198 protein-coding genes, 5 tRNA genes and 6 pseudogenes (1 of these 209 running past the window's edge) are annotated in these 230,686 nt (G+C 66.2%); 84 read left to right on the forward strand and 125 right to left on the reverse strand.

The genetic code is table 11. From position 1 onward, the window contains the following. Positions 1-340: 340 nt before the first annotated feature. Entirely contained in the window at positions 341-1,540 is a 1,200-nt protein-coding gene (locus tag C6A82_RS16760; RefSeq protein ID WP_142405957.1) for a phosphotransferase, read from the reverse strand. 569 nt (positions 1,541-2,109) lie between these two features. Between C6A82_RS16760 and C6A82_RS16765 the strand changes: the two are divergent. Beyond that, positions 2,110-10,120: pseudogene (locus C6A82_RS16765) on the forward strand (BTAD domain-containing putative transcriptional regulator). Between the two features lie 115 nt (positions 10,121-10,235). Here the strand turns inward: C6A82_RS16765 and C6A82_RS16770 are convergent. After that, positions 10,236-10,309, reverse strand: a tRNA-Ile gene (locus C6A82_RS16770). 248 nt (positions 10,310-10,557) lie between these two features. Here C6A82_RS16770 and C6A82_RS16775 point away from each other — a divergent pair. Next, the gene (locus tag C6A82_RS16775) at positions 10,558-12,465 is read left to right on the forward strand and encodes a potassium transporter Kup (RefSeq protein ID WP_199193771.1); all 1,908 of its coding nucleotides are present in this window, start codon (positions 10,558-10,560) and stop codon (positions 12,463-12,465) included. A 6-nt stretch (positions 12,466-12,471) separates the two neighbouring features. On the opposite strand, the pseudogene C6A82_RS16780 reads toward C6A82_RS16775, so the two are convergent. The 5 genes and pseudogenes from C6A82_RS16780 to C6A82_RS16800 all read right to left on the reverse strand — a co-directional run bounded on the left by C6A82_RS16780 (position 12,472) and on the right by C6A82_RS16800 (position 19,264). Continuing rightward, a pseudogene (locus C6A82_RS16780) lies at positions 12,472-13,363 on the reverse strand (carboxymuconolactone decarboxylase family protein). Positions 13,364-13,370: 7 nt separating this feature from the next. After that, positions 13,371-14,744, reverse strand: a complete 1,374-nt coding sequence (locus tag C6A82_RS16785) for a metallopeptidase TldD-related protein (RefSeq protein WP_105345225.1) — start codon at positions 14,742-14,744, stop codon at positions 13,371-13,373. Between the two features lie 2 nt (positions 14,745-14,746). Further along, positions 14,747-16,264: a TldD/PmbA family protein gene (locus C6A82_RS16790; RefSeq protein ID WP_105345216.1), complete on the reverse strand. Its 1,518-nt coding sequence runs from the start codon at positions 16,262-16,264 to the stop codon at positions 14,747-14,749. Positions 16,265-16,367: 103 nt separating this feature from the next. Continuing rightward, on the reverse strand, positions 16,368-17,201 hold the full coding sequence (locus tag C6A82_RS16795) for an energy-coupling factor transporter transmembrane protein EcfT (protein WP_105345214.1): 834 nt from the start codon (positions 17,199-17,201) through the stop codon (positions 16,368-16,370). After that, positions 17,198-19,264, reverse strand: coding sequence for an ATP-binding cassette domain-containing protein (locus C6A82_RS16800; protein ID WP_311101389.1), 2,067 nt, complete (start codon positions 19,262-19,264; stop codon positions 17,198-17,200). The genes C6A82_RS16795 and C6A82_RS16800 overlap by 4 nt, the downstream gene beginning before the upstream one ends. A 105-nt stretch (positions 19,265-19,369) precedes the next feature. Between C6A82_RS16800 and C6A82_RS16805 the strand changes: the two genes are divergently transcribed. Continuing rightward, positions 19,370-19,810: a MarR family winged helix-turn-helix transcriptional regulator gene (locus C6A82_RS16805; protein WP_105341514.1), complete on the forward strand. Its 441-nt coding sequence runs from the start codon at positions 19,370-19,372 to the stop codon at positions 19,808-19,810. Between the two features lie 117 nt (positions 19,811-19,927). Here the strand turns inward: C6A82_RS16805 and C6A82_RS16810 are convergent, their stop codons facing one another. Continuing rightward, positions 19,928-20,665, reverse strand: coding sequence for a VIT1/CCC1 transporter family protein (locus tag C6A82_RS16810; protein WP_396836202.1), 738 nt, complete (start codon positions 20,663-20,665; stop codon positions 19,928-19,930). Between the two features lie 97 nt (positions 20,666-20,762). On the opposite strand from C6A82_RS16810, the gene C6A82_RS16815 reads away from it, so the two are divergent. Both C6A82_RS16815 and C6A82_RS16820 read left to right on the forward strand, forming a co-directional pair. Then, complete coding sequence (locus C6A82_RS16815; protein WP_311101390.1) at positions 20,763-22,736, forward strand: acyl-CoA dehydrogenase; 1,974 nt, start codon at positions 20,763-20,765, stop codon at positions 22,734-22,736. A gap of 38 nt (positions 22,737-22,774) precedes the next feature. After that, positions 22,775-23,356, forward strand: coding sequence for an oxidoreductase (locus C6A82_RS16820; protein WP_105347771.1), 582 nt, complete (start codon positions 22,775-22,777; stop codon positions 23,354-23,356). Here C6A82_RS16820 and C6A82_RS16825 read toward each other — a convergent pair whose 3' ends face one another. From C6A82_RS16825 to C6A82_RS16845, 5 genes are all read right to left on the reverse strand, one after another. Then, a complete protein-coding gene (locus tag C6A82_RS16825) occupies positions 23,357-23,836 on the reverse strand; it encodes an LppP/LprE family lipoprotein (RefSeq protein ID WP_105347809.1) in 480 nt (159 codons plus the stop codon). A 39-nt stretch (positions 23,837-23,875) separates the two neighbouring features. Further along, positions 23,876-25,129: a KasA/KasB family beta-ketoacyl-ACP synthase gene (locus C6A82_RS16830; RefSeq protein WP_105347772.1), complete on the reverse strand. Its 1,254-nt coding sequence runs from the start codon at positions 25,127-25,129 to the stop codon at positions 23,876-23,878. Between the two features lie 245 nt (positions 25,130-25,374). Continuing rightward, positions 25,375-25,767, reverse strand: a complete 393-nt coding sequence (locus C6A82_RS16835) for a nuclear transport factor 2 family protein (protein ID WP_105347778.1) — start codon at positions 25,765-25,767, stop codon at positions 25,375-25,377. 561 nt (positions 25,768-26,328) lie between these two features. Then, on the reverse strand, positions 26,329-27,873 hold the full coding sequence (locus tag C6A82_RS16840) for an adenylate/guanylate cyclase domain-containing protein (RefSeq protein WP_105347810.1): 1,545 nt from the start codon (positions 27,871-27,873) through the stop codon (positions 26,329-26,331). 107 nt (positions 27,874-27,980) lie between these two features. Beyond that, the gene (locus C6A82_RS16845; RefSeq protein WP_105347780.1) at positions 27,981-28,508 is read right to left on the reverse strand and encodes a hypothetical protein; all 528 of its coding nucleotides are present in this window, start codon (positions 28,506-28,508) and stop codon (positions 27,981-27,983) included. A gap of 67 nt (positions 28,509-28,575) precedes the next feature. Here C6A82_RS16845 and C6A82_RS26985 point away from each other — a divergent pair, with 67 nt between their 5' ends. Both C6A82_RS26985 and C6A82_RS16850 read left to right on the forward strand, forming a co-directional pair. After that, positions 28,576-28,752, forward strand: coding sequence for a limonene-1,2-epoxide hydrolase family protein (locus C6A82_RS26985; RefSeq protein ID WP_396836819.1), 177 nt, complete (start codon positions 28,576-28,578; stop codon positions 28,750-28,752). Between the two features lie 189 nt (positions 28,753-28,941). Further along, the gene (locus C6A82_RS16850; protein WP_142406031.1) at positions 28,942-29,442 is read left to right on the forward strand and encodes a hypothetical protein; all 501 of its coding nucleotides are present in this window, start codon (positions 28,942-28,944) and stop codon (positions 29,440-29,442) included. 309 nt (positions 29,443-29,751) lie between these two features. Here the strand turns inward: C6A82_RS16850 and C6A82_RS16855 are convergent. Next, positions 29,752-29,824: transfer RNA gene (locus C6A82_RS16855), tRNA-Asn, on the reverse strand. A gap of 146 nt (positions 29,825-29,970) precedes the next feature. On the opposite strand from C6A82_RS16855, the gene C6A82_RS16860 reads away from it, so the two are divergent. Then, entirely contained in the window at positions 29,971-30,228 is a 258-nt protein-coding gene (locus tag C6A82_RS16860; protein ID WP_105347785.1) for a hypothetical protein, read from the forward strand. Here C6A82_RS16860 and C6A82_RS16865 read toward each other — a convergent pair. The 3 genes from C6A82_RS16865 to C6A82_RS16875 all read right to left on the reverse strand — a co-directional run bounded on the left by C6A82_RS16865 (position 30,225) and on the right by C6A82_RS16875 (position 33,726). Next, entirely contained in the window at positions 30,225-30,485 is a 261-nt protein-coding gene (locus C6A82_RS16865) for a hypothetical protein (RefSeq protein WP_311101391.1), read from the reverse strand. The two genes, C6A82_RS16860 and C6A82_RS16865, sit on opposite strands and share 4 nt — an antisense overlap. A gap of 81 nt (positions 30,486-30,566) precedes the next feature. Next, on the reverse strand, positions 30,567-32,465 hold the full coding sequence (dnaG, locus tag C6A82_RS16870) for a DNA primase (protein ID WP_105347786.1): 1,899 nt from the start codon (positions 32,463-32,465) through the stop codon (positions 30,567-30,569). A gap of 4 nt (positions 32,466-32,469) precedes the next feature. Continuing rightward, positions 32,470-33,726, reverse strand: coding sequence for a deoxyguanosinetriphosphate triphosphohydrolase (locus C6A82_RS16875; protein WP_105347788.1), 1,257 nt, complete (start codon positions 33,724-33,726; stop codon positions 32,470-32,472). 78 nt (positions 33,727-33,804) lie between these two features. Between C6A82_RS16875 and C6A82_RS16880 the strand changes: the two genes are divergently transcribed. Beyond that, positions 33,805-35,787, forward strand: a complete 1,983-nt coding sequence (locus C6A82_RS16880) for a TPM domain-containing protein (RefSeq protein ID WP_105347790.1) — start codon at positions 33,805-33,807, stop codon at positions 35,785-35,787. A gap of 19 nt (positions 35,788-35,806) precedes the next feature. Here the strand turns inward: C6A82_RS16880 and C6A82_RS16885 are convergent, their stop codons facing one another. Next, entirely contained in the window at positions 35,807-37,258 is a 1,452-nt protein-coding gene (locus tag C6A82_RS16885; protein WP_199193909.1) for a glycine--tRNA ligase, read from the reverse strand. Between the two features lie 31 nt (positions 37,259-37,289). On the opposite strand from C6A82_RS16885, the gene C6A82_RS16890 reads away from it, so the two are divergent. Beyond that, positions 37,290-37,679, forward strand: coding sequence for a metalloregulator ArsR/SmtB family transcription factor (locus tag C6A82_RS16890; protein WP_233217095.1), 390 nt, complete (start codon positions 37,290-37,292; stop codon positions 37,677-37,679). Continuing rightward, a complete protein-coding gene (locus tag C6A82_RS16895; protein ID WP_105347793.1) occupies positions 37,676-38,068 on the forward strand; it encodes a Fur family transcriptional regulator in 393 nt (130 codons plus the stop codon). Before C6A82_RS16890 ends, C6A82_RS16895 begins: the two co-directional genes overlap by 4 nt. Here C6A82_RS16895 and C6A82_RS16900 read toward each other — a convergent pair. Genes C6A82_RS16900 through recO form a run of 3 tightly spaced genes read right to left on the reverse strand, consistent with a single transcriptional unit; the run spans position 38,065 to position 40,155 of the window. Next, complete coding sequence (locus C6A82_RS16900) at positions 38,065-38,469, reverse strand: hypothetical protein (protein WP_105347794.1); 405 nt, start codon at positions 38,467-38,469, stop codon at positions 38,065-38,067. The genes C6A82_RS16895 and C6A82_RS16900 overlap by 4 nt on opposite strands. Then, positions 38,469-39,359, reverse strand: coding sequence for a decaprenyl diphosphate synthase (locus C6A82_RS16905; RefSeq protein WP_233217096.1), 891 nt, complete (start codon positions 39,357-39,359; stop codon positions 38,469-38,471). The genes C6A82_RS16900 and C6A82_RS16905 overlap by 1 nt, the downstream gene beginning before the upstream one ends. Continuing rightward, on the reverse strand, positions 39,298-40,155 hold the full coding sequence (recO, locus tag C6A82_RS16910; RefSeq protein ID WP_105347815.1) for a DNA repair protein RecO: 858 nt from the start codon (positions 40,153-40,155) through the stop codon (positions 39,298-39,300). The genes C6A82_RS16905 and recO overlap by 62 nt, the downstream gene beginning before the upstream one ends. A 64-nt stretch (positions 40,156-40,219) precedes the next feature. Between recO and C6A82_RS16915 the strand changes: the two genes are divergently transcribed. After that, complete coding sequence (locus C6A82_RS16915; RefSeq protein ID WP_199193910.1) at positions 40,220-41,659, forward strand: amidase; 1,440 nt, start codon at positions 40,220-40,222, stop codon at positions 41,657-41,659. A gap of 142 nt (positions 41,660-41,801) precedes the next feature. Beyond that, complete coding sequence (locus tag C6A82_RS16920) at positions 41,802-49,721, forward strand: BTAD domain-containing putative transcriptional regulator (RefSeq protein ID WP_105347799.1); 7,920 nt, start codon at positions 41,802-41,804, stop codon at positions 49,719-49,721. 2 nt (positions 49,722-49,723) lie between these two features. On the opposite strand, the gene era is transcribed toward C6A82_RS16920, so the two are convergent. From era to hrcA, 8 genes are all read right to left on the reverse strand, one after another. Beyond that, a complete protein-coding gene (gene era, locus C6A82_RS16925; RefSeq protein WP_105347800.1) occupies positions 49,724-50,635 on the reverse strand; it encodes a GTPase Era in 912 nt (303 codons plus the stop codon). Then, a complete protein-coding gene (locus C6A82_RS16930) occupies positions 50,632-50,949 on the reverse strand; it encodes a cytidine deaminase (protein WP_105347802.1) in 318 nt (105 codons plus the stop codon). Before C6A82_RS16930 ends, era begins: the two co-directional genes overlap by 4 nt. Beyond that, complete coding sequence (locus tag C6A82_RS16935) at positions 50,942-52,234, reverse strand: hemolysin family protein (RefSeq protein WP_105347803.1); 1,293 nt, start codon at positions 52,232-52,234, stop codon at positions 50,942-50,944. Before C6A82_RS16935 ends, C6A82_RS16930 begins: the two co-directional genes overlap by 8 nt. Beyond that, positions 52,231-52,767 carry an rRNA maturation RNase YbeY gene (gene ybeY / locus C6A82_RS16940; RefSeq protein WP_105347804.1) on the reverse strand — a complete coding sequence of 179 codons (537 nt, stop codon included), beginning with the start codon at positions 52,765-52,767 and terminating at the stop codon, positions 52,231-52,233. Before ybeY ends, C6A82_RS16935 begins: the two co-directional genes overlap by 4 nt. Positions 52,768-52,778: 11 nt before the next feature. Then, positions 52,779-53,813 carry a PhoH family protein gene (locus C6A82_RS16945; RefSeq protein ID WP_105347806.1) on the reverse strand — a complete coding sequence of 345 codons (1,035 nt, stop codon included), beginning with the start codon at positions 53,811-53,813 and terminating at the stop codon, positions 52,779-52,781. Positions 53,814-53,964: 151 nt separating this feature from the next. Next, positions 53,965-54,711 (reverse strand): 16S rRNA (uracil(1498)-N(3))-methyltransferase, encoded by a 747-nt coding sequence (locus C6A82_RS16950; protein WP_105347807.1) that lies wholly within the window; start codon positions 54,709-54,711, stop codon positions 53,965-53,967. A gap of 9 nt (positions 54,712-54,720) precedes the next feature. Further along, positions 54,721-55,866, reverse strand: coding sequence for a molecular chaperone DnaJ (gene dnaJ / locus C6A82_RS16955; protein WP_311101392.1), 1,146 nt, complete (start codon positions 55,864-55,866; stop codon positions 54,721-54,723). 30 nt (positions 55,867-55,896) lie between these two features. Further along, a complete protein-coding gene (gene hrcA / locus C6A82_RS16960) occupies positions 55,897-56,928 on the reverse strand; it encodes a heat-inducible transcriptional repressor HrcA (RefSeq protein WP_105346546.1) in 1,032 nt (343 codons plus the stop codon). A gap of 170 nt (positions 56,929-57,098) precedes the next feature. Between hrcA and C6A82_RS16965 the strand changes: the two genes are divergently transcribed. Further along, positions 57,099-57,413, forward strand: a complete 315-nt coding sequence (locus C6A82_RS16965; protein ID WP_105346548.1) for a type II toxin-antitoxin system VapB family antitoxin — start codon at positions 57,099-57,101, stop codon at positions 57,411-57,413. On the opposite strand, the gene C6A82_RS16970 is transcribed toward C6A82_RS16965, so the two are convergent. The 3 genes from C6A82_RS16970 to hemW form a co-directional block, all read right to left on the reverse strand. After that, positions 57,410-57,796: a nuclear transport factor 2 family protein gene (locus C6A82_RS16970; protein ID WP_105346515.1), complete on the reverse strand. Its 387-nt coding sequence runs from the start codon at positions 57,794-57,796 to the stop codon at positions 57,410-57,412. The two genes, C6A82_RS16965 and C6A82_RS16970, sit on opposite strands and share 4 nt — an antisense overlap. Positions 57,797-58,158: 362 nt before the next feature. Then, entirely contained in the window at positions 58,159-58,656 is a 498-nt protein-coding gene (locus C6A82_RS16975) for a sigma-70 family RNA polymerase sigma factor (RefSeq protein ID WP_304598314.1), read from the reverse strand. 105 nt (positions 58,657-58,761) lie between these two features. Then, positions 58,762-59,967 (reverse strand): radical SAM family heme chaperone HemW, encoded by a 1,206-nt coding sequence (gene hemW / locus C6A82_RS16980; RefSeq protein ID WP_105346549.1) that lies wholly within the window; start codon positions 59,965-59,967, stop codon positions 58,762-58,764. 92 nt (positions 59,968-60,059) lie between these two features. Between hemW and C6A82_RS26990 the strand changes: the two genes are divergently transcribed. From C6A82_RS26990 to C6A82_RS17030, 11 genes are all read left to right on the forward strand, one after another. Then, positions 60,060-60,155 carry an Ms4527A family Cys-rich leader peptide gene (locus C6A82_RS26990; protein ID WP_396836213.1) on the forward strand — a complete coding sequence of 32 codons (96 nt, stop codon included), beginning with the start codon at positions 60,060-60,062 and terminating at the stop codon, positions 60,153-60,155. A 117-nt stretch (positions 60,156-60,272) separates the two neighbouring features. After that, positions 60,273-61,943, forward strand: coding sequence for a nitrite/sulfite reductase (locus tag C6A82_RS16985; RefSeq protein ID WP_105346517.1), 1,671 nt, complete (start codon positions 60,273-60,275; stop codon positions 61,941-61,943). A 64-nt stretch (positions 61,944-62,007) separates the two neighbouring features. Then, positions 62,008-62,700: a phosphoadenylyl-sulfate reductase gene (locus C6A82_RS16990; RefSeq protein ID WP_105346519.1), complete on the forward strand. Its 693-nt coding sequence runs from the start codon at positions 62,008-62,010 to the stop codon at positions 62,698-62,700. Continuing rightward, positions 62,697-63,401: a sirohydrochlorin chelatase gene (locus tag C6A82_RS16995; RefSeq protein WP_105346520.1), complete on the forward strand. Its 705-nt coding sequence runs from the start codon at positions 62,697-62,699 to the stop codon at positions 63,399-63,401. Before C6A82_RS16990 ends, C6A82_RS16995 begins: the two co-directional genes overlap by 4 nt. Positions 63,402-63,646: 245 nt before the next feature. Continuing rightward, positions 63,647-64,510, forward strand: coding sequence for an ABC transporter permease (locus C6A82_RS17000; protein WP_105346522.1), 864 nt, complete (start codon positions 63,647-63,649; stop codon positions 64,508-64,510). 64 nt (positions 64,511-64,574) lie between these two features. Beyond that, positions 64,575-65,540 (forward strand): ABC transporter substrate-binding protein, encoded by a 966-nt coding sequence (locus C6A82_RS17005; RefSeq protein WP_233217007.1) that lies wholly within the window; start codon positions 64,575-64,577, stop codon positions 65,538-65,540. After that, positions 65,524-66,336, forward strand: a complete 813-nt coding sequence (locus C6A82_RS17010) for an ABC transporter ATP-binding protein (RefSeq protein WP_233217008.1) — start codon at positions 65,524-65,526, stop codon at positions 66,334-66,336. Before C6A82_RS17005 ends, C6A82_RS17010 begins: the two co-directional genes overlap by 17 nt. Before the next feature lie 94 nt (positions 66,337-66,430). Then, the gene (locus C6A82_RS17015) at positions 66,431-67,870 is read left to right on the forward strand and encodes an APC family permease (protein WP_105346527.1); all 1,440 of its coding nucleotides are present in this window, start codon (positions 66,431-66,433) and stop codon (positions 67,868-67,870) included. After that, positions 67,867-69,222 carry a glutamine synthetase family protein gene (locus C6A82_RS17020; protein WP_105346528.1) on the forward strand — a complete coding sequence of 452 codons (1,356 nt, stop codon included), beginning with the start codon at positions 67,867-67,869 and terminating at the stop codon, positions 69,220-69,222. The genes C6A82_RS17015 and C6A82_RS17020 overlap by 4 nt, the downstream gene beginning before the upstream one ends. Next, positions 69,219-70,235 (forward strand): LLM class flavin-dependent oxidoreductase, encoded by a 1,017-nt coding sequence (locus tag C6A82_RS17025; protein ID WP_105346530.1) that lies wholly within the window; start codon positions 69,219-69,221, stop codon positions 70,233-70,235. Before C6A82_RS17020 ends, C6A82_RS17025 begins: the two co-directional genes overlap by 4 nt. Before the next feature lie 15 nt (positions 70,236-70,250). Then, a complete protein-coding gene (locus C6A82_RS17030) occupies positions 70,251-71,486 on the forward strand; it encodes an acyl-CoA dehydrogenase family protein (RefSeq protein WP_105346532.1) in 1,236 nt (411 codons plus the stop codon). A gap of 16 nt (positions 71,487-71,502) precedes the next feature. On the opposite strand, the gene C6A82_RS17035 is transcribed toward C6A82_RS17030, so the two are convergent. The 6 genes from C6A82_RS17035 to C6A82_RS17055 form a co-directional block, all read right to left on the reverse strand. Next, on the reverse strand, positions 71,503-72,558 hold the full coding sequence (locus C6A82_RS17035) for a sulfate/molybdate ABC transporter ATP-binding protein (protein WP_105346533.1): 1,056 nt from the start codon (positions 72,556-72,558) through the stop codon (positions 71,503-71,505). Positions 72,559-72,574: 16 nt separating this feature from the next. Then, positions 72,575-73,387 carry a sulfate ABC transporter permease subunit CysW gene (cysW, locus tag C6A82_RS17040; RefSeq protein WP_105346535.1) on the reverse strand — a complete coding sequence of 271 codons (813 nt, stop codon included), beginning with the start codon at positions 73,385-73,387 and terminating at the stop codon, positions 72,575-72,577. Next, complete coding sequence (cysT, locus tag C6A82_RS17045) at positions 73,384-74,274, reverse strand: sulfate ABC transporter permease subunit CysT (protein WP_105346537.1); 891 nt, start codon at positions 74,272-74,274, stop codon at positions 73,384-73,386. Before cysT ends, cysW begins: the two co-directional genes overlap by 4 nt. Continuing rightward, the gene (locus tag C6A82_RS17050; protein WP_105346538.1) at positions 74,271-75,299 is read right to left on the reverse strand and encodes a sulfate ABC transporter substrate-binding protein; all 1,029 of its coding nucleotides are present in this window, start codon (positions 75,297-75,299) and stop codon (positions 74,271-74,273) included. The genes cysT and C6A82_RS17050 overlap by 4 nt, the downstream gene beginning before the upstream one ends. A gap of 117 nt (positions 75,300-75,416) precedes the next feature. Continuing rightward, complete coding sequence (locus C6A82_RS26995) at positions 75,417-75,509, reverse strand: Ms4533A family Cys-rich leader peptide (RefSeq protein WP_396836220.1); 93 nt, start codon at positions 75,507-75,509, stop codon at positions 75,417-75,419. A 138-nt stretch (positions 75,510-75,647) separates the two neighbouring features. Continuing rightward, positions 75,648-75,839 (reverse strand): hypothetical protein, encoded by a 192-nt coding sequence (locus tag C6A82_RS17055; RefSeq protein WP_105346540.1) that lies wholly within the window; start codon positions 75,837-75,839, stop codon positions 75,648-75,650. Between the two features lie 254 nt (positions 75,840-76,093). Here C6A82_RS17055 and C6A82_RS17060 point away from each other — a divergent pair, with 254 nt between their 5' ends. Beyond that, the gene (locus tag C6A82_RS17060; RefSeq protein WP_105346541.1) at positions 76,094-78,088 is read left to right on the forward strand and encodes a glycoside hydrolase family 15 protein; all 1,995 of its coding nucleotides are present in this window, start codon (positions 76,094-76,096) and stop codon (positions 78,086-78,088) included. Between the two features lie 322 nt (positions 78,089-78,410). Here C6A82_RS17060 and lepA read toward each other — a convergent pair. Next, positions 78,411-80,386: pseudogene (gene lepA / locus C6A82_RS17065) on the reverse strand (translation elongation factor 4). Between lepA and C6A82_RS17070 the strand changes: the two are divergent. Further along, entirely contained in the window at positions 80,374-80,964 is a 591-nt protein-coding gene (locus C6A82_RS17070) for a type II toxin-antitoxin system PemK/MazF family toxin (protein ID WP_311101393.1), read from the forward strand. The pseudogene lepA and the gene C6A82_RS17070 overlap by 13 nt on opposite strands. Before the next feature lies 1 nt (position 80,965). Here C6A82_RS17070 and C6A82_RS17075 read toward each other — a convergent pair whose 3' ends face one another. Further along, the gene (locus C6A82_RS17075) at positions 80,966-81,571 is read right to left on the reverse strand and encodes a GNAT family N-acetyltransferase (protein ID WP_233216882.1); all 606 of its coding nucleotides are present in this window, start codon (positions 81,569-81,571) and stop codon (positions 80,966-80,968) included. Then, entirely contained in the window at positions 81,564-81,992 is a 429-nt protein-coding gene (locus C6A82_RS17080) for a CBS domain-containing protein (protein ID WP_105344316.1), read from the reverse strand. The genes C6A82_RS17075 and C6A82_RS17080 overlap by 8 nt, the downstream gene beginning before the upstream one ends. Positions 81,993-82,127: 135 nt before the next feature. Between C6A82_RS17080 and C6A82_RS17085 the strand changes: the two genes are divergently transcribed. Further along, positions 82,128-83,153: an aldo/keto reductase gene (locus C6A82_RS17085; protein ID WP_105344310.1), complete on the forward strand. Its 1,026-nt coding sequence runs from the start codon at positions 82,128-82,130 to the stop codon at positions 83,151-83,153. Positions 83,154-83,156: 3 nt separating this feature from the next. Here C6A82_RS17085 and C6A82_RS17090 read toward each other — a convergent pair whose 3' ends face one another. Further along, on the reverse strand, positions 83,157-83,912 hold the full coding sequence (locus tag C6A82_RS17090) for a hypothetical protein (RefSeq protein WP_142405928.1): 756 nt from the start codon (positions 83,910-83,912) through the stop codon (positions 83,157-83,159). 51 nt (positions 83,913-83,963) lie between these two features. Between C6A82_RS17090 and C6A82_RS17095 the strand changes: the two genes are divergently transcribed. Continuing rightward, positions 83,964-84,827, forward strand: a complete 864-nt coding sequence (locus C6A82_RS17095; RefSeq protein ID WP_105344306.1) for a ribonuclease Z — start codon at positions 83,964-83,966, stop codon at positions 84,825-84,827. Here the strand turns inward: C6A82_RS17095 and C6A82_RS17100 are convergent. From C6A82_RS17100 to C6A82_RS17110, 3 genes are read right to left on the reverse strand one after another with little or no spacing between them, the layout of a single operon-like run. Continuing rightward, positions 84,824-85,663: a transglutaminase family protein gene (locus C6A82_RS17100; RefSeq protein WP_105344305.1), complete on the reverse strand. Its 840-nt coding sequence runs from the start codon at positions 85,661-85,663 to the stop codon at positions 84,824-84,826. The genes C6A82_RS17095 and C6A82_RS17100 overlap by 4 nt on opposite strands. After that, positions 85,664-86,638, reverse strand: a complete 975-nt coding sequence (locus C6A82_RS17105) for an alpha-E domain-containing protein (protein WP_105344303.1) — start codon at positions 86,636-86,638, stop codon at positions 85,664-85,666. It lies immediately after the preceding gene. Then, positions 86,638-88,368, reverse strand: a complete 1,731-nt coding sequence (locus C6A82_RS17110; protein WP_105344301.1) for a circularly permuted type 2 ATP-grasp protein — start codon at positions 88,366-88,368, stop codon at positions 86,638-86,640. The genes C6A82_RS17105 and C6A82_RS17110 overlap by 1 nt, the downstream gene beginning before the upstream one ends. A gap of 160 nt (positions 88,369-88,528) precedes the next feature. On the opposite strand from C6A82_RS17110, the gene rpsT reads away from it, so the two are divergent. Next, positions 88,529-88,789 (forward strand): 30S ribosomal protein S20, encoded by a 261-nt coding sequence (gene rpsT, locus C6A82_RS17115; protein ID WP_105344299.1) that lies wholly within the window; start codon positions 88,529-88,531, stop codon positions 88,787-88,789. On the opposite strand, the gene holA is transcribed toward rpsT, so the two are convergent. The 5 genes from holA to C6A82_RS17140 all read right to left on the reverse strand — a co-directional run bounded on the left by holA (position 88,776) and on the right by C6A82_RS17140 (position 93,274). Beyond that, positions 88,776-89,735 carry a DNA polymerase III subunit delta gene (gene holA / locus C6A82_RS17120; protein ID WP_199193704.1) on the reverse strand — a complete coding sequence of 320 codons (960 nt, stop codon included), beginning with the start codon at positions 89,733-89,735 and terminating at the stop codon, positions 88,776-88,778. The two genes, rpsT and holA, sit on opposite strands and share 14 nt — an antisense overlap. A gap of 23 nt (positions 89,736-89,758) precedes the next feature. Continuing rightward, positions 89,759-91,258, reverse strand: a complete 1,500-nt coding sequence (locus C6A82_RS17125; RefSeq protein WP_233216881.1) for a ComEC/Rec2 family competence protein — start codon at positions 91,256-91,258, stop codon at positions 89,759-89,761. Further along, positions 91,255-92,073 carry a ComEA family DNA-binding protein gene (locus C6A82_RS17130; RefSeq protein WP_105344294.1) on the reverse strand — a complete coding sequence of 273 codons (819 nt, stop codon included), beginning with the start codon at positions 92,071-92,073 and terminating at the stop codon, positions 91,255-91,257. The genes C6A82_RS17125 and C6A82_RS17130 overlap by 4 nt, the downstream gene beginning before the upstream one ends. Positions 92,074-92,244: 171 nt before the next feature. After that, entirely contained in the window at positions 92,245-92,478 is a 234-nt protein-coding gene (locus C6A82_RS17135) for a hypothetical protein (RefSeq protein WP_105344292.1), read from the reverse strand. Between the two features lie 382 nt (positions 92,479-92,860). Continuing rightward, the gene (locus C6A82_RS17140) at positions 92,861-93,274 is read right to left on the reverse strand and encodes a RidA family protein (RefSeq protein WP_105344290.1); all 414 of its coding nucleotides are present in this window, start codon (positions 93,272-93,274) and stop codon (positions 92,861-92,863) included. 37 nt (positions 93,275-93,311) lie between these two features. On the opposite strand from C6A82_RS17140, the gene C6A82_RS17145 reads away from it, so the two are divergent. Then, positions 93,312-94,364, forward strand: a complete 1,053-nt coding sequence (locus C6A82_RS17145) for a dihydrodipicolinate reductase (protein ID WP_105344288.1) — start codon at positions 93,312-93,314, stop codon at positions 94,362-94,364. A gap of 118 nt (positions 94,365-94,482) precedes the next feature. On the opposite strand, the gene C6A82_RS17150 is transcribed toward C6A82_RS17145, so the two are convergent. From C6A82_RS17150 to C6A82_RS17180, 7 genes are all read right to left on the reverse strand, one after another. Continuing rightward, positions 94,483-95,223 carry a hypothetical protein gene (locus tag C6A82_RS17150; protein WP_311101394.1) on the reverse strand — a complete coding sequence of 247 codons (741 nt, stop codon included), beginning with the start codon at positions 95,221-95,223 and terminating at the stop codon, positions 94,483-94,485. A 220-nt stretch (positions 95,224-95,443) separates the two neighbouring features. Beyond that, complete coding sequence (locus C6A82_RS17155) at positions 95,444-96,277, reverse strand: DegV family protein (RefSeq protein ID WP_105349208.1); 834 nt, start codon at positions 96,275-96,277, stop codon at positions 95,444-95,446. A gap of 1 nt (position 96,278) precedes the next feature. Continuing rightward, positions 96,279-97,010: a diglucosylglycerate octanoyltransferase gene (gene octT / locus C6A82_RS17160; protein ID WP_105349209.1), complete on the reverse strand. Its 732-nt coding sequence runs from the start codon at positions 97,008-97,010 to the stop codon at positions 96,279-96,281. Next, positions 97,000-97,668, reverse strand: a complete 669-nt coding sequence (gene gpgP / locus C6A82_RS17165) for a glucosyl-3-phosphoglycerate phosphatase (RefSeq protein WP_105349210.1) — start codon at positions 97,666-97,668, stop codon at positions 97,000-97,002. The genes octT and gpgP overlap by 11 nt, the downstream gene beginning before the upstream one ends. After that, positions 97,665-98,033 (reverse strand): ribosome silencing factor, encoded by a 369-nt coding sequence (rsfS, locus tag C6A82_RS17170; RefSeq protein WP_105349211.1) that lies wholly within the window; start codon positions 98,031-98,033, stop codon positions 97,665-97,667. The genes gpgP and rsfS overlap by 4 nt, the downstream gene beginning before the upstream one ends. Further along, positions 98,030-98,668 (reverse strand): nicotinate-nucleotide adenylyltransferase, encoded by a 639-nt coding sequence (gene nadD, locus C6A82_RS17175; RefSeq protein ID WP_105349212.1) that lies wholly within the window; start codon positions 98,666-98,668, stop codon positions 98,030-98,032. Before nadD ends, rsfS begins: the two co-directional genes overlap by 4 nt. Before the next feature lie 32 nt (positions 98,669-98,700). Further along, the gene (locus tag C6A82_RS17180) at positions 98,701-99,468 is read right to left on the reverse strand and encodes a GntR family transcriptional regulator (RefSeq protein ID WP_105349213.1); all 768 of its coding nucleotides are present in this window, start codon (positions 99,466-99,468) and stop codon (positions 98,701-98,703) included. A 124-nt stretch (positions 99,469-99,592) separates the two neighbouring features. Here C6A82_RS17180 and C6A82_RS17185 point away from each other — a divergent pair, with 124 nt between their 5' ends. The 4 genes from C6A82_RS17185 to C6A82_RS17200 are packed head-to-tail and all read left to right on the forward strand — an operon-like array spanning position 99,593 to position 105,187. Continuing rightward, on the forward strand, positions 99,593-101,119 hold the full coding sequence (locus C6A82_RS17185; protein WP_199193975.1) for an amino acid permease: 1,527 nt from the start codon (positions 99,593-99,595) through the stop codon (positions 101,117-101,119). Between the two features lie 2 nt (positions 101,120-101,121). After that, the gene (locus C6A82_RS17190; RefSeq protein WP_105349215.1) at positions 101,122-102,561 is read left to right on the forward strand and encodes an FGGY family carbohydrate kinase; all 1,440 of its coding nucleotides are present in this window, start codon (positions 101,122-101,124) and stop codon (positions 102,559-102,561) included. Continuing rightward, positions 102,558-103,949, forward strand: coding sequence for an NAD(P)/FAD-dependent oxidoreductase (locus C6A82_RS17195; protein ID WP_105349216.1), 1,392 nt, complete (start codon positions 102,558-102,560; stop codon positions 103,947-103,949). The genes C6A82_RS17190 and C6A82_RS17195 overlap by 4 nt, the downstream gene beginning before the upstream one ends. Continuing rightward, the gene (locus C6A82_RS17200; protein ID WP_105349217.1) at positions 103,946-105,187 is read left to right on the forward strand and encodes an NAD(P)/FAD-dependent oxidoreductase; all 1,242 of its coding nucleotides are present in this window, start codon (positions 103,946-103,948) and stop codon (positions 105,185-105,187) included. Before C6A82_RS17195 ends, C6A82_RS17200 begins: the two co-directional genes overlap by 4 nt. Positions 105,188-105,264: 77 nt before the next feature. Here C6A82_RS17200 and C6A82_RS17205 read toward each other — a convergent pair whose 3' ends face one another. The 3 genes from C6A82_RS17205 to C6A82_RS17215 are packed head-to-tail and all read right to left on the reverse strand — an operon-like array spanning position 105,265 to position 108,850. Further along, on the reverse strand, positions 105,265-106,701 hold the full coding sequence (locus C6A82_RS17205) for a VWA domain-containing protein (protein ID WP_105349218.1): 1,437 nt from the start codon (positions 106,699-106,701) through the stop codon (positions 105,265-105,267). A gap of 10 nt (positions 106,702-106,711) precedes the next feature. After that, positions 106,712-107,587: a MoxR family ATPase gene (locus tag C6A82_RS17210; protein WP_105349219.1), complete on the reverse strand. Its 876-nt coding sequence runs from the start codon at positions 107,585-107,587 to the stop codon at positions 106,712-106,714. 15 nt (positions 107,588-107,602) lie between these two features. Next, positions 107,603-108,850 carry a glutamate-5-semialdehyde dehydrogenase gene (locus C6A82_RS17215; protein WP_105349220.1) on the reverse strand — a complete coding sequence of 416 codons (1,248 nt, stop codon included), beginning with the start codon at positions 108,848-108,850 and terminating at the stop codon, positions 107,603-107,605. A 61-nt stretch (positions 108,851-108,911) separates the two neighbouring features. Here C6A82_RS17215 and C6A82_RS17220 point away from each other — a divergent pair, with 61 nt between their 5' ends. The 4 genes from C6A82_RS17220 (at position 108,912) to C6A82_RS17235 (ending at position 111,613) form a co-directional block, all read left to right on the forward strand. Beyond that, positions 108,912-109,772: a ribokinase gene (locus C6A82_RS17220; protein WP_105349221.1), complete on the forward strand. Its 861-nt coding sequence runs from the start codon at positions 108,912-108,914 to the stop codon at positions 109,770-109,772. An 11-nt stretch (positions 109,773-109,783) separates the two neighbouring features. Next, positions 109,784-110,608, forward strand: coding sequence for an enoyl-CoA hydratase/isomerase family protein (locus C6A82_RS17225; protein ID WP_105349222.1), 825 nt, complete (start codon positions 109,784-109,786; stop codon positions 110,606-110,608). Positions 110,609-110,675: 67 nt separating this feature from the next. Continuing rightward, positions 110,676-111,005, forward strand: coding sequence for a helix-turn-helix transcriptional regulator (locus tag C6A82_RS17230; RefSeq protein ID WP_105349223.1), 330 nt, complete (start codon positions 110,676-110,678; stop codon positions 111,003-111,005). Beyond that, positions 111,005-111,613 carry a cation transporter gene (locus C6A82_RS17235; RefSeq protein WP_105349247.1) on the forward strand — a complete coding sequence of 203 codons (609 nt, stop codon included), beginning with the start codon at positions 111,005-111,007 and terminating at the stop codon, positions 111,611-111,613. Before C6A82_RS17230 ends, C6A82_RS17235 begins: the two co-directional genes overlap by 1 nt. A gap of 57 nt (positions 111,614-111,670) precedes the next feature. Here the strand turns inward: C6A82_RS17235 and C6A82_RS17240 are convergent, their stop codons facing one another. Then, positions 111,671-113,725, reverse strand: coding sequence for an NAD(+) synthase (locus tag C6A82_RS17240; protein WP_105349224.1), 2,055 nt, complete (start codon positions 113,723-113,725; stop codon positions 111,671-111,673). A 57-nt stretch (positions 113,726-113,782) separates the two neighbouring features. Here C6A82_RS17240 and C6A82_RS17245 point away from each other — a divergent pair, with 57 nt between their 5' ends. The 3 genes from C6A82_RS17245 to C6A82_RS17255 all read left to right on the forward strand — a co-directional run bounded on the left by C6A82_RS17245 (position 113,783) and on the right by C6A82_RS17255 (position 115,955). After that, positions 113,783-114,322 carry a cysteine hydrolase family protein gene (locus C6A82_RS17245; RefSeq protein ID WP_105349225.1) on the forward strand — a complete coding sequence of 180 codons (540 nt, stop codon included), beginning with the start codon at positions 113,783-113,785 and terminating at the stop codon, positions 114,320-114,322. Positions 114,323-114,495: 173 nt separating this feature from the next. Further along, the gene (locus tag C6A82_RS17250) at positions 114,496-115,329 is read left to right on the forward strand and encodes an NAD-dependent protein deacetylase (protein ID WP_105349226.1); all 834 of its coding nucleotides are present in this window, start codon (positions 114,496-114,498) and stop codon (positions 115,327-115,329) included. Positions 115,330-115,445: 116 nt separating this feature from the next. After that, positions 115,446-115,955: a hypothetical protein gene (locus C6A82_RS17255; RefSeq protein WP_105349227.1), complete on the forward strand. Its 510-nt coding sequence runs from the start codon at positions 115,446-115,448 to the stop codon at positions 115,953-115,955. 55 nt (positions 115,956-116,010) lie between these two features. Here the strand turns inward: C6A82_RS17255 and proB are convergent, their stop codons facing one another. From proB to C6A82_RS17325, 14 genes are all read right to left on the reverse strand, one after another. Further along, complete coding sequence (gene proB, locus C6A82_RS17260; RefSeq protein WP_105349228.1) at positions 116,011-117,111, reverse strand: glutamate 5-kinase; 1,101 nt, start codon at positions 117,109-117,111, stop codon at positions 116,011-116,013. Continuing rightward, on the reverse strand, positions 117,108-118,553 hold the full coding sequence (gene obgE, locus C6A82_RS17265; RefSeq protein WP_105349229.1) for a GTPase ObgE: 1,446 nt from the start codon (positions 118,551-118,553) through the stop codon (positions 117,108-117,110). The genes proB and obgE overlap by 4 nt, the downstream gene beginning before the upstream one ends. An 85-nt stretch (positions 118,554-118,638) precedes the next feature. Next, the gene (rpmA, locus tag C6A82_RS17270) at positions 118,639-118,905 is read right to left on the reverse strand and encodes a 50S ribosomal protein L27 (RefSeq protein ID WP_105349230.1); all 267 of its coding nucleotides are present in this window, start codon (positions 118,903-118,905) and stop codon (positions 118,639-118,641) included. A gap of 11 nt (positions 118,906-118,916) precedes the next feature. After that, on the reverse strand, positions 118,917-119,228 hold the full coding sequence (gene rplU / locus C6A82_RS17275; RefSeq protein ID WP_105349231.1) for a 50S ribosomal protein L21: 312 nt from the start codon (positions 119,226-119,228) through the stop codon (positions 118,917-118,919). Between the two features lie 161 nt (positions 119,229-119,389). Beyond that, on the reverse strand, positions 119,390-122,134 hold the full coding sequence (locus C6A82_RS17280; RefSeq protein WP_199193976.1) for an Rne/Rng family ribonuclease: 2,745 nt from the start codon (positions 122,132-122,134) through the stop codon (positions 119,390-119,392). Positions 122,135-122,430: 296 nt separating this feature from the next. Further along, the gene (ndk, locus tag C6A82_RS17285) at positions 122,431-122,841 is read right to left on the reverse strand and encodes a nucleoside-diphosphate kinase (protein ID WP_105349232.1); all 411 of its coding nucleotides are present in this window, start codon (positions 122,839-122,841) and stop codon (positions 122,431-122,433) included. Between the two features lie 104 nt (positions 122,842-122,945). Then, the gene (locus C6A82_RS17290; RefSeq protein WP_105349233.1) at positions 122,946-124,019 is read right to left on the reverse strand and encodes a hypothetical protein; all 1,074 of its coding nucleotides are present in this window, start codon (positions 124,017-124,019) and stop codon (positions 122,946-122,948) included. 118 nt (positions 124,020-124,137) lie between these two features. Next, complete coding sequence (locus C6A82_RS17295) at positions 124,138-124,458, reverse strand: hypothetical protein (protein ID WP_142406064.1); 321 nt, start codon at positions 124,456-124,458, stop codon at positions 124,138-124,140. Between the two features lie 111 nt (positions 124,459-124,569). Then, positions 124,570-124,968: a DUF4233 domain-containing protein gene (locus tag C6A82_RS17300; protein WP_105349235.1), complete on the reverse strand. Its 399-nt coding sequence runs from the start codon at positions 124,966-124,968 to the stop codon at positions 124,570-124,572. Then, a complete protein-coding gene (locus C6A82_RS17305; RefSeq protein ID WP_105349236.1) occupies positions 124,965-126,398 on the reverse strand; it encodes a folylpolyglutamate synthase/dihydrofolate synthase family protein in 1,434 nt (477 codons plus the stop codon). Before C6A82_RS17305 ends, C6A82_RS17300 begins: the two co-directional genes overlap by 4 nt. Continuing rightward, entirely contained in the window at positions 126,395-129,058 is a 2,664-nt protein-coding gene (locus tag C6A82_RS17310) for a valine--tRNA ligase (protein ID WP_105349237.1), read from the reverse strand. Before C6A82_RS17310 ends, C6A82_RS17305 begins: the two co-directional genes overlap by 4 nt. Before the next feature lie 67 nt (positions 129,059-129,125). Then, positions 129,126-129,779 (reverse strand): DUF937 domain-containing protein, encoded by a 654-nt coding sequence (locus C6A82_RS17315; protein ID WP_105349238.1) that lies wholly within the window; start codon positions 129,777-129,779, stop codon positions 129,126-129,128. 92 nt (positions 129,780-129,871) lie between these two features. After that, on the reverse strand, positions 129,872-131,125 hold the full coding sequence (locus tag C6A82_RS17320; protein ID WP_105349239.1) for a trans-acting enoyl reductase family protein: 1,254 nt from the start codon (positions 131,123-131,125) through the stop codon (positions 129,872-129,874). A gap of 11 nt (positions 131,126-131,136) precedes the next feature. Continuing rightward, positions 131,137-133,125 carry a S9 family peptidase gene (locus C6A82_RS17325; protein WP_105349240.1) on the reverse strand — a complete coding sequence of 663 codons (1,989 nt, stop codon included), beginning with the start codon at positions 133,123-133,125 and terminating at the stop codon, positions 131,137-131,139. A 65-nt stretch (positions 133,126-133,190) separates the two neighbouring features. Between C6A82_RS17325 and C6A82_RS17330 the strand changes: the two genes are divergently transcribed. Genes C6A82_RS17330 through C6A82_RS17340 form a run of 3 tightly spaced genes read left to right on the forward strand, consistent with a single transcriptional unit; the run spans position 133,191 to position 135,299 of the window. Beyond that, complete coding sequence (locus C6A82_RS17330) at positions 133,191-133,586, forward strand: helix-turn-helix domain-containing protein (RefSeq protein ID WP_105349241.1); 396 nt, start codon at positions 133,191-133,193, stop codon at positions 133,584-133,586. Continuing rightward, complete coding sequence (locus tag C6A82_RS17335; RefSeq protein WP_105349242.1) at positions 133,583-134,113, forward strand: PaaI family thioesterase; 531 nt, start codon at positions 133,583-133,585, stop codon at positions 134,111-134,113. Before C6A82_RS17330 ends, C6A82_RS17335 begins: the two co-directional genes overlap by 4 nt. A 22-nt stretch (positions 134,114-134,135) precedes the next feature. Next, on the forward strand, positions 134,136-135,299 hold the full coding sequence (locus C6A82_RS17340; protein WP_233217183.1) for an FAD-dependent oxidoreductase: 1,164 nt from the start codon (positions 134,136-134,138) through the stop codon (positions 135,297-135,299). Here C6A82_RS17340 and C6A82_RS17345 read toward each other — a convergent pair. From C6A82_RS17345 to C6A82_RS17375, 7 genes and pseudogenes are all read right to left on the reverse strand, one after another. After that, positions 135,291-135,764, reverse strand: coding sequence for a transglycosylase family protein (locus C6A82_RS17345; protein ID WP_105349244.1), 474 nt, complete (start codon positions 135,762-135,764; stop codon positions 135,291-135,293). The genes C6A82_RS17340 and C6A82_RS17345 overlap by 9 nt on opposite strands. Positions 135,765-136,035: 271 nt before the next feature. Beyond that, a pseudogene (locus tag C6A82_RS17350) lies at positions 136,036-136,263 on the reverse strand (transglycosylase family protein); the annotation flags it as partial. A gap of 1,129 nt (positions 136,264-137,392) precedes the next feature. Beyond that, on the reverse strand, positions 137,393-137,959 hold the full coding sequence (mobA, locus tag C6A82_RS17355; protein WP_105349246.1) for a molybdenum cofactor guanylyltransferase: 567 nt from the start codon (positions 137,957-137,959) through the stop codon (positions 137,393-137,395). Between the two features lie 11 nt (positions 137,960-137,970). Then, on the reverse strand, positions 137,971-139,041 hold the full coding sequence (locus C6A82_RS17360; RefSeq protein ID WP_311101395.1) for a 2-oxoacid:ferredoxin oxidoreductase subunit beta: 1,071 nt from the start codon (positions 139,039-139,041) through the stop codon (positions 137,971-137,973). Further along, positions 139,038-141,011 (reverse strand): 2-oxoacid:acceptor oxidoreductase subunit alpha, encoded by a 1,974-nt coding sequence (locus C6A82_RS17365; RefSeq protein ID WP_105341385.1) that lies wholly within the window; start codon positions 141,009-141,011, stop codon positions 139,038-139,040. Before C6A82_RS17365 ends, C6A82_RS17360 begins: the two co-directional genes overlap by 4 nt. Before the next feature lie 289 nt (positions 141,012-141,300). Next, positions 141,301-142,167 (reverse strand): carbohydrate kinase family protein, encoded by an 867-nt coding sequence (locus C6A82_RS17370; RefSeq protein ID WP_233216859.1) that lies wholly within the window; start codon positions 142,165-142,167, stop codon positions 141,301-141,303. Between the two features lie 100 nt (positions 142,168-142,267). Continuing rightward, entirely contained in the window at positions 142,268-143,272 is a 1,005-nt protein-coding gene (locus C6A82_RS17375) for a LacI family DNA-binding transcriptional regulator (protein ID WP_105343938.1), read from the reverse strand. Between the two features lie 152 nt (positions 143,273-143,424). Between C6A82_RS17375 and C6A82_RS17380 the strand changes: the two genes are divergently transcribed. From C6A82_RS17380 to C6A82_RS17395, 4 genes are read left to right on the forward strand one after another with little or no spacing between them, the layout of a single operon-like run. Further along, positions 143,425-144,582, forward strand: a complete 1,158-nt coding sequence (locus tag C6A82_RS17380; RefSeq protein ID WP_105343936.1) for a phytanoyl-CoA dioxygenase family protein — start codon at positions 143,425-143,427, stop codon at positions 144,580-144,582. Further along, the gene (locus C6A82_RS17385; protein WP_105343933.1) at positions 144,579-145,583 is read left to right on the forward strand and encodes a Gfo/Idh/MocA family oxidoreductase; all 1,005 of its coding nucleotides are present in this window, start codon (positions 144,579-144,581) and stop codon (positions 145,581-145,583) included. Before C6A82_RS17380 ends, C6A82_RS17385 begins: the two co-directional genes overlap by 4 nt. Continuing rightward, positions 145,584-146,456 (forward strand): sugar phosphate isomerase/epimerase, encoded by an 873-nt coding sequence (locus tag C6A82_RS17390; protein ID WP_105343930.1) that lies wholly within the window; start codon positions 145,584-145,586, stop codon positions 146,454-146,456. Next, positions 146,453-147,415 (forward strand): Gfo/Idh/MocA family protein, encoded by a 963-nt coding sequence (locus C6A82_RS17395; RefSeq protein ID WP_105343929.1) that lies wholly within the window; start codon positions 146,453-146,455, stop codon positions 147,413-147,415. The genes C6A82_RS17390 and C6A82_RS17395 overlap by 4 nt, the downstream gene beginning before the upstream one ends. Before the next feature lie 75 nt (positions 147,416-147,490). On the opposite strand, the gene C6A82_RS17400 is transcribed toward C6A82_RS17395, so the two are convergent. Genes C6A82_RS17400 through C6A82_RS17410 form a run of 3 tightly spaced genes read right to left on the reverse strand, consistent with a single transcriptional unit; the run spans position 147,491 to position 150,388 of the window. Next, entirely contained in the window at positions 147,491-148,315 is an 825-nt protein-coding gene (locus C6A82_RS17400) for an ATP-binding cassette domain-containing protein (protein ID WP_105343927.1), read from the reverse strand. Between the two features lie 3 nt (positions 148,316-148,318). Beyond that, entirely contained in the window at positions 148,319-149,374 is a 1,056-nt protein-coding gene (locus C6A82_RS17405; RefSeq protein WP_105343925.1) for an ABC transporter permease, read from the reverse strand. A gap of 24 nt (positions 149,375-149,398) precedes the next feature. Further along, positions 149,399-150,388, reverse strand: coding sequence for a substrate-binding domain-containing protein (locus C6A82_RS17410; protein WP_105343924.1), 990 nt, complete (start codon positions 150,386-150,388; stop codon positions 149,399-149,401). Between the two features lie 186 nt (positions 150,389-150,574). On the opposite strand from C6A82_RS17410, the gene C6A82_RS17415 reads away from it, so the two are divergent. After that, on the forward strand, positions 150,575-151,360 hold the full coding sequence (locus C6A82_RS17415; RefSeq protein ID WP_105343922.1) for a TIM barrel protein: 786 nt from the start codon (positions 150,575-150,577) through the stop codon (positions 151,358-151,360). Between the two features lie 72 nt (positions 151,361-151,432). Here the strand turns inward: C6A82_RS17415 and C6A82_RS17420 are convergent, their stop codons facing one another. Continuing rightward, on the reverse strand, positions 151,433-152,164 hold the full coding sequence (locus C6A82_RS17420; protein ID WP_105343943.1) for a GntR family transcriptional regulator: 732 nt from the start codon (positions 152,162-152,164) through the stop codon (positions 151,433-151,435). A 162-nt stretch (positions 152,165-152,326) separates the two neighbouring features. On the opposite strand from C6A82_RS17420, the gene iolC reads away from it, so the two are divergent. From iolC to C6A82_RS17495, 15 genes are all read left to right on the forward strand, one after another. Further along, positions 152,327-153,289 carry a 5-dehydro-2-deoxygluconokinase gene (gene iolC, locus C6A82_RS17425; RefSeq protein ID WP_105343920.1) on the forward strand — a complete coding sequence of 321 codons (963 nt, stop codon included), beginning with the start codon at positions 152,327-152,329 and terminating at the stop codon, positions 153,287-153,289. Beyond that, positions 153,282-154,163, forward strand: a complete 882-nt coding sequence (locus C6A82_RS17430; protein WP_311101396.1) for an aldolase — start codon at positions 153,282-153,284, stop codon at positions 154,161-154,163. Before iolC ends, C6A82_RS17430 begins: the two co-directional genes overlap by 8 nt. A gap of 2 nt (positions 154,164-154,165) precedes the next feature. After that, positions 154,166-155,020, forward strand: a complete 855-nt coding sequence (gene iolB, locus C6A82_RS17435; protein WP_105343415.1) for a 5-deoxy-glucuronate isomerase — start codon at positions 154,166-154,168, stop codon at positions 155,018-155,020. Positions 155,021-155,035: 15 nt separating this feature from the next. After that, positions 155,036-156,988, forward strand: a complete 1,953-nt coding sequence (gene iolD / locus C6A82_RS17440) for a 3D-(3,5/4)-trihydroxycyclohexane-1,2-dione acylhydrolase (decyclizing) (RefSeq protein WP_105343413.1) — start codon at positions 155,036-155,038, stop codon at positions 156,986-156,988. A gap of 7 nt (positions 156,989-156,995) precedes the next feature. Next, on the forward strand, positions 156,996-157,901 hold the full coding sequence (locus C6A82_RS17445) for a sugar phosphate isomerase/epimerase (RefSeq protein WP_105343411.1): 906 nt from the start codon (positions 156,996-156,998) through the stop codon (positions 157,899-157,901). Between the two features lie 16 nt (positions 157,902-157,917). Continuing rightward, positions 157,918-158,943 (forward strand): Gfo/Idh/MocA family protein, encoded by a 1,026-nt coding sequence (locus tag C6A82_RS17450; RefSeq protein ID WP_105343409.1) that lies wholly within the window; start codon positions 157,918-157,920, stop codon positions 158,941-158,943. Continuing rightward, positions 158,940-159,815, forward strand: a complete 876-nt coding sequence (locus tag C6A82_RS17455) for a sugar phosphate isomerase/epimerase (RefSeq protein WP_105343407.1) — start codon at positions 158,940-158,942, stop codon at positions 159,813-159,815. Before C6A82_RS17450 ends, C6A82_RS17455 begins: the two co-directional genes overlap by 4 nt. 382 nt (positions 159,816-160,197) lie before the next feature. Then, positions 160,198-161,832 (forward strand): fatty acyl-AMP ligase, encoded by a 1,635-nt coding sequence (locus C6A82_RS17460; protein ID WP_105343405.1) that lies wholly within the window; start codon positions 160,198-160,200, stop codon positions 161,830-161,832. Between the two features lie 159 nt (positions 161,833-161,991). Next, positions 161,992-163,077 (forward strand): hypothetical protein, encoded by a 1,086-nt coding sequence (locus C6A82_RS17465; RefSeq protein ID WP_105343402.1) that lies wholly within the window; start codon positions 161,992-161,994, stop codon positions 163,075-163,077. A gap of 10 nt (positions 163,078-163,087) precedes the next feature. Next, positions 163,088-165,415: an FdhF/YdeP family oxidoreductase gene (locus tag C6A82_RS17470; protein WP_311101397.1), complete on the forward strand. Its 2,328-nt coding sequence runs from the start codon at positions 163,088-163,090 to the stop codon at positions 165,413-165,415. Continuing rightward, entirely contained in the window at positions 165,403-166,227 is an 825-nt protein-coding gene (gene fdhD, locus C6A82_RS17475) for a formate dehydrogenase accessory sulfurtransferase FdhD (protein WP_105341547.1), read from the forward strand. The genes C6A82_RS17470 and fdhD overlap by 13 nt, the downstream gene beginning before the upstream one ends. 138 nt (positions 166,228-166,365) lie before the next feature. Beyond that, positions 166,366-167,664: a glycosyltransferase gene (locus tag C6A82_RS17480; RefSeq protein WP_105341549.1), complete on the forward strand. Its 1,299-nt coding sequence runs from the start codon at positions 166,366-166,368 to the stop codon at positions 167,662-167,664. 66 nt (positions 167,665-167,730) lie between these two features. After that, complete coding sequence (locus tag C6A82_RS17485; protein ID WP_105341550.1) at positions 167,731-168,336, forward strand: hypothetical protein; 606 nt, start codon at positions 167,731-167,733, stop codon at positions 168,334-168,336. Then, positions 168,326-168,895 (forward strand): DUF6529 family protein, encoded by a 570-nt coding sequence (locus C6A82_RS17490; RefSeq protein WP_233216709.1) that lies wholly within the window; start codon positions 168,326-168,328, stop codon positions 168,893-168,895. Before C6A82_RS17485 ends, C6A82_RS17490 begins: the two co-directional genes overlap by 11 nt. Positions 168,896-169,042: 147 nt before the next feature. Then, positions 169,043-169,186 (forward strand): hypothetical protein, encoded by a 144-nt coding sequence (locus C6A82_RS17495; RefSeq protein WP_158261578.1) that lies wholly within the window; start codon positions 169,043-169,045, stop codon positions 169,184-169,186. A 216-nt stretch (positions 169,187-169,402) separates the two neighbouring features. Here the strand turns inward: C6A82_RS17495 and clpX are convergent, their stop codons facing one another. The 5 genes from clpX to C6A82_RS17520 all read right to left on the reverse strand — a co-directional run bounded on the left by clpX (position 169,403) and on the right by C6A82_RS17520 (position 173,986). Further along, positions 169,403-170,683, reverse strand: coding sequence for an ATP-dependent Clp protease ATP-binding subunit ClpX (clpX, locus tag C6A82_RS17500; protein WP_311101398.1), 1,281 nt, complete (start codon positions 170,681-170,683; stop codon positions 169,403-169,405). Between the two features lie 377 nt (positions 170,684-171,060). After that, positions 171,061-171,708 carry an ATP-dependent CLP protease proteolytic subunit ClpP2 gene (clpP2, locus tag C6A82_RS17505; protein ID WP_105341207.1) on the reverse strand — a complete coding sequence of 216 codons (648 nt, stop codon included), beginning with the start codon at positions 171,706-171,708 and terminating at the stop codon, positions 171,061-171,063. Next, the gene (locus C6A82_RS17510; RefSeq protein WP_311101905.1) at positions 171,705-172,310 is read right to left on the reverse strand and encodes an ATP-dependent Clp protease proteolytic subunit; all 606 of its coding nucleotides are present in this window, start codon (positions 172,308-172,310) and stop codon (positions 171,705-171,707) included. The genes clpP2 and C6A82_RS17510 overlap by 4 nt, the downstream gene beginning before the upstream one ends. 102 nt (positions 172,311-172,412) lie before the next feature. After that, the gene (tig, locus tag C6A82_RS17515; RefSeq protein WP_105346293.1) at positions 172,413-173,864 is read right to left on the reverse strand and encodes a trigger factor; all 1,452 of its coding nucleotides are present in this window, start codon (positions 173,862-173,864) and stop codon (positions 172,413-172,415) included. 45 nt (positions 173,865-173,909) lie between these two features. Then, positions 173,910-173,986 (reverse strand) — tRNA-Pro (locus C6A82_RS17520). A gap of 91 nt (positions 173,987-174,077) precedes the next feature. Between C6A82_RS17520 and C6A82_RS17525 the strand changes: the two genes are divergently transcribed. From C6A82_RS17525 to C6A82_RS17535, 3 genes are all read left to right on the forward strand, one after another. Next, positions 174,078-174,148, forward strand: a tRNA-Gly gene (locus C6A82_RS17525). A gap of 361 nt (positions 174,149-174,509) precedes the next feature. Continuing rightward, positions 174,510-175,967 (forward strand): PE-PPE domain-containing protein, encoded by a 1,458-nt coding sequence (locus C6A82_RS17530; protein WP_158261647.1) that lies wholly within the window; start codon positions 174,510-174,512, stop codon positions 175,965-175,967. 170 nt (positions 175,968-176,137) lie between these two features. Beyond that, a complete protein-coding gene (locus C6A82_RS17535; RefSeq protein ID WP_105346297.1) occupies positions 176,138-176,917 on the forward strand; it encodes a cutinase family protein in 780 nt (259 codons plus the stop codon). 105 nt (positions 176,918-177,022) lie between these two features. On the opposite strand, the gene C6A82_RS17540 is transcribed toward C6A82_RS17535, so the two are convergent. Then, positions 177,023-177,355 carry a hemophore-related protein gene (locus C6A82_RS17540; RefSeq protein WP_105346298.1) on the reverse strand — a complete coding sequence of 111 codons (333 nt, stop codon included), beginning with the start codon at positions 177,353-177,355 and terminating at the stop codon, positions 177,023-177,025. Positions 177,356-177,876: 521 nt separating this feature from the next. On the opposite strand from C6A82_RS17540, the gene C6A82_RS17545 reads away from it, so the two are divergent. The 3 genes from C6A82_RS17545 (at position 177,877) to C6A82_RS17555 (ending at position 180,656) form a co-directional block, all read left to right on the forward strand. After that, positions 177,877-178,467 carry a hypothetical protein gene (locus tag C6A82_RS17545; RefSeq protein ID WP_142405987.1) on the forward strand — a complete coding sequence of 197 codons (591 nt, stop codon included), beginning with the start codon at positions 177,877-177,879 and terminating at the stop codon, positions 178,465-178,467. Between the two features lie 147 nt (positions 178,468-178,614). After that, on the forward strand, positions 178,615-179,808 hold the full coding sequence (locus C6A82_RS17550) for a serine hydrolase domain-containing protein (protein ID WP_199193818.1): 1,194 nt from the start codon (positions 178,615-178,617) through the stop codon (positions 179,806-179,808). Between the two features lie 44 nt (positions 179,809-179,852). Beyond that, positions 179,853-180,656 carry a hypothetical protein gene (locus C6A82_RS17555; RefSeq protein WP_105346321.1) on the forward strand — a complete coding sequence of 268 codons (804 nt, stop codon included), beginning with the start codon at positions 179,853-179,855 and terminating at the stop codon, positions 180,654-180,656. Positions 180,657-180,661: 5 nt separating this feature from the next. On the opposite strand, the gene C6A82_RS17560 is transcribed toward C6A82_RS17555, so the two are convergent. The 5 genes from C6A82_RS17560 to C6A82_RS17580 all read right to left on the reverse strand — a co-directional run bounded on the left by C6A82_RS17560 (position 180,662) and on the right by C6A82_RS17580 (position 185,528). Beyond that, positions 180,662-181,624, reverse strand: a complete 963-nt coding sequence (locus C6A82_RS17560; RefSeq protein ID WP_105346300.1) for a TIGR03560 family F420-dependent LLM class oxidoreductase — start codon at positions 181,622-181,624, stop codon at positions 180,662-180,664. 52 nt (positions 181,625-181,676) lie between these two features. Then, positions 181,677-183,368 (reverse strand): sodium:proton antiporter, encoded by a 1,692-nt coding sequence (locus C6A82_RS17565; protein ID WP_105346302.1) that lies wholly within the window; start codon positions 183,366-183,368, stop codon positions 181,677-181,679. A 108-nt stretch (positions 183,369-183,476) separates the two neighbouring features. Continuing rightward, positions 183,477-184,271, reverse strand: coding sequence for an Fpg/Nei family DNA glycosylase (locus C6A82_RS17570; protein WP_105346304.1), 795 nt, complete (start codon positions 184,269-184,271; stop codon positions 183,477-183,479). 3 nt (positions 184,272-184,274) lie between these two features. Further along, positions 184,275-184,754, reverse strand: a complete 480-nt coding sequence (locus tag C6A82_RS17575) for a ribose-5-phosphate isomerase (protein WP_105346327.1) — start codon at positions 184,752-184,754, stop codon at positions 184,275-184,277. Between the two features lie 165 nt (positions 184,755-184,919). Beyond that, complete coding sequence (locus tag C6A82_RS17580) at positions 184,920-185,528, reverse strand: DsbA family protein (protein WP_105346305.1); 609 nt, start codon at positions 185,526-185,528, stop codon at positions 184,920-184,922. 137 nt (positions 185,529-185,665) lie between these two features. Between C6A82_RS17580 and C6A82_RS17585 the strand changes: the two genes are divergently transcribed. Together C6A82_RS17585 and pepN are read left to right on the forward strand one after the other, a co-directional pair. Beyond that, positions 185,666-186,073, forward strand: a complete 408-nt coding sequence (locus C6A82_RS17585; RefSeq protein ID WP_396836820.1) for a DUF732 domain-containing protein — start codon at positions 185,666-185,668, stop codon at positions 186,071-186,073. A gap of 42 nt (positions 186,074-186,115) precedes the next feature. Further along, positions 186,116-188,698 (forward strand): aminopeptidase N, encoded by a 2,583-nt coding sequence (gene pepN / locus C6A82_RS17590; protein ID WP_105346309.1) that lies wholly within the window; start codon positions 186,116-186,118, stop codon positions 188,696-188,698. Between the two features lie 78 nt (positions 188,699-188,776). Here pepN and C6A82_RS17595 read toward each other — a convergent pair whose 3' ends face one another. The 3 genes from C6A82_RS17595 to C6A82_RS17605 are packed head-to-tail and all read right to left on the reverse strand — an operon-like array spanning position 188,777 to position 190,167. Next, positions 188,777-189,262 (reverse strand): DUF5130 domain-containing protein, encoded by a 486-nt coding sequence (locus C6A82_RS17595; protein WP_105346311.1) that lies wholly within the window; start codon positions 189,260-189,262, stop codon positions 188,777-188,779. After that, on the reverse strand, positions 189,249-189,485 hold the full coding sequence (locus C6A82_RS17600) for a hypothetical protein (protein WP_105346313.1): 237 nt from the start codon (positions 189,483-189,485) through the stop codon (positions 189,249-189,251). The genes C6A82_RS17595 and C6A82_RS17600 overlap by 14 nt, the downstream gene beginning before the upstream one ends. A 25-nt stretch (positions 189,486-189,510) precedes the next feature. Further along, entirely contained in the window at positions 189,511-190,167 is a 657-nt protein-coding gene (locus C6A82_RS17605; protein ID WP_105346315.1) for an HNH endonuclease, read from the reverse strand. 131 nt (positions 190,168-190,298) lie between these two features. Between C6A82_RS17605 and C6A82_RS17610 the strand changes: the two genes are divergently transcribed. The 3 genes and pseudogenes from C6A82_RS17610 to C6A82_RS17620 all read left to right on the forward strand — a co-directional run bounded on the left by C6A82_RS17610 (position 190,299) and on the right by C6A82_RS17620 (position 193,369). Next, entirely contained in the window at positions 190,299-190,703 is a 405-nt protein-coding gene (locus tag C6A82_RS17610) for a globin (protein ID WP_199193819.1), read from the forward strand. 32 nt (positions 190,704-190,735) lie between these two features. Next, positions 190,736-192,316, forward strand: a complete 1,581-nt coding sequence (locus C6A82_RS17615) for a glycoside hydrolase family 13 protein (RefSeq protein ID WP_105346316.1) — start codon at positions 190,736-190,738, stop codon at positions 192,314-192,316. Positions 192,317-192,491: 175 nt separating this feature from the next. Then, positions 192,492-193,369 (forward strand): annotated as a pseudogene (locus C6A82_RS17620) (type IV toxin-antitoxin system AbiEi family antitoxin domain-containing protein). 85 nt (positions 193,370-193,454) lie between these two features. Here C6A82_RS17620 and C6A82_RS17625 read toward each other — a convergent pair. The 9 genes from C6A82_RS17625 to C6A82_RS17665 all read right to left on the reverse strand — a co-directional run bounded on the left by C6A82_RS17625 (position 193,455) and on the right by C6A82_RS17665 (position 209,495). After that, the gene (locus C6A82_RS17625) at positions 193,455-194,114 is read right to left on the reverse strand and encodes a hypothetical protein (RefSeq protein WP_105346317.1); all 660 of its coding nucleotides are present in this window, start codon (positions 194,112-194,114) and stop codon (positions 193,455-193,457) included. Beyond that, positions 194,111-194,473: a thioesterase family protein gene (locus C6A82_RS17630; RefSeq protein WP_105346319.1), complete on the reverse strand. Its 363-nt coding sequence runs from the start codon at positions 194,471-194,473 to the stop codon at positions 194,111-194,113. The genes C6A82_RS17625 and C6A82_RS17630 overlap by 4 nt, the downstream gene beginning before the upstream one ends. Before the next feature lie 44 nt (positions 194,474-194,517). Then, the gene (locus tag C6A82_RS17635; protein WP_396836252.1) at positions 194,518-199,359 is read right to left on the reverse strand and encodes an NAD-glutamate dehydrogenase; all 4,842 of its coding nucleotides are present in this window, start codon (positions 199,357-199,359) and stop codon (positions 194,518-194,520) included. Positions 199,360-199,442: 83 nt separating this feature from the next. After that, positions 199,443-201,116 carry an energy-dependent translational throttle protein EttA gene (gene ettA / locus C6A82_RS17640; RefSeq protein WP_105344665.1) on the reverse strand — a complete coding sequence of 558 codons (1,674 nt, stop codon included), beginning with the start codon at positions 201,114-201,116 and terminating at the stop codon, positions 199,443-199,445. Between the two features lie 99 nt (positions 201,117-201,215). Further along, positions 201,216-201,692, reverse strand: coding sequence for a single-stranded DNA-binding protein (gene ssb, locus C6A82_RS17645; protein ID WP_105344666.1), 477 nt, complete (start codon positions 201,690-201,692; stop codon positions 201,216-201,218). A gap of 251 nt (positions 201,693-201,943) precedes the next feature. After that, on the reverse strand, positions 201,944-203,944 hold the full coding sequence (locus C6A82_RS17650; RefSeq protein WP_199193736.1) for a cytochrome c oxidase assembly protein: 2,001 nt from the start codon (positions 203,942-203,944) through the stop codon (positions 201,944-201,946). 30 nt (positions 203,945-203,974) lie between these two features. Next, positions 203,975-206,299, reverse strand: coding sequence for a glycerol-3-phosphate 1-O-acyltransferase (locus C6A82_RS17655; RefSeq protein WP_105344680.1), 2,325 nt, complete (start codon positions 206,297-206,299; stop codon positions 203,975-203,977). Positions 206,300-206,313: 14 nt separating this feature from the next. Next, a complete protein-coding gene (locus C6A82_RS17660) occupies positions 206,314-208,023 on the reverse strand; it encodes an HAD-IB family hydrolase (RefSeq protein WP_105344668.1) in 1,710 nt (569 codons plus the stop codon). Beyond that, positions 208,020-209,495 carry a wax ester/triacylglycerol synthase family O-acyltransferase gene (locus C6A82_RS17665; RefSeq protein WP_396836255.1) on the reverse strand — a complete coding sequence of 492 codons (1,476 nt, stop codon included), beginning with the start codon at positions 209,493-209,495 and terminating at the stop codon, positions 208,020-208,022. Before C6A82_RS17665 ends, C6A82_RS17660 begins: the two co-directional genes overlap by 4 nt. A gap of 274 nt (positions 209,496-209,769) precedes the next feature. On the opposite strand from C6A82_RS17665, the gene C6A82_RS17670 reads away from it, so the two are divergent. After that, positions 209,770-209,842: transfer RNA gene (locus C6A82_RS17670), tRNA-Arg, on the forward strand. 137 nt (positions 209,843-209,979) lie between these two features. Beyond that, positions 209,980-210,135, forward strand: a complete 156-nt coding sequence (locus tag C6A82_RS17675; protein ID WP_105344672.1) for a hypothetical protein — start codon at positions 209,980-209,982, stop codon at positions 210,133-210,135. Positions 210,136-210,248: 113 nt separating this feature from the next. Here the strand turns inward: C6A82_RS17675 and C6A82_RS17680 are convergent, their stop codons facing one another. Then, positions 210,249-210,590 carry a heme-binding protein gene (locus tag C6A82_RS17680; RefSeq protein ID WP_105344673.1) on the reverse strand — a complete coding sequence of 114 codons (342 nt, stop codon included), beginning with the start codon at positions 210,588-210,590 and terminating at the stop codon, positions 210,249-210,251. A gap of 16 nt (positions 210,591-210,606) precedes the next feature. Beyond that, a complete protein-coding gene (locus C6A82_RS17685; RefSeq protein ID WP_105344675.1) occupies positions 210,607-211,449 on the reverse strand; it encodes an alpha/beta fold hydrolase in 843 nt (280 codons plus the stop codon). Positions 211,450-211,564: 115 nt separating this feature from the next. Between C6A82_RS17685 and C6A82_RS17690 the strand changes: the two are divergent. Further along, positions 211,565-212,511, forward strand: a pseudogene (locus C6A82_RS17690) (transglycosylase SLT domain-containing protein). A gap of 45 nt (positions 212,512-212,556) precedes the next feature. Here the strand turns inward: C6A82_RS17690 and C6A82_RS17695 are convergent. After that, positions 212,557-213,408 carry a PHP domain-containing protein gene (locus C6A82_RS17695; protein ID WP_105342616.1) on the reverse strand — a complete coding sequence of 284 codons (852 nt, stop codon included), beginning with the start codon at positions 213,406-213,408 and terminating at the stop codon, positions 212,557-212,559. 190 nt (positions 213,409-213,598) lie between these two features. Here C6A82_RS17695 and C6A82_RS17700 point away from each other — a divergent pair, with 190 nt between their 5' ends. Further along, positions 213,599-214,003 carry a hypothetical protein gene (locus C6A82_RS17700; protein WP_105342617.1) on the forward strand — a complete coding sequence of 135 codons (405 nt, stop codon included), beginning with the start codon at positions 213,599-213,601 and terminating at the stop codon, positions 214,001-214,003. Between the two features lie 20 nt (positions 214,004-214,023). Beyond that, positions 214,024-214,776 (forward strand): enoyl-CoA hydratase, encoded by a 753-nt coding sequence (locus C6A82_RS17705; RefSeq protein ID WP_105342619.1) that lies wholly within the window; start codon positions 214,024-214,026, stop codon positions 214,774-214,776. A gap of 80 nt (positions 214,777-214,856) precedes the next feature. Here the strand turns inward: C6A82_RS17705 and C6A82_RS17710 are convergent, their stop codons facing one another. From C6A82_RS17710 to C6A82_RS17745, 8 genes are all read right to left on the reverse strand, one after another. After that, complete coding sequence (locus tag C6A82_RS17710; RefSeq protein ID WP_105342620.1) at positions 214,857-216,056, reverse strand: dihydrolipoamide acetyltransferase family protein; 1,200 nt, start codon at positions 216,054-216,056, stop codon at positions 214,857-214,859. Next, positions 216,053-217,108: an alpha-ketoacid dehydrogenase subunit beta gene (locus C6A82_RS17715; protein WP_105342622.1), complete on the reverse strand. Its 1,056-nt coding sequence runs from the start codon at positions 217,106-217,108 to the stop codon at positions 216,053-216,055. The genes C6A82_RS17710 and C6A82_RS17715 overlap by 4 nt, the downstream gene beginning before the upstream one ends. A gap of 1 nt (position 217,109) precedes the next feature. Continuing rightward, on the reverse strand, positions 217,110-218,213 hold the full coding sequence (pdhA, locus tag C6A82_RS17720; protein WP_105342628.1) for a pyruvate dehydrogenase (acetyl-transferring) E1 component subunit alpha: 1,104 nt from the start codon (positions 218,211-218,213) through the stop codon (positions 217,110-217,112). 99 nt (positions 218,214-218,312) lie between these two features. Next, a complete protein-coding gene (locus tag C6A82_RS17725; RefSeq protein WP_105342629.1) occupies positions 218,313-219,128 on the reverse strand; it encodes a CoA ester lyase in 816 nt (271 codons plus the stop codon). Further along, a complete protein-coding gene (locus C6A82_RS17730; protein WP_105342631.1) occupies positions 219,128-219,616 on the reverse strand; it encodes a MaoC family dehydratase in 489 nt (162 codons plus the stop codon). Before C6A82_RS17730 ends, C6A82_RS17725 begins: the two co-directional genes overlap by 1 nt. Next, positions 219,613-220,773: an acyl-CoA dehydrogenase family protein gene (locus C6A82_RS17735; RefSeq protein WP_311101400.1), complete on the reverse strand. Its 1,161-nt coding sequence runs from the start codon at positions 220,771-220,773 to the stop codon at positions 219,613-219,615. The genes C6A82_RS17730 and C6A82_RS17735 overlap by 4 nt, the downstream gene beginning before the upstream one ends. Beyond that, positions 220,770-222,758: a biotin carboxylase N-terminal domain-containing protein gene (locus C6A82_RS17740; RefSeq protein WP_105346579.1), complete on the reverse strand. Its 1,989-nt coding sequence runs from the start codon at positions 222,756-222,758 to the stop codon at positions 220,770-220,772. Before C6A82_RS17740 ends, C6A82_RS17735 begins: the two co-directional genes overlap by 4 nt. A gap of 103 nt (positions 222,759-222,861) precedes the next feature. Continuing rightward, a complete protein-coding gene (locus C6A82_RS17745) occupies positions 222,862-224,415 on the reverse strand; it encodes a carboxyl transferase domain-containing protein (RefSeq protein ID WP_105346578.1) in 1,554 nt (517 codons plus the stop codon). A 94-nt stretch (positions 224,416-224,509) separates the two neighbouring features. Between C6A82_RS17745 and C6A82_RS17750 the strand changes: the two genes are divergently transcribed. Continuing rightward, on the forward strand, positions 224,510-225,169 hold the full coding sequence (locus C6A82_RS17750; RefSeq protein ID WP_105346584.1) for a TetR/AcrR family transcriptional regulator: 660 nt from the start codon (positions 224,510-224,512) through the stop codon (positions 225,167-225,169). Positions 225,170-225,172: 3 nt separating this feature from the next. Here C6A82_RS17750 and C6A82_RS17755 read toward each other — a convergent pair whose 3' ends face one another. From C6A82_RS17755 to C6A82_RS17765, 3 genes are all read right to left on the reverse strand, one after another. Then, positions 225,173-225,328 (reverse strand): DUF6131 family protein, encoded by a 156-nt coding sequence (locus C6A82_RS17755; protein WP_105346576.1) that lies wholly within the window; start codon positions 225,326-225,328, stop codon positions 225,173-225,175. A 42-nt stretch (positions 225,329-225,370) separates the two neighbouring features. Continuing rightward, a complete protein-coding gene (locus C6A82_RS17760; RefSeq protein ID WP_105346575.1) occupies positions 225,371-225,586 on the reverse strand; it encodes a hypothetical protein in 216 nt (71 codons plus the stop codon). Positions 225,587-225,679: 93 nt separating this feature from the next. Next, positions 225,680-227,557: a S9 family peptidase gene (locus C6A82_RS17765; RefSeq protein WP_199193839.1), complete on the reverse strand. Its 1,878-nt coding sequence runs from the start codon at positions 227,555-227,557 to the stop codon at positions 225,680-225,682. 105 nt (positions 227,558-227,662) lie between these two features. Here C6A82_RS17765 and C6A82_RS17770 point away from each other — a divergent pair, with 105 nt between their 5' ends. Beyond that, entirely contained in the window at positions 227,663-228,442 is a 780-nt protein-coding gene (locus tag C6A82_RS17770) for an MmpS family transport accessory protein (RefSeq protein WP_105346572.1), read from the forward strand. Here C6A82_RS17770 and C6A82_RS17775 read toward each other — a convergent pair. Then, entirely contained in the window at positions 228,439-229,785 is a 1,347-nt protein-coding gene (locus tag C6A82_RS17775) for an MFS transporter (RefSeq protein WP_105346570.1), read from the reverse strand. The genes C6A82_RS17770 and C6A82_RS17775 overlap by 4 nt on opposite strands. Here C6A82_RS17775 and cmrA point away from each other — a divergent pair. After that, a complete protein-coding gene (cmrA, locus tag C6A82_RS17780) occupies positions 229,784-230,590 on the forward strand; it encodes a mycolate reductase (RefSeq protein WP_105346569.1) in 807 nt (268 codons plus the stop codon). The genes C6A82_RS17775 and cmrA overlap by 2 nt on opposite strands. A 75-nt stretch (positions 230,591-230,665) precedes the next feature. On the opposite strand, the gene C6A82_RS17785 is transcribed toward cmrA, so the two are convergent. After that, a protein-coding gene (locus C6A82_RS17785; RefSeq protein WP_105346567.1) for a helicase HerA-like domain-containing protein crosses the window boundary here: on the reverse strand, positions 230,666-230,686 show its final stretch. It continues 1,572 nt past the right edge of the window; only the last 21 of its 1,593 coding nucleotides appear in the window; its start codon lies off the right edge, out of view; its stop codon occupies positions 230,666-230,668.

Genomic DNA, 230,686 nt, shown 5'->3' on the forward strand with positions numbered 1-230,686 from the left:
GTGGGGATCCACTTCCCCGGGGTGGCGATCCACTTCCCCGGGGTGGCGATCCACTTCCCCGGGGTGGGGACCCACGGTGTGAAGATTGGGTCGAGCGGTGCGTTCAGATCGCTGGCTGCGCCGACCGACGCAGGCGCGGTGCCCGGAGATCCGCGGTCTGCCTGTGCAGCCCCAGCGCTCGCGACGCTGAATCCGGCGAGGGCGACGCCAACGGTCACGACTTTCCAGGTGGCCGGTCGTTCCATTGATCTACCCCTTCCTTCTCTTCAGTTCTTCTCCCCGGCCTGACCTCAGTCTTGCGCGCAATGCGAACGTCTGCAAGGCCAGCCAAGGTGGTCTTTCATCTCGCTCTTGCTAGCCACGTCTTCGCAAGATCCAGCATCGCGATGGTGTGCTCGGGCCACTGGGGTTGCTGCAGGCGAAACGGCCCGGTCGCCAGCCCGAGCAGTGCCGCAGCGGTTCGCAGTCGTAGCTGCTTAGCTGGAACCCGCGACTCGGCGTGGGCGAGGATAGCGTCTGCGTAGCCGGGGGCCGCTTCCCGGCCTGTGGTGTCGAGGGCCAGAGCCGACAGGTGCGCGAGTAGCGTTGCCCACTCGTCGGATCGTTGTCCGGGTCCTGCGGTATCGATGTCGAGAACAGCCGTTACCCGGCCGTTGTGGGCGAAAAGCTGGCCCTCATGAAAGTCGCCGTGGATCGGCACGACCTCCTCGGTCTGGACTTCAGCCGAATGCAGGCCTTCCACCACCTCGGCGAGCCGGGTCAGCACCGTGGGCTCGTCGCCCGCAACGCAGCGCAGCACACCCGCGTAGTAATCCACCATCTCCAGATGCGATGGTTCGGGCGTCAGCTTCATCAGTTCGGCCGGTAGTGCGTTCAATACAGATTCGAGCGCCTCGGGTGAGGGCAGCGCGGCGTCGCCACCGATGATCAGTGTCTGCAGCGGTGTTCCCTTCGCCGCGGGCAGCACGATCACACCGTCCCCGGTCGCGGCGAGCACCGGTGGCACCGGCACATCTCGGCAGGCGATGTCATGACGATGGCGGAGGTCGGCGACCGCCGAGGGCCGCACGACTTTGACGAACCACCGGAATCTGCCGTCGCGCACATCGAGAACGGCATGCCGCGAGGGCAGGTATCCGCAGGGGCGGATGTCTAGGGTCGCCGCCTCGCTCAGCCCGAAATCGCGAAATAAGTCGGCCAGCAGGGCGGGGTTGCTGGCCGTCGGTAGCGCGGGTAGCGCGGGATCGCGGGGCCACGCCCAGATTCCAACCTCGACCGGCTCACCGCCGTACTCGCCCGCGACGACGGCCGCGCCGGCCGGGATCCGGCTTCCGGTTGTTGCTCCGAGAAATTCCGTCGTGCATGTGCCGTCAGCGCGGCGCACACTCGCCATATACATGACGATGCCAGCGCCGGACGGGTCCATATTGACCTCGGCCGGGCGCAGCTCTTCCAGCCGACATCCGTACTCGGCGACCGCAGCGGCGAGCACATTCGGGGCTTCCGGACCCAGCAGCAGGTCGAGCACCGGGGTAGCCACATTGCCGAGGCTAACCCTCCGATCAGCCGGGGCCGACCTTTGCGCCGTCCGCGATGCCGCCGCCGCCAGCTCGATAGCGACGCCGATGTAAGTGGGGCGGGCGAGGCTCGAACCCGCGACCAACGGATTATGAGTCCGTAGGCAGGGCGCCCGCGACCAGGCGAAACGGTGAACTACATCGGCTCAAATCGCCTGCACGCGAATGGCTTTCGCCGTTGCCGGTACGGCTTCGGTACGGCTAGAAATCGCCCTCGGACGCCGCGTTGACGCCGCGACGAGATGCCTTGCGCCCTGTTAGCTATGCCGGGCGGTAGGCGGCCGGACGCATCGGAAGGGGGAACGGCGTGCCGCCGCGCGTGCGGCGAGAAGGGCGCGAAGGAATCCGCGCACCAGAAATTGCAGGCACGACGGCTTTACTGGATCTTGACCGCATGTTTAATCGCCTGTCTGACGATCGCTTTGTGACTACGCTTCAACAGGTGGAGCTGGGGGTTTTAGGGCCTCTGCAGGTCCGGCAGTACGGGCTGCCGGTCTCCATCCCGGGCGCCAAGCCGCGTGCTCTCCTCACGATGCTTGGGCTGCACGGTGGGTCGGTCGTGTCGGCCGAGACTCTCGTAGAGCTGCTGTGGGGGGACGATCCGCCACGCACCGCCGCGAAGGCCCTGCCGACCCACATCTCCACGCTGCGCCGCGCCCTCGGCGACGGCATCGTGCTGACGAAGGGGGCTGGCTGGACCCTGAGCACGACGGAGATTGACGCGATCCGTTACAAGACAGCTGCGAGGCTCGGCCGCGACGCCCTCGGTGCTGGCGACCCCACCCAAGCGCTGGCCCGCTTCGAGGAAGCGCTGGTTCTCTGGCGTGGCTCTCCCGAACTGCCCGAGGGCCCGCGCGGGCTGTCCGAAAAAACCCGCTGGATCGAGGGCCATGCCGCCCTGGTAGAAGACCGGGCCGATGCGCTGCTGGCGACGGATCGCGCCGCGGAGATCGTCGGCGAGCTCGAGGCCGCCATCGCCGACGGGCCGCTGCGCGAGAGGCGTTGGGGCCAGCTGATGCTCGCCCTATACCGCGCCGGAAGGCAGGGCGAAGCCCTGGGTGCCTATCAACGGGCACGATCACTGCTTGCCGAAGAGCTGGGCGTCGATCCTGGACCGGACTTGCGGAGGCTCGAAGCTGCGATTGTCGCCCAGGACGCTGTCCTGGAAATCACTGTGTCACAGCAACTCTCGGTGGTGACACGCGCGGTCACCTTTCTGCTTACCGACATCGAGGGGTCCACCGCCGCGTGGGAGGCAGATGCCGACGCCATGGCGACGGCACTCGCGCGACACGACGAGCTCGTCGAGCAAGTAGTCACATCCCGCGGCGGGCGGCTCGTCAAGACGCGCGGCGAAGGCGATGCGACGTTCTCGGTATTCGATCGGCCATCGGCGGCAGCCGCGGCCGCAATCGAGCTGCAGGAAGCAATACGTCACGAGCCGTGGGCGCTGCAAGAGCCCATGCGCATCCGCGTGGCGCTACACACGGGCGAGGTCGAGCTTCGCGGCGGTGATTACTTCGGTCGTGCGGTCAACCGCGCTGCGCGCCTGCGGTCGCTGGCGGCGGGTGGCCAGATCCTGTGCTCGGGTGCGACGGCCGAGCTGGTCATCGACTCGATTCCGGACGATGTCGTGCTGGCTGATCTGGGAATGCGCCAGCTGAAAAACCTCGCACGCCCGGAGCACGTCTTCGAACTCCGCTTGGAGACGGCCGCGGATTCCGGCGCTCCCACCACCGATGCACGACCCATCGAACGGCCCGACCTGCCTGCGGTGCTAGCCGGCCCTGGGCCGTTCGTCGGACGTGGCCGCGAGCTTGAAGGCCTGCTATCCGCATGGCAGACGGCGCTCGCCGCCGGTACCCACGCCGTGCTGATCGCTGGCGAACCGGGCGTTGGCAAGACGCGGTTGGCCGGTGAATGGGCACGCCAGGCCTATGAGCTGGGAGCCGTCGTCCTATACGGTCGCTGCGACGAGGACCTCGGCGCGCCGTATCAGCCATTCTCCGAGGCGCTGCGGTCAGTGGTGCCGTGCCTGGGTAGTGACCGTTTGCGCGGTCTGCGCGGCATCAAGGCGCTGCTGCCGCTGATTCCCGGCTTGGCCGACGACCTGCCTGATCTAGTCGCGCCAACCCATGCGGACGCCGACACCGAACGCTATGCGCTCTTCGACGCCGTCGTTGCGCTGTTGGGAGTCGTGTGCACCAGCGCGCCCGTAGTCGTGATTCTCGACGACCTTCACTGGGCGGCCAAGCCCACGCTTCTGTTGTTGCGGCATCTGCTACGGTTCGGCGAGCACACTCCCGTGCAGATCGTCGGCACGTATCGCAGCACCGATCTCGACCGCGCCCATCCGCTGGCAGCGATGCTCGCAGACCTGCACCGCGACGGTTCCGCCGACCGCCTTGCACTGAGCGGCCTCGACCAGGACGACATCACCGCGTACGTCGCCGAAGCCGGCTACGACGACGCCGAGCTGGCCCGGGCATTGGCATCAGTCACGGGCGGCAACCCGTTCTTCCTCATCGAGGCTCTTCGTCACGTCGACGAAAGCGGCGGCCGCTGGGATCCGAGAACTCTGCCACAGGGTATTCGAGAAGCCGTGAGCCGCAGACTTTCTCAGCTTCCGGAGGAGACGAACGCGGCGCTTGCGGCAGCTGCGGTCGTCGGCAGCCGCTTTTCGCTTGACCTGGTGGAGCGCGTGACTGGCAACGATCTGCTCGATGCTTTCGACGAAGCGTCCAAGGCCGGCATCGTAATCGAGGAACCGGGCGGTCGATACCGCTTCAATCACGCCCTCGTCCGGCAGTCTCTGCTCGCCGAGTTGGCGTCCGTGCGACGCATGCGGCTGCATCAGCGCATCGCCGCAACACTGGAGGCCGATCCCGGCGCCGAGGACGCGCTGTTGGCCGAGTTGGCCTATCACTATTTCGAATGTGCGTGGGCGGGCAACGCGGCCAAGGCCGTCGAGTACTGCAGGCGCGCCGCGGACCAAGCGATGACACGGCTGGCCTACGAGGGCGCCGCCGAACTCTACGACAAAGCATTGCACGCACTCGACGAACTCGATGACGAGCTGCCCAACCGAGACGACCGACAAGCTGAGCTGCTGATCGCTCGCTGCGAGGCGCTGCTGGCCGCGGGTGACGTGGTGTCCGCGGCCAAAGCGGTGTCCCGGCTGCAAGCGGCGACGCGCGATTCCACCCGTCTCGCAGCGTGGGGTGCATGTTTCGACGGACAGCTCTCGATGCTCACCGATCCCGAGCGCTTGGACGACATCGAATCCGCGGTGAGCGCTGCGGCGGTGAAGCTGGCCGAACTCGACGACGCCGCGGGGGAGGCCGAGGCGCACACCGTCCGGGCCGCATGCCTGGCCCGCCTCGGTCGAATCGGCGATGCCGAAACGGCTTTGGACCAGGCCCTGACCGCGGCGCGGCTTGCGCGTGAACATCGCCGAGTCAACAACGTTCTGGCGAACGCACCACTTGCGGCGCTCTGGGGCCCGAACCCTGTTCCTCGAGCGGGTGGCCGGTGTCTCGATGTAGTACGACTGCTCCGCATCACGACGGGATCACCGGTCGTTGAGGCGACGTCCACGAGGTGCCAGGGCGTGCTGGACGCGTTTCGCGGACGTGCCAGCGCGGGCCGTCGCCTGATCGACTCCGCCAGACGCACGCTCACCGAACTCGGCATGCGGCATGCACTACTGGAAGTTGAGCAGTTCGCAGGCATTGTCGAGTTGGTCGCCGACGACCCCGTGTCCGCCGAGCCACATCTGCGACGAGCCTGCGACGGTTTTCGCCGCATGGGCCTGGATGCGGACACGGCCGAGACCGCCGCACTGTTGGCACGCGCCTGCCTCGCGCTCGAGAGAGATGACGAAGCCGACGAATTATGCACGGAGAGTGAGCGACTCGCCGGCCACGCCTTGAAGGCCTCAATTGCATGGCGGACGGTCCGGGCGCAGCTGCTGGCGCGCAGTGGCGACAACGACGAGGCCAGGCGGGTGGCCGAGGAGGCGGTCAGTATCGCTGGGGGCACCGACCTGTTGGTTGACCACGGCGATGCCTGCTTGACTCTGGCGACGGTGTTGTTCGCCGCCGGCGACGTCACGGGGGCGCAAACCGCCGCTGAGAAGGCCGCCGGTCTGTACGAGACGAAAGGTGCTGCGGCACTTGTCGAGAAGGCGCGCGGCCTGCTCGGCCAGGCTACGGTACCTGTCGCTCCGGCGACGCCCAAAGCGCCGCAAGTCGAGCTGGACAACGAGTGCATGCGAGTAGCCAAACGGGCGATGGCTGCAATCAATCGCGAAGCCTTGGAAGAAGCCGAACAGCTGTGGGCACGCGACCTCCAGCTGGAGAGTCGCCGAAAGATCGTCGGCTTTTCGGCGGACGACCTCCCACCCGATGAATGGGCCCGTCGCGTTCTCCAGGTCGGTGGCGTCCGCGTCAGCCAGGTCGTCATCGCCATACGAGGCGAGCGGCTGGCTCTCACTCGAACAGCGATAAGCAATACAGACGTGAGCCGGGGCGCGCCGAGCGACGAATTTCTCCGGGTATTCGGCATCGATCAGGAGGGTCGGATCGCGCTGGAGGTGTGGTTCGACGTCGACGACATGGACGCTGCAGTCGCCGAACTCGACGCCTTGCATGCTCGTTTCGAGGAGGAACGTCCGCGGGCGCGACTCGACAATCTTGCGAGCAGAGCCGAGCTCCATCTCAATGCTCTTTTTGCCGATAGGCGCTGGGATGAAATCGCTTGTCTGCTTGCCGACGACGTCCAGGTCGAAGAGCGCCGCCGGGGATTCCCCCGAGAAAGCACCGGGCAGGCTCGACTTATGGCCGAGGTACGTGTGGTCGCCGACCTCGGCGTCAAGGCCATCACGTCACATCTAGTCGCCATTCGCGGCGAACGTCTCGTCCTTAGCCGCGTCCGCTTCTCCGGTCGAGACGTACGGCCAGATGCCTATCGAACCGACATGTTCCGACTCGCGGAGATAGACAACGACGGCCGGGTCGTCTCATTCATGAAGTTCGATATCGACGACCTCGACACCGCTATCGCCGAACTCGACGCCCGGTATCTCGCCGGCGAAGCGGCACCGTACGCGGACAACTGGCGGGCCTGCATGGACGCGCTCCGCGAGCTCAATCGTCACGAGCTAGGACCGATTCTAATGGGACTTACGTTCGACAATCATCGGCGAGCATCGTTTGCTTCGGAGGACTATGGGCGCGCGGTGGAAGATCTGTGGACGCTGGCGCCCGATGTCCATTACCGCATTTCAGTGGTGCACGAACTGGACGCCCAGGGTGCCGTTCTGGGTCTCGTCGTTGAAGGCACAGACGCAGGCGGGACCGAAGTGCAATGGGTAGGCAACATTTCGTGGATGTTCGAGCAATCCCGCGCAGACATGTACGAAGAGGACGACCTCGACGCGGCTCTTGCGCGGTTCAAGGAGCTGCACACGCAGCCGCGGCGGCTGGAGAACGCAGCAAGCAAGGTAGCCGAGCGCCGCCGGGCAGCCTTCGCGGCCCGCGACTGGACGGCCATGGCGGAGACGTTGGCGGACGACATCTGCAACGACGATCGCCGTCGGGTGGTTGGCTCAGGAGTTCGACGCGGTCGAGATGCCGAGATCGCCAACATTCAGGCGATCGCCGACATTGGGATCACGGAGGTGGCATCAGATGTCATCGCGACCCGCGGGAATCGCCTCATCCTCAATCGTTTCCGCTGGGCGGGTCGCAGCAATCGAGAGCAAGAAGCGTTTCCCCCGGAGGTGCTCGGTGATGCTCTCACCGTCATAGAGATCAACACGGAAAACCGTATTGTTGCGGTCGTCACGTTCGACCTCGACGACATCGACGCGGCCTTCGCCGAACTCGACGCCCGATACCTCGCCGGAGAAGCGGTTGCCCACGCGCACACGTGGTCGGTCGTCGCCGGCGCCATCGCCGCATTCAACCGGCGCGAACTCCCCGACAGGACACCGGACTTTGTGTTCGTCGACCACCGGCAGTTCGCGATCATCGAGGCGGGTGCTCTGGACGGTTACGCCCGCGTCGCATGGGATCAAACACCGGACCTCACCATCCACATCGAGTCCGTCTATCGTCTGAACGGCGTCGGATCGGTGTTCGCCCTTGTCGCGCATGGCACCTCGCAAGACTGCTTCGATGCCGAGTGGCGAATGATCGAACTTCTGACGGTCGAAGGCGACCTCGTCACCCGTATCGAGCTTCTCGACGAGGGCGTCGACATCGCGCTCGCCCGCTTCGAGGAGCTGCATCCGCAAGCGCCGCGACTGAAAAATAAGGCAAGCCAGGCATACGAGCAGGTCCTCGCGCGCTTCGCGGCTCGCGACTGGGACGCCGTCGCTGAATTACTCGCCGACAACGTCTCGACTGACGATCGCCGGCGGGTCGTGAACGCGGGGATCCAACACGGTCGAGATGCCGAGATCGCAAGCATGAAGGCCACCGCTGACACCGGGACGAAAACCGCGGCATTAAACCTGATTGCGATCCGCGGGGAGCGCCTCGCCCTCCTTCGTGTCCTACTCTCGGGCCGAGACCAGCGGCCCGAGGCGTTCCACACCGAGGTGCTCGCCATCATCGAAACAAACACCGACGAAACGGTCGGCGCGGTGGTCTGGTTCGACCCCGACGACATTGACGCTGCCTTTGAGGAACTCGAAGCCCGTTACCTGGCAGGCGAGGCGGCCACGCATGCGCACACATGGTCGGTCATCGCGGGGGCCTATGCCGCGTTCAATCGAGGCGAAATGTTTCCCACGACGCCGAACTGGGTGAACATCGACCACCGGCGGGGAGCAGCATTCGCGCCCGGGGAAATGGCCGCGTACCTCCGTGCGATATGGGACGTCACTCCGGAGGAAAACGTCTACATCGAAACCCTCCATCGGCTGAGCAGCATCGGGGCAGTTGTTACTCACGCCGCACATTGGACCTCACAAGAAGGCTTTGCCGCCGAGTGGCGGGTCGTCGCACTATTGACTGTCCAGGGCGACCTGATCACCCGCGTGGAATTCTTCGACGAAGCAGATCTCGACGCCGCGTTCGCGAGTTTCGACAACCTGAGCCGTCCGGCGCCGCGGTTGGAAAACGCGGCAAGCCAAGTGGACCAGCGCTTTCGGGCGGACTTCGCGGCCCGCGACTGGGACGCAATGGCAAAGTTGTTGACCGACGACACATTTACGGACGACCGTCGTCGGCTAACGGGCGTGGGGGTCCGACGCGGTAGAGCCATTGTCATTGCCGATTGGCGGGCGACCGCCGACATCGGGGTAAAGAACACGACGTCCGCCGTCATTGCGACCCGCGGAGGCCGCCTCGTCCTGAGCCGTTACGGTTTCTCTGGGCACGACCAGCGGCCCGAGGCGTTCCGCACCGACGTGCTCGGCGTCTTCGAGATCGACGCCGACCAGCGGATCACGGCGGGTGTCATGTTCGACCCCGACGACATCGACGCCGCCTTCGAGGAACTTGATGCCCGATTCCTCGCCGGCGAAGCGGCCGCCCACGCGCGCACGTGGTCGGCACTCGCGGAAGGATATGCCGCGCTCAATCGAGGCGAACTGCTTGCCACAACGGCGGAGATCATCGACCATGGACGGCTTGCGCCGGTGGAGTCGGTGGACGTGAACGCATATATCCGCGCCACGTACGACCTCACGCGGGACATCAACGTTTACATAGAAGCTGTGCATCGGCTGACCGATCTCGGAGGGCTCGTAACGCACGTAGGGACCGCAACGACGCAGGAAGGCTCAGACGCCGAGTGGCGGGTAGTGGACGTCTACTCGATCGAGGACGGCCAAATCAACCGCTGCGAGATGTTCGACGAGGCAGACTTCGATGGCGCCCTTGCCCGTTTCGAAGAACTGCGCCCGCAGGAACGACGGCTGGAAAACACGGCTACCCGAATACGTCCGATTTAACGCATACCTCGCGGCTCGCGACTGGGATGCCATAGCGGAGATGATCTCCGAGGACGTTTCCGATGACGATCGGCGTCGGGTGGTAAGCGGCGGCGTCCGACGGGGTCGTGACGCCCAGATCGCGAACTTGCGAGCCATCGTCGATGTGGGCGTCAGGAATCTCGAGTCAGTCGTCATCGCCACACGCGGGGACCGCCTCGCGCTCACTCGGACCCGCGTATCGGGCGGCGACAAGGGGCCCGAGGCGTTCGGAATCGAAATGCTCACCGTCATCGAAACCGATAACGGCAGCCGGATCGGGGCGGGCGTCAGTTTCGACCTCGACGACTTCGAGGCCGCCATCGCAGAGCTCGATGCTCGTTACCTCGCTGGGGAAGCGGCCGCACATGCACAGGCATGGTCGGTCATCGCGAGAGCCTTCGCCGCAATCAATCGGCGTAAACTCTTAGCGACGGTGCCGGATTGGGTGAACATCGACCATCGACTCGGGACTCTTGTCCCTCGGGGGGAGATGACCGCGGATATCCGAGCCGCGTTGGATCAAGCGCCGGGCAGCAAAAGTGGTACCGCCGTAAGTTAGCTAGCGCGCACACCTCACCGCCGGCACCCCGCCATGCGCCGCGACGACGCCGCGATGAACGCGCCGAAAACTCGGCCGGCCGCGGGTGTACCCAACCTGACCAGGCCTTTTAGAGTGGGGCGGGCGGGGCTCGAACCCGCGACCAACGGATTATGAGTCCGCGGCTCTAACCAACTGAGCTACCGCCCCTAGTCCAGCGACGTTCACGCTGCACGGGCCAATACGTTAGCGCGCCGCCGGGAACCTTCCGATCCCGACCGCCCGGGTAGCTCACCGATGTCAGTCAGCCGGTGACGCCGTGCGGCACCTCGTGACGACCCCGTGTTTCTGTCTGATGCCGTCGTGCGCCGACCCCGAACGCCGCAGTTCAGGGATTATCCGCAAACAAGCCCTTACGATCGATCCACCGCACCGCTGCCAGCCGGGGGACCACGCCGTTGCAAACGAACACCGGGACGTCGATCCGGCCAGCCGTCGTTCTCGCCGCTCTCGGGGTGGTCTTCGGCGATATCGGAACCAGCCCGATCTACACGGTGCAGACCGTTTTCAACCCCAGTGATCCCCACCCGGTTCCGCTGAACGACCACAACGTCTACGGCATCGTGTCGCTGATCTTCTGGTCGATCATGCTTATCGTCACCCTCACCTACGTGACCCTCGTGATGAGGGCGGACAACGACGGCGAGGGCGGCATCATGGCCCTGATCACGCTGCTGCGCCGATGGGGATCCGAGACCCGACACCGCACCGCGCTGCTCCTGGCCGGGCTGGGCGTCTTCGGCGCCTCCCTGTTCTTCGGCGACAGCATGATCACCCCGGCCATTTCGGTGCTCTCCGCCATCGAGGGCATCGAGGTCATCGATCCGGACTTCAAAGACTGGATCGTGCCCGTCACCGTCGGGATTATCGTGGCCCTGTTCTATGTTCAGCGGCACGGCACCGCCGCTGTCGGACGTGCATTCGGGCCTGTCATGGTCATGTGGTTCCTCGCGATCGGCGCATGCGGAGTCACCGGCATAGTCGCGCACCCCGAGATCCTGAAGGCCCTATCCCCCACTTACGCATTGACATTCATCGTCGGCCACTTCGAGATCGCCTTCTTCGCTCTGACCGCGGTCGTACTGGCCGTCACCGGCGCCGAGGCGCTCTACGCCGACATGGGGCACTTCGGCCGCAAGGCGATCACCCGGGCCTGGCTGCTCGTCGTCCTGCCTGCACTCGCCCTCAACTACCTCGGCCAGGGCGCGTTGCTGATCAATGATCCGGCCGCCATGCGTGCACCGTTCTTCCTTCTGATCCCCAGTTGGGCGTTGTGGCCGATGGTCTTGTTGGCCACCGCCGCAACGGTGATCGCGGCGCAGGCCGTGATCACCGGAGCGTTCTCGGTGGCGTCGCAGGCCGCCCGCATCGGCTACCTACCGCGGCTGCGGGTGATTCACACCTCCGCGTCGCGGGAGGGCCAGATCTATGTGCCGTGGATCAACGGCGTGCTGCTGCTCGGAGTGCTCACACTCGTGCTGGCATTCCGCAGTTCGGAACGTTTGGCCTACGCCTACGGCATGGCGGTGACCGGAACTTTCACGATCACACTGCTGCTCTTTCTTTACTACTCGCGGACGAGATGGAACGCCCCGCTATGGCTGGTGATAAGCGGGGGCGGCGCCCTGTTGTTGATCGACCTGCTCTTCGTCGCGGCGAACCTGACCAAGGTCGTCCACGGGGCGTGGCTTCCGCTGTTGATCGGTGTGATCGCCTTCACCGTCATGGTCACCTGGCACCGCGGACGCGAAATCGTCACCGTGGCAAGGGAGAAAGCCGAGGGACCTCTCGACGAGTTCATCGACGAGATCCGCGACTCCCAACCACCATTGGCGCGCGTTCCGGGGACCGCCGTCTTCCTCAACCGCGGTAAGGAGACCGCGCCGCTTGCCTTGCGCACATGTGTCGAGCACACCCACGTCCTGCACAACCACGTCATCATCGTGTCCATCGAGACGCTGCCGATGCCGCGTACACCGGAGTCAGATCGCATCACGGTTGACGCACTCGGGTACAAGAAGGATGGGATCGTCTTCGTCACAGCCAATTACGGCTACATGGAGAAGACGCACGTTCTGGATGCCCTTCGCAGCCTGAGTCCGAAGCAGTCGGAGGGCAGGATTCTGATCGACGACGCGTCCTACTTCCTGTCCAAGCTCGAACTCGTTCGCGGCCGCGGAAAAACGATGGCGCAGTGGCGCAAGAGGCTGTTCATCGCGACGTCCTACATCACCGCCGACGCCGCCGAGCGCTTCGGCCTGCCGCGCGACCGGACGGTGATCATGGGCTCGCGCATCGAGGTGTAGTGACTCTCAGACGGTGACGGTCTGGCCGTTGTCGTCGACGAGGAAGCGTTCGGTGCCGTCCTCGACGGTCGGCGCATCTGCGCCGAGCGCGACGGCGATCTTGTTGCCTGCGTTGCGCATCACGTCGACGGTCAGCTCGTAACACTGCACGTCGCTGAAATGACTTCTGACGTCCGACGCCACCTCCGCCGAGACGTTCGCGGGTGTCCAGATCAGCGCATCGGTGTAGCGCAGCGCGGCCTTGTGCCGATCACTCAGCGCATCCGAGGTCTCGTACCGCTCGATCTGCTCGTACATTGACTCCGACCCGCCCGTATCCAGCGCACGACCCTCACGCCGTCCAACCCTCAGGAACATGCGCGCTCAACAGCGACGACGGCTCCGGTCGCCGCGACTTGCAGAGCCGGCAGTTGTGCTGAGTCGCCCCGCGCAGCCGCACGATTTCCGTTGTCAGCGGGCCGAGTTCGCGCAGCCGGGCAACTGCGGGCTGAAACGTGTTGAACAGAACGTCGCCGAGGTCGCTGTCGTGATCCCACGCGATCGCGTCATCCCACGGCGCAGGCAGGCCGAGCATATTGAACCCGGAGCGCACCCGCGGTAGGTAGTCAGCGAAATACGTCAGCATCACCGCCGGTAGCACAGCGCGGCCGAGCGCCGACGTGAAGCGCCCGCGTAGGTCGTCGCTGATCGCCGACACGTCAGCGCTGAACTGTTCGGCGAAGCCCACCGCCACCGACTCGGCCTCGTCCGCCGGCCCGTCAACCTCGATTTCGGTCGGCAGCGGCGGCAGCGACAGCGTCGTTGCGCAGGTCCGGCGCACCAGCGAGGTGATTCGCGCGTGTTCGGGCGGCGCCAACGCGACCAGCCGCGCCAGGAGGCCGTTCAGCAGATCGTGCATCGTCGCATTATTGCGCCTGGCTGACCGACGACATGTGGAAGTCGGGAATCCGCAGCGACGGCATCGCCGCCCTCGTGGCCCAGTCACCCCACTCGCGCGGCAACGTGACTTCGCTGATGCCGGCCTGGCTGACCCTGCGTAACAGATCCACCGGGCTCTCGTTGAACCGGAAGTTGTTGACCGCGCCGGTGACCCGCCCCTCTTCGACGAGGTAGACGCCGTCCCGGGTCAGCCCGGTGAGCAGCAGGACGCCAGGATCGACGACCCGGAGGTACCACAGCGTGGTGAGCAGCAGTCCCCGCTCGGTCGCGGCCACCATCTCGGCGAGGCTGTCACCGCCGCCCGTCATCAGCAGGTTGTCCGCGCCGACAGCCACGGGGATGCCGAATTCGGCTGCACCGGCCCGCGGGTAGGCCAGCGCGTTGATGGTGCCGTCGCGTATCCAGTCGACACGGTCGATGTCCATCCCATTGTCGAACACCGACGCGCGTTCCGAGGAGCCGGCGACTGCCACGAACGGCGAGCACTCCAGACCGGCTGCGGCTGGATCGGAGTAGAGGGTCAGCGGTAGCTCGGTGAGCTTCTCGCCCACCCGCGTCCCGCCGCCTGGCGCCGAGAATGCGGTGCGGCCCTCCTGGGCACCGCGGCCGTCCATCGACCATGACAGGTAGATCATCAGGTCGGCGACGGCCGACGGCGGCAGGATCGTCTCATAGCGTCCCGCAGGCAGCTCCACGGTGCGCTGCGCCCATCCAAGCCGGGTCGAGAGCGCGTCGAGCATGGAATCAGTTGGCACCCCGGCGAAGTCGGGTGTGCTCGTGCCCACCCACGCACTGGCGCCGTCGCGCTTGGCGTTGATCTCGACCGAGCCGGTCGGCTGCGTGTACCGCCGCCGCAGCCCGCCCGAAGTGGCAACGAACGTCGTCTCGAGGATGTGGCGTGCGTACCCGTAGAGCCTGTCGGCCCGAGGGAAGCCGCGGTTCAAGGCGTCGGCGACGTCGGAGAAGACCTCAACACCTGTGCCGGGAACCGGTGTGTCCCAATCGGTTGCAGCATTCGTCGCGGGAAGCGGCGGCGCACTGTCGTGGGCTTCCGGCGCTGCGAGCGCGGCCTCCTGCGAGGCAGCCACCAGACTCGGGATGACCGCAGGGTCGACCTCGCTCGACGTCAGCGATGCCACATGGCCTCGGTCGCCCCGCCTCACCACGGAGATCACCGTGGTCTTGCGCTGCACCGAAACACCGTTGGTGGTCATCGAATTGTTCGCCCACCGCAGCGCCGCGTCACTGCGATCGGTGACTGTCACGATCGTCTCGTCTGCCTTGCCCAACCGTGTCGCTTCCGCCAATGCGATGTCGACGACCTGCTGTGCCCCGATCATCGTCACCGCCCTCCTTCGGTGCGCGTGTTGAGCACGTTGATGCCGCGGAACAACGCGGCCGGACAGCCGTGGCTGACCGGTGCGACCTGCCCAGGTTGCGCCTTCCCGCAATTGAACGCACCGCCGAGCCGCCACGTCGACGAGCCGCCGACGGCCTCCATCGCGCCCCAGAAGTCGGTGGTGGTGGCCTGATAAGCCACATCACGCAATTGGCCGTCCAGCCTGCCGTCGGTTATCCGGAAGAACCTCTGGCCGGTGAACTGAAAGTTGTACCGCTGCATGTCAATTGACCATGATTTGTCACCGATGATGTAGATCCCGTCGTCGACCCGTGCGATCAGGTCGTCGACAGAGAGGTCGTCGGCGCCTGGCTGCAGCGAGACGTTGGCCATCCGCTGGATCGGTACGTGGTGCGGCGAGTCGGCATAGGAGCACCCGTTCGACCGGGTCATTCCGAGCCGCGGCGCGAACACCCGGTCCAACTGGTAGCCGACGAAAATCCCGTCGCGCACCAGGTCCCAGCGTTGTGAAGCCACCCCCTCGTCATCCCAGCCGACGGTGGCAAGGCCGAACAGCTCGGTGCGGTCGGCGGTCACATTCATCACCGGCGAGCCGTAGCGCATCGTGTTCAGCTTGTCCGGCGTGGCGAACGAGGTGCCCGCGTACGCGGCCTCGTAGCCGATGGCGCGATCGTATTCGGTGGCGTGCCCGATGGATTCGTGGATCGTGAGCCACAGGTTGGACGGGTCGATCACGAGGTCGGTCGGTCGCGGCGTCACGCTGGGTGCCTTGACTTTCTCCGCCAACAGCATGGGTAGTTCGGCGAGTTCGGATGACCAGTCCCAGACGTCGTCGCCCTCGACGGCCTCCCATCCGCGCGCCGTCGGCGGCGCCAGCGTGCGCATGGTCTCGAACGACCCCGCCGCGGCATCGACGGCGACGGCCTCGAGGGTCGGCTGCACCCGGACCCGCTGCTGGGTGATCGACGAACCAGCGGTGTCGGCGTAGAACGTCTGCTCCTTGACCGCGTGCAGGCCGGCCGAGACGTGGTTGACGCCGTCGGCGGCCAGCAGCCGTCCTGAGTACTCCGCCAGCAGGCCGATCTTGTCGGCCGCCGGAATCGTGAACGGATCGATTCGATAGTCGGACACCCAGCTGGCATCGTCGTACACCGGCTCGGCAGCCAGCGCGATCGTCTCGGCGTTGAGCGGAGCCAGGGTCCGAGCGACCGCGACCGCGCGACGGGCGGTCTCCGCGGCGACATCCGCGTCCAGTTCGGCGTGAGAGGCGAACCCCCACGTTCCGCCGACGATCACCCGTACGGCCAGTCCGATCTCGCGGTCGACGACGGAGGTCTCCAGCTCACCGTCGCGCAGCGCCACGACCTCGTTGACGATGCGGTGGATGCGCAGGTCGGCATGGTCGGCCCCAGCCGCAACTGCGGCCGACAGCGCGGCGTCGGCAAGCTGTTGGCGCGGCAGCTCGAGGAAGTCGCGATCGACTTGTCGGGGTGCTGTCACGGCTATCACCGTAGTTCGACCGCGCTGCGCCCGCTTTAATGGCTCGGTGGCAGCCAATCGAATGCGGCGATGCGCAGGCGGCAGCCAACGCCGCGGCCCAGCGCTAAGTCGTCCCCAGAATCGTCAACTCGAGTCCCAGCGCGGTTCCGCATACCAGCAGAACGATCGAAAGCGCCACCCAGTCACGCCGTTTGGGCCCCGTCGGGGCAGCTGATATCTGACCGGCACCACCGCGCGCGGTGATCGCGTCACCCATTTCGTCGGCGCGCCGCAGTGCGACGATGACGGCAGCGGCGATCAAGTCGACCGCCTCGAACGCCCATCGACGCCTGCGCGCCCGCCGTGTGGTCAACACCGGCTTGGGGCGCAGGCTGCGCGCCGCGTACAGAGTCCGGAACTCGTCGACGAGCATCGGGAAAGCGCGCAGCGCCAATGCCAGGGTGACCGCCCAGTCGTCGACCGGCACCCGCAGGGGGCGCAGCGGTCTACCGAGTTTGGCTACGGCGGGCGCGATCTCGGCGACGTTGGTGGTCCAAGAGACCATTCCGCCGAGCGCGAGCAGAACGATCGACAGCGCGGTGATGCGCAGGAACTTCAGCAGTCCGCCCAGACCGAGTTCGGCTCCGAAGAGCTCGATGACGGGGCTGCCTCCTGCCAGTGCGGCGGTGACCCCGCCGAGTATCAGCAGGAACCACAGCCATCGCGGTATCGACGGCAGGACGCCGCGCGGAATGTGGGCAAGCCGCGCCGCGACGAGGACGATCGCCGCGACCGCGGCGATCGGCACCCAGCCGGGGTAGAAGGTCATGAACACGCCGATTCCCGCCACCACAAGGAGTTTCGTGCCCGCCCACAGATTGTGGATGACGCTGCGGCCGGGCACTGGGCGCAGTAAGACGACCGGCCGCCGTTGCTGCTTGCGGGTGGGCGCGGTCATGACACGCCGCCCGCCGGCGTGGGCGCGGTGGCCAGCGCACCGTCCTGAAGATGCAGGATCCGAGGACACAGGTCCTCCAGTCCGGTGAAGTCGTGGGAGATCACGATGACGGTCAGCCCGGCGTTGCGCCGAAGATCCTCGAGCAGGCGCAGCAGTCCGCGGGCGCTGGCGCCGTCGAGCCCGGCCAACGGCTCGTCGAGGATCAAGGCCCGCGGGGACCGCGCCAGCAGGCCCGCCAGCACGACCCGACGCATCTGCCCGCCGCTGAGCTGGTCGATCCGCCGGTCGGCAATCGTCGCATCCAGGCCGACGGCGGCAAGGGCTTTGATCGCTCGAGGACGGGCCTTGGGCGAGAACCCCGCCGCCGAAGCGACTTCAAGGTCGACGCGGCTGCGTAACAGTTGCAGGCGAGCCGCCTGGAAGGAGATCGCCACCGCGCCGACCTGATCGGCGGCGGGTGCGCCATCGAGCAGACAACTGCCACACGTCGGCTCGGTCAAGCCGGCCATGATCCACGCCAACGTGGATTTCCCCGATCCGTTGAGCCCGTGGATCAGCACGCCGTCGCCCTCGTGAACGGTGAAATTGATATCGCGCAATGCTGCTGTGGCCCAAGGTGTTCCGCTGGCGTATTCGTGGTTGACGTCGATGAGTTCGAGCACCGGAGCCTCACGACGCGGCTTGAGAGGTCCTTTCGCCGCGGGCGCCTCGGTCGTTTCGACCATCTCGGTGTTGTCGGCCGCACTGCTGTTGCCGGTCAAGTCGATCGCGCGGTTGGCGGAGTCGGCCTCGTCGTTGTAATGGGTGATGTGCACCAGCGACATCCGATGGTGTTCGGTCAGCCCGGACAGCACAGAGAGCAGCCCATCGCGGCCCTCCTGGTCGACCATGCTGGTCACCTCGTCGGCGATCAGCAGGGCCGGCTCTCTGGCCAGGGCCGCAGCCACCGCCAGGCGTTGCAATTCGCCGCCCGACAGGCCGCCGGTGTCGCGTTCGGCCAGGCCGTCGAGGCCGACCTCGCTGAGTAGCTTGTGCACGTCAGTGGTGGTGCCCGGCGGTAGGCCCCACACCACGTCGTCGGCGACCCGGGTGCCGAGCACCTGGCTTTCCGGGTGCTGCAGGATGACCGCGGTACCCCCGAGGCGGCCCAGGCCGACCGAACCGGGACGGTCGACGGTGCCCGAGGACGGATCCCGACCGGCCAGCATCAGCATCAGCGTCGTCTTGCCGGAGCCGTTGGGCCCGGTCACCGCGACGTGCTCGCCGGGTTTGATGCTCAGGCTCACCGGTCCGAGTGCGTCGCGGTCGCTCGTGGGGTATCGGAACCGGACGTCGGTGAGCCGCACCGGCACAGGCGCAATCGGCGTCGGATCGGCTGGCGAGTCGAGCTTGTGCACATCGGGGATGACGACGAGCCGGTTAATCACCTGCGACAGCGCCCACCAACCCATCAACATCACGACGGTGATGATGACCACGGACCATCCGCCGAGCAGATAGGGCCAGTGGTGCAGCGCGGCGGCGAAACCGCTGCGCAACCGCTCGGCCGGCACCTCCATGTTGGGCAGCCACCACCAGTCCGAAATGCGGGTCATGAAGGCGGCGACGCCGTCGACGTTGGCGGTCATCGAGTCGAAGATCAGGTGGCGCAACCGGACAAGGACCGCCAGCGCCGCGACGACAGCGGCACCGAACACCGCCCCCGCGACCAGCCCGACGACCAGCACGGTGAGCGTGCCTCGACCCCGGCGCAGGATCAAGCCGATCAGCAGCCCGATGTAGGCGCAGTTGAGCACCGTCATGAAGCCGCCCATGCCCGCGATCAAGAACGCGATCGTCGCGCCGCCGACCGTCGCGGCGACCAGCACCCGGAGGCGGAATCGGTAGACGAGCAGGCCCATCGGCACGGTGCCCAGCAGCGAGATGCCTGCGGCGAACGGTACGACGACCGCCACGATGGCGGTGGCCGCGCAGAGGGCCGCCATCACCGAGGCGTGTGCGAGCTCCACGGGCTGCAGCGGCCCGCGCCGCCGAGTCTCGCTCGCACGGCGGGTCGCAGTCATTTCACGATTCTGCCAGTAGCGTCTGAAGAGACCTCCGGCAGCGCTGTGAGCACCGGCGCGCGCCATGGGTTGATACGTATAGTAAAGCTATGTAATCATTGTGGGGTGACCCCAACCCTTGGCGCAGACCTGCTCGCTGTAGTGGCACGACTCAACCGCCTGGCGTCGCAACGGACCCGCATACCGCTGCCGTTCGCGCAGGGACGTCTGCTGTCCACCATCGAGGACCAGGGCGCCGCACGCATCTCCGATCTCGCCGCACTCGATCACTGCTCGCAACCGACGATGACCATGCAGGTCCGCCGGTTGGAGGATGCGAGATTGGTGTCACGCACCGTTGATCCAGACGATGCACGGGCTGTGCTCATCCGCATCACCCCGAAGGGCGTCGACATGCTGCGGCAGGTCCGCGTCGACCGCGGCGCGGCCATCGACCCCTATCTCGAGCGGCTCGATGACGCCGACCGGCAGACGCTGAAGGACGCCGTTCGCGTGATGCGGAAGCTCCTCGACGACGCGGCAGCCCCGAAACCATCCGTCCGATAGAACTCCACGAGCCCACCGATCGCGCGGAATCGGTCACCGTCGGCAGAGAGACGTGATCTGCGATTTCGGCGCGCTGAACGACGCTGCGCGTCCGTGAGCGCGCCGAAATCGCTCTCACTAGAGGAGCGAATCGACGAGCGTGCCCACCAGATAGGTCGCCGCAATCGCGACTCCGCCGAAAAACAGTTGCCGCAGCGACGCCAGCCACATGGGCCTGCTGGTGAACCGTGCGGCGACCCCGCCTGCGATGGCCAGACCGACGCCACCGCAGATCAATCCGGCCCACAACGACTCGTATCCAAGTAAGTACGGGATGAGCGGCACGATGGCGCCGATAGCGAACATGACGAAGGATGAGGTCGCCGCGATCCACGGCGACGGCTTCTCGTCGGGATTGACTCCGAGTTCCTGAACGAGATGGAAGTTCACCGCCCGGTTCTCGTCGCGGTGGATCTCGTCGGTGGCCTGTGTCGCGGTCTTGTGGCTCATGCCCAAGTTGACGAGCATGGCCACCAGCTCGGCGCGTTCCGCCTTCGGATGACGCTCGAATGCCCGCCGTTCCACGCGGACCTCCGAGTCGATCTGCTCATTCGCGGTGGTGACCGAGGTGTACTCCCCCAGCGCCATCGAGAACGCGCCGGCGAGCAGCCCCGCCACGCCGCTGATCACGACGGTGTGGGCGCTTGCGGCCGCGGCCACGCCCGCGATCAGCGCCGTATTGCTGACCAAACCGTCCATGGCGCCGAAGGTGGCCGCGCGCAGCCAGCCTCCGGATACGTCGGAGTGCCGGTGTCCCGCGGTGTGAGGCATCCCCGTCGGCGAGAGCGCGGCATCCTTGGGATTGGCCATAGCCATCGATTGAACGCCTTGGCTTTAGCCAGGTCCAGCGAGGTTTGCCTACGTTTGCGACATCACAGTTTCCGCAGAGCGACAACGGGCTACCGTCAGAGGTATGACCACCACTGCGGAGCATCTACGCAACACGCTGGACGGCCGTTGGCGCGATGTGAAGAACAAGATGCGACAAGACCTGTCCACGGAGATCTTCAAACCGCACTACACCCCGAACACCGTGATCGCCCGCACCAAGGTCGGCGAGCAATTGAAGATCATGGCCGCCCAGGGCGCCGCGGAGGACGGCTTCAAGAAGGAGCACGGCGGCAACGGCGACGTCGGCGCCGCGATCAGCCAGATCGAGATGCTGGCGATGTCCGACCTCTCGCTGATGGTGAAGGCCGGTGTGCAGTGGGGCCTGTTCGGCGGGGCCATCGAGAACCTGGGCACCGAGCGGCATCACAAGGAGTATGTCCAGAAGATCATCGACCTCGAGCTGCTGGGCTGCTTCGCGATGACCGAGACCGGCCACGGCAGCGACGTACAGTCCCTCGAGACGACGGCGACCTACGACCCGTCGACCCAGGAGTTCGTCATCGACTCCCCCACTCGCACCTCGCGCAAGGATTACATCGGTGGCGCCGCCGAAACCGCGCGGGTGGCAGCTGTTTTCGCTCAGCTGATCACGCCGGACGGTGAGGGTCACGGAGTGCACTGCTTCGTCGTGCCGATCCGCGACGACGACGGCAACGATCTGCCGGGTGTGACGACCTCGGACTGCCACTACAAGGGCGGGCTGCCCGGCGTCGACAACGGCCGGATCCAGTTCGACAACGTCCGTGTTCCCCGCGAGAACCTGTTGAACAGATACGCCGACGTCGCCGAGGACGGCGCGTACAGCTCGCCGATCGAAAATCCCGGCCGGCGGTTCTTCACCATGCTCGGCACGCTGATTCGCGGGCGGGTGACGGTCGGCGGGAGCGCGGGTGCGGCCACCCGCGTCGCACTGGATATCGCGACCCGATATGCGTTGGAGCGCAGGCAGTTCGAAGCCCCAGGCGACGATCACGAGGTGCTGATCATGGACTACCTCGGGCACCAGCGCCGGTTGTTCCCGTTGATCGCGAAGTCCTACGCCTTGCAATTCGCACAGAACGAACTCGTCGCCAAGTGCCATGAGCTGCAAACGTCGGATGACCCCGACGCCGAGGAGCAACGCGAGCTGGAGTCGCGCGCCGCGGGCCTCAAGGCCGCCAACACATGGCACGCGACGACCGCGATCCAGGAGGCGCGCGAAGCCTGTGGCGGCGCAGGCTATCTGGCCGAGAACCGGTTGATCGCACTGAAGGCGGACACCGATGTGTTCACCACTTTCGAGGGCGACAACCATGTGCTGACGCAGTTGGTGGCGAAGGAACTGCTGACCGCCTACGCCGACGACATCAAGGGCATGAGCCCGGTGGAGTGGGTGCGGTTCGCCGCCAACTTCGCCGGCGAGCGGGTACTGAAACGCACTGCCGCACAGACGATCATGCAGACAATCATCGACACGCGGCAGGACAACGAGGAAGAGGGCAGCCTCTTCAACCGCGGTACCCAGGTCAAGATGTTCGAGGACCGTGAGGAGTACATCGTCGCGTCGGTCGCAAGGCGGCTGCAGGGCAAGTCGAAGGAGATGTCTCCATTCGACGCGTTCAACTCCGTTCAGGACCACGTGTTGCACGCCGCGCGGGCGCACATCGACCGAATCATCCTCGAGGCGTTCGTCGCGGGAATCGACTCCTGCGAAGACGACGAGGCGCGCAACATCCTCAACATGGTCTGCGATCTGTATGCGCTGTCAGTGATCGAGCAGGACCGTGCCTGGTTCATGGAACACCGCTTCTTGTCGACCGAACGCGCCAAGGCGGTGACCCGCGGCATCAACGAACGCTGCCGCAACCTGCGGCCCTACGCCGAATTACTGGTCGACGGTTTCGGCGTGCCCGAGCGGTTGCGCTACGCCGAGATGCTGCACCCCGAGCTCATTCCCGACGCTGACGAACACCACGAGAAAGACGCTACGAGCGCGGGCACCATCGAGCCGAAGTAGCGGTCGCCGACGTCGCGACGGCCGAAGGCGTAGCGGCATTGGCCGATGAGGCGCTTCGACGTCTCGGGAAGATCGACATCGCGATACACAACGTAGGTGGTTCCGGACAGTACGACGGTGGCGCGGCTTCGCTCACCGACGACGACTGGCAGTTCGCCCTCGACGCGAATCTCCTCGCCGCGGTGCGACTGGACCGCGCAATCATCCCCGGAATGGTCGACCGGCGAACCGGTGCCATCGTGCACGTCACGTCGATTCAGCGCCGCGCACCGCTACCGACATCGATTCCCTATGCTGCGGCCAAGGCGGCACTGGCCAATTACAGCAAGGCGCTCTCCGATGGGCTCGCACCCAAAGGTGTTCGCGTGAATGCGGTCTGTCCGGGTTATATCGAGACCGAATCGGCGTACCGGATGGCGGTCGAGATCGGCGAAATGAACGGCATCACCGTCGACGAAGCCAGGAAACAGATCATGGAGTCGATCGGCGGCATTCCACTCGGCGCGCCCGGCCGCCCCGCCGACGTCGGTGAGCTCGTTGCCTTCCTGGTGTCCGACCGCGCCGCCTACATCAACGGTGCCGAGTACGTCATCGACGGCGGCAGCGTTCGCGGAGTGTGATTACGAGTTCGGGATCGGGTCAAGCGGCGCTAGTTTGCCGTCCTCGCCCACCCGGAAGCGAACCGTGCCGATGCCGGTAGGGCAGCACGCTGGATCCTGGCCCTGCCGCCACTGGTACTGCACTTCGGCAGTGTCATTTCCCGTTGAGATGACGTTGATGTAGGGCCGAGGCTCGGGTGTGGCCGGGCCGAGGGGATTGTTGCGGTCGAAGAACAGGACTTGCATCGGGCTGTCCGACGCGTCGCCTGTCTTCACCACCACCCAGTTCAAACGACAGTCCGGCGTGTTGCCGCGCGCGGTCTCTTTCCACGCGGCCTGAGGTAGCCCGGCGACCGCCTGCGCGACGGTGTCGGCGGCGGGCGCGTCTGTCGGTCCGCAGGCCTGTGTGCTGGTCGGCGCCGGGCCAGGCGGGCTCCAACCGCAGCCAATCGCGAACGATCCGACGACCAGCAGGGCCGCAAGCAGGCGGAGTGATCGCATGACCACGAGCTTACGGCCCGAGGCGTTGCAACACGGGCGTCAGTACGCGGCGAACACGATGGCTGCGTTGTGGCCGCCGACGGCAAAAGAGTTGCTCACCGCGTATCGGTAGTCATTGCGGCGGGCCTCACCGGCGATCACATCCAATTCGATCTCGGGATCGAGTTCGGTCACGTTGAGCGTGGGCGGCGAGATTCCGTCGCGCAGCGCCTGCGCCGTGAGGACGGCTTCGATCGCCCCGGCCGAGCCCAGGGAGTGACCGAGCGCGGCCTTTGGCGCATAAACCGCGGGCGTGTGGGTGCCCAGCACATTGCGGATGGCGCGCGCCTCGGTCAGATCCCCGTAAACGGTGCCCCCCGCACTCGCATTGACATAGTCGATGTCGGCGGGCGCCAACCCAGCCTGCCTGATCGCCTGGGCGATGGCTTCGCCCTCCATCTCACCCTCTGGCTCGGGGGCGACGTCGTGGTAGGCGTCATACTTGATGGAGGCGCCGAGGACACGGGCCAGAATATTCGCCCCGCGCGCCTTGGCATGTTCCTCGGTCTCGAGGAGCATCATCGCGCCACCCTCGCCGAGCACCATTCCGTCGCGGCTCTTGTCGAACGGCCGGCTGGCGCCCTCGGGGTCGGCGTTGTTCGCCGACAACATGCCGAGCGCGCTGAAGGTGGCCATAGGTACCGCCTCGATCCTCGCCTCCACACCGCCACAGACCGCGACGTCGGCGTCACCGAAAACGATGTGTTGCCAACCCTGTTGGATGGCGGCGGCGCCGGAGGCGTCGGAAAGCACCGGCGACATGATTCCGGCCCTCGCCTTGAGATCGAGGCCGACGGCCGCAGCAGGCGCATTGGGCATGTGCATCTGGACAACCAGCGGCATCTTCCTCACCGCCCGCATCCCTTCGGCCTTCATGCTTTCGTAGAGGCCGATCAGTACTTGTGTGGAGGTCAGCGCCTGTCCCACGGAAATGGCAAGCCTCTTCGGGTCCACTTCCGGTGATCCCGCGTTGGCCCAGAGTCGCCTGCCAAGGACAGCCGCCATCTTCTGCATGTACGACATTCGACGCACCTCGACGCGGGACAGCTGCTCGTCGAAGTCCTCCTGCAGCTTTGCGCCGATCCGCACCTCGAAGTCGAATTGGTCGAGGAACGGCTCGTCGAGCACGCCTACGCCGCTTCGCCCGTCCAGCAGCAGGCGCCACGTGTCTTCAGCGTCTGGTGCCAGGGGCGTCGTCGATGCGACCGCGGTCACGACGACGTCGGGGCGTTTGCCGCCGTTGGTGTGTGCCATCCATACCCCCTTGCTCAGGCAGGGTTAACCCCCGGAGTCAGCGACTCAAACATAGGGACTGGCTCCAACGCGGGACGACGCCGGGGTCAGAAGACGACCGTCGGGTTGTACATGTCGATCCACACAGAGAGATCCAGGACCCGTTCGAGGCGGGTGCGTTCGACGGTTTGGAGATTCTGCGGGTCCGCAAACAAGAAGCAGGCGCCATCGGTAGATGACGCCTGCTCGCGTGAGTGGTGATTCGATCAGCCTGCGGCGAGTTCCTTCTTGCCGTAGACCTTCTCCATCAACGCCGTGTCGCCGTGCATTTCGGCGCGGACTGTCTTGCCGTTGCGGATGGTGAACACGTCCGCGTCCTCGCCGGTCTGGCCGTCAACGGTCACGTCGGTGATGGCGACGACAGTGTCGCCCTCAGCAATGAGCCGCTTCAGATTCACGCTCATCGACCTCTCGGCCAACCGACCCATGTACTCCATGACTTCGGCCTTGCCGTGGAATGTGCCGCTGACCGCGCTTGCGCCCGGCTGCACCCATTCCACGTCATCGTCGAAGAGATCCATCACTGTTTCAACATCACCAGCAGAGAAGGCTTCGTAACCCCTCTTGATGAGTTCCTTGTTGTTTTCCTGCTCGGACACTGGAGACCCCCTTCGTGTGCATCCGATATTCCGGCCGCGGGTGAAGTGGCCGGTCCGGGGGAACCGCACGAGGCGCAACTCCCGGGTCAGTCAGACCGTTCGCCGCCGCATACATTGTCGCCCGTTCGGTCGCGGATCAGACGGATTAGCACTACGAATATCGGCGCTGTTGCGCACGCAAGGAACTCTTAGGGGAACCTTGCCGCCGGACCGTTGCTCGCATGGGGCTGAACTCATTCCCCGGGCGACAGGTATTGGACCACCCACGCCTACGAACCGAAGCGCGCGCAAACTATTAGCCATGACTGAACGCGACGGCTACGACGAGAAGCCTCACGGCGCATCTGACAGCGCCGAGTTGAACATGTTCCGGTTGCAGTCTCTGGTCAGTCAGCGCCGGCTTGCGGTGCAACTGACGACCCAACTACTGCAGGCGGTGCACGACTCGGCCAAGCGAATAATCAAGCGACGTTGCGGCTTCGGTCATTCTGCCGCCAGCTCGGTCCGGAATCAGAAGCCGTCCCGCGAGGCATCTCCGAGCGCGCTGACTCCGGCAGCTGGTCAGTTGCGGCTGGAGGCCGGGGCGAGGCGGGCTACCCCGCGCAGGATCCACGGTGTGCGCCTGGCTATCACCGCCACGGCGCGGTCCGTTCGGCGCATGGCGGTGCGAGGGCCAGGGGTGGGTGTTGATACCAGTTCGGCCTCGGCCGAGCCCGCCCGCGCGCCGTGGCGATCGACCGCCAACAGTTGCCAGCTGCCGGGTACACCCCGCAACTCGACGATGCCGCGATCCTCGAAACCCGTGCCCGAGCCGACGACCAGGTCACGCACGGTTCGGGAAACCAGGATTTCTCCGGCGCCGGCCTGGTCGACGATGCGCGCTGCGATGTGTATTGCGATCCCGGCGATACCGTTGTCGAGTAGCTCGCACTCGCCGGTGTGAATGCCGGCGCGGATCTCGATGCCCAGTGTCTGGGCTTCAGCATGTACGGCCTCGGCGCAGCGGATGGCCTGCGTCGGGCCGTCGAAGGTGATTAGGTGACCATCGCCGGTGCTCTCCACCACCGTGCCCCCGAAGTGTTCCGCGCGGTCGACGGTGATCTCGTCAAACCGGTGCAGCACCGCCCGCCACCGCTCATCGCCTGTGGCCGCAAGGTGCGCGGTTGAGGCGACGATGTCGGTGAACAACACGGTGCGCAGGGCGCGCCGTGACGGCGACGGCGCGGCGTGGCTGCCGGTGAGGAACTCCTCCAACTCGGTGAGGACCCTGTCGGGGTCGGCGAACCAGGGCACGTGGTCCCTGCCGGCGACTTCGAGTAACCGAGCGCCGGGGATGTGGTCGGCCAGATACCGGCCCTCTTGCACTGGAATGACTTCGTCGCGGCCATGGATGACCAGGGTGGGGGTGTTGATCGTCGCCAGGATCGGCCGCACGTCGATCCGGAACGCCGCTTCGAGCGCCGCGCGCGCCATCCCCGGGCTGGCGCTCATGCGCTCCACCATTCCGAGCTGGCGCGTCGACGAACGCACTGAGGGCAGAAGAGCTTTCAGTGCCGCACCGCTGCCCCAGGCCGAGCCCGCGGCGCGCAGCCATGCCTGCCAGCGGGCGAGCTGCTGCACCGAGGGCGTGTACTCCTCGCCTAGCTCGGCAAGGACGCGCGCGCGCAGCTCGGCCGGATCGCGGTTGAGGTCGTCCCATCCCTCGAACCCGAAGTACGAGAAGCTGCCGGTCAAGATCAACGCCCGCGTTCGCTCTGGTCGTGTCGCCGCGAACACGATGGCAGCGGCGCCACCCTCGCTGCCACTAAAAATCGCCGCTCTTTCGAAACCGACGGCGTCCATGACGGCCTCGATCTCGGCGGCCCGGTCATCCAGCGTGCGGACCCGCGGGACCGGGTCCGACAGGCCGACGCCGGCCTTATCGAACAGCAGGACGCGACAAAACGTCGCGAGCCGCTCGAAGAAAGCAACGAATTCGGGCACAGCCCAGCTCAACTCGAGGTTGCTGACGAACGATCCCGCGAACACGAGGTCCACGGGCCCGGCGCCGAACACCTGATACGCCACGCTGAGGCCGCCGCATGACGCGTACGACGTTTCCGGCACGGCATTGAGCGTAGCGACGCCGGGCGTCACCACTCGCGACTTTGACGCAGTTGCGTGCCGCTAGGGCCTATCGCCCCGCGAGCGCAACCAGATAGCCGAGTTAAGGACTAATGGGGCGTGGTGTTTTCCGTGAGATTGACTGTTGCCGCGGACGGCTGCTTGCCTGCGTCAGTCTCCCCCGCCGCCGCACCCCCGCCGCCGCCGTGGCAGTCTCCGCCGTGGCAGTCTCCGCCGCTACCGCCGCTGTCACCCCAGCCAATATGCCCAATGCAGTAAGTGGCGCCCATTGTGCCGGCCGTTCCGGCCGCCCAGACGCTGCGGCGCCTTTTGGCACGACGCTGATGACGGTAATCCCCGACGACTTCTCGTTCCGGGGCGTCCTGCACGGCGCGCTGAACCAGGGCGGCGAGATCATCAGCCCCAACAACCGGGCGCGGGGCTTCTGCCGCGTCGCCATTGCCGTCCAGCGACACCTGGGCTTTGGGCCGAAGGTCCGTAATCTGGCGACGGAATCCATCCTCAGGGATTGCATCCCTGTGAGGGCGGATCCGGTTGCGCCGCACCCGCCGGACCACCGCTGTGGTCATCAGAACGATCACCAGCGAAAAGCCAACCACGACAAGCGCGGCACTCATAGGCAAAGATTACGCCCTATAACTCCCGCCAGGTACACCTTGTGCACGTGACGGCCAAGGGCAACGGATTCGCGGAAACCACGAGATCCTTTATCTTGCAACGGCGGGCGATGTCGTGCTGATGGAGCGCATCGATCACTGGATCATCGATTGGAAGTCGTTAGCGATACCGCACATGGGGGTCTGCGAGGTGAAGGACCAACAAATTACCGCCTGCCGTGAGTACTTCACCCCCACCCAGTGACTCCTAAGACCGCGGCACCCAGCGCAGCGGTTGGGCGCAACGCCACTACAGCCCACGCGACAGCAAGTTGCACCCAAATTGCAGATGTGCGCCTCACCTCGGGGATCCGCCCACCTCGCTGTTGCTAGGTTTGCAATACTTCGTTCATTAGGGGCGCCTATCCACGCCACCGCTTAACGGGGGAGGGTCATGAAAAGCCGCCGTGCAGCAAATGCCACGTCGACCATCGCATTCCTTGTTGCGCTGGCACTGCCGATGCCAGCCGGGTTCAGCTACAAGGCGGCAGCCGAAACCAATACAACCCTAGGTTTCTTCACCCACGACACCCAGCAAACGAGTTTGGACCTCGGTCCTGCGGGGCCAAGCCCAGGAGACCAGCTCGTCTTCTCGGGCGAGGTGTTCAACGAGCCGGGAGGAATCAGACTCGGCCGACTTGCAGGCCAAGTCACCACGTTGAGTGGAGACCTCACCGCAGGCGAGGTCTTGTTCGCCTGCACCTTTGTACTCGATGGCGGGCAGATCGCAATACAAGTCTTGGCCGACAGTGCTGCTCTGCTGGGTCGAGGCGAGACTCTCCCCCTGTTAATCCTGGGCGGCACAGGAATCTATACGGGTGCCCGCGGCGATGGCACCATCCAGGTGCCCAATCAAACCGATGCGAACTTCGTTCTGAATGTAGTCAGCCCATAATGACGCTTCGGTACTTCGGTACAACGCGGGTGCGCGAGGAGATTAGGGACCGCCTGGACACTGGCTGATCTGCACGGCCCGGCCACCCGAGGTCCTCTAAAAGCTCGAACGGTGCACTTAAGTCTTTGATCTGGCGCAGGCCGCGACGGTACTGCGGCGAAGCAAGGGTGTAGTAGTCGCACATTCCTTGGCTCGAATGAAGCGACACCCTTGGACTCCTGTAGACCAGGCGCCTGCGTCAGATAGCACGTGTATAGCACGCGGGGGTTGGCGAGAATCTCAAAGGGAGCTGACCTGCCGTTAGACCTGCTCCCCCGGGTGGACTCGAACCACCAACCCTTCGGTTAACAGCCGAATGCTCTGCCAATTGAGCTACAGGGGATTGCCCGGCCCGCCGGTTCCTCCGCGGACCGAGGGTTGACTTTAGCCTACGGTCGGGCAGGCCCGCCAATGGTCTCCCGGCCCGGCGGGCACCCCCATCCGTGAGGCAGGATGGAGCCTGTCGCACCATCGTCTGGGAGGGGCCCTGTGTTCGGGTATGTCGCCGTATTGGCCGTCGGCTATGTGTTGGGTACGAAGGCGGGCCGGCGCCGATATGAGCAGATCGCGGGTACTTATCGCGCTGTCACCGAAAGCCCGGCGGCCAAGGCCGTGATCACGGCGGGTCGCCGCAAGATAGCCGATCGGGTCTCACCCGATCCGGAGATGGTGACGCTGACGCAGATCGATACCGAAACCGACGTACTGAGGCCGCAGCCTGCGCCGACGGCCGACAGGCGTCGCTAGCGGAGGGGGCCGGTGTACGTCTGACCCGGCAGCAGCCCCCGGTTCTGGTAGTTGTTGGGCCCGTAGATGCCCCACGGCGTGCCGCCGCTGGTCGTGCCATTGGAGTAGGACAGGCACTTGCCGTCCTCCTGGTTCCCGAACCAGGCCAGGCATTCGCCCGGATATGCCTGGTAGGTCTGAGGCTCGGAGGCCGAGATCGCGGTCGCGGCGATGACCGGCGCAGCCGCGGCAGCCGCGAATGCACTGAGGGCGATCACCCGACGAGTCTTCTTCGAAGCCACCGAATTGCCTTTCACCAGAGGTCTTAAGGTGTCTACACCATATCTTGTGGCCGCTGATCACGCAGTAAGGTCGTCGCCACTGGCCTGTTCCAGCAGGCTGCGGCGATAGGCCTCCATTGCGACCAGGTCGCCGAACAGCGCGTGGTACTCGTCGCCCTGCTCCACCGGCGACATCCGCTGAAGCCTGGATTTCACCTCTGCGATCCGGCGGCCGACGGCCACTTCCTGCAGTCGCGCGAGCACTCCACCGATGTAGCGCGGCAGCCTCTCGTCGTCCTCGACCCTTATCGACTCCACGCCGAGCTCGGTGACGAGGCTCGCAGCGGCATCCGATCCCGTGTGCTGGCGGACCGCCTCGATCCACTCGGCTCCCTTGGCGCCCGCGGTGGTGCCGCCCGCAGCGGTGATGGCGGCCCGCACCGCGGCGTATCCCGGGTGCGTGAAAGTCTCGACCGACAGAGCGTCGAACACCGGTCCGGCGATTGCGGCGTACTGCAGTGCGGACTTCAACGCCTCCCGCTGCGGCCACAGCGTCGGATCCCGCGGGTCGGGCCGGGCGACGGCAGCAGCGGCAGACTTGGCGGGTCGACCGGCCCTGCTGGCTTGCGCAGACGCCTGCCTGCCGCCCTTGGCTTGGTCGCGGACCCTGCCCACCACCTGGGCCACGTCGTCCCAGCCGACCCAGCCGGCCAGCTGGCGGGCGTACTCGTCGCGCAGCGTCGGGTCTTTGATCTGCGCCACCATCGGCACGCAGCGCCGCAGCGCGGACACCCTGCCGTCGGCGTTCTCGAGGTCGTGGTCGGCAAGGGCGGTCCGAATTGCGAACTCGAACAACGGAGTTCGCCGTGCCACCAGGTCGCGCAGGGCGCCGTCACCGAATTTCAGACGCAGGTCGCACGGGTCCATGCCGTCGGAGGCGACGGCGACGAACGACTGGCCCGCCAGGTTCTGCTCGCCGTCGAGCGCCTTGACAGCCGCCGCCCGCCCTGCCGCGTCGCCGTCGAACACGTAGATGAGCTCGCCGCGAAAGAAATTGTCGTCCATCATGAGTCGGCGCAGCATCGCGAGGTGCTCGTCGCCGAACGCGGTTCCGCAGGAGGCCACCGCGGTGGTCACCCCCGCCAGATGCATCGCCATCACGTCGGTGTAGCCCTCGACGACGACGGCTTGGTGGCCCTTGGCGATATCCCGTTTGGCATGATCGAGGCCGAAGAGCACCGACGACTTCTTGTACAGCACGGTCTCGGGTGTGTTGACGTATTTCGCCTGGTTCTGGTCGTCTTCAAAAAGCCTACGGGCGCCGAACCCGATGACCTCGCCGCTGGACACCCGGATGGGCCACAGCAGCCTGCGATGGAAGCGGTCCATCGGGCCACGCTTGCCCTCCCGCGACAGCCCGGCGGCCTCGAGCTCTTTGAACTCGAAGCCCTTGCGCAGCAGGTGTTTCGTCAACGTGTCCCAACCCGACGGGGCGAATCCACAGCCGAAATGAGCCGCGGCCTGCGCGTCGAAGTTGCGGTCGAGCAGATACTGACGCGCGGGCGCGGCCTCGTCAGACTTCAACGTTTCCGCGTAGAACTCCTGGGCGGCGGCGTTGGCCGCGAGCAACCGGCTGCGGCTTCCCCGGTCGCGCTGCACGCTGGTCGCGGCTCCGGTATAGGTGACGGTGTAGCCGACGCGATCGGCGAGCAGTTCGACCGCCTCGACGAAGTTCACGTGCTCGATCTTCTGCATGAACGCGTAAACATCGCCACCCTCGCCGCAGCCGAAGCAGTGGAAGTGGCCGTGGTTGGGCCGAACGTGGAAGGACGGCGACTTCTCGTCGTGGAACGGGCACAGTCCCTTCAGCGAGTCGGCCCCCGCGCGCCGCAGCTGAACATAGTCGCCGACCAAGTCTTCGATCCGCACGCGTTCACGAATGGCTGCGATATCGCGATCAGGGATACGGCCGGCCACCGAATCAGTCTAGAGCCGGTTCCAGGCGCTCCAATCGGCCTTCGGTGAACGATGCAATCTGGTCGATGACCACGCGTAGCCGGCCGCCGTCATCGGCGGCCGCGTTGAACGCTGGCACGAAGATCGGATCGAGCGAGGCCGGCGCACCCGCCAACAACCAGTCGGCCACGCGGCGGATCCGCTCGCGCTGGCGGGCCTGGAGTTCCAGATGCCGCGGATCAGACATGATGAACTGCAGCGCGAGCACCTTCAGCACCGATACCTCGGCGCGAACAAGTTCGGGTACACGCAGGTCGACGGCGTATCGAACGAGCGGGCCCGGCCCTGCCTCCGCCCTGGTCGCGGCGATCGCCGCGGATGCGAACCGTCCGACCAGCTCGCTGGTCAGCTTCTTCAACTCGACGGAAGCGGCCAGTGTCGCGTCGTATTTGCCGACCGCGGCGACCACCGGCAGCTCGGAGAGCCGCACGGCCGCGTACACCAGATCGTCGGCGGACAGGCCGCCGCCCATTCCGTGGGACTCCCCCAGCCGTCCCAGTTCGGCAGCCGCGTCGTCGTCGGCAAGGACCCGCATGTCGATCCGGCCCGACACCACTCCGTCCTCGACGTCGTGCACCGAGTAGGCGACGTCGTCGGCCCAGTCCATCACCTGGGCCTCCAGGCAGGGACGGGAGTCCGGCGCGGCGTCCCTCATCCAGTCCGCTGCGGCCATGTCGTCGCGATAGAAACCGAACTTGCTGCGCTGCGGACTCCGCTGCCACGGGTACTTGGTGACGGCGTCCAGCGCCGCACGGGTCAGGTTCAGCCCGGCGCTGTGGTCTTGCGGGTCAAGCACTTTCGGCTCGAGGCGCGTCAGGATGCGGAAGTTCTGGGCATTGCCCTCGAAGCCGCCGTACGCATCGGAGATCTCGTTCAGCGCTCGCTCGCCGTTGTGTCCGTACGGCGGATGGCCGATGTCGTGGGCCAGCCCGGCCATATCGACGAGGTCGGGGTCGCAGCCGAGCCCGATCGCCATCCCCCGGCCTATCTGTGCGACCTCGAGCGAATGGGTCAGCCGGGTGCGCGGGGTGTCGTTCAGCCGCGGGCCGACCACCTGCGTCTTGTCAGCCAGTCGCCGCAACGCCGCGCAGTGCAGCACCCTGGCCCTGTCACGGGCGAAATCGGTGCGGTGTTCGGAGTCCGTCCCCGGCAACGCGGCAATCTTCGGCGATTCGACCACCAGGCGCTGCCGGTCGAATTCGTCGTACGCGTCTTTGATCATGGCCACCGACGCATAGTCTGCCAGGAGTCTTGGCCGGTACCGGACGTCTCGGTGTGGGCGCGCACTACATTGGCGATCATGCGCATCGCCCGCTTGCTCAGCCTGATCCTCGCGATTCTGGCCACCGGTGTGCTGTTGGCACCGACCGCAGGCAGCACGCCACCGTTCCGGTTGCCCGGCTACGTCACCGACCAGGCTGGTGTCCTAAACGGCGCCGACCGCAGCAACGTCACGTCGGCGATCGACTCGCTGTATTCGAGTCGCAAGACCCGATTGTGGGTGGTTTACGTCGACTCGTTTTCCGGCCAGAGCGCCGAAACGTGGGCACGCAACACAATGAGGGCGAGCGATCTGGGTGATTTCGACGCACTGCTGGCGGTGGCAACCGTCGATCGGGCGTATGCCTTTCTAGTTCCCGAAAGCGCCACCGAACTGAGTTCCAGCAGGCTGGATAATGTGCGACGCAACGGGATTGAGCCAGCACTCGGCCAAACCGATTGGGCCGGCGCCGCGGTGGCAGCGGCTAGCGGGCTCGACGAGTCGCCCGGCAGCATTTCGTGGGTCGGTTTGCTCGTGGCACTCGCGGTGATCGGGCTGGCGCTCGCTTTACTGCTGCTGTGGCGGCGGCGACGCCGTCGCAAGCGTCGAGAAGCCGAGTTCGCCGCAGCGCGCCGGGTCGACCCCACAGACCCGCAGGCATTGGCTGCGGTTTCCGTCGATGCGCTCGACGACATGTCCAAAGCAATGGTCGTCGAAGTCGACAACGCCCTGCGCACCAGCGAGCATGAACTGGACCTTGCCCTCGGCGAGTTCGGTGAGAAAGAGACCGAGCCGTTCGTGCGTGCGGTGAACAACGCGAAAATCACCTTGGCGCAGGCGTTCAATGTGCGCCAGCAGCTCGACGACGCCATCCCTGAGACGCCGGCTCAGCGGCGGGATCTGTTAACTCGAGTCGTGGTCGCCGCCGCCAAAGCCGACCGGGAGCTGGACGCCCGCAGCGAGGCGTTCGCGAAACTGCGGGATCTGGTTATCAATGCGCCGACACGGCTGGACGCGCTGACGCAACAGGTCGTCGACATCACCGCCCGGCTTGGCCCGTCAGAGCAGAAGCTCACGGCGCTGCACAGTGAATTCGATGACACCGCATTGACTTCCGTCAGTGGAAACGTGGACGCGGCGAAGGAACTACTGGGCTTCGCCGACCAAAACATCACCCGCGGCCGGGAACTGGCCGACCGGCCGATGGCGGGCCGCCAGACCGAACTGGTCGAGTGCGTTCGAGCGGCCGAGGCCTCTCTCGCTCAGGCCCGCTCGCTGCTCGATGCCGTGGACAGTGCGGCCAGCGACATCCGGCGGGCGGCCGCCACCTTGCCCGCCGCAATCGAGGACATTCAGAACGGAATCAAGCAGGCCGGTGTCCTCTTGCACCAAGGGTCGACGCCGCAGGCAGCGCAACTGGCCCAGGCGCGTGACGCCGCGGCGGCGGCGGTGGCCACCGCCCAGCGCAACGGATCTCAAGATCCGCTGGGGTCGTTCACCCAACTGACCAAGGCCGACGCGGATCTGGACCGGCTGCTGGCCGACGTGGAACAGAAACGTGAGGCGGCCGAACGGCTGACCCGGGCGCTCGACGAGGCGTTGTTCACAGCACGGTCGCGGGTGCGTTCGGTGTCCGATTTCATCGACACCCGGCGGGGCATCGTCGGTCCGGAGGCGCGTACGCGTCTTGCCGAGGCCGTCCGGCACATCGGCGCCGCAGATGCCAAGCGGTCGACCGATCCGGTCGAGGCCATCGCGCACGCCAATGGCGCGTCGATGCTGGCAGCACAGGCCCAGTCGTTGGCCAGCGCCGACGTGCAGAACGCGCAACGTTCGTACATGGGTCCCTATGGCGGCGGAGGCGGCGGCGGCAATATGGGTGCCATCCTCGGAGGCATCCTGATCGGCAACGTCCTGAGCGGCGGCTTCGGCGGCGGTTTCGGCGGCGGCGGTTTCAGCACCGGCTCGTTCGGCGGCTCCGGCGGAGGCGGCGGCATGTTGGGAGGCGGCGGCCGCTTCTAGGATCGATCGCGGTGCTTCGTCAGCTGCCTTTGAGCCGCACAGCCAGGTAGTCGCTCACGGCGTCGAGCGCGATGCGCTCCTGCGACATCGCATCGCGTTCGCGGATGGTGACGGCGTGGTCGTCGAGCGTGTCGAAGTCGACCGTCACGCAGAACGGCGTGCCGATCTCGTCCTGACGCCGATACCGTCGCCCGATCGCGCCTGCGTCGTCGAACTCGACGTTCCACGACCTGCGCAGCTCGGCGGCCAGAACGCGGGCCTTGGGCGACAGGTCCTCATTCCGCGACAGCGGCAGCACCGCCGCCTTGACCGGGGCAAGCCGCGGGTCGAGGCGCAGCACGGTGCGCTTGTCCACCCCGCCTTTGGCGTTGGGTGCCTCGTCCTCGGAGTACGCGTCGACGAGGAATGCCATGAACGACCGCGTCAGGCCCGCCGCCGGCTCGATGACGTATGGCACGTATCGGGTGTCGCTGGCCTGGTCGTAGAACGACAAATCGACGCCGGAATGCTCTGAATGCGTTGACAAGTCGAAATTGGTCCGGTTGGCGACACCCTCGAGCTCACCCCACGGATTGCCCTGGAAGCCGAACTTGTACTCGATGTCGACCGTGCGGTCCGAGTAGTGCGACAGCTTCTCCTTGGGATGCTCGAAGAGCCGCAGGTTGTCGCGGGTGATTCCGAGGTCGACGTACCACTCGAGACGCGTGTCGATCCAGTACTGATGCCATTCCGGCGCCGAATCGGGTTCGACGAAGAATTCCATCTCCATCTGCTCGAACTCGCGAGTGCGGAAGATGAAGTTGCCCGGCGTGATCTCGTTGCGAAAGCTCTTGCCGATCTGGCCGATACCGAACGGCGGCTTCCTGCGGGACGTCGTGACGACGTTGGCGAAGTTGACGAAGATGCCCTGCGCGGTCTCCGGCCGCAGATAGTGCAGGCCGTCCTCGGTCTCGATCGGGCCGAGGTAGGTCTTGAGCATCATGTTGAAGTCGCGCGGTTCGGTCCACTGCCCCTTGGTGCCGCAATCCGGGCACACGATCTCCGACATCGGCACGGAGTCGGGATCGACTGTGACACCGTCCTTCTTCGCCTGCTTCTCGCTGTACGCCTCCTGCATGTGGTCCTGCCGATGCCGTTTGTGGCAGTTGAGGCACTCCACCAGCGGGTCGTTGAACACCTCGACGTGTCCCGAAGCCACCCACACTTCCCGCGGCAGGATGATGGCGCTGTCGAGACCGACGACGTCGTCGCGGCTGGTGACCACGGACCGCCACCACTGGCGCTTGATGTTCTCCTTGAGCTCGACGCCCAAAGGGCCGTAGTCCCAAGCGGACTTGGTGCCGCCATAGATTTCGCCGGACTGGTAGACCAGACCACGGCGCTTGGCCAGGTTCGCAACGGTGTCGATGATGGACGCCACGGGTGCCAAGCCTAACGATGACCCGAGCGGGTCTTCCGACGCCGTTGACATGCGTGATCACGCATGTATCGTGGCCGGCATAATGGAAACGGTTTCCACCTTCGATCGCGCACGCGAGGAACAGAAAAATCCCCGGCAGGTCGACGACCACCACCAGCACAGCGACTCGCCGCTGCCTGATCTGCCACCCCGCGACGTCCTCGACACCGCAGGCGACCTGCTGCGCGCACTCGCAGCGCCGGTGCGGATCGCGATCGTGCTGCAATTGCGGGAGTCGTCGCGCTGCGTGCACGAACTCGTCGACGCGCTAGGAGTACCCCAGCCTCTGGTGAGCCAGCATCTGCGCATCCTCAAGGCGGCGGGCGTGGTCGCGGGCGAGCGCTCCGGCCGGGAAGTGCTCTACCGCCTCGTCGATCACCACCTCGCACACATCGTCGTCGCCGCCGTGACACACGCTGGGGAGGACGAGTGAACGGCGTGCGCGCCACCAAGCAGCGTGCGGCGATATCGGCGCTGCTCGAAAAGCTCGACGACTTCCGCTCCGCCCAGGATCTGCATGACGAACTTCGCCGCCGAGGCGAGGGCATCGGGCTGACCACCGTGTACCGCACACTGCAGTCGATGGCCACCGCGGGTCTGGTCGACACGTTGCGCACCGACACCGGCGAATCGGTTTACCGGCGCTGCTCCGACCATCACCACCATCATCTGGTGTGCCGGGTGTGCGGTTGCACGGTCGAGGTGCAGGGCGGCCAGGTGGAGACGTGGGCCGCCGATGTCGCCCGGGAGCACGGCTTCTCCGACGTGAGCCACACCATCGAGATCTTCGGTGTGTGCGGCGGTTGCACGCCGGGTGACTAGGCACCGGTGTCGCCGACCAATTCCGCGCGCACATCGACGCCCGTGCTGAGCACCATCATGATCAGCGTCCGCAACGCGTCGTCGGTCAGGCCTGCCGCCGGGAAGTTGTAACGCAGCGTGACGTCGCCGACGCCACCGCCTGCCACCTGCTCCGCCAGCGACACGGTACCCAGCACGGTGTCGTGCGCGAGCTGCGCCACCTTCGCGCGAACTTCGTTGTCCAGCTGTAGATCCCACGCCAGAATCTGCGTCAGCGAAATCATCTCGAGGTCGTCGGCGATCGCCACCACCCGCAGCGAGGCGAACGTGTGGTCGTGGTGAACGGTCAACGCGCCGTCGTCTTCCTCCTCGACCGGCAGCGCACCGTCGAGCGCCATCCGCAGCCGGCCGGCGAGGGACATCAGGCGCGGCCGAATCTGCGGTTGCGGTTCACGTACTCCTCGCACGCCGCCCAAAGGTCTCGACGGTCGTAGTCTGGCCACAACTTGTCCTGAAAGACATACTCGGCGTAAGCCGCCTGCCACAGCAGGAAGTTGCTCGCCCGCTGCTCCCCCGACGTCCTGATGAACAGGTCGACGTCAGGGATGTCGGAGCGGTGCAGGTGTTTGGCGAATGCCGCCTCGCTGATCCGGCTGGGATTGACCTTGCCGTCGACGGCCTCCTGCGCGAGCTCTCGTGCGGCCTCGACGATTTCCGTGCGGCCGCCGTAATTCACGCAGTAGTTGATGGTGATGACGTCGTTGCCGACCGTCATCTGTTCGGCGATGTCGAACTCCTTGATGACGCTGCGCCACATCCGCGGCCGCGAGCCGACCCAACGCATGCGCACACCCATGTCGTTGAGGTTCTCCCGCCGACGCCGGACGACCTCGCGGTTGAACCCCATCAGAAAGCGGACCTCTTCGGTGCTGCGCTTCCAGTTCTCCGTGGAGAAGGCGTAAACCGTCAAGTGCTTGATGCCGATTTCAATGGCGCCGCAAGTGATGTCGATCAACACCGCCTCACCCATCTTGTGGCCCTCGGTGCGGCCCAGGCCGCGCTGGGTGGCCCAGCGGCCGTTGCCGTCCATCACGACGGCGACGTGCTGAGGTACCTGGTCGGCCGGAATCTGGGGTGCGGCGGCCTTCGATGTGTGTTGTGGCGGCCTGGCGAACCTGCCGTTGCTGCGCTGCGGCAACTCAGGAAAGACGACCGGCCAGCTCGACTTGTCGGGAAAGGTCGGATAGTCGTCAGGCGCCGGAGGCAGCTGGGGGTACGTGGTCTTGGCCGCCCGCTGGCCCTTCCGAATCACCGCCACGGGTGCCATCCTGCCCGAACAGCGCAACGCGGTGCTCGGCGACCGCGCGATCAACCCGGTACACGCGCTCGACCAGCGGCAACGTTCGGAGCTGACGTTCCAGATGCCACTGCAGATGCGCAGCAACCAGCCCGCTGGCCTGGTTGCGGTGCGACTGCTGCGATGCCTGGGCGGCGTCCCAGTCCCCGTCGTAGAGCGCCGACATCAGGTCGACCACCGCCTGCGGCGGGGTGGTCGATCCGGACGGTCTGCAATGCATGCACACACTGCCACCCGCCGCGATGTGGAACGCGCGGTGCGGTCCTGGCGTGGCGCAGCGGGCACACTCGGTGAGCGCGGGTGCCCATCCCGCGATTCCCATGGCCCGCAGCAGATACGCGTCCAGCACGAGTTCCCATGGACGGCTGTTGTCGGCCACCGCCCGCAATGCACCGACCGTCAGCCGGTGAAGGGAGGGCACTGGCGCGTGCTCCTCGCCCGCCAGCCGTTCCGCGGTCTCCAACACCGCACACGCACAGGTGTAGCGGCCGTAGTCGCTGACGATGTCGGCGGCGAACGCGTCGATGGCCTGCACCTGGGTGACGATGTCGAGATTGCGGCCGTGGTGCAGTTGGACGTCGATGTGCGCGAACGGCTCCAGCCGGGATCCAAACTTGCTGCGGGTGCGCCGGACTCCCTTGGCCACCGCACGGACCAACCCGTGGTCGCGGGTGAGCAGGGTGACGATCCGGTCGGCCTCGCCGAGCTTGTGCTGGCGAAGCACCACCGCGCGATCGCGGTACAGGCGCATCAACCCAGTTTCCCATCGTGTTCTGACACGGCCGGTAGGCAGCGCCGGGATATTGTCGAAATTGATGGCTGATACGACCATGTCTCCCGCTGTGACCACGCCCAAGGCGCCTCTACCGACGCTGACCGGCCAGCTGTACCGGCTGGCCAGCGGCAGTGTGACGTCGGTCGAACTCGTGCAGCAGTCGCTCCACGCCATCGAGGCCAGCCAGCCGACCCTCAACGCGTTCCGGGTGGTGCTTCGCAAGCAGGCGCTGGCCGACGCAGCGCGAGCAGACCGCAGGCGGGCCGCCGGAGACCGCTCGCCTCTGTTGGGAATCCCGATCGCCGTCAAGGACGACGTCGACATGGCGGGTGCGCCGACGATGTTCGGCGCTGCGGGTCGGGTCCGCACGGCAGTAGCCGACGCCGAAGTCGTGCGCAGGCTGCGCACCGCGGGTGCGGTCATCGTCGGCAAGACCAACACCTGCGAGCTCGGCCAGTGGCCGTTTACTAGCGGGCCGGCATTCGGACACACGCGAAACCCGTGGTCGCGCAATCACACTCCCGGTGGGTCCTCGGGCGGCAGCGCAGCGGCCGTGGCCGCCGGTCTCGTCACCGCCGCGATCGGATCCGACGGCGCAGGCAGCGTACGCATCCCGGCGGCCTGGACACATCTTGTCGGCATCAAGCCGCAGCGGGGACGCATCTCAACGTGGCCGCTGCCGGAGGCGTTCAACGGCATCACCGTGAACGGTGTACTGGCCCGCACCGTCACCGATGCGGCCCTGCTGCTCGACGCCGCGTCGGGAAACGTCGACGGCGATCTCCACAAGCCTGCTCCGATACAGGCGGCAGAGGCAGTGGGCCGGGCACCGGGCCCGTTGCGGATCGCACTGTCGACGAAGTTCCCCTTCAACTTCTTCCGCCCCAAGCTGGATCCGGACATCCGCGACGCGCTGCACACCGTCAGCCAACAGCTCACCGAACTGGGGCACACGATCGTCGCCGCCGATCCCGACTACGGAGTCGGGATGTCGTGGAATTTCTTGTCTCGATCGACGGCGGGGTTGTTGGACTGGGCGGACCGGCTCGGCAGCGACGTCGAATTCGACCGGCGCACCGTCGAGAACCTACGGATGGGACGGCTGCTGTCGGAGAACGTGTTGCGCAAGGCGCGGGCCAGGGAAGCCGCGACCCAGCGCCGCGTCGGCTACATCTTCAACATCGTCGACGTGATCCTCGCGCCGACCACCGCCTTGCCGCCGCCGGCCGTGCACCATTTCGACACGCGCAGCGGCCTGTCCACCGATCGGGCGATGATCCGCGCCTGCCCCGCGACGTGGCCGTGGAATCTGCTCGGCTGGCCGTCGATCAACGTCCCCGCCGGCTTCACGTCGCAGGGATTACCGATCGGCGTGCAATTAATGGGTCCCGCCGACAGCGAGCCGCTGCTGATCTCGCTTGCCGCCGAGCTAGAGGCGGTGAACGGCTGGGTGACCAAACAGCCGCAGCCGTGGTGGTAGCGATTTCGGCGCGCTCACATGCGCTCAGCGTCGATTAGCGCGCCGAAATCACTCAGAAGCCGGCTGAGGGATACCTTTACTCCGCCTTGACCATGCGTTGATTCGCGTTCGTGACGATGGCAACGTGACTACGCTTCAACAGGTGGAGCTGGGCGTTCTCGGGCCCGTGCAGGTCAGGCAGTACGGCCTGCCGGTCGCGATACCCGGCGCCAAACCACGCGCGATCCTCAGCATGCTCGGGCTGCACGGCGGATCGGTGGTGTCAGCCGAAGCGCTCGTCGAACTCCTGTGGGGCGATGACCCGCCGCGCACCGCCGCCAAAGCCATGCAGACCCACATCTCCGCATTGCGTCGCGCGCTCGGCGACGGCTTCGTGTTGACAGAGGGCACGGGCTGGACCCTGAGCACCGCCGAGATCGACGCCACCCGGTACAAGTCAGCCGCTCAACACGGCCGCGATGCCATCGCCACCGGAGATGCCAGACAGGCGGTGACCCATTTCGACGAGGCGCTGGCCCTCTGGCGCGGCATTCCCGAACTACCGGACGGGCGGCGTGGAGTTTCAGAGAAGACCCGCTGGATCGAGGGTCACGCCGCGCTCGTTGACGACCGGGCCGACGCGCTGCTGGCGACAGGTCGTGCCGCTGAGATCATTGGCGAGCTTGAGGCCGCCATCGCTGATTCCCCGCTACGCGAAAGACGTTGGGGTCATCTGATGCTCGCGCTATACCGGGCAGGCAGACAAGGCGAAGCCCTCGGCGCTTACCAAAGGGCCCGATCGCTGCTCGCCGAGGAGCTGGGCGTCGATCCAGGCCCAGATCTGCGGAGGCTCGAATCCGCGATCGTGGCCCACGATGTTTCTCTGGAACTGCCTGTATCGCATGAATTTTCGGCAGTCACACGCGCCGTGACATTCCTACTCACCGATATCGAAGGATCGACTGCCGCGTGGGAGGCGGATCCGGACGCGATGGCCGCGGCGCTCGCACGTCACGACGAGATCGTCGAACAGGTCGTGACGTTCCGCGGAGGACGGCTCATCAAGACTCGCGGCGAGGGCGACGCGACGTTCTCGGTCTTCGACCGGCCGTCCGCGGCGGCCGCCGCCGCCATCGAGCTTCAGGAAGCGATCCGACGGGAGCCGTGGCCGTTGGCGGATCCGATGCGCATCCGGGTTGCTCTGCACACCGGCGAGGTGGAGTTCCGCGACGGCGACTACTTCGGGAGGGCAGTCAACCGGGTCGCACGCCTGAGGTCGCTGGCCGTAGGCGGTCAGATCCTGTGCTCGGGCGCGACTGCCGAACTCGTGATCGACACACTCGCAGACGATGTCGCGCTGACGGACTTGGGGATGCGTCAGCTGAAGAACCTCCCGCGCCCTGAGCATGTATTCGAACTTCGCATCGAGGCCCAAGAGTCCCGCACCCCCACCATCGATTCGCCGGTGGAGCGTCCCTCACTTCCCACCGTGCTGGCTGATTCCGGACCGTTCTTCGGGCGTGGTCGTGAACTCGAGCGCCTGCTGGCCACATGGCAGACCACGCAGGTCGCGGGCAGCCACGCCGTGTTGATCTCCGGCGAACCGGGTGTGGGTAAGACGCGGCTCGCCGGGGAGTGGTCTCGCCAGGCATACGAACAGGGCGCCATCGTCCTCTACGGTCGTTGCGACGAGGATCTCGGCGCGCCGTATCAACCGTTCTCAGAGGCGCTGCGGTCACTGGTGCCGGGCTTCGGGACCAGCAGGTTGCGCGGGATTCGCGGCATCGAAGCGCTGATACCTCTGGTGCCGGAGCTGACCGAGGTACTACCGGAACTGGCGGCGCCGCCCCGAGCCGACCCGGGCACCGAGCGTTACGCACTTTTCGACGCGGTCGGTGCACTGCTCGGCACCGCCGCCTCCAGTGCACCCGTGATCCTGGTCCTCGACGACCTGCATTGGGCGGCTAAGCCGACGCTGCTGTTGTTGCGGCATCTCCTCCGCTTCGGCGAGCACACGCGCATTCAGATTGTCGGCACATACCGCAGTACTGATCTCGACCGCTCGCACCCGCTCGCGGCCATGCTCGCCGATCTTCACCGCGACGGTTCGGTCAGTCGCCTCACACTCGGCGGCCTTGACGAAAACGACGTCACCGCTTACGTCGCCGATGCCGGCTACGACGATGAAGAGCTTGCTCGCGCATTGGCCTCAGTCACCGGTGGCAATCCGTTCTTCCTCATCGAGGCACTCCGTCACGTCGATGAGAGCGATGGCCGCTGGGATCCAACGACCCTACCGCAGGGTGTTCGGGAAGCCGTGAGTCGCAGGCTTTCCCGGCTTTCAGCGGAGACGAACACGGCGCTCGCAACCGCCGCCGTCGTGGGAAGTCGGTTCGAGCTGGCGCTGGTCGAGCGCGTGGTCGGTCACGACCTCGTCGATGCGTTCGACGAATCGGCCAAGGCGGGCATCGTGATCGAAGAGCCCGGCGGTCGCTACCGGTTCAACCACGCAATCGTTCGGCAGTCGCTGTTGGCCGAGCTTGCATCCGTCCGGCGCATGCGCCTCCATCACCGCATAGCAACGACTTTGGAGTCCGAATCGGCTGGCGACGACGAACTTCTGGCCGAACTGGCCTACCACTACTTCGAATGCGCGTGGGCGGGAAATGCGGCCAAGGCGGTCGATTACTGCAGGCGTGCGGCCGACCAGGCGATGGCGCGCCTGGCTTACGAGGGGGCCGCCGACCTCTACAACAAGGCCGTTCACGCACTCGAAGACCTCGACGCCGAGCTACCCGACCGCGACGATCAGCGGGCGGAACTGCTAGTCGCTCGCTGTGAGGCGCTTCTGGCCGCAGGCGATGTCGTTGCCGCGGAGGGCGCTGTCTCTCAATTACTGGCTGCAGCTCATTTCGGTCGGCTTGCGGCGTGGGGCGCGTGCTTCGACGGTCAGCTGTCGATGCTCACGGATCCGGAGCGGTTGGACGAAATCGAGTCCGCGGTGGCGGACGCCGCCGCGAGTTTGGCGCAGTTCGAGGATGCCGCGGGTGAGGCGAAAGCTCACACCGTCCGCGCCGGCGTCCTGGCCCGGCTCGGCCGAATCGGGGATGCCGAGACCGCCCTGGATCAGGCGTTGACGGCAGCGCGGCGAGCGCGCGACCACCGCCGTGTCAACGCCGTGCTGGCCGGGGCACCCCTCGCTGCGCTGTGGGGGCCTAACCCGGTCCCTCGCGCAGGCGGACGGTGTCTTGATGTCGTTCGCCTGCTGCGTATTACGACCGGCTCACCGGTCGTCGAGGCAACATCGACGAGGTGTCAGGGAGTGCTCGACGCGTTTCGCGGGCGTGCGTCCGCGGGGCGCCAGCTGATCGAGTCCGCCCGACGATCACTCACCGAACTCGGTATGCGGCACGCCTTGCTCGAGGTTGACCAATTCGCAGGCATCGTTGAGTCTGTCGCTGACGATCCCGCGGCCGCAGAGCCACTCCTTCGCCGGGCGTACAACGGCTTTCGGCGCATGGGCCTCGAAGCGGACACGGCGGAGACCGCCGCGTTGTTGGCGCGGGTATGCCTGGCACTCGACAGAGATACCGAGGCCGACGAATTATGCACCGAAAGTGAGCGTCTCGCCGGGCACGCGTTGAAGGCTGCGATCTCCTGGCGGACGGTCCGGGCGCAACTCCTGGCGCGCGGCGGTGCCCACGACGACGCTCGAAGGATCGCTGAGGAAGCTGTGGCCATTGCTGAGCGCACCGACCTGTTGGTCGATCACGGTGACGCCTGCCTTGCGCTGGCGATCGTGTCGGGGGCCGCCGCGGATTCCGAGGGACAGCGCGTCGCCGCCGAAAAGGCAGTCGCACTATACGAGTCGAAAGGCGCTGTGGCGCTTGCCGCAAAGGCGCGCAGCCTCGTCGGTGGCAGTGCCGCGTCAACCCCAGCAGAACCTGAATCGCCGGCGCTTGAGGTGAGTCCGAACTTGCGAGCTGCTATTGGGCAGATGACTGCCGCCATCAACCGCGAGGCCTGGGACGAAGTGGAGCGGCTGCTAGCCCCACAGATCTTGCTCGAGAGTCGCCGCAAGATCGTCGGCTTCCCACCGAAACACTTCTCGCCGACGCAGTGGTCACTTGAGATGAGGCGCTACTTCGAAGTGGGCATCGACCTGGTGCGTGGTGGCCTCGTTGCCGTGCGTGGCGAGCGTTTGGCGCTCGGACGATTGGAGATGTGCACTGTCGATCCCAGTTCCGGCGCGCCGAAGGACGAGGTGCTCGAATTGCTCGGCATCGACCAAAGCGGTCGAGTCGCATTGCAGTTGTTATTCGATATCGAAGACATCGACGCTGCAACGGCGGAACTCGACGCCCAGTACGCGCTCGAAGAGCAAGAACCTCCGGCCGCGATCATCGAAGCTGAAAACTCCTGCGTGCGCGCCGTTCGCCACATGGAGTCGGCTTGGCGTAACGAGGACTGGGAGGCCGGCAAGCTGGTCGCCCCGCGTGTCCACGTCGAGAATCGTAGGAAGATTGTCGGCGTCACACGGGGCGAGCTCTCGTCAGACGAGTGGATAACCGCGGCAAGACAGTTTCGTGAGCCAGGCATGGTGCAGCACCGCAGTTCCGTGGCCGCGGTCCGAGCCGAGCGTTTAGCTCTCACCAGAGTGCAAGTCAGCACGGTTGATAAAACCGCTGGTGCGCCGCAAGACGAAATGCTCATCCTCTACGGCATCGATGACCGCGGGCGAATCGCGCTGCAGGTGACCTTTGATGCCGACGACTTCGACGCTGCGATCGCAGAACTCGACGCCCAGCACCAGCGGCTCGAGGAGCAACCGCCGAGAGCGCCGTTGGAGTCGTTGGAGCTGGAGAATGCGGCAAGCCGTGTGCTGGATCGCTTCCAAGCGAGCTTCGCTGCGCAGAACTGGTCAGGCATGACCGACATGCTGACGGTCGACCATTACAGCGACGATCGTCGGCCGATTATCGGCGCGGGAATACGGCGCGGTCGCGAATCCCAGATCGAAGATCTCCAAGGAATGAGCGCGGAGTCGTGGACACTGACTCCCGACGTCATCGCCATTCGGGGAGAGCGCCTTCTCCTTTATCGCGGCCGGGTGTCAGGGCACGACCAGCGGGCGGATGCACTTCATTGGGAGCTGCTCGTCATCGTCGAGATCGACGCCGAGGAACGAATCGCAGCGTGGCTAGTGTTCGAACCTGACGACAGCGAAGCGGCCTTCGCCGAACTGGACGCCCGTTATCTCGCAGGCGAAGCCGCGCCTCACGCACGCACGTGGTCGGCCATTGTCAATGCCAGCCAAATGTTCAACCGACGTGAAATGTTCCAGACGACCGCGAACTGGATCAACGTCGATCACCGACGTGTGACAGCTTTCGAGTCCGGGGAACAGGCCGCTTACGTCCGGGCGACATGGGGCATCGCGCCAGATGTCAACCATCGCATCGTCGCCGTGCACCGTTTGAGCGATTTCGGCACCGTCTTCACCCAGGCGGAAAGCGTGACCTCGGGCGAACAGTTCGAGGCGGAATGGCGTGAAATCGTCCTTCTCAGCGTCGACGGCGAGGCGCTCAGCCGCTGCGAGATCTTCGACGAGACAGACCTTCGGGCCGCGATCACGAAATTCGACGAACTCGAGGCGCGAGTGCTGGCATTGCAGAACTCCGCAACGCGAGCACGCATTCGGATGGCCGATGCCTTCAACCGCCGCGATCTTGACAGCTTCGTGAATCTAATTGCCTCAGATGGAGGCTACGAGGATCTGCACAAGGGGTCGCGCGACCAGGCTTCAGTGCTTCGCGAGGTCGCGCGCAGGGTGTTCGAAGCGCCGACGTCATGGCGGCAGGAGATCGAGGCCATCGCTACGAGGGGTTCGCGCGTCGGACTGATGCGTGAGCGATTCCGTGACGTCGAGAAAGTCGACCGGCCGATTACGGCCGAGTCGTTGACGCTCATCGAAGTCGGCGGCGATGACCTGGTGCGCTGTGCGGTAATCTTCGACCCCGACGACATCGACGCTGCCTTCGCAGAACTGGACGCACGGTACCTCGCCGGTGAAGCCGCTGAGTACGCGCAGACGTGGTCGACCATTGCGCGATCAACGGCGATGTTCAACCAGCGCCAAATCCCCGCCGGTACCGACGACTTCGTCAGCATCGACCACCGCAAAGGAACAGCGTTCGTTCCTGGCGAGCTGACCGGCTACCTCCGTGCCACATACGATCTCACGCCCCAAGCGAGCATGTACATCGAGGCCGTGCATCGAGTGAGCAAGATCGGCGCCGTCTTCGTCAATACGGCCCGTGGCATCTCACACGACGGCTTTGCCGCAGAATGGCGAGTGCTCAACCTTGTGACGGTGTCGGGCGACCTGCTCAGCCGCTACGAAGTATTCGATGAGGCAGACCTTGATGCGGCGCTCGCGAGCTTCGACGAGCTCACGCCGTCTGCGCCGCAACTCGAGAATGCGGCGACCCGTCTTCTTACACCGATCATCGATGCTTACAACCGCCGCGACCTGGATGCCTATCTCGCGGTTTTCGGCGCAGACGCGCGGTTCGACGACAGACGCAAAGTCCTGCGCAGTAGCGGTCCCGTGTACTCATCTTTTGCGCGCGAACTGTTATCGGTGCCCCCTGCGAGTTGGCGGGTGGAGTTCCAACCGATCGCCATCAGGGGCAACCTCTTGGCGCTGAGCCGTTGCAATTTCTTCGATGCTGACGAGGCGGACCGAACTACCGTTCTCGAGGTGCTCGCGATAACGGAAGTCGATGACGACGAACTAGTAAGCGGGCTCTGGCTTTTCGATCCCGAGGACATGGATACCGCCATCGCGGAACTCGATGCCCGCTACGCCGCAGGCGAAGCCGCCGCCTACGCGCACACGTGGTCGCTGGTAACCGAGACGTACGCCGGGTTCAACCGCCGCGAGTTGCTTGCGACGGCGCCAGACTGGTCGAGCGTCGATCACCGTCGCGGTATAACCTCGGCGCAGCTCGATGTAATCGGCTACGCCCATGCGGCGTGGGACGTCACCCCCGACGTCAGGGCCTCGATCGAGAAGGTGCATCGGCTGAGCGATGTCGGGGCGGTCGTCACGGCCCCTTCCTATGGCACGTCGCGAGACGGGTTCCCCGCGGCGCGGCGGGAAATCCACCTTCTGACGTTTGAAGGCAACCTGGGCAAGCAGTTTGACTTCTTCGACGAGGACGACCTGGACGCGGCGCTTGCGCAATTCGATGAACTCAATAGGCAGGCGCCGCCACTCGAGAACGCTGCGACTCGGCTTGACCAGTCCGTGATGGCCGCGTTCAATCGCCGCGACCTGAAAGGTTATCTCGGCGCGGTCGACGCAGAGGCGCGATACGACGACCGGCGCAGAGGCCTTCGCAATGAGGGTCCCATAGATGCGGCATTCGTGGGCGGGGTGCTGTCCGATGCACCCCAGAGCTGGCGTCTGGCGTTTGAACCGATCGCCATCCGAGGACACCACTTGGCGCTGAGTCGGCACATCTACCGCGACGCCAGCGAGGCCGACCGGCCGATCGTCGTGCAAGCTCTGGTGCTCACTGAGGTCAGGGACCAACTGGTTAATGGCATAGTCGTGTTCGACACGGACGACGTCGACGCCGCTTTTGCAGAACTCGACGCCCGATATCTAGCCGGCGAAGCCGCCCCGCACGCTCAGACGTGGTCAAGCATCACTCGCTCCGTTGCCGGGTTCAACAACCATGAACTTCCGTCCACCGCGCTCGAATGGATCGACCGGCGTCGGCTTGTAGGAAGCGGGACCACCAGCAATCTCACCGAAACAACACAAGCCGCGTGGGACATAACTTTGGATATCCGCACGCGCGTGCAGGCGGTTCACAGGCTGAATGACGGCGGAGCCGTTATCACGCAATCGACCTGCGGGACTTCGCAAGAGGGGTTCGACTTCGAGTTGCGGGTAGTCGACGTATTCACCCTCGTTGGTGGCACGATGAACCGCTGCGAGATGTTCGATGAAGCCGACATCGACGCGGCACTCACCCGGTTCGACGAACTCAACCGTAGCGACGAAGGCTGAATTCAGAACCCTAAGCGACCGAGCTGTTTGGGATCGCGCTGCCAGTTCTTCGCGATTTTGACGCGCAGATCCAGATAAACCTTGGTGCCCAGCAGTTTCTCGATCTGAGTGCGGGCGGCGGTGCCCACCTCGCGCAGCCTCGCACCGCCTTTGCCGATGACGATGCCCTTCTGGCTGTCGCGCTCGACGAAAAGGATGGCGTGCACGTCGATAAGGTCGTCGCGCCCCTCGCGGGGGTTGACTTCCTCGATCACCACAGCCAGGGAATGCGGGAGCTCGTCGCGCACACCCTCCAGGGCGGCTTCGCGGATCAGCTCGGCCATCAGGACCTCTTCGGGCTCGTCGGTCAGCTCCCCGTCGGGGTAGAACGCGGGCCCAGGTGGCAGCCGGCTCGCCAATACCGAGGTCAGGACGTCGAGATTTTCGCCCGTCGTCGCCGACACCGGAACGATCTCGGCGTCCGGCCCGACCAGCTCGCTGACCGCTACCAGCTGCGCGGCCACCCGATCCTTGGCCACCTTGTCGGTTTTGGTGACGATGGCCACCAGTGTCGTCTTCGGTGCGACGGTCTTGATCTGGTCGAAGATCCACCGGTCACCGGGGCCGATCTTCTCGTCGACCGGGATGCACCATCCGATGATGTCGACCTCGGAGTACGTGTCCTTCACCAAATCGTTGAGACGCTGTCCAAGCAGCGTCCTTGGCCGGTGCAGCCCCGGTGTGTCGACGAGGATGATCTGGAAGTTCTCGCGGTGCATGATGCCGCGAATGGTGTGTCGCGTCGTCTGCGGACGGTTCGACGTGATCGCCACCTTGGCGCCGACGAGGGCGTTCGTCAACGTCGACTTACCCGTGTTCGGCCTGCCGACGAAACACACGAAGCCGGAGCGGAACTCATCATCAGGCTCGCTCACTGCACGCTGCCCGCCCGGTCGGTGACGATGATCGACGCATCGGCAGACAGCTCATGTACCGCGGCGATACCCGCGTCGTCCGCGGAGCCGCCGACGAGCGCAGCCGCCTCGAGTCCTGTTGCGCCGCTTGATACGGCCGCGGCCACCGCAGCCTGCAGTGCGGTCAGCGCGAGTGCGTCGAGAGCCACCGGCGCGCCGGCGTAGGTGCGGCCGTCCTGATCCCGTACGGCAGCACCGCTGCCCGCCTCGGCCCGACCCATCGCGCCGCGTGCCAGCGTCACCAGCTTGGCGTCCTCGGCGTCCAGCTCACTCATCGTGTTCCTCGGGTTCGGGCTCAGCAGGGCTGACCAACACGGTGCCGATCCGCACCCGGCCGCGGTGATCGCGGCCGCCTTCGGCGCGCAACTGCAGACCATCCCACGTCACCTCGGCCCCGGGCAGCGGGACGCGGCCGAGTTCGAGGGCCAGCAGACCGCCGACGGTGTCGACGTCGAGATCCTCGTCGAACTCCCTGTCGTAGAGTTCGCCCAGATCCTCGATCGGCAGCCGCGCCGAAACCCGGTAGCACTGATCGCCGAGTTCCTCGACCGGCGCGACCTCATCGGTGTCGTACTCGTCGGCGATCTCGCCGACGATCTCCTCGAGCACGTCCTCGATGGTGACCAGGCCGGCGATCGCGCCGTACTCGTCGACGAGCAGCGCCATGTGGTTGCGGTCGCGTTGCATCTCGCGCAGCAGCGCGTCCAACGGTTTCGAGTCAGGAACGAAGACGGCGTCGCGCATCACGGCAGACACCTTGGTGTCCCGGCCGCCGTTGTTCGAGTAGTAGGTGCGCTCGACGAGATCCTTCAGGTAGACGACGCCGATGACGTCGTCGACGTTCTCACCGACCACCGGGATGCGGGAATGGCCGCTGCGCACCGCGAGGGACGTCGCCTGGCCCGCGGTCTTGTCGTTCTCGATCCACACCATCTCGGTGCGCGGCACCATGACCTCGCGCGCGGGGGTGTCGCCCAGCTCGAACACCGACTGGATCATCCGGCGCTCGTCGTCGGCAACCACGCCGCGCTGCTGGGCCAGGTCGACGACCTCGCGCAACTCGATCTCCGACGCGAACGGGCCGTTGCGGAAACCACGGCCAGGGGTCACCGCGTTACCGAGAAGCACGAGCAGACGGCTGATGGGGGTCAGCAGTATCGAAATCCCCTGCAGCGGAACAGCGGCGCCGAGCGCGATCGTGTAGGCGTTCTGCCTGCCGAGCGTTCGGGGCCCAACCCCGATCAACACGAAGCTGGTGACGACCATGATCGCGGCCGCGGCGATAAGGCCCCAGTCGAGGCCGAGGTGCTCGTAGAGGAAGTCCACGAGCAGCGCCGTCGCGGTGATCTCGCAGGCGATGCGCAGCAGCACAACGAGATTGATGTAACGCGGCCGTTCGTTGATCACTCGAGCCAGCCGCACGGCACCTGGTCGCTCGTCGCGCACCATCTCCTCCACGCGAGCGATCGACACCGTGCCGATGGCGGCGTCGATGGCCGCGAAAAGACCGCCGAAACCGACCAGCGCGATCGCGCCGATCAATGAACTGATGCCCGTCACGATTCGTCGAAGAAGCGAGATTTATCGAGCAGTCGCCGGTCCTTCTCGCTCTGGCGGTCCAGGCGATATGCCTCGACTTGGGCAGCGACCCACTCTTCGAGCAATTGGCGTTGCAGGGCGAACATCTCTTTCTCTTCATTGGGTTCGGCGTGGTCGTAGCCGAGCAGGTGCAGGACACCATGCACGGTCAGCAGGGCCAGTTCCTGGCCGAGGGTGTGGCCGGCCGCGGTGGCCTGTTCGGCGGCGAATTGCGGGCACAACACGATGTCGCCGAGCATCGCCGGGCCGGGTTCTGGCGCGTCCGGACGGCCGCCCGGCTCGAGTTCGTCCATCGGGAAGCTCATCACGTCGGTCGGACCGGGCAGGTCCATCCAGCGCATGTGCAGGTCTGCCATCGCAGCGGTGTCGAGCAGCACCATCGAAAGCTCCGCCGCGGGGTGGACTTTCATCTTCTTGATGACGAAACGCGCGACGCTGACCAGTTCCTCTTCGGAGACGTCGAGGCCCGACTCGTTGGACACCTCAATGCTCACGGCTGAAGCCCTTATCGCCGGGGCCGGTTGCCGGAAGCGCGCCGCTGAGCCCGGTTCATGAGACCGGGTTCCTCGAATTTGGCGTAGGCGTCGACTATTTCGCCGACGAGCCGATGGCGGACGACGTCAGACGTGGTGAGTTCGGCAATGTGAATGTCGTCGACGCCGTCGAGGATCTCCACTGCCGACCGCAAACCGGAGTTGGCGCCGCCGGGAAGGTCGATCTGTGTGATATCGCCGGTGACAACCATTTTGGCGCCGAAGCCGAGCCGGGTGAGGAACATCTTCATCTGCTCGCCGGTGGTGTTCTGCGCCTCGTCGAGAATGATGAATGCATCGTTCAGGGTGCGGCCACGCATGTACCCGAGCGGCGCGACCTCGATGACCCCGGCGCTCGTCAGCTTCGGGATCAGCTCGGGATCCATCATGTCGTGCAGCGCGTCGTAGAGCGGCCGCAGATACGGGTCGATCTTCTCACTCAGCGTGCCGGGCAGGAAGCCAAGGCTTTCACCGGCTTCCACCGCGGGGCGGGTCAGGATGATCCGCGACACCTGCTTGGTCTGCAATGCGCGCACGGCCTTGGCCATCGCAAGATAGGTCTTACCGGTGCCCGCTGGGCCGATGGCGAACACGATGGTGTTGGTGTCGATGGCGTCGACATACCGCTTCTGATTGAGCGTCTTCGGCCGGATGGTCTTTCCGCGCCGCGACAAGATGTCCAGCGTCAGCACCTCGGCGGGCGACTCCCCCTCGGTGCCGGTGAGCATCGCGACGCTGTGCCGCACCACCTCCGGCGTCAGGGGCTGACCTCCGCCGACGATCGCGATGAGTTCGGAGATCGCTCGCTCGGCCAGCGCCACATCGGCCGGCTCGCCCGACAGGGTGATCGCGTTGCCGCGTGCATGGATATCGGCCGCCATCAGCCGCTCGAGTGCACGCAGGTTCTCGTCGGCGGAACCCAGAAGGCCCACGATGAGGTCGGGCGGAACATTGATGCTGCTACGGACGGGTGTGTCCGGGTCAGCGTTCGTCTCGCTGGGCGTCACGTGGGACTTTCTGCCTGCTTTCTGGGGTTCTTTGCCTGTTCGGTTGCTGCTGAGTGCAGTTTACCGCCGCAGGGCGACCCGTCGGCAATGTTCAACCTGCGACGACGCCGGCGCGGGATCGACAGACCCGGTCCGATCGTCGTGCCAGCCGTCAATCCCAACGCGGCGTCAGCGCGCCCAGCGCACCGAGGGCGACCGCCGCCGCCGTCGAGGTCCGCAGCACCGTCGGACCCAGGCGCACCACGGCGGCCCCGGCCTCGGACAGCGCGGTGACCTCTTCTTCGGAGATGCCACCCTCCGGGCCGACCACCAGGAAAAGCGAACGAGCCTGGACCAGAGCGATTTTCGTCAAAGGTTCAGCGGCCGACTCGTGCAGCGCCAGCACAGTGGAACCCGATGCCACCGCTTCGCGGACATCAGCGATCAGGTCGCGGGTCGACGCGACACCGGAGACCGCTGGGATATGCGGTCGACGGGATTGCCTGGCCGCCGCGCGCGCCACCGCCCGCCACCGCCGAAGGCCCTTGTCGGCCCTTCCGTCGTCCCAGCGGGCCACGCACCGCGCCGCCTGCCAGGCGACGAACGCATCCGCGCCCGCCTCGGTGGCCAACTCGATGGCCAACTCGGAGCGGTCCGATTTGGGCAGCGCCTGCACGACAGTGACCTCCGGCGCAGCGGGCTCGACGGTCCAGCGCTCCAGCACGCGCGCCGTCAGCTTGGCCTTGGCGACCTGTTCGATCACGCAGTGTGCCATCGCGCCGGCGCCATCACCCAGATCGAGCTTCTCGCCGGCCCTGATCCGCCGCACGTTGGCGGCGTGGAATCCCTCGTCGCCGTCGACGACGGCCAACTCGCCGGTTTCCGGCAGGGTGTCGACGTAGAACAGCGCCTCGGTCATCGCCGAGCGCTAGCGGCCGGTGAAGGTCTCGCGCAGCCTGCTGAAGAGCCCGCCGCCCGAGCTCGCGGCGGTCTGCGTCGACTTCACCTCGGCGGTGTCTCGGACGCGATGCTCCTTGAACTTGCGGAGCAATTCGATGTCTTCGTGGTCGAGCCGCGACGGGACGACCACGTCGATATGGGCGTGCAGGTCACCGCGGACCCCGGACCTCAGGTGCGGCATGCCGTGGCCCCGAAGTGTGGTCACCGACCCCGGCTGGGTGCCCGGTGCGATGGTGATCTCGGTCGGTCCGTCCAGGATCGCGTCCACGGTCACCGAGTTGCCGAGCGCGGCGTCGACCATCGGCACCGAGACAGTGCAGTGCAGGTCGTCGCCGTCACGGACGAAGATGTCGTGCTGCTGTTCGTGGACCTCGACATACAGGTCACCCGCCGGGCCGCCACCGGGGCCGACCTCGCCCTGGGCCGCCAGCCGCACCCGCATGCCGTCGCCGACGCCTGCCGGGATCTTGACGCTGATCTCGCGGCGGGCCCGCACCCGGCCGTCGCCGCCGCAGCGGTTGCACGGGTCGAGGATGACTTCGCCGACGCCACCGCAGACCGGACACGGACGCGACGTCATGACCTGCCCGAGCAGCGAGCGCTGAACCGTCTGAATCTCGCCCTGCCCACCGCAGGTGTCGCAGGTGGTCGGCGTGGAGTTGCCGTGTGTGCCCTTGCCGTGGCAGAGGTCGCACAGCACAGCGGTGTCGACGGTGACCTGCTTGGTCACGCCTGTCGCACAGTCGTGGAGGTTCATCCGCATCCGCAGCAGGGAGTCGGCGCCCGGCCGGACCCGGCCGACGGGCCCGCGGGACGTGGTACCACCGCCGAAGAAGGCTTCGAACACGTCGCCGAGACCGCCGAACCCACCGAAGCCGTTGCCGCCCGCGCCCACCGATTCCAGCGGGTCACCGCCGAGGTCGACGATGCGACGCTTCTCCGGGTCGTTGAGCACCTCATAGGCGACGCTGATCTCCTGGAAGCGCGCCTGCGCCTTTTGATCGGGGTTGACGTCGGGATGCAGTTCACGGGCCAACTTCCGATAGGCGCGCTTGATCTCCTGATCACTCGCGCCCTTGCTCACGCCGAGCAGGCCGTAATAGTCGCGTGCCACTCCCTGACCTTCCCTACCGCTTACTGCGGTTTACCGGTTACCCAAGACTTCGCCGATGTACAGAGCAACCGCAGCGACATTAGCGATAGTTCCCGGATAGTCCATTCGAGTGGGCCCGAGCACCCCCATGCCGCCGTAGACCGTTCCCATACTGCCGTAAGTCGTGGTGACCACCGACGTGCCTGCCATCTCCTCGGCTTCGGTCTCGTGGCCGATGCGCACGGTGACCTTGCCCGCCTGCTGCTGTGCGGCCAGCAGCCGCAGCACCACGACCTGCTCCTCGAGCGCCTCGAGCACCGAGCGCAGCGATCCGCCGAAATCGGCGGTGTTGCGCGTCAGGTTGGCGGTGCCGCCCAGCAGCAGCCGCTCTTCGGTGTGCTCCACGAGCGATTCGAGCAGCACTGTCGCCGACCGGCCGATCGCATCGCCGAGCCCGCCGGTGCCGTCCATGTGGGCGGCGAGGTCCGAAACGGCGACCGAGGCCGCCGAAAGCCGCTTGCCTTCGAGCGCCTGACCAAGCATCTCGCGCAGTTGGCCGACCTGGTGGTCGTCGATGGTATCGCCGAGCTCGACCATGCGCTGATCGACGCGACCGGAGTCGGTGATCACCACGAGAAGGAGCCGGGCGGGCGTCAGTGCGACGACCTCGAGGTGGCGAACGGTGGAGGTCGACAGCGTCGGGTACTGCACGATGGCGACCTGTCGGGTCAGCTGCGCCAGCAGCCGCACCGCGCGACGCAGCACGTCGTCGAGGTCGACGCCGGTCTCGAGAAACTTGAAGATGGCGGACCGCTCCGACGTCGACAGCGGCTTGATTTCCTCGATCCGGTCGACGAACTCGCGGTAGCCCTTTTCGGTCGGCACCCGGCCCGAGCTGGTGTGCGGCTGCGTGATGTAGCCCTCGGCCTCCAGCACCGCCATGTCGTTGCGCACCGTCGCGCTCGAAACGCCCAGGTTGTGCCGCTCGACAAGACTCTTGCTGCCGATCGGCTCCTTGGTCGCGACAAAGTCGGCGACGATGGCGCGCAACACCTCGAACCGACGGTCGTCGGCACTTCCCATGGTGTTCACCCGCCCTCGGTCTTGATTCGCACCCATTTTACGGTGACCAGCAGCGGGGATGCCTTCCCGTGGTGTTCGCGGGCCTGTTTAGCGTGCGGATCTGCTGGTTGCGACTAGCCTCGGTACATGGTGAAGCCGTCGCCACGCGGGACGAGTCGAAGGATTTCGGGGTGATCTTCAAAGGCGTTCTGGACGGCAAGCCGTATCCCAACCACGGACTGACCTATCGACAATGGTCACAGATTCCGCCACGGCAGATCCGCCTCGACGAGCTGGTGACGACGACGACCGTGCTACAGCTCGACCGGCTGCTGTCGGAGGACTCGACATTTTACGGCGACCTATTCCCGCATGCTGTGCGATGGCGTGGGGTGACCTACCTCGAGGACGGACTGCACCGCGCCGTGCGCGCCGCGTTGCGCAACCGCACGATCCTGCACGCCCGAATCTTCGACATGGACATGCCTGCCCCCCAACAGATCTAACGTCCGCGCGGTGGCGGCTGCGAGCCGGCTGACTCGGGATCGACCTCGACGGCGTAGGACGTGATCGCGGCGATCTCCTCACCCGCGAATTCGTAGATGTCGCAGCTGGCGACGGCCGTCAGACCCGACGGGCCGCCGTAACGCGCGAAGGTGTCGACGGCCACCACGTCGGATCCCGCCGCCACCACACAGCGGTCATACGTGGTGGTGGTGTCCTCGAGGCTGGCGGCCGTCTCCCGGCACGTCTGGCGGACGGCGTCAGCACCCTCGAGGACCATGTAGCCGACGATGGTCCACCGCACATCTCTGGCGAGATGGCCGAGCGCCTCGTCGAAACGGTGCTCCGAGAACGCGCGGCCGACGGCGGCTGGGTCGAATGCCATGAGCCGACGGTACTTCTATCGCATCGTCGTGACGGCCAAAGGCTCGTGTGTCCCACTCACTCTGATGTGGACAATGTCAATGCGCGCGGTCGGAATCGACGTCGAGGCCGCTCCGCAGCGGATGCCAGCGACGGCATCAGATCGAGAGCCGAGACCTCGGCGCTATCGCTGCCTGCCGTCTCGATCAACGCCACGGCCCTCGTCGTGGCCGAGCACGCTGAGCATGCCGGGCAGGCCGGCCAACTCGGTGAGCTCAGCAGCGCGGGCGGTTCTCGGTCAGGTAGATCTGGTAGAGATGCCGGTCGTCTCGGCTGAGCGCGCGCCGAGGAGATAGGCGGCGTCCCACTCGGCGATGTCGTCGATCACCGAACGACGCCTCTCTCCTGCAACGCGATTCGCAGGGCCCGCAACGCGTAATGCATCCGGGACTTGACCGTCCCGTCGGGAACCTGTTCGTGCGCAGCGATTTCGGCGACGGTCTGCCCATGGTAGTAAGCGCGGACCACGGCCGTTCGATGGTCGGCGGAAAGCGACAGCAAGGCATCCGAAAGGATCCACTTGTCGAAGGCCGGACCGATTTCGTCGGGCGAAGCCTGTTCTGGAACGGAATCGGTCTTGAGTTCGCGTGCATACCTTGCACTTCGGCGATCGTCGATCACCTGGTTGCGGGCGACGGTGTACAGCCACGCCCTGACACCGTCGGTGCACTGCTGCAGTAGCTCGGGCTTTCGCCACAGCCGCAGCATCGACTCCTGCACGACGTCCTCGGCCAAAGCCATGTCGCCGCGGGTGAGTCGCAATACATAGCGCAACAACTCCTGGCTGTGTGCGTTATGGATCGCCCGGAAGTGAAGCCCGATCGGGATCGGTCATGTCGCTCATGCTCCGCGCGGGTCCTCTGCGTCTCCTGTGTATCTCCTTGTGGATTCCAGACAGAACGCGGGAACCGTTCGACGAGGAGTGACTCAGTCGAGCACGGTGCGCACCACCGCGTCGGCCAAGAGCCGGCCACGGTCGGTGAGCACGAACCGATCGGCGGCGATGTGCAGCAAGCCGTCGTCGACGGCGATTCGGGCGCGGTCTCGTTCTCGATCGCTGAGCGAGTCGGCCGTCAAGCCACGACGAAGTCGCAGTCGCAGCATGACGTCCTCGGTGTGCGTCGCGACGTCGTCGAGCTGCTCTTGCTCGGCGACGGGCAGCCGTCCTTGCGCGAGAGATTGCGCATATGCGTTCGGGTGCTTGACATTCCACCACCGCGTCGACCCGACATAGCCGTGCGCCCCCGGCCCGGCGCCCCACCACTGGCCACCGTCCCAGTAACCCATGTTGTGCCTGCACTCACCGCCGGGCTTGCTCCAGTTGGAAACCTCGTACCAGTCGAAACCGGCCGAGCGGAGCCGTTGGTCAGCAAGCTCGTAGCGATGAGCGACGACGTCGTCGTCTGTCGGCGCCATCTCGCCGCGGCGAACCCTGCGGCCCATCGCAGTGCCGTCCTCGATGGTCAGCGCGTACGCGGAGATGTGATCAACGCCTCCTTCGACAGCGGTGTCGATCGACCGGAGGAGGTCGTCGTCGGATTCCCCCGGCGTGCCGTAGATGAGGTCGATGTTGACGTGGTCGAACCCGGCCGCCAGCGCCTCGCGCGCGGCCGCGGGCGCCCGGCCCGGCGAATGCACGCGGTCGAGCGTGGCCAGCACGTGCGGCGCCGCCGACTGCATGCCCAGCGACACCCGGGTGTAGCCGGCGGCGCGCAACTCCGCGAACAACTCGGGCGATGTCGATTCCGGGTTGGCCTCGGTGGTCACCTCCGCGTCGCGGGCGAGGACGAAGTGATCGCGGACGGCGTCGAGCACCCGGCGCAGCCCGGCACCGCCGAGCAGCGACGGCGTGCCTCCGCCGACGAACACCGTCTGGACCGCCGGAGCCGCTCGGCCTGCGACATCAGGCCGAGCCGGAGATCCCAGCAGGCCGGCTGCCAGCGCCAGCTCAGTGCGCAACGCGGCCAGCCAGCCTTCTGGGTTCGCGCCGCCCAGCTCGGACGGCGTATAGGTGTTGAAATCGCAGTATCCGCAGCGGGTGGCGCAGAACGGGACATGGATGTAGAGGCCGAACGGTGCCCCCTGCATCGGCGAAATGCCTGGCAGGTCGAGTTGCTGCGTCCGGGCCGTCACACTGTTAGTTTCCCAGACGTTGCTTTTGCTCACCGTGAGCGCAAATCTGGCCCGGTTAGGGCGGATGTCGGTGTCCGTGGCACAATGGCCACGTGACCGCCGCCCGCATCCACACCCACCGCATCTCGTTGGTGGCGCGGCGGCATGTCGACTTCAAGCGCGTATGTAGCTGTTGTTGTCTGCCTTGACGCGCCTGATCTAGGACCCAGCCCTCGTACGTTTCCGCTGGCCGCCGGATCTGCGCCGCCGGATCAGCCACCGGTGACCAGCGCGCCCGACGGCCGGCTCTGTGAAGGAGCCAACCAATGACCACTGCAAAGCCTGTTAAGCGCCCGCGCGGCGAAGGGCAGTGGAAGCTCGGCTACCGCGAGCCGCTCAACCCGAACGAACAGTTCAAGAAGGACGACGACGCACTCAACGTGCGCGCCCGCATCGTCGACATCTACTCCAAGCAGGGCTTCGACAGCATCGACAAGCAGGACCTGCGCGGCCGGATGCGCTGGATGGGGCTGTACACCCAGCGTGAGCAGGGCTACGACGGAACATGGACCGGCGACGAGAACGCCGACATCCTCGAGGCCGAGTACTTCATGATGCGGGTCCGCTGCGACGGCGGAGCGTTGACCAGCGCCGCCCTGCGGACCATCGGCGAGATCTCCACGGAGTTCGCTCGCGACACCGCAGACATCAGCGACCGCGAGAACGTGCAGTACCACTGGATCCGGATCGAGGACGTCCCGCAGATCTGGGACCGGCTGGCCGCGGTTGGCCTGCAGACCACCGAGGCGTGCGGCGACTGCCCGCGAGTGGTGCTCGGTTCACCGCTGGCCGGTGAGTCCCTCGACGAGGTACTCGACCCGAGCTGGGCGGTCGACGAGATCGTGCGTCGCTTCGTCGGCAACCCCTCGTTCTCCAACCTGCCGCGTAAGTACAAGACCGCGGTGTCGGGCCTGCAGGACGTCGCCCACGAGGTCAACGACATCGCGTTCATCGGCGTCAACCACCCCGAGCACGGTCCCGGCCTCGACGTCTGGGTCGGCGGCGGGTTGTCGACGAACCCGATGCTGGCCCAGCGTCTCGGCGCCTGGGTGCCGCTCGACGAGGTGCCCGAGGTCTGGGAAGCCGTCACGTCGGTGTTCCGCGATTACGGCTACCGCCGGTTGCGCAGCAAGGCGCGGCTGAAATTCCTGATCAAGGACTGGGGAGTCGAGAAGTTCCGCCAGGTCGTCGAGGACGAGTACCTGGGCCGCAAGCTGATCGACGGCCCCGCACCAGAGCCGCTGAAGCATCCGCTCGACCACGTCGGCGTGCAGAAGCAGAAGAACGGCCGCAACGCCGTCGGCGTCGCACCCATCGCGGGGCGAGTGACCGGCACGATTCTGACGAAGGTCGCCGACCTCGCCGAGGCCGCGGGCTCTGACCGCATCCGGCTGACCCCCTACCAGAAGCTGGTCGTCCTCGACGTGCCCGACGACAAGCTCGATGAGCTGGTCGCCGGCCTCGATGCGCTCGGGTTGCCGTCGCGGCCGTCGTCATGGCGCAAGAACCTGATGGCCTGCACGGGTATCGAGTACTGCAAGCTGTCGTTCGCCGAGACGCGTAATCGCGCGCAGGTACTGGTGCCCGAGCTGGAGAAGCGGCTGGAGGACATCAACGCCCGCCTCGACGTCCCGATCACCGTCAACATCAACGGCTGCCCGAACTCGTGCGCCCGCATCCAGGTCGCCGACATCGGGTTCAAGGGTCAGATGATCGACGACGGCGACGGAAACCCCGTCGAAGGGTTCCAGGTCCATCTGGGCGGCAGCCTGGGATTGGACAGCGGTTTCGGCCGCAAGCTGCGCCAGCACAAGGTGCTGACTACCGAGCTGGGCGACTACATCGACCGGGTTGTCCGCAATTTCGTGAAACAACGAGAGCAGGGCGAGCGTTTCGCTACGTGGGCGGTACGAGCGGACGAGGCGGACCTGAGGTGACGGCGATGAGTGCTTGCGCCAAGTGGGGGCACCACCCGCCCGAAGTGCAGGGGGACGGAGAACGATGACAGACACGGATCTGCAACAGCTGGCCGAACGCGGCGCGGCCGAACTCGGGGGCGCAAGCGCGGAGGAGCTGCTGCGCTGGACGGACGAGAATTTCGGCGGCGACTATGTGGTCGCGTCGAACATGCAGGACGCGGTGCTCGTCTCGATGGCCGCCAAGGTGCGCCCAGGGGTCGACATCCTCTTCCTGGACACCGGTTACCACTTCGTGGAGACCATCGGCACCCGCGACGCGGTCGAGGCGGTCTACGACGTCAACATCGTCAACGTCACGCCTGAGAACAGCGTTGCCACGCAGGATCAGTTGTTCGGCAAGGACCTGTTCGCCCGCGAGCCGAGCGAATGCTGCCGGATGCGCAAGGTCGAGCCCCTCGGTAAGGCCTTGCAGGGTTACTCGGCCTGGGTGACCGGCATTCGCCGGGTCGAGGCGCCGACGCGGGCCAACGCGCCGCTGATCAGCTGGGACAAGGCGTTCAACCTCGTGAAGATCAACCCGATCGCGGCGTGGAGCGACGAGGAGATGCAGGCCTACATCGACGCCAACGACATCCTGGTCAATCCCCTTGTGTTCGAGGGCTATCCGTCTATCGGCTGTGCGCCGTGCACATCGAAGCCCGTCGAGGGCGCCGACCCGCGCAGCGGTCGTTGGGCCGGGTCGTCGAAGACAGAGTGCGGGCTGCACGCTTCGTGACACTCGTTCTGACGGCGCACGGTAGCGCGGACCCGAGGTCCGCGGCAACGGTGCATGAGCTAGCGGCCACTGTTCGCAGGGTGCGGCGCGGCGTCGACGTGCGAGTCGCGTTCTGCGAGCAGAACTCCCCCAATCTGCGCGATGTGCTCGCGTCGACCGGGCGCGACGCCGTTGTGGTGCCGCTTCTGCTGGCCGACGCGTACCACGCCCGTGTCGACATCCCCGAAATGATCCGGGCGGCTGCCACGTCGGCGCGGCAGGCCGACGTGCTCGGTGAGGATGACCGGCTCATCGCGGTGCTGAAGCAGCGGCTGACACATGCGGGTATATCGCGGCTCGATTCCGGCGTCGGTGTGCTCGTCACCGCAGTGGGTTCGTCGCACGCCGAGGCCAATGCGCGCACCTCAACCGTCGCCGATTATCTGGTGCAGCAGACGAATTGGACGGCCGCCACCGCTTTCGCCACCGGACCTGAGCCGACACTCGCCCAGGCCGCCGAGATACTGAAGGGTCGCGGTGCCACGCGTCTGGTCATCGCTCCGTGGTTCCTCGCTCATGGACGGATCACCGACCGTGTCGCAGAATTCGCGCGCAGCACAGGCATTGTGATGGCTGAGCCGCTGGGGCCGCACCGGTTGGTCGCGGAGACGGTGCTCGACCGCTTCGACGATCAGGTGGCCGCCGCCCGCGTCGCGGCCTGACTCTTTCAACCTCGAGCGTGCGTGGTCGCACGCCATTGCCGCGTATTGCGTACGGCACCGCGCACTCGACTATGACGCATCCAGATTCATCAACGCCCACCCGACAATAAATTCGCGCTGAGCCTAGGTATATACCAGGCATTTTGCAGCCGGTACTACTACCGGAGTGAGCATCGCACTGTCTGACGACTTCTGCTGTCGCTGAACCCGTTCCCGATCCGTCTCAGCTACAGAAAGTCCTCACAGTGTCGGTGTTCGTAGATATCGCGCCTGACGAGTCGCTGGTCGACTCGCCGACTCCCCCTGCGGCCAAGGGAAAGTGGCGCGGCAGGCTCACTCGAGCCGCGCTGCCGCTGTTATCGCTGATTGTCTTCTTCATCGTCTGGCAGATCGCCGCGGCCAGCGGCATCTGGAATCAGACGTTCGTGCCCTATCCGAGCACGGTCTGGCGCGCCTTCGTCGACGTCTCGACGACGCACGACGGTGTCCGCGGATACGCCGGATACCTGCTGTGGGAGCACCTCTACATGACGCTGCGGCGCGTACTCGCAGGCGTAGTCATCGGCGTCGTGCTTGGTGTGCTGCTCGGCCTGGTAATGGGTTCGGTCGGCTGGGTGCGCAGAGTGCTCGAGCCATGGCTGACGTTCCTGCGGGCGCTGCCGCCGCTGGCCTACTTCTTCCTGCTGGTCATCTGGCTCGGCATCGACGAGGCACCGAAGATCACCCTGCTCGCGCTGGCGGCGCTGCCGCCCGCCGCCGTCGCCACCACCGCCGCCGTCGTCGCCGCCCCCGTCGGTCTGCAGGAGGCGGCCCGCGCGCTCGGCGCATCCCGGGCTGAGGTAATTCGCGACGTGGTCGTTCCCTCTGCTCTGCCCGAGACGTTCACCGGCATCCGGCTCGCGGTGGGTATGGCCTACTCCTCGGTGGTGGCCGCAGAACTGTTCAACAGCATCCCCGGTATCGGCGGCTTGGTAAAGGACGCCAGCAATTACAACAACACCCCCGTCGTTCTGGTCGGCATCTTCGCCATCGGTGTTTCCGGCCAGGTCATCGACGGTCTACTTCGCGCCATCGAACGGCGCGCTGTTCCCTGGAGAGGAAAAATCTAGATGAGATTCAAAAGCCCTTGTCGCGGCGCTGGCGGCGAGCACGTTGGCGCTCGCCGGGTGCTCGGTGGACCAGCCGGGTCAACAGGCCGACAAGCCGACGATTCGCATTGGCTATCAGACCTTTCCGAGCGGTGATCTGATCGTCAAGAACAACAAGTGGCTGGAAGACGCGCTGCCCGACTACAACATCAAATGGGTCAAATTCGACTCCGGCGCCGACGTCAACACCGCGTTCATCGCCAAGGAACTCGACTTCGGCGCCCTTGGGTCGAGTCCGGTCGCTCGGGGACTCTCAGCACCGCTGAACATTCCCTACAAGGTCGCCTTCGTGCTCGACGTGGCCGGTGACAACGAGGCACTGGTTGCCCGCAACGGGACGAACGTCAATTCGATTCCCGAACTGCGCGGCAAGCGCATCGCCACACCGTTCGCATCGACTGCGCACTACAGCCTCCTTGCGGCGTTGGCTCAGAACAACCTGAAGCCCAGCGACGTTCAGCTGGTCGACCTGCAGCCGCAGGCCATCCTGGCGGGGTGGGAGCGCGGCGACATCGATGCCGCCTACACCTGGCTGCCGACGCTGGACCAGCTGCGCGAGTCCGGCAAGGATCTGATCACCAGCCGCCAGCTCGCCAAGACGGGCAAGCCGACGCTCGACCTCGGTGCCGTGTCTGACGACTTCGCGTCTGCGCATCCGGAGATCGTCGACATCTGGCGCCAACAGGAGGCACGCGCGCTCGGCGTCATCAAGAACGATCCGAACGCGGCAGCCAAGGCCATCGCCGCCGAGATTGGGCTCTCGCCGGAACAAACGGCGAGTCAGCTCAAGCAGGGCGTGTACCTGACGCCCGAAGAGGTCGCATCGCCGGAATGGCTTGGCTCAGAGGGCAAGCCGGGCAACATCGCCGTCAACCTGCAAAGCGCATCGCAATTCCTCGCCGAGCAGAAACAGATTCCCTCGGCGGCGCCCTTGACGACCTTCCAGGATGCGATCTACACAAAAGGGTTGCCGGGTGTCCTCAGTCAGTGACCTCGAACACGTGGTGAGACAGCGTCATGAAGGCGCAATCCGGATCAGCGACGTGTCGCACCGGTACGGGCGCGGCCGGGATGAAGTCACCGCGCTCGGGCCGGTCGACCTGACCGTCGAGCCGGGGTCGTTTCTGGTGCTGGTCGGAGCTTCCGGATGCGGAAAGAGCACCCTGCTTCGGCTGCTCGCCGGCTTCGAGGCGCCGAGCGAGGGGTCGGTGCAGGTGTCGGGCAGCGCTCCGACACCCGGGGTGACGGCTGGTGTGGTGTTCCAGCAGCCGCGGCTTTTTCCCTGGCGGACGGTCGGCGGAAACGTCGACGTGGCGCTCAAGTACGCGAAGGTTCCGCGCGAGCGCCGCGCCGAACGCCGCGCCCAACTGCTCGAGCGGGTACGCCTGGAAGGCACTGCGCACCGTAAGATCTGGGCGATCAGCGGCGGCCAGCAACAGCGGGTGGCGATCGCGCGGGCGCTCGCCGCAGAGACCCCGCTGTTCCTGCTCGACGAACCGTTCGCAGCGCTGGACGCGCTGACGCGCGAACGGCTGCAGGAGGACGTCCGGCAGGTCAGCGCCGAATCCGGCCGCACCACTGTGTTCGTCACGCACAGCGCCGACGAGGCCGCGTTCCTCGGATCGCGGATCGTGGTCTTGACCCGTCGGCCCGGGCAGGTCGCACTCGACCTCCCCGTCGATCTACCCCGAGGCAAGGTGGACGCCGACGAACTGCGCCGGTCCCCGGAGTACGCCGAGCTGCGCACCGAGGTCGGCCGCGCCGTCAAGGCCGCCGCCGCCGCCTGATAAGACTCACGATGACTCCAGACGTGGTGCTGTACTGCCGCCGCGCCCTACGGTGCCCGTAACCCATCGACTCCCATCGAAGGATAGCTCCCACATGTCCGAAATCACCGCCACTCCAGAAGAACTGAGCCAGGATCCGCCAGGTCCCGCCCGCAGACTACGGGGCAACCTCGGTGTGGCCTCGATCGTGTTCATGGTGATGGCCGCCGCAGCGCCGCTCGGTGTCATCGGCGGCGTGGTGCCGCTCGGCATCGCCGCGGGCAACGGGGCAGGCTTCCCCGCCACGTTTGTGGTGTCCACGGTCATCCTGCTGCTGTTCGCAGTCGGATTCACCGCGCTGACGCCGTATGTCGAGGACGCAGGCGCGTTCTTCTCCTATGTCCGGACCTCGCTGGGCTTTCCGGCCGGTATCGGTATCGCGTTCGTCGCACTCGTCAGCTATGTTGCGATCGAGGCGGGTGTGTACGGGCTGCTCGGTCCGGCGGGCGGAGCGATCGTCGAATTGTTCGCCGGTCCTGCCCTGCCGTGGTGGGTGTTCGCAGCGGTGGCGTTCGCGGTCACGACATACGTCGGCTACCGCAACATCGAGCTGTCCAGCAAGGTGCTGGCGGTGTTGCTGACCGCGGAGATCGCGATCGTCGTCGTGCTGGACGCTGTCATCGTCTTCCAGGGTGGCGACCACGGGCTGTCCAGCGGGATCGTCAACCCGAGCGCCATCTCGTCTGGTTCTCTGGGCATCGGCCTGCTGTTCGCCCTGATCAGCTACGTGGGATTCGAGGCGACCGCGATCTTCCGGGACGAAGCCAAGGCCCCGGAGCGCACGATTCCCCGTGCCACCTACGTCGCGCTCATTCTGATCGGCGTGTTCTACGCCGTCACCAGCTGGGCGCTCATCTCCGGATGGGGCGACCAGGAAGCAGTGAGTCGGGCAACGGATTCGGGCTCCACGTTCCTCGCCGACACCGCGCAGCGCTACATCGGCGTTGTGGGCACCGACATCATCACCGTGCTGTACTTCACGAGCCTGTTCGCCTGCATCCTCGCGTTCCACAATGTGGCGTCGCGCTACGTGTTCGCGTTGTCGCAGCGCGATGTGCTGCCCGCGTCACTGAGCCGCCCACATGGCACGCACGGTTCACCGCATCAGGCGTCGTTGTGGATCTCCGGCGTGGTCGCGTTGAGCGTCATCGCGGCGGTGGTGTTCCACCTCGATCCCGCCGCGCAGTTCTACACCTGGTTCGCGGGCGCCACCACGGTCGGGTTCGTCGTCCTGCTGATCGCGACCTCGGTGGCTGTCCTCGTGTACTTCGCCAAGGATCGGCGGGGCTACTCACAGTGGCGGGTGCGGATCGCACCTGCGCTCGGCCTCGCCGGCCTCGCCGTCGGGCTCATCCTCATCGTCGCCAACCTCGAGGATCTCGTTGGCGGGTCGACCATCTTGGGCTGGGCCATCGTGGGATTGCTCGTTGTCGCGTTCATCGCAGGCGTCATCGTCGGCAAGCGGACCGATGACAAGGCGGTGGCGCGACCGTGACGCAGACCGTCCATTCGTCCGCGAACGGCGAGCGCGTCCAACCGGATGCCGAGCACGCGCTGCGCAGCGGACTCGACGACGGGTCGTTGACGGAGATCGAGATCGCCTGGAGTGATCCCTTCGGCCACGCTCAAGGCAAGCGGATCCCGGCACCGCAGTTCCTGAACCGGGCGCTCGGCACCGGATTCGCCTTCTGCGAGGCGTCGTTGGCGTGGGACACCGCAGGGACGGTGATCGATTCACTTCGGCTGACGAACTGGAGCGGTGGATACCCCGACGTCTACGCCATCCCGGACTTCGCGACGTACAAGCCGTTGCCGTGGCGGGCCGGGGTCGGTCACGTCATCTCCGACATCGTCGCCCACGACCGCAGCCCGTCGCTTCTCGATCCGCGGGCGGTCCTCAAGAGAGTGCTCACCCGCCTTGCATCGCTGGGCTACACCGCCAAGGTCGGCGTCGAGTTCGAGCTCTACCTGCTCAACGCGGACGGCTCGGCGTTCCAGGAAGACATCCACGCCTACTCGTTGGAGAATGCCAACGCCCTCGACCCGATCCTCACCGACCTCTACGAAACGCTGAGCGCATTCACGGCCTTGGAAGGCATCCAAACCGAATACGGCCCTGGTCAGATCGAGACGAACCTGGTCTACACCGACGCTTTAGCGGCCGCCGACGACGCGGCCAGGCTCAAATACGCCGCGAAGGAAGTGGCACGCAGGCACGGCAAGCTCGCCAGCTTCATGCCCAAACCCTTCACCGAGCATTCGGGAAGCTCGCAGCACATCCATATCTCGCTGTGGCGCGGCGACGAGCCGGCGTTCGCCCCCGACGACGGCACCGAGAACGAGGTGACCCTGCACGCCATCGCGGGCCTGCTCGAGCACCTGCCATCGATCACCCTGTTCGGCGCGCACACCGTCAACGCGTACCGGCGATTCACCCCCGACTCGTTCGCACCGGCGACCGTGACGTGGAGCCGGGACAACCGCAGCGCCGCCGTGCGGTCCCTGATCGAGCATGATCCCGCAGCCACCCGTATCGAGCTGCGCAGCGGCGGATCAGACGCCAACCCGTACTGGTTGATCGCCTCGGCGCTGGCCGCGGTCGTCGCCGGCCTGGAAGCCAAACGCAACGCCCCGCCCGCGTTGGGCGGCAACCTCTACACCGAGGGCGTACCGCTGCCGGAATCACTCGGTGTGGCAATCGAACTCGCAACTCGTGACGACACCATCCTGGAGATCCTCGGAGCCGACTCCGTCCTCGACTTCGCATCGTTGGCCCGCAGCGAGTGGGTGGAGTACAGCAACGAGGTCAGCGACTGGGAACGCCGGCGCTACCTGAGCAGCTCGTGACCGCTCCGCGGTTCGGCGTGTGGGCCCCCGTTTACGGCAACCACGGCGCCCGGCATCATCCGCATGACGCGCCCGACGCGAGCTATCGGCGCACCCGCGACCTGCTGCTGCGGGCCGAGCGGGCTGGCTTCGATTCGACCTTGTTGGCGGAGCATGTCATCCACCCCAGCAATACCGAAGACGATGTGCTGGAGACGTGGTCGACGATCGCCGCGTTGGCCGAAGCCACCTCACGCATCGAATTGATCGGCGCGGTCAAACCACTGCTGTTCAATCCGTTGGTGTTCGCGAAGATCGCCGCCAATGTCGCCGACATCGCCGACGGGCGACTCGCCGTCAATCTCGTCACCGGCTGGTTCCTGCCGGAGTTGGAGGGATTGGGCCTCGACCCGCTCGATCACGACGACCGGTATGCCTACTCGAGGAAATGGATCGGTGTCGTCACCGAACTGTGGGCGGGCAAGCATGTTTCGATCGGTGATCGCGACGGCCAGCCCGCCCTGATCCGTCCTGTGCCCGCCGACCCGCCCCTCCTGTATGTGGGCGGTGAATCCGAGCCGGGCCGCGCCCTGGCCGCCGATAACGCCGACGTCTTCTTCATCAACGGCCGCCCGTTCCCCGACACGATCGAGGTCATCGAGGACCTGCGTGCTCGGCCTCGCGACGGTGCACCCCTGCGATTCGGGTTGTCCGCATTCGTGATTGCGCGCGATACGGAGGCGGAAGCGATCGCCGAGCTGGAGTATCTGCAGGCCCTCTCCGACGCCGAGACCCGCCCCGAGATCTCCGGCGGCACGGACCCGAAGACCCAGATGTACAAGGTGCTTTCGGGCACCAGACGCATCGGCTCCAATGGCGGCACGCTGGCCGGCCTTGTCGGCAGGTATGAGCAGGTGATCGAGCGCATCGAGGCGTATCACGACGCAGGCATCGAGCTCTTCATGCTTCAGTTCCAGCCGATCGAGGCCGAAGTGGACCGGTTCGCCGACAAGATCATTCCCCATTTCCGATAACGCCTGGGAGTCATCATGACCGTCACACGCGATGCCGTCGCACCGCGACGCCCGTTCAACGGCAAGCCGCTGGGTGGGACAGTCAAACAGCGATTGGCGCGGTTGCCCGAGGTCGTCGCCGCCCTCCGCGAAGACGATCCCGCCGCCGAACGCGAACGGGTTCTTCAGTACGACGCCGTCGAGTCACTCTGGCGGACAGGCGTACTCAACCTCCGCGTACCCACCGAATTCGGCGGTCCCGGCGGGAAGGCTCGCGATGTCCTTTCGGCCGTGATCCAGATCGGCCGCGGCAGCTCAAACGTCGCACAGGCCCTTCGATCACACTTCGGCTTCTCCGAGCGGCTGCTTAGCAACCGGGCGACGCGGCAGGAAGCCGAAGAGTGGTTCCCGCGGGTTCATGCGGGTCTCATCGTCGGCAACGCCATCACCGATGCTGCGGGCAAGGCTCCGTCGAGCGCGGACACCAAGGTTCTGCCCGACACCGACGGTGTGCTTCGGCTCAACGGATACAAGTTCTACTCCACCGGCACACTGTTCGCCGACGTTATCGCGGTGTCTGCATTGGATGCGCTCGGCCGCGACGTCCAGGCGATCATCCCTGCCGGCCGGCCGGGCGTCGAATTGTTCGACGACTGGGACGGATTCGGGCAGCGCACGACAGCGAGCGGCGGAACCCGGTTCACCGAAGTCGAAGTGCATCCGCACGAGGTGGTGACGGTATCCGACGGCAACACGCTCGGACACGTGACCGCCTTCCTTCAGCTGTATCTGGCCTCGGTGGCGGTCGGCATCGCATACTCCGTGTTCGACGACGCCGTGCAGTACGTACGTACAAAAGCCCGTCCTGCATCGCACTCGATCGCCGACAGCGCCGCAACCGACCCGTTCGTTCTGGAGGCCGTCGGAGAGATCTCGGCTTCGGCGGCCTCGGCCGAAGCCATCGTGTTGGCGGCAGCCGACGCCATCGATCAACTCGTCGACAGCCGCAGGCAGGGCGATCCCGATGCGGTCGCCGAGGTCGCGGTCACCGTGGCGAGGGCGCAGCTGGTGGCGGAGCGGCTGACGATCTCGGCAGCCGGGCGACTGTTCGACACCGGCGGAGCCTCAGCGACCGCCCGCGCGCTGAACCTCGACCGGCACTGGCGCAATGCCCGCACCATCGCCGGACACAGCCCGCTGGCCTACAAGGCCTATACCGCAGGTGATTACGCCGTCAACGGGACGTGGCCGGCCGCCAACGGCTACTTCTGAGTCAAAGGCCTGCCGATCAGGCTTTCGACAACGCGTCTTCGTCGGCCTCGTCGGGCTTCGGGACATCCGTGCCGCCGGGCAACGTCGGCACTCGGGTAGCACGGACGTACACCGTGTCGCCCTCTTTGAGGCCGAGCGCCTCGGCGTCACCGCGGGTGATCTGCGCGGTGAACGGGGTGTTGTTGATCGCGGCGGTCAACTCGACACGAGTTTCGAAGCCAAGCATGACAATTCGGTCGATCGTCGCTTTGAGCACACCGGTCGCCTGAACCGAATCGTCGGTCTGCGCGATCGCCATGTCAGGATTGCGGCCGACGCGAATGTCGTGCGGCCGCACCAAGGTGCCGTTCAGCGACGACACCGCACCGAGGAACGACATCACGAACGCATTGGCCGGTGTGTCGTATACGGCTGTCGGCGAACCGACCTGCTCGATACGGCCCTTGTTCAGCACCGCGATCCGATCGGCCACATCGAGTGCTTCGGCCTGGTCATGCGTGACCAGGACGGTGGTGACGTGCACCTCATCGTGCAGTCTGCGCAGCCAGGCACGAAGGTCCTCGCGCACCTTCGCATCCAGCGCGCCGAACGGTTCGTCGAGCAGCAGCACCTGCGGGTCCACGGCCAGCGCGCGAGCCAACGCCATACGCTGGCGCTGCCCGCCCGACAGCTGGTTGGGGTATCGAGTCTGGAAGCCGGCGAGGCCGACCACTTCCAGAAGGTTGTCGACCTTGGCCTTGATCTCGGATTTCGGCCGCTTGCGGATCCGCAGACCGAAGCCGACGTTGTCGCGGACGGTCAGATGCTTGAAGGCCGCATAGTGCTGGAACACGAAGCCGATCCCCCGCCGCTGCGGCGGTATGCCGGTGACATCGCGGCCGTTGATGGAGATCGTGCCGGTGTCGGGCTGGTCGAGGCCCGCGATGGCACGCAGCAGTGTCGACTTGCCCGATCCGCTCGGTCCGAGCAGCGCGGTGAGCGAGCCCGACGGCACATCGAAGTCGACGTTGTCGAGCGCGGCGAAGTCGCCGTAGTGCTTGTTCGCGCCCCGCACCGTGATCGCATTGGTCATGTCGTCTCCTGAAGTTCTAATTGTCCGTTTTCGCGCGTCGCGCGTCGAGGATTACCTGAACCACCAGCACGAGCACCGCGACGGTCATCAACAACGTCGAAATGGCGTAGGCGCCGTACTCGGAGCCCCGGTTGTACCGGTCGGCGACCAGAAGTGTGAGCGTCTGCGAGGAGCCGGGCAGGTTCGCGGCAACGATCGTCACCGCGCCGAACTCCCCCAGCGTGCGCGCGATGGTCAGCACGATGCCGTACATCAAGCCCCACCGGATCGATGGCAGGGTGATACGCCAGAACGTCTGCCACCAGCTGGACCCCAGCGTGGCGGCTGCTTCCTCCTGATCGGTGCCGAGCTCATGCAGCACCGGTTCGACCTCGCGGATGACGAACGGCACGGTGACGAAGATGCTGGCGAGAACGATGGCCGGGAAACTGAAGATGATGTTGAAGCCGAGATCGTTCTGCACGAAGCCGAAGACGCCGTTGGTTCCCCACAGCAGGATCAGTGCGACGCCGACGACGACCGGAGACACTGCGAACGGCAGGTCGATCGCGGCCTGAAGCAGACTCTTCCCACGGAACTTGTTGCGCGCCAGCACCAACGCCGTCGGCACGCCGAACAGCACGTTGAGCGGTACCACGATCGCGACAACGAGGAGCGACAGCTGCAGCGCCGAGATCGCCGCGGGGGTGGTCACCGATTCGATGAAGGCGGCGAATCCCGGCGTGAAGGTTCGCCACAGGATCAGGCCGACCGGAACGATGAGCAGTAACAGCAGGTAGCCGAGGGCGACGTAGCGCAATAGATGACGCACAGGAGTCGACACGATCATTGCGCCAACTCCTCCCGCTTGGCCGCCCGCGATCCGACGCTGCGGAGGATGAACAGGATGACGAACGAGATGACGAGCAGCACAATCGATATCGCGGCCGCCCCGGTGCGGTCGTCATTCTCGATCAGCGTCCGGATCCACTGCGAAGAGACCTCGGTCTGACCCGGGACGGCACCGCCTATCAACACCACCGAGCCGTACTCGCCGATGGCACGTGAAAACGCCAGGCCCGCACCGGAAAGCAACGATGGCAGCAGCGCGGGAAGGATGACGAGCGTGAAGATCGTCCAGTTGTTGGCGCCAAGCGACGCGGCGGCCTCCTCCACTTCGCGGTCGAGTTCAAGCAGCACCGGCTGGACCGAACGCACGACGAACGGCAACGTGACGAACAGCAGTGCGACGGCAACGCCCCACTGCGTGTGTTGAATGTGAACTCCGACCGGGCTGTTCGGCCCGTAAAGCGCAAGCATCACCAGGCTGGCGACGATCGTCGGCAGCGCGAACGGGAGGTCGATGATCGCGTCGACAAGTCGCTTGCCGGGGAACTGATCCCGGGTCAGAACCCAGGCGATCAGCAAGCCGAAGAACAGGTTGATCACCGCTACCGCGATCGAGATCGTCAGCGTCACGCGGAACGACGCGATCGCCGAGTTCGACGTTACCGCCGTCCAGAACGCGTCCCAGCCACCGCCGGCGGACTGCCACACGATCGCGGCGAGAGGCAGCAGCACGATCACCGAGAGCCAAGTCGTCGCCACCCCGACACGCAGCGACGTGCTGCCGTAGCGGCTTTTGAAGAAACCGCGAGACGCCCCGGCCTCACCGTCGCCGGTGAGTTCTGGCCGGGGTCCCCTCGTTTCGGACGCAGGTCCGACGTCAGCTGTCATCCAGTGGCCTGCTTGTAGATCTTGGTGATGGTGCCGTTGTCCTTGTCGAACAACGCGGGATCGACCTCACTCCATCCACCTAGGTCGGCGATCGTCCACAGCTTCTGCGGAATCGGGAAGTCGGTGGCGAAGTCCTCGACGACCGACGGGTCGACCGGCCGGAAACCGGCCTGCGCCCAGATCTTCTGACCCTCGGGGGTATAAAGGAAGTTCTTCAACGCATTGGCCTGTTCCTGATGCGCGCTGGAGGTGACGACCGCAACCGGGTTCTCGATCTTGAAAGTCTGCGGTGGGTTGACGTGCTCGACCGGCTTGCCCTGCCGCTCGACGTTGATCGCCTCGTTCTCATAGCTGATCAGCACGTCACCGGTGCCCTGAAGGAACACGTCGGTGGCTTCGCGACCGGACCCCGGCCTCGTCTTGACGTGCTCGGAGACCAGCTTGGTGATGTAGTCGATGCCGGCCTGCTGGTTCTGCCCACCGTTGCTTTTGGCTGCGTACGGCGCCAGCAGATTCCACTTGGCCGAACCGGAACTCAGCGGACTGGGCGTGACTACCTCGAGCCCGGGCTTGAGAAGGTCATCCCAGTCCCTGATGTTCTTCGGGTTGCCCTTGCGGACGACCAGCGAAACCACGGAGCCGAACGGGATGCCCTTGGTGGCGTCTGCGTTCCAGTCCTTGGCCACCTTGTCGGCCTTGACCAGACGGGCGATGTCGGGTTCGACGGAGAAGTTGACGATGTCGGCGGGCTTACCGTCGACGACCGAGCGTGACTGATCACCGGATGCGCCGTAGGACGTCGTCACGGCGACACCTTTGCCCTCTTCGGTGGCGGCGAACGCCGGAATGATCTTGCTCCAGCCGGGTTCGGGCACCGCGTAGGCGACCAGGGTCAGCGTGGTGTCGGCGCCTCCTGCTTGATCACCTCCGCCCGCGACGTCACTGGATCCGCCGCCGCAGGCCGCGAGAACCGTCGCGGTGGTGGCTAGTGCGGCGGCGTGAAGCCAGGCTCTGCGGATGTTCATTGATGACCTTTCCTTGCGGGGTTGGACGGACAGTTCCGTCACGGCGGCAAGGCGAAGGATCAGTACGTGGGCACAGGAACAGCCGCTACCGACACCAAACCGCGGACGGGTATGGAATCAGCGACAACAACACACATCAGCGACAGCGGTGAAACCCACGGCAATGAGGGCCAAGATGTGGCCACCCTTGTTGCCAGTCGCTGCCTGCATGGCGCGAAGAATAACAGAGTCGGGCTAATCGCTCAGGTCGGGGCTTTCGCAGCCGTCAACGGGTGAAGAGCCACATGACGACCACCAGCACCAGCAGAAGGACCAGGATCAATGTCACGCGAGACCGCGGCATCCGCGTCACCGATCCTCGTCCTGGTGACGCGCCCGGCGCAGTAGCCGGATGCCGTTGCCAAGCGCACCGTCGAGCAGGATGGCGGTTCCGTAAGCCAGCGCCAGCACGACGGGCATCACGACCGCGGTCTGGGCGACGAATCCAAGGCCGGACAGCCACAGTTCGACGCCGTCCCACCAGTTCAGGAAGCCGCCCACCCGGCCAGCCTACGGTGGGCCCTGCCACGCTGATCTCCGCAGTTCAGCGCTTCGTGCGCGCGGGAATCGGCGCAAACTGCCGTTTCCGCAGCTCAGGAGGGCCACATCGACTGCGGTCGTGCTCCCCGGTCACGCGGTGGCATCGGGCCGCTGGCCGAGGCAGATGCCCGGCTTAACCCGGCGCTGACCAGCAAACCTCGGACATACCGCTGGTCCAGTAGACGCCGAGCAGGTCGGGAGTCGATGATGTCCGCATGGTTCTGCAACATGAAGCGGCCAGTGAGGCCCCGGGCCCTCCGCCGTTGACCGTGACGGCACCGGTGCCCTACGCGCCGAGCGCTGCCCTGCGGAACCCGTTCCCGCCGATCGCCGACTATGCGTTTCTCTCCGACTGCGAGAACACGTGCTTGATCTCGTCTGCCGGCGCCGTCGAGTGGCTGTGCGTGCCGAGGCCGGACTCGCCCAGCGTGTTCGGCGCGATCCTGGACCGCGGCGCGGGACACTTCCGGCTCGGCCCGTACGGCGTCTCGGTGCCCGCGGCACGCCGCTATCTACCGGGCAGCCTGATCCTGGAGACGACGTGGCAGACCCACACCGGCTGGATCATCGTGCGCGATGCGTTGGTGATGGGCCCGTGGCACGACATCGACTCGCGTTCGCGCACACATCGCCGCACGCCGATGGACTGGGACGCCGAGCACATCCTGCTGCGCACCGTGCGGTGTGTCAGCGGCACCGTCGAACTGGTCTTGAACTGCGAGCCGTCGTTCGACTACCACCGGAACAACGCCACATGGGAGTACTCGGCGCAGGCGTATGGCGAGGCGATCGCGCGTGCGGTGAAGACTCCTGATTCGCACCCGACACTGCGGATCACCACGAACCTGCGCATCGGTCTTGAAGGGCGCGAGGCGCGGGCCCGCACTCGCATGAAGGAGGGCGACAACGTCTTCGTCGCGTTGAGCTGGTCGAAGCACCCCTCGCCGCAGACGTATGACGAAGCCGCCGACAAGATGTGGCAGACGAGTGAGTGTTGGCGGCAGTGGATAAACGTCGGCGACTTCCCCGACCATCCGTGGCGGTCCTACCTTCAGCGCAGCGCCCTGACGCTGAAGGGCCTGACGTACTCCCCGACCGGTGCGCTGCTTGCCGCACCGACGACTTCCCTACCGGAAACGCCTCAGGGCGAACGCAACTGGGACTACCGCTATGCGTGGGTGCGCGACTCGACGTTCGCGCTGTGGGGGCTCTACACGCTCGGGCTCGACCGCGAGGCCGACGACTTCTTCGCGTTCATCGCCGACGTGTCCGGCGCGAACAACGGTGAGCGGCACCCGCTTCAGGTGATGTACGCCGTCGGCGGCGAACGCAGCCTCGTCGAGGAGGAGCTCAACCACCTGTCCGGCTACGACAACGCGCGGCCGGTGCGGATCGGCAACGGCGCCTACAACCAGATGCAGCACGACATCTGGGGCACGATGCTGGATTCGGTGTACCTGCATACTAAGTCGCGCGAGCAGATTCCGGAGTCACTGTGGCCGGTGCTCAAGCAACAGGTCGAAGAGGCCATCAAGCACTGGCGCGAACCCGACCGCGGCATCTGGGAGGTCCGCGGCGAGCCGCAGCACTTCACGTCCAGCAAGATCATGTGCTGGGTGGCGCTCGATCGAGGTTCCAAGCTCGCGGAGATCGAGGGCGAGCGGTCGTATGCGCAGCAGTGGCGCGCGATCGCCGAGGAGATAAAGGCCGACATCCTGGCCAACGGCGTCGACTCCCGCGGAGTGCTCACCCAGCGCTACGGCGACGACGCGCTCGACGCCTCCCTGCTGCTGGCGGTGCTCACCCGGTTCCTTCCGCCCGACGATCCGCGGATCCGCGCCACCGTGATCGCGATCGCCGACGAGCTGACCGAAGAGGGCCTGGTGTTGCGCTACCGGGTCGAGGAAACCGACGACGGATTGTCAGGCGAGGAGGGCACTTTCACGATCTGCTCGTTCTGGCTGGTGTCAGCGCTTGTCGAGATCGGCGAGATACACCGCGCCAAGCACCTGTGCGAGCGGCTGCTGTCGTTCGCCAGCCCGCTGCATCTGTACGCCGAGGAGATCGAGCCGCGCACCGGACGCCATCTAGGCAACTTCCCGCAGGCGTTCACCCACCTCGCGCTGATCAACGCGGTGGTGCACGTCATCCGCGCCGAGGAAGAGTCGGACAGCTCCGGTGGTTTCCAGCCGGCCAACGCGCCGATGTAGGTGAGGATCGCGCGTGGCGTCCGCGGCTCGCATGCGAATGCGGCTAGCGTGTCGCGGGCGTCTATTTCCCGGCGGCGTTGTTGAGGATGTCGATGGCCATCGCCGCCGCCTCGTCGCCGAGCTTGTACGCACACACCCACGTTTCGGCGGTCAGGTTGGACGTGGGAGCAGCACCCGCTCCAACGCAGACTCGTGAGCTGCGGAACGTTCGACGGCACAGTGCTCGTGTTGCGCACAGCGGTTCCGGAAACGATGCTCACGCAACCGGTTAACGCCATCGCAGCGACGGCGACGCCGATGCCGACGCCGACAACGCGCGTCGTCATTTCTTCGGTTTGTCGCTCGCCGCGTCACTCGACAGGGCGGCGACGAAGGCTTCCTGCGGAACATCGACGCGACCGATCGTCTTCATCCGCTTCTTGCCTTCCTTCTGCTTCTCCAGCAGCTTGCGCTTACGGGTGATGTCACCGCCGTAGCACTTCGACAGCACGTCCTTACGGATTGCGCGAATATTCTCGCGGGCAATGATTTTCGACCCGATAGCTGCCTGCACAGGAACTTCGAACTGCTGACGCGGGATTAGTTCCTTCAGCTTCGTGGTCATCTTGTTGCCATACGCCGACGCGGAATCCTTGTGCACGATCGCGCTGAACGCGTCGACCGCCTCACCCTGTAGGAGGATGTCGACCTTGACGAGGTCGGCTTCCTGTTCGCCCGACTCTTCGTAGTCGAGGCTGGCGTACCCGCGAGTGCGTGACTTCAGCGAGTCGAAGAAGTCGAAGATGATCTCGCCGAGCGGCATGGTGTAGCGCAGCTCCACCCGCTCCGGCGACAGGTAGTCCATGCCGCCGAGTTCACCGCGACGGGACTGGCACAGCTCCATTATGGTGCCGATGAATTCGCTGGGCGCGATGATCGTGGTTTTTACCACCGGTTCGAATACCCTGCGCACCTTGCCTTCCGGCCAGTCCGACGGATTGGTGACGATCAAATCGGAGTCCTCGCCCCCGCCTTCTACCTCTACGCGGTAGACGACGTTCGGCGACGTCGAGATCAAGTCCAGGTCGAACTCGCGTTCCAGCCGCTCCCTGGTGATCTCCATGTGCAACAGTCCTAGGAAGCCGCAGCGGAAGCCGAACCCCAGTGCCACCGACGTCTCCGGCTCCCAGATCAAAGCCGCATCGTTGAGCTGCAGCCGGTCAAGCGCGTCACGCAGGACCGGATAGTCCGAACCGTCAACCGGATACAGGCCCGAGTACACCATCGGCTTGGGTTCGCGGTAGCCGGTGAGTGCCTCGGTGGCACCGTGGCGCGCGGCCGTCACGGTGTCGCCGACCTTCGACTGACGGACGTCCTTCACGCCGGTGATGAGGTAACCGACCTCGCCGACGCCGAGGCCCGCGGACGGCTTGGGTTCCGGCGACACGATGCCGACTTCCAAGAGTTCGTGATGAGCGCCGGTGGACATCATCTTGATCCGCTCGCGCGGCAGGATCTTGCCGTCGACGACACGGACATAGGTGACCACGCCGCGATAGATGTCATAGACGGAGTCGAAGATCATCGCGCGAGCCGGCGCGTCGGCGTCACCCTGCGGCGGAGGCACCTCACGGACGACGTGATCGAGCAGGTCGGTGACACCGTCGCCGGTCTTGCCGGACACCCGAAGCACGTCGGCGGGCTCGCAGCCGATGATGTGGGCGATCTCGCCGGCGTAGCGATCGGGATCGGCCGCGGGCAGATCGATCTTGTTCAGCACCGGGATGATGTGCAGGTCGCGGTCCAGCGCCAGGTAGAGATTCGCCAACGTCTGCGCCTCGATGCCCTGGGCGGCGTCCACCAGCAGCACCGCACCTTCACAGGCCTCCAGCGCACGCGACACCTCATAGGTGAAGTCGACGTGGCCCGGAGTGTCGATCAGGTGCAGAACGTAGTCGGTTCCATCGACGTTCCACGGCAAGCGGACGTTCTGCGCCTTGATGGTGATGCCGCGCTCGCGTTCGATGTCCATCCGGTCGAGGTACTGCGCGCGCATGTCACGGTCCGCGACGACCCCGGTGAGCTGCAGCATCCGGTCGGCCAGCGTCGACTTGCCGTGGTCGATATGGGCGATGATGCAGAAGTTCCGAATCTGCGCCGGCGCGGTGAAGGTCTGGTCGGCGAAACTGCTTATGGGAATCTCCTGGTCAGGCTTCGTATAGCGGGCGCGCTATGCCCTTCCAGGGTATCGAGCGCCGGGCACGGCGACACAATCGCGCGTGTTTCGCTTCCCCTATGCTGCGAATATGGCTTCGCAATGGAAGACCTTCCAGCGCATCGCCGAGACCTTGGTGTTCAACGGGGCGCCCAAGATCATCCGGCAGCTGCAGCGACCCGAAACCCTGCCCCGCGGGATTCAGCAGGGCATCAAGGCCGGTGTCGACGCCCTGCTGGGCACAGACGTCGAGGCCAGGCCCGCGATCACGGCGGGCCGTCCGATCACGAAGAGCGGCGTTCCGACCGCGTATCGCGCCCGCAAGCTCGTCTACGCGCCCGACCTCGACGGTCGAGCCGACCCGGGCGAAGTGGTGTGGACGTGGGTGGTCTACGAGGATGACCCGTCGCAGGGCAAGGACCGCCCGGTGCTGGTGGTCGGCCGCGACCGCGCCACTCTGCTCGGCCTGATGCTGTCGAGCCAGGAACGCCACCAGGACGACCGGGACTGGGTCGGCATCGGTTCGGGGCCCTGGGACTACGAGAACCGGCCGAGCTGGGTGCGGCTGGACAGGGTGCTCGACGTGCCCGAGGAAGGCATCCGTCGCGAAGGCGCGGTACTGGAGCGCGCGACGTTCGAGATCGTCGCGGCCAGGCTGCGCCGGGACTACTCATGGGGCTGAGCTAGCGCGGCGCCCGCCACATCGGAATCATGGTGGGGCCGTCCGGGATGTCGATCTTGCCGATCTGCACGAACCCGAACCGGTTGTAGTACGGCACCAGCGACGCCTCGCTGGCCTCGAGGTAAGCCGGTGCCCGTTCGGCGTCGCAGCGGTCGAGCCGCGAACCCATCAGCGCCTGCCCGAAGCCGGCGCCGCGCACCGACGGGTCGCTGCCGATGACCATCAGGTACCAGTGCGGCTCTTCGGGGTGAGCTTCCTCCATCAGCCTGCCCAGAGTCTTCGTCTGCTCGGCGCGCGAGTGGAAATGCCACGCCAGCGTCGGCATCATCCGCAGCTCTTCGATTCGCGACGACTTGCGCAGCCCCGGCGGGTCCCACAGCGCCGCGGCGCCGATGACACCGTCGCGGCTTGCCACCTCAGAGCCGCCACGGGCGATGAAGTGGTTCCTGGTCAGCGTCGCGAACATCGGCGGCAACGCCTTCGCTCTCGCCTTGTCGTCGGGCAGCATGTAGTTCATCACCGGATCGGTGTAGAAGGCCCGGGCCAACACCCTGGAAAGCGAACGAACATCGGCCCGCACGATGGGCCGCAGTTCGATCTCACCCACGGGTGATGTAGTCCTGCAGCGCTCGCTGCTCGCTTTCCAGCTCCTGCATGCGCTGTTTCACGATGTCACCGATGCTGACGATGCCGACGAGTCGGTTGTTCTCCACAACGGGAATGTGCCGGACCCGCTTGTTGGTCATCAGCGCGCTGAGGTGATCGACGGTGTCGGCGGGCGTGCACGTGGCGACCATCGTCGTCATGATCTCCGAGACCGGCAGCCGCAGCAGATCGCCGCCACGTTCGTGCAGTTTGCGCACGACGTCACGCTCCGAGACGATGCCCACCACACCGTCGGTGGACACGACGACCATGGCGCCGATGTTGTGCAGAGCTAGTTCGTTGAGCAGCCCGGAGACCGAAGTCTCGGGGGTGATGGTCGCCACCGTGCCCCCCTTGGTCCGCAGCACGTCCGCGATACGCATCGTCGCCTCCATCGTGACCGGTGTCACATCAGGTTAGGTCCAACTTGGTCGGGACGAAAGGACCTTCGTCGGAACAGTCGCGCCGGGCCGGCGGTTGGAGGAACGTGGAACCATCGCCTAGCCAAGGAATGAAGTATGACTAACAAACCCGCCGACGTGCCCGCTGTCGCCCTTGGCGACGAATTGTCGGTCAGTGCAATCGGATTCGGGGCGATGGCGTTGACACCGGTCTACGGCGAGGTGGACGACACCGAATCGCTTGCCACCCTGCACCGCTGCATCGACCTGGGCGTCTCGTTCATCGACACCGCCAACGTGTACGGCGGCGGCGACAACGAGCGGCTGATCGCCAAGCTGCTCGCCGACCGTCGCGACGAAGTCACGCTGGCCACCAAGTTCGGCATCGCGAGCAATCCGGCCGATCGGGCGGCAGGAGCCCTGGTGGCCCACGGCGACGCCGCGTATGTGCACAAGTCCATCGACGAAAGTCTGTCGCGGTTGAAGACCGACAGCGTCGACCTCTACTACATGCATCGCCGCGACCCTTCGGTCCCGATCGAGGAGACCGTCGGCGCGATGGCCGAGCTGGTGACCGCGGGCAAGGTGCGCCACCTCGGGTTGTCGGAGGTGACGGCCGACGAGCTGCGCGCCGCGGTCGCGGTACACCCGATCGCCGCGGTGCAGAGCGAGTGGTCGATCTGGAGTCGTGACGTCGAGCGCAATGTGGTGCCGACGGCTGCTGAGTTGGGCGTGGGCTTCGTCCCGTACTCGCCGCTGGGCCGCGGCTTTCTGACCGGCACCGTCCGGTCGGCCGCCGACCTCGCATCCTCGAACGACTTCCGCAAGAACATGCCCCGGTTCGCCGAGGGCGCTCTGGAGGCCAACCTCGCGGTGGTCGATCTCGTGTCCTCGATTGCACAGGAAGCGGGCGCGACGGCGGCGCAGGTCGCGCTGGCCTGGCTGCGCTACCGCGCCGACGCGCTCGGAGTCGCCTCGGTGCCGATCCCCGGCACCCGCAGGGCCGATCGCGTCGAGGAGAACCTCGGCTCGCTGTCGGTGACCCTGACCGCCGATCAGCGCGCCGCACTCGATGCTGCCGCAGATGCGGTGTCCGGCAACAGGTTCGCCGATATGAGTTGGGTTTCGGCGGGACGCGAGTAACGGTCACGCGCGCATGGTTCGCCACGTACCGAGATGGTGAACGGCGAACCCGTCGAACTGCGAGCTCTGGATGCCCTCGGCGACAGCGGCCAGCGCGGCCTCCATCGCTGCCTGGCCGTCGTCGCCGAAAGTGATGTGATCCGGCACTGCCGGTGACGGCGGTTGAGTCTCGACACCGATCCGGAAACGTGTCTGCGCGGCGTCGCAGAGCGCGATCATTCCTGCGGCAGCCGCCAGAATGGCTTCGGCGTTGTCTCGGTAGGCCAGCACCGTCACCGAATCACACTGCTGCGCAACCTGACCGACGACATCTCCATGGTCGTCGGCCAGCCACGGCGCCAGATCCACCGCCAGCGACGCGACCTCGGCCACCTCCTCAACGAGCGCGGCGTAGGACGCCATGAGCGAGGGTGCGCCACGCGGCCATCCCGGCAAAGTCCACGGTTCGACGTCGAGGTGCACACCGTCGAACACCGCGTCGGTGGTCGCCCGGAAGGCCCAATTCAGCGCGGTGTCGTGCTCGACGGCCCACATCGGGTCTCCGCCGAGGCAGGACACCGCAATCCCCTTGGCGCGCAATGCATGGGTCAGCTTCGCGACCTTCTCATCGACTCCGCGCAGCGGCACGGAAACACAGACTTCGCGAAGCCGGCGCGCGGTCACGAACTCGACGGTCTGTCGAATATCGCCTTCGACCCGCCACAACCACGTCGCGACCGCCCCCGCCGGATCCGCGCCCACAGGTGTCACGTCAGGCAATTTCTGACGATAAGGCCGCATTCACTCCAACGATCGGAGTAGGTATGTCTCATGATCGAGGTCACCCTACTCGGCACCGGCAGCCCCATTCCCGACCCCAACCGGGCCGGCCCCTCGACGCTCGTGCGGGCAGGCGGGCAGACCTTTCTCGTCGACTGCGGGCGCGGTGTGCTGCAGCGCCTTGCGGCGGCGGGTTCCGGCGCCAACGCGCTGACCGCTCTGCTGCTGACCCACCTGCACAGCGACCACATCGCCGATCTCGGGGACCTGATCATCACCCGCTGGGTGACGACGTTCGACCCGGATCCGGCGCCGCTGCCGATCATCGGTCCGCCAGGCACAGCCGAGGTCGTCGACGCGACGCTGACGGCATTCGGCCACGACATCGGCTACCGGATCGCTCATCACCCCGACATCACCGGTCCGCCGCGGGTGGAGGTGGAGGAGATCACCGAAGGCGTGGTGTGGGCCCGCAACGGCGTGCAGGTGCGGGTGGCGCCGACCGACCACCGCCCGGTGACGCCGACGATCGGCTTTCGCATCGAGCACGCCGACGCGTCTGTGGTGCTGGCAGGAGACACCGTGCCGTGCGAGAGCCTGGACGAGCTGGCTTCGGGTGCAGGAGCGCTGGTCCATACCGTGATTCGCAAGGAACTGATCATGCGGGTGCCGCAACAGCGGATCCGCGACATCTGCGACTACCACTCGTCGGTCGAGGAGGCCGCCGCCACCGCGCAGCGGGCAGGCGTCGGGATCCTCGTACTCACCCACTACGTACCCGGCATCGCACCGGGGCAGGAGGACGAGTGGCGGGCACTGGCGGCGGCCGTGTTCGGCAGGCAGATCGAAATCGGCGACGACCTGCACCGCGTCGAAGTGCACCCCGGGGTATGCGGAGGACTTCGCGGTTCCTAGGCCAGCCGGGTGATCTCGACGACCACATCGAGGTCTGTCGAGTCCTCCCCCGAGTAGACCCCTTTCAGGGGTGACACATCCGAATAATCGCGGCCGACACCGACGCTGATGTACTGCTCGTTGATGTCGGTGTCGTTGGTGGGGTCATAGTGCCACCAACCGCCCGTCCATGCCTGAATCCATGCATGGCTCTCACCGTCGATGGTGTCACCCACGGGCGCGTCGGCCATGGGATGCAGGTAGCCCGATACGTACCGGGCCGGAATGCCCATGCTGCGCAACAGGATCAGGGTCAGATGGGCGAAGTCCTGACAAACCCCCTTGCCCTCGCGCAAGGCATCGATGCCAGAGGAGTGGACCCCGGTGGTGCCTGGGACGTAATCGAGTTCGCTGTGCGCCCAATTCGCTGCGGCCACGATGGCTTCGAACGGATCGTGGTCTTTGACGATCTTCTGGCCGACCCTGGCGATGCGCCTGCTAGCCGGTGTGTATTTCGTTGGGCTGAGCACCTCGTCGAAGCGGTCGATCACCGGCTCGGAACTGAGATCGTCCCAGCTGACCTTCTTCTCGGGCAGCTCACCGGGATCGGTTTCGACGACCGACGATGACGTCACCTCCAGTTCGGTGTGCGGAGCGTGCAGGTCGAAGGTCGTCACGGCGGTGCCCCAGTAGTCGACGTAGCGGTAGGAGCGCGTCGCGGGGACCGTCTCGACACGGTTGAGGATGACGTTTTGCCGGGAGTCCGACCGCGGCGTCAGGCGCGCCTCGTTGAACGACGCCGTCACCGGTGACTTGTAGGCGTAGCCGGTCGAGTGCACCACCCGCATGCGCCACATCTAGATCTCGCCTTCTTCGATGACCAAAGAGCCGTTGCGCCCCGCGTCCGTCCACGCCACCCATGGCGCGGAGTGGAAATACTCCAGTGCCAACGCATCCCCGACGTCACGGCAAGTCTTCTGCAGGCTCGCGAGGCGCGTCTCGAGGGATTCCAGCAGAACACCGGGGCGAAGGAACTCCAACTCACTTCGGGCTCGGCCGAGCAGCCGCTGCGCTTCAGCGGTCGATCCGACCCTGTTGAGCGAGCGGTGATGCAGTTCGTCGAGGCTGTGCTCGGCCAGCCGGAGCGAGTAGAACACCGAGCGCGGGAACAGCCGGTCGAGCAGCATGAACTCGACCACACGCGTTGCGTCGAGCACACCGCGATAGGTGCGCAGATACGTGTCGTGCGCCCCCGCCGACCGAAGCACGGTCACCCAGGCCGGCGACGACGCGCTGTCGCCGACCCGCGAAAGAAGCAGGCGCACGACCATATCGACGCGTTCGATCGCGCGACCGAGAACCATGAACCGGTATCCGTCGTCGCGGGACAGCGTCGAGTCGGCCAAACCGGCGAACATCGCGGCCCGCCGTTCCACGTACGACAGGAACTCGCCGGGACCAAGGCGTCTGGCAGCGCGCTCACGGTCGGACAGCGCGTTGAAGGTGGTGTTGAGGCATTCCCAGATCTCAGTGGAGGTGACTTCGCGCGCGCCCCTTGCGTTCTCGCGCGCCGCGGAGATCGAGTCGACGATCGACTGGCCATGAGTGTCGCGGCTGAAAGCGACGATGTCGGTCAGTGACCAGACGTCGAGCTGGTGGCTGGGCGGGTCGATGCCGAGCACCCGCAGCAGCGTGCGCGACGTCTGGTCGGGATCGACGCTGGAGTCCTCGAGCAGCTGGTGGACGGTGACGTCGAGGATGCGGGCGGTGTCGTCGGCGCGCTCGACGTAGCGACCGATCCAGTACAGCGATTCGGCGTTGCGGGCGAGCATCATCGATTCCTCTTCACGCGGGCGCTCATCGGAAGCGCCGTCGCCTGCTGCTGCTGTTGTTGCTGGCTCTGCGCCGGGTTCGGCGCCTGCTGTTGTTGCTGTGACTGGGTGGAGGATTCGCCGTTCTTGTCCGCGCCGTGGCCCTTCGGTTGATTGGGCAGCTTGCGGACCACCTCGGCGGCAGCCAGTTCGCGATCGGCCACCGAGGCGCGTGAGGCCAGCACCCAGGTGTCCTTCGAGCCGCCGCCCTGGCTGGAGTTGACCACCAGCGAACCTTCCGGCAGCGCAACACGCGTAAGACCGCCGGGAAGCACCCACACGTCGTCGCCGTCGTTGACCGCGAACGGCCGAAGGTCGACGTGACGCGGTGCGAGCCTGTCGTCGATCTGGGTCGGCACCGTCGACAGCTGCACGACGGGTTGCGCGATCCAGCCGCGGGGATCGTTGCGGATCTTCCTGCAGGTCGTCGCGAGTTCCTTCTGCGACGCGTCGGGTCCGAACACGATGCCGTATCCGCCGGAGCCTTCGACGGGTTTGACGACCAGTTCGTCGACGCGGTCGAGAACCTCCTCGCGCTCGTCGTCGAGCCAGCACCGGTAGGTGTCGACGTTGGCGACCAACGGCTTCTCGCCGAGGTAGTACTCGATGATGGTGGGCACGTAGGTGTAGACCAGCTTGTCGTCACCGACACCGTTGCCGACCGCGCTCGAGATCACGACGTTGCCCGCCCGGGCCGCGTTCAGCACCCCTGCGACGCCGAGCACCGAGCTGGGGTTGAACTGCATCGGGTCCAGGAACGCGTCGTCGATGCGGCGGTAGATCACGTCGACCTGACGTTCGCCTTCGGTGGTCCGCATGTAGACGGTGTTGTCTCGACAGAACAGGTCGCGACCCTCGACGAGCTCCACGCCCATCTGTCGGGCGAGCAGCGAGTGCTCGAAGTACGCGGAGTTGTAGACGCCCGGCGTCAGCACCACCACGGTCGGGTCGGCTTCGTTGGATGCGGCGGCGTTGCGCAGTGCCCGCAACAGATGCGACGAGTAGTCGCCGACCGCGCGGACCCGGTGGGTGGCGAACAGATTCGGGAAGACACGCGCCATCGTGCGGCGGTTCTCCATCACGTAGGAGACACCCGACGGCGAGCGCAGGTTGTCCTCGAGCACCCGGAAGTTGCCCTGCGCATCGCGAACCAGATCGATACCGGCGACGTGAATGCGCACACCGTTGGGCGGGACGATGCCTGCCGCTTCGCGGTGGAAGTGCTCGCAGGACGTGATCAACCGACGCGGAATGACACCGTCGCGCAGGATCTCCTGCTCGCCGTAGATGTCGTCGAGGTACATCTCCAGTGCCTTGACGCGTTGCCGGATGCCCTTCTCCAGGCGCGACCACTCGGCCGCCGAGATCACCCGCGGCACCAGGTCCAACGGGAACGGCCGCTCCTGACCGGACAGCGAAAACGTGATGCCCTGGTCGATGAACGCCCGGCCAAGGGCGTCGTTACGCGCTTCCAGCTCGGACGCGTCCGACGGCGCCAGTTCGGCGTAGATGCCTTTGTACGGGGCGCGCACGTTGCCCTGCGCGTCGAACATCTCGTCGAAGGCTTCTGAGTAGCTGCCCAGCTCGTTGTAGCCGTCGAAGATCCCGTCGTGGCGGGCGGCGCGGCGACTGGTGGAGCGTGAGGACTTGGCGGTCTCTGGAGGGGCGGTGCGAAGGCTCACCGTTGACATGGTGCCTTAGCTGCCTCGTTTCCGCAGGCCAGCGGCCTCCCTATCTTGGCCACTTTGGGCATTTACCCGCTGCGCTGGTAATCTGAACCGTCGCTGCCCGCACGCCGGGCGCCCGAAGAGTTTTTCAAACCCAACGTCAGATTCAAGAAGGAACTAGCGCGTGGCCAACATCAAGTCGAAGGTAAAGCGCAACAAGACCAACGAGCTTGCCCGACTCCGCAACCAGTCAGTGAAGTCTTCACTGCGCACGGCCGTCCGCTCGTTCCGTGAGGCCGCAGACGCCGGCGACAAGGACACGGCCGGCGAGCTGCTCGCATCGACCAACCGCAAGCTCGACAAGGCTGCCAGCAAGGGCGTTATCCACAAGAACCAGGCGGCGAACAAGAAGTCCGCGCTGGCCCGCGCCTTCAACAAGCTCTGAGCTGCGACTCGCTGACCAGCTCCGCCACCTTTCGCACCGCCGCTTCCAGCGCGTAGTCGGCGTCCGCCGCCGCGCCCTTCACGTCGGCGTTCAAAGTCGCGACCAACTGCATGGCTGTTGCGACCGATTCCCGCGACCACCGTCGCGCCTGCTTCTGCACCTTCTGCACCCGCTTTGGCGGCATCCCAAGTTCGGACGCCAGCCGGTAGGGGTCCCCCGACTGGGGGCCTATACGCGCGATGGCATGCACGGCCTCTGCCAGTGCGTCGGCGAGCACCACCTGCGGTTCGCCGCTCATCATCGCCCACCGCAGCGCCTCGGCAGCGCCGGCGACATCGCCGACCACCGCCATATCGGCGATATCCCATCCCTTCACCTCGGCCTTGCCGCTGTAGTAACGCCGCACCGCGGCCGCATCCACGGTCCCGGCCGTATCGGCGACAAGTTGTGAGCAGACCGACGCCAGCTCCCTGACGTCGGAGCCCACCGCGTCGAGCACCGCGGTGACGGTGTCGTCGGACACCTTGACTTTCAACGCGCGGAACTCACCGCGCACGAAATCAGCGCGCTCGGAGGGCCACTTGACCTTGTCGCACTTGTGGATCTCGGCGCCGAGCTTCTTCAGCTGATCGGCCAGCGCTTTGGCTCGGCCTCCACCGGAGTGCACCACGATGAGCAGTGTGCCGTCGGGCAGGTCGCCCGCCGCGGTCTCGATCAGCGCGACGGCGTCCTTGCCCGCTTCGGCGGCGGATTCCAGTACGACCACGCGCTCGTCGGCGAACAACGACGGGCTCAACAGCTCGGCAAGTTCTGACGTGCTGACCTCGCCGGCACGCATGCGGTTCACCGGGACATCGTCGGTTCCCGCCTGCTTGCGAGCGGCGCGCAGAACCGCGGCGACGGCCCGCTCGACGAGAAGCTCCTCATCCCCGAGAACCAGATGCAACCCGGGGACCGATCCGCTCATGCTCAGATCGTGTCATGCCGAGCCGACACGCGTCGCCTGCACCACCTCACGGCGATAAAGGCCCCCACTCCGACGGCGAAGACGATCAACGCGCCGGATATGCCGTCAGGCACCGAAAGTGACGCGCCTGGAACCCCTGCCGACCACCTGGCGACGGTGAGCAGCCACCACAGCTCGGGCCCGGTGAACCGGATCAACAGGTCCGCACCTGCAGGCCACACGACGGCGAGGCCGGCCGCTGCAGTGCCGATCACGGTGATCGGGACGACGACGATCGCCGCCGCGAGGTTGGCCACCACCGCCACGACACTGAACGTCCCGGAGATGGCGGCCACCAGCGGTGCGGTCACGAGCTGGGCGGCGACGGCCACGCTCAGCGCATCGGCCAACGGTTTGGGCCAACCGCGAGCGACGAGACGTCGCGACCACCCTGGCGCGACGACGACCAGCGCCGCGGTCGCCGACACCGACAGTGCGAAGCCAATGTCGACGGCGAGCTCCGGTGCCGCGATCATCAGCGCGATGACTGCCGCCGACAGCACCGGGATCGCTTGTCTGCGACGGTGTGTCACGAGGGCGAGCAATGTGATCGCGGCCATCACCGCCGCGCGCAGCACGCTCGCCGACGGTTGCACGACGATGACGAACGCCACCAACGCCGTGCCGGCCAGCGCGACGGCGACATGAGGGCCGACGACTGCCGCCGTCAGCAGCACGGCACCGCAGACGATGGTCACGTTCGCGCCCGACACCGCCGTCAGATGCGTCAACCCCGATAGCCGGAACTGCTTGACCGTGTCCGCCGGCAGGGTCGAGGTATCACCCAGTACCAGGGCGGGAAGCATCGCGGCCTGATCGGCGGGCAGCGCGTCGCGGGCCGTGCGTGAGAATTCGTCGCGCACCCGCTGCCCCGCCCGCTGGATCGGGGCAGCCTTGCCGAGCGTGGGCCGGCCTGTCGCCGACAGCGCGGCGACCGTCAGATCGCGCCTGTTGGGCCGTGAAATCCGCGCCGTGAACGCAGCCGGTTGGCCCACCGTGATCCCGGCGAACCCGGCGACGGATGCGAAAACCACGACGGAGCCAGACATTTCGACGGCATCGACAGCTCGCAACGCGCCGCGGAACATCACCCGGCTGCCGCCCACCGATCGTGGCGACTCGCTGGGCGTGACGATGACGGTGCCGACGTCACCGTAGCGTTCGGTGAGCGGGTGGCTGCTGACATGATCGACGCGAAGCAGCACCGCGATGCCAAAGGTCAGCCCTGTCAACAGGATCGCCGTTGCGCCCGCCGCGGTCATGCCTGCGTCGGAGTCCGACCGGTGCGGCCTGCTCCCCCACCACGCCGCAACGCCCGCGGCCACGACGACGCTGATCGCCACCACGACGACGCCGGTCACCGACCACAGAATTCCCCCGGCCGTCACCGTCCAGCTCGTCAGCGCTGCGGGCACCAGGCGCAGGTCGACGCGGCCCTCGCGACCGTCCACCGGAATGCTCACACATGGACCTGGGCACGCAGCTTCTCCAGCCGAGCCGGACCGATACCGTCGACGTCGGCGAGTTGGTCGACGCTGGTGAACGACCCGTTCGCTGCACGCCACGCGACGATGGCGGCCGCGGTCACCGGGCCGACGCCGGGCAGCGCGTCGAGTTGCTCTTCGGTCGCGGTATTGAGGTCGACGGACGTGCCGGGCGCCGAAGCGGCCTCGGTGGTTGTCGGAGCGCCCGACGCCGAAGCCGCGGCCGGTTCCGATGCCACCGAACTGCCCATGGTCGTGGGCTCGCCCGGCGGCGCGGCGATGCCGACGATGATCTGCTCGCCGTCCGCGACACGGCGGGCCATGTTCAAGCCGATCAGGTCCGCGCCGTCGAGTGCACCGCCGGCCGCAGTCAGCGCGTCGGCAATCCGTGCGCCTGACGACAAGGTGACCAGCCCCGGTTTGTGCACGAGACCGACGACACTCACGATGACCGGCCCGTCGGGGGCAGGCGCCGACGGGCTCGGCTGCGCGCTAGAAACCATCTCTACCGGAGGCAGTTTCGCCGAGACCACCGGCGGGGTCTTGTCTGCAAGCAACGTGAAGACGGTGACCAGCACGGCCACCACACCGACGACGCCCAAGGCGATGGCGCCTGCACGGCCGGGATCGGCGCGCACCGCCGCCAGCCATCCCTGCGATGCCTGGGTATTGGTATCAGGAAGCCAACGCGACAGTGCGGCATCGGATGCGCCGTCGTCGTCTGCGCCGGCATCGGCGTCGACCTCTGCACCGTGCCTGCGGTGAAGACGATCGGTGGGCAGTTCGGTTCCCATGTGGCAGACGCTAGATGCGCGAGGCGACGCCATTCGCCCGGCGAGCGCTCGATCGGCGTGGGCTGTGAATGAAGTCGGAGCTGTGTATGACCGGGCACAGAGGGAGGCCCTCCCCGGAGTTGACTGCGCCGGGGAGGGCCTCATTCGGAGGAGGACTATCCAGTTGTGGGCTTACTGGTTGAACATCGCCAGGCGGCCGATGCCGTGATGGTGGTACCAGCCCGGGATCGCGTTCGGCGCGGGCTTGGCGAAGGTGTCGGGCGAGGTCACTATCGAGACGTTCGGCCCGTTCTGATGCACCGTGGTTGCGGCGCCGGCCATGCCGGCCAGGCTAAGGGCTGCTCCACCGAGGATGCCTGCCGAGACGATCGGGAGGGCGATGTAGCGGGCGATGTTGGCGTTCATTTTGATCTCCTTGTATGAGTTGGCTTTTCAGTTCTTCCACCGGTTGTTTCCGGCGATGAGATAACTGTGCCTCAGCAGTAAGGAGCTGTATGTCGGCCAACCGGCCGTTGATGCGGATGAACCGGGTGTCCCCCGATCGGGGGACCTACTTCGTGGTGTCGTCGGCGTGAGCAGCGCTCATTACCCGGTGAACGGCGCGGTGGACACCCCTGTCGACGAACCGATGCACGGCGGGATCACGCGTGTTCGTCGCGCGGGCGGGGGTCACGACGAGTACGTGCGCCGGGCCGGGTCACGCGCTGAGCTGCGAATATGGTGTACCGCGGCGCTGACCGTCGGCGGCACGCCGCGGACGGCTCGCGCATCAATCCGGGCGAGGGCGTCAACCGTCCCAGCCGTCGCTTCGCCAACACACCCAGTCGATCTCGACCAGCGCGCCGACGGCAAGGCCGGTGGTGCCGACGCAGGTCCGGCTGGGCAGTCGGTCGGGGAACCACTCCACGTAAGCGGCGTTGAAGACCTCGTAGTCGTCCCAGTTGAGCAGGAAGGCACGCACCGAGACCACGTCGGCAAGCCCCCCGCCGCACAATTGCGTGACGCGCAGCAGGTTGCCGAGAACCTGATCGGTCTGGGTCGCGACGTCATCACCGACGACTGCGCCGGTCACGTCGGTGGGCATCTGTCCTGTGACGTACAGCGTCGGCCCCGCGGCCGTCGCGTGGGCGAAGGGTGCCACACCCGGCGGGACGCCGTCGGACGGCGTGAACGTGAATGCGCGGATTCCACCGGTAGTCATCGATGTCGATCATCGCACCGAACTATGGTCTTGGGACATGAGCACACCTCAGCGACCGATCCGGGTGATCCAGTGGACGACCGGGAACATCGGTAAGCGTTCACTGCACGCCGTCATCGGCAGAGCCGACATGGAACTGGTCGGCGTGTATGCGCACGGAGCGGACAAGGTCGGCGTGGATGCGGCCGAACTGGCGGGCTGGCCCGAACCGACCGGCATCGCCGCCACCAACGACATAGACGCGTTGATCGCATTGAAGCCCGACGCCTGTTGTTACAACCCGCTGTGGCCCGACATCGACGAGTTGACAAGGCTTTTGGAGGCAGGCGTCAACGTCTGCTCCAGCGCCGCATGGATCACCGGCGCCAAGCAGACGCCGGAGGACCTCGACCGCATCCGCAGGGCCTGCGAGAAAGGCAATTCGACCATCTTCGGAAGCGGCGCCCATCCTGGTATGACCAACATGGTGGGAATGGTGCTCAGCGGCTCTTGCGAGCGCGTGGACGAGATCAGGATCACCGAGTCAGTCGACTGCTCGACCTATGAGTCAGCGGGAACCCAGACCGCCATGGGCTTTTCGCAGGACCCCGACACTCCCGGCCTCGCCGAGAACGTGAGGCGTGAGAGCGAGGTCTTCGCCGAGTCCGCGGCGATGATGGCAGATGCGATCGGCGCAAAACTCGACCGGATGACCTTCGACGTCACCTTCACCCCGGCAACCGGCGATAGCGATCTGGGTTTCATGCAGATCCCGAAAGACACCGTGGGCGGCGTGATGGGTTACCACCGCGGCTGGGTTGGCGACAAGAACGTCGTGAGCGTCGGATTCAACTGGATCATGGGCGATCACGTGACGCCGCCAAAGCCGCTCGAGCACGGGCACGTCATCCAGGTGTTCGGACTGCCCAACATGCGCACGGTTCTGCATTGCCTGCCGCCGAAGGACTGGACCGAGCCGGGATTCATGGGCCTCGGCATGATCTATACGGCTCTACCGGTGACCAACGCGGTGCCCGCAGTCGTGGCCGCCCCGCCGGGCATCGTCACGCTCAAGGATCTGCCGCCCGTCGTCGGGCGGTTCGCCGGCTAGCTGTGTCGCCCGCCGTTCAGGTCACCGAGACCGCGGGGTGTAGACGTTGCGCACATGACCTTCAGCCCAGGCCGGTGATGGCCTGGGCTGAAGTGTGTGTGGCGGGCGTTGGCGAGTCTCAGATTCCGGGGAACTCAAAATTGTTGACCTGGTCGTTGAAGTCCTTGTTGAACTGTTCGGCCTGCTCTTGGGTGACTCCGCCATTGGCCGGTGCGGGCGCAGGAGCCGGGGCGGGGGCAGGAGCCGGAGCCGGGGCGGGGGCAGGAGCCGGGGCAGGAGCCGGAGCCGGAGCCGGGGCGGGGGCAGGAGCCGGAGCCGGGGCGGGGGCAGGAGCCGGGGCGGGGGCAGGTGCCGGGGCGGGCTTGGGCTCTTCCTTCTTCGGCTCTTCCTTCTTCTCCTCGACAGGCTTGGGAGAAACGACCGGGGCGGGAGCGGCGACCGGGGCGGGGGCCGTGATCGGGGCGTTGACCGTGGGCGGGGCGTTGACTGTGCGCGGCGCCGAGGGGGTGACCACCCGCACCGGGGCGGGGTTGTTCACGATCACCGGGGCGGTGCCAGGATCGTTGTCGGCGCTCAGCGACGGGATCTCGATGGAGGAGGGAAGGTTGAACACCGTCGAGGGCTGCGAGGCCGCGGCCTGCTCGGGTGCGCTGCTGGAGTTCATCAGATACATCCCACCGAAGGCGGCCGCACCCACCACCGCCAGGCCCGCGATTATCAGCAGACCCTTGCTCGCCGTGGCCGACTGCGCCACCGGCGCCATCTGCTGCACGGGCATCTGCTGCATCGGCATCGGCGCGTAGCCGTAGCCGTGGTGCTGGGGGCCGTAGTTCGGGTGCTGGGGGAAGGTGTTGTACATGATGTCTCCTCTGGTCTGAAGCTCGCTTGTGCGTCGCTTTCACAGGTAGGAGCGATCAACCCAGACCAGTCGCACACTTTTTCCCAAAGAAATTCGAGAAAACTCTTCACCAACCCATAACCGCAGGTCGGAGTGTTCCACTGCGCGGTGGCTATCTGGCTGGCGCCGGCAATCCCGGAGATCGTTCATTGTCGGCGTCCAACTCTGGCCCGTGAGGGCACTATTCATCGACCTCGACACATACGCCGACCGCACCCGCACCGACGTGCACCGAGAGCACCGGACCCATCTCGGTCACGGCAGGCGGGGCGATCTGCGGCAGTCGCACGGTCAGCGTCTTGGCGATGTCTTCAGCGGCATCGGGGTTGTCGACATGGTGGACGGCTATCTTGGCGCCGCCGTCGCCGACCACCTCGGCCACCTGATCGATCATCGCGACATGAGCCTTGGTGGCGGTACGAATCCGCTGACCGAGCGCCAGCCTGCCGTCGACGTCGAGACACAGCAGCGGCTTCAGCGACAGCGCAGAACCCAGCAGCGATGCTCCTCGCCGTATCCTGCCGCTGCGCCGCAGGTTGTCCAGCCGATGTACGACGATGAACGCATGGCCGCGGGGGACGGCCGAACGCGCGGCCATCTCAACGGAGTCGAGGTCAGCGCCGGAAGCGGCCTCCTGCGCGGCCGCCAGCGCGACAAAACCCACACCCATGGCTGCCGACCTGGAATTGACCACCCGGACCGCGGGGCCGAACTCGCGTGCCGTCGACACCGCAGAACTGTACGTGCTGGAAAGCGCGGCCGAGATGTGGACGGCCACCACCCCGTCGCCGTCGCTGTGCTTGAGAGCCTCGCGGTAGGCGTCGGCGAGTTCGGCGGGCGTCGCGCCTGCTGTGGTGGCGTGGCGTTGGTGGACATCGGCGGGAATCTCGTCGACGCCGTCGCGAAAATCTTTGCCGTCCAGCAGGATATGCAAGGGCACCTGGCGGATCAGGCACCGTTGAAGCTCCTCTGCCTGCAGGCGGGACGACGAATCGGTCACCACGACGACGGCCATGTCAGGTCGCGTCCTCTTGCGTCACACCGGCTTCCTGTAGACCCTTCAACATAAGCTCGGCAACCGCATGATGCGCCTCGAAGTTCCAGTGGATCCCGTCGGGATTGCCCCGGCCGCTCATGATGTGCTCTGCCACGGCAGCCTTGAGATCCACCAGCGGAACGTTGTGCTGCTCCGCCCATTCGGTGATCGCCTTGACGGTGCCCGACCTCCCGCGGTGCGCCCTGCCGTAAGTCTCGGCGATGTGCACCGACGGCAGTGAGGCGACGATCGGAATACCCGGGCGGTTGAAGTCGATTGCGCCGCGGGTCATCTCGAGATACTCGACGGAGACGTGCGGAGGCAACGCGGGCCGCGCTATCGGCGAAAGCCTCGGCTGTGCCCACCCGTAACCATCACGAACCCAGCGGCGGAGCCACCCCGGTCGTACATAGCGGATGGATTCGCGTAGCACGGTCGGCAGCGGTGAAGGAAGCGAGTCCATGCCGCAGGTGGCGAAGATGACTGCGCCGGCTCGTGGCAACGCGGCCCATGCCCGTGGGTCCTGGGTCGCTGCCCACCAGACATCGCGACACGTCCAGCCAATACGCCCGATCAGCTCGACATCCCAATCGAGATGAGTGGCAACGATATTGGGCCAGATCCGCGGATCATCTGCAGGCAGCCCGCCGGTCGGCCCGTAGTAGGAGAGCGAGTCGCAGAAGACGAGAAGAGTGCGTCGGTCAGAGGACATCGTTGGCGACCTGTGCCGAGGCGTTCCACACGTCGAGGCGCCACCGGATGTCGTCGAATACGGCGTCGTCCTCGGAATGACCGGACAGTTGCACCCAGCTCGCGTTACCCATGCCTCCCAGCGCAGGCCAGTTTTCCACAGGCAGTTTCAGCAGTGCTGCGGTCAGTGCGGCGATCAACCCGCCGTGCGCCACCAGCACCACCGGCCGCTCGGGTTCGTCTGTCCCCCAATCATTCTGGTTGGCAATGAGTTCGGAGACCAGCGGCACCGAGCGTCGCGCGACGTCGACTCTGCTCTCCCCGCCGTGTGGCGCCCATCGAGCATCGTTGCGCCACGCGAGGCGCGCTCCCGGCCATGACGCGTCTACCTCCAGGTGGGTCAGGTCCTGCCAGTCGCCGAGATGTGTCTCCCGCAGCCGGGTGTCGGTGCGCACCGTTACCCCCGCACGTTCGCCGAGCGCCTCGGCGGTGTCCGATGCGCGTCGCAGGTCGGAGGAGATCACCACCAGCGGCTGACGCTTGGCCAGCACCTCGGCGGCTTCGACGGCTTGCTCGCGGCCGAGCCCACTCAGATCGGTGTCCAGCTGGCCCTGCATCCGGTTGCCCGCGTTGTATTCGGTCTGACCGTGTCGAAGCATCACAAGGCGGCGGACTCTCACGGCTCCGCCTCCAGATCGACGGAGACGACGGGGCAGTCTCGCCAAAGCCGGTCCAGTGCATAGAAATTGCGCTCATCCTGATGTTGGATGTGCACGACGATGTCGACGAAGTCCAGCAGCGTCCAGCGTCCTTCACGAGCACCCTCGCGTCGCGCAGGCTTGTACCCGGCCAGTCGCATCTTCTCCTCGACCTCGTCGACGATCGCGTTGACCTGCCGCTCGTTGGAGGCCGACGCGATCACAAAACAGTCGGTGATGACCAACTGGCCCGACACGTCGATGACGATGACGTCGTCGGCCAGCTTGGACGAGGCCGCCCGCGCAGCGACCGTCGCCATGGTGATGGCTTCGTCGGATGCGGTCATCTGGGCTGCTCCTGGGCGGCGAGAATGTGCGATCGGTAGAGGTTGCGTTTGGACACGTACTGCACGACGCCGTCGGGCACCAGATACCAGATCGGCCTGTCCTCCTTGGCGCGCTTGCGGCAGTCGGTCGACGAGATCGCCAGCGCAGGCACTTCCACGAGGTTCAGCACATCGGGAGGGCTCTCTTTCAGCGCCTTCTGGATGTGCTGGCCGTCGAGTTCGTAGCCGGGCCTGCTGACACCGACGAACCTGGCGAGCGCGAACATCTCCTCCCAGTCCTGCCATGTCAGGATCGAGGCCAGCGCGTCGGCGCCGGTGATGAAGTAGAGGTCCGCGTCGGGGTTCAGCGCCCGCAGATCGCGCAGGGTGTCTCTGGTGTACGTCGGACCGCCGCGATCGATGTCCACCCGGCTCACGGAGAACCTTGGATTGGACGCGGTGGCGATAACGGTCATCAGATAGCGGTCTTCGGCGGGCGTGACGTCGCGGTTCTTCTGCCACGGCTGCCCCGTCGGCACGAATACGACCTCGTTCAGTTCGAACAGGTCGGCAACCTCGCTGGCGGCGACGAGGTGCCCGTTGTGGACGGGATCGAATGTCCCGCCCATCACGCCCAGCCTGCGTCGAGATGCCACGTTCAGGCAGCTTACGGCAGTCGGGCCGCCCGTCAGACGGCCGAGAGCCGATGCGACCCGAGCAGTTCGGACACCTCGAATGAGGCCCGGTCGGCACGGTAGACGTCGCGCGCGTACTCGACACACCGCCCGGTGCTGTCCTCGGTGCGGCGGGTCAGCAGCGTGCCTGCCGAGCCTGCGCGCACGCCGAGCTGTCCGCTGGAGGCGTCGTCGAGCACGATCGACTCCAGCACGGCTGTCGAGCGCGCGAGGTCGACGCCGTAGCGGCTGCGGAGGATGGCCCACAGCGATCCGTCGTCGGGTTCGTCGAGAATCCCCGGCGTGAGGTCGGCGGGCAGAAACGTCGTCTCCAGCGCGAAGGGAACGTCGTCGACGGTGCGCAGCCGGTGGAACACGTTGACCATCGCGGCCTCGTCGAGGTTGAGCGCCAATCGCACTGCGGGCGTGGGGCTTTGATGTTCGGCCCAGAGCAGGCGGGCGGCCGGCCTGCGCCCCAATCGGGAGACTTCTTCGGAGAAGCTGCCGATGTGGAAGGTCACCCGGGGCTCGGCCACGAAGGTGCCGCGCGGCGGCTTGCGGTAGACCACCCCTTCACTCTCCAGCAGCGATAGCGCTTGGCGTGCGGTCATGCGGCTGACGCTGTGTTGTTCGGCGAGTTCCCGCTCGGACGGCAGCAGGGTGTGCGGTCCGAGCTGCTCGGTCGCGATGCGGTCGCGCACCAGGGCCGCGATCGCGATGTAGCGCGGGGTGGGCGGGGGCCCACCACGGGTCGCCTGTCGGTTCCTGGCGGCGCGGGACATGTCTGCAGAGTAACCGCGGCAGTCAACCACCTGGTCTAGGCCAACTGGTTCGTAAAGGTTTCGTGATCAGCTGCGACTGCGCTTGACGGTGGCCCCCGTCACACCCATACTACGGTTCCACCACATGGTCTATACCACTGGAGGAACGATGACGATTCCCGATCCCTCAGTCGCCGGCGACGCCGCTGACCTCGCGAAGTTCGGCTACAAGCAGTCCATGGAGAGGCGCACCGGGCGATTCGCGTCGTTCGCCGTGGCGTTCGCGTTCGTGTCCATCGCCACCGGCATCTTCACCACCTACGGGGCGGTGCTGAACTCGTCGGGACCCATGGGCATCTGGACCTGGCCGATCGCGACCATCGGCCAGCTGGCCGTCGCCTTCGTCCTCGGCGCGCTCGCGGCGCGGATCCCGGTGACCGGCTATCACTACCAATGGATGTCGCGGCTGGCCAATCCCGTCCTCGGCTGGATCCTCGGCTGGATCTCGTTCACGTTCCTGGCCATTGTCGTGGTCGCGGTCGACTACACGATCGCATCGACGATCTTCCCCGCGCTGATGAATTACGAAGGCACCGCGACAATCGCTTGGCTGGTCACCGGACTCGTCCTGTTGCTGCAGGCACTGCTCGTCGGATTCTCGACACCGTGGGCGGAACGGGTGAACAACACGTTCGTCTCGCTCGAGCTCATCGGCATGGTGACGCTCACGGTGCTGCTGCTCATCGTGGCCGCTGTGCGCGGACAGTCCGACGTCTCGAATCTGTTCAGCTTGGGCGCCGTCCCGGCCGAGGGCTACTGGAGCTTGGGTGACCTGACCACGGCGGGCCCGTGGATGCTCGGCTTCCTGCTCGGCGCCTTCACCATCGTCGGCTTCGAGTCGGCGGCCAACCTCGCCGAGGAGACCAACGATCCCGAACGGGTTGTCCCGCGGGCGATGTGGCAGGCCGTCCTCGCCTCGGGTGTCCTCGGCTTCATCTTCATCGTCGCCGTGACACTGGCTGCCGGCGACCCCGTCGCGCTGGCCGAATCCGGAACTCCGATCGCCGACGTCATCGACAAGACGCTCGGTTCGGCGGTCGCCACCCTCCTGCTGGTGATGGTGGTGCTGGCGATCTTCGCGTGCGGTCTGGTCATCATGATGACCGGTGTCCGACTGACCTGGGCCATGTCGCGTGACGAACGCTTCCCCGGCTGGCAGCAGTGGAGCCAGGTTTCGCCGAGGTTCCACACGCCGTTGAAGGCAACGATCCTGTATGTCGTTCTCGCCGAGCTGATCCTGGCGATCTTCTCGCACTCCGAGACGGCCTTGTTCACCTTGTTCGGGGCCGCGACTCTGCTGCCCGCGGTGATGTACGCGTCGACTGTGGTGCTGTACCTGATCAAGCGCAAATCGCTGCCGGTCAGCGACAAGTTCAACCTCGGCGCCTGGGAGATACCGATTCTGGTGGTCGCCGTGGTGTGGCTGGTGTTCGAGTTGGCGCTCTTCAGGGACTCGAGTTTCAAACAGGCGTGGGCGTACGTCATCGTGATGTTGTTGATCGGCGGTTGCTATCTCGGCTACCTGCTGGTGACCCGCGGCAGGAGCGGGCTGACCATGCCCGGTATGGCCTCGATCGACGCCGAACTGGACGCCGAGGCGGCGAAGGACTGACGATGCAGCACTTCCTGGCGATCGACCAGGGCACTTCGGGAACGAAGGCCATCGTGGTCGACGAGGCCGGGCAGGTCGTGTCCATCGCCGAGGTCGCTGTGCGTCCCGAGTACCTGGCGGGCGGCGGCGTCGAGCAGGATCCCGAGGCGCTGTTCGACTCCGTGGTCGGCGCGGGCCGAGAGGCCCTGGCTCGGGCCGGTGTCCCCGTCGCCGCCGTTGCCGTCGCCAATCAGGGTGAAACCGTGCTGGCGTGGGACCGGCGCACCGGTAGCCCACTCACTCCCGCCGTTGTCTGGCAGGACCGCCGCGCCGAATCCATCTGCGCGCCGCTGTCGGCGTCGGCGAAAACCGTTGCAGCGCGCACCGGGCTGGTGCTCGACCCATATTTCTCCGCGCCGAAGATGGCGTGGATCCGGGCCAACATGACCACCGACGGCGTCGTCACCACGACCGACACCTGGCTCGTGTACCGGCTCTGTGGCGCGTTCGTCACCGACGCATCGACGGCCAGCAGATCGCTGCTGCTGTCGCTGGACTCTCATGCTTGGGATGACGACCTGATCGGGCTGTTCGGGCTGTCGGGCGAGGCACTTCCGGAGATCGTCGCCTGCGACCAGACCGTCGGCAGCACCGACGCCTTTGGGCCGACGATTCCCCTCGCAGGCCTGATCGTCGATCAGCAGGCCGCATTGCTGGCCGAAAGCTGTCTTGCGCCGGGCGATGCCAAGGCCACGTTCGGCACAGGAGCATTTCTGCTTGCGCAACTCGGCGCCAATCCCACACGGTCCACATCCGGCTTGACCACCTCGGTGGCGTGGCTGCTGCGCGACCACACGTCGTATTGCGTCGACGGCCAGGTCTACACGGCGGCCTCCGCGGTGCGCTGGGCGGTGGACCTCGGTCTGGTGCCCGAGGCCGAGCAGATCGATTCCGTCGCAGCCGATTCCAGCGACGGTGTGCTGTGTGTGCCCGCCCTTGCCGGACTGGCGGCGCCGTGGTGGGACTCCGCCGCCGCGGCCTCGTTCTCCGGGATGAGCCTCAGTAGCGGTCGTGGTCAGCTGGTGCGCGCACTGCTCGAAGGGATCGCCGCGCAGGTCGCCGCCCTCGCCCACCTCGTCGCCAGGGATCTGGCGCAGCCGTTGACGCGGCTGCGTGTCGACGGCGGGCTAACCCGGTCCGCGGTGCTGATGCAGGCGCAGGCCGACCTCGCGCGTATCCCCGTCGACATCTACCCGTCGATGCACGCCACCGCGCTCGGCGCCGCCGCCTGCGCGCGGCTCGCCCTCGACTCCGAGCTCGACGTCGCCGACGCAGTCGGCACCTGGACGCCGGACCACACATATGAACCGCAGTGGTCCGACGAGCGCGCCGACGAGTTCATGTCGCAATGGATGCGCGCCGCCGAATCGGTTGTCACGCAACAGCAGACGACGTCGTCATGAGCGCCCCCGTCGACGTCAGCGACGTCATCGTGGTGGGAGCAGGCATCGTCGGCTGCTCGATCGCCCGCGCGTTGGCTGGAACCAACCTCACGGTGACCCTCATCGAGGCACGCGACGACGTCGGAGACGGCACCAGCAAGGCCAATACGGCGTTGCTGCACACCGGCTACGACGCGACCCCGCAGACCCTCGAGTCGCGGCTGGTGGCCCGCGGCTACGAATTGCTGGGCGACTACGCCGAGCAGACCGGCATCCCGGTCGAGCGCACCGGCGCGCTGCTGGTGGCGTGGACAGACGAGGAAGTCGACGCGCTGCCCGGACTCAAGGACAAGGCGGAAAGGAACTTCTACCACCGGTGCGAAATCGTCGGCCCCGATGCGGTTTACCGGCGGGTGCCGGATCTCGGCCCGGGGGTGCTGGGTGGGCTGACCGTCCCCGGCGAATCGATCATCTGCACCTGGACCACGAACCTCGCACTGGCCACCGACGCCGTGGCGCGCGGCGCGCGGTTGATGCGCGGCACTCGTGTCACCGGCGCCGTCGTGGGGGACGGACACACCACGCTGCAGACCACCCGCGGCGACGTACACGGTCGCTGGGTCGTCAACGCGGCGGGTCTCGGCGCCGACCGTCTCGACGCGGAGTTCGGCCACGATCGCTTCACCGTCACGCCCCGACGTGGCGAGCTGCTGGTGTTCGACAAGCTCACCCGGCCGATGGTGCCGGTCATCGTGCTGGCCGTGCCGTCCTCGCGCGGCAAGGGGGTGCTCGTGAGCCCGACCATCTACGGCAACGTGATGGTCGGCCCCACGTCGGAGAATCTCCATGACCGCAGCGCCACAGGTACTTCGGAGGACGGCTTCGACTTCCTGGTTTCCAAGGGCCGCGCGCTGATGCCGTCGCTGTTCGACGAGGAGATCACCGCCACCTACGCGGGTCTGCGGGCGGCCACCGAGCACGACGACTACCTCATCGACGTCGTCGCGCAGGCTCGCTATCTGCTGGTCGGCGGCATCCGCTCCACCGGGCTGACGTCCGGGATGGCGATCGGTGAATACGTCTCGGGCCTCCTCGCCGATGCCGGCCTCGACGTCACCGAGCGAACCGATCTGCCCCCGCCGCCGCAGATGCCCAACCTCGGCGAGGCTTTCATGCGGCCGTTCCAGGACGCCGAGGCCATCGCGGCCGATCCCGAATACGGCCGCATCGTCTGCTTCTGCGAGCGGGTCACCGCAGGCGAGATCCGCGATGCATTCGAATCCTCCATTCCACCAGTAGATCTCGACGGCCTGCGACGCCGCACCCGCGTGATGAACGGCCGCTGCCAGGGCTTCTACTGCGGCGCGCACACCAGGTTTTTGCTCGACGCGAACGGCGCGGCGCGATGACCGAGCAGCGGGTGGCTGTCGCGATCATCGGAGGCGGACCGTCGGGCCTGACCGCCGCCGCCGCGCTCGCCGGCCGGGTCGACGGCGAGGTGCTCGTCGTCGAGCGCGAGGCGCAGACCGGCGGAATCCCCTGCCACAGCGACCATCCCGGTTACGGCATGCGCGACCTCAAGCGCTTCATCTCGGGTCCGGCCTACGCCAAGCGGCTCACGGCGATGGCACAGGACGCAGGCGCGACGCTGGAGACCGAGGCGATGGTCACCGGCTGGGCAGGCGAGCGGCAGCTGCAGGTCACCTCGCCGCGCGGCCTGCGCACCATCACCGCGGACGCGGTGGTGCTGGCGACCGGTGCGCGGGAACGGCCGAGGCCCGCGCGGCTGGTTCCGGGCGACCGGCCTGACGGCGTGTACACGACCGGACAGCTGCAGAACCTCGTGCATGTCCACCATGCGAAGGTCGGCAGCCGCGCGTTGATCGTCGGCGCCGAGCTCGTCAGCTGGTCGGCGGTGCTGAGCCTGCGCAAAGCCGGTTGTGCGACAGTCGGAATGGTCAGCGGCTATCCCCGCTCGGAGGCGTATGCCGTGTTCCGGCTCCCCGGCCGCGCATTGACCCGCGGGCCCGTCTACACGCGCAGCCGGATCGTCGGCATCGAGGGCAGGGGTCGGGTTCGTGCCGCGGTCGTCGAGAACCTCGAAACCGGATGGAGAATGCGCGTCGACTGCGACACGGTGGTGTTCACCGGCGACTGGATCCCCGACCACGAACTGGCCCGCACCGGCGGCCTCGCGATGGACCCCGCGACGCGCGGGCCGCTTGTCGACGCAGGACTGCGCACCAGCAGCCCCGGCGTCTTCGCGGTCGGCAACCTGCTGCACCCCGTCGACACCGCCGACGGCGCGGCACTCGACGGTCGACACGTGGCGGCGGCGGTGACCGGCTGGGTGGAGCGTCGCGAGGAGCCCCAGAAGGCCGTTCGCATCCGCACCGACGTACCCTTCAGATGGGTTGCGCCGCAGCTGGTCTCACCCGACGGCGGGGTCGCAGCCCGAGGCGATCTGCTCTTCTGGGTCGACGAGTACCGCAGGCTGCCGAGGCTGCGTGCCGTTCAGGACGGCAGGACGCTCGCTACGAGGCGCACGCTGTGGCCTGCCGCGCCAGGGCGGGTGTACCGGGCGCCGTGGTCGCTGGTCGCCGGCGCGGACCCGGCGGGCGGCGACGTCACCATCTCCTTCGCCTAGCCGAAGAACCGCGAAATTGCATTCCAGCAGCCCTGCACTCGCACTTCCGCTGCTGGAATGCAATTTCGCGGGAGAAACTAGACCGGCAACAGGGCGTCGATGACGCTTGCCAGCTGTTTGGCCGACCGGCACTCGTGCATGGCGATGACTTCCTCGTAGCGGGGCACCGCGGAATCGCCGCTGCCCCACAGGTGCTTGGGCTCGGGGTTGAGCCAGTGCGCATGCCTGCTCGAGTCGACCATGTGCGTAAGCAGGTCGGTCTCAGGATTGCGGTAATTGTTTCGGCCGTCGCCAAGGACGAGCAGCGAACTCCTGGGCGACAGCACATGTGGGTACTTGTCCAGGAACGAGACGAACGCATGCCCGTAGTCGGAGTGGCCGTCGCGGGTGTAGACACCGGCTTCCCGGGTGATGCGCTGGACGGCGACGGCGAGGTCCGCGTCGGGTCCGAACAGCTCGGTGACCTCGTCGGTGGTGTCGATGAACGCGAACACGCGGACACGCGAGAACTGTTGCCGCAATGCGTGCACCAGGAGCAGCGTGAAGTGGCTGAAGCCCGCGACCGAACCGGACACGTCGCACAGCACCACCAGCTCCGGGCGCGCCGGATGCGGCTTCTTCAAGACCACGTCGATCGGCACGCCGCCGGTCGACATGGACTTGCGCAGGGTCTTGCGCAGATCGATCTCGCCCGCGCGCGACCGACGCCTGCGCGCGGCAAGCCGGGTGGCGAGTGTGCGGGCCAGTGGCGCCACCACGCGCCGCATCTGACGCAGCTGCTCGCCGGAGGCGCGGAGGAACTCGACGTTCTCCGCCAATTGCGGGACGCCGTACATCTGCACGTGGTCACGGCCCAACTGCTCGGCCGTGCGCCGCTTGGTCTCACCCTCCACCATTTTGCGAAGCTGCGCGATACGCTGGGCTGCAATGGATTTCGCGATCTGCTCCTGCGTCGGCGTCGGTTCGTCACCGTAGGGGGCGAGCAGCCCGGCCAACAGCCTGCCCTCGAGGTCGTCGAGGTTCATCGCCTTGAGCGCCTGATACGACGAGTATGACGGGCCACGGCTGGAGTTGTAGCGGCCGTAGGCCTCGACGATCTGAGCGATCATCGCGGCCAGCCGCTCGTCCATGTTGGCCAGCTCTTCGTTGTCGCTGAGCATGTCGAGCAGCATCTGCCGCATCGCCTCGACATCCTCCGTCGGCAGCCCGTCGGCATCCGACTCGTCGTCGTCGAGCGCGGTGCGTGCGCCGAGGGCGGCGGGGAAGTACAGGTCGAACATCGCGTCGTAGGTGTCGCGGTGATCCGGTCGACGCAGCACCGCGCACGCGATGCCTTCGCGCAGCGCCTCACGGTCTCCGAGCCCGAGCACACTCATCACCCGGCCCGCGTCGACCGTCTCCGACGGTCCCACCGCAATCCCCTGCCCGCGCAGGGCTTCGACGAACTCCACCAGGTGGCCCGGGATGCCGTGCGGGGCAAGCGGCTGCGGTGGTCGGGTGCGACGGACGGCCATGGGTGATCTCCTAGTTGAGGCGGAGCTCGCCGCTTGCCTTGGTCTGGTCGGACTGGTGCTTGAGCACCACGCCAAGGGTGGCGGCGATCAGCTCGTCGTCGATGGTGTCCATGCCCAGCGCAAGGATCGTGCGTCCCCAGTCGATGGTCTCGGCTACCGACGGCACCTTCTTGAGCTGCATGCCGCGCAGCACCCCGATGATGCGCACCAATTCCTCGGCGAGGTGTCCTGGCAGCTCGGGTACGCGCGACAGCAGGATACGACGTTCGAGGTCCGGGTCGGGGAAGTCGATGTGCAGGAACAGGCAGCGACGTTTGAGCGCCTCGGACAGCTCGCGCGTGGCGTTCGATGTCAGCAGTACGAACGGTGCCCGCTCGGCCTTGATCGTGCCGAGTTCGGGCACGGTGACCGCGAAGTCGGACAGTACCTCGAGCAGCAGGCCCTCGATCTCGATGTCGGCTTTATCCGTCTCATCGATCAGCAGGACGGTGGGCTCGGTGCGGCGGATCGCGGTCAGCAGCGGCCGCGTCAGCAGGAACTCCTCGGAGAACACGTCGGTCTTCGTCTGATCCCAGTCACCGTGGCCCGCCTGAATTCGCAGGATCTGTTTGGCGTGGTTCCACTCGTAGAGCGCGCGGGCCTCGTCGACGCCCTCGTAGCATTGCAGGCGCACCAACTCCGAACCCGTGCATTGCGCGACCGCGCGCGCCAACTCCGTCTTGCCTACGCCCGCAGGCCCCTCGACCAGCAACGGCTTGCCGAGCCGGTCGGCGAGGAAAACCGCAGTCGCCGTTGCGGTGTCGGGCAGGTATCCGGTCTCGGCGAGCTTCTTCGCGACATCGTCGATGTCGGCGAAAAGCGGCGCCGGGCGTGCGGGGACGCTCACGTGTCAACTCCTAAATCAGGCAGGGCGGGTCTGGCCGTTTCCCCACACAATCCACTTGGTCGAGGTCAATTCGGGTAAGCCCATGGGTCCCCGGGCATGCAGTTTCTGGGTGGAGATGCCGATCTCGGCGCCGAAGCCGAACTGCTCGCCGTCGGTGAACGCCGTCGATGCGTTCACCATCACCGCTGCGGCGTCGACGCGCTCGGTGAACCGCTGCGCGGCAGCCAGATCCGTCGCCACGATCGCCTCGGTGTGTCCACTGCCGTAGGTGTTGATGTGGTCGATCGCGGCATCGATACCGTCGACCACCGCCAGCGAGATGTCCATGGAGAGGAACTCTGCGCGCAGCTCCTCCTCGGACGGATCGGCGTGCACCGTCACGCCCGCGTCCTGCAGGGCTTTGGTCAGCCGCGGCACCGCGCGATCGGCGATGGCGCTGTCCACCAGCACCGATTCGGCCGCGTTGCATACGCTGGGCCGTCGTGTCTTTGCGTTGAGGAGAATGCGCTCGGCCGCGTCGAGGTCGGCCGTCTCATGCACGTACACATGGCAATTGCCGACGCCGGTCTCGATGGTGGGCACCTGAGCGTCGCGAACCACCGCGTCGATCAGTCCCGCTCCCCCGCGCGGGATCACCAGATCGACGAGACCGCGGGCCTGGATCAGGTGGGTGACGCTGGCCCGGTCCTCGCTCGGCAGCAGTTGCACCGCGTCGGGATTGAGGTTCTCGATCTGCAGCGCATCGCGAAGCGCGGTGACGAGCGCCTGATTCGACCGCGCCGCCGACGAGCTGCCGCGCAGTAACGCCGCGCTGCCTGCCTTCAGCGTCAGCCCGAATGCGTCGACCGTGACGTTCGGCCTGCCCTCGTAGACCATTCCGATCACTCCGATGGGGACCCGCTGCTGACGCAGCTGCAGGCCGTTGGGCAGTGTCTGCCCGCGCAACACCTCGCCGATCGGGTCGGGCAGCCCCGCGACCTGACGAAGTCCGGCGGCGATGCCGTCGATCCGCTGGAGGTTGAGTGCGAGGCGGTCCAGCATCGCGTCCCGTGTGCCCGCGGCCTTGGCGACGGCCAAATCTTCTTTGTTCGCTTCGAGCACGGTGGAGGCTTCGCGCAGTACGTTGTCCGCCGCGGCGTGCAGAGCCGAGTTCTTGGCAGCGGTGCTCAACGTCGCCAACTCGCGGGCGGCCACCCTTGCCCGTCGCGCCGCGTCGTGCACCTGCTGGCGCAAGCCCGGCGTAGACGGCGCTTGCAAACTCATCGCCCCAGCGTATCGGAGCGCAGTCCTGCGCTCGCCGCGGCGCTGGATTAACTTGGCGACTATGGCGGCGCGGGTATGCGTGGTGGGCAGCGTCAACATGGACCATGTCTTCACCGTCGCGACGCTGCCGCACCCCGGCGAGACGGTCATGGCGTCCTCGGTTCGCCTGCTGCCCGGCGGCAAGGGCGGCAATCAGGCGATCGCGGCAGCCCGCGCAGGCGCGGGCGTGCAACTGGTCGCTGCCCTCGGCGACGACCCGACGGGCGACCAACTGCACGCCCATCTCTCGACCAACGGCGTCGGCCTGGACGGCGTGAGCAGGGTTCCCGGTCCGAGCGGGTCGGCGATAATCGCGGTCGACTCTTCGGGAGAGAACACCATCGTCGTCGCCCCGGGGGCCAATGCGCGCCTGACGGTCCAGTCCAGCAAGGCTCGCGCCGTCATCTCCGCGGGCGATGTGCTGCTGTTGCAACTGGAGATTCCGGTCACCACCGCGGTTGACGCGGCGCGGCTGGCGCGGGACTCGGGTGCGGTCGTGATCGTCAACGCGTCACCCTCTGGCGCGGCGCCGCATGACCTGCTCAGCCTCGCCCAGCTTGCCGACGTCGTGGTCGTCAACGAAGCGGAGGCCCGTGAATGGCATTGGCCGGTAAAGCATCTGGTGATCACTCGCGGCAGGCGCGGCGCGAGCTACCTCGGCCAGGACGAGCGGTTCGACGTGCCCGCGCCTGCGGTGAAGGCAGTCGACACGACGGGAGCGGGCGACGTGTTCGCCGGCGTGCTGGCGGCCGAATGGCCCTCGGGCCACGAACAGGCGGTGCGGCGCGCCTGCGCCGCCGGAGCGCTGGCGACGACGGTGCCCGGCGCAGGCGACTGCGCGCCGTTTGCCGAGGCGATTGACGGGGCGGTCGCCAGCAGGTAGGCGTAAAGCCCATGTCGACACCTGAAACCGGCCCCCGCCCACCCGACGGCGATTGGCTGGGCACGCGTTTCCTGCGCTTCCGCCGCGAGGGTGCGTTCGCCGTCTGCACACTGGACCGGCCCGAGGCGCGCAACGCGATGACCCCGGCCATGTACTTCGGCATCAAATATGCCGTCGGGCACGTCGAGGCCGCTCCCGACCTGGCGGGCCTGCTGATCACCGGCAGCGGCGACGTCTTCGCCCCGGGCGGCGACCTGGGCGGAGCCGGTGACGACAACTGGTTGACGTTCGGCGCCGCGCTCGGCATGGATGTCACGCCGTTCGAGAAGTTGCGCCAGTCGACGAAACCTGTGGTGTCCGCGGTCAACGGGCTATGCCAGGGCGGCGGTCTGCAGATCGCACTCTGCAGCGACATGGCCGTGGTCAGCGACCGGGCCACCTTCCGGGTGCCCGAGCTCTTCCGCGGCATCGCCGACACCTACTACAGCCAGATGCTGGCGCGCCTGATTGGACCGGTCCGCACCCGCGACCTGATGTTCACGGGCCGCACGCTGACCGCCGCCGAGGCCGAGGACTGGGGCATGGTGTCGCGGGTGGTGCCGCACGAGGAGTTGATGGAGGCGGCCCGCGACGTACTCGCCCAGTGCTGCCGGACCGCGCCCGCCGCCAGGAGGGTGGTGAAATCCAGCCTGGACAACTACATGGGGTTGTTCGACCGCATCGGGATGCAGGCGAGCTACAGCGGCGAGGAGGCGATCGAGGGCTTCCGGTCGTTCAAGGAACGGCGCTCGCCGAACTGGGTACACCCCGAGCTACGGGTAGACGGCCGCATCTAGCCCACGCCCAGCGGGGGGTGGAAGTTCAGGGTTCTCTGAATTCAGACAGTGATGTACTGTTCTGGGTATGCAGACGGTCACCCACAGCGACGCCTTGTCCCGCTTCGGATGCGCGATATCGGACCCGACCCGCGCCGGAATCCTGTTGATGCTGCGCGACGCACCCGGCTACCCCTCCGAGTTGGCCGACAAGATCGGCGTGAGCAGGCAGATCCTGTCCAACCATCTGGCGTGTCTGCGCGGCTGCGGACTCGTGGTCGCCGAACCCGAAGGCCGTCGAAGCCGGTACCGGCTGGCCGATGAGCGCATCGGGCATGCGCTCGGCGATCTGATCGGCCTGGTGCTCACCGTCGACCCGGCGTGCTGCCCCGCGGCCGAAGCCGCCGCCTGCTGCTGATGAACGCGCCTGTCCGGCCTCGGGGCGACGTGCTGGCCCGCAGGATCCGACTTCTGGTCGCGGCGACCATCGCCTACAACATCGTCGAGGCGGTCATCGCCCTGGCCGAGGGCAGCCGGGTGTCGTCGTCGGCGCTGGTCGGTTTCGGTCTCGATTCGGTGATCGAGGTGTCGTCGGCGGCGGCAGTGGCATGGCAGTTCTCTGCAAAGGATCCCGAAACGCGGGAGAAGACCGCGCTGCGGTTCATCGCGTTTTCGTTCTTCGCGCTCGCCGCCTACGTCGCGGTCGACGCGGTGCTGTCGCTGACGGGCCACGGCGAACCGCAACCGTCCGCGATCGGCATCGCCCTCGCGACGGCGAGCCTCATCGTCATGCCGGTGTTGTCGTTGGCTCAGCGGCGGGCCGGCCGAGAATTGGGATCCGTTTCGGCGGTGGCGGATTCGAAGCAGACGCTGCTGTGCACATACTTGTCGGCGGCACTGCTGGCCGGGCTCCTGCTCAATGCCGTGGCCGGTTGGTCCTGGGCCGATCCGGTCGCCGCCTTGGTGATCGCGGCGATCGCGGTCCGGGAGGGCCGCAATGCCTGGCGGGGAGACCCGTGCTGCTAGAGCGAGCAGTGCTGGTGACCATCGAAATGCAGGTTCGCACCGTCGAGGAGATGCGCGCTAGTCCTCGGGAACCTCGCGCTCGATCTCGTCGAGCCACGTCTTGGCCGACATGTCCGACGGCGCCCGCCAATCGCCGCGCGGCGACAGCGACCCGCCGTGGGAAACCTTGGGCCCATTGGGCACCGCCGAGCGCTTGAACTGTGCGAACGAGTAATACCGCTGCACGAACACCTGCAGCCAGTGCCGAATCTCTTTGAGCGAGAACGTGGGTCGCTTGTCCTCGGGGTATCCCATCGGCCAGTCGCCGCGGTCCGGATCGCTCCACGCGTGCCAGGCCAGAAACGCCACCTTCGACGGGCGGAAGCCGAAGCGCAGCATCTGGAACAGCGAGAAGTCCTGCAGGACATAGGGGCCGATCTTGGCTTCGCTGCTCTGGATCTCCTCGTCCTCACCCTGCGGCACCAGCTCGGGGCTGATCTCGGTGTCCAGCACCGAGGTCAATACCTCGTTCACCCGGTCGTCGAACTGTTTCGACGAGACAACCCAGCGAATCAAGTGCTGGATCAACGTCTTCGGCACCCCGCCGTTGACGTTGTAGTGCGACATCTGGTCGCCGACTCCGTACGTCGACCAACCGAGCGCGAGCTCGGAGAGATCGCCGGTGCCCAGCACGATGCCGCCGCGCTGGTTGGCGATCCGGAAGAGGTAGTCGGTGCGCAGCCCGGCCTGCACGTTCTCGAAGGTGACGTCGTAGACCTTCTCGCCGCGGCCGAACGGATGGCCCATTTCGCCCAGCATCAGCTCCGCGGTCGCCTTGATGTCGATCTCCTCGAACGTCACCCCCAGCGCCTCGGCGAGCCGGATCGCGTTGCTCTTCGTGCGATCGCCGGTGGCGAAGCCGGGAAGCGTGAACGCGAGAATATCGCTGCGCGGCCGCTGTTCCCGGTCCATCGCGCGCGCCGCGACGATCAGTGCATGCGTGGAATCCAGGCCGCCCGAGACACCGATCACCACCTTGGGGTACTCGAGGGCGCGCAGCCGCTGCTCCAACCCCGCCACCTGAATGTTGTAGGCCTCGTAGCAGTCCTGTTCCAGCCGTGTGGGATCCGACGGGACGAACGGAAAACGCTCCACTTCGCGGAGCAACCCGATGTCACCCGAAGGCGGATCGAGCTCGAACTCGATGCGCCGGAACGAATTAGCGTCGATGTCATGATGCGCGCGGTTGTCGTCGAACGTGCCCATCCGGATCCGCTCGGAGCGCAGCAGCTCGAGATCGACGTCGGCGATCGAACGCCGCGGGCCCTTCGGGAACCGCTCCGACATGGCCAGCTGCACACCGTTCTCGTAGATCATCGTCTGGCCGTCCCAAGCGAGGTCGGTCGTCGACTCCCCTTCGCCCGCAGCGGCGTACACGTATGCCGCCAGGCAGCGCGACGACGCCGAGCGGACGAGCAGACAGCGGTCCTCTGCGCGCCCGATCGTGATCGGGCTGCCGGAAAGGTTGGCGAGCACGGTCGCGCCCGCGAGCGCCGCGGTCGCGCTCGGCGGTATGGGCACGAACATGTCCTCGCAGATCTCGACGTGAAGGACTAAGCCGGGCAGACCGGTGGCGGCGAACAACAGGTCAGGGCCGAACGGCACCTCGGCGACGGCGGTTCCCCTGCCCATCCGGATGACGCCGCGGATGTCGTCGCCCGCGGCCATCTGACGGCGCTCGTAGAACTCCCGGTAGGTCGGCAGATACGACTTCGGCACCACTCCGAGCACCTGCCCGCGGTGGATGACGACCGCCGTGTTGTAGATGCGGTGCTGATGACGCATCGGCGCGCCGATGACGAGCACGGGCAGCAGATCGGCTGATGCCGCGACGACGTCGAGCAGCGCGTGTTCCACGGCGTCGAGCAGCGCATCCTGCAGCAGGATGTCCTCGATGGAATAGCCCGACAGCGTCAACTCGGGGAAGACCGCCAGGCCGACACCGTCCTCATGACACTGCCGCGCCAACTCCAGGACGGACTCGGCGTTGGTCTCTGGCTCCCCGATCGCGGTGTGGATCGTGCATGCCGCGACGCGGACAAAGCCCTGGCCATAGGCGGAGTAGAAGTCCATCACCTTCTATTGTCGCCCGTGAAGTGTCATAAACCTGTCACGGGGTACCAACGATTCGTGACTGACACCGCAGTACTGGTCATCGACATGCTCAACAGCTATCGGCATGAAGATGCCGAAAAGCTGACGACGAGCGTCGAGCACATCGTCGAGCCCCTGGCCGGCCTTGTCGCCGAGGCGAGGAAACGTGAGGATGTCGACCTCATCTACGTCAACGACAACTACGGCGACTTCGCTGCCAACCAGGACGACCTGGTTCGTCAAGCGCTCGAGGGCGATCGGCCCGACCTCGTCGAGCCGATCGTGCCCGACCCAGGTGTGCGGTTCCTGCAGAAGGTGCGCCACAGTGCGTTCTACGCGACGTCGCTGGCGTACCTGTTGAATCAGCTCGACACCAAACGCGTGATCCTCACCGGACAGGTCACCGAGCAGTGCATCCTCTACACCGCGCTGGACGCCTACGTGCGCCACTTCGAAGTGGTCGTCCCCCCCGACGCCGTGGCACACATCGAGGCTGACCTCGGCAAAGCCGCCCTGCGCATGATGGAGGAGAACATGCGTGCCGAGGTCGTGTCGGCGGAGAAGTGCCTACGCTGAATTCCAGCGGATTGCGATGACCACGGCGGTTTGAACCGTGTGCTTGAGGGTAGGCGGCGCTCGTGGCGCTGGGCGAACGCGATGCTCAAGGAGCTTTCGCCGCAGGCCCTGGCCAACTGAGCCGACTGCCGGCCGAAACGCGACCACGGGCCTGATCGCCTACCCTCGATGGCGTGGAAGCCCCCGAACTCGTCGCCTTGCTGCAGCGACGTCGGGTAGCGGTGCTGACCGGCGCGGGGATGTCCACCGATTCGGGTATCCCCGACTATCGCGGACCGGACTCGCCGCCGAGCAATCCGATGACGATCCGTCAGTTCACCTCCGACCGGGTGTTCCGGCAGCGGTACTGGGCCCGTAACCACGTGGGCTGGCGGCACATGGACGACACGCTTCCGAACGCCGGTCACCGCGCACTGGCCGCTCTCGAGCACGCCGGTGTGGTGTCGGGTCTCATCACGCAGAACGTCGACCTGCTGCACACGAAGGCTGGCAGCCGCAATGTCGTCAACCTGCACGGCACCTACGCAGAGGTGATCTGCCTCGACTGCGGCCACACCATGACCCGCGCCGCGCTCGCCGAACTGCTCGAAGCGGCGAACCCCGGGTTCGTCGAACGCGCCGAGGCGGTCGGAGGAATCGCTGTCGCTCCCGATGCCGACGCCGTCGTCGGCGACACATCGTCGTTCACGATCGTCGACTGTGCCAACTGCGGCGGCATGCTCAAGCCCAACATCGTGTACTTCGGCGAGAGCGTGCCGAAAGATCGCGTGGCGCAGGCGTATTCTATCGTCGAGGAGGCCGACGCGCTCCTGGTCGCCGGTTCGTCGCTCACCGTCTTCTCGGGTTTCCGCTTCGTCCGGCATGCGGTGGCGCGCGGTATCCCGGTCGCGATCGTCAACCGGGGCCGTACCCGCGGAGACGACCTCGCCGCCGTGAAGATCGATGCGGGCTGCTCTCCCATGCTGGCACTGCTCGCAGGCGAGCTGCCGATAGCGATGAGCGCATGAACACACCGAATCCCTTTGCGCTGCTGAACCGGGTGCGCCCCATCGTGCCCAGCGCAGGAGCATTGGTCGCTGAGCATCGGTGATGCGTCGCCGATGTCGTCAATGCGCCGGACCCGGTGCGTCGGGTCACCCGGCTGCTCAACCACTTCGGGGGTGTCGCGTTCAGCGCTGAGTCCGTCGAGTTCGACGGCGACGACGTGGATTGGTCCGACGTCACCGAGATCCGCACCCGCAACCTTGTCGGCTACCTGCTTTCCGATGCGATCGACAAACAGGTGGGCAAGCTTCCGCTGCCGTGGTTTCCCGGACGCGGGCTGCTTATCGACGCGGTCGGCACCGCCGTGTTGACCGCGCTTGTCGCGGTGGCCAGAGAGCAGCTGCAGGATGGCCCGATGGACCTTCGCATACCCGCCGAGGTGCATTACCGCGCTGTGCTGCGCGGCAAGGAGTTATCGCCGGGCGTGCTGGCCGCTCTGGTGTTGACCGATCCGGCGGTTCGCCGATGCCTTCAGGAGACGGCCCGCACCCATGGTGTCGACGTGCGGCCGTCAGACGACGACCCTGTCGATGCGGCGGCGCAAAGGGCGGATCGCATCAAGTCCGCGATCGCCAAGCTCACCTCTTAGTGATTTCGGCGCGCTGATCGACGCTCAGCGCACGTGAGCGCGCCGAAATCGCGAGCTAGACCGCGACGAGATCGTCGGCGTGCACTGCGGGCCTGCGCAGTTCGGCGGGCAGATCCGAGGTCGACCGGCCGAGCATCGTCGCGAGTTCACCCGCGTCGTAGGCCACCACACCGCGGGCCACCATCGTCTCGTCGGGTGCGCGCAGATCGACGACGTCGCCGCCGTGAAAACGCCCCGCCACCGCCGTGATGCCCGCGGGCAGCAGCGACCGGCGCTGCTTCACCACCGCACGCACCGCACCCTCGTCGAGGGTCAGCGCGCCCGCCGACTCCGCGGCGTAGCGCACCCAGAAGCGGCGCGCCGACATGCGTTCGGACCTCGGCGCGAACACCGTGCCGACCGACGCGTCGACCAGTGCCGTGGTGGCGGTATCGGCGGCGGCAAGTAGCACAGGGACACCGGCATCGGAAGCCAGCAGCGCGGCCGACAGCTTCGACGCCATGCCGCCGGTGCCGAGGTGGCTGCCGCGGCCCGCGACCACACTGGTCAGGTCATCGGGACTGGCGACCTCGGAGATGAACCGCGCCTTGCCTTTTCGCGGATCCGAGTCGTAGAGGCCGTCGACATCCGACAGCAACACCAGCGCGTTGGCGCCGACCAGGTGTGCGACCAGCGCGGAGAGCCGGTCGTTGTCGCCGAAGCGGATCTCGTTGGTGGCGACGGTGTCGTTCTCGTTGACGATCGCGACCGCGTGAAGTGCGCGCAACCGGTCCAGCGTGCGCTGGGCATTGGTGTGCTGCACCCGCATCGAAATGTCGTGCGCGGTCAGCAGCACCTGACCGACGGTGCGGTTGTATCGGGCGAACGCCGTGCTCCACGAGTTGATCAGCGCCACCTGCCCGACGCTGGCCGCGGCCTGTTTGGTGGCCAGGTCCGCAGGCCGCTTGCTCAGCCGCAGCGGTTCGATGCCCGCGGCGATGGCACCCGACGAGACGATCACCACGTCGGAACCGGCTTCCATCCGCGCCTCGATGGCGTCGGCCAGGATGGCCAGCCGTCCGGCGTCGAACACACCGGACGGGGTGGTCAGCGCTGTCGTGCCGATTTTCACCACGATGCTGCGCGCCGTCCGGATGGTGTCTCGGTGGCTGCTCACGACTCACCGTCGGGGCGACGACGCTGCTTGCGCGCGGCCTTGCGCTCGGCCGCCCCGACCCGGTCGGTTTGTTCCAGCCGGGTGTCGGTGCCGCGCCCCGACATCGGGATGTCAACGCCCGCAGGTGTCTGCGGCTCCCAGTCGAACGTCATGTCACCGATGGTGACGGCGCAACCGGGTCGGGCGCCGAGCTTCAACAGCTCGTCCTCGACGCCGAGGCGATTCAGGCGATCGCCGAGATAGCCGACGGCTTCGTCATTGGTGAAGTCGGTTTGCGCAACCCAGCGTTCGGGCCGGACGCCATGCACGAGGAAGCCGCCCTCCCCGTCGGATTCGACGGTGAAACCGCTCTCGTCGACCGGTATCGGGCGAATCACGGGCCGGCGCGGCACCACTTCGGGCTGCGCGGCGCGGTACTGCGAGACCAGATCCCACAGCGCAAACGTCAACTGACGCAGCCCTTCCCGGCTGACGGTTGACACCTCGAAAACCGGCCAGCCGTAACGCCGCACGACCTCGTCGCGGACGAAGTCGGCCAGCTCGCGGGCGTCGGGCACGTCGATCTTGTTGAGCACCACCGCGCGCGGGCGCTCCGCCAGGTCAACCAGCGCCGTATCACCCTGCAGCGTGGGCGTGTAGGCGGCGAGCTCGGCCTCGAGCGCGTCGATGTCGGAGATGGGGTCGCGACCGGGTTCGAGGGTTGCGCAGTCGACCACATGCACGAGCACCGCGCACCGCTCGATGTGCCGCAGGAAGTCCAGTCCGAGTCCGCGGCCCTCGGACGCGCCGGGAATCAGTCCGGGCACGTCGGCCACCGTGAACGTCTGCTCGCCGGCCGAGACGACGCCGAGGTTGGGCGCAAGGGTGGTGAACGGGTAGTCGGCGATCTTGGGCTTGGCCGCCGAGATCGCCGACACCAGCGACGACTTGCCCGCCGACGGGAAGCCGATCAGGCCGACGTCGGCGACGGTCTTGAGCTCGAGGGTGAGATCGCGGGCCTGGCCCTTCTCGCCGAGCAGGGCGAAACCGGGTGCCTTGCGGGCCCGCGAGGCCAGTGCGGCGTTGCCGAGGCCTCCCCGACCGCCCGCGGCGGCCTCGAAGCGGGTCCCGGCGCCGATCAGGTCGGCGAGCAGCCTGCCCTTCTCGTCGAGAACAATGGTGCCGTCGGGAACCTTGACCTCGAGGTCGGCGCCCGCGGCGCCGTCGCGGTTGCTGCCCGCGCCCTGCTTGCCTGACTGTGCGGCCACATGCGGGTGGAAGTGAAAGTCGAGGAGAGTATGCACCTGCGGGTCCACGACGAGCACGATGCTGCCGCCGCGTCCGCCGTTGCCGCCGTCGGGGCCGCCGAGGGGTTTGAACTTCTCGCGATGAACCGAGGCGCAGCCATTGCCACCGTTTCCCGCCCGCGCATGGATGACGACGCGGTCGACGAACCGGGGCATCGGTTATTCCTCCTCTCGCCGAAACGAACATCTGGGCGCAATAGTGCGAGAAGCCCGCACCCAAACGTAGATCTCGACGCGAGTGCTAGGCCTCCGAGGCCGACGGCTCCACGATGCTGACCGTCTTGCGGCCGCGCTTGACGCCGAACGTCACTGCGCCGGCAGCCTTGGCGAACAGCGTGTCGTCGCCGCCGCGGCCGACGTTGACGCCGGGGTGGAAGTGGGTGCCGCGCTGGCGGACGATGATCTCGCCGGCCTTGACGACCTGGCCGCCGAACCGTTTGACGCCGAGCCGCTGTGCGTTTGAGTCGCGACCGTTACGTGAGCTGGAAGCGCCTTTTTTGTGTGCCATCTGATCGCTCCCTACTTGATTCCGGTGACCTTGAGGACCGTCAGCGGCTGACGGTGACCTTGCCGCTTGTGGTAGCCGGTCTTGTTCTTGAACTTGTGGATGCGGATCTTGGGGCCCTTGGTGTGCTCTAGCACCTCGAAGGTGACGGCGACCTTCTCCAGCTCCTTGGCGGCACTGGTGACCTTCGAGCCGTCGACGACGAGGGCGACGGGCAGCGACACACTGGCGCCGGGCTCGCCCTCGAGCTTCTCGACCTTGACCACGTCACCGACGGCGACCTTGTACTGCTTGCCGCCGGTCTTGACGATTGCGTACGTCGCCATCGTTCCTCTGCTTCTCTGGGCACGCGCTACCCGTGGGTGCGCGAGCGGGTCTGGGTGCGGAGCCACGGTGGGCCCGCTGTCCTCGGCATCAGCCGAAAGACAACTGGTCAAGGGTACGTGAGGGTCATCGCCAGGGTCAAATCACCGCAGGTCACGCCGGGTCAGTCGTCGTGGATCGGCGGACCTGCCGGTCGGGCGGCCGACCGACGGCGCGGGCGCCTGCCGCCGATGGTTCCGGCTGGAGCCGCGCCGCGATCGTCGTCGTCGTCGTCCGAATCGTCGTCGTCGTCCGAGTCATCGTCGTCGTCGTCGTCCGAATCGTCGTCGTCGTCCGAGTCATCGTCGTCCGCGTCGTCGGAGTCCTCGGAGTCGATCACCTCGATGTCGTCGTCGAGCTCGTCTTCCTCGTCGTCGGCGACCAGGTCGATCTCGTCATCCGAATCATCGTCGTCATCCGAGTCGTCGTCGGAATCGTCATCGTCGGAGTCTTCCGAGTCGTCGTAATCCTCGTCGAGATCGTCGTCTTCGAGTTCGGCATCGGCGGTATCGACAACGGCCTGCTTGATGGTGTCGGTATCGGCCTCGGCGACTTCCTCGGCCGCTTTCTTGGATTCGTCCTTGACCTCGTCGTCACCGGCCTCGTCGTCATCGTGCTTGCCGTTGGCGGCCTGCATCGCCTTGAACATCGGATGTTCGCTGGTGTGCGAGGGCACCTTCGCGACGGCGACCTCCTCGGCACGCCCGCCCTTCTTGCCGCGTTTCCCGCGTCGTCCGGACTCGGACTTGCGCCCTGTGGCGGACGCCGAATCGACGGGATCGGCGTGCAGCATAATGCCTCGGCCCGCGCAGTGCGGGCACAGCGTGGAGAACGCCTCGATCAGACCGGTGCCAAGGCGCTTGCGCGTCAGCTGAACCAATCCCAGCGAGGTCACCTCCGACACCTGGTGTCGGGTGCGGTCACGGGCGAGCGCCTCGGTCAGCCTGCGCAGCACCAGATCCCGGTTGGACTCGAGCACCATGTCGATGAAGTCGATGACGACGATGCCGCCGATGTCGCGCAGGCGCAGTTGGCGCACGATCTCCTCGGCGGCCTCGAGGTTGTTGCGGGTGACCGTTTGCTCCAGGTTGCCGCCCGAGCCGGTGAACTTGCCGGTGTTGACGTCGACGACGGTCATGGCCTCGGTGCGGTCGATCACCAGCGTGCCGCCCGACGGCAACCAGACCTTGCGGTCCATCGCCTTGGCCAGCTGCTCGTCGATGCGGTGCACCGCGAACACATCAGGACCGTCCGAGCTGGCAGGCTGGTACTTCGTCAGTCGCGGAACAAGATCCGGCGCAACGGCATTGACGTAGTCATTGATCGTGCTCCAAGCCTCGTCACCGGACACGATCAGGCCGGAGAAGTCCTCGTTGAACAAGTCACGGATGACCTTGACGAGGACATCGGGCTCTTCGTAGAGCGCGACAGCGGCACCTGCCGCCTTGCCCTTGGTCTCGGTAGCCCTCTTCTCGGTCTGGGACCAACGTTCTTGCAGCCTGGTGACATCGGAACGGATGTCGTCTTCCTTGACGCCTTCGGACGCCGTGCGGATGATCACTCCGGCGTCCGACGGAACCACCTCGCGGAGAATCTCTTTGAGTCGCTGCCGTTCGGTGTCGGGAAGCTTGCGGCTGATGCCGGTGGACGATGCGCCGGGCACGTACACCAGATAGCGGCCGGCGAGCGAAACCTGGGTGGTCAGCCGCGCGCCCTTGTGCCCGACCGGATCCTTGCTGACCTGAACGACGACGTAGTCACCCGGCTTCAGCGCCTGCTCGATCTTACGGTTCGTGCCGCCGAGACCCGCTGCCTCCCAATTGACTTCACCCGCGTAGAGCACACCGTTGCGGCCGCGGCCGATGTCGACGAACGCCGCCTCCATCGAGGGCAGCACGTTCTGCACGATGCCGAGGTAGATGTTGCCCACCAGCGACGCCGACGCGGCGGACGTCACGAAGTGTTCGACGACAACGCCGTCCTCCAGCACCGCGATCTGGGTGTACCGGGCGCCTTCATGCGGCGGTTCGCTGCGGACCTTGTCTCGCACGACCATCACGCGCTCGACGGCCTCCCGGCGTGCCAGGAATTCAGCCTCGCTCAGGATCGGCGGCCTGCGCCGCCCCGCATCGCGGCCGTCACGGCGACGCTGACGCTTGGCCTCGAGCCTGGTGGAACCCGAGATGCCCTGGATCTCGCCGCTGTCCTTGTCTTTGTCTTTCTCTTTGTCGCCACGCCCAGCGCGTTCGTGGACGACCGTGTTCGGCGGATCGTCGGGTGAGGGATCGTTCTCGCCTCCGCCGCCGGACTTGCGGCGGCGGCGACGACGGCGGCGACGTGTCCCGGCGTCATCGCCACCGGAGTCGTCGTCACCGCTGTCGTCGTCATCATCGCCGGAGTCGTCGGCCTGCCCGTTGGACTGTCCGTCGCCGGAGTCGTCGTCGGAATCGTCGCCACTCTGCTCGCCGCGACCCCGGCCCCTGCCGCGACGGCCGCGACGGCGACGCCTGCTCGGCCGCTCGGACTGGTCGTCGTCGGAGTCGGGACCCTCATCGCCGTCGCCGTCGCCGTCGCCGTCGTCGTCATCGACCTCGTCGTCGTCGCCGGAGTCCGGTTCGAACTCGACGGGTTGCGGCGCCACAAACAGCGGCATGTACTCGGCGCGCTCAACAGTGGTCTCCACCGTGGTCGTCTCGATGATTGTCCGAGAGTCGGGTTCTGCGCCGTCCACGTCGTCGGCCGGTTGGTCCTCGAGCGCCGGCTCGGCGGATCCGTCCGAATCTCCCACGACGACGGTCAGCCCGTCAGGCTGCGCCTCGGGCTCCTGAGTCTCTTCCGAAATGTCTTCAGTAGATGCATCGTCGGCCACGTATTCTCCTCAAGCCCCCGGGCGCGTCCTTGCGACGCGGCCACGCGAGGGCTTCCGCTGTTGGCCCGGGCTGTTCACTCCCGAGCTTGTTATGGTCTCGCTCCGAGCGGTTCACTTCGGAACCCTCCCGGTGCCTGGCTGAATGATGGCTGGGACGGTCGGCGCCACACCACGGGTGAGCGGTGGTCGCGCTCGTCAAAGTCTTCATTCGGGTGTCCGGCCCTGGTGTACAGCCGTCTACCCGGAGCCAGTATCCCATACCACTGGCCGTCACCGGACCAGGCTGGAGGACTCAGCTATCTTCCGGGGAACCAGAGTTGGATTTCACGGGCGGCCGATTCCGGCGAGTCTGACCCGTGCACGAGGTTTTCCTGGGTGACAAGTGCCAGGTCACCGCGGATTGAGCCGGTGAAAGCCTTTTCCACCGGGTCGGTGCCGCCGGCGAGTTGGCGAAACGCTGCGATGGCCCTCGGGCCCTCCACGATCGCCGCCACGACGGGCCCCGAGGTGATGAATTCCAACAGCGAGTCGAAGAACGGTTTGCCGTCGTGCTCGGCGTAGTGCTTGCGGGCCAGTTCGTCGCCGACGGCGCGCATCTCCAGGGCCGCGATCGACAGGCCCTTGCTCTCGATCCGGCCGATTACCTCGCCGATCAGGCGCCGCTGGACGCCGTCGGGCTTGATCAATACCAGGGTCCGCTCAGTCACGGCCGACAGCGTACCTGCGGAACCTTTCCGCTCCGCGGCACCGCGGTTCGCCGGCGGCGCCGCGGAACGGGCTCAGCTCCGGTCAACGGGATGCCGACCGGTCTCTAGCAGGTGACTCCCTGGATGCAGTTGGTGTTGGGGTCGGCAGGCAGAGGCTCCAGCGGTGGCGGGGGCTTTTCCATGACCGGTGGCGGAGGCGCCGGCTTCTCCTCGGGAGGAGGCGGAGGCGCCGGCTTCTCCTCCGGCGGAGGTGGCGGTGGCGCTTGCTTCTCCTCCGGCGGAGGTGGCGGTGGCGCTTGCTTCTCCTCCGGTGGCGGTGCTTTCTTCTCCTCCTCCGGCGGCGGAGCTTGCTTCTCCTCCGGCGGCGGAGCCTTCTTCTCCTCCGGCGGCGGCACCTTCTTCTCCTCCGGCGGCGGCACCTTCTTCTCCTCAGGCACCGGGACCGGCTTCGGGGCCGGTGGAGGAGCGACCGGAGCCTGCCGAGGAGCTGGATTGTTCGGCGCAAGGCGAGGCGCCTGCTGCACGGGAGCCTGCTGACGAGGTGCCTGCTGCACAGGAACCCGTTGGGCGGGAGCCTGCTGACGTGGCGCGGGCTGCTGAACGATCACCGGCGCACTCGGCGGCGCAGGCGCGGGGGCCGCGGGCGCAGGCGCCTCCTGCACCGGCGCGACGGGAATCTCCACCTGCTGCTGGGGAACCCCACCTTCGGTGTTAGCCGGCGAGGTCCCGATCCCGCTGTTCATCTGCCACGTGGCGATCAGTGCGGCGACCGCCAGCAACGCCGCCCCTGCCGCGCCACCGAACATCACGCCAGGCTTCCGGTACCAGGGCAGCGGCGCTTCGGTCTGAGCGGCGGGTGGCTGGGTGTAGTACTGCGGCTGCTGTAGTGGTGGCGGCTGTTGGTAGTACTGCGGCTGCTGGCCGTAGTACGGCTCCAGCGGCGGCTGACCGTACGATGCGTATTCGTGTCCGTACGACGCGGCAGGCTGCTCGTCGGACCACGCCGTCGGCTCCGGCGGAGGCGGTGCCGACGGCGTTACCACCGTCGGCGGGGATATCTGCTGCGTCCTGTCCCCCAACCGCTGTGTCCGGTCGCCGAGCTGCTGTGTGCGATCACCCGTCTGCTGTCCGCGGTCACCCATCCGCTGCGTGCGGTTCACGTCTCGTGGATTGTTCATGGTTTTCTCCAATTCCTACTGCGCCGGCTGCGCCGGTGCCTTTTGTCTCCTGTGCAACCAGGCGGGTTCGGATGGCACAGCAGGTCTTCGGGTGTGGGATTCTTCGGGTCGCCGGGGTTCATGTCCGGCACCCAGGTGGCAGTAACGCGCCGACGGCGATCACCGCGGCCACCGCCGCCGTGCCGAAAACGACGCCCGGCCGCCGATACACCGGCAGTGGCGCTAGCGGAGCTTCGTATGCCGGTGCGGACTGGCCGTACTGCGGTGGCTGTTGGCCGTAGTAGATGTCCTGCGGCTGCTGACCGGGGGACGGATATGGACCGGGTTCGCGGTGGGGAGCCTGTTGCGGCCATCCCCCCTGCTGGTGACCAGCTGCGGGAGCACCCATCGTCGGCGCCCCGTCAAGGTTCGACTGGTCGAAATCCCTTCGGTTGTTCATGTTGCTTCCCACAAGCGATGTGCATTTAAGCCGGTCCGCTTGGGCACAACAATGACACTTCAGCGCCAGTTATGCAGCGTAGTTCGCTACCCCAGTTTTCGTTCGCCGCAATTAGTCGGGCGGGGGGTGTTGCCCAGGCAGCAGGCCGCGCTCTTCCCGACGCTTGACTTCGCTGCGTAGGTACAGGATGAGCAGCCAGACTCCGGCGAACGCCAGCCCGATGAAGCCGAGGGCACTGGAGACGACCCAGCCCGCGATCAGCACAAGCTGGATGCCCAGATTCACCCAGATCGCCCATGGGCGCCCCTGCAGTCCGGCCAGCAGGATCAGCACGACGGCCAGACCGATCAGATAGGTGCCGGTGACGGCGGTGAGCCCGCCATCGAGCACCGAGACGACGGGCAGCGCGAGCAGGACCACGATGGCTTCGAGGATCAGCGTGCCCGCCATCACGCCGCGGAAGCTCTTCCACGGATCCGGCGCGGCAGGCGTCTCGGGCTGCTCGCTCATTGCGGGTCCCGCCCGAACAGCGTGCGCGCCATGCCCGCGGTGACAACTGAACCGGTGATGACGATGCCGCTGCCGGAGAAGCCCTCGCCGTCGTGCCCGGCATCTTCGGCAAGTGCTGTCGCGGTCTCGATGGCGTCGGGCAGGCCTGTTGCCGCGATCACCCGGTCAGGGCCGAAGCGCTCCTCGGCCCGCATCGCCAGGCTCTCGACCTCGAGCGCGCGCGGCGATCCGTTGGTGGTGACGACGATCTGATCGAGTACTGGTTCCAGCGCGGCGAGGATTCCGTCGACGTCTTTGTCGGCCATCACCGCCACGATGCCGACAAGCATGCGGAAGTCGAATTCCTCGGCGAGCGTCCCCGCCAACGCCGCCGCCCCGGCGGGATTATGGGCAGCATCGATGAAAACCGTTGGCGCGCTGCGCATCCGTTCCAGCCGACCCGGACTGACAACCGAGGCGAATCCGGCGCGCACGGCGTCGATATCGAGTTGACGGTCAGCTCCCGCACCGAAGAACGCCTCGACGGCGGCCAGCGCGATGACGGCGTTGTGGGCCTGATGCTCACCGTGAAGTGGCAGGAATATCTCGGAGTACACGCCGCCGAGACCCTGCAGCTCGAGCATCTGCCCGCCGATAGCCACCTGACGGCCGAGCACGGCGAACTCGGAATCCTCACGGGCGACCGCGGCGTCGGCCAGCACGGTTTCGGCGAGCACCACCTCCATCGCCTCGGGCACCTGCCTGCCGATCACCGCAACGGTGCCGACCGGCACGAGGTCGTCCTTCTGCCGGGTGATGATCCCCGCCTTTTCCTTTGCGATGTCAGCGATCTCAGTGCCCAGGTACTCGGTGTGGTCCACACCGATGGGGGTGATCACCGCGACCGGGGCGTCGACGACGTTGGTGGCGTCCCAGCGGCCACCCATGCCGACCTCGACGACGGCCACGTCGATCGGCGCGTCGGCGAAGGCGGCGAACGCCATCGCGGTCACCACCTCGAACTTGCTCATGGCCGGGCCACCCGCCGCTTCCGACTGCTTGTCGACCAACTCGACGAACGGTTCGATCTCTTCGTACACGGCGACGTACTGCGCCGGCGTGATCGGCTTGTTGTCGATCGCGATGCGCTCCACCGCCGACTGCAGGTGCGGGCTGGTGGTCCGGCCAGTGCGCCGGTGCAAAGCCGTCAGAAGCGCATCCACGATGCGCGCCACCGACGTCTTGCCGTTGGTGCCAGCGATGTGGATCGACGGGTAGCCCCGCTGCGGCGAGCCGAGGAGCTCCATCAAGGCGGAGATCCTCGCCGTGCTCGGTTCCAGCTTGGTCTCGGGCCACCGCTGGTCGAGAAGATGCTCGACCTGCAGTAGCGAGGCGATTTCGTCCGGCGTTGGGACTGTCTCCTGTCGCCCACCAGGCGGCTCCGATGTCATTGCAGGGATGCCAGCCTCGTCGTGATCCGGTCGACCTCGTCCCTGGCGAGGGCCTGCCGGTCCCGGATCTTGTCGACGACGTCGGCGGGCGCTTTGGCGAGGAAAGCGTCATTGTCCAGCTTGGCGCTGGTGCCCTTGAGCTCCTTCTCCGCTGCGGCCAGGTCCTTCTGCAGCCGACGCCGCTCGGCAGTCACGTCGACGGTGCCCGACGTGTCGAGCTCCACCACGACGGTGCCGCGCGTCAGCCGCACCTCAACCGAGGCAGTCGGCGCGAACCCGTCGGAGGCGGGGGTCAGCCACGCCAACGACGCCACGGCAGGCACTTGCGAGTCGAGATCGGCGGCGGCGATGTCGCCGAGCCGCGCGGGAACCTTCTGCCGGTCGGCCAGACCTTGGTCGCTGCGGAACCGCCGCACCTCGGTGACCAGCTTCTGCATATCGGCGATCCGTTGCGCCGCAACCTGATCCGCGGCGAAGCCCGAGGGATTCGGCCAGTCCGCGATCACGAGTGACTCGCCACCGGTGAGCGCCTTCCACAGCGTCTCGGTCACAAAAGGCATCACCGGGTGCAGGAGCTTGAGCAGCGTGTCGAGAACCGACGCCAGCACAGCAGTCGTGTGTGTGACGATCCTTTCGTCCCGGCTGGCCAACTGCACCTTCGCGAGCTCGAGGTACCAGTCGCAGAACTCGTCCCAGGCGAAGTGGTAGAGCGCTTCGCAGGCACGGCTGAACTCGTATCTGTCGAACGCCGAATCCACTTCGGCGCGAACCTCTTCCGCCCGGCCGAGAATCCAGCGGTCGGCATCGGTGAGGTCTTGTGAGCCGGGTAGCGGGGCGGGACTTGCCCCGTTCATCAGCGCGAAGCGGGTCGCATTGAACAGCTTCGTGGCGAAGTTGCGCGACGCACGGGCGTGGTCCTCGCCGATGGACAGGTCGCCGCCCGGACTGGCGCCGCGGGCCAGCGTGAAGCGAAGCGCATCGGCGCCGAACATCTCCACCCAGTCCAGCGGGTCGATGCCGTTACCCCGGGACTTGCTCATCTTGCGGCCGAACTCGTCACGAATCAGGCCGTGCAGGAAGACATTCTCGAACGGCACCTGAGGTCCGCGCTTGCCGTCGACCGTGATCGCGGGATCGTCGGCGACGAACTGGCCGAACATCATCATCCTGGCCACCCAGAAGAACAGGATGTCGTAGCCGGTCACCAGCACAGAGGTCGGATAGAACTTGGCGAGTTCCGGCGTGTGGTCCGGCCACCCCAGCGTGGAGAACGGCCACAGCGCCGAGGAGAACCAGGTGTCCAGCACGTCGGGGTCCTGTTCCCAGCCCTCCGGCGGGGTTTCGTCGGGCCCGACGCAGACGGTTTCGCCGGTCGGCCCGTGCCAGATCGGGATGCGGTGACCCCACCACAGCTGGCGCGAGATGCACCAGTCGTGCATGTTGTCCACCCAGCCGAACCAGCGCGGTTCCAGGCTCGGCGGGTGAATCACGGTGTGCCCGTTGCGCACCGCGTCACCCGCGGCCTTGGCCAGCGACTCGACCTTGACCCACCACTGCAGCGACAGCCGCGGCTCGATGGGTTCTCCGCTGCGCTCGGAATGTCCGACGCTGTGCACATACGGGCGCTTCTCCTCGACGACCCGGCCCTCTGCGGCCAGCGCTTCGCGCACCGCGACGCGCGCGTCGAAGCGGTCCATGCCGTCGAACCGGGTTTCGGTGTCGGCGACGCGGCCCTTGGCGTCCATCATCGTCGGCATCGGCAATTGGTGCCGGAGACCGATCTCGAAGTCGTTCGGGTCATGTGCGGGCGTGACTTTCACTGCCCCGGTGCCGAATTCAGGATCGACGTGCTCGTCGGCGACGATGATCATCTGGCGGTCGACGAACGGGTGCGGCAACGTCGTGCCGACAAGGTGGCGGTACCGCTCGTCGTCGGGATGCACTGCGATCGCGGTGTCACCGAGCATCGTCTCGACACGTGTTGTCGCGACCACGATGTGCGGCTCTGAGTCATCGAGCGACCCGTATCGGAACGACACCAGCTCGCCCTCGACGTCGGAGTACGAGACCTCGAGGTCGGAGATTGCGGTCTCCAGCACCGGCGACCAGTTCACCAGGCGTTCGGCCTGGTAGATCAGCCCGGCGTCGAAGAGCCGTTTGAAGATGGTGCGTACCGCACGGGACAGGCCCTCGTCCATCGTGAAGCGGTCCCGGCTCCAGTCGACGCCGTCGCCGAGGCGCCGCATCTGAGCGCCGATCGTCCCGCCCGAGTCGTGCTTCCAGTCCCACACCTTGTCGATGAACAGCTCGCGGCCGAAATCCTCTTTCGTCTTGCCGTCGACGGCCAGCTGCTTCTCCACCACCGACTGGGTGGCGATGCCCGCGTGATCCATGCCCGGCAGCCACAGCACCTCGTAACCCTGCATCCGGCGCCGCCGCGTGAGCGCGTCCATCAGCGTGTGGTCGAGGGCATGCCCCATGTGCAGGCTGCCGGTGACGTTCGGCGGAGGCAGCACAATGGAATACGGCGGCTTCGCGCTGCCGGGGTCCGCCGTGAAATAGCCGGCGTCGACCCAGCCCTGATACAGCTCGCTTTCCACCTCACCCGGATCCCACGACTTGGGGAGGGTGTCGGTTGTCGGCTTGGGGCTTGCGGTCACCGCGCCATTCTATGGAGTGCGGTTCGCCCGCCCCGACCTCAGGGTTTGAGCCGGCTCGGCCGGCGCCCTACTTCTTACCCCCGAGCAGGCCGCCGAGGATGTCGCCGATCGCGCCGCCCTGTTGGCCGCCGATCACGCTGCCGAGGATGCTGCCCAGCGGGTTGTCGCCGCCACCGCCTGCACCTGCACCGCCACCTGCACCTGCACCTGCACCTGCACCTGCACCGGCGAGGATGCTGCCAAGGATGTCGCCGAGGCCACCGCCGCTACTGGTCTGTGCCTGCGGCTGCTGCGCCGGGGCCGAGCCACGGCCGCCCTTGTTGAGCTGCTTGCCGATGTAGGCCAGCACGATCGGCGCGAGGATCGGAAGAAGCTTCTTGATCAGGTCTCCGCTGCCTGCTCCCTGGCCTGCGAGCGCCGAGGCGACGGCGTTGCTGTCGTTGCCGCCGAAGAGGTGCGCGACGAGGTTGTCGCCTTCGTTCTCGTCGACCTGCTCGACGTTGACGCCGCCGTCGAGGAGGCCGCTGGCGCCCTGTTGCTGCACAGCTGATTCGAGCCTGCTCGAGTCGATGTCGTCGGACTGGACGTTCTGGGCCAGCCCGCCGACGAGTGCGGGAACCAAGGTCTTGATCGCGTTGTTCACCTCATCCTGGTCCGCACCGATTTTGTTCGCGATGTCCTGTACGGGGATCTGCGCGAAAAGCTCGTCGAGACCTGCCATTGTCGTGTTCCACCTTCATTGCTGGTTACCGCATCTCGATCACGACACTAGTCCACATGATCTTGGTTGACAGGCGTTCTGCGCGCTGCCGATCAATCCAGCAGGGACGTCACCAAAGACACACCGGCAGCGGGCAATCGGGCCAGCAGCGCGTCGCCCATCGCCGCCGCGGGCGTCAATACGCCACGCAGATCGGACAGCCGGTCGCGGTCGAGTGCCAGTGCCAAACCGCTTTCACCCAACAGCACCGACGTAGCCTTGTAACCCGGGTCGCCCTTCTGCGACATGGTGGTCCGGTAGCGCGCCCCCGTTGTGGTCGTGGTGTACGTCTCGACGGTGTAGTGACCACTTTCGCGCGTACGTTCGCTCGGCCCGGTGCCCGGTTTGGGCAGGACCCGTTCGATGAGCTTCTCAGGCACCTTGTCGAGGAACCGGGTGCCGAACGCGATCGTGGCCGCATTACCGCCCGCAGCGAGTGCCGCGGTGACCGGCGCCACCAACGACTTACCCACTGTCATCTGTTCGCCGTACTCGAGCCTTCGGCCGTACGCATAGTCGAGTAAAGCGTTGCTACGCCTGACGATTCGGGTGTTTACGACGGCCATCACGAACGGCCCGACCCAGTACCCGTCGAGCTCCGGTGCGATATCGCCACCGCGTCGCCAGCGCATGTCCGCCTGCCCGCCGAGCTCCGGTTCGGCCGCGCGGTCCGGAGTCAGCGTGTACGGATCGTTCATGATTCGGCGGAGTTCGGCATCGCCGGAGGATGCACGCATCACCTCGACCATCGAGGCCGCCGTGCCACCGGATATCCCGGCCTTGAACGAACGCACCACCAGGTTGGTGTCGCCGAGCTGACCCGCCTTGTCCTGCTCTGCTCGTCTGTACAGCGCGAAGACTGTGAGATCCGAAGGGACGGAATCGAATCCGCACGAATGCACAATTCTCGCGCCGCTGTCCATCGCCTGCTTGTGATACAGGTCGATACTCTCGCGGATGAAGTTCGTCTCGCCGGTGAGATCGGCGTAGTCGGTTCCCGCCGCAGCGCACGCCGCGACGAGCGGCAGTCCGTGCTTGGCGTAGGGACCGACTGTCGTCACTACCACCTGGGTCTGTGCGGCCATCGCGTTCAGAGTCGACGGCTGGGACGCGTCGGCGATGATCAGCGGCCAGGACTGTGCGCGCTCCCCCAGCCTCTCCCGGACGGCGAGAAGCTTGTCGTGGGAACGCCCCGCGAGCGCGATTCGTGCGTCGCCGCCCGCCTTGGCCAGGTATTCGGCGGTCAGCGTCCCCGCGAACCCGGTCGCGCCGTACAGGACGATGTCGAACTCACGAGCAGTGGTCATGGCTTCCGACGCTACCCGAGCGTCTCGGGCAGTTCGCGGTCCTCACCGAGCATGTGCCGGGCGAGGAACGCGTCGACCACCTGGTACCAGACCTTGGCATTCTGCGGGGAGAGCACCCAGTGGTTCTCCGACGGGAAGCAGAGAAAGCGGTGGGGGCTGGTGCCGTCGTCGGCCGCGGGCAGTCCCGACTCGGTGCGCAACTCGTACCACAGGCGCAGCGCCTCGCCGATCGGCACGCGATAGTCCTTGTCGCCGTGGATGACGAGCATCGGGGTCCGGATATCGGAGACGAAGTTGTGCGGTGAGTTGGCGGTCGCCATGTCTTTCGTCATCTCCCGCACCCAGTAGTAGGCGGCGTCGGTCGTCGAGTTGAACTGGTCGAGCGCCCACAGGCTGGCGTGGGTGACGATCGCGGCGAAGCGGTCGGTGTGGCCCGCGATCCAGTTCGCCATGTACCCGCCGAAGGAACCGCCCATCACACCGGTGCGCGAGGCGTCCACGCGCGGGTGCGCACACGCGGCGTCGGTGGCGGCCATCAGGTCCTCGTACGGCGCCACTCCCCAGTTGCCCCAGCCGCGCTGGATGAAGTCCTGCCCGTAGCCGGTCGACAGCGCCGGGTCGGGCAGCAGCACGGCGTAGCCCCGCGCCGCCATCAGCCACGGGTTCCACCGCCAATGCCAGGAGTTCCAGCTGGCCAGCGGTCCGCCGTGGACCCAGAGCAGAAGTGGCGCAGGTGTCTCGCTTTCGGGCAGCACCAACCAGGACCGCACGGGATTCCCGTCGGCTGCCGTCGCCGTCACCTCGGTGAGCGACCCGGGCAACGCCGGCGGTGCCACGCACGGCAGAACGGTGACAGTGCCGTCGGCGTCGATGCGGACCGGATGCGGCGGCGCCGCGTAGGAACTACGCAGCGCGTAGACGACACCGCAGGGAGCGGCCGTCACATCGGTGTAGGCGAAGTCGTCTGTTGTCAGTTGTTCCACCGAACCGTCGGCCAGGCGAATCCGGAACACCGGGCAGCGACCGCCGTCGTCTGCGGTGATGAAGAGCTCGTCGCCGTCATGCGACCACGTGACCGACGCAGGCCAGCGATCCCAATCCACGGCGAGGTCCGTTACTTCATCGCCGAAACCCAAACAGCTCAACGATATTCGCGGCGCGCGCTCCGGCGTGGAGTACGACTCGCGGATGAACGCCACCGCCGATCCGTCCGGTGCGATGGCCGGGCCGAAGAGATCGGCGCCGAACTCGTCGACGATGACGGTGCTGTCGCCGGAGGCGACGTCGATGCGCACGAGCACCGAACGCTGCGACGCGTCGGGCGCAGGCCGCTGCCACGCCGTGACCACGAAGCTGCCGTCGTGGCTGACGTCGAAGTCGGCGTCGCGCAGTGCTGCTGCCGGCCGCGGCGTGAGGTCGGTCGGCGCGGACCCGTCACCGAGATCGAGCGCAAGCAGATGCGGGGCGCCGGGGCCGAGGTCCTTGTCCCAATGCCGGACGGGATAGCCGGTGTGCAGGATCGCGGTGACCTTGTTGTCCTTGCGCAGGTCCCGCAGCCGACGGTCGTCGTCGACGGTCTCGGCGGACGGTAAGAGCGGTACGCGGACCACCGCGCACTGCGCGCCGCGTGCTGTCTTGACGGCTTCCACGCCGCCGGCCGGTGCCAGGACCTCGACGGCCTCACCGCCTGCCGCAGGAAGATTCCACAACGCCGCCGGCGGCTTGTCGTCGTCTTCGGTGGGGCGCACCGCCACGAACAGCAGGTCGCCGCTCGCGGTGAAGGCCGGCGCCGACTCGCCCTTGGCGCCCCTTGTCAGCCGCCGGGCGCCCTCGCGGCCGTGCGGGTCGAGTTCCCACACCGCGGTGACGTAGTCAGTGCCCTTCTCGTTGAGCTCGCTGATCGTCGTCACCACCCGGGAGCCGTCTGCCGCCGCCGCCAGCCCTGCGACCCGGGGCAGCGCAAAGTAGTCGTCGAGATCGCCGAACGGGGTTTCGGTCATGCGACGTTCGTAGCACAGCGGGACTAAGTTTGATTTTCAAACTGACTGCTGGCAGACTGGCGGGCATGACCGCCCAACCGCTGGCCCAGCTGCCCGGCAGGCCATGTCCGATTGCCGCTGCGCTCGAGCTCGTCGGCGAGCGATGGGCACTGCTCGTCATCCGCGAGATCGCGCTCGGCGCGAACCGCTTCGGCGACATCGTCGCCGGGACTGGCGCGCCGCGGGACCGCATCGCGGCCAGGTTGAAAGCCCTCGAGAGCGCGGGCGTCGTCGCACGCACGCCCTACCACGAAGGGCCGGTGCGCTACGAGTACCGGCTCACCGAATCCGGTGACGCGCTCATCGGAGTTCTGGACGCGCTTCTCGAGTGGGGCACGCGCTACGCGGTCGCCACCGACGACCCCGACCGACAACGCCGGTACCGACCGATGAGCGGTCTGAAAGTGAAGGGATCACGATGACCGCAGAGCTGGCCGAGGCGACCGACCGCGAGGACTGGGGTCCACAACGGTCTCGCACGGTCACCTGGCATGAGCCGGGCCCGAGCACCGCAAAGGGTCTCACGATGGCCGGAGTGGACTACCTGCGGGCGATGGCCGACGGCGAGTTGCCGCAGCCGCCGATCGCCGGCCTGCTGCGCTTCGGGATCGTCTCTGCCGATCCCGGCCGAGTGGTCTTCACGTGTGAGCCCGATGAGTCGGCGTACAACCCGATCGGCGCGATCCACGGTGGTCTGGTCTGCACACTGCTGGACTCGGTGACCGGTTGCGCGATCCACAGCACGCTGCCTCCGGGCAAGGGCTATACCTCGGTGGAAATCAAGGTCAACTACCTCAAGGCGATCCGGCTCGCCAGCGGGGTGCTCACCGCGACCGGAACCGTGGTGAAGGCGGGGTCGCGCGTCGGCTTCGCCGAGGGCGTCGTCACCGATGCCGGTGGGACCGTCGTGGCCACCGCCACCAGCACGCTGTTGGTGTTCGACCTGTAGGCCGAGGCGCTACGTTCGACGAGTGGCACCCCAGCAGTTCCTCGTCGTCGGCGCCGGCGTCGCGGGTCTGGCGACCGCCGTCGCGCTGCAACGCCGCGGCCACGACGTCATGGTCATCGATAGCCGCTCCGACACCACGACCGGCGCGGGCATCAGCATCTGGCCCAACGCGCTCGCCGCCCTCGACCACATCGGCCTTGGTGACGCGGTCCGCGATTCCGGCGGCCGAATCACCGCGGGCGCACTGCGCTGGCGCGACGGCACCTGGCTGCGCAGGCCGTCGCACGAGCGCATCATCAAGGCTCTCGGTGAGCCGCTGGTGGTCGTCCGCCGCTCTGTGCTGAACGACGTGCTCGCCGGCGCACTGAAGTGCGGCACCCTACACACAGGAGTGGCGGCCGAGGACATCGAGACGGTGTCCGACGGCGTACACGTCACGCTGTCGGATTCGACGACGGTGCACGCGGCCGCAGTCGTCGGCGCCGACGGGACCCACTCAATGGTCGCCCGTCACCTCAACGGCCCGCTGAACAACCGGTACGTCGGGTATACCGCGTGGCGCGGGATCGCCGATGCGACGATGGATCCTGCCCTTGCCGGGGAGACGTTGGGGCCAGGGCGTGAATGCGGGCACGTGCCGCTCGGCCCCGATCACACCTACTGGTTCGCGACCGAACGCACACCCGAAGGGGGCAGCGCGCCCCACGGCGAACTGGCGTACCTGAAGTCCGAATTCGGCTCGTGGGCCGAGCCGCTACCCCAACTCCTCGCCGCGACCGACCCGAACGCCGTGCTGCGTAACGACTTGTACGACCGCGACCAGGCGCGGGTCTGGTCGAAGGGTCCGATCGTTCTGGTCGGCGACGCCGCCCACCCCATGCGTCCGCATCTCGGCCAGGGTGGTTGCCAGGGGCTGGAGGACGCCGCGATCCTGGCGAGTTTCGTTGATCAGAACAGCGATCCGGCGAGGGCGTTCGCGCGGTTCGCGGACTTCCGTGGGCCGCGGGTGCGGTCGTTGGTGCGCGAATCGACACGCATCGGCCAGGTGTTGAACCTGCGCCCCGCTGCCTTGAGCGCCATTGTCGGCCGTGCCACGGCGCTGGTGCCGGAGGCGGTGCTCACCCGCCATCTGGCCACGGTGGCATCGCGGTCGGCGTTCACGGCGCCCACAGCGGCGTCAGCCTAGGCCGAACGGGCCCAGGAACGTCGAGCAGACCTTCTGCAGATCGACGATTCCGAGGATGGGGCCGCCGCGCATGGCACCACACCCCCTCATCGGGCTCGACGCGTTCCAGATGGCGGGACCCCCTGCAGCCGTGCCGCACTTCGGCCACGCCTTGAGTCCCTGAGTTCGAAGCACGTTCTCGGCGACGCGAATCTGCTCTGCCCGGGAGGCCGACGACGGATGCCCGCGGCCGCCGTTGGAGGCCCAGGTCGACGGTTTGAACTGCAGCCCGCCGTAGAAGCCGTTTCCGGTATTCGTCGACCAGTTGCCGCCGGATTCGCACTGGGCAATGGCATCCCAGTCCACGCTGTCGGCGTTGGCACTGGCCGTCGAGATGGTCAACGACACGAACGACAGCGCCGCGGCAATCGCGAGGAGCCAAGCGGTCTTTTTCGCCGTCTGGATGAACGAGTGGCGTTTCTTCATCACGTTGGTCCTTCCCCGACCCTGCAACTAAAGGGACTTTCGGGTTGGAAGTGTCAGGCGTTACAAGGGAGGTATTTGCACGTTATCGAGACGGGATAGGCACCAGGTAGCGATGGGGCAAATGAGTAAAAAGGGCCAATTGTGGAAATAGCGCTTCTTGTTAGAGAAGTGGTAGGAGTGATAAAAGTGATGTTTGTGACTGGAGTGAATAGAACGATGCCGGGCCCCGAACGGGACCCGGCATCGTCTCTAGTTATGCGTAGCGCGTGAATTAGCCGCCTCCACCGCAGGAGGGCCAGGCACCGATGCCCTGCGACTTCAGCACGTTATTCGCAACCCGGATCTGCTCCTCACGGCTGGCGTGGTGCGGGGAGCCGCTGCCGCCGTTGGCACGCCAGGTGCCCATGGAGAACTGCAGGCCGCCGTAGTAGCCGTTACCGGTGTTGATGGCCCAGTTGCCGCCGGACTCGCAGGCCGCAACGGCGTCCCAGTTCACACCGCTGTCCGCATTCGCGGTACCGGTCGCCAACGCCATCGGTGCCAGGGCGAGCGCGCCCGCGATGGTGGCCAGCCCGAACGTAGTGCGGATGTTCTTCACTTCTTTCCTTTCGCCAAGCGCGCGCCAACAACGCCCGCACGCGCGGACGCAGATGCCGTCAGGCAGAGGTTTGGGTCGCGCCGTCTCGGTCGGGCACGACAGAGGGGAGCGAAAACATCACCCCACCGGGCTTCACGCCCGGCGGCCGCGGAAGGCGATCCGCCCGCCCGCAACCCCACTCACACGCAGGTTCGTGGTTTTAAATTATTTGCTCGTTTTCTGAGCCGTGAGGAACGTACAAATCGAGCCGCACAAAGTCATAATCGAGAGGAGAACATGTCGCGGACAGATCACGGTTAGATCACGGTGGCGCCTTGTGGCGTCGATGCAGGTCATCGCGGCGTGTCGACGGCAATGGCACGCCCTTACCGGCGTGCTGTTCGGGTGAGCCAAATCACCACGATTTTGTGACGTGCGGCACGTTTATGCGCTTGATACTTCAACCATCTCGGCTGGTGCGCCTCAGATCGGCCGTCCCACTAACTGTTTCAGTCCAATCATCCAAATCAGTTCGCCACTATTACTTTTCACAGCTGTCCCGACATCCGCTATGCGGCAACATGTTCCGGAGGGATCATTGGATCCTGCCCGGAACTCGAATCAGAGTCTTGACGGATCGGTATAAGGTCTCTGAAAACGAGCGTTCCTATGCGTGAACGGCTTTCGCCGACTAACCACCGAACGGCCGTAGAGGTTGACGACCGCCTACACAGACGACACCGTCAGACCAAAGAGTCTCATCCGGGACGGGCACCGTTGGGCCGTTGACGATCGGCCATCGCCAAGCCGCGCTGCGGTCCATCCACGGCCGACAGGAGATCTGACGCCCACAGAGTCCGAAACCTCAACGGATAGGCGATATCTCGGTCGGGTATCGAGGTCGACCGAGATTCCGCCGTATCTCGGTGCTATCGCGGTGTGATTGCGATGGGTTGGGCGAAGAATGGCGCTGGGCGAGACCGTAAGCACAGCTAACTAAAAATCGGAAGTTTGCTAGACAAATTACTTGAGGTAATAACCGCGCAGGGCGCTAAGACACGTCGGCAGCGGTGTTGACGTTCGTCAGCGCCTTCTGCGTGGCCATCACGATGCGCTGCGTGTCGACCGACTCCACCAGCGCACGCATGCTCCGCTCCCCCTGCGCGACCAGCGCGGCGGCGCGGTCAGCCAGGTCGGTGCGATAGACGCCTGCCAGGTAGTGATCGCGGCCGTCCCACGGCAGCACCACGTCGACCCCCAGCCGCGCGCTGTGCTCGGCGAGTTCGTCGATCAGCTCAGTGGTCATGTGCGGCATGTCGACCGCACAGACGAATGCGAGCTCGCAACCCGCATCGGCAGCCGCCCGCAGCCCGCGCTCCGTCGCGAGAAGTGGCCCGACTCCGCGTACCTCGTCGCGCAGTACCTCAGCCTGCAGCTCAGGCAGCGGCTGGCCCGGCGCGGCGATCACGAACACCGGCGCGCATCTGGCGCTCAACGCGGAAACGACCCGTTCCACCATGGTCGAGCCGTCGAACGGCATGGTGGCTTTGTCACGACCCATCCGGCGCGACGCACCGCCCGCGAGTACGACAGCAGCAAGCGGCACAGGCGATGTCACGTGTTGAGAGGCTAGTCGACGGTCCAGGTGTCTTTACCGCGGAGCAGGGACTGCAGGGCGGTCGTGTCGTGCGGCCTGGCGTCGCGGGCGGCAGCGACCTGCGCACGCGCGGCGTCGTCGTAGGTCGGCTTGCTCACCTGGCGGAAGATCCCGGTCACCATGTGCTCGAGGTTCTGCTTGGAGAGCCGCGAGAGCGCGAACGCATAGGCCGGATCCTCGACCTGTGCGTTGTGGACGACGATCTCGTCGGCCGAGACGTCAACCGTCTTGGCCACCTCGAGCCCGTAGCCGGACTTGACCACGCAGTACCCGCCGTCGGCGCCGAACGTGATCGGCTCCCCATGGCTGAGGTTGATCAACCGCTCCTCTGCGCCTTCCTTGCGGAGAGCGTCGAACGAGCCGTCGTTGAAGATCGGGCAGTCCTGCAGGATCTCCACCAAAGCGGCGCCGCGGTGGGCGGCCGCGGCACGCAGCACCTCGGACAGACCCTTGCGGTCGGAGTCCAGCGCGCGGCCCACGAAGGTGGCCTCGGCGCCCAGCGCCAGCGACACCGGGTTGAACGGGTAGTCCAGCGAGCCCATCGGCGTGGACTTGGTGATCTTCCCCGTTTCGGAGGTCGGCGAGTACTGGCCCTTGGTCAGACCATAGATCCGGTTGTTGAAGAGCAGGATCGTCAGGTTCACGTTGCGGCGCAGCGCGTGGATCAGGTGGTTGCCGCCAATGGACAGCGCGTCGCCGTCACCGGTGACGACCCATACCGACAGATTGGGCCGGGCCAGCGCGAGACCGGTGGCAATTGTCGGGGCGCGGCCGTGGATCGAGTGGAAGCCGTAGGTCTCCAGGTAGTACGGGAAGCGGCTCGAGCAGCCGATACCGCTGACGAACGCGATGTTCTCCCGGCGCAACCCCAGCTCCGGCAGGAAGTTGCGGATCGTGTTGAGGATGACGTAATCGCCGCACCCGGGGCACCAGCGGACCTCCTGGTCGCTGGTGAAGTCCTTGCCCTTCTGCGGCTCGTCGGTCGTCGGCACACCCGAGGTGCCAAGGGTCAGGCCGAGGTCGGTTCCGATCAGGTCAGTCATGCGTCTGCTCCCACGCCAGGTTCCACGGTGGCCGCCGCCAACCGCGCGAACTGGGCCTTGTCGCTTTCCTTCTCATTCAACGTTCCATCGAGGGCCGAATCGATGATGGATTCGACCTCGTCCGCAAGGAAGGCCATGCCTTCGACCTTGGTCACCGACTGCACGTCGACGAGGAATTTGCCGCGCAGCAGCAGCGCCAGCTGGCCGAGGTTCATCTCCGGCAGCACCACCTTGGGATAGCGCCGAAGCACCTCGCCGAGGTTGGCCGGGAACGGATTGAGGTTGCGCAGCTGGGCGTGGGCGACCTTGACGCCCTTGCGCCGCGCTCGCCTGCACGCCTCGCCGATCGGCCCGTACGAGCTACCCCAGCCGAGCATCAGCAGCTCCGCGTCGCCGCTCGGGTCGTCGACCTCGAGATCCGGAACGGCGATGCCGTCGATCTTGGCTTGCCGCAGCCGCACCATCAGGTCGTGGTTCTTGGGCTCATAGGAGATGTTGCCCGAGCCGTTGGCCGCTTCAAGACCACCGATGCGGTGCTCCAGACCCGGAGTACCGGGAACGGCGAACTGGCGCGCCAGCGTCTCCGGATCGCGGGCGTACGGCTGGAAAGGCTCATCGGTCTTGGCGAACGTGTGCGCGATCGGCGCGTACGTGCTGACATCCGGAATCTGCCACGGCTCAGAGCCGTTGGCGATCGCGCCGTCGGACAGGATCATCACCGGCGTGTGGTAGCTGATCGCGATGCGGGCCGCCTCGACGGCGACATCGAAGCAGTCCGACGGCGAGCGCGGCGCGATGATCGCGACGGGCGACTCGCCGTTGCGGCCGAACATCGCCTGCAGCAGGTCGGCCTGCTCGGTCTTGGTGGGCAGTCCGGTCGACGGACCGCCGCGTTGGACGTCGACGACGACCAACGGCAGCTCGGTCATCACAGCCAGGCCGATCGCCTCCGACTTCAGCGAGATGCCGGGGCCCGACGTGCTGGTGACGCCGAGCGCGCCGCCGTAGGACGCGCCGATCGCCGCCCCGATACCGGCGATCTCATCCTCGGCCTGGAAAGTGAGGACGTTGAAGTTCTTGTGCTTGGACAGCTCGTGAAGGATGTCGGAAGCGGGCGTGATCGGGTAGGTGCCGAGCACCAGCTGGACGTCGGCCAACTGACCGGCGGTGACTAGCCCGTACGCCAGGGCGGTGTTACCCGAGACCTGGCGGTATTCGCCTGACTTCAGCTTCGCGGGCGCCACCTCGTAGGTGCTCGCAAACGCCTCGGTGGTCTCGCCGTAGTTCCAGCCGGCCTTCAGCGCCAGCACGTTGGCCTCGGCGATATCGGGCTTGCGGGCGAACTTTTCGCGAATGAACGCCTCGCTGTGCTCGAGTTCGCGGCCGTACATCCACGACAGCAGGCCGAGCGCGAACATGTTCTTGGCGCGCTGGCCGTCCTTTTTGGTGGCACCGATGGACTCGACAGCGCCGAGCGTCAGTGTGGTCATCGCGACGGGCTGCACCACGTAGTCGGACAGCTCGTCGCTCTCCAGCGGATTGGACTCGTAGCCGACCTTCGCGAGGTTGCGCTTGCTGAACTCGTCGGAGTTGGCGATCACCAGCCCGCCGCGCGGGACGTCCGAGATGTTGGCCTTCAGCGCCGCCGGGTTCATCGCGACGAGAACGTCGGGGCGATCGCCGGCGGTGAGGATGTCATAGTCGGCGATCTGAATCTGAAACGACGAGACGCCGGGCAGAGTGCCTGCCGGTGCACGAATCTCGGCGGGGTAGTTGGGTTGCGTCGCAAGGTCATTGCCGAACAGTGCGGCCTCGGTGGTGAACCGGTCGCCGGTGAGTTGCATGCCGTCGCCGGAGTCGCCGGCGAATCGGATGACGACCTTCTCGAGCTTTTGACGTTGCGACGCCGAGCTCGCGGAGCCGGCGCCTTCGTTTGTGCCAGGACCGGCCGCGTTGCCGTTCGGGCTCACAACCCCTGCCTTCCGTGCTGCTCTTCGGACGGATCCGTCGGTCGCGGGTCATCGCGCCATCGAGTTGAACGTCCATCGAAATTTGGTGTCACTCTCAGTACCGATTAAACCACTTCTCTTAGGCGGCCCTTTACCGGACGCGCCGGTGACCTGCAGGTCGCGAGCGCCGGAAGTGACTGGTCAGCGGCGTGTGCAGAAACCCGATGAGACAAAAGTGTGTCGTTCGTCACGTCACTGCGACACAACTATTTTAAGGAAATTGTTACCGATCGGTAGCTGTCCGCTAGCACTACCGCTTGACCGGAAAGTGCGCCGAGCGCCCCTCGTCGCTGCGCAGCCGCTGCTCGAGCTCACGGGCGACGAGTTCACTGGCGAGTTCGACTGCGCGGCGACTGTCCGCGCCTGCCGACCGGTGCGCCGTATAACAGGCAGTGAACATGTCACCCGCGCCGGTGGTCTGCACGCCCTCGACCCGCCACGCCGCCGGAACACGGACGACGGTGTCGTCGGTGTAGACGTCGCACCCCTCCGACCCGAAGGTCACCAAGACTTCCGGCACCCCCAGCCGCGCCGCCGTCGATTCGTCGAACGGCCCGTCGGCGACGATGACCGCCTCGTCCTCAGCGAGCTTGAGCACACTTATGTGGCGGAGCAGTTCGGGCGAGAAGTGCCGGTCGACCACCATCGGGCCCACCCGGTCGGCGCGCACGAGGCCCTGACCGTCGTAGACGATGCGATGACCGCGGGAGTGAAGGAGGGCGAGCGTCTGCGCAGGGAAGTCGGTGCGTAGTAGCGGCGCAAGATGTAGCCATGTCGTGTCGGGGCTAGCGGCCTCGATCGCGTCGGAGTTCCACACCGGGCCGACGGCGTCGACTGACATTCTGCGGTGGTCGACGTCCACGTAGTCCAACCGGAAGGAGCTCGTGCGGTCGGACGGCAGGATGCGCAGTGTCGGGCCGAGGCGTGCGGCGAGGTCGTCGAACAGCGCGTGGTCACGTTCCGCGCCCATCGCCACCAGCCGGCCGGGCACATCGACCGCGGCCAGCGCGACGCCTGCGAATGACGCGCAGCCGCCAGGACTCGGCGGGGCCCCGTCGATGATGTCAATCGCGAGGTTGCCCATGACGGTCACCCCGGCGATGAGATGGCCGTGCATTCTCACACCTTCACGAACTTCTGGTCAGACACGACGGCCGCTCGTCGTCGTGTGCGGCGAAATAGTAGTCGGCCGACTCGTGAATCAGCGACTCTTGCAGTCAGGAGGGCACGTTGAAGGGGGTCACGATCTGGATCGGTGCCGGCCGCGCGGGCTCGGCGGGCAACGCTTTGCGTTCCTGCAGTATCAACCGCATCGCCAAGCGCGCATCGGCACGCAGGTCGTTGTGCAGGACCACCGAGATCCTGCCGTCGCGCAGCAGGGCCCGGTTGTCGACGTCGAGATCGTGTGCGATGAAGACACGGCAGTCGCGGCCCAGCCGCTCGAACGCGGCGACGGTCGCCGCGTTGCCACCACCGACGGAGTACACCGCCTGCACCGCCGGATTGCGCTGCAGCGCCTCGAGCACCAGTCGCTCGTTCGTCGCGTCTATGCCATCGCTGCCGCTCACCTCGACGATGTGCCGCCCGCTACCGCGCAGTGCGGCCCGGAAGCCGACCTCGCGCTCACCTTCGCCACGAAATGCGTTGCGGCTCAGGGTGATCAACACGTCTGACGGCGACGAACCCAGCCACTGCCCCATCAGGTAGGCGGCTGTCACGCCCGCGCCGTGGTTGTCGATGCCGACATATGAGCATCTGGCACTTGCCGGCACATCGGTCGCATACGTCACCACCGGGACGCCGCTGCCGACGAGCCGGTCGATGGCCTCGGCGACCTCGGGTTCGTCCTGCGCCTTGAGGATCACGCCGTGGCTGCCGCGCAGCCGTGCGAGCGCATCGACCATGTGGGCGGTGGAGCCGGTCTCCCACAGGTGGAACCGCGCCCGCAGCATCGCCGGGGCGAATGCGGGCAGTTCGGCTTCCACGGCGGCCCGGAAGGAGTCCGAGAACCGCTGCGGTGTCTGCATCACGACGTCGATGAGGTAGCGGCGGCCGTTCAGCCGCAGCTGGGCACGCTGTTTGTCCAGATCGGAGATCGCCTGCATGACCTCGGCGCGGGTGGTCTCCCGTACGCCGGGCCGCTCGTTGAGCACTCGGTCGACGGTGGCCTCGCTCAGGCCGGACTGCTGGGCGATTTCGCGGACCTTGTAGCGGTGCGGCACGGCTACTCCTCGTTTCGCCGTCGAAATCGACGAGATGGTGGGCTCTGCTCGAACTTTCCCGCCCAAGTGTCGGTTTGGGCGTGGTTGTATGAGGCTTTTTTGATGGGTTTCTGGTGTTGATTGCGGTGCTGGCGACTATCAGACTAGCTGCCATGGCAACACCGCTGACCACTGCATACCCGCCGTGGATCGACGATGCCGCGTGTGACCTCGACGCGTTTAGCGCTCAGGTGGCGCGCACAACCGATCTGGCCGCCTATCCGCACGCCGTCGCCATCCGCGACAACGTCCTCGTCTATCCGGCCGCCGAACCGGCCGACCGGCGTGCGTTGCAGGCGGAGTTGATCCGGGCGCTGACCGACGGTCCTGGCGTGGTCGTGTTCGAAAAGGCGTTCCCCGCTGACGTCGTCGACCGCGCCAGTGCCGCGTTCTTCGCCATCATCTCCCAACAGCGCGCGGCGGGCGCCGCGGCAGGCGACCACTTCGGAATGCCCGGAGCCAACGACCGCATCTGGAACGCCGCGCAGAAACTCGCGCTGCACTCCCCCGACGTGTTCACCGAGTACTACGCCAACGACATGCTCGCCGTGATATCGCAGGCCTGGCTCGGACCCCGCTACCAGGTCACCTCGCAGGTCAACGTCGTCAATCCCGGGGGCAGGCAACAGGTTCCACACCGCGACTACCACCTCGGCTTCGTCGCACCCGAGGATCTGGCGGCGTATCCGGCGCATCTGCACCGCACCTCCCCCGTGCTCACCCTGCAGGGCGCGGTCGCCCATTGCGATATGCCGATCGAGAGCGGGCCGACGATGCTGCTGCCCTACTCGCAGCAGTTCCTCGGCGGCTACATCGCGTTCAACCGCCAGGAGTTCGTTGAGTTCTTCGCCGAACACCATGTGCAGGTGCCCCTCCACAGCGGCGACGCGGTGTTCTTCAACCCTGCCCTGTATCACGGTGCGGGAACCAACTTCTCGAATGACATCCAACGGATGGCGAACCTGCTGCAGATCTCTTCGCCGTTCGGTCGCGCGATGGAGGCGCTCGACCGGACCGCGATGGTGCACGCCATCTATCCGGCGCTGCTCGAGATGAAGGCCGCGGGCCGATCGCATCACGATCTGCTCAACGCCATCGTCGCGACCGCGGAAGGGTATGCGTTCCCCACCAATCTGGACGTCGACCAGCCGATCGGCAGCCTCGCCCCGCCGTCGCAGGTCGACACCGTGCTGGCTGCGCTCGCGAACGACTCCACGCCGGAACAACTCGAGGTCGCGCTGCGCGACCAGAACGATCGGAGAATCCCATGACAACCATCGGCGTGATCGGACTGGGCCGCATCGGCGCCTTCCACACCGACACCCTCAGCGGACTGGACAGCGTCGACAATCTGGTGATCACCGACGAGCGGCCCGAACTCGTCGCCGCTGTCGCCGCCAAACACAATGCAAAGCCGGCGGATTCGGTTGACCAGCTGCTGTCGTCGGGTATCGACGGGGTGGTCGTCGCCGCGGCGACGCCCGCGCACGCCGAGCTGACGCTGGCGGCCGTCGAGCGCGGGATACCGACGTTCTGCGAGAAGCCGATCGCCTCGACAGCGGTGGAGGCCGCCAGGGTCGCCGACATCATCTCGCGCTCCGGTGTGCCGGTTCAGGTCGGCTATCAGCGCCGCTTCGACGCCGCGTTCGCCGCGGCCAAGCGTGCCGTCGACGACGGTTCGCTCGGCCACATTCACACGGTCCGCAGCACGACGATGGACCCCGCCCCGCCGCCGATGGAGTACATCGCAGGCTCGGGCGGCATCTTCCGCGACTGCGCGGTGCACGATTTCGACATCCTGCGGTGGATCACCGGGCAGCAGGCCGTCGACGTGTATGCCACCGGCAGCGTGCAGGGCGATCCAATGTTCAGCGAATTCGGTGATGTCGACACCGCCGCGGTGGTGGTGCGTTTCGAATCCGGCACGCTCGGGGTGGTCTCGGCGGCCCGTTACAACGGCCACGGGTATGACTGCCGGCTCGAGGTGCACGGCTTCGACGACACCGTGGTGGCCGGTTGGGATAAGGGCGCGCCGGTGCGAAACGTCGACCCGGTCAACGACTTCCCCGAAGGCCCGGCACACCACTTCTTCATGGACCGGTTCACCGAGGCGTTCCGTGCGGAACTCGCTTCGTTCGTCGACGTCGCCAAGGGCAATGCCGCTCCGGCCTGCACCGTCGAGGACGCGGTTGAGGTGGCGTGGCTCGCCGAAGCGGCGACCGAGTCGTTGAAGCGCGGTGCCCCGGTACGACTCGACGATGTGAGGTCGTAGATGAAGATCGCCGGTGCTCCCATTTCCTGGGGCGTGTGCGAGGTCCCCGGCTGGGGCTACCAGCTCGCGCCCGACAAGGTGCTCGCCGAGATGCGCGATGTCGGAATGTCCGCGACAGAGCTTGGGCCGGAAGGGTTCCTGCCGTCGGATCCCGCTCAGCTGACGGAGTTGCTCGGGTCTTTCGGCTTGCGCAGCGTCGGCCAGTTCGCCCCCGTCGTGCTCCACGACCCCGATCACGATCCGGTTCCCGACATCGGCGCACCATTGGACGCGTTGGTGGCGACCGGGGCGGATGTGCTGGTGTTGGCGGCCGCAACCGGCGCCGACGGGTACGACGCCAGACCCACCCTCGATGACCGCCAATGGGCGACGTTGCTGGCCAATCTGGACCGGCTCGCAGGCGCTGCGGACGACCGCGACGTGCTCGCGGTGCTGCATCCGCACGTCGGCACGATGGTCGAGACCCGAGACGAGGTCGATCGCGTGCTGACCGGGTCGTCGATTCGACTGTGCCTGGACACCGGTCACCTGTTGATCGGAGGGACCGACCCGCTGCGGCTGGCACGGCAGGTGCCTGAGCGCATCGCCCACACTCACCTCAAAGATGTCGACACGAAGCTCGCGGCCGACGTGCAGGCAGGAACGCTCACCTACACCGAGGCGGTGCGGCGCGGGATGTACACGCCGCTGGGAGCCGGCGACGTGGATATCGCGGGCATCGTCACCACCCTGCGCAGCAACGGCTTCGACGGCTGGTTCGTGATGGAGCAGGACACCATCCTCGACGCCGAGCCGACCGACGAGGGCCCGCTTCGCGACGTGGCGGCTAGTGTGCAGTTCATGCGGGATGTCTGCCGCGGCGTAGCGGTATGAGCTTGCGGATCGGGGTGCTCGGCGCATCCCGAATCACCGACCTCGCCATCGTCGGTCCAGCGCATCAGTTGGGGCACCGGCTGGTCGCCGTCGCTGCGCGCGACCCTAAACGCGCCGAGGTGTTCGCCGAAAAGCACGGCGTCGAACGGGTTCTGGGTTCCTACGCCGACGTCATCGCAGACGCTGAGGTCGACGCGATCTACAACCCGTTGGCGAATTCGCTGCACGCGCCATGGAATTTGGCCGCGGTCGAAGCGGGCAAGCCCGTTCTCACCGAGAAGCCGTTCGCGCGCAACCGGTCCGAGGCTCAGCGCGTCGCCGAGGCCGCCCGGTCCTCAGGCGTCACGGTCGTGGAGGGCTTTCACTATCTCTATCATCCGGTGACGCGCCGAGCCTTCGAGCTCGCACACGACGGCACGATCGGCGACATGCACCACGTCGAGGTGCGGATAGCGATGCCCGAACCCGATGCCTCCGACCCGCGATGGTCGTTCGAGATGGCCGGCGGCGCGCTGATGGATCTGGGCTGCTACGGCCTGCACGTGATGCGCATGCTCGGCCGCCCGTCGATCATCCGAGCCCACGCGGGAGAACGTACGCCGGGAGTCGACGAGTGGTGCGATGTGGAGCTCGGCTTCCCCGGCGGCGCAACGGGGCGCAGCGCCAACACGATGACCGCCTCCGACTACTCGTTCACGCTGCGCGTCGTCGGCACCAAGGGAGACCTGTTGGTGCACGACTTCATCAAGCCGAACAAGGACGACCGGCTGACCATACGGACCCCTTCGGGCACGCGGGTAGAGCACCACGGCACAAGGACGTCGTACAGCTACCAGCTGGAGGCGTTCGCCGCCCACGTGCTCCACGGCGCTGCGCTGCCCATCGACGCCGCCGACGCGGTGCAGAACATGGCTTTTGTGGACGCCGCCTACCGCGCCGCCGGAATGACGCCCCGCTAGCTCTTCTGCCGAGCAGACGGAAAAGTACCCTTTTTGCAGGTATTTCGGGTACTTTTGCGTCTGCTCGCGAGTGGTCTAGCCCTTGGCGGCGCGCAGTTCGTGTGACAGCGCCTCGAGCTCGTCGCCGCCAGCCATCTCCTGCGTGAGGTGCTCGAGGGTGATCTCGTCGTAGGTGCAGTCCAGCTTCTGCTGGCCGCGTTTGAGGATCACGAAGTGGTCGCCGACCATGTGCGCATGGTGCGGGTTGTGCGTGATGAAGACGACGCCGAAGCCGGCCTCTTTGGCCGCAGTGATGTACTTGAGCACCACACCCGACTGCTTGACGCCCAGTGCGGCGGTCGGCTCGTCGAGGATCAGGACGCGCGCACCGAAGAACACCGCCCGCGCGATCGCGACACACTGGCGTTGACCACCCGACAGCGAGCCGATCGCCACGTCGACGTCCGGCAGTTCGATCCCCATCTTCGACAGCTCGGAGAGCGTGGTGGCCCGCATGGCGTTGGCGTCCAACGACCACGGGAAGCGGCTGCGGCGGAGCTCCTGACCGAGAAAGAAGTTGCGCCACACGGGCATCAGTGGCACGACGGCGAGGTTCTGGTACACCGTCGCGATGCCTTTGCCCAACGCATCCTTCGGTGAGGCGAACTTGATCGAATCGCCGTCGACGACGAGTTCGCCGTCGGTCTGCGGGTGGTAGCCGGCGATGATCTTGATCAGCGTCGACTTGCCCGCTCCGTTGTCACCGAGGATCGCGGTCACCTCGCCGGCGTGGACACGCAGCGAGATGCCCTTGAGCGCGGTGATATTGCCGTAGGTCTTGCCGATGTTCTTCAGCGCGACCAACGGAGCTTTTCCGCCGGAAGGAGCTTCTTCCACGTGTCGATCAACCGTTGCGGTCATGGGTCACCTCTTCGCGGCGTAGTTGCGGAATGCGTTGTTGGCGATCACGGCGAACAGCAGCATCGCGCCCATGAAGGCCTTGAACCAGTCCGGTTCCCAGCCCGCGTAGACGATGCCCTTCTCCACCATGCCGAAAATGAAGGCACCGATGGCCGCGCCGATCGCCGTGCCATAGCCGCCCGTCAGCAGGCAGCCACCGATGACTGCGGCAATGATGTAGATGAACTCCTGGCCGACACCCTGACCGGATTGCACCGTGTTGAACGAGAACAGCAGATGCATGCCGAGGAACCAGGCTGCGAAGCCGACGGTCATGAACAGCCCGATCTTCACCGCAGTCACGGGAACACCGACCGCGCGGGCGCTTTCCGCGTCGCCGCCAACGGCGAAGATCCAGTTGCCGACCTTTGTCTTGAACAACACATAGGTTGCGATGGCGGTGAACAACAGCCACCACAACACGGTGATGCGCACTGACACGCCGAAAATCGTCACGCTGGACGCGAACACCGCGCGCGCCGACTCCCAGCCCTGCATGTCGTTCACGCTCGGCGTGGCGACCTGGCCGGCGATCAGCTTGGTCACCGCGATGTTTGCGCCGGTCAACATCAACAAGGTGCCCAATGTGATCAGGAAGCTGGGAATCTTCGTCTTCATCACCAGATAGCCGTTGAAGAACCCGATCGCCAACGACAGCAGCAATCCCAAAGCTGCTCCCACCCAAAGATTTAGATGGAAGTTCCACGCCAGCATCGAGGCGGCGAGCGAACTGGTGGTCACCGCCACACCGGCGGACAAGTCGAATTCACCGCCGATCATGAGCAGCGCTACCGCGCATGCCATGATCCCGATAGCCGAACTGCCGTACAACACCGTCGCCAGGGAGTCTGCGGACCGGAACGGCGGCGCGACGACCAGGAAGAAGACGAAGATCACGATCGCGCCGATCGCCGCACCCATCTCCGGACGAATCAGCAGACGCTGTAAACGGTTTCGTTCCTTGACGCGTTCGTCGCGGACAACCTTGTGACCGGCTACGTTTAGATCAGTTGTCGTCATGTTTAATCCTCTCCCGCGCGGGGCTTAACGGGTTCCGGCCTTGGCCAGCTCGGCGACCGAGTCGATGTTCGACTCGTCGATGAACGACGGGCCCGTCAGGGTGGCCTGTCCGCCGCCGATCAGGTTCTTGTTGTTGATGAACAGCCATAGTGAGTCGATGGCCAGGTACCCCTGCAGGAACGGCTGCTGGTCGACCGCCCACTTCACATCGCCGCCCTGGATGGCACCGACAAGCGCCGCGTTGGTGTCGAACGTGACGATCTCCGCCTTGCTATTGGCGTTGGTCTTCGATTGGACCGCCGCCAAGGCAATCGGTGCACCGAGCGCGACGAGATGATCGACCGACGGATCTTGCTGGAGTTTGGCGGTGATCGTGGACTCTACCGACGGCATGTCCTTACTGTTGACATTCAAGATCTCGGACTGGCCCTTGAAGCCTTCTTTCACGCCGGCGCAGCGTGATTCGAGCGCGACCTGGCCCTGCTCCTGAATGATGCAGACGATCTTCTTGGCGCCATCCTTGGTCAACCGCTCTCCCGCAGCGACGCCTGCGAGCTTCTCGTCCTGGCCGAAGTACTCCTGAACGCCCATCGCCTTCCAGTCGTCGAATCCCGAGTTGAACGCGACGACAGGAATGTCTTTGTCTATCGCGGCCTTCACCGCGGGAGTCATGGCATCGGGCTTGGCGAGCGTCACTGCGATGCCCTTCACGCCGCTGTCAATCGCGGTCTGAACCAGGTTCGCTTGGTTCGGCGCTTCGGGGTCGTTGGAGTACCGCAACTCGATGTTGTCCTTATCGGCCGCCGCCTGGGCACCCTTGCGAATAAGATCCCAGAACGAGTCGCCGGGCACCTCGTGGGTGATCATCGCGACCGTGACGCGCGGCGTGTTCGCTTGGCCCGCGCCCATGCCTCCACCGGACTCTTCGGGCTTGCCTCCGGTCGACGAACATGACGCGATGCCGCATACGAGCACGCTTGTCCCGGCGATCGCAGCGAGCCGATTGAACCTCATATTTCCTCCGCTCTTCGCGCGAGCGCTCATCGCAGTTTCGCGCGCCTTATGAGTGCAACGGAACACGCCTCATCGTTGATGTAATACGGCTCACAAGCGAAAGTCAATACTTTGTCCTGACATTAGGACTGCACATCAAATGTTAGGGTGCATCGGTCCTCCCCGACGAGCAATGGATGGCAAGCGATGACTGACCTGACTCTGGCGGTCTGCTCGGAGATGGTATTCACCGACTTACCGCTCATCGACAGGGTGCGCCGCATCGACGACCTCGGCTTCGCCGTCGAGATCTGGAGCTGGCACGACAAGGACCTCGACGCGCTGGCTGCCACGGGCGCGCGGTTCTCGTCGATGACCGGTTACCTGCAGGGCGACCTGATCGATCCCGCAAGCGCCGAAGAGGTGGTGCGGACGGCGGAGCTCAGCATCAAAGCGGCTGAGAGGCTGGGTGTTCCGCGGCTCAACCTGCACACCGCCGAGCTCGTCGACGGCAAAGCGGCCCGGCCGCGGCACCGCGCAACCGGCGAGATGTGGCTGACCGCGCAGCGCACGCTCGAGCGGATCGGCGACCTCGGCGCCGCGGCGGGTGTGACCTTCTGCGTGGAGAACCTGAACACGCTCGTTGACCACCCTGGCGTGCCGCTCGCCCGCGCGAAGGACACGTTTGCGCTCGTCGAGGGGGTCGGCCATCCGAACGTGCGAATGATGCTCGACCTGTACCACGCGCAGATCGGCGAGGGGAACCTCGTCGAGCTGATCCGGCGCTGCGGCGACGCGATCGGCGAGGTTCAGGTCGCCGACGTGCCGGGCCGCTGCGAGCCGGGCACCGGCGAGATCCACTACCCCGCTATCGCGAAGGCACTGCGTGACATCGGGTTCACCGGCACTGTCGGCCTCGAGGCGTATGCATCTGCAGGCGGTGTCGCCGGCAGCGAAGCCGCCCTCGACGCCTTCCGCCGCGCCTTCGCCTGACTTCGCGCGAAATGGCATTCCAGCAGCAAAAGTGCGAGTGAAGGCCTGAGCGAATGCAATCTCGCGCGGAGGTCAGCGGTCGACGAGTGTGGTGTCGAAGTAGTAGCGCGATGCGCGATAGCCGTGCGTGCCGAACTCGACGGCAGTGCCCGAGTCGTCGAACGCCGTTCGCGCCATCGTCAACAATGGCGCGCCGGGCTTCTCGTCGAGCAGTTTGGCCTCCGCCCGGGTCGCACCGCGGGCACCGATGCGCTGGCGGGCCAGCCGGATGTGCACACCGCGGGCGCGCAGCGACGAATACAGCCCGTTGCTCTCCAGCTCCTCGGCATCGGGCGCGATCTCGACGGGCAAATGGTTCACCATCACCGCAAGCGGCTCGCCGTTGGCACAGCGCAGCCGGTGAATGGACACCACCTCGCGATCGTCCTTCAGGCTCAGCTCACGCGCGACCTCTTCGTCGGGCGGACCGACGTGGTAATCGAGTAGCTGCGTGGTCGGCTCCTGGCCTGCCCGCGTCAGATCGTCGTACAGGCTCGTTAGCTCGACGCGCCGGTGTACGGGGTTCTGCACCACCTGGGTGCCGACGCCGCGCTTGCGAACCAGCAGTCCTTTGTCGACGAGTTCCTGGATGGCGCGACGTGTCGTCGGCCGCGACAACGTCAGCCTTTTTGCCAGTGCCAGTTCATTTTCGAACCGATCCCCTGGTGCCAGGTCGCCGTCGCGGATCGCGGCCTCGATCGCCTGGGCAAGCTGATAGTAGAGGGGGACAGGGCTTGACCTGTCGAGCTCCACGGCCAATGGCACGTTGTCTCCGATCTCGGGTCCGATCAGATAACGGTAGCTGAATAGTAGCACCGCATGATTGAAAGTCAGAATGTCAGGACAAAGTATTGACATGCCGGAGTGTCGCAGGGCACAGTCGTACTGACGCCACCACCAACGCCCCGGAGAGCGATCTTGACCAGCATGCAGCCCTACGACGTGCTCGCCATCGGGCGCAGCGGCGTCGACATCTATCCCCTCCAGATCGGCGTCGGCCTCGAGCACGTCGAGTCGTTCGGCAAGTTCCTCGGCGGCAGCGCCGCCAACGTCGCGGTGGCGGCGGCCAGGCTCGGAAACCGGACGGCGCTGATCTCCGGCGTCGGCGACGACCCGTTCGGCACATTCGTCCGCAACGAGCTCGCGGGTCTCGGCGTCGACAACCGCTTCGTCGCGACCCACGACGAGTATCCGACGCCGGTGACGTTCTGCGAGATCTTTCCGCCGGACAACTTCCCGCTCTACTTCTACCGCCGCCCCAGCGCACCGGACCTGCAGATTCGCGCCGACGAGCTCGACCTCGACGCCGTCCGGTCGGCCAAGCTCTACTGGTCGACGGTCACCGGGCTGTCAGAAGAGCCGAGTCGCAGCGCGCATTTCGCTGCATGGGAGGCCCGCGATCCTGCCGCGCACACAGTCCTCGACCTCGACTACCGGCCCATGTTCTGGGAATCCCGCGAAGCGGCCACCGAGCAGGTGCGCAACGCACTGCGACGCGTGACAGTCGCCGTCGGTAACCGCGAGGAGTGTGAGATCGCCGTCGGCGAGAGCAACCCGCAGCGCGCGGCGGAGGCCCTTCTCGGCCTGGGCGTGCAGTTGGCGATCGTCAAGCAGGGCCCGCGCGGCGTGCTCGGCAAGACCCGGCACACCCATGTCAGCGTCCCACCCAACGATGTCGACGTCGTCAACGGCCTCGGCGCCGGAGATGCCTTCGGCGGCAGTCTGTGTCACGGTCTGTTGCACGGCTGGCCGCTGGAGAAGACCCTGCGCTACGCCAATGCCGCCGGGGCGATCGTCGCGTCGCGCCTCGAGTGCTCGACGGCGATGCCGACGGCGGCAGAGGTCGCCGCGCTCGCCGACCAGACCGCGGTGGAGGCCGTCAATGTCTGACGCCATGTGCCGCGACTACGCCGAGATCACCGACGTGCGTGCGTCGGACCCGCAGGCCGTCGAGCGCGCATGGCAGACCCGTGCCATCCGGCCCGCCGTCCGCGGCAACGGCAGGCTGATGATCGTCGCCGCCGACCATCCCGCTCGCGGCGCCCTTGGCGTCGGCGACCGCCCCACCGCGATGAACAGCCGCACCGACCTGCTCGACCGGCTTCGGGCGGCGCTGGCCAACCCGGGGGTCGACGGTGTCCTCGCGACCTCCGACATCCTCGACGACCTGCTGCTGCTCGGCGCACTCGAGGACAAGGTCGTCTTCTCCTCGATGAACCGCGGCGGCCTTGCGGGGGCGCAGTTCGAACTGGACGACCGGATGACGGGGGCCACCGCCTCGGCAACCGCGGCGGCCCGGATGAACGGCGGAAAGATGTTGTGCCGCATCGATCTCGACGATCCCGGCACCGTGTCGACGCTGGCGACGTGCGCGCGGGCCATCGACGAGCTCGCCTCGCACGGCCTGATCGCGATGGTCGAGCCGTTCATGTCGTCGCGGGTGAACGGCAAGGTGCGCAACGACCTCAGCCCCGATGCGGTGATCAAGTCCGTGCACATCGGACAGGGCCTCGGCTCCACGTCGGCGTACACCTGGATGAAGCTGCCCGTCGTCGACGAGATGGACCGCGTCATGGAGTCGACGACGCTGCCGACGCTGCTTCTCGGCGGTGACCCAGCCGATCCGAACGAGGCGTTCGCGAGCTGGGAGAAGGCGCTGGCGCTGCCGTCGGTGCGCGGGCTGATCGTGGGCCGCACGCTTCTTTATCCGGCGGATGACGATGTGAGTTCCGCTGTCTCGACGGCCGTTTCGATGGTGAGGTGAGCGTGCGCAGCGAGTACTACATTCCGGCCAACAGCGCGACGCTGCCCTACACCGTCCACGTCACTCCCGAGTCCGCGGGCTGGTCAGAGGCAAGCCTGTGGGTGGTCGAACTACAGCCGGATCAGGCACTGGAGCTGGCCACTACAGACATCGAGGTGATGATCGTGCCGCTGGCGGGCGGTGGAGCCGTGAAGTGCGACGGCGAGACGTTCGAGCTGTCGCCGCGCGCATCGGTTTTCGACGGTCCCGCCGACATGGTCTACATCGGAACCGGCCGGAGCTACACGCTGCGCGGCGAAGGCAGGATCGCGATCTGCGGGGCTTGCGCCACGAAGCAACTGCCCAACCGAAGGGTGGCCGCCGCCGATGTGTCGGTCGAGTTGCGCGGTACCGGCAACTGCAGCAGGCAGGTGCACAACTTCGGCACCGCGGGCGTCTTCGAGGCCGACTCGCTGATCGCCTGCGAGGTGATCACGCCGGGCGGCAACTGGTCGAGCTATCCCTCCCACAAGCACGACGAGGACACGCCCGTCGAGTCGGCGCTCGAGGAGATCTACTACTTCGAGATCGCCTCCGGCCCAGATGATTCCCGCGGCTTCGGCTATCACCGCGTGTACGGCACACCGAGCAGGCCTATCGAGGTCCTCGAAGAGGTGCGCAGCGGTGACGTCGTGCTTGTCCCCCACGGGTATCACGGGCCGTCGGTCGCAGCGCCCGGCTACCACATGTACTACCTCAACGTGATGGCAGGCCCGGGTGAGGAACGGGCCTGGAAGATCGTCGACGACCCCGAGCACGCTTGGTTGCGCGACACCTGGGAGGACCAGGCCGTCGACCCCCGGCTGCCCCTGCATTGACAAGGAGAGTGACGCATGGTCTCCAAAGCATCCGCGTTCAAGGCGCCGCACAACGAGCCGACCGTACGGCTGACCGTGTCGCAGGCCATCGTTCGATTCCTGGCCAACCAGTACGTCGAACGCGACGGTGAACGCGGCAGGTTCTTCGCAGGCTGCTTCGGCATCTTCGGGCACGGCAACGTCGCCGGAATGGGTCAGGCGCTGCTGCAGGCCGAGGTCGAGGCCGAAAGGGCCGGCACCAAGCCTGCGCTGCGCTATGTGCTGGGCCGCAACGAGCAGGCGATGGTCCACACCGCCGCCGCGTACGCCAGGCAGCGGGACCGCCTGAAGGCCTGGGCGGTGACCGCGAGCATCGGACCCGGTTCCACCAACATGCTCACCGGCGCGGCACTGGCCACCATCAACCGGCTGCCGGTCCTGCTGCTGCCGTCCGACACCTTCGCGACACGGGTCAGCGCGCCCGTGCTGCAGGACCTCGAACAGGCCCACGACAACGAGATGACCGTCAACGACGCGTTCAAGCCGCTGTCGCGGTTCTTCGACAGGGTATGGCGGCCCGAGCAACTGCCGTCGGCGTTGATCGGCGCCATGCGAGTACTCACCGACCCCGTCGAGACGGGTGCGGCCACCATCGCCCTACCGCAGGACGTCCAGGCCGAAGCGTTCGACTGGCCGGAATCGCTGTTCGCCGAACGCACCTGGCACGTGGCGCGCCCGCTGCCCGAACGCTCGGTGATCGCCACGGCCGCCGACATCATCCGGTCGGCGCGCCAACCGCTGATCGTGGCCGGTGGCGGCGTCATCTACTCCGGCGCCGACGACGCATTGAGGGCGTTCGTCGAGCAGACGGGCATCCCGGTGTCGGAGACCCAGGCTGGTAAGGGCTCGCTCCCCTACGACCATCCGCAATCCGTTGGCGCCGTCGGCTCGACCGGATCCACCGCCGCCAACGCACTGGCCGCCGACGCCGACGTCGTCATCGGAATCGGCACCCGCTACAGCGATTTCACCAGTGCGTCGCGGACCGCCTTCAACAACCCCGACGTCCGCTTCGTCAACATCAACGTCGCCTCGTTCGACGCCGTCAAGCAGGGCGGGCTGTACGTCGTGTCCGACGCGCGAGAGGCCATCGAAGCCTTGGTCGAAGCGCTGAGCGGCTACTCGGTCGACGACGACTATCGCACGCGGACAATCGAACTGGCGCAGGAGTGGGATGACACCGTCACCGCCGCCTACCGGGTCGAGGACGACGGAAGCGCGCTGAACCAGAGTCAGGTCATCGGTCTGGCGAACACGCTGTCCGAGCCGCGTGACGTCGTTGTGTGTGCGGCCGGCTCGATGCCCGGCGACCTGCACAAGCTGTGGCGCACCCGCGACCGCAAGGGCTATCACGTCGAGTACGGCTATTCGTGCATGGGCTACGAGGTCGCAGGGGGGATCGGCGTGCGAATGGCCAGCCCAGACCGCGACGTGTTCGTGATGGTCGGCGACGGCTCGTATCTGATGATGGCCACCGAACTTGTGACCGCCGTTCAGGAAGGCGTCAAGGTCATCCTTGTGCTGGTGCAGAACCACGGGTTCGCCTCCATCGGCTCCCTGTCGGAGTCGTTGGGGTCGCAGCGGTTCGGCACGGCGTACCGCTACCGCGACCAGTCGGGCCGGCTGGCGGGCGACAGGCTCCCCGTCGACCTGGCGGCCAACGCGGCCAGTTTGGGCGCCGAGGTGATCAAGGTGACGACGGCCGCGGAGTTCGCCGATGCGGTCAAGGCGGCCAAGGCGAACGAGCACACCACCGTGATCCACGTCGAGACCGACCCGTTGATCTACGCGCCCGACAGCCGGTCCTGGTGGGACGTGCCGGTCAGCGAGACCTCGCAACTGGAGTCCACCCGGGAGGCGTATGAGACCTACGCCGAATGGAAGAAGATCCAGCGCCCCTACACCAAGCCCTACGACGCGAAGGATTGATCGACTGATGAGCACGATTCTCGTTGGCTCCGCCCCGGATTCATGGGGCGTGTGGTTTCCCAACGATCCGGGCCAGACGCCGTACACCCGTTTCCTCGACGAGGTTGCCGCCTCCGGCTACAAGTGGATCGAGTTGGGACCGTTCGGTTATCTGCCCACCGACCCCAAGCAGCTGTCGGAGGAGCTGGCATCGCGCGACCTGAAACTGTCGGCGGGCACCGTGTTCGAGCATCTGCATCAGGACGACTCATGGGATGCCGTGTGGAAGCAGATCGAGGACGTCGCCAAATTGACGGCGGCCGTCGGTGGCAAGCACGTCGTCGTCATCCCCGAGATGTGGCGCGACCCGTCGACCGGCGCCATGCTGGAGGACCGCAATCTGACGCCCGAGCAGTGGCAGAAGAAGACCAACGGCATGAATCAACTCGGCAAGGCGATGTTCGAAAATTACGGTTTACGTGCGCAATACCACCCGCACGCCGACAGCCATGTCGACACCGAGGAGAACGTATACCGCTTCCTCGACGGCACCGACGGCGAGTTCGTGAACCTGTGCTTGGACACCGGCCACATCAGCTATTGCGGCGGCGACAACATCGCGATCATCGAGCGCGCACCCGAGCGAATCGGCTATCTGCACCTCAAGCAGGTCGATCCCGAAGTGCAGGCGAAGGTGATCGCCGAGGATCTGCCGTTCGGCGAGGCCGTGAAGCTCGGCGCGATGACCGAGCCACCTCGCGGCATCCCCGAGATGCCGCCGCTTCTGGCCGCGGTGGAGAGGCTCGGCATCGACGTCTTCGCGATCGTCGAACAGGACATGTATCCCTGTGAGGTCGACGCACCCCTGCCTATCGCCAAGCGAACGCGCAACTACCTCGGTTCGTGCGGCGTCCCGTCCGTGAAATTCCTTTAGGAGCCGGAGGATAGCCATGTCTGATCTTCGTATCGCGGTCCTCGGTGTCGGTGTGATGGGTGCCGACCACGTCGCTCGAATCGCCGGCCGTATCAGCAATGCCCGTGTCGCGGTGGTCAACGACTACCTGTCCGAGAAGGCCGAGGAGATCGCGGCATCGGTGCCGGCCGCGCGGGTCGTCGGCGATCCTCTCGACGCGATCGCCGACCCCGACGTCGACGCGGTTGTCCTCGCCACGCCGGGTCCGACGCACGAGAACCAACTGCTCGCATGCCTGGAGCACGGTAAGCCGGTGCTGTGTGAAAAGCCGTTGACGACCGATGCGGAAACCTCGCTGGCCGTGGTGAAGCGGGAAGCCGAGCTCGGCAAGAAGATGATTCAGGTCGGGTTCATGCGACGATTCGACCACGAATACGCGCAATTGAAGGCGCTCATCGACGGCGGCGAGTTCGGTGAGCCGCTGGTGCTGCACTGCGCGCACCGCAACCCCGCCGTCCCACCGTCCTTCGACAGCGCGATGGTGGTACGGGATTCGCTGGTGCACGAGGTCGACGTCACCCGTTTCCTGTTCGGCGAGGAGATAGCGTCGATCCAGATCATCAAGCCCGCACCGAATCCGGCTGCGCCGCAGGGACTTGCGGATCCGCAGATCGCCATCATGCGGACCGAGTCGGGCAAGTTGATCGACGTCGAACTGTTCGTCACCACCGGAGTCGGCTACGAGGTCCGTACCGAACTGGTGGGCGAGAAGGGCAGCGCGATGATCGGGCTGGACGTCGGCCTGGTGCGCAAGGGTGCACCCGGCACCTGGGGAGGCCGCATCACCCCCGGCTTCCGCGAGCGCTTCCGGCAGGCCTACGACACCGAATTCCAACGGTGGGTGGACGCTGTGCGCAATGGCGTGAACGTCGACGGACCCGACGCATGGGACGGCTATGCGGCCGCCGCGGTCTGCGAGGCCGGCGTCGAATCGTTGCACAGCGGCAGGCCCGTCGAGGTCCAGATCGTCGACCCGAATTCGATCAAGGGGTTCCGGAAGTGAAGATCGCACTCGATCCGACGCCGTTTCACCACGATTACGAGTTGCTCGAATTTCCCCGTCTGATAGCGGAGTTGGGCTATGAGCACCTGCAGCTGACGCCCCACCGCGACTTCATCCCGTTCTTCAACCACCCGCGTGCCGACGACGACCTCGTCGCGCAGTTCCGCAAGGCGTGCGCGGACGCCGGCGTGGGGATCGCGTCGGTGCTGCCTGTGCTGCGCTGGTCCTGGCCGGACGAGGACGCCCGCGAGGCCGCGGTGCGCAACTGGAAACGCGTCGTGCAGATCACCGTCGATCTCGGCGTCAACGTCATCAATACGGAGTTCTCCGGCCGCCCCGAGCGCGCCGAGGAGTCCGAGCGGGCGTTCTTCCGGTCGATGGAGGAGCTGGTGCCGATCTTCGAGCGCGAAGGCATCGACGTCCGAATCGACCCTCACCCAGACGATTTCGTCGAGGACGGGATGGAGGCGCTGCGCATCATCCGCGGCGTCAACTCCCCCAATATCGGCATGGTGTTCGTCGCGTGCCACAGCTTCCACATGGGCGGCAACATGGGCGAGATCATCCGCGCGGCGGGCAACAGGCTACGGCTGGTGCATGTGGCCGACACCATGGACCACCACCGCAGCCACGGTCTTCGCTACATCACCAATCCGCCGGGCAGTCCGGCGCGGGTGCACCAGCACCTCAAGATCGGTGACGGCGACGTCGACTGGGACGAGTTCTTCGGTGCCCTTGCCGATATCGATTTCTACCATCGGCCGGACACCGTCATGGTCTCGTCTGTCTTCGCCGAGGACGAAAGCGCCCATGAGGTGTCCCGCTATCAACTGAACACGATGATCGAGTACATCTCGAAGCACGGGAAGTAGCGATGAGACTCCGCCGAACGCAGGCTCCTCTGCGGCGACGGGTGCTTCGACGTGAGCGGACTCGTCGAGTTGCTCCGAGGGAAGGGCTTTGACGGTCCGTGGGGGTGGAGCTTGTCGTCCTCCTTCAGGCAGCTGCCGGTGTGGCACGGCGTTGAACCTGGCCGTCGGCTACGCGTTGACGGTGATTTAGCCGCGCCGACGTCTGCGAATTTCGCGAAGTGGGACACCTGTATGGTTCCCCGCGAGTCCTCCACTTTTCGCAATCATGTCGAATATCGGCAAAGTGGTGGCCGGACGAGGCCCTGCGAGCCGCCTAACGAAACAACGCGATTTCGCTTTGCGGCCCGTATTATCGCAAAAGAGGCGAGAAGGGGGGGCCACCGTGAGTCGCTTCACGGAGACGATGTACGACAACGCACGCTCGAGCGTGCACGGATTGGTGACAGGCGAACCTGACGCGCCGGTCCGGCACACGTGGGCTGAAGTCCACGACATGGCCCGCAGAATTGCGGGTGGTCTGGCAGCGGCCGGAGTAAATCCCGGCGACGCGGTTGGCGTGCTGGCGGGGGCGCCCGTCGAGATCGCCCCGACCGCGCAGGGCCTGTGGATGCGTGGCGCCAGCATCACCATGCTGCATCAGCCGACGCCCCGAACCGACTTGGTGATCTGGGCGGAGGACACCGAGAACACCATCGACATGATCGCCGCCAACACGGTGATCGTCTCGGATCCGTTCACCGCTGCGATACCGGTGCTCGAGGAACGCGGAATCACCGTGCTGACGGTCCAGGGGCTGTTGTCCGCCGATCCCATCGACCCTGTCGACACCGACGAGGACGACGTGGCGCTGATGCAACTGACGTCGGGGTCGACCGGTAGCCCCAAGGCTGTCCAGATCACCTTCCGCAACCTGGTGTCCAACGCCGAAGCGATGTTCATCGGTGCGGAGTTCGACATGGACACCGACGTCATCGTGAGCTGGTTGCCACTGTTTCACGACATGGGTATGACCGGGTTTCTCACCGTACCGATGTATTTCGGCGCCGAACTGGTGAAGATCACGCCGATGGACTTCCTGCAGGACATTTTGCTGTGGGCCAGGCTCATCGACAAGTACAAAGGCACGATGACCGCGGCACCCAACTTCGCCTACGCGCTGTTGGCGAAACGCCTCCGGCGACAGGCGAAGCCGGGCGAGTTCGATCTGTCCACGCTGCGGTGGGCGCTGTCGGGAGCCGAACAGGTGGAACCCGCCGACGTCGAGAACCTCATCGAGGCTGGCGCGCCCTTCGGCCTGCGGCCCGAGGCGATACTGCCCGCGTACGGCATGGCGGAAACCACAGTGGCCGTGTCGTTCTCGAAATGCGGCGGCGGCCTCGTCGTCGACGAAGTCGACACCGACCTGCTCGCCACACTGCACCACGCGGTACCGACTCACCACGGCAAGACGACTCGGCTCGCCACGCTCGGACCGCTGCTGGAAGGACTCGAGGCGCGTGTCGTCGACGAACGAGGTGCTGTGGTCTCCGCTCGGGCCGTCGGCGTCATCGAAGTGCGTGGTGAACCGGTGACCAAGGGCTACATCACCAGGTCCGGATTGGTCCCCACTCAAGACGAGCAGGGGTGGTACGACACCGGCGACCTGGGCTACCTCACCGAGGAGGGCCACGTGGTGGTCTGCGGCCGAGTGAAAGACGTCATCATCATGGCCGGCCGCAATGTCTATCCCACCGATATCGAACGTGCCGCGGGACGTGTCGAGGGTGTGCGACCCGGCTGCGCCGTCGCCGTCCGCCTCGACGCCGGTCTGTCACGCGAATCGTTCTCTGTCGCTGTGGAATCGAGTGCTTTCCAGGACATGGCCGAGGTGCGACGGATCAAACACCAGGTGGCGCATGAGATCGTCTCCGACGTGGACGTGCGTCCCCGCAATGTCGTCGTCCTCGGGCCCGGGGTCATCCCGAAGACACCGTCGGGCAAGCTGCGTCGCGCGCATTCGCTTGCGCTGTTCGCCTGACGCCACCACACTTTTCAGCGTCTCTGCCGTCAACGCCTCAATTCCTGGATGACTGTGCGTTGTCGTACCCGACATGCCGCCCGTCCGTACGCAGACGCACAGTCACTGCCGCCGCAACGCTCTGAGCTGGCGTCCAGCCTCGGCACGTAGCGTGAGGACATGCGGCGTCTTGCTACTCTCGCGGCGCTCATCGTCATCGTCGGAGGTTGTTCGGAACAACCGCCGCCGGAGACGGCCGCCCCGCCGGCATCGTCGGCGCCGCAGGCCAGGCCCGCCATACCGAGCGAGGTGCCCACCGAGGGCAACCGGCCACCCGCCGACGATCTGCCCCCGCCGGCCGAACCGCAGAAGGCGCCGCCTCAGACCGCCACGATCCCGGGCCGCACCGTGCCCGTCGGCACAGCGCCCGAGGGCGTCGTCGTCGACGCGGCGACCCGCACGGTCGCCGTCGCCAAGCGCGATCCCAACGAACTGGTCCTGCTCAACGCCGACACCGGTGAGGTCGTCAACCGGGTCCCGTTGCCCGGCTTCGTCCGACACCTGCAACTGGCGAACGCAGGCGGACCTGTCCTGGTTCCGGTCGAGAGCGCCAACGCGCTGATTCGCGTCGAGCTGCCGAGCGGACGTGCGTTGCCGCAGGTTGTCACGGGCGTCGTCCCCCACGATGCGTCGGAGGCGGCGGACGGGACGGTGTTCGTCGCCAACGAGCACGGCGGAACGGTCGCCGTGCTGCGCGGCGAGGAGGTCGTCAAGATCTTCGCCGACAGCGTGCAGCCTGCGGGGTTGGCGCCGGTCGGCCAGTCCATGGGCCTGATCGACGTCCGCAAGAACGACCTCACCGTCTACAACACCCAGAATCTGCGCATCCTCGGATCCACACCCGCCGGGGAGGGGCCGACGCATCTGGTGGCCGACAAGCACGGCCGGATGATCGCCACCGACACCAGGGGCGACGCGATCCGGGTGTTCGAGCCGCTGCCGACGCCGCATCAGGCCGGCGAGGTCGCCCAGCCGGGCGGGCCGTACGGCATCACCTACGACAACACCCGCGACCTGCTGTGGGTGGCCTCGTCCGGCACCAACGAGGTGATCGGCTACGACATGAGCCAGCCGACGCCGCGCGAGGTGCGGCGCCTGCCCACCGTCCAGAACCCCTACACGCTCGGCGTCGACGCGACCACCGGCAAACTGTTCATCGCGGGCGTGTCAGGCGGCGTGGTGCAGGTCGTGGACACGCAGTCGTAGATTGGGAGGTATGGCTGTTCGACGCGAAATCACCAGTGATTGGGATGCCGATCACGACGAGCATTCGGTGGTCTCGACGGGTGCCGAGCGGGAGGCAGCGGGCGTCAAGGCCGTCATGGTGTCACTCAAGCGCGGCCTGGAGTCGATGGGCGTCTTCCGCACCGCAGCGTCACTGGCACGGCTGAATCAGCAGAAGGGCTTCGACTGCCCCGGCTGCGCATGGCCCGAGGAGCACGGCGGCCGCAAGTTCGCCGAGTTCTGCGAGAACGGCGCGAAGGCCGTCGCCGAGGAGGCCACCAAGCGCGTCGTCACGCCCGACTTCTTCGCCAGGCACCCGGTCGCCGAACTCTCCGCCAAACCGGAGTATTGGCTGTCGCAGCAGGGTCGGCTCACCCATCCGATGGTGCTGAGGCCGGGCGACGATCACTACCGGCCGATCGACTGGGACGACGCCTACCGGCTGATCGCCGATGAACTGCGCGCGCTGGCAAGTCCGAACGAGGCGGTGTTCTACACGTCGGGTCGCACCAGCAACGAGGCGGCATTCCTCTATCAACTGATGGTGCGCAGCTTCGGCACCAACAACCTGCCCGACTGCTCGAACATGTGCCACGAGTCGTCAGGCGCCGCTCTGGTCGACGCGATCGGTATCGCCAAGGGTTCGGTCACCGTCGAAGATCTCACCAAGGCCGACCTGATCGTCATCGCCGGACAGAATCCCGGCACGAACCATCCCCGCATGCTGTCGGTGCTCGAGAAGGCAAAGGACAACGGCGCCAAGATCATTGCGGTCAACCCGTTGCCCGAGGCGGGCCTGATCCGGTTCAAGGACCCGCAGAAGGTGCACGGCGTCGTCGGGCACGGCGTACCGATCGCCGACGAGTTCGTGCAGATCAGGCTCGGCGGCGACATGGCGCTCTTCGCAGGGATGGGCCGCCTGCTTCTGGAGGCCGACGACCGTGCTCCGGGCACGATCGTCGATCGCGACTTCATCGACGCGCACTGTTCGAACTTCGCCGAATACGAGGCACGCACCCGCCAGATCGGCCTGGACACCGTGCTCGAAGCGACGGGGATCTCGCGCGAGCAACTCGAGCGCGTCGCGCGGATGTTCGCCGATTCCGAACGGACAGTGGCGTGTTGGGCGATGGGCCTGACGCAGCACAAGCACGCGGTCCCGATGATCGCCGAGATCGCCAACGTGTTGTTGATGCGCGGCATGATCGGCAAGCCCGGCGCGGGGCTGTGCCCGGTGCGCGGCCACTCCAACGTCCAGGGCGACCGCACGATGGGCATCTGGGAGATGATGCCCGAGACGTTCCTGGCCGCACTCGACGACCGGTTCGGGATCGTCAGCCCGCGCGAGAACGGCGTCGACACCGTCGACGGGATCCGCGCGATGCGCGACGGCCGCGCGAAGGTCTTCATGGCGATGGGCGGCAACTTCGCGTCGGCCACCCCGGACACCGCGGTCACCGAGGCCGCGCTGCGCAGGTGTTCGCTCACGGTGCAGGTGTCGACAAAGCTCAACCGCAGCCACCTTGCACACGGTGCGACGGCGTTGATCCTGCCGTCGCTGGGGCGGACCGATAAGGACATTCAGGCCGGCACCAAACAGATGGTCTCGGTCGAGGATTCGATGTCGATGGTGCACCTGTCGCGCGGCAGCCTGAAGCCGCCGAGCGACGAGGTGCGCAGCGAGGTGGCGATCGTCTGCCAGCTCGCGAGGACGCTGCTGGGCCCGAACCATCCCGTGCCGTGGGAGAAGTTCAACGACGACTACGACCAGATCCGCGACGCGATCGCCGCGGTGGTACCCGGCTGCGCCGACTACAACACGAAAGTCCGCCAGCCCGACGGGTTCCAGCTGCCGCACGGCCCCCGCGACTCACGCGAATTCCCCACCGCCACGGGTAAAGCCAATTTCGCGCTCGACCCGCTGCAATGGGTGCCCGTTCCGCCGGGACGGCTGGTGCTGCAGACGTTGCGCAGCCATGACCAGTACAACACCACCATCTACGGGCTCGACGACCGCTATCGCGGCGTCAAGGGCGGCAGGCGTGTGGTGTTCGTCAACCCGGCCGACCTGCAGTCGTTCGGTCTGGCCGACGGCGACCGGGTGGATCTGGTCTCCGAGTTCACCAACGGCGACGGCGAATTGCAGGAGCGGACGGCGAAGGATTTCATGGTGGTGGCCTACTCGACACCGGTCGGCAATGCCGCTGCCTACTACCCGGAGACCAATTCGCTTGTGCCCTTGGACCATACCGCGGACAGGTCGAACACGCCGGTATCCAAGGCGATCGTCATCCGGTTGGAGCGGTCATGGGCCGGGTGACGGCGCGCCGGCGCGCCAGCCACGTCACTCCGCGCGACGCGGTCACGCGGCCGGAGACGCTGGTGGTCGAGGAGCCGCTGGAGATCCGCGTCGACGGGAAACCCGTGACCGTGACGATGCGGACCCCGGGCTCGGATGTCGAACTGGCGCAGGGCTTCCTGCTTACCGAGGGCGTCATCGGACACCGTGACGACCTGCTGACCGTGCGCTACTGCAAAGGCACGGGACCCGACAACCTCAACACCTACAACGTGCTCGATGCGACGCTCGCTCCCGGCGTGCAGATGCCGGAGGTCGACATCACCCGCAACTTCTACACGACGTCGTCCTGCGGGGTTTGCGGCAAGGCGTCCCTCGATGCGGTTCGCACCATCAGCCGTCACTCGCCCGGCGATGACGCCTCCCGGGTCGACTCCGCGGCGCTGTCGGCGATGCCGGAGAGGTTGCGCGCCGAGCAGAAGGTGTTCGCCAGCACCGGCGGGTTGCACGGCGCCGCGCTCTTCGACGTCGACGGCACCGTGTTGGTGGTGCGCGAGGACGTCGGCAGGCACAACGCCGTCGACAAGGTCATCGGCTGGGCCGTCGAACAGAACAGGGTCCCGCTGACCGGCACCGTCCTGCTGGTCAGCGGCCGCGCATCGTTCGAGCTCACCCAGAAGGCGGTGATGGCGGGGATTCCGGTGCTCGCCGCGGTGTCGGCGCCGTCGTCGCTCGCGGTCGATCTGGCCAGCCAGTCGGGGCTGACGCTGGTGGCGTTCCTACGCGGTGACTCGATGAACGTCTACACCCGACCCGACCGCATCAAGCGCTAGCCATCTGGCGATTTCGGCGCGTTCAGGCTCGCTGAGGGTGACTTAGCGCGCCCAAACCACGGCGTCTACCTGCGTTCTCCCCCTAATCTCCAGGAAACCTCCAAGCTCGCGTCTCGATGGTGACCGAGCATAAATCGCATGCCAGAAATCCTCATCGCAGCGCTGTCGCCCATCGGACACATCGGACCCTTGCTGAACGTCGCACGCGGGTTGGTCGACCGCGGAGACCGCGTCACCGCCTTGTCGGGGGCCGACCGTGCTAACCAGATCCGAGCCGTCGGGGCAACGCCGGCGACGCTGCCGCCGCAGGGCGACCTCGATCTGGCGCTGCTGGACTCCGACACTGGCCGCGAACAGACCAGCGGCATCAAGCGGCTCAACTTCGACGTCGTGCGGTTGTTCGTCGCACCCATGCCGCATCAGGCGAAGGCGCTGGCTGAACTGTTGGCGCAGAGGCGGTTCGACGCGATCCTCGCCGACTACGGGTTCTTCGGGGTACTGCCGTTCACGCTGGGAGAGCGCACCGCGCGACCGCCGGTGCTCCTTTACTCCACAACCCCGCTGATGATCAGCAGCCGCGACACCGCGCCTGCCGGTCTCGGGCTGCCGCCGTCGACGAGCACGCTGGGGCGGTTACGCAATCGGGCGCTGAACGTGTTGTCGCACAGGGTCTTGCTGCGTCAGTCGCAGAAAGCGACCAACTATCAGCTGAACCGGCTGAATTCGCGCGAACTGCCCATGTTCCTGTTCGACTCCGGCGTGCTGGCCGACCGGCTCATCGCGCCGACAGTACCCGAGTTCGACTATCCGCGAACCGATTTGCCGGCCAACGTGCGCTATGTCGGAATGGTGGATCCGACGCCGACGGCAACGTTCAACCCACCGTTGTGGTGGCCGAAACTCGACGGTGACCGCCCTGTTGTGCACGTCACCCAGGGCACCATCGACAACACCGACTTCGGCCGGTTGTTGCAACCGACCATCGAGGCGCTGGCCGACGAGAACGTGATGGTCGTCGCCACCACCGGCGGCCCGCCCGTGTCGGAGCTGGGCTTCTCATTGCCGCCGAATATCTATGTCGCCGAGTATCTTCCGCATGATCTGTTGCTGCCGAAGGTCGACGTGATGGTGACCAACGGCGGCTACGGCGCCGTGCAGCGGGCACTGTCGACGGGTGTGCCGTTGGTGGTCGCCGGGGATACCGAGGACAAGCCGGAGGTGGCGGCACGCGTCGCGTGGTCGGGCGCGGGCATCGACCTGCGGACCGGCGCGCCCACCGATAAGGCGATCCGCCATGCGGTGCGCGAGGTGCTCGGCGACGGCCGCTACCTGAGCCGCGCGCGCGAACTGGAAGTGGCGTACGCGCAGCGCTGCGGCATCGCCGAGATCGCCGCCCTCATCGACGAGGTCGTCGGCGAACGGGCGGTGGCGTCATGAGTTGCGCCGATCCGTTCGGCAGGCCGCCGCTCCCATCCCCGAAACCCTCGAAGTCAGGAGAACGTCATGAAGATCCGCGGTCCAGTGGTCACCCTTGGCGCCGTCGTTGCAGTCGGCGCGGGGATGTGGCTCGTCAACGTCTCGGCGCAGAACGAGACGCAACCGGCCGCTGAGGCGCCGATATCGGTCTCGGCACCGTCGTCGACCACAACGCCCCGGGTGCAGCAGTTTCCTGCCAAAGCCGACTACCTCGGCACCGTATCCACCACCTACGGCGCGATCACGCTCGACATCAGGGTCGACGGAAACAGGGCCGTCGCCTACGCCTGCGACGGCAACTCGGTCGAGGTGTGGCTGCGCGGAGACGCGACAAACGGCGTGGCCATGCTCGCGAGCAGGGACAACGCCAGCACGCTCGACGGACGGCTACGTGGCTCGACGGTCGCGGGCACGCTGCAGGTTCGCGGCAAGGCCTGGCAGTTCGTCGCGACGGAGGTCCACGAGCCGGCCGGTCTCTATGTCGACCAGGGCGTCGACGGCCGCAGCAGTTGGATCGTCGACGCGGACGGAACGGTCACCGGTGTGCTGCGCCGCCCTGACGGTTCGTCGGTGCCCGCACCGGCGCTGGCGGGCGACGCGACGCGGGTGAACGGGGACACCGATGTCGTCTGACACGCAAACGATCCGAGCCGCGCGCACGAGGGGTGGCGTATCGGCCGCGATCGCGGTCATCATCGGTGCGCTGGTCGCCGTCGGGCTCGGGGTGTTCGGAAAGGTCCATGAGCCGCAGTTCTTCTCCGTGAACCTCGCGGGCTTCTCCAGTCCTGTCGCGGTGAAGTCGTGGCTGGCCACGCTGGCGACCTCGCTCGCGGTGTTCCAGTTGGCGTCCGCATTCGTGATGTACCGCTTGACGCCGCGAGGCAATGCGCCTGCGTGGATCGCCGTCGCACACGTCTGGTCGGGCAGGCTTGCCGTATTGGCCAGCGTCCCGGTCGCCGTGCATTGCCTGTACGCCTTGGGTTTTCAGTCCTCCGACAGCAGAGTGCTGTTCCATTCGCTGTTCGGGTGCTTCTTCTACGGCGCGTTCGTGACGAAGATGCTGCTGTTGACGCGCAAAGGGCTCCGGCCGTGGGTGCTGCCGATCGCCGGCGGCCTGGTGTTCTTCGGCCTCGTCTACGTCTGGCTGACATCGGCTCTGTGGTTCTTCGATACCACCGGCATCACCTTCTGACCGTGACAACGAGAAACGACGTTCGCACTGTCGTCGGTATGCCCGCACGCGGGATGCAAGGTCAACCAGATCGTCGACGGCGATTCGATTCGTGTGGAGTAGCCCACTACGCGCGCCCGCGGAGCCGTGCGAGGAAAGAGTGGACACATGGTCACCAACCTGCAGTTCGCCGGCGTCGCGGCCTACCTGCTGTGGTGTTTGTGCGCCTCGCTGAGTGACAGGTTCGGAGCCGGCGGGCAAGACGTCGAGTCGGCTAGCGACGAAAGCGACAAAACCGTGCCGGTCGCATGATCAATAGGCGCACCATGGGGTCGTGGGGGCGTTGTTCGAGGGGTACGACGCCCTGCGACCGCCTCCTGCGCGCCGTCACACCTCGTCGTTGACGACGCGCACGCGGACGTCGAGCCTGAATCTTTGCCGTCGATCAGCAGGTTGAGGAACTTCGCCGTCTGAGGATGGGACGTCAAGGGTGTCGAGCAGCTGCACGGCTGGACACCCGGATAAACGCTAGGCGCTCTTGTCGCGGCGCTCGGGCCGAGCGGGCTTGCGCGGCACGATCGTCGGCAGCACGTTGTCCTCGACGGTTTCCTTGGTGACGACCACCTTGGCGACGTCGTCGCGGCTGGGGATGTCGTACATCACCGGCAGCAGAACTTCTTCCATGATGGCGCGCAGGCCGCGGGCCCCGGTGCCGCGGTGGATGGCCTGATCGGCAATGGATGAGAGCGCCTCTTCGGTGAATTCCAACTCGACGCCGTCCATCTCGAAGAGCCGCGTGTACTGCTTGACCAACGCGTTCTTCGGCTCGGACAGGATCTTGACGAGCGAGTCCTTGTCGAGGTTCGTCACCGACGCCACGACGGGCAGTCGGCCGATGAACTCGGGAATCAACCCGAACTTGATCAGGTCTTCGGGCATGACCTCGGCGAAGTGGTCCTGGGTGTCGATCTCGGCCTTGGAATGCACCTCGGCGCCGAAGCCCAGCCCGCGCTTGCCGACCCGGTCAGAGACGATCTTCTCGAGACCCGAGAACGCGCCCGCCACGATGAACAGCACGTTGGTGGTGTCGATCTGGATGAACTCCTGGTGTGGATGCTTGCGGCCGCCCTGCGGAGGCACCGACGCCTGCGTGCCCTCGAGGATCTTCAGCAGCGCCTGCTGCACGCCCTCGCCGGAGACGTCGCGGGTGATCGACGGGTTCTCGCTCTTGCGGGCGATCTTGTCGACCTCGTCGATGTAGATGATGCCGGTTTCGGCGCGCTTGACGTCGTAGTCGGCGGCCTGGATCAGCTTGAGCAGAATGTTCTCGACGTCCTCACCGACGTAACCGGCCTCGGTCAGTGCGGTGGCGTCGGCGATCGCGAAGGGGACGTTGAGCATCTTGGCCAGCGTCTGCGCAAGGTAGGTCTTGCCGCAGCCGGTGGGTCCGAGCATGAGGATGTTGGACTTGGCCAGTTCGACGGGCTCGGCGCGCGAGTCGCGCATCTTCTCGCCGGCCTGGATGCGCTTGTAATGGTTGTAGACGGCGACGGCCAGTGTTCGCTTAGCGGTGTCCTGCCCGATGACATAGCCCTCGAGGAAATCGCGAATTTCCGACGGCTTGGGCAATTCGTCGAGTTTTACGTCGTCGGCGTCGGCCAATTCCTCTTCGATGATCTCGTTGCAGAGGTCGATGCATTCATCACAGATGTACACGCCGGGGCCGGCGATGAGCTTTTTGACCTGCTTTTGACTCTTCCCGCAGAACGAGCACTTCAGCAGGTCACCGCCGTCTCCGATGCGCGCCATGGTGGTGAAGTCCCTACTTCCTGTAGCAGTCGTTCTATCTCAAGCGTGTGGGCCGCCTCGGGCGTTCACCCGACGCTACCCGCTCATTCCGGCGCGGTGCGACCCATAAAGCCGAATCGCGTCGGTGGTATTCAGCTGTGTTGCAGAACATATCGCCTCACGCGTCCCACGACCCCCATGACGCACCGGGAGTGTCCTTGGCGTGTCGCCGCTGTTACCGGACCGAGTTGCTGGCCCAGCTTGATCGTCGAGATGCGAGGTGTCGTTCGCAGCCTCCCACGATACGGCTATCCGGCGACCTTCGCCTGGTTGACTCAGCGCTGACGGCGTCGGCCTCTTGGCAATTCGCGCCGTGAGCTCAGAGTCAAGGAAAGCGGTTACGCCGTCTGCGCGGAGAGCTTGCGGTACTCGAGGACGGTGTCGATCACGCCGTAATCCTTGGCCTCTTCTGCCGTGAGGATCTTGTCGCGGTCGGTGTCCTTGCGGATCTGCTCGGCGCTCTTACCGGTGTGATGCGCCAGCGTCGTCTCCATCAGCGTGCGCATCCGCTCGATCTCCTTGGCCTGGATCTCCAGATCGGAGAACTGGCCCTGGATGACGCCGGACAGCGCGGGCTGGTGGATCAGGATGCGGGCGTTGGGCAGCGCCAGCCGCTTTCCGGGCGTACCCGCCGCGAGCAGCACCGCGGCGGCCGATGCGGCCTGGCCGAGGCACACCGTCTGGATGTCGGCGCGCACGTACTGCATGGTGTCGTAGATCGCCATCAGCGACGTGAACGAGCCGCCGGGCGAGTTGATGTACATGGTGATGTCGCGGTCGGGATCCAGCGACTCGAGGACCAGCAGCTGGGCCATGATGTCGTTGGCCGAGGCGTCGTCGACCTGCACGCCGAGGAAGATGATGCGCTCCTCGAAGAGCTTGTTGTACGGGTTGGACTCCTTGACGCCGAAGCTCGAATGCTCGATGAATGACGGCAGGATGTAGCGGGCCTGCGGCTGCAGACGGGGATCTGTGTGATCGGTCATTTGTCATCAAGTCCTGCGGTCGGGCCGGAGCCGTTGAGGCTGGCGCTGGTGATGATGTGGTCGACGAAGCCGTACTCGAGTGCTTCCGGCGCGGTGAACCAGCGGTCGCGATCAGAGTCGGCCTCGATGCGCTCGATGCTCTGTCCGGTGAACTCCGCGTTGAGCCGGAACATCTCCTTCTTGATGACCGAGAACTGCTCGGCCTGGATGGCGATGTCTGCGGCGCCACCGGTGATGCCGCCAAGCGGCTGGTGCATCAGGATGCGCGCGTGCGGCAGGGCGTAGCGCTTGCCCTTGGTGCCGGCGGCCAGCAGGAACTCACCCATCGAGGCGGCCATGCCCATGGCGTAGGTGGCGACGTCGCACGGCGCAAGCACCATGGTGTCGTAGACGGCCATGCCCGCGCTGATCGAGCCGCCCGGCGAGTTGATGTAAAGGTGGATGTCCTTGGTGGGATCCTCGGCCGACAGCAGAAGGATCTGCGCGCACAGCTTGTTGGCGATGTCGTCGTCGACCTGGGACCCCAGGAAGATGATGCGCTCGGCGAGCAAGCGCTCATAGACGGAGTCGACAAGGTTGAGACCTGTCCCGTTCGAACGCATGTCAGTCACGACTGGATACCTACTTTCTTCATAGCTCTCACCGAACACTAACCAACCTGCGCGGCGGCGCACTCCCTGACAGGGGCACGTTCGCTCAGAGCGTCACTTGGCGTCGTCGGACGCCTCGTCGTCGGTCGTGTCGGCTTCGGTGGCTGCGGTCTCGTCGGCCGCGCTGGCAGCGTGTTCTACCTGCGCGGCGATCTGGGCGGCGATCTCGGCCGGATCCGTGCTCTGCGGCGGGCCGAAGAACTCGGTGGTGTCGATCACGTTGCCGTCGGTGTCGGTGACGGTGGCGCCGTGCACGACGGCGGCGACGGCAAGGCCGCGGCGCACGTCGGCGAACATGACGGGCAGCTGGTTGTTCTCCTGGAGGTACTGCAGGAGTTGCTGCGGCTCGAGGCCGTACTGGCGCGACATCAGAACGAGCCGCTCGGTGAGGTCGTTCTGACCGACCTGCACGTTGAGCTTGTCGGCGATGGCGTCCATGACGAGCTGGGTCTTGACGGCGCGCTCGGAGTTCTCCTTGTTGTCCTTGTCGAACTCTTCGCGGCTGCTGCCCTGAGACTCCAGCGCCTTGGCGAACGCGTCCTCGTCGTGGTCGAGTTGGTGGATCGCGTTGTGGATGGTGTCGTCGATCTGCGCCTGCACGATCTTCTCGGGCAGCGGAATGTCGATCTCGTCGAGCAGGGTTTCGAGGGCCTTGTCGCGGATCTGCTCGGCCTGCTGCACGCGCTTGACGCGCTCGACCTGCTCCTTGAGGCTTTCCTTGAGCTCGTCGATGGTGTCGAATTCGCTTGCCAATTGCGCGAATTCGTCGTCGGGCTCGGGAAGCTCGCGCTCCTTGACGGACTTGACGGTGGCGGTCACCTGAGCCTCTTCGCCTGCGTGCTCACCGGCGGCCAGCGTGGTGGTGAAGACCTTGGTCTCCCCCTCCTTGAGGCCGACGATCGCGTCGTCGAGACCGTCGATCAGCTGGCCGGAGCCGACCTCGTGGGACAGGCCCTCGGTCTTCGCGTCGGGCACGTCCTCGCCGTCGACGGAGGCCGACAGGTCGATGGAGACGAAGTCGCCGTTCTCGACGGGGCGGTCGACGCCGGTAAGGGTGCCGAAGCGGGCGCGCAGGTTCTGGAGTTCGGTGTCGATGTCCTCGTCGCTCACGTCGATCGGGTCGACCTCGATCTTGAGCGCCTCGAGGTCGGGGATGGTGACCTCGGGGCGGATGTCGACCTCGGCGGTGAAGACAAGCTCTTCGCCATCCTCGAGCTTGGTGATCTCGATGTCGGGCTGGCCGAGCGGCTTCACCTCCGACGTGGTGACGGCCTGGCTGTAGCGGCTGGGCAGGGCGTCGTTGACGACCTGTTCGAGGACGGCACCGCGGCCGATGCGGGCTTCGAGCAGCTTACGCGGCGCCTTGCCTGGACGGAAGCCGGGCAGCCGGACCTGCTGCGCGAGCTGGGAGAACGCCCGGTCGAAGTCGGGCTCCAGCTCGGTGAAGGGCACCTCCACATTGATGCGAACCCGTGTTGGGCTCAACTGCTCGACGGTGCTCTTCACGTCTGATGCTCCTCTTATATGTGTCGCGTCTCGGGGTCGTGCCGCTGGTCGGGGTGACAGGATTTGAACCTGCGGCCTTCCGCTCCCAAAGCGGATGCGCTACCAAGCTGCGCTACACCCCGCGGACCACCGCAGATACTACGGCCCAGGCACGCCGAACCTTTAATTGGATTTGGTCGGATAGCCGCCGGTACAGTGTTGTCCGCTGTACTCGCGGGCGTAGCTCAATGGTAGAGCCCTAGTCTTCCAAACTAGCTACGCGGGTTCGATTCCCGTCGCCCGCTCTGAATGCTCTCAAGGGAGTACGTCAACGGCGTTCGGGGGCTCGCGCGGTCCCGTTCGTCAGGGGTGCTCCGCCTCTGCCACGTCTCCGTAGATGTGGTTTGAGACTGCGGTTACTAAGTTGGCGCCTAGTGCGCTCATAGGCACCCGTCCACGACGGGACCCGACCTATATAGCCAACTCGCTCGCGACCCCTCCACCCGGCACTATGGGCTATCGCAGTCAGGTGACTGCGTCATCGGCAGCGCTGATAACTTCTGACGTCGTTGTCAATTTGCTGTCTTTTTGCTGTTTGAAGCCTCAATGGGTGCTATACATCACGAACGCCCCAATGCGCGAGGCGCTGGCTATGAGGGTGGCATCGTGAAGAAGTTAGCTCTTTCAATGGTGATCGCCTTGCTGGGAGCTATTACCGCCGTAGTGGTGACGGTGACGTCCACCATCTCCACGGCAGCTCAGCTGATGGTGACGACGATCGTGATGCACGGCACGGGCGAAGGGCTTCCCCCGCCGATATTCGTGTCAGAAGCGCTGGAGAATTACATCTACCCCACCAATCCGTGGCTGCCTGCCGATCCCAATGCGGACCCGCTGTTCACCCCTGAAGACGCCTGGCCACTAACCGGTCTGTTCACCTACACGTTCGGAAGATCCGTTCGCATCGGGCTGCGGGACCTCGAAGACGAAGTCAACGATGCGGAGACCACGGAGCCGATCGTCATCTTCGGTATCTCGCAGAGCGCAGTCATCTCCACCGAGTACAAGCGGAAGCTGGCCCGCCAGTACCCCGGAACCGACAACCCGGACGCACCGGACATCACCTTCGTCCTTCCCGGCAACCTCAACCGGCCCAACGGCGGCGTGATGTCCCGCTTCCGCGGGCTCTACATTCCCATCCTCAACTTCAGCTTCAACGGCCCGACACCGACGAACACGAGTTTCACCACCTACGACATCGCCCGCGAATACGACGGGTTCGCCGACTTCCCGAACTTTCCGCTGAACCTCCTCGCCACACTGAACGCGGTGGCCGGCATCATCTACATCCACTCCGGTTACATGACTGTCGGGCTCGACCCCGACCCGAGCCAATATCAGCAAGGCCCTCCGCACGGGGACACCACCTACTACTTCATCCCGACCCCCCACCTGCCCCTGCTGCAACCTTTCCGCGACCTCGGCTTTCCCGAGCCGTTGCTTGCTCTCATCGAACCGGTGCTGAAGGTGATCATCGACCTCGGCTATGACCGCGACATCCCGCCGTGGCGGCCCACCCGCGCAGGCCTCTTCCCGTTGCTCAATCCGTTCACGGTGGCCAACGATCTCGTGAACGCGATCGGTCAGGGCATCGACGACGCCCTGGGTCTCCCCGTTCCGCCATCGCCGTTCAGCAATTCTGAGCCCACGATCAACGCCGCCGCACGAACGGGCGCCGAAACCGACCCGGTGACCGCGCTGGAAACACAGGCGGACTCCATTGAGCCGATCGAATCGGAGCCACCGACGCAGTCCATTCAGCCGACCGGGACGCAGCTGCAGCCGGATATCGATCCGGTGACCGCCACAAAGCCGCAGACGGACACCGATCCGGTAATCGAGACGAGCAAGCCGAACGACGTCAACGAGCCGAGCAAGACGAAGAAGCGGAAGGCCGTCCACGAGGCGACCGAGACGAGGAAGCCGAACCGCGTCGACAAGCCAAGCGAGATAAACACGCTGAAGGACGTCGATCAGGGCATTGACGGAGAAACGGACACCGACCTCAAGAAGGCCCACCCCGCAGACACGCACGACGACGCCAGCGAGTCGGCTGCGGGTTGATTCGGCACAGCGCCAACGCAGGGCGCCTTGGGGCGTTGCTGCCGAGGCTTGATCGAGCGCCCGGACCCGGCGCATGCACTCAGGTGGCTGGTTTGAAAATCGCAATGCTGGCGTGCCTGGTATGGCAGCATTGACCCAGGGTCGGGATGTGACGACGCTATGGGGAAAGAATGAACGTCACGAGATCGTTTTATGCTGGCTGTGGGCGTCGGCTGCAGGCCATTGGCAGCGCACGCCGGATCGCTCAATTCCTTGCCGCCGTGGTGGTGAGCTCGGCGGCGTTGCTGGGGTCGCCGAGTCCGTTCGCGTTCGCTGAGCCGTGCCCCGACGTTGACGTGGTTTTCGCCCGCGGTACCTACGAGCCACCAGGTGTCGGCGGTGTGGGACAGGCGTTTGTCGACTCGGTCCGCGCGCAAGCCGGTGCCCGGTCGGTCGCCGTATATGGGGTCGACTACGCCGCCAGCGGTGACTTTCCTGCCCCCGGAGACTTCCAGGGGGGATTGCAGTTCCTCAGTACGGTCATGAATGGGATTTATGACGCGAGAGATCACGTCGTAGCAATGGCGGCGAACTGCCCGAGGACCAGGATTGTGCTCGGCGGATACTCCCAAGGCGCGGCGCTGGCGGGTTTCGTCACCTCGGCTGCCATTCCGCAGGAAGTACCTGCGGATTACGTACAGTACGTTCCGAAACCAATGAAGCCGGAGGTTGCTGACCACGTCGCCGCGGTTGCCCTGTTCGGGAAGCCTTCGGATCAATTCCTGGGCGCGTACGGCGTGCCGCCCATCAAGATCGGCCCGTTGTACCAGCCCAAGACCATCGAGTTGTGCGCACCCGGTGACGACATCTGCTCCGGGGCTCCCGGGGGGCAGCCCGGAATTGCGCACCTTCTGTATGGGACGAACGGGATGACCAACGAGGCTGCAGCCTTCGTCACGAGTCGTCTTTAGCAACGTCCCCGCGAAGGGCTCCGCGGATGCACGACGGCAGTTCGGACATGGCAACCGCGGTGATGAGCACTCCGGGCCGGACGGCCGAAGACCTGATGCCCCACCCTAGATAGCGGGATAATTCTTACAGGTGTTGGCCATGTCGATGACGAGTCCGGTGTACTGCGTTAACTGGGGCGCCTGCTGAATCAATTGGTTCCGCTGCTGGACCGGCGAGTCGAGAAACGCATGCAGCCAGGTCTGCGTCATCGGTGAATTAGCAAATTCCTGGCCATGGTCCGGCGAGAGCGCGATCAGCGCCGCCTCCGCTTGCGAATAAGTGCACGTCGTGTTGATGAAAGGAGACAGGTCGGGTTCCGCAAAAGCGACCCCAGCCCCGGTGCTCAACGCCAAGGCGCAAAACAGGACACTCAACCTTGCCGACGTGTGCTTAACCATCTCGAGCCCTCCCTAACATGCACTTCACCGCCAATCGCTGCGGCGACGTCCACCCCCCAAGCGTCGTCGTAGCTGAAAACGCTAGCAGCCAGCGCGTGCACTAGGAAGATGTCAGCGCTGGGCATGATTAGGGCTAATAAGCCTCAGCCAACGCCTCAGAGCTATGGCGCCCAAGGGATTCGTCTCACGCGCATCCGTCCTGCGTGGTCGCGATCGAACTGCAAACCCTGATGGGGAATTCATAACAAGTAGTCGCCGGGCAACCTACGCAAGTTCGATGCCTACGTGCCTCTGAACGGTCGTCCCGGCCCGCCGCAACAAAGGCCACTTCGCATAGTTGTGCAAGCAACGGCCCCCATTCGCAAGGTCGCATACCTGGTTGGATCTGCTCAAGCAATTGATTGACGCGGACGACAATAATCTTATGAAACCTTTAAGATGTAGTGGCCACTCCGCGCCTTACAGGCGAGCTAGCCTGATCCAAATCAAGCCCGACGGGAAAGGCGTTCGAACTTCCGACCGTGAGCTCTGACAAGAATCCGCCTCGCCGACTGACCCCGCCGGAGGCGTTCCCCGATCTCGATGCCGCCCTCGCGGCGCGCGGACTCGCGCTCAACGCCGGCGCTCCGCGCCGCCGGGTCAATGAACCGGAAGAGCGGCTGACAGACGCTGTCCAGCAGCCTGCCGGTTTGAACGGAGGTTCGTCGCCGCACGTTGGGGCTTTCACAGGCGCGGTGCTCGGGCTGGTATTGATTGGGCTGCTCGTCTTGTCGGTCATCAGGGTGTCGGGCGACTCAATTCGCCCAGCCGCGCCGATCGCCAATACGCCTGCGACTAGCACGGCGGCACCGGCCCCGGTTGCAGCCGTGCCGCCGCCCGCGGCAATACCGCCGACGCCTGACTCGGCCCCGCCTGAGCTTGCGGCCGCTTCACAGGCTGCGCCGCCGCCAACTTCGGCGTCTCCCACCGTGCCGTCTGCAGTAGTGATTGCTTCGGAGATGACCGCCCAGACGATGATCGCCAAGCCACCGCCGCCGCCGGAGAGCACGCCTGAGGACAGCCTGCGATCGCGACTGCGGGAGCGGTTTGAGCAGTTGTTCCCCGGCCCATAGCTCCCTGCATCTCGGCTGCAGATTTTCGCTAAGCCGAATCGCAACTCAACCGCAACAAACTCTCGGCCTCTGACGGTCGGCCTTAACAGGCTGCGCCCATACGCTCGATACCCAAGGCCAGCAACGGCCATCGTCGTCAGGAGGCTCGTGAGCGCGCACCGCAGGGCCTCAATCAGCGGCTCCTGCTCACCCGACTTCGCGCGTGTCCGCGACGCATTCGACGCCAACTTCCGCGAGCGCGGCGAAGTCGGTGCAGCCGTCGCCATCTGGGTCGACGGCGACCTGGCCGTCCACCTGTGGGGTGGCACCGCCGACGCCAAAGGCCGACAACCCTGGCACCACGACACTCTCGCTAGCATCTTCTCCGGTTCAAAAGCGTTGACCAGCACCTGCGTTCACTTACTCGCCGACCGCGGCGAACTCCACCTACAAGCACCCGTCGCCGACTACTGGCCCGAATTCGCGCAAGCGGGAAAACAAGACATCACCATCGCCACGGTCCTCGGACACCGCTCAGGGGTCATCGGGCCCCGCACCAGACTCACACCAGCAGAGACCCTCGACTGGAACGCCGTCTGCGATCACATCGCCAAGGCCGAACCGTGGTGGCAGCCAGGCACCGCCCAGGGCTATCACATGGTGAGCTTCGGCTTCATCCTCGGCGAGATCGTCCGCCGCGTCACCGGCCGCACCCTCGGCGAGTATCTGCGCACCGAGATCGCCGAACCCCTCGGCATCGACGTCCACATCGGACTTCCGCAAGCCGAACACCGCCGCTGCGCCGACATGGTCAACAAACCCCACATTCGCGACGTGCTCGCCTACGGAAATGCGCCCGGCTACCCAACGAGCATCGACGAGCATCCGATGGCGGCCTTCTCCGTCGCGATGGGCTTCATCCCCGACGACGAACTCGGCTCCACTGACATCACCGCCTGGCGCGCCGCCGAGTTCCCCTCCACCAACGCCCACGTCACCGCACTCGGCCTCGCGACCTTCTACAACGCGCTCGCCCAGGGCAAGCTGCTCAGCTTCGAGCACATGGATAAATGCCGAATCTCGCAGGGCGGTTTCGACACCGACGTCGTCCTCGGCGCGCGCGTCGCCGACCATGGCTGGGGCCTGGGTTACATGCTCAACCAGCGCGGCGTCAATGGCCCGAACACCCGGACGTTCGGCCACGGCGGCTCGGGCGGAAGCTTCGGCTTCGTCGACCTTGAACACCGCATCGGCTACGCCTACGTCATGAACAACTTCGACGCCACCAAGTGCAACGCCGACCCGCGCAGCGTGGCCCTCTCCGACGAGGTCTACTCCGCTCTGGGCGTAACGCCCGATTGATCACGGCCCCGAAACGGCCGTTTCCCGTGAGTACGCTGGTCGTCATGGACGGCTTCTTGCTGGTGCTCATCCTTGTCGTTGTCGGCGCGATCGGCCTAGTTGTCTGGCGAGCGTCGCGCAATACCGCCAACCGGAATGCCGCCTCCCTGGCCGACGCCAAGGCCGACGCCCGGAGAACCATCGATCGGCTCGGCGGCCAGGTCATCAACCTGACCGGCACCGACGACGCGTCCAAGCAGGCCCTCGCCGACGCCTCGGAGCGCTTCAACGCCGCGGGCGGGCAGATCGAGCAGGCGACGACGGCCAAGCAGGCGCTGCTCGCGAAGGAAAGCGCCATGGAGGGGCTGTACTACGTGCGCGCCGCCCGCATCGCGATGGGCATGGACCCCGGGCCCGAACTCGAATCGCTGTCCGGGCAGAAATCAGCAGGCGTCGTCACCGAGGATCGGCGCGTCGAGTTCGAGGGCCGCGAGATCGAGGCCTCACCCAACCCGACCGAACGCACCCCGAACTACTACCCCGGCGGCCGCGTCGCGGGCCGTCCGGTGCCGGCCGGTTGGTATTCCGAGCCGTGGTGGAAGCCTGCGTTGGTCGCGGGCGCCTGGGGTGTTGGCTCGGTGTTCCTGTTCAGCGCACTGTTCTCGGGCATGGGCGGTGTCGGCTATGACGCTCAGGGCTTCGAGAACGGACAGGGCGAGGGCAGCGACTACGGCGGCGACGGCGGCGGGGACTATGGCGATGGCGGCGGAGATATGGGCGGCGACAGCTGGGGCGGTGGCGACAGCGGCGGTTGGGGCGGCGGCGACTTCGGCGGTGGCGATTTCGGCGGAGACTTCGGCGGCTTCTAGACCCGTCACCGCAGTTGGGGCATGACCTCGGACGCGACCAGCTCGAGGTGGTCGATGTCGTCGATGTTGCGGATCATGAAATATGTTCGCTTGGAACCGATCTCGGCATAGCGGCCAACACTGTCGATGATCTCTGCGGGCGAACCCGCGCCACCGCGTTCCCGTAATTGCTCGACTGTGCGGTCGATCGCCGCGGCCCGTTCGGCGATTTCGGCGTCGGTTCGGCCACAGCACAGAACCACAGCATGGGACAACTTGATGTCACCGGGTTCACGATCAATCGCTTGACACGCCTGTTTGACTCGCTCGAACTGTGCAGCGACCGCCGCGACAGCGGTGGGCTGCGCGTTGAAAGGTTCGTCGACGTCCGTCCTGCCCGGCTGGTGGTTGAATTCGTCGGCGTAGCGGGCGGCGAGTGCGGGAGTGCGCCTGGTTCCGGCACCGCCGATGATGATCGGCGGCCCGCCCGGCTGGACGGGCTTCGGCAATGCCGAGCAGTCCTCGAGGCGAAAATGCTTGCCGTGGTGGTTGAATCGGTCGCCGACCGGGGTCTGCCACAGACCGGTGATCACTGCCAACGACTCCTCGAACCGGTCGAAGCGTTCTCCCCACGACGGGTACGGGATGCCGTAGGCCCGGTGCTCGGGTTCATACCAGCCCGCACCCAACCCGAAATCGACGCGACCCCTGCTCATCTGGTCGACCTGGGCGACCTGTACTGCCAGCGACCCCGGGTGGCGAAACGTCGCCGCGGTAACCAAGACACCGAGCCGGATGGTGGAGGTCTCGCGGACGAGTCCGGCCAAGGTCATCCACGCGTCGGTCGAGCCGGGCTCTACCTCACCCCAATAGTGGTCTCCGCGAACGAACCCGTCGTAGCCGAAGGTCTCGGCTGCCTGCGCCAACCGCAAGTATTGGTCGTAATCGGCCGACCTCGAACCCGGCGCAGCAAAGATCGTCAGCTCCATGACGCAAGCATGCACGTTTGAGTAGTGACGACGCACCGCTCTCCGAAATTGGTCAGAATCGGCTCTCCAGGCGCGCTGACACACCGGCCTCCTGCAGATCGAGCCGTTCGAGCATCGCGCGCACGGCTTCATCTTCGATGCGGCCTTCGTCGCGCTCGCCGATCAGCGCCTCGCGTTGTGCCGCAAGGACATCGCGGTACAGCGCCGAGAACACCTCCGACCGTTTCGTATGCGCGTCGGGGTCAGGCATCTCGTCGGCATCCTGCGAGTGCCGCGCGACGACTGCGCGAATCTCCGCCAGCGTCCGCGGATCCATTCCCTCCGGCGGGTTGGCCCGGAACTCGGCAAGCACCGCGTCAGCCGCCTCGTGCACGATACGTTCGGCCTTGAGTTCCTCCTCGCGGTCGGCGGCATGGTCGTCGCTGAACCGCGACAGATGCAGCCGCCGAATCAGCAGCGGCAGTGTCCAGCCCTGGATCAACAAGGTGCCGACACTGACCACGAACGCGATCGCCTGGATGGTCGCGCGCTCTGGGAACGGTTCGCCGGACACCGTCGTCGCCGGAATGGCCGCTGCGGCTGCCAGTGTCACCACACCGCGCATGCCCGTCCACGACACCACGACGCTTTCCCGCCAACTCAGCGGACGACGGTCGATCCGTGAGCGCCATCTACCAGGCGGCTTCGACCGTTGTCGCGTCCCCAGCGCCCCGCGGGCACCCACCGCCGGAACGGGCACACTGAGGCGGCTTTCGACATGCGACGACAACTTGTTGCGGCCGAAGATCGCGAACACCGACAGCGGCCGAATCACCAGCACGATCATGAGGATGATCGCCGATGCGACGGCGACCTGCGCCAGTGAATCATCAGACTGATGCAGATCCTCGAGCACAAATCGCAGATGCAGCCCTATGTAGGCGAACACGAACGCCTCGAGCAGCACGTCGACCGAATTCCATACGTACCGCTCCTGCAGCCGCGTCTGGTACCCGGCGTCGAGTGTTCCATTGCCGACCACGAAACCCGCTACGACAACGGCTAATACACCTGATGCGTGCAGTTCCTCGGCGCAGATGAACGCCGCGAACGGCACCACCAGCCCCTGCACCGTCTCCAGTCCGGGGTTGGCGAGCCGCCGTCGAATCCACAACGTCACGAAGCCGAGTGCCGCTCCCACCAACGGCCCGGCCAACGCGCTGTACCCGAACAGCAGGAACGGGTTCTCGATGAACGTCTGGCCACCCGCGACCTGCACCACCGCGATCGTGAACAACGTCAACGCCGCGGCGTCGTTGATGAGGCTCTCCCCCGTCAGGATCGCCATCACGCGCTTGGGCAGGCCGAGCTTGCGCCCCACCGCCACCGCCGTCACCGCATCGGGCGGGGCGACGATCGCACCAAGCACCAGCGCGGTCCCGAACGCCAACGGGACGACTACCAGCCACGACGACACCAGCGCCACTGCGAACGCAGTCACCACGACCAATCCGACGCCGAGTCCGAGGATCGGCCGGATGTTGCGTAGGAACGTCGGGAAAGAGAAGTCGAGCGCCGCTGAGTACAGCAGCGGGGGCAGGACCACTGACAGCAGGATGTGTGAGTCGAGTTCGGGCGCCTCGAACCCGGGAAGGAACGACACGGCGATGCCGATGACGACGATGATCAGCGCGGGTTCGAGCCCGCGTCGATGCGCCATGGCGGTGACGACGATGGCTCCGACGACCACGAGGATGACTTCCACGCGCCCGATTGTCGCTGAGTTGTCGGTTGATTTCTCACCGCGAGCAGTCGCATAAGTACCCTGGCACGCCGAAAATCGGGGACTTTTCCGTCTGCTCGCCGGAGAAACTCAGGCCTGGTCGGTCGGGCACCAGAACAGGTTGCGACCCTCGAGCACGGCGGTGCGGATCTCGGTTCCACACACTCGGCACGGCTCTCCTGCGCGGCGATAAACCCAGGTACGCGGACGCCCCGGCCGATACGACGGCAGGCCGCGGTCGTCGGCGCGGTCCATCGTGATGATCTTGCCGCGCCGCAGCCCGATCGCCATCAGTGCGACGAGATCGGTCCACATCGCATCGAACTCGTCGGCGCCGATCATCGTGCCCGGCCGGTACGGGTCGATGCGATGACGGAACAGCAGCTCGTTGCGGTACACGTTGCCGACGCCCGCCATCACCGTCTGGTCCATCAGTAGCGCGCCGATCGGCCTGCGCGACTTACTGATTCGCACCCACGCCAGCGTGCTGTCGGCGTCGCGGCGCAACGGGTCGGGCCCGAGCCGTGCGATGACGTCGTCGACGTCGGGCTCCTCGATCACCTCGCACACCGTCGGCCCGCGCAGGTCGGTGCCGAAGTCAGAGCCGACCATCCGCATCCGCACCTGGCCCACCGGCAGCGGCATCGGCGGCTCGACCTCGCTGAACTTGCCGTACAGGCCGAGGTGCACGTGCACGACGCGCCCGCCCTCGTAGTGGTGAAACAGGTGCTTGCCCCAGGCGCTGGCTTTCTTCAGCACCCGGCCGTTGACGGCGGCGGCACCGTCGGCGAAGCGCCCTTGCGGGCTGGAGACGATGACGGGTGCGCGCCCGAACTTTCGCTGGTGGAGCCGTGCCAGCCGGTGAAGAGTGTGGCCTTCGGGCATCCGCTAGGCCGGGGCGCCTGGCACGGTGGGCGGGATGTGGGTCTCCTCGTACTTCTTCAAGATGTTGATACGACGTTGGTGCCGTTCGGCTTTCGACCACTCGGCGCCTAGGAATGCATCGACGATCTCCAGCGCCTCGGGGATGGTGTGCATGCGACCGCCGATGCCCATCAGCTGGGCGTTGTTGTGCTCGCGCGCCAGCTTGGCCGTCTCGGTGCTCCACGCCAACGCGCAGCGCGCCCCGGGCACCTTGTTGGCGGCGATCTGCTCGCCGTTGCCGGAGCCGCCGATGACGATGCCGAGGCTCTCGTTGTCGCCGACGGTCTTCAGCGCCGCGGCGAGGCAGAACGCCGGGTAGTCGTCCTCGGCGTCATAGGTGTAGGCGCCGCAGTCGATGGGCTCGTGCCCGCTCTTCTTCAGGTGCTCGATGATCTCGTTCTTGAGTTCGAAGCCGGCATGGTCAGAGCCCAGGTAGACGCGCATGGCGGCCATTCTGGCAGACCTCCCCGACGCCCAAACCAACATATGGGCGCAGAAGTGCGCGTGGACCCCCTGTCGGCCTCGTCGAGTTCTGCATCAGGGCTGTGAATTCGGCGCAGTCGCGGCCATCACGCAGAAATCGACGCCGACGAGGACTGATCAACGCGCCTAGTCGAACTGCGGGTCCTCGGTCCGCGAGCGCTTGAGCTCCCAGAAGTGCGGGTACGACGCGAAAATCACCGACGCGTCCCACAGCTTGCCTGCCTCCTCGCCGCGCGGGATCCGCGACAGCACCGGGCCGAAGAACGCGACGCCGTTGACGTGAATCGTCGGGGTGCCGACGTCCTCGCCGACCTTGTCCATGCCGGCGTGGTGGCTCTTGCGCAGCGCCTCGTCGTACTTGTCGCTGTCGGCGGCCTCGGCCAGCTCGGCCGGCAGCCCGACCTCCTCGAGCGACTCTTTGATGACGACGTCGAAGTCCTTGTTCTGCTGATTGTGAATCCGTGTGCCCATCGCGGTGTATAGCAGCGCCAGCACCTCGGAGCCCTTGTTCTGCTCAGCGGCGATCGCCACCCGAACCGGCTTCCACGCCTGCTTCAGACCTTCGCGGTACTCCTCCGGCAGGTCGCGTCCTTCGTTGAGCACCGCGAGGCTCATCACGTGGAACTTCACCTCGATATCGCGGACCTTCTCGACCTCGAGAATCCATCGCGACGTGATCCAGCACCACGGGCACAGCGGGTCGAACCAGAAATCGGCCACGGACTTCTCGGGCATGGGGCGTCCTCTCAATCGGTGTTCGGTGGACAGAACTCGGTTACCTCAACCACGCGCCGCGCACACGTGTTCCAAATAGTTATACAAGCGTGGTGTCAATGTGACTTGAGTCAACCACTGTTACATAAGTGAAACCATTGACTCGCGCCGCCGCGTTGGCGGCCGCAGCAGGCATCGCAGCATCCCTTGCGTTCGCCGCCCCCGCGTCCGCCGACCCCGATAACGACGCTTTCCTGGCGGCGCTGAACCGCGCCGACATCCCCTACGCCAACAACAACGCCGATCTCACAGCGCAACTCGGCGAGCGGGTCTGCCCGATGCTCGTCGAACCCGGCAAGAACTTCGCCCAGGTCGCGACGACCGTCGCCGACAACGGCATCAACCCCGGCCTCGCCGCCTTCTTCACCGGCATCGCGATCTCCATGTACTGCCCGCAGATGATGGGCTCGATCGGCAACGGCACGTTCCTCAACATGCTGCAGGACAACCAGGGCCTGTCCGGACTGGCCGGCGTCCCCCGACTGCCCGGTCTGCCCGTCCGCTAGCCACACCCGGCCCGCCGTCCGACGGGCCACTAGGTTAGACGTGTGGTACTTCCCAATCTGACCTGTGACCAGGCGATCGAACGAGCCGCGCTCGTCACCGTTGACCGCTACCTCGTCGACCTCGACCTCACCGACGGCACCGGCGCGCCCGGCGAAAAGACGTTCCGATCCATTGCGACCGTCGAGTTCGAGGCCTTGCCCGGCGCCGACACCTACATCGACATCGCCGCCGAAAGCGTGCGGCGCGCCACCCTCAACGGCGTGGACCTCGACGTCTCGGCATACGACGAAGCCGAGGGCATCGCGCTGCCCGGCCTCCAACAACGCAACACCCTCATCGTCGACGCCACCTGCCTCTACTCCAACACCGGCGAGGGACTGCACCGGTTCGTCGACCCCGTCGACAACGAGGTCTACCTGTACTCGCAATTCGAAACCGCCGACGCCAAAAGGATGTTCGCGTGTTTCGACCAGCCTGATCTGAAGGCGACCTTCGACATCACCGTCAGCGCGCCCGCGCACTGGGAGGTCGTGTCCAACGGTGCCCCCGCCGACGCCCAGGTGGACGGTCACCGCAAGACCATCACCTTCGTCACGACTCCGAAGATGAGCACCTACCTCGTCGCGCTCATCGCCGGGCCCTACGCAGTCTGGCGCGACGCCTACACCGACGAGCACGGCGAAATCCCGCTGGGACTGTTCTGCCGTAAGTCGCTGGAAGAGTTCATGGATGCCGAGCGGTTGTTCACCGAAACCAAGAAGGGCTTCGGCTTCTATCACCGCAATTTCGGTGAACCGTACGCCTTCGGCAAGTACGACCAGCTCTTCGTCCCGGAGTTCAACGCCGGCGCGATGGAAAACGCCGGAGCCGTAACGTTTCTCGAGGACTACGTCTTCCGCAGCAAGGTCACGCGCGCGTCATACGAACGTCGCGCCGAGACGGTCCTGCACGAGATGGCGCACATGTGGTTCGGCGACCTCGTCACGATGAAGTGGTGGGACGACCTGTGGCTCAACGAGTCGTTCGCGACGTTCGCGTCGGTGCTCTGCCAGAGCGAAGCCACCGAATACACCGAGGCGTGGACGACATTCGCCAACGCAGAGAAATCGTGGGCCTACCGGCAGGATCAGCTGCCGTCGACGCACCCGGTCGCCGCCGACATCCCGGACCTCGCCGCCGTCGAGGTCAACTTCGACGGCATCACCTACGCCAAGGGCGCGAGCGTGCTCAAGCAGCTGGTCGCCTACGTCGGCCTCGAGGCGTTCCTCGCAGGGCTGCGGGATTACTTTCGCGATCACGCGTTCGGCAACGCCACCTTCGGTGATCTGCTCGGCGCGCTGGAGAAGTCGTCGGGCCGCGACCTGTCGCACTGGGGCCAACAGTGGCTGAAGACGACCGGACTCAACACCTTGCGCGCCGACTTCGACATCGACGCCGACGGCCGGTTCAGCCGCTTCGGCATCAGCCAGAGCGGTGCCGAGCCAGGCGCAGGCGAGACTCGGGTGCACCGCCTCGCCGTCGGCATCTACGACGACGACGGCTCGGGCAAACTGGTGCGGGTTCACCGCGAGGAACTCGACATCGAGGGCGACCTCACCGAAGTCCCTGCGCTGGACGGTATTCCGCGCGGCAAGCTGATCCTGGTCAACGACGACGATCTGACCTACTGCTCGCTTCGGCTCGACCCCGAGTCGCTGCAGACCGTGTTGACCCGCATCGCCGACATCGCCGAACCCCTCCCCCGCACGCTGGCCTGGTCGGCGGCATGGGAGATGACGCGGGAGGCCGAGCTGAAGGCCCGCGACTTCGTCGCACTGGTCATGGCGGGTGTGCACGCTGAAACCGAAGTCGGTGTCGCACAACGACTCCTGATGCAGGCGCAGACCGCGCTGCGTTCCTACGCCGACCCGGACTGGGCGTGCTCGGACGGCTGGCCGTCGTTCGTCGATCGGCTGCTCGAGTTGGCCCGCGCCGCCGAACCCGGTTCCGACCACCAGCTCGCGTTCGTCAACGCGCTGTGCTCCTCGGTGCTCGCATTTCGTCACGTCGCCGTGCTGGCCGCGCTGCTCGACACCGATCCGGCCGACCACGGTTTGCCGGGCCTGACGATCGACACCGATCTGAGGTGGCGCATCGTCACCGCGCTCGCAGCCGCCGGCGACATCGACGGTGACGGCGAGGCAACGCCTTTCATCGACGCGGAGGCCGAACGGGATCCAACGGCGGCGGGCAAGCGCAACGCCGCGCGCGCGGCGGCGGCCCGTCCGCAGCCCGCTGTGAAGAACACCGCGTGGCGGCTCGTCATCGAGGACGACACGCTGCCCAACATCGTCGGGCGGTCGATCATCGACGGGTTCGTGCAGCCGGGTCAGCAGGCGCTGCTGCAGCCGTTCACCGCGAAATACTTCGCGGCCATTCCGGGTGTGTGGGAGCGACGGTCCAGCGAGGTCGCGCAGACGGTCGTCATCGGCCTGTACCCGTCATGGGACATCAGCGAGGACGCGCTGGCGGCCGCCACCAGGTTCATGGAGGGCGACATGCAGCCGTCGCTGCGACGGCTGGTGCTCGAAGGCCGCGCCGGCGTCGAACGCGCGCTGCGTGCACGAGCCTTCGACGTCAGCTAGACCCGCGAAAGAGAGGCTATGGCTGTAGAAACCGCGAGATCACGACCAGGAATGTCCCCCGCAAGCGGGAGGTGCCCCCTATTTCGCGGCAAGCGGGTAGGCGGGTGAGACGCCCGCGCTCATCACCTTGATGGCGCTGACGAGGCCGGCGATCAGGTTGCCGTAGTTGAAGGACGCCGCGGCGGCCTTCACGCCGAGCGGCGCCGACTCCTCGATGCCGCGGCCCTTCACCTGCGACCCGTATACGACCTCGATGGCCTTCTGGTTGGGCGACACCGCCAGCAGCACCGCGTTGTTGGGCGTCGGCACGCTGGCCAGCACCTCGCGCGCGGTCGCGGCCGTGTCCGATCCGAGGTCGCCGATGTAGACCGCGAAGCGGGCCTTGGCCTTGCGCGACCCGAACTTCAGCGCATCGTCGAGCCGCACCAGGTCCTTGACCGGGAATGGATAGGTGAGCGAGGCTTCGCCGGGCTGGGTGACGCCCGAGATCCGACCGCTGGACGTGACGACGAAGCCGCGCTCCAGTTCGCCGGACGGACGCGCGACTATTTCACCACTTGCCACTTGCGCCGCCTCCAATCGTCAACGGGTGGTCATGCCCATGCGACTCCGGCTCATCGGCTGCCCACAGGATCGGCTCGTGGGTCCACTCGGAATCAGACATCTTGTAGGTCGCCGGGTGCGGGCCTTTGCGGTTCTTGCCCACGCCCCAGATCAGCGCGATCAAAACCAACAGCATGACCAGCGGCACCCCGCCCAACAGGGAATGTGCAAGTGCGGTGCTCACGCGCAAACCTTATCGCGACGCGTGACTAGGCCGCGCCCTCACCCAGATATCTCATCCAGGCCGGGTCGAGTTCCTTGACCGTCGACAGCAGCCGCCAGTGCTGACCTTTGGGCCGCGCCGGCGTCGAGCGCAGCGTCCAGCCCAGTTCGGCGAGCAGCCGGTCGGCCTTGCGGTGATTACAGGTCGAGCAGGCGGCCACGCAGTTCTCCCACGTGTGCTCGCCGCCGCGGCTGCGGGGCACCACATGGTCGACGGTGTCGGCCTTGCCGCCGCAGTAGCCGCAGCGGAACCGGTCGCGGTGCATCAGCGCGGCCCGCGTCATCGGAATCCGGGCGCGGTAGGGCACCCGCACAAACGACCGCAGCCGGATCACCGACGGCACGGTGACCGACCGGGATGCCGAGTGGATCACCGGCCCGGACGGGTCGGCGTGCACGACGTCGGCCTTGCCGCACATCAGCATGACGACCGCCCGACGCATCGGGAGGGCCGTCAGCGGTTCGTAGGTCGAGTTCAGCAGGAGTACGCGGCGGCGTCCCCAGATCGAGCCTTCGCGGGTAGGGGGACGGGTTTCGACACTGTGCAGCAATGTCGGGGCGGGCGATTCTCCGGGCAGGCTCGCAGCGAGCCCGGTGTGCCGGTGGCCAGCCAGTCGAGACCGGCTTTTTTTGCGATGCGCCATTCGTCCTCCGACCGACAGTTCACCATGGATTGGGGAAAATCGCATAGCAAATTCTGTCGTGTCTCCTGGTCAGCCCGATGAACTTCCTGTGACATCACCGGCTGACACCCGCTACAGAGCGAGTTGGGACAATGGGTGGCGTGACGCAGCCGCAGCGATCGTTCTACGACGAAGTAGGTGGCCACGACACCTTCAATGCGATTGTGTCGCGGTTCTATCAGCTGGTCCGCGAGGACGAGATCCTGCTTCCGCTGTATCCGCCGGAGGACCTCGACGCCGCCGAGGTACGGCTGCGGATGTTCCTCGAGCAGTACTGGGGCGGCCCACGCACCTATTCCGACCAGCGCGGTCACCCGCGGCTGCGGATGCGGCACAGCCCGTTCACGATCGGCTTCATCGAGCGCGACGCCTGGCTGCGGTGCATGCACACCGCAGTGGCGTCGATCGACTCGCAGACCCTTGACGACGAACACCGCAAGGCGCTGCTCAACTACCTGGAAATGGCCGCGAACTCAATGGTCAACTCGCCGTTCTGAGAGCCGACATCCTCTCGGTGTAGGTTGCGGGCGTGGCTCTTCCGAACGACCGGCCCTGGTGGTCGCACGCGATCTTCTACCAGGTCTATCCGCGCTCGTTCTGCGATGCGGACGGCGACGGCGTCGGCGACCTCGACGGCGTCGCATCACGCCTCGACTATCTCGAGACGCTGGGGGTCGACGCCATCTGGCTGAACCCGGTGATGGTGTCGCCGATGGCCGACCACGGCTACGACGTGTCCGATCCCCGCGATGTCGACCCGTTGTTCGGTGGGATGGCGGCACTCGACCGGCTGATCGAGGCCGCTCACGCGCGCAGCATCAAGGTGACGATGGATCTGGTCCCCAACCACACCAGCTCCGCGCACCCGTGGTTCCAGGCCGCGCTGGCCGCGGGTCCGGGAACGGAGGCGCGGGAGCGCTACATCTTCCGCGACGGCACCGGCGCCGGCGGGATGCAGCCGCCCAACAACTGGGTGTCCATCTTCGGCGGGCCCGCGTGGACCCGCATCACCGAACCCGACGGCAACCTCGGGCAGTGGTATCTGCATCTGTTCGACGCCGAGCAGCCCGACCTCAACTGGGAGAACCGCGAGGTCTACGACGATCTCGAGAAGACGCTGCGATTCTGGTTGGAACGCGGCGTCGACGGCTTCCGTATCGACGTCGCGCACGGCATGGCCAAACCACCCGGTCTGCCCGATATGCGGGTCATCGGGGCCGAGATGCTGCTGGCCGACATGGACGACGATCCGCGGTTCAACCACGAGGGTGTGCACGAGATCCACCGCCATATCCGCACGGTGCTGGACGACTATCCGCAGGCGGTCGCGATCGGCGAGGTGTGGGTCTACGACAACGAGCAGTTCTCGCGCTACATCCGCGCCGACGAACTGCATCTCGGGTTCAACTTCCGGCTGCTGAGGGCGGCATTCGACGCGGCGGACATCCGCGGTGCGGTCGAGAACTCGCTGGCGGCCGCGGCTCTCGAGGACGCGACCCCGACGTGGACGCTGTCGAACCATGACGTCGACCGCGACGTCACCCGCTATGGCGGCGGCGATGTCGGCCTGGCTCGCGCGTGGGCGATGGCGCTGGTCATGCTGGCGCTGCCCGGTGCGGTGTTCGTCTACAACGGCGAGGAACTCGGGCTGGCCAACGTGGACCTGCCCGACGAGGCACTACGCGACCCGGTGTGGGAACGCTCCGGGCATACGCGCCGCGGCCGCGACGGGTCGCGAGTGCCCATGCCGTGGGAGGGCGAGGCTCCCCCGTTCGGCTTCTCGGAGAACCCCGACACGTGGCTGCCGTTGCCGCAGGAGTGGTCCGCATTGACCGTCGAGAAGCAATTGGCCGATCCGGGCTCGACGCTGTCGTTCTATCGCAAGGCGCTGAAATTACGCAGTGCGCGAAGAGAGTTCGACGGTCGCGCGATCGAGTGGCTGGACTCGCCGGCGGACACACTGGTGTATCGCGTGGTCGGCGGCGGGCTGGTGTGCGCGCTGAATGCCGGCGACGAACCTTTGCAGCTGCCTGCAGGCGAAGTGCTGTTGGCCAGCGCCTACCTCGTCGACGGCAGATTGCCCCCCAACGCCGCCGCCTGGCTGGTCTAGTTTCCTCGCGAGCTGGGCCCACACGCCAGTAGGGGATCGCAAAAGTACCCGAAAGCTGCTGTCTGAGGGTACTTTTGCGTCTGCTCGGCACCCTGGGTTATCCACAGAGCAGACGCGATCCACAGGGCGTCGCGACGGTTGCTTCCCTCCTGCGACTGTCGGACAGCATGGACAAATGCTGGACGAGCTGTTCTCCAACAATGGCGGGCTGGCAACCACCCAACAGCTCGAAGCGCTGATGTCCCACAAGATGCTGCGATCCCATGTGCTGGCGGGAAGAATCACTCGGGTATGGCACGGCATCTACTCGCTGAGGCCGCCCGACCTGCAGGCACGGCTGGCAGCGCTCGACTTCATCGCCGGCAAGCCGATAGTCGCATGCATGAACACCGCGGCAGGCCTGTACGGATTCAATACTGAACCCGACGAGAGCGTTCACATCCTCGACCCCGGAGTGCGAATGCGCCCGAACAGGTTTTGGCAGTGCACCAACGAGTCGGTGCGCCGCTGAAGCGAACCAACGGCCGGCTGGCGACAGCGCCGGCATTGACTGCTGTCGAAGTGGCCCGCACAGTGCGCCGCCCGCGGGCGCTGGCGTTACTCGACGCCGCTCTTCACTGCGGAGTATGCGTGCGGGACGACTTGACGAACGCCGTGCGCGAACAGGCTGGCCGACGCGGCATTGTCGACGTGCGTGAACTCGTGGGGTACGCCGATGGACGATCTGAATCGGCGATGGAAAGCGAGACACGACTTGTGTTCATCGAAGGTGGCTTGCCACTACCTGAGCTGCAGTATGAGATCGTCGACTATCACGGCAAACGTTGGCGGGTCGATTTCGCGTGGCCCGACGCCAGACTCGCAGCGGAGTACGACAGCGCCGAATGGCACGCCAATCCTGATGCCTTCAAGCACGATCGCATGAAGATTGCCCGACTGCAGGAATCCGGCTGGACCAGTATTCCCATTGTCGTGGACGACGTCAGACGACACCCGACGGATCTCGTCACACGCATCTTCGGCCACCTCGAACGTCCGCAACTCGCGGGCTGACACAAGTTTTTGTTCGGCGAGCAGACGCAAAAGTACCCCAAATCCTCTGCGCAGGGGTACTTTTGCGTCTGTTCGCGGGAGAACGTCAGCGCAGAACCAAAGCGGGGTCGCCGCGGCGGCGGTACACCGAGCCGAAGCGCGCATCGATACGCAGCCATGCGGGCAGCGCCCGCACCCGGACGATCTCGTCGGCGGGCAGAGTATCCGGATCGTTTGGTAGGAAACCCATTGCCGTCAATGCGAATACGCACCGCATCGGGATACCGACGTCGCCGTGCTCGGAGCTGACCGCGAGCACCTCCTGATCGAGCAGCGACGCGGGCGGCCCGTGCGAGCTGCTGTGCTCCTTCGCCAGCGCGACACCCCGCTGCGCCAGGTCGAGCACCACCCGCGCCGGCACATCGTCGAGGTGCGCGAAGCCACTGTCCGGCGGCAGCGCGCCACGCCATGCCGAGTCCATCGGGAAGCCCGGGTCGACGTGTCCGCTGCTGTCCATCGCGCCTAGGCCCTGCATGAGCGCGTCCGCGCCTGCGCTCAGGTCGGCCGGGCGTACCCGGCCCGCAACCACCCGGCTGGCCAGCACATCGAAACCCGTTGCCGCCCAAGCGACCAGCAAGTCGTCGTCGCGCTCGCGCAACCGGATGACGGCGGCATCGTCGAGCCGTAGCGCCCGTTCGACGAACGTGGCGAGATCCTCGCGGTGGGCGGCATCCGCGAGCCAGACGCCCCGCTCGGGGCTACTCATCGAAGCCAGCGCTGCAGATACTCTTGCTGCGCGGGCGAAAGCCGCTGGAGCCGCTGCTCTTTGATGTGGACGGTGGCCAGCTGAGTTTCGGCGATGACGGCGGGCCTGGAGTCCGCGGGCTTGTTCACCGACCGCACCTCGTAGCCGATGGTGAAGTCCACGGCTCGCACCCGCTTCGACCACATCGTCACCTGCAGCGGCGAATCCCTCAGCCGAAGTTGCCCCTTGTACAGGATCTTGACCTCATGGATGAGCAGACCGATCTCGTCGATGACCTCTTCGAACGGCTCTCGCAGGAAAGGGATGCGGGCCTCTTCGAGGATGGTGACCATGGTGCCGTGGTTGATGTGCTGGTACATGTCGATGTCCGACCAACGGACATGCACCGGCGCTACAAAACCCGTCACCCAGAGCTCCCTGTTCCGCTTGTTCGTGTCATGCTGCGAATCTGCCGCGCCGCCACCGACAGCGTCGCGAGGTCTCGTTGGTCAGACTCGTAGATCTCGTTCAAGGTCCGCCGCGCACGCTTCACCCTGGAACCGTTGATCAGCTCCCACTCCTCGATCTTCTGCTCACCAGTCTCGTCCGGCTCACCTGCGGCGAGCACGTCGAAGCACAGCGATCGCAGCGACCCGTAGATGTCGTCGCGAATCGCCAACCGCGCCAACGAATGCCAGCGGTCATCGCGTGGCAGACCGGAGACCGCCGTCAGCAGCGCATCGGTGTTGAGGTAGTCGAGCAGCGCGAAGTACGTGTCGGCCACTTCCGCGGGCTCGCGCTCGACGATGTCCGAGATGTCGATGACGTCCAGCAGCACATACTGATACAGCCCGCTGGCGATCTGGTAGGCGAGATCGTCTGGCACACCGTGCCCGACGAACTGCGCGACCTCTTTCTCGACGATCGTGCGGTCATCGCCGCGCACCCATTCCCGGATACGCGGTGTCAGCTCGGCCACCGTCTTGGCGAACCGGTTGATCTCGGCGCCGACCGCCAGCGGCTGCGGCCGGTAGTTCAACAGCCACCGACCGGCACGGTCGACCTGCCGACGCAGATCCAGCGTCAACCGGTCCGACACGTGTACCGCCAGGCCGGCGGCGCGGATCGCGCGCCACAGCTTGTCGACGCCGAATATCGCGTCGGTCGCCACGTACGACCGAACCGCATCCACCGGCCCGACCCCGACGTCCTCGATCACCCGGTACACGTACGTGATTCCCGCGGTGTCGATGACATCGTTGACCAGCATCGTGGTGACGATTTCCCGCCGCAGCTGGTGCGTTCGGATCTCCGTTGTGAACTCGTCGCGCAGCCGGGTCGGGAAGTAGCGCGGCAGCCGGGCGGCGAACACCTCCTGGTCGGGCAGGTCGCTGCTCAGCACCTTCTGCTTGAGATCGAGCTTGACGTGCGCCATCAGCGTCGCGAGTTCCGGCGAGGTCAAGCCGATCCCGGCTTCGGTGCGACGGCGGATCTCCTTCTCCGACGGCAGCGCCTCGAGCTCGCGGTTCAACCGATCGTCGGCTTCGAGATCCTTGATCTGGCGTGCGTGCACAGACAGCAGGCTGGGCGCATTGGCGCGGCTGGTACCCATCAAGTCGTTCTGGTCCTTGTTGTCCACCAGAACCAGCTCACCGACCTCGTCGGTCATCGACAGCAGCAGGTCCGTCCGGTCCTCTGCCTGCAACTTGCCGTTGCTCACCAGCGCGTCGATCAGGATCTTGATGTTGACCTCGTGGTCCGAGCAGTCGACGCCTGCCGAATTGTCCATCGCGTCGGTGTTGATCCGGCCTCCGGACAGGTCGAACTCGATGCGACCGCGGGACGTGACACCGAGATTGCCGCCCTCGCCGACCACCTTGGCGCGCACCTGGTTTCCGTTCACCCGGATCATGTCGTTGGCGCGGTCGCCGACCTCGGCGTCGGACTCCGTCTCGGCCTTGATGTAGGTGCCGATGCCGCCGTTCCACAGCAGGTCCACCGGCGCCTTCAGGATGCGCCGCAACAGGTCTGGCGGCGGCAGCTCGTCGACGCCGTCCTCGATCCCGAGGGCGGTGCGGACCTGCGGGCTGATCGGGATCGACTTCTGCTCGCGGCTGTACACCCCGCCGCCTTCGCTGATCAGCGACTTGTCGTAGTCGTCCCACGTCGAACGCGGCAGGCCGAACATCCGCTTGCGTTCGTTCCACGACGTCGTCGCATCGGGGTTCGGATCGAGGAAGACATGCCGGTGGTCGAACGCCGCGGCCAGCCGGATGTGCTGCGACAGCAGCATTCCGTTGCCGAAAACGTCACCGCTCATGTCGCCGACGCCGACGACGGTGAAGTCCTCGGACTGGGTGTCGACGCCCATCTCGCGGAAGTGCCGCTTGACGCTTTCCCATGCCCCCTTGGCGGTGATGCCCATTTCTTTGTGGTCGTAGCCGACCGACCCGCCGGAGGCGAACGCGTCGCCGAGCCAGAAGCCGTAGGACTTCGCGACGTCGTTCGCGATGTCGGAGAATGTCGCCGTGCCTTTGTCCGCGGCCACCACCAGGTAGGCGTCGTCGCCGTCGCGGCGCACGACATCGGTTGGCGTGACGACCTTTCCGGTGGTCTGCTCGACATTGTCGGTGAGGTCGAGCAGACCCGAGATGAAGAGCTTGTAGCAGGCGATGCCGTCGCTACGTTGGGTCTCGCGGTCGGCAGCAGGGTCACCGGTGAGCGGTGAAGGCTGCTTGACGACGAATCCGCCCTTGGCGCCGACCGGCACGATGACGGCGTTCTTCACGGCCTGCGCCTTGACCAGGCCGAGTATCTCGGTGCGGAAGTCCTCCTTGCGATCCGACCAGCGCAGCCCGCCGCGGGCGACGAAGCCGAACCGCAGGTGCACACCTTCGACACGCGGTGAGTAGACGAAGATCTCGAACATCGGCCGCGGCAGTGGGAGTTCGTCGATCAGTTGGGAGTTCAGCTTCACCGCGAGCACGTTCTGCGCACGCGCCGAATCCTCACGGGTGACGAAGTAGTTGGTGCGCAGCGTCGCCTGGATCATCGACGCGAATCCGCGCAGCACGCGGTCGGTGTCCAGACTCGTCAACGCGTCGATGTCGGCGGCCACCCGTGCCGCTGCCGTCTGGGCGGCCTTGCGTTCGGGATCGGAGGCGGGGTTGAACATGGCGTCGAACAATTCGACCAGCGATCGCGAGGTCGTTGGATTGCCGTTGAGCACGTTCTCGATATGGGCCTGGCTGTACGGGAAGCCGGCCTGACGCAGGTACTTTGCGTAGGTGCGCAGGATCATGACCTGCTGCCACGTCAGGCGGGCCCGCAGAACCAGCTCGTTGAACCGGTCGATCTCGGCGCGGCCGTGCCAGATCGCGGTGACCGCGTCGGCGAACCGAACCGCCGTCGCATCGCGTTCCGGTCCCTCGGGTTCGTCGGGGATGTCGGCGAGCACCGAGATCTTGAACTGATATATCCACACCGGCAGACCGTCGCCACGCGTGACCGTGAACGGCCGCTCCTCGAGCACGATGACACCCATGGACTGCAGCATCGGCAGCAGCTGACTCAGCGATGCCGAGCGTCCGCCGAGATACCAGATCAGTTTGGCGGCGCCGTCCGCGCCCTCGGAGAACACCAGCTTGACCGAGTTGTCCTGCAACTCTTCGATGATCGCGATGTCGTTGATCGCGTCGTGCGGTGTGACCGCCTGCTTGTAGTCCTCGGTGAAGGCGCTCGAGTAGTGCTCTGCACTGGCCTGGCCGATCGATCCCGTCTTGACCGCACCGAGTAGACGGTCACCCCAGGTCCGCGCCGCCTCGGTCAGCAGGTCTTGGATGCGCGCCTCGTTGGCGAGCGAGACGTCGACGCCCTGCGGTCGTGAGCCCTTGGGCAGGCGGACAGTGAAATGCACGACGGCCCAGGGGGATTCGCTGACCCGTGCGGTGTACTCGATCCCCTCGCCGCCGAGCTCGCGAACCAGGATGTCCTGCATCTCCAGCCGCACCGCGGTGGTGTAGCGGTCGCGTGGCAGATACACCAGACAGGAGAGGAAATGCGCGAGGTGGTCGGCGCGCAGGAACAGCAGCGTGCGCCGTCGCGAGCCGAGATCGACCACGGCCATAGCCATGTCGAGCAGCTCCTGGGAGCTCAGCGTGAAAAGCTCTGGGCGCGGTATGGTCTGGATGATGTCGAGCAGCAATTGCGCCGGGTGGCTGGGATCGCGCTGCGCCATCGCGATGGCTTCGCTGACTCGCCGCGAGATCAGCGGTATGTCCATCACATTGGAATTCATGGCGGCAACGGTGAACAAACCGACGAACCGATGTTCGATCGCCTGATGCCCGGGATGCTCGCGGATGACGACGATGTAGGGGTACGCGCCGTAGCGCAGAAAGCTGGGAATAGTGGCCTGCGCGAGCACCAGCAGGTCGTCGCCGTCGGTGAGCTGCGGCAGGACGTCGTCGCGGAATCGAAGGATGCCGAGGCGGCTGGACACGTCGACCGACGCCTCACCGCCCTGCACCGGGCAGCGCTGATAGCCGAGCAGCACGAAATGCCCGTCGGCGAGCCAGCGCAGCAACGCCGCGACATCTCTTCGGTCGGCGCCGGGGAATCGGCCCTCGGGGTCGGTGTCGAGTTCGTTGGCCAGACCGAGCAGCGTTCCCGTCAACGCGCGTGAGTCGAGTGCGACCTGGCGGGCGTCGGCGAGCACCCTCGGCAACAGCCGCCGGGCTTCGTCGACGGCCTTGAGGTCGACGGAGCTGGACAGTTGGACGTGAATCCACGCCTCGTCGACGGCTTCGTGGCGGTTGTCGGCCTCGGCAGCGGGCTGGATGTCGCGCAGCTCGCCGGACGGGTCCCGGCGCACCCGGAGAACCGGATTCATGATCGCCTTGTAGGCCACCCCGACCCGGTGCAGCAGCACGGTGACGGAGTCCATCAGCATCGTCGCGTAGTCGGTGACGATCTGGATCGCCGGGCCGAATCCGCCCTGATCGCCTGCCGGATAGATCTCGACGAGCGTCTCGCCGGGCTGTCGGCGCCTGCCGAGCCGGTAGTGCGCGGACAGCAGGTTCGGCGACATCAGCTTGCCCGCGGCCGACATGTCGACCGGTCCGGTGACCGCGTCGGCCATGGGAGCGTCGCCGTGCGGCCCGTGATAGGTCGAGAGGTACGCCCTGGCGAGTTTCTCCAGGGTGGCCGGGGCGACCATCAATTCGGTGTTCCCCCCGATACCCCCCGCCCCTGGATTGACCGTCATGCCGCCCGCTCCTCGCTTAAAGGTGCGCACCGTCCTCCGTTGGATGTCGCCGCGCAGCGGCTCCGTGGCACGCAGTGGCGACACTAGTCGCGTGTGAGCTTGCGGTGGGTAACCCTGTGAGGACGAGCCGCATCGATACCGAGTCGTTCCACTTTGTTCTCTTCGTAGGCCGCGAAATTGCCTTCGAACCAGAACCATTTGGCTTCGTTGTCGTCGTCGCCCTCCCAGGCCAAAATGTGCGTACACGTCCTGTCCAGAAACCAGCGGTCGTGGGAGATCACCACTGCGCAGCCCGGGAACTTCTCCAGCGCGTTCTCCAGCGAGCTCAACGTCTCGACGTCGAGGTCGTTGGTCGGCTCGTCGAGCAGGATCAGGTTGCCGCCCTCTTTCAAGGTGAGCGCCAGGTTCAGGCGGTTGCGCTCGCCGCCGGACAGCACACCCGCGGGTTTCTGCTGGTCCGGCCCCTTGAACCCGAACGCCGACACGTAGGCCCGCGAAGGGATCTCGTTCTGGCCGACCTCGATGTAGTCGAGTTTGTCGGACACGACCTCCCACACCGTCTTCTTCGGGTCGATGCCCGCGCGGCTCTGGTCGACGTAGCTCAGCTTGACGGTCTCTCCGACCTTGACGCTGCCGCTGTCGGGTTGCTCGAGGCCCACGATGGTCTTGAAGAGCGTGGTCTTGCCGACGCCATTGGGACCGATGACGCCGACGATGCCGTTGCGCGGGAGCGTGAAGGACAGGTCCTTGATGAGCTGCCTGCCATCGAAACCCTTGTCCATGTGTTCGACCTCGACCACGACGCTGCCCAGCCGCGGCCCTGTCGGGATCTGGATCTCCTCGAAGTCGAGCTTGCGGGTCTTCTCGGCTTCGGCCGCCATCTCCTCGTAGCGCCCGAGGCGCGCCTTGCTCTTCGCCTGGCGGGCCTTCGCACCCGACCTCACCCAGGCCAGTTCGTCCTGCAGACGCTTCTGCAGCTTGGCGTCCTTTCGGCCCTGAACGGCCACGCGCGCGGCCTTCTTCTCCAGGTAGGTGGAGTAGTTGCCCTCGTACGGATAGGCACGGCCGCGGTCGAGTTCGAGGATCCACTCGGCGACGTTGTCGAGGAAGTACCGGTCGTGGGTGACGGCCATGATGGCGCCCTTGTACTCGGCGAGGTGGTGCTCGAGCCACAACACGCTCTCGGCGTCGAGGTGGTTGGTCGGCTCGTCGAGCAGCAGCAGGTCGGGCTTGGACAGCAGCAGCTTGCACAGCGCCACCCGGCGACGCTCGCCGCCCGACAGGTGGGTCACCGGCTCGTCGGGCGGCGGGCAGCGCAGCGCGTCCATCGCCTGTTCGAGCTGGGAGTCGATGTCCCACGCGTCGGCGGCGTCGAGCTCCTCCTGCAGATGGCCCATCTCCTCCATCAGCTCGTCGGAGTAGTCGGTGGCCATCAGCTCGGCGACCTCGTTGAAGCGGTTGAGTTTGGCCTTCACTGCCACGCCGGCTTCGACGTTCTCGCGCACCGTCTTCGTCTCGTCGAGCTGTGGCTCCTGCTGCAGGATGCCGACCGCGGCACCGGGCTGGACAAACGCGTCGCCGTTGTTGGGCTGGTCGAGCCCGGCCATGATCTTCAGGACGCTGGACTTACCCGCGCCGTTCGGACCGACCACGCCGATCTTCGCGCCGGGAAGGAAGTTCAAGGTGACGTCGTCAAGGATGACCTTGTCGCCGTGCGCCTTGCGGACCTTCCGCATCGTGTAGATGAAATCGGCCATGGGTGTTGTCATGCCTCTCTGGTCTCGGGTAATGCTCGCGGACCATCGTAGGCGTAGACAGCGGCCGTCGAAGACTGCGCCGTCGGCGGCCGCGGCTCCTCACGCCGACACTGGCAGAACCTCACTGTCGAGGCTCTCGTCAGCCTCGACCGAGCCGGCTTCGCTCTCGGCTTCGTCGTCCTTGTCCTCAGCGGCATCGTCGCTGTTCGCGACGGTGTTTCTGAGCCGGTCGACGCTTGCGGTGCTTCGTGCCAGATCCGGCCCCACCGCGGTGGCCCGCACTTCCACCGACGAACGACGGTTGCCGTCGCGGTCGTCGTATTCGCTGGTGTGCACGTATCCGACAACGATGACGGGGTCACCCTTCCCGAGCGAGGCGCCGACACCCTTCACCAGGCCCTTGCTCCAGCAGTTGATCGACGCATACAGCGTGTTGCCCGGCTCCCAGGTGCCATCGGCGGTGCGGCGGCGGGAATTGCTGGCCACCCGGAACTTGTAGACCTGCTGATCGCCGACGCGACGCAGCACCGGGTCGGTGATGATGTTGCCGACGATGTGAATTGGTGTCTCGAACATTGCTCGTCCCTTCGATGTGATCCGGCTTGTGCCGTACACCGCTATTGATCCGGTCGGCACCGACGCCACGCGATGGCGGGGCCGACGCTCGACAGCACGCTGTGCATGAATCGCGGACTGTGGAACGTGGTCGGCCTCGTCCAACTCCCCGCGAAATTGCGTTCCGGCAGGCCCTCACTCGCACTTCTTCTGCCGGAACGCAATTTCGCGCGGGGTTAGGGGTTCACCGAAGTACCCGTCGTCACCTACGCCTAGTGCGCATCCCGCTTCGCCAGCTGCGCCAGCATCCTGTTGTAGGCAGCCAGGTCGGCGTCCTCGTCGCGATCGGCGGCCCGGTCGAGGCGCTTGGCCGTACGCCGGTCGCTGCGCGTCCACTGCACCAGCAGCGCGATCATCACGATGACAAGCGGCACTTCGCCTGCCGACCAAGCGATTCCACCGCCAAGCTTCTGATCGCCCAGCAGATCGGTGTGCCAGTACAGCTGCAGCGACTTGTAGAAGCTCTCCCCCAGCACGCTGTTGGTGCTCATCAACACGACACCGAAAAACGCGTGCAGCGGCAGCGACGCGAAAACCATGCCGACCTTGCCCAGCGGCGGAATCGGTCGCGGCGTGGGATCGACGCCGATGACGACCCAGTAGAAGAGGTATCCGGTCAGCAGGAAGTGCAGGTTCATCGCGACATGCGCGGCATGGGAGCCGACGGCGGCGTCGAAGATCCCGCCGAAATACAGACCGTAGAAGCCGGCGACGAACAAGGCCGTCGCGATGATGGGATTGGTGAAGAACCTCGACACCCTCGAATGCAGGGCGGCGAGTAGCCATTCGCGCGGTCCCGGCGGATCCGCCTTGCCCGACGCGGGCAGCGCCCGCAGCGCCAGCGTCACCGGTGCCCCCAGCACCAGCAGGATCGGCGTCAGCATCGACAGCAGCATGTGGGCGACCATGTGCATGCTGAACATCGCGGGCATGTACCGGCCCAGACCCGACGACGTCGCGAACAACAGCACCAGGCAGCCGAGCAGCCACGCGACGATCCGGCCCGTCGGCCACATGTCACCGCGCCGCCGCAGCCGCCGAACCCCGGCGAGATACAAGAGCGCCATCACGATCGCCGCTGTTCCGAATATGAGGTCGAACCGCCAGTCGAACAGGATTCGGGCCACCGTGGGCGGGCCTGCGAAGTCGTAGCCGATCTCGATGGCGGGTATCGACGGGTTGAAGATCGGTGGCGCAGGCGGAGGGGTCCGGCTCAGCGCGACCGCGACGCCGAAGGTGAGACCGAAGACCACCGCCTCGGTGATGGCAAGCCTGATCAGCGGGCCGCGCGCCGCTGGATCGGCCTGCAGTGCCGCGACACCGCTGCGCCGCTGACGCCAGCCGATCACCCCGAGCGTGCACAGGGCGATCACCTTGGCGACGATCAGCAGGCCGTAGCCGCCGTCGAACAAATCGCCGGGGCGGATTCGCACCAGGGCGTTGACGATTCCGCTGAGAGCCATTGCGACGAAGCACCACAGTGCGACGGCCGAGAACCGGCGGGCGGCCAGGTCGGCGTGCCCGCCGCTACGCAGCGCGTGAACCAGCAGCGCCAGCAGCCCACCCGCCCACAGCGCGGCGGCGACCAGATGGATGAGCAGGCTGTTGGTCGCCAGGTCGTGTGATCCGCCGGTCGACGAATGCCCCGTCAGCGCCAGCGGCAGCAGCGTGATCAGCGAACCTACGAACAGCAGCGGCGTCGGCGACCAGCGCAGCACCGGAATGCTCGCGACCGCGACGATCGCGGCGAGGAACGCCGTCCACCGCCACGCCCCCGCCGTCTCGACCAGGCTTGCCACCGACCAGATGTCCGCTGGGCTGAGCCGCGTCGACAGCGGTTGACCGGTGACATCGGAGACCGTCAGCGGCACGAGCAGCGCGGCGGCCACCGTCCAGATCGCCGACGCGACGGTCCCGACGCGCAGCGCCCGGTACCCGTCGGCGTCGAGCACGCCGCTCTGCTGGGGCGGCACTATGAACGCGGCGAACATGAACGATCCCGCCGCGACGACGGCGGCGATCTCGCCCGCGGCCCGAACGAACGGCAGGCCGTAGGTAGTGACCGGCCCGGGGTCTGGCAGGCCGGTGGCCGTCAGCGCGTCAGCCAGCGTCAGCGCGCCCAGGGCCGCCGCCGTCACACCGGCCAGCAGGGCGACGCCGGATAGCACAGGCCACACCGCATTGGTGCGCAGGCTCGACGTCAGGGTGCTCACGTACCCAGCGTATGGCTAGCCGACGTCGCGCTACTCGGATGCCTCACGCAGTGCACGCCGCTTCGTTTCGCGTGCGACGAACTGTTCGCGGGAGATCTGCTCGACCTTGTCCATATCGGCGAGGATCCCGAGGAGTTCGTCGCGGAACACCGTCCGGCGTTCGACCAGATCGGCGGCGGGCTCGAGCAGGTGCTGGTCGGCGACCACCTGACGCGCCGTCGCGAACAGCAGCGCCGACACCGCCTCGGTGCTGCGGACACGGCCCTGCGCGACGTACTGGTTGCCGACGCCGAGCGCCCGCTTCGTCAGTTCCTTCTCGTCGATCTCGGCCGGCAACTCACGCAGCACGTCGGCGACGATCTCGTAGGCCTCGAAGTAGGGGCGCAGCACGGCCTGCGCGATCAGCGGCCGCTTGACGCGCAACATCGCGTACAGCTCGTCCCCACCCGCGGCGACGTGCGCCTCCCAGTCGTCGTGCCAGGCCATCTCCTCCGCGAGATGTTCGCGGAACGCCGTCGAGTCCGCGAAGTAGAAATCGAACTTCAAAAGATCCCGCAGCCGCATCGCGCGACTCCAGAACGCCTCAAGGCGATCTCCCTCAGCGCGTCCCGCGTGAACCAGCGCCATGTCGACGATCGCGGTCTCCATGAACGCATCGATCACCGTGTTGCGGTAGAACGCCGCCTCGTGCTCCTGCTCGGGCGCGATCCGCCAGACCGGCTCGCGTCCGCTGTCGACACACGTCACCGGGTGACCGTTGGACAGGGCATCCAGGGCGGCGCGCACACCGTCGGCAGTGCGCAGCCGCAGCACGCTGTTGGTGACCGGAGTCTGCTTGCGCTCGAGGTAATCCAGCGAATCCTGCAGCGTGTGGTGCAGTTGGTCGAGCGTCAGCGCGGCGCCGCGGGTGGTCAGCAGCAGGGCGGACACCAACCCCGTCGCGTTGACCGGCGTGGCGCGAAGGATCCGCCACGACACCTCGATCGCCATCTTCTGCATGGCAAGGCGCTTTGCTGATTCGTCCTGTGTGACCGGGCCGCCTGGCTCACCCAGGTATTCGCGCATGGACACGGCTTCGGGAAAACGGACGTAGATCTTTCCGTAGCTGCGCTCACCCTGCGCCTTGATGTACTTGTACAGCCAGGACAGCCCTTCGGGTGTCTTCTCGCCACCCCGTGCGTACGCCGCGTATTCGGCCGTCTCGTGCAACTGGTCGAAGCTGATCGACACCGGCTGCAGAAGAATGTCGTCGCTGCGGCCCTCGAGGTAGGCATCGGCGACGTAGCTCATCAGACCCAGCTTGGGCGGCAACATCTTTCCGGTCCGCGACCGGGTGCCCTCGATCGACCAGCTGAGGTTGAACCGCTTCTGGACGATGTAGCCGACAAACTGCCGCAGCACGTATTTGTACAGCGGATCGTCGAGCTTGCGCCGCAGGAATATGACGCCGGAGCGCCGCATCAGCGGCCCCATAAATCCGAACGACAGATTGATGCCTGCAAAGGTGTGTACGGGCGGAAGCCGGTTCTCCTGCATCGCCACCGGCACTATCACGCCGTCGAGGTAGGACCGGTGAGAGAACAGCAGCACCGCGGGGTGGGTCTCCAGCGCGTGCCGCATGTTCTCTATCTCGGCACGGTCATAGTCGATGCTCGGATCGAAGCCGCGGCTGAAGATCGCGCGGCCCAGCGACGGGATGAGGTCAACGGAGAACCGGCTCCATCCGGTGGAGAGTTCGTCGAGCATCTCGCTCGCCTTCCCCAGCGTCGCCCCGGGGATCTTCTCCAGGCCCGCCCGGAACTGAGCGGACGCCAGTATCTCTGGTCCCATCAGCTTGGGCGACTTGTATTCCGGTCCGAGCAGTCGGAGTTCGACGCGCTCGATGGCCAGGCTCGCGCGCCTAAGCACGAAATGCGCCAAATCGCGGGGGTTTTCGGCGGTGGTGTTCTCGTTCCACTGCTGACGGAGTTCGGAAACCTTCGCCGGCTCACCGGCCACCACGCGCGCACGCGACGGGTCCCGCTTGAGGATGCGCCGTTGCAGGATCTCCGGCGGGCGGTAGGTGTCGCGCCCGGAGATCAGGGCGACGACCTTCGAGCGGGTCGGCAGGCCGCCCGGCACCCAGAAGACGCGCACCGGGACGACGGTCCGGTCCTCGTCGGCTTCGAGTTCCTGAACCAGCCGCGCGAGCACGCCCGGCGGTGGATCGCCTTCCGGCAGTTCGAGAACCGCGACATTGGATTCGGGATGTTCTCGGCGCTGCTGCTGCAGCCAGTCGCTCAACAACTCCCGCTCCGCAGGCGACGACACCGAAGCCAGCACCAGCGCGTCGTCCGTGGTCGAGAAGCTGACCATCGGATCGGCGGCGGTCACGACCGTCCCTTCTTGGCCGGCGACTTCTTGGCCGGGGTCTTCTTGGCCGGTGTCTTCTTCGCCCCCGCCGTCTTGACGGGCGCCTTTACCGCTGAATTCGTCGGAGCCTTCTTGGCGGGAGCCTTGGCGGCCGACTTCTTCGACGGCGCCGCTTTCCTCGCCGCCTTCGCCGGTGCCTTCTTCGCGGCGCTTCTGCCGCGCGCATACGGCCCGATCTTCGGAACCGATTCGTGCGGCCAATCTTTCAACGTGTCCAGGTACAGCTCGCGGACCTCCGCGATCTTGTCGGATAGATTCTCGACGGTCCAGTCGTCCGTCGAGATGGGCGGGTAGACGACGACGTCGACGGTGCCGGGGTTGAAGGTCGTCGAGTCGCGTGCGGAGATGACCTCGGCGTTGCGGATGACCATGGGCACGATCGGTATTCCCGCCGACATCGCGATGCGGAAAGGCCCCTTCTTGAAGGGGCCCACCTCGGTGGTGTCGAGTCGGGTGCCCTCCGGTGCGATGAGGATGGACAGACCCTTCTTGGCGAGCTCCTCGATCTTCTTCAGGCTTTCCACCGCGGCCTTGGGGTTGTCCCTGTCGATGAAGGCCGCGTCCATCATCTTGCCCATCGTTCCGACGATCGGGTCGTTCTCCAGCTCCTTCTTGCCCACCGAGGTGAAGTTCGTCTCGACCAGCCGACCCGCGATGATGGGGTCGACCTGATTGCGGTGATTGAAGATGAACACCGCGGGCCGCTGCTTGTTCAGGTTCTCCTTGCCCAGCAGGTTGATGCTGACGCCGGTGGTGGTCAGCAGCGCCCGCCCGAACACCGACGTGAAGAAGTTGACGCCGGTGCGCCTGTTACGCGTCAGCAGGCCGAGGCCGACGGCGCCTGCAGCGATGGGCACCATCGAAGCGACACCGGCAACGGTCCGCAGTTGGGATACGGGATTGCTCCCGCTGCGACTGCTGAACCGCAGTACGGGCCAACCACGTTTGGCCGCAACGGCCGCCATCTTGCCGGCGGGATTCGTCGGCCGAGGGTTGCCCACCAGATACATCAATGCGACGTCCTCGTCGCCGTCAGCGTAGAAGTAGCTCTTCGACAGGTCGACGTTGTTTTCCGCGGCGAAGGCCTGCACGGCCCTCGCCTTGCCCGGCCCCCAGATGATCGGAGTCTTCACTTCGCCTGTGAGACAACCATTCTCATCGACTTGGAACTTGTTGCTCAGCACGTTCTTGATGCCGAGGAACCGGGCCACCGGCTCGACCTGCACCGTCAGTGCCGAGGAGCTGAGCACGACGGTGTGGCCGCGTTCCATATGAGCGCGCACCAGGTCGCGCATCTCGGGGTAGATGCGGCCGATAACCTGCTGCACGAAAAGCCGCTCGGCGAGTTCGTCGATGTCGCCGAGCGAGCTGCCTCGCATCATGCGGGCACCCTTGCCGATCAGGTCCTCGAACTCCGACCGGCCGAGCTGATGGTTGAGGCCGGCCTGCACCATGCCGATGAACTCGCCGACGCCCATCTGGCGGCGGCGCAACCGATCCCGCGTCATGATGACTCCGGTGAACCCAGCCACCAGTGTGCCGTCGAGGTCGAAGAAGGCGCCGATCCGTGGGCCTGCGGGGCTTCCCTTGATCTCGGCAACCGACCCCGGTAACCGCATGGTCCGCGGGTTGGCGCGTCGTCTCGTCTGGCCCTCTCCTGCGGTCATAGGGCACTACTCCCGTTCGGTGACGGCGGTTTCGGTTCTTCGGGGTCCGGCGTGAACGACGCTGGAATCGACCGGCCTTCGCCGCCGAGGGCCAGCACTTCGTCGAATCCGGCTTGCAGACACCTGGCGAAGTAGTCGCCGTCGGTGACCGCGGCGCGGTCGTAGCGCGCCGAGACGGTGATATACCCGGCCCGCGAGACCAGCACGACCATCATCGCCACTCCGGGCAGCGGGCCGAGCCCGTACTGCCGCAGGATCTTCGCACCGGCGATGAACGTATCGCCCGCATAGACCGGTACGTTGCTGGCCTGCACGTCGGAGTTGACGAAGGAGCCTGCCATGCCTTCCAGCACGGTGTCGGGGAGCAGGCTGATCAACGGTGCGATGGCACCCACCATGTTCACGGCGCGCTCGTCACGCTTGCGTGTCATCTGCGAGCGAATGCTCCTGATCCGCTTCTCGGGATCGACGACACCGATCGGCGCGGCGAGATTGACTCCGGCGAAACGGTTTCCACCCGCGGGATCGTTGTCGGACCGCATGTTGACCGGGATCGCCATCGGCAGGGTGTCCACGGGGACGCCCATGTATTCGTGGTACAGCCGCAGCGCGCCGCACAGACCGGCGAGGTAGGCATCGTTGATCGATCCGCCCGCCGCTTTCGCGGCACGGTGCAGATCGCCGAACTCGATGTCGATCGCATCGGTGCGCGACGACAGGCTGCGTCGGCGCAGCACCGGCGACGGTTCGGCGGCCAGCCCGACGACGCGTGCACCCGATATCGCATACTCGACCGCGCCGCCGAGCGACGAGACAGGATCCCGGATGACGCTTCCCACCGCCTGCGCCGCACCGTAGATCGCCCTGCCGACCCCGCCGGCGATGGCGCCGGGCAGGCGATTGAACCCCTGCCGCATAAGGTCGTTCGGCGACAGGTCCTGCGGTATCGGCATCGGCGGATCCGCTTCGGGTGGTGGATCGCGCTCGAGGTCGTAGAGGTTGGCGAACATCTCGACCCCGCCGACGCCGTCGGTGACCGCGTGGCTCAGGTGCACCATCAGCGCAGCGCGGCCACCGGCGAGACCCTCGACAAGTGTGGCGGTCCACAGCGGACGGGAGATGTCGAGCGGAGACTGCAGTGCGACCTCGGCGAGGTCGAGCACCTCGCGCAGCGTGCCAGGCTCGGCGACGCGCACCCGACGGACGTGGAAGTCGAGGTTGAAATCCGGATCGATGACCCAGCGCGGCGCAACCGTGGGCAGCGTCGGCATCACCACCTTCTGGCGCAGCCGCAGAACCTTGCGCGAGGCGCGCTCGAACCGGGTCCGGAGCCGTTCCCAGTCCGGCGTGGTGTCGAGGACTTCCAGCGTCATGATCCCCGAGCGGGTACGCGGGTTGGCTTCCCCGCGGTGCAGGATCTGGTCGACGGGACTGAGTTCCTCCGGTAGCCCGGCCGCATCCAGTTCAGGCATGTCGCTCACAGTTGCGGCCACTCTGCCATCGTCGCTGCTCCTCCCATCGCCTCGGACAGTGCTGTACCCACGCTAGTCCGCGGTAACTCGCTGTGACGTGCCTTTGGTGGCTCAGTCGAAGCGCTGGCCGAAGGGTCAACCGCGGACACGACTGCTCCTGCGGGGCAACTGTGCAGCCCGCACAAAACGCCCGCACAGACCGCCCGCGGCGGCAAACGCCGGTCTTATGAGCCACCACGACCACCGACGGGCAATTCGCTAGGGTGGGTGCGCTGCCCCCGTAGCTCAGTGGATAGAGCAACCGCCTTCTAAGCGGTTGGCCGCAGGTTCGAGTCCTGCCGGGGGCGCCGACGGCCGATGGGACACCGAGCGATGCGTGGTGTTTGCCGCGGGGAGGGCCGCGACCCCGCAAAGGTTTGGGTTTTAACGGAAATGGCAATTCTGTTCGGGCAGTTCCCGTCCCAACACTTGAATAGGACCGCCCATGATTGTGCTCGGCATCATCCTCTTGTTGATCGGCTACTTCACCAGCCTCTCGATCCTGTACACGATCGGCGCGATACTCATCGTGATCGGCATCGTGCTGTGGATCCTGGGCGCGGTCGGCCGCCCGGTCGGTGGGCGCAAAGTCTGGTTCTAGCTGTATTCGCAGAACATCCGCGAGCGAGGCGCGGGGCATGCCATCGGCATCCCCGTGCCTCGCTTGCTGTTCGCTGCTGCCACACCGGATCGAGATCGGCGGCAGAAGGTCGTTCAGGACGTGAAGGCAGCCATCGCGGCGTGCGCGCAGGCGCAGTCGTCACTGACGGCCGCGCCGCTCACCCCGACCCTGCCGATCACCGTGTCGTCGACGACGACGGGTACACCGCCACCAAAGATGATGAACCGGCCGTTTCCGTTGGCGTGCAACCCGAATCGTTCGCCGCCGGGTGCCGCTAGCGCAGCGAGTTCAGCAGTCGAGGTGCTGTTGGCGGTCGCGGCGTAGGCCTTGTCGATCGCCAGCACCGGCCCGGCGATCTCGGCGCCATCCATGCGGCCGAAGGCGATCAGGTGCCCGCCCGCGTCATCGGCCTTGATCCTGTCCGAGGCGCCCATTGGCTTGTGTCACCTGCTAGAAGAGGTCCGGTGTCCGTGGCGGCACGTCGTCGAGAAAAGCACTCACCATCGGCACCAGCAAGTCGGACTCTCCGGAAATACCGACATGCGACATCGCGGGCAGCACCACGAGGCGCGCCGCCGGAGCGTCCTGCAGCACCCCCGATTCCGCCGCTTGCTCATCGCCACCACCACGCAGCTTGAACATCGCCAGCGCGTGCTCGAGTGTCACGCCGTCGGCGTCCCCCACGATGACCATCGTCTTCGCAGAAATCGATCGCATTTCGTCCTCGGTGATGTTCTGGTCGTCGGCGTTCAGAGCCTTCATCTTTTCGAGGTACGCCTCATATGCTTTGGCGTCCGGCGTGTGTGCCATGAAGACCGTCTCCACCGGTGTCCCGGCGAACGCCTCGGCGGTCAGCCCGCCGATCGCCGCGGGCACTACCGGATACCACCCGTCCTTGCGGAAGGTGGCCGACATGGCGACCAGGTGGTTCACCAGCGACGGGTGACGGATCGCCAGTTGCAACGCGACCCCGCCGCCCTGCGAGTAGCCCATGACATCCGCGCGCTCAACACCCAACGCGCGCAACAACTCCGCCGCGTCGTCACCGAACTGCTCGTATGACATCGCCCGCGTCGTATCCGGCGTGCGGCCATGTCCTTGCTGGTCGAACATGATGACGGCCCGATCGCGGGCGAAAGCCTCGGCCCACGCTCTCATCGAGTCGACGGCCATGAACGCGCCAGGAATCAGCAGCAGTGGCGGCTTCGGTGTGCCGAGATCGCCGTACACCTCGTGGTAGATGTTCAGCCCATTGATCGGCAGATGCGCTCCGCGGGAGGACGTGGTTCCCATCGGTTCATCCTCCTGACCGTTATCGTCGTTGACCAGATAGACCGCGGACGCATCGGGAATTCATCGATCGGAGCCTTTAGGCTGGCCGTCGATACCCGCAGGCAATTGGAGCCACATGATGACCAGTCGCGTACGGATCAGCGCGGCGCTTGCTGCGCTCGTCTTCGTCGTCGCCTGCAGTCACGACGCACCGCCCGCACCGACAGCACCCCCGACCGCCGCCCCGACGAGCGCTCCGTCGCCCCTCCACCCACCGTCGCCCCGCTGGACGACGAAACGGCGCCCGCCGGTGCACAACCGCGACTCGCGGCGGATCCGGCACAACTGGCCGACGACCTCGTCGCCGACGAACAAGCCCTGCGCGATCCGTCGACGCCGGAAGCGGCGCTGCGGGAAGCGGCGCGTCGTCAGCAGGCGGCCTACCGCGCCATCGGGTACCACCCCGAGTGGGACTCGGTCACCCGTCCGCGGATCCCAGCCGAGCTCGTCCAGATCTACGACCTCAACGTCGACGCCCGTCGCCAACTCACCGCGATGGCAGAAGTCAGGGACACCATCCCGGCATGGCGCATCGCCGCGCCGGCTCCGGCGGAGGAACTACTCGCCCACTACCGCGAAGCCGAGGCTGCATCGGGTGTCGGCTGGAATTACCTCGCCGCGATCAACCTGATCGAGACCCGACTCGGTAGCGTCGTCGGCCCGAGCAGCGCAGGCGCGCAGGGGCCGATGCAGTTCCTGCCGTCGACCTTCGCCGCCTACGGCGACGGAAGCGACATCTACTCCCCCCGCGACAGCATCATGGCGGCGGGCCGCTACCTCGCCGCCAACAACTTCTCCGCCGATCGCGACGGAGCGATCTACCGCTACAACAACTCGTCGCAATACGTGCGGGCCGTCAACGACTACGCGGCGGTGCTCGCCGCCGATCCCGCGGCATTCACCGGCTTCTACCGCTGGGAGGTCTACCTGAAAACGGGCGAAGGTGATCTTCTGCTGCCCATCGGGTATGGCTCGGATACCCCTGTGCCAGTGCGGGACTATCTCGCGAACCACCCACAATGACGCGCAACCACACGCCGCCACCGCGGACGGGTTCTTGGCAGCACGTCAGCGCCGCCACAAGTCGAACCGGTCCCGTCCCGCTCTGAAGCCGGCGGCTTCCGCGACGTCGACTGCGACCTCGAAGTGCTCCCCGACCCGGAACGGCGTATGCGCGTCGCTCCCGAAGGACACCGCGTCACCGCCTTCTTCCCACCACCACCGCACCTGGGCCACCGACGCCATCGGGCTGCGCGTGTTGATCTCAAGGGCGCGCCCCGAGGACGCCAGCACGCGAAACACCGCCCGGTACTCCTCTTCGAATTCGGCCTCGTCGTAGGCGCCCACCCGCTCGGCAGGCCAATAGCGCCGCGCGTAGTCGCAATGGGCCAGCACGTTGAACACCGATGAGCCGTCGACGAGAACCAGGAGTTCGGTGAAGTACCGGCGCATCACCTCGTGGGGATCGACGTGGCTGAACAGCGCTCGGTTGATTCCGGTCAGGGTGCCGTCGACAACGATCCCGTGCAGGCTGCCCAGTACGCGCTCGAACTCCCCCACCGACAGAACGGACGCCACACCGGCGCGAAACAGATGTGGTTCGCCGGCCTCAATGCCGGAAAGAATGTGCAGGCCAGGGAATTCGTCGCGGCACCGCGCGAGGTCGGCGAGGTAGCCCTGCGCGTCGAACGGCGCTACGCGCGGGCGATCACCGACGCGCGCGGGCCGAGCGACTTCCTCGTCGTGCTTGTCCGGGCCCTCCAGCGTCCAGTCGGTGAAGTCGACGTGTTCGGTGAACGCCAGGCCCGGGAGACCAAGTTCCACCGCACGCGCGCACGCCAACTGCATCGACGAACTCGAGGCGGTGTCCCAGGACCAGCGCGTGTGGACGTGGTTGTCGACCGGCGGAAGATCTCGCACACCTTCACGCTAGTGCGCGCGTTGACGACTGCCACCCACTGCGCGATCTGCACTGGATCCCACATCGGAAGTGAGCCTGAGGCGCTGTGCACAGTCGGTGACGTGTCCGATTCCGAACCGGAGTACTGCGGCGCACGCTTTATTACCGGTATCTCCTCCGGTGGGCCGACGGCGGATCTACGATTTAGACATGATTCGGCTTGTCATGGCACTGTCTGCGACGTTGACCCTGGCGTCGGCGAGCGTCGTCGGCGCAAGCGCTGCGCAGGCGGAGCCCTGGCCGCCGTCGCCGTGTGGGTTTTCGATCTCACCGCCCCAGGTGGTGCAGGTCGGTGGCGTCAGCAAGGTGACCGCGACGGTGACGTCGACGGTCTGCGGAATCGCGGCCAGCCCATATCAGAGCGTGGCGTGCGTGGAGCTTCTCGGCCAGCCGGGCGGCTCGTGCATTCAGGGCATCGACACCGCACAGGCGTACTTCGAGCCCTACACGCCCGGTGCCACGTACGTGTCGCGGGGACGCGGCTGCGGCATCATCGTTCCGACGCTGCCCGCCGACAACTGCCAACTCCTGGGTCCCGTCCAAGCCACGCTGTAGACGGTCACTAGCCTGAAGCGATGTCCGATCGCGTCCTTGTCCAGGTCGAGAACCACATCGCGCTCATCACCGTCAACGATCCCGAGCGCCGCAACGCCGTCACCGCCGAGATCTCCGCCGGACTGCGCGCGGCCGTCGACGCCGCCGAAGCGAACACCGACGTGCACGCGCTCATCGTCACGGGGGCGGGCAAGGCGTTCTGCGCAGGCGCCGACCTGACCGCGCTCGGCGACGCGACCGAGGACGGACTGCGGACCATCTACGACGGCTTCCTCGCGGTCGCCAATTGTGCGCTTCCGACGATCGCGGCCGTCAACGGCGCGGCCGTCGGCGCGGGGCTGAATTTGGCGCTCGCCGCCGATGTGCGAATCGCCGGTCCGGCGGCGCTGTTCGATCCGCGGTTCCAGAAGCTCGGCATTCACCCCGGTGGCGGTGCGACGTGGATGCTGCAGCGCGCGGTCGGCGTGCAGGCCGCACGGGCGTCGCTGCTGTTCGGCATGCGCTTCGACGCCGAGGCGGCGGTTCGATACGGGCTCGCGCTCGACGTCGCCGACGATCCCGTCGCCGCCGCCAAGGAGCTGGCCGCGGGGCCCGCAGGCGCGCCGCGCGAGGTCGTTCTGGCGACGAAGGCGTCCATGCGGGCAACCGCCAACCCCGGCTCGATCGATCGCGATCAGCACAGCATCGCTGTGGACACCGAACTGAAACCTCAGGCCACATCGATTCTTTCGCCGGAGTTCGCCGAACGGCTGGCAGCCGCCAAGCGCAAATAGCGCGTTGAGACTGCGCTGGCGGCGAGGAATGCCCGAAGACTCCGCCCTCAGCACAGTCTCAACGACGTATACGCGGCGCCTCAGCTGTCCAGCAGCGCCAACTCCGGAGACTCGATCAGCCGCTTCAACTCGCCGAGGAACGCGGCGACCTGTGCGCCGTCGGCGATCCGATGGTCGAACGCACACGTCACCGTCATCGTCGGCCTGGCCACCACAGCTCCGTCGACCACGACCGCCCGCGGCTTCAACGACCCGACGCCCAGGATGGCGGCTTCGGGGTAATTGATGACGGGCACTCCCTCGTCCAGTCCGAGTGCGCCGAAGTTCGACACCGTGAAGGTTGACCCTTGCAGCTGCGCGGGTTTCACGGTGCCCGCGCGCGATTCCTCGACCAGCCGAGCCACCGTCATCGCCAATTCACGGGTCGACTTGTCCTGGGCATCCTTGACCACGGGCACCAGCAGCCCGCGCGGCGCGGCAACCCCGATACCGAGGTGCACAGCGGAATGTACGTGAATGTGCGGACCGCCCGCGGTGTCCACCCACGTCGCGTTGAACATCTGGTGATGCGTCAGCGCGATCGTCAGCAGCCGAAGCGTCAGCACAAACGCCGTGATCGACGGTCCGTCGTCGCCGACTTCTTCACGCAGCCGGTCGCGCACCGCCAGCAGGGCCGAGCAGTCGATGTGGACGCTGGCGTGCGCATCGGGAATCGTGCTTCGCGACAACGTCATTCGCTGTGCCATTGTGGCTTTCAGGCCGGTGACCCCGACGTCGTCTGACGCCTGGTCCTGATGTCCTGTCACGGACAGCACGTCGTCGCGGGTGACGATTCCGTCGGGGCCGGAACCGGGTGCCAGCGCGGCCAGGTCGACGTGCAGGTCGGTGGCGAGCTTCCGCACCGGGGGCTTGGCTCGTGGACGTGTGCCGTCGGGCAGCGGCGCGCGCCTACTGGAATCCATCTCGTCGTCCGTGCCGTAGCCGACCAGCACCGGCTTGCGCTTGGGACGCTGATCGGCCTGACCCGCAGGCGCAGGCGCATCGGTCGCGATCCGCACCAGCACCGCGCCGACGGCCAGCGTCTCACCGTCCGCACCGCCGAGTTCGACGATGCGGCCGGCGAACGGGCTGGGGATCTCCACCTCGGCCTTGTTCGTTTCGACCGTGCACAGCACCTGGTTGAGTGCGACGTCGTCGCCGACGGCCACGCTCCAACTCGTGATCGTCGCGTCCTCGAGGCCCTCCCCGAGATCGGGAACCAGGAACTCGCGGGTGTTCATGACTGCATCGCCTTCTCGACGCAGTCGAGCAGTCGGTCGACGCCGGGCAGCCACAGCTTTTCGAGTCGGGCCGGCGGGTACGGGGTGTCGAATCCAGTGGCACGCAACACCGGAGCCTCCAGGTCGTAGAACAGCTCCTCGGAGATCCTGGCCGCCAACTCGGCGCCGAAGCCGAGTGTGCGAGCGCCCTCGTGGATCACCACGGCCCGGCCGGTTTTGCGCACCGATGTCGCGATGGTGTCGAAGTCGAGCGGGTTGAGCGACCGCAGGTCGACCACCTCGAGGTGCCAGCCGTAGTGGTCGGCCGCCAAGTCGGCCGCTGCGAGCGCGGTTTGAACCAGCCCCCCGTAGGCGAGCACGGTGACGTCGTCGCCGGTACGACGCACCGCAGCGCGCCCGATCGGCAAGCCTGGCACGGTGGTGTCGACGTCCTCGCGCGCCCAGTACCGCCGCTTCGGCTCGAGGAACACGACCGGATCGCGGTCGGCGATCGAGTGACGCAGCAGCCAGTAGGCGTCCGACGGTGTCGACGGCACCACGACTTTCAACCCCGCGGTGTGCGCCCAATACGTCTCGGTGGATTCGGAATGGTGCTCGACCGCGCCGATCCCGCCGAACGACGGGATCCGGATCGTGACGGGCATGTCGACGTCACCGTGGGTGCGCACCCGGTACTTCGCCACATGACTGACGATCTGGTCGAACGCCGGATAGGAGAACCCGTCGAACTGGATCTCCGGCACCGGGACGAAACCCCGGATCGCAAACCCGACCGCGATGCCGATGATCGCTGACTCCGCCAGCGGGGTGTCGAAACACCTTCCGTCGCCGAAGGTTTCGGACAACCCTTCGGTCACCCGGAAGACTCCGCCGAGTTTCGCGACGTCCTCGCCGAAGACCAGGACGCGGTCGTCGTGCGCCATCGCGTCGTGCAGTGCCCGGTTGATCGCCTGCACCATCGTCAAGGTGGTGGCTACATGCACCGGGGTGAAGAGTGGCGGTTCGTGTGCGTCGTCGCCGTATCCGGCGGGCCGCTCGACGATTTGAGTCATGTCACGCCTCCTTCGCCAACTCGGCCATCAGCTGGTCCCGCTGGGCCTGCAGCGTCGGGGTGATCTCCGCGTAGACCGTGTCGAACAGGTCGCCGATGTCCATGTCGGGCGTGTTGACAGTTGCGTCGCGCAATTCCGTGCACAGCCGCGCCGCCCGCGCCTCCACGCGGTGGTGCAGCCGCTCGGTCCACGCGTCGATGGTCTGTAAGTAGTTGCGGTAGCGGGCAATCGGGTCCCGCGCGGCCCACAGCTCGACCTCCTCTCGCGGCTGATACCTGGTCGGGTCGTCGGAGGTGGTGTGCGGCCCCATCCGATAGGTGACGGCCTCGATCAGGGTCGGACCGTCGCCCCTACGGGCACGTTGGGCGGCCTCGGCCATCACCGCATAACAGGCCAGCACATCGTTGCCGTCGACGCGGATGCCGGGCATGCCGTAGCCGATCGCCCGGTGCGCGATCGACGGGCCGGCCTGCTGACGGTTGACCGGCACGGAGATCGCCCACTGGTTGTTCTGCACGAAGAACACGCACGGCGCCTTGTACACCGCAGCCAAGTTGAGCGCTTCGTGCGTGTCGCCTTCGCTCGTCGCACCGTCGCCGATGTAGGCGACCGTCACGGAATCCTCGCCGAGGCGTTGTGCGGCCATCGCCGCGCCGACCGCGTGCAAGCCGTGCGTGCCGATCGGAATCGCGATCGGAGCGACGCACCTGTCGGTGAAGCCGAGTCCGCCGTGCCACCGACCCCGCCAGACCGCGCCCATCTGTGCCGGCGTGATGCCGCGCAGCAGGAACGCGCCGATCTCGCGGTACTGCGGGAACAACCAGTCGGTTTTGCGCAGGCACGCCGCCGAGCCGATCTGTGCCGCCTCTTGGCCGCGGCAGGAGGCAAACAGCGCGAGCTCACCTTGCCGCTGCAGGTTGACGAACTCCGCGTCGAGTGCGCGGGTCACCGCCATCAGCTCGTAGAGCCAGTTCAGCGTCTCGGGGGGATGCTCTCGGCGATACCGGGTCTCGGTGGTCGGCATCCCGTCGGGGGCGACCAGCGCAATCGGCTCCAACTCGACATCACCGATCGACGTCGAGGGTGCCTGGATGGACCCTGCCATACCGCCTCCTAGGGTCACTGACGGCGGATCGCGCCGTCAGGCGACTGAGGTGCTCAGTACGGAGGCGGTTGGAGCAAACCCCTGGTGAGGGGCCGAAGGCTAGGTGCCAGGGTGAGGCGCTAGCCCGACGATGCGCTCTGCCCGCCGCAGCACTGGGGCATCCACCATTATGCCCTCGAACTGGAAGACCCCGCGTTCGCCGCGCGCGGTGTCGAGGACCCGGCGCGCCCAATCGACCTGCTCGGCCGTCGGTGCATAGGCGTCGCGAATGACCGCGACCTGCGTCGGATGGATGGCGACCTTGGCGTCGAAACCCACCGCGACGGCGTCGTCGGCCTCGCCGCGCAGGCCGTCGAGGTTCTTGATGTCGAGGTACACGGAATCCAGCGCCATCCGCCCGTACGCCTTGGCCGCGAGCAGCGTCTGCGACCGCACCTGCTTGGCGACGTCGCGGTAGCTGTCGTCGGGCCACCGGTTGGCCGTGCCGCCGGTGACCGCGAACAGATCCTCGGCGCCCCACATCAGGGCGAAGGCGTTGTCGATGCGGGCGAGTTCGTTGACGACGACCGCGCCGAGCGGCGTCTCGATCAGCACGACGACGTCGAGAGGCGCGAGGTCGCGAATCTGCTGCGGGTCCTCGGTCTTGGCGAGCATCACGGTGGAGTACTTCGTCTTGGCCAGCGCATCGAGATCCAAGGCGTGATCGTCGGTGGCGGCGGGGTTCACCCGGACCACTGTGCGGTCGGGGTCGAGCGGAGTGTCGATGAGTGCTGCGCGGGCCAGTTCCCGGTCCTTGGCGGCGACCCCGTCTTCCAAATCGAGGATCACCACGTCGGCGGCGGCGGCCTTCGCGAATCGTTCCGGGCGGTCGGCCGGACAGAACAGCCAGCCCGGTCCGGTCCGTGCGAGTGCCACTATGCGTCTCCCTCAGGCCGCTTGCGCACCATGGTTTTTCGCGACGCCGTCGCGACGACGTCGCCATGCTGGTTGCGGCCGGTGTGGGCGAAGGTCACGATGCCCTCGCCCGGGCGGCTCTTCGATGCGCGTTTGTCGACTACCTCCGTCTCCGCGTACAGGGTGTCGCCGTGGAAGAGCGGCTTCGGGAAGGCGACCTCGCCGAAGCCGAGGTTACCGACGATGGTGCCCTGGGTGAGTTGCGCTACCGAAAGGCCGACGAGCGTCGACAGCGTGAACATGGAGTTCACCAGCCGCTGGTTGAACGGTGGCAGCGCATCGGAGAAGGCCGCATCGAGATGCAGCGCTTGGGTGTTCATCGTCAGCGTGGTGAACAGGACGTTGTCGGCTTCGGTGATGGTTCGGCCCGGCCGATGCTGGTACAGCACGCCGGGCTCGAACTCCTCGAACCACAGGCCGCGCTGGACGACAATCCTCTTGTCGCTCACAGGCCCGCCTCGCGCGCGATCAGCATCAGCTGCACTTCCGTTGTGCCTTCGCCGATCTCGAGGATCTTGCTGTCGCGGTAGTGACGCGCAACGGCGTACTCGTTCATGAAGCCGTAGCCGCCGAACACCTGCGTGGCATCGCGGGCGTTGTCCATCGCAGCCTCGCTGGCGACGAGCTTGGCGATCGCGGCGGCCTTCTTGAACGGCTTGCCCGCCAACATGAGTGCCGCCGCGTCGTAATACGCGGTGCGCGCGGAATACGCGCGGGCCTCCATGCGCGCGATCTTGAACGACACCGCCTGATACGTGCCGATCGCCGCGCCGAACGCCTCGCGTTCCATGGCGTAGCGCACACATTCGTCGACGCAGCCCTGCGCCGCACCGACCGACAACGCCGCGATGGCGATCCGGCCCTCGTCGAGGATGCGCAGGAAGTTGGCGTAGCCGCGACCGCGCTCGCCGAGCAGGTTCTCCGCGGGTACCCGAACGTCGTCGAAGCTCAGCGGGTGGGTATCCGAGGCGTTCCAGCCGACCTTGTTGTAGGCGGGCTCGGCGGTGAAACCGTCGGTGGGCACAGGCACGAGGATCGACGAGATCTGCTTCCTGCCATCGGCTTCGCCGGTGACCGCGGTGACGGTCACCAGCTTGGTGATGTCGGTGCCGCTGTTGGTGATGAACTGCTTGCTGCCGTTGATGACCCAGTGTCCGTCGTCCAGTCGTGCCGTGGTCCGTGTCGCACCCGCGTCGGTTCCGCCGCCCGCCTCGGTCAGGCCGAAGGCGCCCAGCGCCTTGCCGCTTGCCAGAAGCGGGAGCCATTCCTGCTTCTGGTCCTCGTTGCCGAACCGGTAGACCGGCATGGCACCCAGCGAGACCCCGGCCTCGAGCGTGATGGCCACACTCTGGTCGACCTTGCCGAGTTCTTCGAGTGCTAGGCACAGCGCGAAGTAGTCGCCGCCCATGCCGCCGTACTCCTCGGGAAACGGCAGGCCGAACAGTCCCATATCGGCCATCCCCGAAACGACTTCGTACGGGAACGAGTGCTCTTCATCGTGCTTGGCGGCGACGGGTGCCACCACGCTATGTGCGAAGTCGCGCACGGTCTTGGCGAGTTGCTCGTAATGATCGGGCAGCATCCCGGTGGCTAGAAAATCACTCATGACTGTTCGGCTTTCTCACTAGCTGTGATTCGGGCCAGTGGCTGGCCCACCTTGACCTGGTCGCCGACGGCGACGAGTAGTTCCACCACGCCGTCGACCGGCGCGGTCAGTGCGTGTTCCATCTTCATCGCCTCGACCGCGACGACGACCGCACCCGCGGTCACCGTCCCTCCATCTTCGATACCGACGGCGACCACGGAACCTGGCATGGGGCTGACGAGTTCGGCGTCGCCGCTGTGTTCGTCGTCGGGGCGCACGGGCGCTTCCCGCAACTCGTCAATGACCGCGCTGCGTCCCGCGCGCGCCAGCCAGATCTGCCGGTCTGTTGCGGCGACGAGGTAGTCGGTGCGCAAACCGTCAAGCGTCACGACGAGCCGGTCGCCATCGAGACTGGCTGTAAGCGAGTGTGATTTGCCCTGCTCAACCCCAGCCGTCGCGGCCTGTGGGGTCCCGGTCAGATACACGTGGTCGGTGCGCTCACCCGCGTGCAGCCGCACGGTTGTCGGAGCGTGCTGCCCGATTCGCCAGCCCGACGGCACCTCCCACAGGTTGCCCGCGGGCACCGGCCAGCTGAGCAGCCACTTGTATGCCGCGGCGGCGACGAGCTCCTCGTCACCGGGTTGGGCGGCGGCGAAGTCCGGTGTCCTGCGGTCAAGCAGCCCGGTGTCGAGCCGGCCCGCGATCACGTCGCGGTCGGCCAGCAGGAAGCGCAGAAACTCGACGTTCGTCGTCACACCCAGCACCGCGGTGTCGGCCAGTGCACGGTCGAGTGCACGCAGAGCGCCCGGCCGGTCGACGGCATGGGCGATGACCTTGGCCAGCATCGGGTCGTAGTCGCTGCCCACCATGGTGCCCTTCGCCAGCCCGGAGTCGACGCGCACACCGGGTGCGCGCGGTTCGGCGAGGCCGAGCACTCCGCCGCCGGTGGGCAGAAATCCGTTGGCGGGATCTTCGGCATACACGCGCGCTTCGATCGCATGCCCCGTCATGGTGATGTCGTCCTGCGCGATCGGCAGCTTCTCCCCCGCCGCGACGCGCACCTGCAGTTCGACGAGGTCCACGCCGGTGACCATCTCGGTGACGGGGTGCTCGACCTGCAGGCGGGTGTTCATCTCCATGAAGAAGAACTCGTCGGGCCGGTCGGCGGACACGATGAATTCGACGGTGCCCGCGCCGGTGTAGTCGACGCTGCGGGCGGTGTCGCACGCCGCGGCGCCGATGCGGGCCCGCGTCGGCGCGTCCAACAGCGGCGACGGCGCTTCTTCGATCACCTTCTGGTGGCGGCGCTGCAGACTGCATTCCCGTTCGCCGAGATGGACAACGTTGCCGAAGCCGTCGGCGAGGACCTGGACCTCGATGTGGCGGGGATTCAACACGAATCGCTCCAGGAACAGCGTGTCGTCGGCGAACGCCGCACCCGCCTCACGCCGCGCGCTGATCAACGCAGCCGACAGCTCGGAGGGTTCGCGCACGACCCGCATGCCCTTGCCGCCGCCGCCCGCCGACGGCTTCACCAGCACCGGATAGCCGATATCGCCCGCCGCGGTGGTCAATTCGTCGTCGGTGAGGCCTGGCCGCGCGACACCGGGGACCACCGGAACACCGAACGCGGACACCGTCGTCTTGGCGGCGATCTTGTCGCCCATGGTCTGGATGGCCGTCACCGGCGGCCCGATGAATACGATTCCCGCCGCCTCAAGCGCTGCGGCGAACTCGGCGTTCTCCGAGAGGAATCCATAGCCGGGATGGATGGCCTGCGCGCCGGTGCGGCGGGCGGCGTCGACGACCGCCTCGATGTTCAGGTAGCTCTGCCGCGCCGGTGCCGGGCCGATGCGGACCGCGACGTCGGCTTCGGTGACGTGGCGGGCGTTCGCGTCGGCGTCGCTGAAGACGGCGACCGAGCGGACGCCCATCTCGCGCAGCGTGCGGATCACCCGAACTGCGATCTCACCGCGGTTGGCCACCAGAACAGTGTCGAATGTCATCTTGAGCGGAGGTCCTTCCTGAGCATCGCAGCGAGTACCGCAGCGCAGCGAGGAACGCAGCGAGGAGCGGAGGGATGGACCGGAGCGGGGAATCGGGTCATGCTCACATCCGGAAGACGCCGTAGGAGACCGGCTCGACCGGCGCTTGCCCGACTACCGAAAGCGCCAGGCCGAGAACCGTTCTGGTGTCGGCGGGGTCGATCACACCGTCGTCCCATAACCGGGCCGTCGAATAGTAGGGGTTGCCCTGGCTCTCGTACTGCGCGCGGATCGGCGCCTTGAACGCTTCCTCCTCTTCGGGTGCCATCTCCCCGCGCACGGTCGCCAGCACCGAGGCGGCCTGCTCGCCACCCATCACCGAGATCCTGGCGTTCGGCCACATCCACAGGAAGCGCGGCGAATACGCGCGCCCGCACATCGAGTAATTGCCTGCGCCGTACGACCCGCCGATGACGACGGTCAGCTTCGGCACCCGTGCGCAGGCGACGGCGGTCACCATCTTGGCGCCGTGCTTGGCGATACCGCCCGCCTCGTAGTCGCGGCCGACCATGAAGCCGGAGATGTTCTGCAGGAACAGCAGCGGCACCATGCGCTTGTCACACAGCTCGATGAAATGCGCGCCTTTCATGGCGGATTCGGAGAAGAGCACGCCGTTGTTGGCGATGATCCCGACAGGATGACCGTGGATACGGGCGAAGCCGGTCACCAGCGTCGACCCGTATTCGGCTTTGAACTCGGCGAATTCGCCGCCGTCGACAACCCGTGTGATGACCTCACGCACGTCGTAGGGCACGCGCGCGTCGACGGGTACGACGTCGTACAGCTCGGTTTGGTCGGCCACTGCAGCGACTGTCGGGCGAACCTCCCACGGCGGGTCCAGCCGCGGCCCGAGCGTAGAGACGATCCGTCGCACGATGCGCAGTGCGTCGCGGTCGTCGTCGGCGAGATGGTCGGTCACCCCCGAGGTCTTTGAATGCAGGTCGCCGCCGCCGAGCTCCTCTGCGGTCACCACCTCGCCGGTCGCGGCCTTCACCAGCGGCGGACCCCCGAGGAAGATCGTGCCCTGGTTGCGGACGATGACCGCCTCGTCGCTCATGGCGGGCACGTAGGCCCCTCCGGCCGTGCACGAGCCGAGCACCGCCGCGATCTGCGGTATACCCTCAGCGCTCATCGTCGCCTGGTTGAAGAAGATGCGGCCGAAATGCTCTCGGCCGGGGAACACTTCGTCCTGCCGCGGCAGGAATGCCCCGCCGGAATCGACGAGATAGATGCACGGCAGCCGGTTCTGTCTGGCGATCTCCTGGGCGCGCAGGTGCTTCTTCACCGTGATCGGGTAATACGTGCCACCTTTGACGGTGGCGTCATTGGCCACGATCATGCATTCGCGTCCGGACACCCGCCCGATGCCGACAATCATTCCTGCGCCGGGGCAGTCGTCGTCGTACATGCCGTCGGCGGCCAGCGGCGACACTTCGAGCAGCGCGCTTCCCGGATCCAGGAGCCCGTCGACGCGCTCCCTCGGCAGCAACTTGCCACGGCTGACGTGGCGTTCGCGGGATTTGGCCGAGCCGCCGAGCGCTGCGACAGCCATCTTCTCCCGCAGCTGCGCAACGAGCGCGAGGTGCTGCTCGCGACTCGCTTGGAGCGTTGAGGTCATCGGTACCGCCTGTCCGGTTGAGTTAATGACGACTAACTCTTATGATGTTAGTCACGATTAACTCCAAATGTCCACCAGCGGCGAAGGTAGCGCGATGACTCTTCCGGCCTCTCGGTCCGAATCCGCACCCGCGGCAACCAACCGGAGCAGGGCCAAGTCGGACCGTCGGGACCAGCTGATCGCCGCCGCAGAACGGCTCGTCGCCGAACGAGGCTTCCTTGCCGTGCGACTCGAGGACATCGGCGCCGCCGTCGGCGTCAGTGGGCCTGCGATTTACCGACACTTCCCCAACAAGGAAGCGCTGCTTGTCGAACTGCTGGTGGGTATCAGCACCCGACTGCTCGCCGGGGCCAGGTCTGTCGTCGCCGAGGCGGAAGATGCCGAAGCAGCGCTGAACGGGTTGATCGACTTCCACCTGGACTTCGCGCTGAACGAGTCCGATCTGATCCGGATCCAGGATCGCGATCTGGGCTATCTGCCCGACCCTGCCAAGCGTCAGGTTCGGAAAGCCCAACGACAGTACGTGGAGATCTGGGTCGATGTTCTTCTTCGATTGAGCCGCGCCGACAACGAGGCCGACGCGCGCCTGATGGCGCATGCGGTGTTCGGTCTGTTGAACTCAACGCCGCACAGTGTACGGCCGAATACGACCAAATCGGCCGGCCGAGGAACCGTTGTGGGTTCGCGTGCCATCCTGCGAGAGATGACGATCGCGGCCCTGTCCCTGGCCGACCGAAGTGGCGCTAGGCGTTAGTACTTAGTACCAGCGTCTGCGGCCGCCGACAGCGCGGCCGGTCGACCCGAGAATCCAGAACACCGCGCCGATCACGATCAGCACGACGCCGATGTAGGTGAGAATCGAAATCCCGAACAGGATCCCGAGAATAAGGAGGATCACTCCAAGGACGATCATTGCTCACTCCATTCGATCAGTGAATTATGTTGGACCCGTTGACTACTGGCTGGGCTCCGGCAGGTCCACGTTGCAATTCTCCACCTTCGGGTTTGCACCCGCGTAGTTCAACGGCCCGGCTACGACCGTCAACGCGATGGTGCCCCCTGTGGCGCAATTGTTCGAGTCGGTCTTGAAGTAATCCCGCTGATAGGCCGCGACCACACCGATCAGCAACCAAATCAACACGATTACGCCGAGAATTCCGCCACCACGCATGCTGGCCTCCTCCTGTTAGGCGCCCCAGTGGGCGCAGGAGGGTTTTACCCCGCGGACAATTCCAGTAAACGCATGAAACTGATCTTGAATGGTTCAGGAGTGCGCCCGCTGCGCGAAAGCGGTCGTGAGCCAATCGCTCATCGCCTTGACCAGCACGGCTCGGTTCTCACGCTTGTCGATCTCATGGCCGTCGTCTTCGAACAGCAATTGTTCGACCGTTCGGCCCAGCACCCGCAAAGCGTCGTACATCTGCTGCGATTCTGTTGGCGGAACGTTGGTGTCGTGGAGGCCGTGGACGAGCAGCAACGGCGCGGTGATCGCGTGCGCGCGGAGCAAAGGTGAGAGCTGGTCGAGCAGTTCATGATCGCTGACCGGATGGCCGTACTTCGGGTACGCCGCCGCAGCGATCCACGGCTCGGTGTTGCGGTACCACGTGTTGAGGTCGCTCATCCCGCAGATGCTGATGCCCGCTGCGAACAGTTGCGGATGGAAAGCCAGCGCGGCCTGCGTCAGATAGCCGCCGTAGGACCATCCGCAGCAGGCGATCCGATCGGCCGGTGCCAGGTTGTTCTCGACGAGGAACAATGCCGCGTCGGCAACGTCGTAAATGGCCGCGAAGCGCTTCTCTCTGTCGTCGGCGTGCATGAACGACCGCCCGAATCCGCCTGAGCCGCGCACATTTGGCAGAAACACCGTGATGCCGGCTTCCAGCAGCGGCGGGAAGAATTCGTTGTAGCCGGGCCTGCCCTGCCCTTCCGGTCCGCCGTGCAGAAACATCATCGCCCCGACCGAGTCGACCCCGTCCGGTGGTCGAAACAACCACCCGCTGATCTGCAGCCCGTCGCGGGCGACGATGGTCTCCAAGGTCGGCTCCGCGGACAACGGACCGCTGCTCGGCTCCCGGTCGATTCGTTCCCATTCCCTGGTTCGCGGGTCGACGAGTTCCACGGTGCGCGGCATGTCGGGGCCCTCGACCGTCATCGCCACCATCGATCCGCCCGCGCTGATGCTCAGTTCGCTGGCCACCATGCCGGGCAGCGGAATTGGGTCGTCGAGCGTGTTGTCGGCGTACGCGAGGATCTGTAACTCACTGGCACCGTTGATGTTCCACAACAATGCGACCGTGGACAGGTCATCGCTGACGACGAACTCGTCGAGCTCGTAGCCGGGACGCTCGGCTACCACGTGATAAGAGACACCGTCGGGGGTCGTCGTCACCTCGAGGAGGCGGGCATGGTCGGCGCCGTTCTCGCTGCGGATCAGCGCGCGCACGTAGCCGTTCGTGCTGTTCGGTCCATACACCTTGGCAGGGTGATACAACTCGAACGTCTCGCCCTCGAGGCCCGACCGCAGGCGACGCGGGCTCTGATCGTCGAGGATGACGCCGGTATCGGTGGTCGAACCCGGATCGTAGGGCAACAGGGCGATTTCGGTCAGGCCGCGCAGCATGATCAGGTCGCGGTAGCCGCGCGGCCCGACCCGCACCAGTGCCGCGCCGGCCCATGCGTCCACGAGGCGGCCACCCGAGCGTCGGTCGAGGATCGTCGTCGTGCCGTCAGCCGGATCGATGAGGCATGAACTGCCGACGCCGTCGTCACCGGTGAGAATGGCCGCGACTTGCGTACCGTCCCAACCGATCAACTCCGCCGTGCCCTCCGGCGGGCCGGCGGGCCACATGTCGATCCGGCGGGCCGCCCGGTCGTCGGGGTCGGTGGTGACGACCCAGATCTGGCTGCGGGTGCCGCCCTCGGGCGCAACCTCGCAGGCGAGCCAGTGACCGTCGGCGGAATGCATGACCCGGTTGACCGGGCCCTCCACCGGCAATTCAACATCTCGTGACGAACTGGCTCGCCACCCGCGCAGAAACCGTTGAACCGCTCGCGGGTATCCGCCGTCATCGACGAGGTGCGCGAACGCCGTCGCGTCGGGCGACAGCGACGCGCCGTAGTTGGTGCGCACCGTCCCTGTCATCAATATCAAGCTTGCCATGAGCCACCCGGCTAAGCAGAGCGCTTACCCGCTCATCGCCGATCCTCTTCTTCGACGACGCAGGTACCCTGCAGCCATGAGGTGGGTATGACGAATACGCCACGAGGCGACGGACCTGACCCGAATCAACCGGTGGGTCCCAGCTATCCGGGCTACGTCGATCCGGCATACGCCGATCAGTCGCCGTACGGCCCCACCTATCAGGCGCCTGCGGCTCCCGACGCCACCCAACAGCTGCCGCCGTACCCGCCCTACGGCTACGACCCTTATGGCACGGGCCAGTACGCGACCGGACAGTACGGTCCGCCCTACCCTCCCGGTGAACCGCCGGAGGGTCCGCCGCCATCGAAGTCGCCGCGGTGGCTGTGGCTGGTCGCGGCGTTGGCGGTGCTGTTGGTTGTGGCCTTGGTGATCGCGCTGGTCGTCGTCAACAGCTCGAAGCAGGACACCGTCGTGGCGCCGCCGCCGATGCCGGAACCGACGTCCACGACGTCGCGCACGCCGTCGACGACCACGACGCTTCGGCCCCTTCCGCCGATCGTTCCCGTGCCGACCCCGACCACCACCACCACGCCGCCCAGCGAGTCAGCCGCCCCCGGCGCCAAGGAGTCGGTGGTCTACGAGGTCACCGGAACGGGCCGGGCGATCAACATCACCTACGTCGACACCGGCAGCCTGCTGCAGACGGAGTTCAACGTGGTGCTGCCGTGGAGCAAGCAGGTCGAACTGCCCAGTCCGGCAGAGGATTCGGCCAGTCTTACGATCATCAACGTGGGCAGGACGGTGACCTGCACGGTGACGGTCAACGGGGTTCAGGTGCAGTCCAACACCGGCAACGGCCTGACGATCTGCACAGCGACTCGCTAGCGCGCGGGTACGCGGTGCGGTGCATGCACCAGCGCCATCATCACCATGCCGGCGATGAGCACGACCAGCAGGCCACCGATGCCTGCCCGAACAGTGCCGAACCAGTCGATGAACACGGAGATGAGGAATGGCGCGAGGAAGGACACCGCGCGTCCGGTCGTCGTGTAAAGACCGAACGTCACGCCTTCCTTGCCTTCGACTGACATGCGCAGCATCAGGGTGCGCGCCGACGACTGCGTCGGGCCCACGAAGAGGCACAGCGCCAGGCCGCAGATCCAGAACGCCAGCGGCCCGGACACCGACCAGAGCACCACCGAGATCACGCCCAGCGACGCCAGCGAGCCCATGATGACCTTCTTGGATCCGACCCGGTCGTCGACGACACCACCGAGGAAGGCGCCGAGTGCGGCGATGACGCTCGCGCTGACGCCGAACAGCAGCACGTTCGCACTGGATATCCCGTAGGCGCTGACACCGAGGACCGCGCCGAAGGTGAAGATACCGGTCAGTGCATCGCGAAAAACCGCGCTGGCCACCAGGTAGTAGACGATGTTGTGGTCGCGGTGCCATTCGCCGACGACCTCGCGCCACAGCTGTTTGTACGCGCCGACGAAGCCGACACTTTCCCTCGGATCTCCTGGCGGATGTGGCGGCGAGGGCACCGTGATGAAGATGGGCAGCGCGAACATCGCGAACCACACCGCGGCGAACAGCATGGCCGCTCGCACGTTCTGACCGTCGGCAGCCGGAACTCCCAGGAGTCCTCGGGTGTCACCGTCGCCCGAGATAAGCGTCACGTAGACGATCAGCAGCAGCATGACGCTGCCGAAATAGCCCATACCGGAGCCGAATCCGGAGATACGACCCGATGTCTGCGGGGTCGAGAGCTGGCGCAGCATGGCGTTGTAGGGCACGGTCGAGAGCTCGGCACAGGCGGCGGTGCACGCAAGAAGCGTCAGCCCCAGCCACAGATAGTGGTAGTCGTCGCGCACCAGGCACATCGATGCGGTCAACAGCACCACTATTGCGCTGAAAAGCGCCAGCACCTTCCGGCGCCGCCACGGCGCATCGACCCATACACCGGTGACGGGCGCCAGCAGGGCCACGACGATGCCCGAGGCCGCCAGCGCGCGGAAAAGCCAACTCTGCGGAGTCGTCCCACCGGGCAGGTCGGTGCCGACGGCACTCGTGAGATACACCGAGAAGACGAAGGTGATGACGATCGCATTCACGCCGGTGGCGCCGACGTCCCACAACCCCCAGGACAGAACCTGCGACCGCCGTGCGGTTTGCCCAGGCGGCCGCGTTTCGCTCACGGTCGCCCACGATATAGTCCGGCCCATGGCAGTACCCGCACCCAGCCCGGATGCCCGCGCCGTGGTCACCGGTGCCTCGCAGAACATCGGCGAGGCGCTGGCTATCGAGCTCGCTGCGCGAGGGCACCACCTGATCGTCACGGCGCGGCGCGAAGACGTGCTCAAGACGCTGGCGGACCGGATCACGCAGAAGTACGGCGTGGTCGTCGAGGTTCGGCCCGTCGACCTCGCCCACCCCGGCGAGCGTGGCAAGCTGGCCGACGAGCTGGCAGGCCGCAACATCTCGATTCTGTGCGCCAACGCCGGAACGGCCACCTTCGGGCCGGTTGCCAAACTCGATCCCGCCGACGAGAAGGCGCAAGTCCAGCTGAATGTCCTCGGCGTTCATGACCTCGTGCTCGCGGTGCTGCCCGGCATGGTCGAGCGCGGCGCGGGCGGAATTTTGATCTCCGGTTCGGCAGCGGGCAATTCGCCGATTCCCAACAACGCGACGTACGCGGCGACGAAGGCGTTCGTCAACACGTTCAGCGAGTCGTTACGCGGCGAGCTCAAGCGCGTGGGCGTGAATGTGACGGTGCTGGCGCCAGGACCGGTGCGCGAGACGCTTCCCGCCGAGCATGAGCAGACGCTCGTGGAGAAGGTGATCCCCGACTTCCTGTGGATCTCCACTGAGTACACCGCGAAGTTGTCGCTGGATGCGTTGGAGCGCAACAAGATGCGGGTGGTGCCCGGCGTGACGTCGAAGGCGATGTCGGTGGCAAGCGGCTACGCGCCGCGCGCGATCGTCAGCCCGATCGTCGGCGCCGTCTACAAGAAGCTCGGCGGCAACTAGTCACTTCCCGCGAAATTGCATTTCAGCAGGCCGCCACTCGAAATTCCGCTGCCGGAAAGCAATCTCGCGGTGACATCAGCGGCGGCGACGGCCGGT

It is taken from the genome of Mycobacterium sp. ITM-2016-00318 (assembly GCF_002968285.2).
Lineage (GTDB): Bacteria > Actinomycetota > Actinomycetes > Mycobacteriales > Mycobacteriaceae > Mycobacterium.

Excerpts from the sequence above, each read along its gene's own strand:
- C6A82_RS17095 (WP_105344306.1), top strand. The coding sequence starts at position 83,964 with ATGATCGAGGTCACCCTACTCGGCACCGGCAGCCCCATTCCCGACCCC.
- C6A82_RS16830 (WP_105347772.1), bottom strand. The coding sequence starts at position 25,129 with ATGGCACACACCAACGGCGGCAAACGCCCCGACGTCGTCGTGACCGCG.
- C6A82_RS16795 (WP_105345214.1), bottom strand. The coding sequence starts at position 17,201 with ATGACCGCGCCCACCCGCAAGCAGCAACGGCGGCCGGTCGTCTTACTG.
- C6A82_RS17150 (WP_311101394.1), bottom strand. The coding sequence starts at position 95,223 with ATGTACAACACCTTCCCCCAGCACCCGAACTACGGCCCCCAGCACCAC.
- C6A82_RS17315 (WP_105349238.1), bottom strand. The coding sequence starts at position 129,779 with ATGGCAGGTCTCGACGAGCTTTTCGCGCAGATCCCCGTACAGGACATC.
- C6A82_RS17680 (WP_105344673.1), bottom strand. The coding sequence starts at position 210,590 with ATGGGCGCCTCGGACAGGATCAAGGCCGATGACGCGGGCGGGCACCTG.
- C6A82_RS17465 (WP_105343402.1), top strand. The coding sequence starts at position 161,992 with ATGCGGCGTCTTGCTACTCTCGCGGCGCTCATCGTCATCGTCGGAGGT.
- C6A82_RS17605 (WP_105346315.1), bottom strand. The coding sequence starts at position 190,167 with ATGGCGCATCGCAAAAAAAGCCGGTCTCGACTGGCTGGCCACCGGCAC.
- C6A82_RS17410 (WP_105343924.1), bottom strand. The coding sequence starts at position 150,388 with ATGAGGTTCAATCGGCTCGCTGCGATCGCCGGGACAAGCGTGCTCGTA.
- C6A82_RS17710 (WP_105342620.1), bottom strand. The coding sequence starts at position 216,056 with ATGAACACCCGCGAGTTCCTGGTTCCCGATCTCGGGGAGGGCCTCGAG.
- C6A82_RS17105 (WP_105344303.1), bottom strand. The coding sequence starts at position 86,638 with ATGCTCGCCCGCAACGCCGAATCGCTGTACTGGATCGGTCGCTACGTC.
- C6A82_RS17070 (WP_311101393.1), top strand. The coding sequence starts at position 80,374 with ATGGCTTCGCAATGGAAGACCTTCCAGCGCATCGCCGAGACCTTGGTG.
- C6A82_RS17655 (WP_105344680.1), bottom strand. The coding sequence starts at position 206,299 with ATGGTCAGCTTCTCGACCACGGACGACGCGCTGGTGCTGGCTTCGGTG.
- C6A82_RS17140 (WP_105344290.1), bottom strand. The coding sequence starts at position 93,274 with ATGACTACCGGTGGAATCCGCGCATTCACGTTCACGCCGTCCGACGGC.
- C6A82_RS16785 (WP_105345225.1), bottom strand. The coding sequence starts at position 14,744 with ATGATCGGGGCACAGCAGGTCGTCGACATCGCATTGGCGGAAGCGACA.
- clpP2 (WP_105341207.1), bottom strand. The coding sequence starts at position 171,708 with ATGACCGATCACACAGATCCCCGTCTGCAGCCGCAGGCCCGCTACATC.
- cysT (WP_105346537.1), bottom strand. The coding sequence starts at position 74,274 with ATGACAGCTGACGTCGGACCTGCGTCCGAAACGAGGGGACCCCGGCCA.
- C6A82_RS16810 (WP_396836202.1), bottom strand. The coding sequence starts at position 20,665 with ATGGCTATGGCCAATCCCAAGGATGCCGCGCTCTCGCCGACGGGGATG.
- C6A82_RS17630 (WP_105346319.1), bottom strand. The coding sequence starts at position 194,473 with ATGTACCAGCACATCAACCACGGCACCATGGTCACCATCCTCGAAGAG.
- C6A82_RS17485 (WP_105341550.1), top strand. The coding sequence starts at position 167,731 with ATGAAGATCCGCGGTCCAGTGGTCACCCTTGGCGCCGTCGTTGCAGTC.
- C6A82_RS17770 (WP_105346572.1), top strand. The coding sequence starts at position 227,663 with ATGACGAATACGCCACGAGGCGACGGACCTGACCCGAATCAACCGGTG.
- C6A82_RS17380 (WP_105343936.1), top strand. The coding sequence starts at position 143,425 with ATGGCAACACCGCTGACCACTGCATACCCGCCGTGGATCGACGATGCC.
- clpX (WP_311101398.1), bottom strand. The coding sequence starts at position 170,683 with ATGGCGCGCATCGGAGACGGCGGTGACCTGCTGAAGTGCTCGTTCTGC.
- C6A82_RS17555 (WP_105346321.1), top strand. The coding sequence starts at position 179,853 with ATGGACGGCTTCTTGCTGGTGCTCATCCTTGTCGTTGTCGGCGCGATC.
- C6A82_RS17135 (WP_105344292.1), bottom strand. The coding sequence starts at position 92,478 with ATGAACGCCAACATCGCCCGCTACATCGCCCTCCCGATCGTCTCGGCA.
- iolD (WP_105343413.1), top strand. The coding sequence starts at position 155,036 with ATGGTCTCCAAAGCATCCGCGTTCAAGGCGCCGCACAACGAGCCGACC.
- C6A82_RS17305 (WP_105349236.1), bottom strand. The coding sequence starts at position 126,398 with ATGACATCGGAGCCGCCTGGTGGGCGACAGGAGACAGTCCCAACGCCG.
- C6A82_RS17030 (WP_105346532.1), top strand. The coding sequence starts at position 70,251 with ATGACCGTCACACGCGATGCCGTCGCACCGCGACGCCCGTTCAACGGC.
- C6A82_RS17035 (WP_105346533.1), bottom strand. The coding sequence starts at position 72,558 with ATGACCAATGCGATCACGGTGCGGGGCGCGAACAAGCACTACGGCGAC.
- C6A82_RS17750 (WP_105346584.1), top strand. The coding sequence starts at position 224,510 with ATGACTCTTCCGGCCTCTCGGTCCGAATCCGCACCCGCGGCAACCAAC.
- C6A82_RS17735 (WP_311101400.1), bottom strand. The coding sequence starts at position 220,773 with ATGAGTGATTTTCTAGCCACCGGGATGCTGCCCGATCATTACGAGCAA.
- C6A82_RS17610 (WP_199193819.1), top strand. The coding sequence starts at position 190,299 with ATGGGTGGCGTGACGCAGCCGCAGCGATCGTTCTACGACGAAGTAGGT.
- C6A82_RS17320 (WP_105349239.1), bottom strand. The coding sequence starts at position 131,125 with ATGACCACTGCTCGTGAGTTCGACATCGTCCTGTACGGCGCGACCGGG.
- C6A82_RS16845 (WP_105347780.1), bottom strand. The coding sequence starts at position 28,508 with ATGAGTGCCGCGCTTGTCGTGGTTGGCTTTTCGCTGGTGATCGTTCTG.
- C6A82_RS17470 (WP_311101397.1), top strand. The coding sequence starts at position 163,088 with ATGGCTGTTCGACGCGAAATCACCAGTGATTGGGATGCCGATCACGAC.
- C6A82_RS17110 (WP_105344301.1), bottom strand. The coding sequence starts at position 88,368 with ATGTCAACGGTGAGCCTTCGCACCGCCCCTCCAGAGACCGCCAAGTCC.
- C6A82_RS17570 (WP_105346304.1), bottom strand. The coding sequence starts at position 184,271 with ATGCCCGAAGGCCACACTCTTCACCGGCTGGCACGGCTCCACCAGCGA.
- C6A82_RS17325 (WP_105349240.1), bottom strand. The coding sequence starts at position 133,125 with ATGACCGAAACCCCGTTCGGCGATCTCGACGACTACTTTGCGCTGCCC.
- ettA (WP_105344665.1), bottom strand. The coding sequence starts at position 201,116 with ATGGCCGATTTCATCTACACGATGCGGAAGGTCCGCAAGGCGCACGGC.
- C6A82_RS17015 (WP_105346527.1), top strand. The coding sequence starts at position 66,431 with ATGTCCGAAATCACCGCCACTCCAGAAGAACTGAGCCAGGATCCGCCA.
- C6A82_RS17200 (WP_105349217.1), top strand. The coding sequence starts at position 103,946 with ATGACCGAGCAGCGGGTGGCTGTCGCGATCATCGGAGGCGGACCGTCG.
- C6A82_RS17235 (WP_105349247.1), top strand. The coding sequence starts at position 111,005 with ATGAACGCGCCTGTCCGGCCTCGGGGCGACGTGCTGGCCCGCAGGATC.
- C6A82_RS17660 (WP_105344668.1), bottom strand. The coding sequence starts at position 208,023 with ATGACCGCAGGAGAGGGCCAGACGAGACGACGCGCCAACCCGCGGACC.
- cmrA (WP_105346569.1), top strand. The coding sequence starts at position 229,784 with ATGGCAGTACCCGCACCCAGCCCGGATGCCCGCGCCGTGGTCACCGGT.
- C6A82_RS17205 (WP_105349218.1), bottom strand. The coding sequence starts at position 106,701 with ATGGCCGTCCGTCGCACCCGACCACCGCAGCCGCTTGCCCCGCACGGC.
- C6A82_RS17745 (WP_105346578.1), bottom strand. The coding sequence starts at position 224,415 with ATGACCTCAACGCTCCAAGCGAGTCGCGAGCAGCACCTCGCGCTCGTT.
- C6A82_RS17385 (WP_105343933.1), top strand. The coding sequence starts at position 144,579 with ATGACAACCATCGGCGTGATCGGACTGGGCCGCATCGGCGCCTTCCAC.
- C6A82_RS16915 (WP_199193910.1), top strand. The coding sequence starts at position 40,220 with ATGGCTGATACGACCATGTCTCCCGCTGTGACCACGCCCAAGGCGCCT.
- iolC (WP_105343920.1), top strand. The coding sequence starts at position 152,327 with ATGCAGCCCTACGACGTGCTCGCCATCGGGCGCAGCGGCGTCGACATC.
- hrcA (WP_105346546.1), bottom strand. The coding sequence starts at position 56,928 with ATGGGAAGTGCCGACGACCGTCGGTTCGAGGTGTTGCGCGCCATCGTC.
- C6A82_RS17535 (WP_105346297.1), top strand. The coding sequence starts at position 176,138 with ATGAACGTCACGAGATCGTTTTATGCTGGCTGTGGGCGTCGGCTGCAG.
- C6A82_RS16875 (WP_105347788.1), bottom strand. The coding sequence starts at position 33,726 with ATGATCAAAGACGCGTACGACGAATTCGACCGGCAGCGCCTGGTGGTC.
- C6A82_RS17580 (WP_105346305.1), bottom strand. The coding sequence starts at position 185,528 with ATGCCCGAGAAGTCCGTGGCCGATTTCTGGTTCGACCCGCTGTGCCCG.
- C6A82_RS17490 (WP_233216709.1), top strand. The coding sequence starts at position 168,326 with ATGTCGTCTGACACGCAAACGATCCGAGCCGCGCGCACGAGGGGTGGC.
- C6A82_RS16800 (WP_311101389.1), bottom strand. The coding sequence starts at position 19,264 with ATGACTGCGACCCGCCGTGCGAGCGAGACTCGGCGGCGCGGGCCGCTG.
- C6A82_RS17675 (WP_105344672.1), top strand. The coding sequence starts at position 209,980 with ATGATTGTGCTCGGCATCATCCTCTTGTTGATCGGCTACTTCACCAGC.
- C6A82_RS17760 (WP_105346575.1), bottom strand. The coding sequence starts at position 225,586 with ATGCGTGGTGGCGGAATTCTCGGCGTAATCGTGTTGATTTGGTTGCTG.
- C6A82_RS17060 (WP_105346541.1), top strand. The coding sequence starts at position 76,094 with ATGGTTCTGCAACATGAAGCGGCCAGTGAGGCCCCGGGCCCTCCGCCG.
- C6A82_RS16815 (WP_311101390.1), top strand. The coding sequence starts at position 20,763 with ATGACCACCACTGCGGAGCATCTACGCAACACGCTGGACGGCCGTTGG.
- C6A82_RS26995 (WP_396836220.1), bottom strand. The coding sequence starts at position 75,509 with ATGCAGGCAGCGACTGGCAACAAGGGTGGCCACATCTTGGCCCTCATT.
- C6A82_RS17715 (WP_105342622.1), bottom strand. The coding sequence starts at position 217,108 with ATGACTCAAATCGTCGAGCGGCCCGCCGGATACGGCGACGACGCACAC.
- C6A82_RS17345 (WP_105349244.1), bottom strand. The coding sequence starts at position 135,764 with ATGAAGAAACGCCACTCGTTCATCCAGACGGCGAAAAAGACCGCTTGG.
- C6A82_RS17665 (WP_396836255.1), bottom strand. The coding sequence starts at position 209,495 with ATGCCTGAACTGGATGCGGCCGGGCTACCGGAGGAACTCAGTCCCGTC.
- ssb (WP_105344666.1), bottom strand. The coding sequence starts at position 201,692 with ATGTTCGAGACACCAATTCACATCGTCGGCAACATCATCACCGACCCG.
- C6A82_RS17705 (WP_105342619.1), top strand. The coding sequence starts at position 214,024 with ATGTCCGATCGCGTCCTTGTCCAGGTCGAGAACCACATCGCGCTCATC.
- C6A82_RS17400 (WP_105343927.1), bottom strand. The coding sequence starts at position 148,315 with ATGACCGCAACGGTTGATCGACACGTGGAAGAAGCTCCTTCCGGCGGA.
- C6A82_RS17300 (WP_105349235.1), bottom strand. The coding sequence starts at position 124,968 with ATGAGCGAGCAGCCCGAGACGCCTGCCGCGCCGGATCCGTGGAAGAGC.
- C6A82_RS17415 (WP_105343922.1), top strand. The coding sequence starts at position 150,575 with ATGACTGACCTGACTCTGGCGGTCTGCTCGGAGATGGTATTCACCGAC.
- cysW (WP_105346535.1), bottom strand. The coding sequence starts at position 73,387 with ATGATCGTGTCGACTCCTGTGCGTCATCTATTGCGCTACGTCGCCCTC.
- C6A82_RS17330 (WP_105349241.1), top strand. The coding sequence starts at position 133,191 with ATGACCGCCCAACCGCTGGCCCAGCTGCCCGGCAGGCCATGTCCGATT.
- pdhA (WP_105342628.1), bottom strand. The coding sequence starts at position 218,213 with ATGGCAGGGTCCATCCAGGCACCCTCGACGTCGATCGGTGATGTCGAG.
- C6A82_RS17220 (WP_105349221.1), top strand. The coding sequence starts at position 108,912 with ATGGCGGCGCGGGTATGCGTGGTGGGCAGCGTCAACATGGACCATGTC.
- C6A82_RS17390 (WP_105343930.1), top strand. The coding sequence starts at position 145,584 with ATGAAGATCGCCGGTGCTCCCATTTCCTGGGGCGTGTGCGAGGTCCCC.
- rpmA (WP_105349230.1), bottom strand. The coding sequence starts at position 118,905 with ATGGCACACAAAAAAGGCGCTTCCAGCTCACGTAACGGTCGCGACTCA.
- C6A82_RS17130 (WP_105344294.1), bottom strand. The coding sequence starts at position 92,073 with ATGGGAACCGAACTGCCCACCGATCGTCTTCACCGCAGGCACGGTGCA.
- C6A82_RS17185 (WP_199193975.1), top strand. The coding sequence starts at position 99,593 with ATGGTCTATACCACTGGAGGAACGATGACGATTCCCGATCCCTCAGTC.
- C6A82_RS17190 (WP_105349215.1), top strand. The coding sequence starts at position 101,122 with ATGCAGCACTTCCTGGCGATCGACCAGGGCACTTCGGGAACGAAGGCC.
- C6A82_RS17155 (WP_105349208.1), bottom strand. The coding sequence starts at position 96,277 with ATGGCCGTCGTCGTGGTGACCGATTCGTCGTCCCGCCTGCAGGCAGAG.
- C6A82_RS17685 (WP_105344675.1), bottom strand. The coding sequence starts at position 211,449 with ATGGGAACCACGTCCTCCCGCGGAGCGCATCTGCCGATCAATGGGCTG.
- obgE (WP_105349229.1), bottom strand. The coding sequence starts at position 118,553 with ATGCCCCGGTTCGTCGACCGCGTCGTCATCCATGCGCGGGCGGGAAAC.
- C6A82_RS17180 (WP_105349213.1), bottom strand. The coding sequence starts at position 99,468 with ATGTCCCGCGCCGCCAGGAACCGACAGGCGACCCGTGGTGGGCCCCCG.
- octT (WP_105349209.1), bottom strand. The coding sequence starts at position 97,010 with ATGTCCTCTGACCGACGCACTCTTCTCGTCTTCTGCGACTCGCTCTCC.
- recO (WP_105347815.1), bottom strand. The coding sequence starts at position 40,155 with ATGCGCCTGTACCGCGATCGCGCGGTGGTGCTTCGCCAGCACAAGCTC.
- C6A82_RS16880 (WP_105347790.1), top strand. The coding sequence starts at position 33,805 with ATGCGCATCGCCCGCTTGCTCAGCCTGATCCTCGCGATTCTGGCCACC.
- C6A82_RS17445 (WP_105343411.1), top strand. The coding sequence starts at position 156,996 with ATGAGCACGATTCTCGTTGGCTCCGCCCCGGATTCATGGGGCGTGTGG.
- C6A82_RS17230 (WP_105349223.1), top strand. The coding sequence starts at position 110,676 with ATGCAGACGGTCACCCACAGCGACGCCTTGTCCCGCTTCGGATGCGCG.
- C6A82_RS17480 (WP_105341549.1), top strand. The coding sequence starts at position 166,366 with ATGCCAGAAATCCTCATCGCAGCGCTGTCGCCCATCGGACACATCGGA.
- C6A82_RS17290 (WP_105349233.1), bottom strand. The coding sequence starts at position 124,019 with ATGAACAATCCACGAGACGTGAACCGCACGCAGCGGATGGGTGACCGC.
- rsfS (WP_105349211.1), bottom strand. The coding sequence starts at position 98,033 with ATGACCGCATCCGACGAAGCCATCACCATGGCGACGGTCGCTGCGCGG.
- C6A82_RS17335 (WP_105349242.1), top strand. The coding sequence starts at position 133,583 with ATGACCGCAGAGCTGGCCGAGGCGACCGACCGCGAGGACTGGGGTCCA.
- C6A82_RS16985 (WP_105346517.1), top strand. The coding sequence starts at position 60,273 with ATGACCACTGCAAAGCCTGTTAAGCGCCCGCGCGGCGAAGGGCAGTGG.
- C6A82_RS16930 (WP_105347802.1), bottom strand. The coding sequence starts at position 50,949 with ATGAGTGAGCTGGACGCCGAGGACGCCAAGCTGGTGACGCTGGCACGC.
- C6A82_RS16825 (WP_105347809.1), bottom strand. The coding sequence starts at position 23,836 with ATGCGATCACTCCGCCTGCTTGCGGCCCTGCTGGTCGTCGGATCGTTC.
- rplU (WP_105349231.1), bottom strand. The coding sequence starts at position 119,228 with ATGGCGACGTACGCAATCGTCAAGACCGGCGGCAAGCAGTACAAGGTC.
- C6A82_RS17755 (WP_105346576.1), bottom strand. The coding sequence starts at position 225,328 with ATGATCGTCCTTGGAGTGATCCTCCTTATTCTCGGGATCCTGTTCGGG.
- C6A82_RS16850 (WP_142406031.1), top strand. The coding sequence starts at position 28,942 with ATGAAAAGCCGCCGTGCAGCAAATGCCACGTCGACCATCGCATTCCTT.
- C6A82_RS16885 (WP_199193909.1), bottom strand. The coding sequence starts at position 37,258 with ATGTCAACGGCGTCGGAAGACCCGCTCGGGTCATCGTTAGGCTTGGCA.
- C6A82_RS17370 (WP_233216859.1), bottom strand. The coding sequence starts at position 142,167 with ATGCACGGCCATCTCATCGCCGGGGTGACCGTCATGGGCAACCTCGCG.
- C6A82_RS17635 (WP_396836252.1), bottom strand. The coding sequence starts at position 199,359 with ATGACGGTCAATCCAGGGGCGGGGGGTATCGGGGGGAACACCGAATTG.
- C6A82_RS17560 (WP_105346300.1), bottom strand. The coding sequence starts at position 181,624 with ATGGAGCTGACGATCTTTGCTGCGCCGGGTTCGAGGTCGGCCGATTAC.
- C6A82_RS17495 (WP_158261578.1), top strand. The coding sequence starts at position 169,043 with ATGGTCACCAACCTGCAGTTCGCCGGCGTCGCGGCCTACCTGCTGTGG.
- C6A82_RS17080 (WP_105344316.1), bottom strand. The coding sequence starts at position 81,992 with ATGCGTATCGCGGACGTGCTGCGGACCAAGGGGGGCACGGTGGCGACC.
- C6A82_RS17100 (WP_105344305.1), bottom strand. The coding sequence starts at position 85,663 with ATGTGGCGCATGCGGGTGGTGCACTCGACCGGCTACGCCTACAAGTCA.
- C6A82_RS16890 (WP_233217095.1), top strand. The coding sequence starts at position 37,290 with ATGGAAACGGTTTCCACCTTCGATCGCGCACGCGAGGAACAGAAAAAT.
- C6A82_RS17775 (WP_105346570.1), bottom strand. The coding sequence starts at position 229,785 with ATGGGCCGGACTATATCGTGGGCGACCGTGAGCGAAACGCGGCCGCCT.
- C6A82_RS17360 (WP_311101395.1), bottom strand. The coding sequence starts at position 139,041 with ATGACTGACCTGATCGGAACCGACCTCGGCCTGACCCTTGGCACCTCG.
- C6A82_RS17395 (WP_105343929.1), top strand. The coding sequence starts at position 146,453 with ATGAGCTTGCGGATCGGGGTGCTCGGCGCATCCCGAATCACCGACCTC.
- C6A82_RS16990 (WP_105346519.1), top strand. The coding sequence starts at position 62,008 with ATGACAGACACGGATCTGCAACAGCTGGCCGAACGCGGCGCGGCCGAA.
- C6A82_RS17740 (WP_105346579.1), bottom strand. The coding sequence starts at position 222,758 with ATGACATTCGACACTGTTCTGGTGGCCAACCGCGGTGAGATCGCAGTT.
- C6A82_RS17240 (WP_105349224.1), bottom strand. The coding sequence starts at position 113,725 with ATGGACTTCTACTCCGCCTATGGCCAGGGCTTTGTCCGCGTCGCGGCA.
- C6A82_RS17700 (WP_105342617.1), top strand. The coding sequence starts at position 213,599 with ATGATTCGGCTTGTCATGGCACTGTCTGCGACGTTGACCCTGGCGTCG.
- C6A82_RS17195 (WP_105349216.1), top strand. The coding sequence starts at position 102,558 with ATGAGCGCCCCCGTCGACGTCAGCGACGTCATCGTGGTGGGAGCAGGC.
- C6A82_RS17450 (WP_105343409.1), top strand. The coding sequence starts at position 157,918 with ATGTCTGATCTTCGTATCGCGGTCCTCGGTGTCGGTGTGATGGGTGCC.
- C6A82_RS17085 (WP_105344310.1), top strand. The coding sequence starts at position 82,128 with ATGACTAACAAACCCGCCGACGTGCCCGCTGTCGCCCTTGGCGACGAA.
- C6A82_RS17295 (WP_142406064.1), bottom strand. The coding sequence starts at position 124,458 with ATGAACAACCGAAGGGATTTCGACCAGTCGAACCTTGACGGGGCGCCG.
- C6A82_RS17765 (WP_199193839.1), bottom strand. The coding sequence starts at position 227,557 with ATGACAGGGACGGTGCGCACCAACTACGGCGCGTCGCTGTCGCCCGAC.
- fdhD (WP_105341547.1), top strand. The coding sequence starts at position 165,403 with ATGGGCCGGGTGACGGCGCGCCGGCGCGCCAGCCACGTCACTCCGCGC.
- C6A82_RS17510 (WP_311101905.1), bottom strand. The coding sequence starts at position 172,310 with ATGCGTTCGAACGGGACAGGTCTCAACCTTGTCGACTCCGTCTATGAG.
- C6A82_RS17575 (WP_105346327.1), bottom strand. The coding sequence starts at position 184,754 with ATGCGCGTCTACCTGGGCTCTGACCATGCCGGCTTCGAACTCAAGAAC.
- C6A82_RS17215 (WP_105349220.1), bottom strand. The coding sequence starts at position 108,850 with ATGAGTTTGCAAGCGCCGTCTACGCCGGGCTTGCGCCAGCAGGTGCAC.
- C6A82_RS17540 (WP_105346298.1), bottom strand. The coding sequence starts at position 177,355 with ATGGTTAAGCACACGTCGGCAAGGTTGAGTGTCCTGTTTTGCGCCTTG.
- C6A82_RS17145 (WP_105344288.1), top strand. The coding sequence starts at position 93,312 with ATGAGCACACCTCAGCGACCGATCCGGGTGATCCAGTGGACGACCGGG.
- C6A82_RS16950 (WP_105347807.1), bottom strand. The coding sequence starts at position 54,711 with ATGACCGAGGCGCTGTTCTACGTCGACACCCTGCCGGAAACCGGCGAG.
- C6A82_RS16900 (WP_105347794.1), bottom strand. The coding sequence starts at position 38,469 with ATGTCCCTCGCCGGCCGGCTGCGGATGGCGCTCGACGGTGCGCTGCCG.
- C6A82_RS17430 (WP_311101396.1), top strand. The coding sequence starts at position 153,282 with ATGTCTGACGCCATGTGCCGCGACTACGCCGAGATCACCGACGTGCGT.
- C6A82_RS17050 (WP_105346538.1), bottom strand. The coding sequence starts at position 75,299 with ATGAACATCCGCAGAGCCTGGCTTCACGCCGCCGCACTAGCCACCACC.
- C6A82_RS17625 (WP_105346317.1), bottom strand. The coding sequence starts at position 194,114 with ATGAGTAGCCCCGAGCGGGGCGTCTGGCTCGCGGATGCCGCCCACCGC.
- C6A82_RS16970 (WP_105346515.1), bottom strand. The coding sequence starts at position 57,796 with ATGGCATTCGACCCAGCCGCCGTCGGCCGCGCGTTCTCGGAGCACCGT.
- C6A82_RS17225 (WP_105349222.1), top strand. The coding sequence starts at position 109,784 with ATGTCGACACCTGAAACCGGCCCCCGCCCACCCGACGGCGATTGGCTG.
- C6A82_RS17405 (WP_105343925.1), bottom strand. The coding sequence starts at position 149,374 with ATGACGACAACTGATCTAAACGTAGCCGGTCACAAGGTTGTCCGCGAC.